Below are 206,175 nucleotides of genomic sequence, written 5' to 3'. Positions count from 1 at the left end.
TTTTTCTCCGTCTGGTTGTTTTTCTTCACTTTTAATTTTTCAAGTTTGTCTTGTTCAAATACAAGTTGTACGTCATGCGTTTGCTTGTAATTTCTTGATGCCATCTCAATAAATACTTTTGTATTTAGTTTTTTTGATAAATCATCTACATCAAATTCTACTACTCTTGTATCGTTTTCTTTATCTTCACTCACTACTTTTGCATCAACAAATGCACCATCTTTTTCCGTTTGGAAATTTTTAATTAATGAGCTACTCTTGAGTGTTACAATCGCTTTTTTCTTACCATTTTCTACTTTCAATACTCCTGGATTTACCATGTAAGTATTCATTTTAGATTCTTCATCTGTTTTATCTTTTAACACTTTAAATGGAATGCTGTACGCACCATCTTTAATTGTGTTAGAATTTGGTTGTTGATCTGAGTCAGGCTTTTGGTCGGGCTTCTGACTTGGATCCGGATTTTCATTTGGATCTGGCTTATTAGCTGGGTCCTCTTTTTCATCTGGTTTTTCTACATGAATTGGTGTAATGCTATTTTGGTCGAATGAAATACGAATATCATAGTAATGATGATAATTAAAAGCATCAATATCAACTTTTACTTTTGCATTTAATATTTTTTCTAAATCTTCTACATCAAATTCTACTACTCTTGTATCGTTTTCTTTATCTTCACTCACTACATTTACATCAACGAATTGGCTACCTTTTTCTGTTTCAAACTTCGTAATCCATGAACTATGTGTTAACGTAAAGGATACTTTCTTTTTCCCATCCTTCACTTTCAAAGTCCCCGGGCTTACAGAATATTGATTCATCATTGATTCTTCATCTGATTTATCTTTAAGAACTTTAAAGCCAATTGAATATTCACCGTCAGCTAATTTTGTAGCTGCTTGAACTGCAAGTGGTTGTAGCGTTGATACGAATGTAAAAATCGTTAGAAACATTGCAACAACAATTTTCAAATACCTGTTCAATAGAATGACTCTCCTTTTTAAAATTTTATTTACTTAACTTCACTTTACGAACTAAGAAAACACCTGAGATAAGAACTAACGCTGCAAATAATCCAATGCGTGCATCATCACCTGTTTTTGGGTTATCTGTATTTTCAGCCTTGCTACTCTCATTTGTTCCTTTATTTACATCTTTGTTTGTTTCTTTACTCTCTTCTTTCTTTTGCTCTTCTTTTACTTGTCCATCTTTTTTAGTTTGATCATCAGTTTTTGTTACACCAGCTGCATTGTTATCGCCGCCTACAGCTTTTACGTTTGCATCAAATGCAAAACGAATTGTGTAATGATGGTCGTAGTTTGCACTTGGTACAACAACATGAATTTTTACTCCTAACGGTTTAGATAAATCATCAACTTTAAATTCAACCGTTCTTTTATCTGCTGCTTCGTCCTTGCTAATTACTTTTGAATCAACGAAATTACCATTCTCTGGTGCTTTAAACTCTGTAATCCAAGCACTATGATTCATTGGAACTTGTACTCTCATCTCACCATTTTTTACAATTAACTTAGCCGGTTTTTCAAAATAATCATTTGCCATTGAAGCCGAATCATCTTCCGCCTTTTTGATAACGTAGTTAATATCGTAAGTACCGTCAGCTAATTTTGCTGAAGCTTGTCCAGATGGTATTACGAGAAAAGCTAGCATACATACTAACGTTATAATAAATGCGGGTAACACTGAAAACTTTCTCATTTTGCTTACTTCCTCCTTGTGTATCTTTCGTTTTATAATTTGAAAATGATAATTATTCTCAATTTATAAGAAAAAATAATCTCTTCTACCTTTATTTAATTGTCATTACTTTATGTAATATAAGTATTGTTGATTATCATTCTCATTTGAGGTCAAAAAATATAATATCCCTCAATATTCCCTATAAAAAGCACTATAAAATAATTTAACTACTTTATTGATTATCATTCTCAACAGACTACAAAAAAATAAACTACCTATTCTATTGTTCTATCACCTCTTCTTCCAAAAATGATATAGTCATAGAAAACCTCTTCCCTTGCTCCCGTCACTTCCCTTCCAACATTTCCACAACTAAGTCAATCTTAGCCTACTGTTAAATTTTTTGTCAACTATATTACGTATAAAATTTTTAATATCTAAATTTCCCTATATGTAATTTTCCCTACAAAAAAGAGACTTTCTTTCATAGAAAGCCTCTTTTCTCTATTTTTCTACAGCAATTCCTTGCTTTTGAAACTTAGAAACTATATAACCAATTCCTATACCGATCATACCTGGAACTAACCAGCCAATCCCTACACTATATAATGGAATCTTATCTAAAATAGGTGCTAATGCTGCAATTTGCAGATTCGCATTGTGCAATCCATCAAAGAAGCTAATTGCAAATGCCCCTACAATACCGCCTACATACATTGCTAATGGAAGACGAACGTAATTTTCAACAAGTGATAATACGATAAGTACGATACCAATTGGATAAATTGCAATTAGAATTGGTAATGCTAATGCGTTTAACTGAGTTAAACCAAGATTTGCTACCATAAATGCTAATACACAGAAAACAAAAACGACTTTTTGATAAGAAAGCTTTGGTAATAACGAAGAGAAATATTCCCCACAAGCTGCAACAATACCTACAGAAGTTGTTAAACACGCTGCTGTAATTGCGATACCTAGTAATAATGTTCCGTAACTACCAAATAAATGATTCACGACGTTTGTTAAAATAATTCCTCCGTTTGCTCCCATTCCAAGTGAAACACTAGAAGCTCCAAGGTAAGCAAGTGCTAAGTAAACTAATAGTAAACCAAGTGCTGCAATAAATCCTGCAAAGATTGTTACTTTCGCAATACTGTTCTTATTTGTAATACCTTTTGCTTTTAAAGCATTAATGACAACATTTCCGAAAACAAGTGCTGCAAGTCCATCTAAAGTTAAATATCCATCAATAAAACCTTTAAAGAGTGGCGCACTATATGCTTCTGTCGGTGCACCAAACTCTCCCATTGGCGTCATAATTGCTTTCGCTACAATAATTGCAATAACAGCTAATAAAATTGGAGTTAACACTTTACCGATGCGCCCCACTAATTTCGATGGGTTTAATGCTAAATAGAAAGTTACTGCAAAGAAAATAAATGTAAAGATAACAAGTGAATAGGATTGACCAGCTATCTCACTTGGTAAAAACGGTGCAACACTCATCTCATAAGCAACTGTTCCTGTACGTGGCACACTTACAAACACACCTAAACATAAATAAATTGCAGTGATAAAAACAAGTGCAAATATAGGATGTACGCGCCCTGCTAGCTCATTAATATCTCCCTTTAGAGCTATAACAATTACTCCTAATAAAGGCAATCCAACGCCTGTTACGATAAAACCAAACAATGCGATCCATACATCAGTTCCAGCACCTTGTCCTAACGCTGGTGGAAAAATCATATTACCTGCACCAAAAAATAGTGCAAATAACATTAAACTTATTGCGAACATCTCAGAAAACTTTAAAGATGATTTCATTTCTACTAACCTCCTAAAATATTAATTAACAAAATATTCTGAATTAAAATCCGTCACATGTCCTCTTTCAAGCATACTTCCCCGTAAAAGAACGCAAAAAACACCCGTCCCTAACAAAGGGACGAGTGTTGAAATCGTGGTTCCACCCTTATTCTAATAAAATGAATTTATAACAAAATAAGCTCATTTTATAGCTCGTGTAAATTGATAACGGTTTTATCCGCCAAGAATTACAATGCATCATGCAGTTCACTCTTGAAGTTTAGAGGTGGTAAGCTTGTCTTTTCGTATTAGGAAGCTCACAGCCTAAGGCTTCCCTCTCTGAGAATCGTAGAAAACAACTCATGTCCTCATCATTACTTTTATAAAATATCTTGTCGAAACTTGTTGTTTTTTATTATATGGGCTATTTTTTAAAAAATCAATAGTTTTATTTTTTCTGACAAAAAAATATAGGGAGAAAATTTCCCCTCCCTATAACTGTCCTATTAAAGTGTCTAATTCCTCTGGTGTAATGCTCCGCCATTTTCCTACTTCAAGCTCATTTAGCTCTATATTCATAATGCGCACTCGCTTTAGCTTTATTACAGTAAACCCGAAAGCGCGGCTCATTCTACGAATTTGTCTATTCATTCCTTGCGTTAAGACGATGCGAAATGTTGACTGATCGACTCTCGTCACTTTACATGGCTTCGTCATTCCATCTTTAATCTTTACACCGCTGGACATCTCATCAATAAACCAATCTGTAAAAGGTTTATCGACTGTGACAACATATTCTTTCTCGTGCTCATGATCACCATGTAAAATTTGATTTGCAATCGTACCGTCGTTCGTTAATAAAATAAGTCCTTCCGATGCTTTATCTAATCGTCCAACTGGAAAGATTCTCTCTGGATAATTGATATAATCAATAATGTTATCTTCAATATGATCAGCTGCTGTACAAGTGATTCCGACTGGTTTATGAAAGGCGATATACACTTTTTCTTTCTCTTCTTTTGCAATAACCTGCCCATCAATCGTTATAACATCACCATCGCTCACGATTGCACCGTGCGTACATATTTCAGCGTTAATAGCCACGCGTCCCGCTTTAATAAGGCGGTCTGTTTCACGTCTTGAGCAGGACTTTGCTTCGCTTATGTATTGGTTGATTTTCATGTTTTATTCCTTTTCATATATATTAAAAGCGTCAATTTTTACGTTAATCAAATTCAGATACATAATCTGCTTCACGTAAAAACTCGTGCCAAGCTTCTTCTTTTTCTATTTTCTTTTTTAGGATACCTGGATATATTTCTTCATTAAAACTTTTTGCATTTTCCTCATGCTTATCTATTATATTTTTAGTGGCAATATCTCCATATTTTTGTAATGTATTAATTTTCATTATTAATGTATTTGAATACTCTATCTTAGATTCATTTTCCATACATTTCTCTGCTTCTGTTTCCATTTGTTGATTTAATTCTTTTATAGCTAGTTCCTGAATATTTAATAATTCATTATTAGAAGAAGCATTCCCTATATAATCATTAATCAATTTTATATCTATTAATTCTACAATCTTTGTATACTGTGCTAAAAAATTTAAATTTTTTCTTTTTCGTGAATGAATAATTAATTTCAATACTGTTTCAAAATCCTCAATACTGTTTATCCAATTTTGAATAACAATCCTTTTCTTATATACTTCCTCGATGTTATCCCATATGAAAAATAACTCTTCTATATCTTTAATACTATGGCCATTATAAAGATCCCCTATTTTCTTAGAAGATAAATAATATTTTTTCACTTCACTCCTGAAAGCAGGTATAAAAGATTTCACTTTAGACTCTTCTATTAAAAGGATTTTGCTAATCTCTTTACCATTCAAATAATTACTTAAAGTATCATTAATTTTAAGTATTAATTTAATATCTATCTTACCAATAAAAACTGGATTAATATCTGTTCTTTTTAGATATACGCACAGTATAGATAACAGTCTTGCATATTCATCTAAATGATAAGTTACAATAGTTTCTTTATTCATACCAAACTGTAATACTTGTATCATGTTCTGATGCTGGGTTTCACTCATCTTATCAATGCTATACTCAATACTAGAAAAGACCTTCTCCGCAGAGTATAGATTTAAAAACTGCTCAAATTCTTTACTTAATACATTCGTGTCACATGTTTTTAACCTTTCCATAAAAGATGATAAACTTCTCTCACTTTCAGGTATATCATACATAAAATATCTTCTAAAATAATCTTTAGAACATACTCTCTTTTTATTTTCTGTTAATTTCAATTTACTTTCATGTTTTATATCATGAGAGTCTGGTATCAAATTAGGAAATATGTTTACTAATAACGATTCATACATACTATAATTCTTCTTAATATACTCAATTAATTTATCATCGTTAGTATTTTTTTCTAAAAAAACATTCGGTTTCAACTTTATTTTTTTATATAAATTAGGTGCGCCAACTTTAACAAGCAATAGATACAACAAATCATCCACATTCGTTTTATCTTTTAACAAAGGCAACATAAATTTCACCGTATTTAAGTATCGATTTATATTCCGAGGCGTAAATTCAAGCTTTTGCAAATCAATTAAACGCTCGGTACTCACAAATTCCATACTTAAAAATCTTGATTCCGATAATAAATTATTCTCTATTAATATTTTCTTTACACCATTCCAAAGCATTTCATTCATACTATAGACATCTGTTTCTGGTATGTATAAAGGAATTTGAATAAACTTTTCTAAGTAGTCTCTTCCAATTTTTTTCGCATCAACATTTTCATCTTTTCCATGTAATTCAGCCAAAGCAGCTGCTACAATTTCTTCATCCAACGCTACAATATAAGTTATATTTGGAAAATCACAAATCAACCTTACTAATCTAAATAGCATTTGAATCTCTTCTTTATTTAACCTGTCAATGTCATCAATAAATACAATAATTCTCTGTGGCGAGTTTCTTAGGGATTTCTCCACCTCATCTTTTAAATCTTTTATATTTTTAGATTTTGCATCAAATGCTTCTTCAATGAGACTGTACGTTTCTTTAAAATTAACTGTTATACCCGGTATTCGTAAACTTACTGAAGAAAAAGCTTTTGAGTACTTGATTATATTTTTTTCAATTTGAGGATCAAACCCTCGTATTTTTTTATTTCATTTAATAACTGCTCTAAAAATTCCACAACTATCTCATGATTGTCTTTCCCAAAATACCATGGTTTAAATTCAAAAATTAAATATTCATTCTTTTTATCACTATCATTTTCAATAGTTTTTTTTATCATTTTAAAGATAGAGGTTTTTCCAGTCCCCCACTTACCATAAAATCCAATTGTTAAATTTTCTTCTTTCATTTTATACAGATTACTAACAACATGGTTAACAAATTTTTCTCTATTTAATTTATCATCTCTATTATTAACTGGATTATCAGAATAAAAATATGGTTCACTACTATTGTTTCGTGTTTCTAATTTCTGGCCCTTTTGTTTTTTTATACCCTTCCCAAAGGCACAGACACCAAGAATAAGCAAACTAATAAATGAATAATAAAAAGCTATATCAAATAAGATTGATAATAGATTTCCTTGAAAGTCCATTTGATAAAACGGTGGAGTTAAATAATTAAACCCTATTCCAAACCAAAACATCATTTGTACTAAATAACGCTTGGGAAAATATTCATATTCTCTGCAATACAAACCTTTACGTTCCAAGTTAATATTTATATAACTTACAAAACATAATACAAATGTAAAACTTGCTATAAGAAATACTTTCATCATATTATTTTCAATTAAACTGTTCAAAGTAGATAGATTCATTCTACAAACAGATAATATAAAATAGATAAATATACTCCCTATACCTACTCCAAAAAATTTCTTTATATCCATCTCTTCCGCTTCCTCTTCTTAATTCTCTCTCTTACAACGACTACTGTTCTTTCCAACTAAAACAGCGTCATTCACCATTAGGGAATGACGCTATTAATAACTTTTCACTTCGCAAAAACAACTAAATAAATAACCCCAATCACCAAAAATATTCCACAACAAGCTAACAATACTTTTGCAAGTTTGTCCATAAACATATAATGGTTTCCCCTTTGTTTCGTTGTTTTCTATTTTAATTCGACAACTGTTACGCCTAGGCCTCCCTCGCCCATGTCACCGTAGCGATAGTTTTTCACGCCGCGATGTTTCTTCAAGTAATCTTGTACACCTTGGCGAAGTGCTCCTGTTCCTTTACCGTGAATAATTGATACGCGAGGATAGCTTGCAAGTTGTGCATCGTCTAAATATTTTTCAACGCGCATCATTGCATCTTCATAACGTTCACCGCGAAGATCAAGCTCTAACGAAACGTGATAATCTCTACCCTTCACACTTGCGACTGCTTTTTTCTCAGTTTGCTTCGGTGTATTAATGTATTCCATATTGGATTCTTTCACTTTCATCTTCAGAATACCAATTTGTACGCTCCACTCTGTATCACTTACCTTTTCAAGCAATTGACCTTTTTGGCCGAACGTTAATACTTTTACTTCATCGCCTGCGCGTAATTGTTGTTTTGGCGCTGTGTTTTTCACGTTTACTTTTTGTTTCTTCACAAGCTCTGGCGCCGCACCTTCTAGACGGCTCTTCGCTTCAATAAGCTCATGGTCTTTCACGTTTACAAGCTGTGCTTTACGCAATTGACGAAGTTCTTGAATAATGCCTTCTGCTTCTTTCTTTGCAGCTTCGACTTTTTCTTCCCCTTCTTTTTGCGCTTTTAATAATTTTTCATCGCGCTCATCATTAAATTCAATAATTTGACGCTGTAATTCGCGATGCAGTTTTTCAGATTGCTTGCGAAGTGCTTCTGCTTCGTTCCAGTCACGCTCTGCATTCTTCTGACTTTCTTCTAACTTCGCAATCATATTTTCAATTTTGTTTGTATCTGTACTAATGTAGTTACGAGCTTGATCAATCACGCGATCAGATAGTCCAAGGCGCTTTGAAATTTCAAAGGCATTACTACGTCCTGGTACACCGATTAATAATTTATACGTTGGGCTTAATGTGTTCACGTCGAACTCAACGCTTGCATTAATAACTTTCTCACGGTTATATCCGTATGCTTTTAATTCTGGGTAATGCGTCGTAGCAACAACGCGAGCACCACGATTACATACTTCATCTAAAATTGAGATTGCTAATGCAGCCCCTTCTTGCGGGTCTGTTCCAGCACCTAATTCATCGAATAAAACTAAGCTTTCAAAATCAGCTTTTTCTAAAATATCAACAATGTTCACCATATGTGAGGAGAACGTACTTAAACTTTGTTCAATCGATTGCTCATCACCGATATCGGCAAAGATATTTTTAAATACACAAATCTCTGACTCATCCATTACTGGAATGTGAAGGCCAGATTGCGCCATTAATACACAAATACCAACTGTTTTCAGCGTAACTGTTTTACCACCTGTATTCGGTCCTGTAATAACAATTGTCGTGAAATCTTTGCCTAACATAATGTTATTTGGCACAATAATTTCTGGATCAATAAGCGGATGACGTGCTTGTCTTAAATCCATATAACGCTCGTTATTTACGATTGGTTTCGTTGCTTTTATACGCTTCGCATAAAAAGCTTTCGCAAAAATAAAGTCAAGATTCGCAACTACTTCTACGTTAGATAAAACGATATCCGCTTCTACTGCCACTTCTTCTGTTAACATCAATAAGATGCGTTCGATTTCTTGTTTTTCTTTCACTCGTGCTTCTTGAAGCGCGTTATTTAACTCTACAATGACTTGTGGTTCAATAAATAACGTTTGTCCAGAAGCTGATTGATCGTGAACAATACCGCCATATACACCGCGGTATTCTTGTTTTACTGGGATTACGTAACGTTCGTTACGAATCGTTACAATCGCGTCAGACAGCATCTTTTGCGCGTTGGAAGAACGCGTCATGTTTTCTAATTTTTCACGAATACGGCTTTCCGCAGTACGAATTTGAGTGCGAATACCACGCAATTTATCACTTGCGCTATCGACTACTTCACCGCCGTCACCGATACAATTTGTAATTTTCTTTTCTAAATCATATAAAGATACAATTTGAGCAACATGAGTTTCTAAAATTGGAAGCTCGACACCATTATCAACCATATCTTCGATGAAACGTTTCATATTACGACTACCATACATCGTATTTGCGATATCAAGTAGTTCATTTGGGCTTAACATACTTCCGATTTTTGCACGCTTCACATTTGAGCGAACATCAGTAATACCACCTAATGGCGCACTCCCTTTTAAACGAATGACTTTCGCCGCTTCATCCGTTGTATCTTGCAGTTCTACAATTTCTTCAAAATCAGTGCTGGGCACTAAATTCTTCACTTTGTCACGACCAAGTGAAGAGGCTGTATGTTCAAGTAATTGTTCTTTTACTTTATTGTATTCTAATACACGCAACGTTCTTTCTAACATGTTGCAGGTCCCCCTTGTGTTACTTATTACGTTTAATATAGTCTAATAAACGTTCAATATCCCACGTGTTAATCACGTTATCTTTTTGAATCCAACCTTTACGTGCTGCCGCTACACCTGTTTCCATATCTTCTAACATTTCAAGTGTATGAGCATCCGTATTAATCGCTACTTTTACACCAGCATCTTGTGCTTGTTTTAATAATTTCGCGCTTAAATCTAGGCGGTTCGGATTCGCATTTAATTCTAATACTGTATTTGTTTCTTTTGCGAGCTCAATTAATAAATCTGTATCTACATCGTAACCCTCGCGGCGCCCAAGAAGGCGTCCTGTCGGATGGGCAATCATTGTAACATGTTTATTCTCAAGTGCAGTACGAAGGCGTTTCATAATCGTTTCACGGTCTTGTGAGAAGCTAGAGTGAATCGCTCCAATAACATAATCTAGTTCTGCTAATACTTCGTCATCAAAATCAAGCGAGGCATCTGGTAAAATATCCATTTCAATTCCGCGTAAAATTGTAATGTCTGGATACTTTTCATTCATGCGCTCAATTTCTTTCGCTTGTTCACGAAGACGCTCTTTCGTTAAACCATTCGCTACTTTTAAGTATTGTGAATGGTCGGTAATTGCCATGAATTTATAACCACGAGCACGACATGCCTGTACCATTTCCTCAATTGAAAAGGCACCGTCACTCCATGTTGTATGCATATGTAAATCACCTTGTATGTCAGAGAACTGAATTAAGTTCGGATACTCTTTAATTAATTCAATTTCCTTTCCATCTTCACGTACTTCTGGCGGAATAAACGGAAGACCGAAATGAGCAAAGAACTCCTCTTCTGTTTCAAATGTTTTTACTTCACCTGTTTCCAGATTCTCTACACCGTACTCACTAATTTTCTCACCTTTATCTTTGGCGATTTGGCGCATTTTTACGTTATGGTCTTTTGATCCTGTGAAATGGTGAAGAGTTGTAATAAACTCTTCGGGTTTTACTAAGCGGAAATCGATTGAAATATCGTATTCATATTGAAGACGCACAGAGACTTTCGTATCTCCACTTGCAATCACTTCAATCATATTATCAAACTGTAATAAATGTTCACGTACTACTGCTGGCTCCGTCGTTGCAATAATGAAATCTAAATCTTTCACTGTCTCACGAACACGGCGTAAGCTACCAGCGCGAGAGAAACGAATCACTTCAGCAATATTCGACAATTTCTCCTCTATTTCCCCGGCAATAGGCAATACCATCGCAATTGGTAAACGCTCTGGACGAGATCCTACTTGATCAATTGCTTCTAATATTTTCTCTTCTGTTTTCTTACCGAAACCTGCTAAAGCTTGTACTTTATTTTCCTCACAAACCGCTTTTAGTGATTCCATATCAACAACACCAAGTTCTTTGTATAACTTAGCTACCTTCTTACCACCAAGGCCCGGAAGTTTTAATAACGGTAATAAACTGCTTGGTACTTCTTTTTCAAGTTCCTGTAATACTTCAGATGTTCCCGATTCTATATATTCTTGAATAACTGCTGCCGTTCCTTTTCCGATGCCTGGAATCTTTGTGAAATCTTCAATTTCAGAAAGACTACGATCATCACTTTCTAGTGCCGCTGCCGCCTTACGGAATGCAGATATTTTAAATGGATTCGCGCCCTTTAGTTCCATAAAAAGCCCGATTGTCTCTAATAATTTGATAACTTGTTTTTTATTTACTTTCATCATTGCCCCGCCTTTCTTTCATAGAAAAAAACTCCTCTTTCCGAAAAAAGAGAAGTTACACTCTGCTACCTGTCTGCCATAGCTCCTTCACCTTTTCAGAAAGAATCGGTGTATCGTCTACAATTATTTTGCTAATTGATGATTTTTGTAATGGTGTTTGTATTTGTTCAATCGGAAGAATGTTTCCAACGATTATTAAAACAAACAAAATAATATACACTTCTAAAAATCCGAGGATTGCCCCCGCAAACGCGTTTACTTGCTTTAAAACCGGTATTTCTGCAAACATATTTAGCAAATTACCAAGTAATGAAAGTGCAATTTTTGTAATAATAAATAGTACGATAAACGCAATTGCTTGATAGAATACTGTCTCAATATTATTTGCATCAATCCATTCTGGAACAGATACGTTTTTATCAAATGGATACGGAATAAATTTCGCAAGTGCTGGCGCTAAATCTTTACAGTACCAGTATGCAACAAGGTATGCGATAATAAAGCTTGTTAACTTTACAAGTTGCAGAATAAACCCTCTGCGTAAGCCGAGGAAAAATCCCATAACAAGCAGTAAAATGATAATAATATCAATCATGTTATTCCATTCCTTTTTTTGTCATACTTTCTTTCAATTTCTCATGTTCTTCTTTTAATTTTATGTAATCGTGTATGACGTTTACCGCCGTCAATACCGCTAGTCTACTCGTATCAAGCGAAGGATTCTTGGCATTGAGTTCGCGCATTTTATCATCCACAATCGCTGCTACCATGCGGATATGACTTGTACTTTCATCGCCAACAACTGAATACTGTTGGCCATATATTTCTACATTAATTCGACTTTTATTTCCCTTTTGTTGTGACAACTCACCGGCCTCCAATCACGTACAGAATCCTAAAGTTTATCATACCATGAACCTTCATAATATGGAAACAGAAAGAACAATCCGATATGATAAAAATAACAATATAAAAAAGGGGCGACCATTTTGTCAAATTCTATCGTAATACAAACAAGTTCTACAGTAATTGAAAACATGAAACAACAATATAAACAAGCGCTTAGCCCAAAAATTCCGCAAGGCGGTATCTTCATGGCAAAGGTGCCATCTTGCACGATTACAGCGTATAAATCAGGCAAAGTGATGTTCCAAGGTGGACGTGCTGAAGCAGAAGCTGCTCGTTGGCAAACTGTCTCTCAAACACCGAAAACAGCTGTAAAAAAATCTGTCGATTCACACCGTTATGCTCCGCCATCTTCCATCGGTACAATGTCTATTTTAGGATCCGATGAAGTAGGTACTGGTGATTTCTTTGGACCGATGACAGTAGTTGCTGTATATGTGGATGCAAAGCAAATTCCACTTTTAAAAGAACTTGGTGTAAAAGACTCCAAAAACTTAAATGATGATCAAATTACTGCCATTGCAAAACAACTTCTTCACGTTGTTCCTTATAGCTCTCTCGTTCTTCATAATGAAAAATATAACGAGCTATTTGATAAAGGAAACAACCAAGGCAAACTAAAGGCTTTACTACACAATAAAGCCATCACAAATTTATTAGCAAAAATCGCACCTACAAAACCTGAAGGCATCTTAATCGACCAATTCACACAACCTGATACATACTATAAATATTTAGCTAAACAAAAGCTGGTTCAGCGTGAAAATGTTTACTTCGCTACAAAAGGCGAAAGTGTCCATTTAGCGGTAGCCGCCGCTTCCATTTTAGCTCGTTACTCATTCGTAAAACAGTTTGACGAACTAAGCAAAAAAGCTGGTATGCCACTTCCAAAAGGTGCTGGTAAACAAGTTGATATTGCCGCTGCTAAATTAATTCAAAAGATCGGTAAAGAAAGATTACCTGAGTTTGTGAAAATGCATTTTGCTAATACGGAGAAGGCGTTTCGCTTATTGAAATAGTATCGACAAAAACAGGAGCCTACAAACTCCTGTTTTTTGTTTCACCCTACTATTGTCCTTATAGTTTTGTTACAATTATAATATATAGATTATTCTAACATAGGAGGAGATTCCCATTGCTAATTCTACAAATGATTCTAAATATTTTACTAGGTGATCCACATGAAAGACAATTCGAAATTAGGGAAAATATTCAATTACTCAGTGAGCAGCAGGAGTTTCAAAACTTGATCGAAAAATATGGTAGATCATCCCTATTAAACTTACGAATTCGAAAGTTTATCGGGAAGCACGATGCCCGCTTGTTAATACACAATCCAGCAAAACTACAACACTTCTGTGAGGAACTCGAATTTATGATTAGAAAAAGTAGGTATTTCATATGAACGCTGTAAAAGTGAAAAAGTTATTATATCTTTTCGTACACCTCGTGGGCCCACTTTCTTACCTCACTATTTCTACCATTTGGGGAGCTTTTTTCACTACTAAATCCACATTCGAAAATATATCTGATAATCTTTGTGTGATGGCCATCTATTACGTGCTCATCAGCTTACTGTGGTTTTTCTATTTAGATCGATTAGACAAAGATGTAGATAAAATTACAAAAGAGATTAATGATAACAAGATGTAATACATATAAAAAGGGAGAGCCGCCAAGACTCTCCCTTTTTATGTTAGCTTCGTTTCTGCTTCTTATTTGATGAAGATACTTTATGAGAACCTGTTTCATGTGTCGTCGTTCCTTGTCCTTCTACTTCTGGAGAACCTAGGCTTGATCTTGAATGATCTTTTTTCACTTTTTTACTCATTTATATTCACCCCTTCGCGTTACTTTTTGCTACGAGGTAATAAACTATTCAAAATAAAAAGCGAGAGGAAACTCTCTCGCTTTTTTCATATTTTAGAATTCAGAAGAACCTGGAGTTCTTGGGAATGGAATTACGTCACGGATGTTAGCCATGCCAGTGATGTACATTAGGAAGCGCTCGAAACCTAGACCGAATCCAGCGTGTTTTGTACCGCCGTATTTTCTAAGTTCTAAGTACCACCAGTAGTCCTCTTCGTTCATGCCTAGTTCTTTAATTCTGTCTACTAAAACGTCCATTCTTTCTTCACGTTGGCTACCGCCGATTAATTCGCCGATGCCAGGAACTAGAAGGTCAGTAGCAGCTACTGTTTTCCCATCTTCGTTCATACGCATGTAGAATGCTTTAATATCTTTCGGATAGTCAGTTACGAATACAGGGCGTTTGAAGATTTCTTCTGATAAGTATCTTTCGTGCTCTGTTTGTAAGTCAATACCCCATTCTACTGGATATTTGAAGTCAGCACCTGATTCTTGAAGTACTTTAATTGCTTCTGTATACGTGATACGACCGAAGTCAGAGTTAATCACGTTGTTCATGCGCTCTAGAACTGTTTTATCAACGAAGCTGTTGAAGAAGTCCATTTCTTCTGGTGCATGCTCTAATACATATTTCATTGCATATTTCAGCATATCTTCTGTAAGATCCATTACATCGCCTAATTCAGCGAATGCAATCTCAGGCTCAACCATCCAGAACTCAGCTGCGTGGCGAGTTGTGTTTGAGTTTTCCGCACGGAATGTAGGTCCAAATGTGTAAACATCACGGAATGCTAATGCATAAGCTTCAGCGTTCAGCTGTCCACTTACTGTTAAGTTTGTTTCTTTACCGAAGAAGTCTTTTGATTCATCAACTTTTCCTTCTTCACCTTTTGGTACGTTGTTTAAATCTTGCGTTGTTACGCGGAACATTTCGCCTGCACCTTCTGTATCACTACCAGTGATAATCGGTGTGTGAACATGTACAAATCCACGCTCTTGGAAGAACTGGTGAATCGCAAATGCTGCGATAGAACGTACACGGAACGTTGCAGAGAATGCATTTGTTCTTGGACGTAAGTGAGCGATTGTACGTAAGTATTCAAACGTATGACGCTTCTTTTGAAGTGGGTAATCAGAGTCTGATAAGCCCTCGATATCAATTTTTTCTGCTTTAATTTCAAATGGTTGCTTCGCTCCAGGCGTTGCAATTACTTTACCTTCTACTTTAACTGAAGAGCTAAGTGGAAGTTTTGCAATTTCTTTGAAGTTCTCTAATTCTGTATCGAAAACGATTTGAACGCCTTTGAAGAAGCTACCGTCGTTTAATTCGATGAAACCAAATGCTTTTGAATCACGTAAGTTACGAATCCACCCTGATACTTGTACTGTTTGATCTGCATACTTTTCTGTATCTCTATACAGACTTTTTACTAATGTGTTTTCCATAGTGAAATTCTCCTTTGCTGATATATTTAAATACAAAAAAACCTTTCATCCATAAAGGGACGAAAGGTTAAACTTCGCGGTACCACCCAATTTGTCATAAAGACCAACTTTAACTCGTATGTAATACATACTTCCCGGTTTGTAACAGGCCGGATTCCCGTCTAAGTCTACTCTTGAATGCAATCTTCAATTTCGGTTAGCAACTCCAAGGTGTTCTTCACATATACCGCCTCATCAGGCTCTCACCGTCCCTGACTCGCTTTGGATTATAGTATATACTACTTTTCCTTATCATCGTCTTTCATTTTGTTAAACTAAAATTAATGTACTACATTCGAGAGAAAGATGCAAGATGCCTTGATGTATATCGGCGATTTTTATAATATATCGAATTACCGATAACAGTCGACAACCGCTCCAATAAAAAAATTGCCGGAATTAAATCCGGCAATTTTTAATTACTTACGTAACTCCGCACCAAATTTCTCTTCTACCGCTGTTAATACACGGTTATGTGCTTCTGTTACTTCTTCATCTGTTAATGTACGTTCTGCATCGAAGTAGTTCATAGAGAATGCAAGTGATTTCTTGCCTTCTTCCATTTTCTCACCTTCGTATAAGTCGAATAGTGTTACGTCTTTCAGAAGTTCTCCGCCAGCTTCAGCAATTACTTGCTTCATTTCACCAGCTTTTGTTTCTGTTGTTACGACAACAGCCATATCACGTGTCATAGATGGGAAACGTGGAATTGCTGAGTAGTAAGTTTCCTCTGCGTCTGCACCGAATACTTTTACAAGAGATAGTTCGAATACGAATGTATTTTTCACATCTATTTGTTTTTCTGTTTCTGGGTGCAATTGACCGATGAATCCGATTACTTCGCCATCTAATACGATGTCAGCTGTACGACCTGGGTGCATACCTTCACGTTTTGCTGGTGCATATGTGATTTGGTTAGCAACGCCTAGTACGTCGAATAATCCTTCTAGCACACCTTTCACAACGAAGAAATCTACAACTTTCTTCTCACCTTGCCATGCATGGTGAAGAGCAAGACCTGTCATAACACCTGCAAGATGTTGTTCTTCTTTCGGAAGTTCTCCTGCTTCTGTTGGTAAGAAGACAGAACCTACTTCGTATAAAGCAACGCTATCGTTTTTACGTGCAACATTGTATGAAACTGCTTCTAACAATTGTGGCACTAAGCTTAAACGAAGTTGGCTACGCTCTTCGCTCATTGGAAGTGCAAGATTTACAGGAGCTTTTTCGTTTGGCTCAACCATATATTGTTTCGCTTTGTCAGCGCTTGTTAATGAATACGTGATTGCTTCATATAAACCAGCGCCTTCTAAGAAGCGGCGTACTTTACGACGTTTCGTTTGTGCTGATGTTAATTTACCACGTGTCATCGTTCCAAAAGGTAATGTAACTGGAATGTGATCATAACCGTACAGACGACCTACTTCTTCTACTAAGTCTTCTGAAATTGTAATGTCAGGACGACGCGCTGGAACATTTACATGGAATGTTCCTTCTACTTCTGTGAATGGGAATTTTAAGTTTGTGAACATTGTACCCATTTCACTTGCAGAAATATCTGTACCTAATACACGGTTGACTTTCTCAGCTGTAACAGATACTGTACGCTCTTCTACTTGTAAGTTATCAGCTTCTACTACACCTTCAAGTGCTTCACCGCCAGCGTATTTTACCATTAAAGCAGCTGCATGTTGAATCGCTTCAAATGTGCGTGTTGGGTCGATTCCTTTTTCGAAACGTGCACTTGATTCACTACGAAGACCTAAGTCTTTTGATGTACGGCGCACAGTTTGTCCTGCAAAGTATGCAGACTCGATTAGAACGTTTACTGTATCGCGATCAACTTCAGAATCAGCTCCGCCCATTACACCAGCAACAGCTAAAGCTTTTGTTCCGTTTGTTATTACAAGGTGGTGGCTTTGTAATGTACGTTCTTGATCATCTAACGTTTCAATTTTTTCGCCTTCTTTTGCAAGACGAACAACGATTTCTTTTGAACCTAATTTATCGTAATCAAATGCATGTAACGGTTGACCGTATTCCATTAAAATGTAGTTTGTAATATCAACTACATTGCTAATTGGACGAATGCCAGCTGCCATAAGACGAGTTTGCATCCACATTGGTGATGGACCAATCTTTACGTTCTTAACCATTTTTGCAATGTACAATGGGTTTTCTTCTTTCGCTTCTACACTTACAGAAATGTAATCAGAAGTTTTTTCTGCTGTTTCTTGTAAGTCGATAGCTGGAAGTTTCACTTCACGGCCGTAAATAGCAGCTACTTCATATGCAACACCTAACATATTTAAGCAATCTGCACGGTTTGGTGTTAAACCAAGCTCAAGTACTTCATCGTGTAAGTTTAAAATTTCAAGTGCATCTGCACCAACTTCAGCGTCACTTGGGAAGATGAAAATACCATCTGCGTATTCTTTTGAAACTAACTTTCCATCAATGCCAAGCTCTTGAAGAGCGCAAACCATACCGTGAGAAGCTTCACCGCGTAGTTTTGCTTTTTTAATTTTGAAGTTACCAGGAAGTACAGCGCCAACTTTTGCAACTGGTACTTTTAAACCTTTTGCAATGTTAGCAGCACCACAAATAATTTGTACTGGTTCTTCTTCACCGATATCGATTAAGCATTTGCTTAATTTATCAGCTTCTGGGTGTTTTTCACATTCTAATACGTGACCAACTACAACACCTTTTACACCTTTATTTAATACTTCAACGCCTTCTACTTCAATACCACTTTTCGTGATTTTGTCTGCTAGTTCTTGTGCCGTTACATCTTTAATATCTACATACTCTTGTAACCAACGATATGATACGAACATACTTATCCTCTCCTTCCCTTACGCTCGTTTGAATTGTTGTAAAAAACGTACATCATTTGTATAGAAATGACGAATGTCATCTACGCCGTATTTCAACATTGCGATACGCTCTGCGCCCATACCGAATGCGAAACCTTGATATTCTTTTGAATCATAACCAGCCATTTCAAGTACGTTCGGATGAACCATACCTGCGCCTAAAATTTCGATCCAGCCAGTTCCTTTACAAGTGCCGCAACCTTTGCCGTGACACATCATACAAGAAATATCCATCTCTACAGATGGCTCTGTGAACGGGAAGAAACTTGGACGAAGACGGATTTCACGATCTTCACCGAACATCTTTTTCACGAATACTTGCAGTGTACCTTTTAAGTCACTCATGCGAATGTTTTTATCAATTACAAGACCTTCAATTTGCATGAACTGGTGTGAATGTGTCGCATCATCGTCATCGCGGCGATACACTTTACCAGGACAAATAATTTTGATTGGGCCTTTTTCTTTATTATTTTCCATTGTACGTGCTTGCACAGAAGATGTATGTGTACGTAGTAACGTTTCTTCTGTAATGTAGAATGTATCTTGCATATCACGTGCTGGGTGATCTTTCGGTAAGTTTAGTGCCTCGAAGTTGTAGTAGTCTTTTTCTACTTCTGTTCCTTCAGCTACTTCATAACCCATACCGATGAATACATCTTCAATTTGTTCAACAACAGCTGTTAACGGATGGTGACACCCTGTTTCAACAGGACGACCTGGCAGTGTAACATCAATTGTTTCAGTAGCTAATTTCGCTTCAATTACTGCTTTTTCTAAGTTACCAATTTTGTCATCTAGACGCGTTTGAATCGCTTCACGTACTTCATTTACTAATGCTCCCATACGTGGACGCTCTTCTGCTGATAATTTTCCCATGCCGCGTAATACTTCTGTAATTGGGCCTTTTTTTCCTAAATACGCTACGCGTACGTCGTTTAAGCCCTTTAGCTCTTTCGCTTCTTCAATAAGCTCTAACGCTTTTTGCTTTAGCTCTTTTAAACGTGCTTCCATTTGGAACCCTCCTAATTTTAAAAATAAAAAAACCTCGCTCCCAAAAAGGGACGAGGTAAATTCGCGGTACCACCCTAAATTGACAGAACAAGTCTGCCCACTCATTAGTTATAACGATCAATTCTGACCGGAACGCCTTTACATATAAATGGTCCTGGCGTCAACTCCAGAGGTGAATTCACTTCCGTCTACCATAAGAATGCTTTCAGTCTACGGCACTCTCTCCCTATATGGCGATTTTGTAAGCTACTCTTCTCTATCAACGTTTTTCGTTATTTAACTTTTATTGTATGTTCATTTCAAACATATACTTCAACTTATTATAAGAAGTTTTTTATTTGTTCGCAACTGGGCTTTGTAAATAATACGTTAAAATCCCTGCTGCAACCGCAACATTTAATGATTCTGCCCCGCCGTAAATTGGAATATACAAGTTTTGATCCGTTTTCGCAAGAATTTCTTGGCGTACGCCGCTTCCTTCATTTCCTACAATTAATGCAAAACTTCCTGTCGGTGTTACTTCACCAAATGGAACTCCATTTTCAAGAGCTGTTCCATATACAGGGACGTTATTTTCTTTTAACTTGTCTACCCACTCTTCTAAGTTCCCTTTTACAATCGGTAAGTGAAAAATAGAACCTTGTGTAGAGCGTAGTACTTTACTATTATAAACATCAACGCACCCTTCTCCAAGCACAACGGCATGAATACCAGCTGCATCAGCTGTACGAATAATCGTTCCCAAATTACCTGGGTCTTGAAGGCCGTCTAATAAAAGAAATTTCCCATCAGTAAGAGCTACTTCTTTCTCATGTTTCTCACAAACAGCAAATACGCCTTGCGTTGTTTCTGTTTCGCGAAGTACTTTTACAATTGCTTCAGGCACGATATACATTTCAACATCATTAACTGTCCAATCTTTCGGAAGATCTGTCTGATCTGAAACGATAAGTTCTGTTACAACTCCCGCCTTTAACGCTTCCTCTACTAAATGGAATCCTTCTACAAAAAATAAACCTTTTTTATCGCGCTCTTTTTTCGTCTGCAGCTTTTTCCACTGCTTCACACGCGGGTTTTGTACTGAATCAATGTTTTTCATAATATGTATTTCCCTCTCTTCTTGTCTTATCATTATAGCCTATTTTTCATACATATTTACATAAAAAAGAACAAAAACTAACGTCAGTTTCAATTCTGAAGAAGAGGTGAAGATAATGAGTTTTAATTTACGTGGCGCTGTATTAGCGAATGTATCTGGAAATTCACAAGACCAATTACAAGAAACGATTGTCGATGCAATTCAAAGTGGTGAAGAAAAAATGCTTCCAGGTCTTGGCGTTTTATTTGAAGTCATTTGGAAAAATGCTGATGAAAATGAAAAACACGAAATGTTAGGAACACTGGAGCAAGGATTAAAAAAATAATCAATAAAAAGTCACCTTAGAAAAAACTAAGGTGATTTTTTTATGCCTGTAAAATTTTTCTTTTCCTAAACATTTCTACTTTACTAACGCTGATTGATGGAGTACAATGTTCAAAATACATTTAAACCGATCGATTTTCTTTATAGACACCATTGGATAAAAGGAGTGAATGTTTTATGCACCGTATTACGCTTGAACAAGTTTTTAAACATCACATTACACAAAAATATGTAAACCGTTCTGGAATGGTCCACGCGATTGCTGTCGCTTACCATGCGTTTCACCTAGCTAAAAAGCATCACGCCTCAGTCGATGCTGCGACAAAGGCTGGTTTCCTTCATGATATCGGACACCATACATGGTACACAGGCGGCGAATGGGACTATGACTTGTATAAAAAGAATGATATACACGCAATTAAAGGAGCAGAAAGAGCTCATAAGTTGCTTATTAGATTAGGAGAACATCCGAAACTAGCAAAAGAAATTTCTGTTGCAATTCTTCTGCACACCGATTCTTTCCTACTAGAACAAACGCTTGAAAGAACACCTCTACAAAACGTTATTAAGTGGGCGGATGAAGCCGATGAAGAACCGGGCGGGGCACATCATTATAGAACGATTTCTTATGAAAAAGCATTGAAAGCAATTCAACAATTAGACCGATTGGTAGAGCGTGAATTGCAAATAGAGCAATCGAAATCGAATTACAAGGCAGAACGTATTTACCAATGAGAAAGAGGCATCACTACAGAGTGATACCTCTTTTATTATTTTCCCCTAAAAAATACACGGAATATTTCAAATTTTAATCTTGTATGTAATATTTAAACGTAACATTCCAAATTCAAATCAACTATAATTTTATATACAAATATAAAGAGGTGATTTGAACATATGCAACCCGCTACACAAATTCCACACGAACAGAACAACTCAATGCCATGGTTACAATTTCTTGGAGTTTTATTCATTATCTTCCCATGTCTCTCATTAATAAATATACTCCTTACACTTTTACCTATTGAGTTATATGGATACATTAACCCAGATACAAATAAATTTTTGCTTGATTCTATAGAAAATGTAAGTTATGAATTAGTTGCCTTACTTTTACTAATCGTATTTATCACGAAATATAAACCACTAAAAGAACTAGTATTACCTATATTTGATTTTCGAGTTTTAAAATCTTTTCAGATGTACATCTATGTTCTCATTTATTATGTACTCACTCTGTTTGTAGATATGTTTGTGTTAGATACATTATTCCCTTCATCCGTACAAGAACAGTCTGATGCATTGCAACTTTCAACACTAGAGCACTATCCACTTCTCTTACTTCTAGCTGGTGGGATTTTTGCACCTATTTTTGAAGAGCTTGTATGCAGAGGTATTCTTCTTCGTTTTTTCGAAGAGAAGTTTACCTTTTGGCCAGCTGTAATTCTCTCAAGTTTAATTTTCGGTATTGCTCATACGTACTCTGTGGGAATTATGGTTAGCGCATTTATGACGGGAATATTTGCTTGTTTATTGTACAAACAAACTAAATCTGTTATTCCAGCTATACTATTACATATTTTGACTAATATAATCGCCTTTTCAACGTAAAAAAGAGGTATCATCACGATACCTTTTTCACTCTTTTATAACAACTTCAAACGCTTCTCCCGTCACAATATCCAAAATAAACCTCATGTAGTAAAATATTACCTAATTAATATAAAGGAGTTTATATTAATTAAGTATTATTTGGATGCTTTTTATGCCGCTTCTCATGTTGTGCGGAATTGCTGGTGGTATTTTTTTAGTGGTAACCGGAATTATTCATCGTAAATTCCTTGCTATTTTAATGAGGATTATTTGCTGCTCATTCGTTATAATGCCTTTTATTTTGAACAAAGGTATAAACGGAGAGGATATTCTTCATATTCCAGCGGTTCTATATTGGGTGCTTTTCTCTCTAGCTGGTTTATTAGCAGGGATTAATGGAGCACGTTCAAAAATTAAAAGTATACGTAATATGGGATTCATTATTTTCTCGGTAGGACTGTTCGCAGCTATTTGTTATCAGCTCATGTCTATGCCTGATTCATATTTCATTCGTTAAGGAGTTGTTACACATGGAAGCTACCGGATTGTTAGTTTGGGTTATCTTAGGCCCTATTTTGATGCTATGTGAAGTCATCGTTGGCATTTTTTTAATTGCTGCCGGAATTAAATATCGCAAATTACTTACCATTATAGCTGGATTGATTAGCGTATTATTTATCGTTGTTCCTATCATTTGTATAGGAATCGGAATAGATTTAGAGCAGAAACTGCTAATTTCAGGAACTTTATATTGGAGCTTCTTCCCTTTAGCCGGACTATTAGCTATTATAAGCGGGAGACAATTCACACATATCCGTTCTATGGGGATAATTTTGTTTATAACAGGATTATGCTCTTTGACTGCTTATCATCTTTTATATTTAACTACATAAAAACATAAAAAAGCAGGGAAATTAATTCCCTGCTTTTCTATTTGGTTTATTGCCTGATGGTAAGAAGAACGATAATACCCAAGCAACGCCTGCTAATATCGTTGCAATTAAGAAGGCATCGTTAATACCGTTAATTGCAGATAACTTTGAAATTTGTCCGAATAATAGTTGCGTGCTCATCGCATCTCCTGCTTGAGCTGATCCAGCTAATGCCGCTAAGCTTTGGCCCATACCGTGCACTTTATCAACTAAAATTGGGTTTGACGTTGTTAACATATTGCCGTAATCCGCTACGTGAGCAGTTGTTTGTTGCGTCATAAGTGTAATTAAAATCGCTGTCCCAATTGAACCAGCTACTTGTCTTGACGTATTTTGCGTTGCTGTACCGTGAGAAATTAATTTCATCGGTAACGCGTTCATACCAGCTGTCATAATTGGCATCATAATGAATGACATACCAATTGAACGTATAATATAATCCGTCATAATAACACTATACGGTGTATCCATCGATAACGTCGTAAATTTATATGTTGCAAATGTTGTAATAGCTAATCCGACAATTGCTAACGGACGAATACCATACTTATCAAATAGTTTACCTGCAACTGGTCCCATAATCCCCATAATTAATGATCCCGGAAGGAGTAGTAGACCAGATTCCATCGGCGTAAACCCGCGAATATTTTGCAGATATACTGGAAGTAATAACATACCTCCGAATAATGCCATCGTTACGATTGCGTTAATTAATAATGTGAAAGTGAACGTTGGATATTTAAACACTTGTAAATCAAGCATTTTATTGTCCGTTGTTAACTCTCTCCAAATAAATACTGCTAAACCAATAACACCGATGATAAGTGTTATAACAACTTCTGCACTAGTCCAGCCATTATTTCCAGCTTCACTAAATCCGTATAATAAGCTTCCTAGTCCAATACTTGAACTTATAACACCAAATACATCTAACTTTGTTTTAGACACCGGCTGTGCTAGTGTGAAGAATTTTAAAGATAAGAACGTAATAATTAAACCGATCACAAACATACCGTAGAACATTAAGTTCCAGCTATAATTTTCAATCACCCAACCTGTTATAGTTGGTCCAATAGCTGGCGCTAAAATCATTGCTACCCCTAGTAATCCCATCGCTGCTCCGCGCTTATGAGGCGGGAATAATGTCATGAAGATATTCATACCAACCGGCATTAAAATACCTGCACCGACCGCTTGAATAATGCGGCCCGTCATCATCATTGTAAAGTTACCTGATGTAGCACAAATGATAGATCCTACCGTAAAAAATAACATTGCCGCTACGAATAATTTACGATACGTAAATCGTGAAACTAAAAAGGCACTAATCGGTACTAAAATTCCGTTTACAAGCATGAAGCCTGTAATTAACCATTGGGCCGTTGAAGTTGATACGTTAAATTCGTTCATTAATGGAGGCAATGCAACATTAATGATTGTTTGGTTTAAAATAGAAACGAACATACCAAGAATTAATACAGCTACAACTGCCTTTACATTCACATTCTCTACCGGCAATTGTCTCTTCAGCATTTCTTTTTCCTGCTTTACTTGCTCTTGCTTCCCTGTTTCTAATTCCACTACGTTAGAATCTTCTATTTCTTGTTTTTGTTCAACTTCTGTTTCTGCTTTAGTTACCTCTATTTTACTTACGGCTGGGACTTGTTCTTCTCCCATATTCGTTTTTTTCTTTCGTAAAAGACGATTTACAAGGAAGAAGACGATTATACAAAATAGTGCATATCCTACAATTGCAATTGAGGACATCTCATCTCCCCCTTACTTATGAATACGAACTGACACATTCATTCCAGGAACAATATTTACTGATTTACTATGATCTAAAGAAATTTTAACTGGTACAACTTGCTTTACTTTCGTATAGTTCGCTGTTGCGTTACTTGATGGTAACATCGAGAATGTATTCGCTGTTGTTAATCCAACTTGTTCTACTTTTCCTGTTAACGTTGTATCTGGGTATGCATCTACATATACATCTACTGTTTGACCTTTTTGAACATCATCAATAGTTGTCTCTTCAATGTTTGCTGTTACCCATAAATTACTCATATCAAATGCGTATGCAATTGGGCTACCTGCTCCAACGAACGCGTTTGTTGTTGCGTTTGATTGTACAACCGTAGCATTTTGCGGAATTGTTATATCTACTGTTTGTTCACCATTTGCTCCTGCTACAGTGACAGCACCTAATTTATCGTTTTCATTGTAGTTTTTTCCTACTTCAGCTTTCCAGTCTGTTAACTTACCTGCTACTGGTGATGCAATCGGAATTACCTTTCCGTCAATTTTTGCATTGTCTGTTTTTAAATAATTTTCTGCTTGATTGTAGTAGTAATAACCGCCGATACCGCCGCCAACTAATACAATTAATGTGATAATGTTGATAATTACCATTCTTCGAAACTGATTCATTGCATTCCTCTCCTTATATCGCATATAATTTTTTTCTAAACTATTTACATCCTTATTGTTTATATTGTTTAATTGTTAATTATATTAACTTTTAAACAAAAAAATCACACCCTTTGCAGTACAAACCTTATTTCGTCTGTCTGCGAGCGGTGCTGATTTCTGAAGGACTATCGTTTATAATTATAAATAATTATGCCGAATCTACAACCGACAATTTAAGTATGAAATGTTGCTTAAACAACAATACAATATCATTGTGTTGTTTAAGTGTAAAAAATTAAACAAGGAGAAGTAACAATGTCTATTAAAAATACAAATGATCCACGTGTAAAACGAACGAGACAACTCATACAGGATGCTTTTGTCGCTTTAGTAGGCGAAAAAGGATTTGAAAATGTAACTGTCCAACATATTGCAGAACGTGCTCCTGTAAATCGCGCTACGTTTTATAGCCATTACCAAGATAAATATGACCTATTAGAAAAAAGTATCGAAGAAATGTTAGAGAAGTTAACAGAAGTAATTAAGCCGAAAAATAAAAATAAAGAAGAGTTTCAACTTACATTTGATTCACCAAATCCAACCTTTTTAGCTTTATTTGAACATATTGCAGAAAATGTGAACTTCTATAACGTTATGCTTGGTGATAAGGCAGCTGGGAACTACTCTTATAAAATGATGAAAACAATCCAAACACATTTAACGTTGAGCTTATCTATTTCACAGCCAGATGATACAGAACTTATGGTTCCTCGTGACATTCTTATTAGCTATGTGACAGGTGCTCATATCGGAATGATTATGTCTTGGTTAAAAAGAGGCATGATATATACTCCGCATTTCATGGCAATGCAATTAACTCGCTTAATTATTTTAGGAGCCCATACTGCAGCAGGATTAGAAAGACCGTTTTAAAAATAGAAAAAGCGAAGGAGGTTATCCTTCGCTTTTTCTATTAATTAAATGTAATGTTATGTACAGCCTCTTTATCAAGACGTTTAATAACTTCTACAATTAACTTCACTGCATTTTCATAGTCATCACGGTGTAACATTGCCGCATGAGAATGAATGTAGCGTGTCGCAATCGTAATTGCCATAGACGGAATACCGTTTACAGAAATGTGAATTGCTCCTGCGTCTGTTCCCCCGCCGGCTACAGAATCATACTGATATGGAATTTGTAATTCATCAGCAACATCAACTACAAAGTCACGTAAACCTGTATGACCAATAACAGAAGCATCATATAAAATGATCTGCGGTCCATCGCCCATTTTACTTTGCGCTTCTTTTGCCGATACACCTGGTGTATCACCAGCAATACCAACATCTACAGCGAATGCGATATCTGGCTTAATATAGTTTGCAGATGTTTTCGCACCACGAAGACCAACTTCTTCTTGTACAGTCCCAACGCCGTATACAACGTTTGGATGTTTTTCATCTTTTAATTGTTTTAATACGTCAATTGCAATTGCACAACCAATTCGGTTATCCCATGCTTTTGCAAGTAACATCTTTTCATTCTTCATTACTTGGAATTCAAAGTAAGGTACAACTTGATCTCCTGGTCTTACGCCCCACTCCATTGCCTCTTCTTGGCTAGAAGCACCAATATCGATGAACATGTCTTTAATGTCAACTGGCTTTTTACGAGCTTCTGGAGGTAAAATGTGCGGTGGTTTCGAACCAATCACACCTGTTATATCTCCTTTACGCGTTACAATTGTTACGCGCTGTGCCAGCATAACTTGCGACCACCAGCCACCAACCGTTTGGAAACGAAGGAAGCCTTTGTCATCAATTTGCGTAAGCATAAAGCCAACTTCATCTAAATGACCTGCAACCATAATTTTCGGGCCGTTTTCTTCCCCAACTTTTTTCGCAACTAAACTTCCTAAATTATCAGTAGAAAGTTCATCTGCAAACGGCTCAATATATTTCTTCATTACTTCACGTGGTTCGCGCTCATTACCCGCAATACCGCGTGCGTCTGTTAATTCTTTTAGCATTGTCAATGTCGCGTCTAATTTTGTCATTGCCAACACCCTCCTTTTTCTTCAGTCACTTTATTATACAAAAGGAAATTGAAATATTCAAAAATTAATTTAGTATCCTTGTGTTTGACGCTGATGATTTACTTCATTTTTGTCTAAATACGCCTTTTCAATCTCTTCTTGTTCAAATTCAAGCGCTTGTCCAAGGCGAAGATAACTTGTAAATAGTTCAATATAGTTCGTAATAGAAGGTTGATCTGTAAATCGAATCACTTTTGCATATGTGTCTAAGAAAATTTCTACTTGTGTTTTATTCGTTTGCGCACATTTATAGAATAAGAAGTTTTTATCAATTCCTAAATCGATTCCGATTGATAAGATAAAATGCAAACCATCTACGTATTCTTCTAATATTACTTCACGCTCTGATGCTGGTTTGTTGCTCCAATATTTAAAACAACGTGTTTCATTTGCAAGTTCTCCAATTTCTACAAGAAGAGCTAACATTTTTTCTTTTAACAATTTTTTCGGTTGTAAGTCATGTTCTTTCACAATACGGTCATCTAATTCTTTTTGTAGTTTAAATAGTTGTAGTAAGTCCATTCTATTGTCCTCCTCCAACATCGCATTTTACGCAACAATGTTGTTTCATCTCAAAGTTCATTATTATTTTTCAGTTCTTATTAACAAGTCAGCTACCTAACTCTTTATAAAATAGCTTGTCCTTAATTTGCAAATACGTTTCAATCATCGCTATTCAATTGTTCACCTCATTGGTGATGGCTAATATTTAGCCGAGGATAACACCCCACTGATTAAAGTTTTACTTTATCTGATGAAAGTTCCATATCATCTTTCCATTATAGCAGTGTCGTTTCTGCTAGGAAAGATACTCTTCTTTCCAAAGGAGCATAAATAAAAAAAGCCAGGAGGATTCTCCCGACTTTATACACATATTCTTCTATATCACTATAGTTTTCGCATTGATTTTGTCATATCGATAACGATAATACTAAAGGATTTTGCAAATCATTGAATTTTTACAATAAATGTAAATAAAAAACCTTAGAAGAAAAATCTTCTAAGGTTTCAACTAATTAATTAGTTAATGTTGTTTTTTGCAACTGTTGCTAATTCAGCGAAAGCTTTTTCGTCATGAACAGCTAAGTCAGCAAGCATCTTGCGGTTAACTTCGATGCCAGCATTTTTAAGACCGTGCATTAAGCGGCTGTAAGAAAGACCATTCATACGAGCTGCTGCGTTGATACGTGTAATCCATAATTTACGGAAGTCACGTTTCTTTTGACGGCGGTCACGGAATGCATACATTAGAGATTTCATAACCTGTTGGTTAGCAACCTTGAATAATGTATTTTTAGAACCGTAATAACCTTTTGCTAATTTTATTACTTTTTTACGACGTTGACGAGTAACTGTACCACCTTTTACTCTTGGCATAATATTACCTCCTAATTGTTCTATATATCAGCCGAACTTATTTTAAGTTGTCAAGCATTTGACGAATGCGTTTGAAGTCACCAGCGCTTACTACACCAGCTTTACGTAGTTTACGTTTAGCTTTTGTAGATTTGTTAGCGAATAAATGGCTTGTGTAAGCGTGAGAACGTTTCAGTTTACCTGATCCAGTCTTTTTGAAACGCTTTGCAGCGCCGCGATGAGTTTTTTGTTTAGGCATAGGTATTTCCTCCTCTATCTATTACTTATCGTTTTTCGGTGCTAAAACTAAGAACATACTACGTCCTTCCATTTTAGGCTTAGATTCGATTGTACTAACTTCAGCACAAGCTTCTGAGAAGCGATCTAAAACACGTTGACCGATTTCTTTATGAGTAATGGCACGTCCTTTAAAGCGAATTGACGCTTTAACCTTGTCGCCTTTCTCTAAAAACTTGATAGCATTACGAAGTTTTGTGTTAAAGTCGTGTTCATCAATTGTTGGACTTAAACGAACTTCTTTCATGCTGATTACTTTTTGATTTTTACGCTGTTCTTTTTCTTTCTTCTGTTGCTCAAAGCGGAATTTACCGTAGTCCATAATGCGGCATACTGGCGGTTTCGCATTTGGAGCAACTAATACTAAATCAAGATTAAGATTTGCAGCTAAGTCTAAAGCGTCATTACGAGACTTGATTCCAAGTTGATCGCCATTTGCGCCAACTAAACGTACTTCACGTGCACGAATTTGCTCGTTAATCATCATATCCTTGCTAATAGTAAGCCACCTCCAAGGTTTTTTCAGAATATGTTTTGTAATTGTAGAACCCGAACAAAAAAAGTGCGGGCATACGGCACCCACACTTGTAATATCTTAAGTAAGAAATACATTTACCTGCTAACTGCGAATGCGTCCATCAGGTGAGAAGCGGGTGCTTCTACTTGTTCCAAAACCATATTCTATTATCCTTGATGAGTTTATCATAGGACATGACGTCTGTCAAGAAGACGCGATGTGTTTTACTAACAACAAGAAATATTGTAACAAACAACTAACATACTTGCAATACTTTTTTATGATAAGTGTTACATGGTTATTTTTTCTAATTTCTTTCACTTATATTACATAGAAAAGCCGCGGTATACCGCGGCTTTTTCTTATCGTTTTCCTTCTACTTTAATCATGTCAACAAAAGCATCTAATGCAATTGTTTCTGATTTTTGTTCACCATATTTACGTACGTTTACGCCGTTTTCAGCCACTTCATTGTCACCTACTACAAGCATGTACGGGATTTTTTGCATTTGTGCTTCACGGATTTTGTAACCAATTTTCTCTTCACGAGTGTCTAATTCAACACGGATACCAGCACGTCGTAATTCATCTTGTACTTTCTTCGCATAGTCTAAATGCACTTGCGGAGAAACAGGAATTACTTGCGCCTGAACTGGAGCTAACCAAGTTGGGAATGCGCCTTTGTATTCTTCAATTAAGAAGGCTACGAAACGTTCCATAGTTGATACAACACCACGGTGGATTACAACTGGACGATGTTGTTTACCGTCTTCACCAACGTAAGTTAATTCAAAGCGTTCCGGAAGTAAGAAGTCTAATTGTACAGTTGAAAGTGTTTCGTCTTTTCCAAGAGCAGTACGAACTTGAACGTCAAGTTTTGGACCGTAGAATGCCGCTTCACCTTCAGCTTCATAGTAATCAAGACCCATTTCATCCATAGCTTCTTTTAACATACCTTGTGCTTTTTCCCACATCTCATCATCAGCATAATACTTTTTAGTATCTGCTGGGTCACGATAAGATAGACGGAATGAATAGTTTTCTAAGCCGAAATCTTTGTACACTTCTAAAGTTAAGTTTACAACACGTTTTAACTCTTCTTTAATTTGATCCGGACGAACGAAAATGTGCGCATCATTTAAAGTCATTCCGCGTACACGTTGTAATCCAGATAACGCACCTGACATTTCATAGCGGTGCATTGTTCCAAGTTCCGCAATACGGATTGGTAATTCACGGTAGCTGTGAATATCATTTTTATAAACCATCATATGGTGAGGGCAGTTCATTGGACGAAGAACTAACTCTTCATTATCCATTTCCATTGATGGGAACATGCCATCACGGTAGTGATTCCAGTGACCAGAAGTTTCATAAAGCTCTCTGCTTCCTAGCACTGGAGTGTATACGTGATCATAGCCTAAGCTCGCTTCTTTATCAACGATGTAACGCTCGATAATACGGCGGATTGTTGCACCTTTTGGTAACCAAAGTGGTAAGCCTTGTCCTACTTTTTGGCTATTAGTAAATAGTTTTAACTCTTTACCTAGTTTACGGTGATCGCGCTCTTTCGCTTCTTCAAGCATACGTAAGTGCTCATCTAATTCTGTTTTCTTAACGAATGCAGTACCGTAAATACGTTGTAACATTTTATTATTGCTGTCGCCGCGCCAGTAAGCACCTGCAACACTTAATAATTTAAATACTTTAATTTTCCCTGTAGATGGAAGATGAACACCACGGCAAAGGTCGAAGAATTCGCCTTGCTCATAGATTGAAATAACTGCATCTTCTGGAAGATCGTTAATTAAATCTAATTTTAACTCATCGCCGATTTCTTCAAAGCGACGAAGTGCTTCTGCACGTGGTACTTCATGACGAACGATTTCTAAGTTCTCGTTTACAATTTTTTGCATTTCTTTTTCGATTTTCTTGAAGTCTTCAACTGTAATCGCTTCTTCCATATCGATATCGTAGTAGAAGCCATTTTCGATTACTGGACCAATGCCAAGCTCAAGCTTAACATCTTTATATAAACGTTTTAACGCTTGCGCTAAAAGGTGAGCTGTTGAATGGCGTAAAATGTATAAGCCATCTTCAGAATCTAATGTAATAATAGAAACTGCACCATCTTCTTCGATTGGTGTAACAAGATCGATCATCTCATCGTTTAATTTTCCAGCCACAGCTTTTTTCTTTAAGCCTGGGCTAATAGAAGCTGCGATTTCTTCAGTTGTTACGCCTTTTGGAAACTCCTTCACAGCTCCATCAGGGAAAGTAATTTTAACTACATCTGCCATCACTGGTCACTCCTCTTTTTTTCAAAATAAAAAACACTCATCCCGTAAAAAGGGACGAGTGTTGAATTCGTGGTTCCACCCTTGTTCCAATTAACCTTATTGTTAATTGCTCAAGTTCAACATAACGGTGTTGTCCGTTAGCAATTACTAGAAAAACGTTCACTGCTAAAGTTTAGAGGTGGTAAGTAATAATCCCGTACTAGGAAGCTCACACCCTAAGGCTTCCCTCTCTGAAAATCGTAGATAACTACTCATGTCCTCATCATGACATTTCAATATATTTCATTTATGTAGGTAATTATATGCTCAAAAACTTAGAAAATCAAGGGCGTTACCTTTATTTTTTAAATTTTTCACATTGCGCTCAAACTCATGTAATCCATGTAATTGGACCCGTTCTTGAAATACATTTCGCAAAGTAATGATCATATTATGATCTTGTTCTTTCGTATATAAATAAATCTTTTTCGGCGAAATAGAAAGAAGTGGCGCAATTACTTTCGTATCGATATATACGTCCTTTTGCTTTAATAATTCCTCATCTATATATTGGACCAACCTCTCCTGTTTTAAACGTCTACCTTTATCATCATAGAAAATAAAACTTTCATCAAAAATAAGATGCACACAGGACAAACGTGATTTCCGGCTACTTACTTGTTGACGAAGGGTCTCAATGAACATTTGGTATTCCTGCTCCATCTTATACTCATCAATTGCAACTTCAGCAAGCCTAGCTACCATTTCTCTATATGTACGAAGACGAAAACGAACATATGATGAAAACGAGAATGAAAGCGGATCACAAAGCCAATCATTTAAAGATGACATAATATAGGTCTCAAATTTATGACGCGTTAAATCACGAGCCACTCCTTTTCTTCTTTCTTTTAATATCTCCTGTGCCATATGCAAGATTTGATGACACTCTTCTTGTTCTTCGTAAAAAAACTTTTCCTTTAAAATGGTATGAATCCATTCATTTTGTTTCACATTCATAATGAAATATAGTAGTACTGGCAATAAAATCTTTTCAATATAATTCGATTCACATAATGGTATATGAATAATAACCTTTTGCCCATCTAAATATACACTTGTTTCCTTGTATAAAGATTCCGTTCTTTTCGTTAGTTGTCTGTATACGTGCGCAGCATCATTTTTTTCTTCGAAGCAAATTTCAATCACTTTTGTCCCCCCTTTTATCCCCGCTCTAAAGGATTGCATCTATACGTTACAAATCCTATAAGAGTCCGATCTGTGGAAGTTCACTCTTAGTAGAAATATAACTCCCATCGTTAGAAAATCCACTCGATATGGCTTGCTAATTTTATATATATTAAGGGGGAGAGAAAAAAATGATACAAGCTACTATGAATTTTCAACAATTTGACCATTATGATAAAGTGAAACTTTAATCAGTGGAGGTTTTGTTCGTCCCCCACTGATTATTAACCTCCACCAATCGGGCGTTTACGAGCAGCCCTACTCCCACAAATAGCGGGATAAAGTGAAACTTTAATCTGTGAAGGCGTCCTCATTCCCTACTAATTATTAGCCCTCACGAATTAGGATAAACGGACGGTATTAAGATGTTTGAGTATATACATTATAAAAATCAAATCGAAAGGTTCCTTCGTCATATGTAAACTGCTTAAGAGTTACTACATCGTTATGAAGAAAGTGTTAGTTTTAGACACCTTGAATACTTTGATCTTATCTCCAAAACATCATCACTATAACAAAAAAGAGCAAGCTTCTCAGCTTGCTCTTTTACTTATGACGACGGTTCTTCCCACCAATTGGAATTGGCTTCGCTAAATATTTAATTCGTTCCATAATACGTGCTGCTTTCATTTGCTCTGCCTCACCGCGTTGTGTATACGTTAAATGATGTTCCAACTCCTTGAAATCAAAGTTAGACGTAAAGAACGTCGGTAAGTTTTCTAACATACGGAACTGCAAGATTGCGCCAAGCACATCATCACGCACAAAACTTGACATCGCTTCTGCTCCGATATCATCTAACATTAATACTTGTACGCGTTTAACCGCATCAATCTTTTCACCAATCGAATTATCTTGAATCGAACTTTTAATTTCACGTAGAAATTCAGGGAAGTATACGAGCATCGAACTAATTTTCTTTCGAGCAAGCTCATTTGCAATTGCCCCTAAAAGATACGTTTTCCCTACACCAAATTTACCGTACAGATATAAACCTTGTACTTTTTTACCCGGTTCGTATGTGTTTAAAAATTCATTCGCTGCACCTATTGCATCAATACGTGCATCTAACTCTGAAGGGTCTAAATTTTCCATAGTTGCCTGTAAAATGTCAGCTGGCATATATACACTTTGAACAAGTTTTTCATATTTTTTTCTCTCATCATATGCTACTTTTCTAATACAACGATCGTATTGAATATCAATCATCTTACCTTGGATGACGAGCTTCGGCTCATATCCTTGTAGCATGTTTTTACATGACCCTAAATCCGGACAATCCGCACACCCTACACTTTGTCCAATATATTCATACAACTTCACAAGACTTCGTTCAATCATCGAAGTCGTTACTTCACCTTTATGTTCGTCTATAAATTCTTTCACACGCGGGTGCGCCATCACTTCTGTCTTTAAGACTTCATATCTATTTTTAAAATTTTTATTTTCCATTAATTTCGCAAATGAATTTTGAATATGCTCCATTTCCTCACCTCAAAGAGCGTTCATTCTTTTTTATTAATCACGCTTATATTTTTTCAACACTTCTTCTAATCGCTTCCGCTCATCTTCTAACGAACTTGTATTTTTCTCAACACTCATGTCCGTTTTCACAGTTTCTTTCACTTCTTCTTTCGGCTCTTCTTTAAGCCAATCTGGTACCATTTCTCTTCGTACCGTTTTCTTCGCCGTACGGCCTTTTTTCTTCGTCTCAGCCCACTCTTGATATTGGCGGTTTTCTTCTTTCGCTAACGCCATCGCTTCAGCTACTGTACCGACCTTTTTTCGTGCCCAATGTCCAGCGATCTTCTCAACATACGTTTTCGCAAGTTTCATATCTGAGCGTAGCATAACATAATAAATAAGTACATTCACAACCCCTGGCTTTAACTTTTGGTTTATCATTACATCCTCAACAATTTGCAAGTCTGCTTTCGTTGCTTCTGCACCGCCTGAAATCTCTTTCAATAGTTGTTTTGGCGATATTTCCTCTAACTGCTTCATTAGCATTTCTTCCTGCGTAGATGGCTCTTTCTCTTTCATCGTACGTGCAGCATGAGGTTGCACTCTTTCACTTAATACAGGTAATGCTTGACCATTTTCAAATTGGTACCAATCGCGAGCTCCTTTTCGAAGTCTTTCGATATCAATTGTTTGCATCTCTGTCACCGTACCAAGAACGATATTTTGCATTGATAACACATCCACACCGTACACATAAGCGAGTGTAATGACACATTCTCGTACTTGATCTGTAATCGCCTTTTTAGGAACAAGCGCTGATAACCCTTCCACAAATAAAGGGAAATCAAAGAAATCATTCCAAACCTTCGGAGCATCCCCCTTCTCGTTACTTGGCATAGTTGTCGTTTTGGGGATACGAAGTTCTTCTTGCGCATGCTCAAACTGACCTGGGTTAAATGAATCAAATACATCATTGAAGGAGCGCGTAACATTTTCATAAGAAGCAAAATCGAATTCTTCTTCTAAGAAATATTGCTTTATTTGGTTATATTTTGTCCGACTCAATCGATTGTATAAAAAGATACTTAAAACAATATCATCAAAAAACTGCTTCGGAGATAACGGTGGTTGCAACTCATATATAAACATTCGAATATCTTTTTCTTTTTTAATATATACATTTAAAAGCCCAATCGCCTCTAACTTTACTCGTTCCTCATATATTTCAGGAAGTTGCATTTGCATGGTCACCATAAGGGAGTGATGTGTATTCTCTTTTCCAAATACACGATCTTGCTCTAACTCTCCCCATAGCGTCATGTATAAGCTAAAAGCTCTACTACCTATTAATGGCTGATACAACATTGTTAAAACTTTCCGGTCGTAATTATGTAACAACCCTTTCGCACTTACCTTATAACGATCAATCGGCAATAGCTCCATCCATGACTGTTTTTCCATTCTTGCTTTTCCTTTCTCTCATCCAATCTAACCTATATTTCACTCGTTCTATCTTTATTATATAATTTCTTAGCGAAAAAGAGCTATTAGCTTCCGCTTCTAGCTCTCTTATCTCATTTACTTACAGTATATAAAGAGAATATACTACACCTTCTACTCTCTCTCTTTTTGCAGTATATCTTTTAATTCTTCAATAAATACATTTAAATCTTTAAATTGACGATACACAGAAGCAAAACGTACGTAAGCAACATCATCAATATCACGAAGTTCTTCCATAACAATTTCACCAATCATATCACTTTTCACTTCTGATATACCTAAGTTACGAAGTTCACGCTCCACACTTTGTGTTACTTCCTCTAACTGTCTTAAAGATACAGGTCTTTTTTCACACGCTTTAATTAAACCGCGTAAAATCTTCTCTTTATTAAACTCTTCTCGTGTTCCTTCTTTTTTAACAACGATAAGAGGTGATTCTTCTACTCTTTCAAATGTTGTAAAGCGACTTAAACAGCTTTCACACTCTCTTCTTCTTCGAATAGAGCGCCCCTCGTCTACCGGACGCGAATCTAACACTCTTGTGCCATTATGAAAACAGGATGGACAACGCAATTCATTCACTCCTTTACAATATAATCTTTATTTTTTCGCTACTCACCTACATGTGAAAATATATATACAATATTATATAACTCATTCTTATACACTGACCACTCTAAGTTATTACACATCATGATCCTATTTTATATAAACTAAAAAAGAGGTGCATTATACACCTCTTTACATTTTAAATCAATTATGTTCTTTTTTAAAGAGCTTTTGTTTCTCTCTGCTTAATTTCGAAGCTACCAGTGCCTCGAGGAAGCTCGATGCTCTCACGCGTTTTCGCGTTTAAACCTTCTGCAATATATTCTGCAGCAACATTGGGATCAATACGATCCCCACAAGTATAAACATCAATACTTGCGTAACCGTGCTCCGGAAAGCTATGAATTGTTAAATGTGATTCCGAGATAATTACTACTCCACTTACACCTTGTGGTGCAAATTTATGAAAAGCAACCTCACGTACTTCAGCACCAGCTCTTAGTGCTGCATCCACAAATAATTGTTCAATATACGGCATGTCATTAAGCTTGTCGAAATCGCAATCCCAAAGTTCAGCAATCACGTGACGACCCATCGTATCCATAGTATCCATTCTACAGTTCCCCCTTGTAAATTTATTCTAACTGTTCGAATTGAAAACTAATTTGCAATTTGGCTTGCTCCACTACCACGGGGGAAAGTTAGTCCAGAGAGGTCCTAACCCTTTAAGTAGTGACTACGTACCTCAGCTCTTAAGTTTACGAGTGTTAGTATACTTTGTTTATTTTCATTTTGCAACAACAGTTTTTTCGATTTTCTGTCATATTTTCCTCTTTACTTTTCCCTAAAAAAAATTAATGATTCACGAATACAGTAATCCCAACGTTTCGTGGTATGTCCACTATTTGAAAATATACTTATATAATTTTTTTCCTTTTCAGAAAAAAATAAAAAAGAGGGCAAATTTTCACTTGCCCTCTCTCTCGTTCACTTAAATATGTTGCACATTTTTTTGTTTCGCTAATTCATCAACAACTAACGTTACAAGATCTACAACACGACGAGAGTAGCCCCACTCGTTATCATACCAAGCAAGTACTTTCACTTTACGATCACCCATTACCATTGTAGACAAACCATCAATAATAGCTGAGTGTGTATTTGTATTAAAATCGATAGACACTAAAGGCTCTTCGCTGAATTCTACAATTCCTTTTAATGCACCGTTTGCAACAGTTTTGAACGCTTCATTAATATCTTCAACTGTTACATCACGTTTCACGTCTACTACTAGGTCAACAAGAGACACGTTTGGTGTTGGTACACGAAGTGCCATACCATGAAGTTTACCGTTTAAGTGCGGAAGAACTTTTGATAGCGCTTTCGCAGCACCCGTCGTTGTCGGAATGATAGACTGTCCGCAAGCACGTGCTCTTCTTAAATCTTTATGTGGGTTATCAATATTTTTTTGGTCATTTGTATAAGCATGAACAGTCGTCATTAAACCGTTTTCAATTCCGAACTGCTCATCTAACACCTTTACAACAGGCGCTAAACAGTTTGTTGTACAAGATGCATTTGAAATAACAGTATGTTTTGTAATATCTAATTGGTCTTCGTTCACACCAACTACAATTGTTACATCTTCATTTTTACCAGGCGCTGTTAAAATAACTTTTTTCGCTCCAGCTTCAACGTGAAGAATTGCTTTTTCTTTCGAGTTAAATTTACCAGTTGCTTCAATTACAACTTCAACACCTAAATCTGTCCAAGGCAATTCCTTTGGATCGCGGTTGTTTAAAAGGCGAATCATTTTCCCATCAACTAATAAGTGATCTTCAAATGCTTCTACTGTTCCGTCAAACTTACCATGAACTGTATCATATTTAATTAAATGTGCTAACGTTTCTGATGGATAGCTTGCATTGATTGCTACAATTTCGAATGCGCTTTCTTTTATTGCTTGACGAAATACCATTCTCCCAATACGTCCAAATCCATTAATTGCCACACGAGTCATAATATGTTATCCCCCTTGAATGCGTTATACTATTTATCTCCAATCCCAATAATAGTATAACACAAAAAGGGGATATGTCACTAAGCATTTTCATTAATTTCACAATTTTTTAGTTAATAATGTTCCACTTCTTTAAAATCACCTGTAATTGTGTTTTCGTTCCCATAATTGTGCCATCATTATTTATCACTTCATCTGCACGCTTTACTTTTTCTTCCAATGGCATTTGAGATTGAATACGCGCCGTTGCTTCTTCTTCTGAAAAATTATTTCGTTTCATTAAACGTTCTAATTGCGTACTCGGCATAACTGCTACAACTAAAACACGATCAACGAGATTTGTTAAGTTACTTTCAAACAAAAGAGGGATATCTAACACAACCGCTTGCATACCTTCTTTTATGTACATCTCCTTTTGCGCATTCATTTCTTCACGTACCGCAGGATGCACAATTTTGTTTAACTGCAATCGTTTTTCTTCATTATAAAAAACGACACTTCCTAATTTAGGTCGATCAAGCTCCCCATCTTCTTGTAGCACTTCCGTTCCAAACACCTCTACAATTTTGTTATATGCTGGCTTTCCTCGTTCTACAACTTCTCGTGCAATAATATCAGCATCAATAACTGGTATATTTAGTTCACGAAACATTTCTGATACCGTACTTTTTCCGCTTGCAATGCCTCCCGTTAATCCAATTACCACTGTCATAATAATCCTCCTCACAATATAAAAGGCGCGAAACTAATGTTCCACGCCCATACTTACATTTTCCAAATTCCAATAATAATGAGTAATACCCCAGGCAGGAATGTAAATTTTTGTAACCACTTCATATTCGACAAAACCGTACCAAGCTTCATTCCAATAAATAAAAATAAAGAACTCATAACCGCGACTAATATAGCCATCATAGCAGGTGCATAACCTAATAAGGATGCACCAATTCCAGCACCAAACGAATCGACAGAAAGAGCAATACCGAGAAGTAGCGCTTCACCTGCAGATATAGTTCCTGATTTATCAAAATCCGCAACAGTCGGTTTCCTCAAAATTTGAATCACTAGCCCTAGAGAAGCAATTTCTAATTTCCAAACCTTCTCCTCTTGCTTCGGTTCTTCTTTTTTATCACTCCGAAAAAATTGATATAATACCCAAATCCCGATTCCAATAAGAACAAGCCCACCGATACGCGTTGCGATAACAGGTGAAAATATTTTCGCGATCATATGTCCAATTCCCATGGATACGAGCATAACAGCTGCTGAACAGATCCCGATAATTATAATTGATCTTAGTGGAATTCTTACACTCCTTAATCCGTATGTTAGCCCTACACTACAGCTATCTAAGCTTAATGTAAAAGCTAATAAAATAAGAGATAAATAAAGGTACATCGGTAAGCTCCTCCCTTATACATAGCTCTGCTGTATGTATATGACAAATGCCTATCCGATGTTATCTCTTTTCTATATTCTCGGCTGACAAATCGGGCAGTAATGCGTTCCTCTTCCGCCAACAACTGTTTTTTCTAATATCGTACCGCAAGTCACACAAGGTTCTCCTTTTTTTCCGTATACATTTAGAAGTTCTTGGAACGAACCAATTTGCCCTTGTGAGTTGATATACGTTCGAATTGTACTTCCGCCACGCTTCACTGCTTCGCCTAGCGTTGTAACAGTCGCCTCATAAATCCGTTCAATTTCTTCTACTGTTAAAGATGACGCTTCTCGTTCCGGATGAATTTGAGAACGGAATAAAACTTCATCTACATATATATTTCCAAGCCCTACTAAAAGACGCTGGTCTAATAATACAACTTTTATTTTACGATTTGTTTTTTGCAATCTTTCTTGTAAATACTGCGGTGTCAATTCAGCATCAAATGGCTCCGGGCCTAAGTCAGCAAGAGGCATTCGATTCAACTCTTCACCTTTCTTAAAGAGATGCATCGTACCAAACTTTCTCACATCTTTATAATGTAATTCAGTTCCATCTGTAAATAAGAAACGGACGTGCGTATGTTTATCAATTGGCTCACCCTCTTGATGAAGTAAAAACTTACCTTCCATACGCAAATGTGAAACAATGACATAATTCGTTACATATAAAAGCAAAAACTTTCCTCTTCGCTTTATATTTTCAATTGTCTCGCCTCTTAGCATTTCTTTAAAGATTTCTGCATCATCCGGTCGTTTTACTATTTTGGGATAAGTAATAACGACATCTTCAATCGTTTTTCCTGTTACAAGATTTTCAAGCGTCCGTCTAACGTTTTCAACCTCTGGTAATTCCGGCATTTCATCACGTCCTTATTTTGCATCGTACCAAGTTGGACCGTAAGAATAATCAACTTTCAATGGAACGGCTAGTTCAATTGCATGCTCCATTACTTCAGGTACAAGCTTCTCTAATTTTTCAATTTCTTCTTTTGGTGCCTCAAATATCAATTCATCGTGTACTTGCAGAAGAAGACGTGCTTGTAATCCTTCTTCTTCTAGACGATCTGCCATAATAATCATCGCTTTTTTAATAATATCAGCCGCACTACCTTGAATTGGTGTATTCATAGCTGTACGCTCAGCAAAGCTACGTAAATTGAAATTACGACTCGTAATTTCCGGAATATAACGGCGACGATTTAATAATGTAACCACATACCCTTTTTGTTTCGCATCTTTTACGATTTCATCCATGTATTCTTGTACACCAGGGAAACTTTCTAAATACTTTTCAATAAATTCCGCTGCTGCTTTTCTTGTAATTCCTAAGTTTTGCGAAAGACCATAATCACTAATGCCATACACAATTCCGAAGTTAACAGCTTTTGCTTGTCGCCTCATGTTAGATGTTACTTCATCTTTTCCAACACCGAATACATCCATAGCTGTTTTCGTATGAATATCCATGTCATGTTGGAATGCTTCAACTAACCCTGGATCATTTGCAATATGAGCAAGCACACGAAGTTCAATTTGTGAATAATCAGCCGCGTACATGATCCATCCTTCTTCTGATGGAACGAATGCCTGACGAATCTTTCTTCCTTCTTCTAATCGAATCGGGATATTTTGTAAGTTCGGATCTGTTGAACTTAATCGACCTGTTTGCGTTAACACTTGATTGAAACGAGTATGGATTTTAGATGAATCTTCATGTACAACTTTCAATAAACCTTCAATGTAAGTTGAATTTAGCTTTCCTAATTGACGATAATGTAAAATATTTGGAATAATTTCATGATGATCCATAAGTTTATCTAATACATCCGCCGACGTAGAATAACCTGTTTTCGTCTTTTTAATAACTGGTAAGTTTAAGTTCTCAAACAGAATAACCCCAAGTTGCTTCGGTGAATTAATATTAAATTCCGTTCCCGCAAGCTTATAAATTTCCTGTTCCATTTCCTTTAATCTACCTGCAAGTTCTTCTCCCATATTACGAAGACGCTCCGTATCAACTTTTACACCTTTTACTTCCATATCAGCTAATACACGCGCAAGTGGTAATTCTAACTCTGTAAACAATTCATATTGCTCGTTCTTTTTTAATTCTTCTAAGAACGTTTGCTTTACATCATATAATACATGCACTTTACGAGCTACATGCTCCGCTACTACATCTAACTCTGGAACTGCACGCTTCGCACCTTTTCCGTAAACTTCTTCATCCGATTTCACGGCATGCGTTTCTTTCATTTTCGCTACAGTACGGAAATCTTTATCCGTATCAGCTGGATCAAGTAAATAAGCAGCGATTAATAAATCAAAGTCAATTCCTTGAATATCTACACCGTTCCATTTGAGTGCAACGATAGCTCGCTTCGCATCAAATGTATGCTTTCTCATTTCTCCATTTGCAAGCCATGCTTTGAAAGCATCTGATTTAAGAGCAATGTCTGCCGAAATAAAGTAACAACCATTTTCATTTTGAATACCAAAACCTTGAATATCCGCTTTATGATAGTTATCTTCTTGCACTTCTACAATAAGCGCACTATCTTGCTGAAGCATTTCTTCTGTAACTTCTTCCACAATATCAAATGTAATATCATCTAATTCAGCTGGAGCTGTTTCTTCAGGCGTAACACCTAGCTTATTTAAAAGAGATGTAAATCCTAAATTCTCAAACATTGGAATAACATCACTTGGTTCATACCCTTTATATGCCATATCATCTACATGCACAGTAATTGGTGCGTCTGTAATAATCGTCGCAAGTTCTTTACTCATAAGTGCTTGTTCTTTATTTGCTTCTAACTTTTCTTTTAATTTTTTTCCGCTCACTTGATCTAAGTTTTCATATACTGCTTCAACCGTTTCAAATTGCGTTAATAATTTTATGGCTGTCTTCTCACCAACACCTGGTACACCTGGAATGTTATCTGATTGGTCTCCCATTAAACCTTTCATATCGATAATTTGCTTTGGTGATAAGCTATATTTCTCAAATAAAGCTTCTTTCGTATATTCATCTACTTCTGTAATCCCTTTGCGCGGAATACATACAAGTGTATTATCAGAAACAAGTTGAAGTAAGTCTTTATCTCCTGAAATAACTTTTACATAAGCCCCTTGCTCACTCGCTTCCTTCGCTAGGGTTCCCATAATGTCATCCGCTTCATAGTTTTCTAATTCATAGCGCGGAACATTAAATGCATCAAGTACTTCGCGAATAAATGGGAATTGCTCTGATAACTCAGGTGGAGTCTTTTGACGTCCTCCCTTGTAATCACTATACGTTTTATGACGGAATGTTGTTTTCCCCGCATCAAACGCCACAAGCATATGCGTCGGTTTTTCTTCCTCTAGTATCCTCATTAACATCATTGTAAAACCATAAATTGCGTTCGTATGTATACCTTTGTCGTTATTTAAAAGCGGTAGTGCAAAGAAAGCACGATACGCGATATTATTACCATCTACTAATACGACTTTTTTTTCCAAACTACAAACCTCCCCATACATATTTGAAACGATTTTTTCCACAGAAAAAAACCGTTCCTTTCCTCTCTCTATATTAACATGACTAATAGAGAGAAGAAAAATAACGGTTATTTTCCTATATATAAATCGGCTTATATTGGCATAAAGGGAAGTGACGAGAATAGCACAACTACTCTCGTCCAAAATTACTCCTTGGATGAAGGGGTTTTCATCTATTATATTAACAGAGCTTTATTAATATTTAATTAAGCCATTGTTAATATATTGTAAATATCCTTCACCCTATTTTTCAGTAGCTGATTTTGGCAAAACAACCGTAAATGTTGTTCCTTCCCCAACCTCACTATCCACCGTAATCGTACCTTGATGTGCTTCAACTAAATGTTTTACAATTGATAATCCAAGACCCGTTCCACCCGTATTTCTACTTCTCGCTTTATCAACTCGATAAAAACGTTCGAATATACGAGGGATTTCTTCTTTACTAATACCAATTCCAGTATCCGAAACCTTTATATACGCATTATATTTATCCTCTAATAATTCAACTGAAACAACGCCACCAGCCGGCGTATATACGATTGCATTATTAATTAAATTAATAAAGATTTGTTTTAAGCGGCTCGGATCTCCAATAACGGAAACTCGTTTCAATACATTCACTTGTAAAGAGATTTCTTTTTCACCCGCTTTATTATCGAGCACCATGTGAATATCTTCAAGAATCTCCTTCATATCAACCGTACCCATGTTTAATCTAAACCCTTGCTGCTCGATTTTTGACAAATCTAATAAATCTTCAATTAATCCTTGCATGCGTTCACTTTCTTTTAAAATAATATGCAAGAAATGTTCGCAGAATTTTTTATTATCCATCGCTCCGTCTAAGAGTGTTTCTGAAAAACCTTTAATAGAAGTAATCGGTGTCTTCAATTCATGAGAAACATTCGCTAAAAAGTCTTTTCTCATTTGTTCTAATTTCTTTAACTCTGTAATGTCATGGAATACGAGAACAATTCCTTTCCACTCATGGTTTGTCCCAATAATTGGCGCTCCGTATACTTCGAAATGCTTTCGCTCAATACCAAGCGGCAATAACATTTGTTTACGCACTTTCACTTCTGTCATGAAAATTTCTTCCACAAGCTCAATAATTTCCGTATGGTGAAACGATTCATAATATAAACGGTCTAAATATTCTTCATCTGTTACGTGGAAAGTCTCCTTATAAGAGCGGTTTACAAGGTTTATATAACCACGGCTATCAATTAAAATCATTCCGCTTCCCATATTTTCAATTAATGTGTGCAAACGATCTTGTTGCATTTCTTGTTCGAGTGTCATCTCTTGTAAATTACGAGCTAAAATATTAATTGCTTTACTTAGCATTCCTGTTTCATCCGAATGACTTTCATATGCACGCGCTTTATAATTACCCTTCGCTAATTCAATCGCAACTTTCGTAACCGATTCAATCGGCCTAATATATTGTCCTGTAATTTTGACACCTAGGAATACAACTACGAGACAAGCAATGACAAATCCGATAATTAATAATCCCCACGTTTTTTGGTGAACGTCCCTCAAAGTATCGATTGTACTTTTCACCAAGATGTATCCTTGTTTCCCTTCTACATCCTGGACGAACACAGCATGATAAAACTCATTCTTTTGATCCGTTTCTTTCGTGATGACCTTATTTCTTTGTTTTGCTGTTTCAGAAGAAAGTTCTTTAATCATCTCTTGACTAAATATAGATTGTTGCCCTCCGCTATATTGAACTCTCTTTTTTTCATCAACAAATATAATGGAAGCTGGTATTTGTTCTTCTAACTTTTCAAATACATACGGCTTTTTTAAAACAGAATCAAACCCTTGCTCTTCTGCTAATACCGCGACATACTGTGTCTCTTTTACCATTCTCTCTTTAGCATGATCTATATAATAGTTTTCAAATACAGTTTCTAATAATACACCTAGTCCAACTAAAATAAAAACGATAAGAGAAACAAATGTAAAAAGAAGCCTGGAACGAAATTTATTCATCCCCTTTTGGCTCCTCTAATTTATAACCTAAACCACGTATCGTTTTAATGTACGTCGGCTTTTTCGTATTTTGTTCAATTTTATCGCGCAAATGGCTAATATGGACATCAACAATTCTTGTATCACCAGCAAAATCATAATTCCATACAGCGCTCAATAATTGGTCACGAGTTAATACACGACTTTTATTTTTCGCAAGATAAACAAGTAACTCAAATTCTTTCGGTGTTAACTCCAGTTTCCTGCCTTGGAAGTACGCTTCATAAAACTCCGGTAAAATTTTAAGCTCTGCAATTATGATGCTATCTTCATCTGGCGCTTCCGAAACTTGTTCTTCTTGCTGTAATTTCGTGCGGCGCAAAATCGCCTTCACACGAGCAACAACTTCCCTCGGGCTAAACGGCTTCGTCATATAATCATCAGCCCCAAGCTCAAGACCCAGTACCTTATCAAATTCATCATCTTTTGCTGTTAGCATTAATATCGGCGTCATAACACGCTGCAATCGTAATTCTTTACAAACTTCCATACCATCCATTTTCGGAAGCATTAAATCTAATATAATTAAATCTGGGCGTTCTGTTGTCGCTTTTTGAAGCGCCATTTCTCCATCCATCGCTGTTATAACTTCAAACCCAGCTTGTTGTAAATTAAATTCAATTAAAGTTAAGATAAACTCCTCATCATCAACTACTAAAATACGATTGTTCATTCTTTTCCTCCAAGTTATAGACTTGAAACCTTCTTCATCCTAGTATTTTCCCCGTTATTCTCATCATACTAGAAAACAAGGTCCCCCTCAATATAATTGTCTATTTGTGGAGTTAGATTACAGTAGAGTTACTCTAGAAAATCGAAATAATTACACTTTCGCTATTCATTTGCTATCCATACCCTGTAAATCATCCTATCTTCTTCACAAATCACCCCTGTACAAATTGTGAAGCCTTGATTTTGTGCTAAAAAAAACGCAAGAGCATACGCTATTTTATAATCCGGCGTTTCATATCCGCCAAATACTCTCCCGTACATTTCATTCGCGATTGAATCGGCCCACACTTCAGCTTCTCTTATCGTTTCAAAAATAATGTCTTCCCTTTCCCATTTCACAGTTATATCACCCCTCTAAACAAAAAGTAGCGCTAGCATATCCTTAATAAGAATATGACCAGCACTACTTTTATATCATTCTAACTTTCATTTTTTAAAAATTATCTAATGCTTTTTCCATAATAGAAACAGATTTAAAAGGTGGCGTTACTGTTAATGAACCTTTTACAACATGCTCTCCTTGTTCATCATAAGCTGATACGAGCATATCAATTGTATGTTCCTCCTCTGAAACAGCCACAACTTCAAAGTGGATTTGTAACGTTTCATAATGGTGAACATGTTTCACGAACGTAAGGTCCTTCCTAGTAATATGACTACCTGGACCTGGTAAATATTTCGTAACCGCCGTTGTAATCAGCCCTGTTAGCATAATGCTTGGTACAATCGGCTTTTCATACGGAGTTTGGGATGCGTAATCATGCTGAATATATAATGGATTGGCATCATTCGTTAACCCTAAGTACAATAACAAATCTTTATCCTCAATTTTTTCAGTGATAGATAATTTCTCTCCTACTGTAATTTCACCCATTCTACGACCAATTTGAACTTTTTTCTTTAACATGTTACAACCCCCTCCGATTTTTTCACCTTATTATCCTACTAAAAGCGATACCTTATCCGAAATTTACTATGATGAGGGCAATATATAGTATAAGTCTATAGTTTCATTATAGGATACACCAAATGATAGCGTTTTCATGTTATTTCAAAAAAACATTTCAATAAATAGTAGAAAAAGATTCGGGGCCCCGAATCTTTTTCCGCTTATATTTAATTATTAAACAAGAACTTTCATAACGTTACGTACAGATTCTACAGAGCGATCTAACGCTTCTTTTTCATCTTCAAGAAGTTCTAATTCAATAATTTTTTCAATTCCGTTACCACCTAAAATTACTGGTACCCCTAAGTAAAGGTCACTATAACCATATTCACCTTCAAGGTAAGCAATGGCTGGTAATACACGGCGTTGATCTTTTAAGATTGCTTCTGTCATTTCAACTAAAGATGCAGCTGGTGCGTAATATGCACTACCGTTTCCTAATAAGCCTACAATTTCGCCGCCACCTTTACGTGTACGTTCTACAATTTCCTCTAAACGCTCTTTCGGAATTAATGTTTCTAACGGAATGCCACCTGCATAGGAATAACGTACAAGAGGTACCATATCGTCACCGTGTCCACCAAGAACAAATCCTGTAATGTCTTTCACAGAAAGATTTAATTCTTGTGAAATGAATGTACGGAAACGAGCTGTATCTAATACGCCCGATTGACCGATAACACGCTCTTTCGGGAATCCCGCTTCTTTAAATACAGAATATGTCATTGCATCAACCGGATTTGTTAATACAACAATAATCGCATTTGGTGAATGTTTTGCAATGTCGCGCGTAATACTTTTCATAATTTTAGAGTTTGTTGCTACTAAGTCATCACGGCTCATACCAGGCTTACGCGCAATACCAGCTGTAATAACGACAACGTCAGAATCAGCAGTATCTGCGTAATCAGATGTACCAATAATGTTAGCATCAAAACCTTGTACTGGGCTCGCTTCTAACATATCTAACGCTTTCCCTTTTGTTGGATTTTCCAGCTGTGGAATGTCCACTAATACAACATCTGCAAGTTCTTTTTGTGCTAATAAGAATGCTGTTGTTGCTCCTGTAAATCCTGCACCGATGACTGAAACTTTCTTGCGTTTGATTGTCATAATTTACCCCCCGCTTTAATTATGCGTTTTTGATTATCGCTACATCCATGTTTTTAATAAGTTCATTAGCGAACTCAGAACATTTCACTTCTGTTGCACCTTCCATTAAGCGTGCGAAATCATATGTTACTACTTTTGAAGCAATTGTTTTCTCAACTGAATCAGTTACTAAATTCGCAGCTTCGTTCCATCCTAAGTGCTCTAATAATAGTACACCTGAAAGAAGAACTGAAGATGGGTTTACTTTATCTAAACCTGCATATTTTGGAGCTGTACCATGTGTAGCTTCAAAGATAGCATGTCCAGTCACATAGTTAATATTTGCACCAGGTGCAATACCAATTCCACCTACTTGTGCAGCAAGTGCATCAGAGATGTAGTCTCCGTTTAAGTTCATTGTTGCAACAACATCAAACTCACGTGGGCGAGTTAAAATTTGTTGTAAGAAGATATCTGCAATAGAATCTTTTACGATGATCTTTCCAGCCACTTCTGCGTCTGCCATCGCTTTATTCGCTGCATCTTTTCCATCTTTTTCAACGATACGATCATATTCAGCCCAAGTAAATACTTTGTCGCCGAATTCTTGTTCAGCTACTTCGTAACCCCAGTTCTTGAAAGCACCTTCTGTAAATTTCATAATGTTTCCTTTATGAACTAATGTAACAGAAGAGCGTTTTTCGTTAATTGCATATTGAATTGCAGCACGAACAAGACGCTTTGTCCCTTCTTCTGAGATTGGTTTAATACCAATGCCAGATGTTTCTGGGAAGCGGATTTTATTAACACCCATTGCTTCTTTTAAGAAAGCAAGAACTTTCTCTGCTTCTGGAGAACCTTGTGCATATTCAATTCCAGCATAAATGTCTTCTGTATTTTCACGGAAAATAACCATATCAGTATCTTCCGGACGTTTTACAGGTGAAGGCACACCTTCAAAGTAACGAACTGGACGTAGACATACATATAAATCTAATTCTTGACGAAGCGCTACGTTTAGAGAACGAATACCACCGCCAACTGGAGTTGTAAGTGGACCTTTAATTGCGATTAAATATTCACGGATTAAATTTAAAGTCTCTTCTGGTAACCACTCGCCTGTTTGGTTGAATGCTTTTTCCCCTGCAAGCACTTCTTTCCAAACGATTTTCTTCTCACCATCATAAGCTTTTTCAACTGCTGCTTCTAGTACGCGAGATGCTGCAGCCCAAATATCAGGACCAATTCCATCTCCTTCGATAAATGGAATAATCGGATTGTTTGGTACATTCATAACACCATTAGTTACAGTAATTTTTTCACCTGTCGTCAATGTGATAACCCCCATGTTTGAAATTTCATATGTATGAAACTGAGGGAATAACCCCTCAGTTCAAACCGTTAGTCAAATTTAAATATTCTAATCATTACATCTTCCCGGAAAAATCAGACTTTTGAAAGCGTATTTTCACTATCGAAATAGTGTTTTTCGCTTATCGTTGTGCAATTGGAACATACACTTGATGTGTTGGTCCATTATAATCAGCACGCGGACGGATTAAACGGTTATTTTCATATTGTTCTAGAATATGAGCTAACCAGCCTGACATACGGCTAATTGCAAAAATAGGTGTAAATAAGTCATGGTCAATTCCTAAACAGTGGTATACAGAAGCTGAATAGAAATCAACATTTGGCGGAAGACCTTTTTCTTTTGTTACAATGTCTTCAATTTTGATAGACATATTATACCATTTGTCTTCTCCTAAAAGCACGCATAATCTCTTAGACATTTCGCGTAAGTGTTTCGCGCGTGGATCACCATGCTCATATACGCGATGGCCAAATCCCATAATTTTCACTTTATTTTGAAGAGCATTATGAATATATGATTCTACATTTTCTTCTTCGCCAATTTCAGTTAGCATCTTCATTACATTTTCATTTGCCCCACCGTGAAGAGGACCTTTTAATGCACCGATTGCTGCTGTAATACCAGAATATACATCTGAAAGTGTAGCTACGCAAACACGTGCAGTAAATGTAGAAGCGTTTAACTCATGATCTGCATGAAGTACAAGCGCCTTATCAAAAGCTTCAATTTCAACTTCATTTGGCTCACGATCATTTAACATGTACAAGAAGTTTGCAGCTAATGATAAATCTTTTCTCGGTTCAACAATATCTAAACCTTTTCGGATTCTTGCATAAGCAGCAATTAAAGTTCCTACTTGAGCCTGTAATTTAACCGCTTTCAAATAATTGGACTTCTCATCCATAATTTCAGCGCTCTCATCGTATAATGATAGCATGGAAATCGCAGTTCGTAAAACAGACATCGGATGCGCGATTTTTAAATCTACTTGTTTCAAATATGTTAAAATTTCACCTGGTACTTTATAGTATTCAGATACAGTTTCACTAAATTCCGCTAGTTCTTTTTCGTTAGGAAGCTTGCGGTGCCATAATAAGTACACTACTTCTTCAAATGTAGCATTCTCCGCTAAATCATCAATATTATACCCAACATAAGTTAATGTATCATCAATAATAGAGCTCACAGATGATGTTGTTGCTACTACCCCTTCTAAACCTCGAATAACAGTCATGACATTCTCTCCTTTTCCTGAAAATTCTCCCAACCTTGCTCCTTATATCTATTTGCTCCCCTTATAAATTATGAACGCTCGTTCACTCTTTAGGCAAGCAAAATGCACGTTCATGCAAATTTGTTGCGATGTTCCCCTCTTTTTGTCCATTGCTACATGGAAAGCATGAGCGTGAATGTCTCCCCGAATCCTCACGCTCAGAACAACAAGTTAGTGAGGAAAATGAATTCCGAAGAGTTTTATGATAAAAACAACATAAAACAATATCATTATAAAATTGTTTTATGTTGTTTTTATTTTATCTGGTGTATAGTCTCTGCTGTTATGTAACTTTTCAAAGTTTCTAATCCTATTATAAACAATTATCTGACTTTTGTGAACAGAAAGAATTCAAAAATTTTATATTACTATAAAATTCCTTATTTAAACATTTGTATAATACTCATAACTGCATAGGCAATTCCAGCCCCAATTAATGGACCTACAGCGACCCCATTAAATAAAGCTACAGCTATAATCGTCCCAAAAACAAGTGCAGTTGTAATATGAGGATCCGTCGTTAATAATTGCACCCCACCTTTCGCCAATAAAGCAACTGCCACTCCTGAGGCTAAAGCAATCCATGCATAGTATGATTTCGCCGCTTCTCCGAGTTGTTTAAACCCTATTTCCCCCGTCGCAATTGGAACGAGCACCGCAATTGTAATAACCGTCACACCAAGGTTAATTCCTTTCGTTTGTAAATAAGGAAAGACTTTATCGCCTAAAAACGTAAACTTCAATAAAAATAAAACTCCAACAGCTACGGTAAGCGATTGGTTTTTAGCAATAAGTCCTATAATAAGTAGTATGAATAAAAATAACGTTGACTGACTAATCATGTTTGCACTTCCTTTCTGAAAATAATGAACTCGCTTCCAAACAAAAATACCTTTAAACCTATCGTTATACATGTCATATCGATGTCTATTTGCCAATGAGAATAAGGCAACAATTTCATTAGTGCATGCATTTTCAACTTACAGAATGAGACTGTAACCCAAAAAATCAAAGCATGTATACATTTTTGAAAACGATTGTCTCTCCTTTCTTTTCTAACAAGAAACAGGTAAAATAAAAAGAAGAGAAAATGAAGTTTTTACCATATAGTAGAAGCATCATCAACAAGCTTTTACAGTCGTTTATGTACTGAAAAAGCAGGGAAAATCCATCATTCCACTATAACATAAAAGTGAAACTTTAATCAGTGAATGCTACTCGTTATAAGTTGAACGAATTAGGATAATACAAATTGGAATGGGAGGTACACATCTTTGAATCGAAACTTACTATATATGATATTGCGACTCATATTTGTCATTGTAGCAACGGTCGTTGGGTTCTATGTATTACTGTACATGTCAGGACTTATCTATCCTTTTATTATCGCTTTTGCATTCGCTTATTTGATTAATCCTGTCGTCAATTTCCTTAATCAAAAGCTACAATTCCCTCGTGCATTAGCAGTACTCGTTAGCTTAATTCTCGTATTCGGGGCTATCGTCGGACTTGTTACATACCTTGTAACTGAAGCAATATCCGCCACAACATACTTACTTCAAATTGTTACAGTGAAGTTCCCAGATATCGTTGCATTCGCTCAACAATTTGCTCTTAATCATATTATGCCTCTCTACGATGATTTAATTTCTAAATTTAATCATCTCGGCGAACCACAACGATATACTATTACACAAAACATTCAAAACTTAGGCACTGAAGCAACGACACAAATGAAAGAACTTTTAACCGCTATTATAAGCGGATTAACAAATTTCATTAGCGCATTACCAACAACTTTAACTGTCCTTGTATTCATTTTATTGGCAACTTTCTTCATTAGTTACGATTGGCACCATCTTGCTCATAAAGTAAGAAAACTTTTACCTAATCGTGTACACGGATACGGAAAAACTATTTTTGTCGATTTAAGAAAAGCTTTGTTTGGTTTTGTTAAAGCACAACTTACACTCGTATCTATGACAACCGTCATTGTACTAATCGGCCTTTTAATATTACGCGTGCCATACGCAATTACTATCGCGATTATTACAGGAGTTGTAGATTTACTCCCATACTTAGGAACTGGAGCTGTCTTCGTTCCTTGGGTTATATACGTATTTTTCACAGGCGACACCGCATTCGCCATCGGTCTTCTCATCTTATACATCGTCGTGATTGTCCAAAGACAAATCATGGAGCCGAAAGTACTTTCATCTAATATTGGACTCGATCCATTAGCGACACTCATCGCTTTATTTGTCGGCTTTAAGCTCTTTGGTTTTTTAGGATTAATCATCGGTCCAGTCACATTAGTACTACTTAACACATTACACAAAGCCCACGTTTTCCATGACTTATGGAAATTCATTAAAGGCTCACCATCAAAATAATATTTTCTAATTCACATACAACAAAAAACTTAACTGTTAATCAGTGGGAATTTCCCACTGATTATTCACTTATTTTTATACTAACTACATTTCAAACGAGAGAATTTCCTAAAAAAGGATAATTCTCTTGTTTTTTCATGTAAAACGCATATTTTGCGGTATTTTTACATTTTTATTCTATTTATTTTATAATTATTACTTACATTTATTACTTTTTATGTAAATGAATAAATATACAAATTAGAGCGAAATACTCCTTTAATCAGTAGTTTTTTTCTCTCATCTAACTTTTTCACACTAATCGAACACTAACAACACAAAAAATATTACCCTGACGTAAAACTTTCAATCCGTAACCCCCTGTATTCTACCTAGCATTAACTACCAGAAGTATAAATAGAAAATACAATAAAAAAATAACACTTAGATCGCTATAATCTAAGTGTTATTTCTGAACAATAATAATAGCCTTCTTTCTCAATTTCCAATCAATCCACTTCATAACAATCGGCTTTAATAAAGCCCTTGTTACAGGGATAACAAAGATAAAACCCATTATATCCGTCACATATCCAGGAAGTACTAAAAGAATACCTCCTATAAAGACAAAAATACCATCTAGGACGGCATCACCCGGCATTTCTCCTCTATTTAACCTAAATTGAATCTCTCTAACTATTTTAAACCCTTGTCGTTTCGCCAAATACACGCCTACAATACCTGTAAATACAATCATAGCAAACGTAGACCATAAACCTATTACATGACTCGATCCAATTAAGACCGTAATTTCGATCGCCGGTATTAAAATAAGCAAGAATAGTAACCACTTCATAGCTCGCACTCCTTCATATTTCATTTCAAAGGTTTAAGTATCTTCCTTTCACCTTACTAAGTCCCTTACAAGCCCCTTATGACGCCCGTATAAGCCTCACAAAAGATAAATAACCCTCTTCCCACAAACGTTATAACAAACGTTCCCTGAAGTGATTTCAGGTGTTTAAAGCTATCTCTATCCTTTTTTGTGTAAAAAAAAGAGAAGGACTCCGCTCCTTCTCTCCGTATTACTTCTTATAGCACTTCCGCATGTCCATTATAAACAATTCCGCGTGCTGCATCAACTGTTACTTCTTGGCCATTTTTTAAAGTTGCTGTTACGCCGTTTACACCAACGATAACAGGAATACCGATTGATACACCTACAACAGCCGCATGGCTTGTTAAGCCACCTTCTTCAACAACTAAAGCAGCAGCTTTTTCAATTGCAGGAATCATATCTTTATCAGTGCTTGTTGTAACAAGGATATCACCTTTGTTTACGTTCGCTACAGCTTCAGCAGCTGTTTTCGCTACAACTACTTTACCTTTTGCAGCTTTACGACCGATTCCTTGTCCTTTAGCGACTTCTTCACCAACAACGTGAATCTTCATTAAGTTTGTTGTACCAGTTTCAGCAACTGGAACACCAGCAGTGATTACTACAGTATCTCCAAGTCCGATTAGACCTGCATCCATACCTGTTTGAATTGCAGTATCTAACATTTCGTCAGTAGAAGCTGCACGTTTTCCAGCCATAAACGCTTGTACACCCCAAACAAGTGCAAGACGACGTCCTACTTGCTCGTCAGATGTTACAGCTACGATTGGAGATTTCGGACGGTATTTAGAGATCATTTTCGCAGTATGTCCACTTTCTGTTGGAGCTACGATTGCAGCTACATCAAGAGCAAGTGCTGTATGCGCAACAGATTGGCTAATTGCATCTGTAATTGTTGGAGTGAACTCTTTAATACGTTTTTTGAACATATCTTCATATTGTAATGATTTTTCAACACGCACTGCAATGTTAGCCATCATTGTTACAGCTTCTACAGGGTATTGACCCGCAGCAGTTTCACCTGAAAGCATAATTGCATCTGTTCCATCGAAGATTGCGTTTGCTACGTCACTTGCTTCCGCACGAGTTGGACGTGGGTTACGTTGCATAGAATCTAACATTTGTGTTGCAGTAATAACCGGTTTGCCTAATACGTTACATTTTTTGATTAGACGCTTTTGTACTAATGGTACTTCTTCTGGTGGAATTTCTACACCCATATCACCACGAGCAACCATTAAACCGTCAGAAACTTCTAAGATTGCATCGATGTTGTCGATACCTTCTTGGTTTTCGATTTTTGGCACGATTTGGATGTATTGAGCGTCATGTCCTTCTAATAATTCACGAATTTCTAATACGTCAGATGCTTTACGTACGAAAGATGCCGCGATGAAATCAACTTTTTGCTCGATACCGAAAACGATATCTTTTACGTCTTTTTCAGTGATACCAGGAAGCTTAATGCTTACGTTTGGTACGTTAACACCTTTTTTATTTTTTACAGTTCCGCTGTTTAATACTTTTGTACGGATGTTCCCATCAGCTTTTTCGATTACTTCTAGTTCGATAAGACCGTCATCGATTAGAATGCGAGAACCTGGGTCTACATCGTCATAAAGACCTGCATAAGATACAGAGAATTTCTCTGCAGTACCTAATACTTGCTCAGTAGAAAGAACTACTTCTGCACCTGTTACAAGCTCAGCTTGTCCGTCTACGAAGTCGTGAGTACGGATTTCTGGACCTTTTGTATCAAGTAAGATACCAACTGTTTTACCAGTTTTCTTTGAAGCTTCACGAATGTTTTTAATACGAGCGCCGTGCTCTTCATGGCTACCATGAGAGAAGTTTAAACGAGCAACGTTCATACCTGCTTCGATTAATTGTTCTAATTTCTCAATACTTTCACTAGCAGGACCTATAGTACATACAATTTTAGTTTTACGCATATTGCACCTCCGAAAATTATGAAACCGTTCCCAAATACAAGGCATTAAGCCGATTAGATGGATAATTCTTTAGATAATTGATACATATCTTTATCGATTGTATGCTTTTGAGCTAACGCTTCGATAATGTCATGATCAACAAGTTTATTGTTTTGGATACCTACACAGCGTCCACCTCTGCCATCAATTAGCAATTCAACTGCGCGCGCGCCAAGGCGACTTGCTAATACACGGTCTTGTGCACTTGGTGATCCACCACGTTGTACGTGACCTAATACCGTTACACGAGTGTCAAAGTTTGTTGCTTCTTCAATGTGTTTACCGATGTCAATCGCACTTCCAACACCTTCAGCTACAACAATAATACTGTGCTTTTTACCACGTTCACTACCGCGTTTCAGACGAGCGATAACATCATCCATGTCATACTTCTCTTCTGGAATTAAGATCGTTTCTGCACCATCAGCTAAACCAGCCCATAATGCGATATCTCCAGCGTGACGTCCCATTACTTCGATAACATATGTACGTTCATGAGATGTAGCTGTGTCACGGATTTTATCAATTGCATCAATAACAGTATTTAAAGCTGTATCGAAACCAATTGTGAAGTCTGTTCCAGGAATATCATTGTCGATTGTACCTGGTACACCAACACATGGGAATCCTTGTTCAGTTAATTTTTTAGCACCTTGGTAAGAGCCATCTCCACCAATAACAACAAGTCCTTCGATACCGTGTTTCTTTAATTGCTCGATACCTTTTAGTCGTACTTCTGGGTCTTTAAACTCAGGACATCTTGCTGTATATAATTTCGTACCACCGCGGTGGATAATATCGCCAACAGAACCAAGTTCTAATTTTTCAATGTGACCAGAAATTAAACCAGCGTATCCATGGTAAATACCATATACTTCAATATCATGGAAAATCGCTTTACGAACAACTGCACGAATGGCAGCATTCATACCAGGTGAATCTCCACCACTTGTTAATACACCAATACGTTTCATTTGTACTCACCTCATAAAGATTATTTGCCTTATAATAAAATAACACGAAAAAATATAAAAACACAATGGAGAAGATGTGTCTTTTCATAATAAAAACGTGCATTCGCGAAGAGGAACGCACGCTTTTCTTATTTTATCCCAATGGAAGCGTTTGAAAACGAAACTTGCCCAATTTTCATATATTTTTCATAACGTTTTTCGATTAATTCATCTTTCGAAATTCCGTTTAATTGTTCAAAAGTTTTTCTAATCATTAAGTCTATATTTTCTGACTGTTTTAAAAGATTACGGTGAGCTCCACCTTTTGCCTCTGGAATAATTTCATCAATTACACCTAATTCTTTCAAATCTGCTGCCGTAATTTTCATTGCTTCTGCAGCTTCCTTCGCTTTTCCTGCATCTTTCCAAAGAATTGCCGCTGCACCCTCTGGTGTAATAACAGAATAAGTGGAATTTTCTAGCATATGAATGTAATCTCCTACTCCAAGACCTAGCGCACCACCGCTACCACCTTCGCCAATAACGATACAAATAACTGGTACCGTTAAACCTGCCATCTCAAATAGATTGCGGGCAATAGCTTCACTTTGTCCACGTTCTTCAGCTGCTTTACCAGGATAAGCTCCCTTCGTATCGATGAAACAAATAATAGGACGATTAAACTTTTCCGCTTGTTTCATGAGACGCAGTGCTTTTCGATATCCTTCTGGATGAGGCATCCCAAAATTACGACGAATATTTTCTTTCGTATCTTTTCCGCGTTGATGCCCAATTACAGTTACAGGCATCCCCTTATATTTCGCAATGCCGCCGACAATCGCTGCATCATCACCAAATAGGCGATCTCCATGACATTCAAAAAAATCAGTAAATAAGTGCTCAATATAATCGAGCGTTGTCGGTCGTTCTGCATGACGAGCAATTTGAACACGGTCCCATACTTTCATATTGCCGTATATATCTTCCTCTAAATTTTCTAGCTTGTCTTCCAAAATACGAATCTCCTCACTGAAGTCCATCTGGCTGTTTTTCGTATAGTCTTTCAGTTCACGAATCTTATTTCTTAGCTCAACAACTGGTTTCTCAAATTCTAGCTCTGCCATACAGCCATTTCCCCTCCTTGATGAACTTCTAAAATCTTGCGGAGCGATTCTCTCATATCATCACGATGCACAACCGCATCTAATTGACCATGTTCTAGTAAAAATTCTGCCGTTTGGAAATCCTCTGGTAGCTTCTCACGCACCGTTTGTTCAATTACACGTCTACCAGCAAATCCGATAAGTGCACCTGGCTCTGCAAGATTATAATCACCAAGTGAAGCGAAACTCGCTGAAACCCCGCCCGTCGTCGGGTGAGTCATAACAGAAATAAATAGCCCTCCTGCATTACTATGCTTTTTCAAAGCTACGCTTGTTTTTGCCATTTGCATTAAACTTAATATCCCCTCTTGCATACGGGCACCACCCGAAGCAGTAAAGATAATAAATGGAACTTGTAAGTCGTATGCCTTTTCAACCGCACGGGCAATTTTTTCTCCTACAACAGAGCCCATGCTCCCCATTCGAAAACGAGAATCCATTACTGCAATAACAACAAGCATGTCATCAATTGTTCCTTCACCAGTTACAACCGCTTCATTCAACTCAGTCTTCTTACGATCGTTTTCTAGTTTCTCTTCATACCCTGGAAACTCAAGTGGATTTAATGAAACCATCTCTTTGTCATACTCACGAAATGAGCCTTCGTCCAATATACTATCAAGGCGTTCCCATGCATTCATCGGATGATGATATCCACAATTCACGCATACTTTTAAATTTTTAAGTAACTCTTTCGTATACATGATTTTTTTACATTTCGGACATTTTGTCATAACGCCATCTGGTACATCTTTTCGTACTTGTTCTGAAGGTATTGCAGCGTACTTTTTCTTTTTCACGAATAAATCTCTTAGCACAATTTGACCCCCTTCGTTGAGAGCTAAGGTTAGCGTAAGAAGAAAATGGGGCTAACACCAAAGTTTGATGTTAGCCTTATCTTCTCAATCTGTCTAATAACCTCTCTCTTTACGTTTAACTTTAACCGCTATGCGGTAGAATGTTTGTCATAACGTGTCATGGTCATTTCGACAAATTTTATACATTACGAGTGAAACTGTATATTCTCTACTAATTCATCGTAAATTTTTAACGCATCATTTTCTTGCTTCTCTTTCAAGACAGCATAAAGCTTTCTATACATTTCGATAGAATCTCCTGAAATTTCACAAGAAAGAGTTGCAACATAATCATTTACGATCATCCAAATGCGATAAAGTAAATAATTATCGAATTGTTCAATAAGTGTTTTAAAGAACGTTTGATGAAGCATTGGAATTGAGCCTTCATTTTCTTCAAGCACTTGGTGTAATTTACTTAGCACTTTAGAAAACGTTTCTTTCGGTAAATTACATACAAGTCGAATCATATCTTTCTCAAGCAATCGTTTTGTTTGTAATAAATCACGAATTGTTTTCTCATCTTGCAGCAAGAACGGAGCAATTAATTGTACAAGACCGTTATCGTAAAAGTTTCGAATAAACGTCCCCTCACCACGTCTTGTTTCAATTAACCCTACAAGTTCTAAAGCACGCAATGCTTCTCTTACAGAGGAACGGCCAGCGTTTAAGCGTGAACTTAACTCACGCTCAGACGGCAAACGATCCCCCGCTACTAAACCATCCTCTTCCATTATGGAACGGATTTTTTTTTACAATTTCGAGATATACTTTTGTATTTGATGATGTCAATGGAAATTCCTCGCTTATTCTTTACCAATCAGCGCTAATTGTTTTGTTTTCTCAGCGACTTCATTTGGATCTACTTGACGGCGAGCTACTCCTGTCTCCATTGCCGCTTTCGCAACGTAAGCCGCTACTTGAGGCGCTACACGCGCGTCAAATGGCGCCGGAATGATATGGTCCGCATTCAACTCATCTTCTGATACAAGCTCTGCAATAGCTTGTACAGCTGCCATCTTCATTTCTTCATTAATTTGTGTCGCATGTACATCAAGTGCACCGCGGAAAATACCAGGGAACGCTAGTACATTATTTACTTGGTTCGGGAAGTCAGAACGACCTGTTCCAACAACAGCTGCGCCCGCTGCTTTTGCCAATTCTGGCATAATTTCTGGAACCGGATTCGCCATTGCAAAAATAATTGCATCGTCATTCATTGTACGAACCATCTCTTCAGTTAATGCACCTGCTGCAGATACACCAATGAATACGTCCGCACCTTGTAAAACGTCAGCTAAAGAACCTTCAATACGATTCTTATTTGTATATTTTGCAACTTCATCTTTCACCGGATTCATACCTGTAGGGCGACCTTCATAGATTGCACCTTTACGGTCACACATAATAACGTCACGTACACCATAGCGATATAAAAGTTTAATGATTGCAATACCCGCTGCACCTGCGCCATTTGCGACAACTTTAATGTCAGACATTTTCTTTCCAACTAATTTCAGCGCGTTCACAAGGCCCGCTACTGTTACGATAGCTGTTCCGTGTTGATCATCATGGAAGATAGGAATATTTGTTTCTTTTTTCAAACGTTCTTCAATAACGAAGCAGTTTGGTGCTGCAATATCTTCTAAGTTTACACCGCCAAAAGTTGGCTCCATTAATTTTACAGTTTCAACAATTTTATCTACATCGTTTGTATTTAAGGCAATCGGGAATGCATCTACACCAGCAAAGCTCTTGAATAATACAGCTTTACCTTCCATTACTGGAAGAGATGCTTCAGGTCCAATGTTACCAAGACCAAGTACAGCCGTTCCATCTGTCACAACTGCTACCATATTTCCCTTCATTGTATATTCATATACCTTACTTTTATCGTCATAAATTTCTTTACAAGGCTCTGCAACCCCTGGAGAATATGCAAGACTTAAATCTTTTGCATTTTCTACTTTTACTTTTGATACAGTTTCTAATTTTCCTTGATGCACTTTATGCATGTGAAGTGCTTCTTCACGAAGTGTTGACAAACTATCCACTCTCCTCAAATTATTCTTGCTGATATCAATTTCTCCAAGTGGTCTGACCACGAACACTACTACTATAATAATCGAAGTGTAGGGAAATTGTCCATTATATTTTCACAACGACATTTTCGCCGCCGACAATTTCACGAAGTGTTCCTAAGCATTCTTCACTTGGATGAATTGATAAACTTCGAGATAATTGTACCATTTTATGTTCCTTTTCATAATAAATTAGTACTTTCGCAAAACCTGAATAGTCAAACAATATTTTTGTAACCTGATTTAAAAGCTTTTTCTCATACTGAGATGGCAATTTCACGTAAACAGATGCGTCTTTCTTTTCTTCATAAACATCCATTTCCTCTAACGGATAGAGTCCATTTACAATCCATTGCAGCTTATGATTCCTTAGCTCAATCGTACCGTCGACTAAAACAATTGCCCCTTCTTGTAACTTGTCTGAGAAATGTATATACGTTTCCGGGAAAACAACCGCTTCCATTTCATCATTTTGATCACAAAATGTAATAAACGCCATCTTTTGAAACTTTTTCGTACGAATCACTCTCACACTTGTTATATATACGATCGCTCTTTGTACTTTTTTCTTATGTCGCATCGCCTGAGCGAGAGATGGGATTTCTAATTCTTTTCCTAACTTCGCATACTGCGCTGTCGGGTAGCTAGATAAATAAAAACCGAGGGCTTCCTTCTCTTTATTTAACTGTTCAATAAAGGATAGCTCTTCTCCTTGTACATATTTTGATTTCGGAACAGCATCACCTAAATCACGTGCAAGGTTCGCGTACTCTAGCGCTCCTTTAAGACTTTTCCATAAATTCGTTCTCGAAACACCAAAATCGTCAAAACAGCCCGACCAAACAAACGCTTCTAAATTTCGCTCCGTTACAAACTTTGATGGCATACGAAGACAAAATTCAAATAAATCTTCGAACATTTTTTCTTCTCGTTCTTCGAGTAACGCCGTCACTGTAGCCATCCCGATATTTCGAATTGAAAGTAAACTGTAACGTATCGCAGTCCCTTCTATTTGGAAGTTATAACCACTTCTCTGAAGAGACGGCGGCAAAACATGAAATCCTTTTCGTTTCGTTTCTCGTATATACTGCACAATCTTATCTTCATTTCCAATTGCACTTGATAATAGTGCTGTCATAAATTCTAGCGTATAATTCGCTTTTAAATAGGCAAGCTGGTATCCGATCATACTGTAAGCTACAGCGTGACTTCGGTTAAAACCGTAGTTCGCAAATCTGACAATCAAATCGTAAATTTGTTCTGAAGCTGTCTCATCGTATCCGTTTTTCAAACACCCTTGTACAAAATGCTTACGTTCTTGATCTAAAATATCACGATTCTTTTTACTCACTGCACGGCGCAGTAAATCCGCTTCTCCAAGCGAAAAGCCGGCTAACTTCGATGCGATTTGCATAATTTGTTCTTGATATACAATTACGCCATATGTTCTTTCTAAAATCGGTTTTAAGTCCGGATGTAAATATTCAATTTTTCTTTTTCCGTGCTTTGATTCAATAAAGGTTGGAATTTGTTCCATCGGTCCTGGTCTATATAACGAGTTAACAGCGACAATATCTTCAAATTCATTCGGTTTTAACCCTCGAAGTACATTTCGCATACCACCTGATTCAAGCTGGAATACACCTGTTGTATCCCCTCTTCCTAACAATTGAAACGTCTTTTCATCTTGAAGAGGTAAGTTTCTTATATCAATGTGTTTCCCCGTTTTTTTCACAATAAACTTTACAATATTTTCAAGTAACGTTAAATTACGTAATCCTAAAAAGTCCATCTTGAGCAACCCAAGCTCTTCTAATGCATCAGCTGGATATTGCGTAACATAAACATCGTTATGTCCTTCTTGAATTGCTACACTTCCCGTTAACGGCTCTTGGCTCATAATAACGCCGGCTGCATGAATAGACGTATGACGCGGTAATCCCTCTACACGTTTTGCGATTTCAAACACACGTTCATGCAAAAGATTCCCTTGTATAAACTCACGGAGTGATTGCGATTCCTCATATGCATCTTTTAACGTTATACCAAGCTTTGATGGGATAAGTTTTGAAAATATGTCAATATCTCGCGGCGGGAGCCCCATTACACGAGCGATATCTCTAATTGCGGCTTTCGCTGCAAGAGTTCCGAACGTTACAATTTGAGCAACACGCAGCTGACCATATTTATCTTTCACATATCGAATCATCTCATCACGTCTTATATCTGGAAAATCAATATCAATATCTGGAAGTGTCACACGTTCAGGATTTAAAAACCTTTCAAATAGTAAGTCATATTCAATCGGATCAACATCTGTAATTTCTAATACGTAAGAAACGAGTGAACCAGCTGCCGATCCACGTCCTGGTCCTGTTAAAATATGATTTTCATGCGCATACTTCATAAAATCCCAGACGATGAGGAAATAATCACTAAATCCCATACTAGAAATAACGTTTAATTCATGATTCAAACGCTTTATATGTACTTCTTTCGGCGTACCATAACGTTTCTGCAACCCTTCTTCACAAACGCGGCGTAAATACATATCATTCGTCTCGTTAGATGGAACAGGGAATTTCGGTAATTGATTTACATGAAACGGTATTTCTACTCGGCAACGTTCTGCAATTTCTACTGTATTGTGAATCGCCTCTTCTACGTGAGAAAATAGTGCTTCCATCTCATCCGATGACTTTAAATAGTATTGGTCTGTTTTCATCCTCGGTCTATCTGGATCAGTCATTTTCGTTCCACTTTCAACAGACAATAAGCACTCATGAACAAGTGCGTCGCTTTGATTGATGTAACGTACATCGTTTGTTGCAACAAGTGGGACATTTATCCTACTCATAAATGCAGGTAATTTCTCTTGTAAAAGCAGTTCATCTTGAATCGCATGATGCTGCAAACTCATATAAAAATTGCCGAACATATTTTGATATGTGCGAGCTACTTCTTCAGCCTGACTTTCTTTGTCTTCTAATAATAATTGTTCAATTTCTCCATCTTTACCTGGTGAAATAGCAATTAATCCTTTCGCATAATGCGCAAGCCACTTCTTAGGAATACCTTCTTTTGACTTCGTCATAATGCTACTAGAAATCTTTAATAAATTTTGATAACCTATTTCATTTTCAGCAAGTAAGACAAGTGGATAAGACTTTTTTTCTTCTTCACTAAAAATAGAAGCTGTTAAGCCGATAATAGGCTGTATACCATTTTTCTTACATGCTTTATAAAACGGAATAACTCCATACATAACATTTTCATCTGTAATGGCCAGCGATGAAAATCCAAGCTCTTTCGCCCGAATGACAAACTCATCAATTTTACAAGCACTTTTTAATAAACTAAAAACGGTTTGACATTGTAAATGCACAAACTTCACTGTTGTACCCTCTCTTTACCTATTTGACTACTTTTATTATAGGTGATGAGGAAAGCGGAAATCAAAACATACTTCTCATACTTTGTCCATATATATGAAGAAGAAAGGGGAATGACGATGGATGTAAGAGAACATACTTTTTTCTCTCTGCTTATTATTAGTTACTTTATTGCCTTTGGAGTTATACTTGGTGGTTCATTAATTGGCGGATTTGGTGCATTTCTCATTGGAAAACCAGCTCTAACTTATATTAATCAATTTGCCCAAAATTTAAGAATTTGGGCACTCGTTGCAGCGATTGGTGGAACGTTCGATACCTTTTATAGCTTTGAAAGAAGCTTCTTTGGCGGAGATATGAAAGATATCGTAAAACAAATTCTCCTTATTTTTTTTGCAACTGGTGGTATGCAAACTGGTCTTATTATTATTAAATGGCTAACGCAGGAACATGTATGAGAGTACCAAGTGCCAATACAGCCAAAAGATGGTATTTAGTTTTAGCAGGTGCTGCTGTTGGAGGCGTTTTGAGCTGGTTTATTTTTTTGTACATATATGGTGTTTTTCAGCAGGAACAAGCTAGTAAAATAGCAGAACAAAGAGAAATTATAGAAAAGCAAGAAGCAAAACTCCACGTCCTTCTCGAAGATCAAGAAAAATTGAATACAGAAAATAAGCGGCTCTTAACAATTCAAGAAATTAAAATAAAAATTATAAATCGAGAAAAATATGATTTAGACAACCTTACACTCGAAAACATGACCACTTCTATCCATAATGATCTCCAGCATCTTTTAACGAAAAACATTCAAAGCATCGCAAAAAATAAAGACCTACTCAAAAAAGTAATCGAAAATAAAACGTACAAACATTACGATCGTATATATCGCTTTAAAGTAGACACAGTCTCTTTTGATACCGTACTGGAAATTAGTATTGTTATAGAGAAAGAAAAATAAACGAAAAGAAGGAGGGCTTCTATGCCTCTCCTTCTTTTCGTTTTAACATATAATTTCTTATCTGCACAGCTCACGTAAATCAGCAAAAAGACGATCCGCTTCTTCCCAAGAAGATGCTTTTGCACCAGAAGCCATCGGATGTCCTCCGCCATTATATTGCATTGCTAATTTATTAATAACCGGTCCTTTTGAACGAAGACGAACACGAATCACATCGCCTTCCTCTAAAAATAGAACCCACGCCTTTAATCCGTCAATATTACCAAGCGCTCCGACAACACCAGATGCTTCAGAAGGAAGTACATCAAATTCTTCTAATACCTCTTTCGTTAATTTAATGTACGCTGCGCCTTCTTCTACCATCGTAAAGTTTTGTAAAATATAACCGTTTAAACGAGCAATCTTTTCTTTCGTCTTATACATCTCATTGTATAAATCTGTGAATTTCACACCCATGTCAACGAGCTCACTTACGTAACGAAGTGTTTTTGCTGTTGTATTCGGGAACAAGAAACGACCTGTATCTCCAACGATTCCCGCTAAAATAAGGCGGGCTGCTTCTGTTGTTATCTTTAATCCTTTATCTTTTCCATAACTGTAAAACTCATAAATCATTTCACTTGTAGAACTTGATGTCGTATCTACCCACGTAATGTCTCCGTACGGATCTTCATTCGGATGATGATCAATTTTAATTAACATCTTCCCTTTTGTATAGCGTTGATCGTCAACACGTTCTTGGTTTGCAGTATCACAAACGATAACAAGTGCATTTTCGTATACACTATCTTCAATATCATCCATTACTCGTAAGTATGCTAGTGACGGTTCATTGTACCCAACCGTATAAATATTTTTCTCTGGAAACGATTCTTGTAGAATTGTACCAAGACCGCCCTGTGAACCTAACGCATCTGGATCCGGACGCACATGACGATGAATAATAATCGTCTCAAACTCTTTAATTGCTCCTAAAATTTGTTCATGCATATGTATAATCTCCTTTTTATTCAACTTCTTCACTTTATCCCCCATTATAACGGAAAATATTTCATACATGCGAACAATTGCTTTATAATAAAAGTTAGAAAGTTTAGATATTTCTTTTTCTTTACCATTTTATACGAAGCGATGGGAGTGTGCATTATGCCAGTATTAGTCTTTTGTATTATCGTCTCATTTATGTTGTATCTTTTCTATAAAACAAAATACTTTCGTACAAACCGCCCAATGGAGAAAGGTTGGCTCTCAGGAAAATCCGCAATGGCACTCGGTTCATTCGTCTTATTCTTTGGGATAAACCAATTCTTTTTAGAACTTTCAACCGCTCGTATTATCGTTGGTGTTTTATTTGTTCTATTTGGTAGTGCAAGTGTATTTAATGGATTTCGCCAATACAAACATTTCTTACCATTAGCAGTTGAAGAAGCCGAAGTCTATGAAGCAACGTAAAAAAAGCATCAATATTGTGATGCTTTTTTACGTCCTCTAACTTTTAAAATCATGTATGCGACAAACGCAGAAGGGATATTGAATGGATTGCCTTGCACATGAAAATGTAATTGCTCTTCTTCAAAAGACATCTGTTTGTATAGTTCTTGCTGAGATAATCCTATCCGTTTCTTTTTTTCATTTAAACCTTGTAAGTATAAATATTGAATCGGTATCATTACAAGAAAGTAAAATAGTGCGATACCAACAAAAAAGAATAATTCTGATGACATATTGCATACCACCTTCCGAAATCCATTATCTTACAATCTAATTATAGCACAGTATACAATCTAATTGAGTTAATATTCTGTTTTATTATTTTACAATTGTCTCTCCGCATAGCTCTTCTTCAGCATACTGAATATATCGCCGAATAAAATTCCCAGGATTTTTTCTAATTGGTTCAATATCAAGTCTTAATGGTATTTTTCCTGCCATATAAAAAATTCTCAAAGCAGTCCCAAGTCGAATGGCTGCTTCCGAAATATTTTCCCCATATCCCATCATGAAGTTCCCCCATACTTCTTTTAACTGTCCCGAAGCAATTAAATGCAATCTCGGAACACCAATATCAAACTCTTTATACCCAAATCCACATTCATCAAAATCGAGTAAATACCAATCCTCTTTGTCTACAAGAACATTGCCAAAGTGCATATCGCCATGAACAAATTGTTTTTCTCCTAGTTGAGTTGAATTTGTAAGCTCTTGTATTCTTTCTGCAATTCTCAAGCATTTATTTTTATCCGCATAAGATAAAAACGAAGTATTTAATAAACGTTGTAAAGGCTCGTGAATTGTCTTTTTCTCGGTATATACAGGCCTTTCATAACCTCTCCAAGTTTGCGGTATTCTTTTGAGTACTCCATTTGCATTTTCATGAAACTTTCGCATTAATGATCCAAGTTTTTCATAATCTTTATCCTTCGGTTCTAAAATTTCGCTTCCGTTTATAAACCTAAAGACAACAAAATACTGGATACTCCTCTCATCTTTCATAACAGGTGTGATCCAGTCACCATTTTTATTTACAACTACTTCTGGTACTAACATTTGTTTTTGTAACGCTATTACCCAATGTATTTCAGCCTCTATTTGCTCGGCTGTATAACGTCCTTCTCTATACTGTCTAACTACAAATTTATTTTTGTCCGATTCAAATATATATGTTTGATTTTCTCCCCCATGCAACAATGAAACTTTCGTAAAATTATTTAAATTATATTGCTTACATAACTGCTCTTTAATGTAAAAATCCATTCTTCTCCCCCTAGTTCGTATAGTGAAGTATAGTTTCTCCATTCAATGACACTATTTTGATCTCTTCCTCATTGATCCTATCGACTAATAACCAATCCTTTAACCTAAAATAGATTAGCTAAAGACTACAGCATATCCTGCTATTTTTTCACTTCTCTACTAAAACTCTCACCGAGCTTAAGTAATAGCTTCAAAATCCAATAAAACAAAATAAAGTTAAAGAAAAAGCCTAATGGATTAAACGAACATTCCCAACCACCATAATAAACAAACGTTTCAGCTGGTACACCAAAATAAAGGAAATCAGGCTCATTTTCTCCTGATATAGGAATAAAGGAACCAATACTTGCGAGAATCAAACTTACAAAATACAACTTCTTTTTAATACCATTCATTCTTCTATGTGTTAACACATGAACAATTATGATACATACAACAACTAAAAAGAAAATTATCCCTCCCATTCAGCACCTCCTTATCACTACGACATTTCCTCCACTTTCAAATTCCCGAGTATTTCTACTATGAATATGAAATAATACGCAATTTATTTTCTTTTTTAATTCTATCCTTTCAACAAAAAAAGATGGAACAAATCAAAACGATTTGTTCCATCTTTTTATTTATCGATTAACTGCACCATAAGTAATGCTTTTCCAACGACATTACCTTCATGGTGTACTTCTACATCAACCTTACCAAATTTACGGCCAATTTCTAATACTTTCGGATGAACGGATACAACATTATCAATCTGAACCGGCTTTACAAAATAAATTGTTAAATTCTCAACAATTGAATCGCTCTTCTTCTGCGCACGAATGACACGGTTTGTTGCTTCTGTCACAATTGTTGCAAATACACCGTAAGATAATGTTCCGATTGAATTCGTCATTTGTGGTGTCACTGAAAATTGATACAAATGCTCATTTTTTGCTTCTTTCGGCGTCATAAATTGATTCGTTACAATATCATCAATCGTTTCACCAACTTGTGGTTGACGCTGAATCATTTGCAGCGCCTGAAGTACATCTTGACGACTAATGATACCTTGCAATTTATTTCCATCTTCCACAACAGGAAGTAATTCAATACCTTCCCACACCATCATACGCGCTGCAGCTGCGACAGACATCTTTCCATTTACCGTAATAGGATGTTTCGTCATTACTTTATCAATTGGTGTATCTTTCGCAACACCAATCATATCTTTCGAAGTTACGATACCTAACACCTTTTTATTTTCATCCACAATTGGATAACGTCCATGCATCGTCTCTTCATTGTACTCATGCCATTTCTGTACGATGTCACTAGGGTTTAAATATAGTGTTTCTTCAATCGGTGTTAAAATATCTTCAACGAGTACAATTTCTTTCTTAATAAGTTGATCATAAATTGCACGGTTAATTAACGTTGCGACCGTAAATGTATCATAGCTACTCGAAATAATTGGCAACTTCAATTCGTCTGCTAACTTTTTCACATGCTCTTCTGTATCAAATCCACCTGTAATTAATACAGCGGCCCCTGTTTCTAATGCTAATTGATGTGCATTCGTACGGTTCCCGATGATAAGCAAGTTCCCGGCTTCTGTATAGCGCATCATCGCTTCTAATTTCATAGCCCCGATTACGAATTTATTTAATGTTTTATGTAGTCCTTCTCTGCCTCCAAGTACTTGACCATCGACAATATTAACGACTTCTGCATATGTCAGCTTTTCAATATTCTCTTTCTTCTTTTGTTCAATTCGAATTGTTCCGACACGCTCAATCGTACTAACATATCCTTTATTTTCTGCATCTTTAATTGCACGGTAAGCTGTCCCTTCACTTACACTCAAATCTTTTGCAATTTGCCTTACAGAAATTTTATGGCCTACTGGCAGACTATTAATATGTTCTAAAATTTGGTTATGCTTGGTAGCCAAATGGTTTCACCATACTTTCTTTTCCCTAAATTCTTCATGTGTTGTATTTTCAGTATACTATATTTTCAAAACTGTTACACTCTCTCTTTATATACCTGTACTATTTTTTTTATAACAAAATACGCCTTACATTACACCACTTCTACCATTACAACAATGTAATGGTATTGTCATCTCGTTCGATAGTTTGTCCAGCCGCTTCAATATACAATGAAGACAAGAAATGAAACAAAGGAGCGAATACATGATGAAAAAATTATTAGAAGTAGTAGGTGCTGTATTTTTAGCTTTCGTAGACGGGAAAAAAGTTGCAATGGAATTGAATGAAACACCTGAACAGCCACTTCCAAAAAGAAAAGAATCATCAAAACAAGTACAACCTTTAAAAGCTGTCCTATACACATAAAAAACCCTTCACTTGTCTTTTCAAATGAAGGGTTTCTTTTCTATAGTGTAATACTTTCTCCAGCTTCTAATACTTTCCCTGTACAATTTTGTAGCTTTTCTACAAATTGATATGGATCTTGTTCAATTACTGGGAACGTATTGTAATGCATCGGTACAACAGTTTTCGCCTGAATCCATTTTGCTGCTAAAACCGCATCTTCTGGTCCCATTGTGAAATTATCACCAATTGGTAAAAATGCTACATCAATGTTATTTAATTCCCCAATTAATTTCATATCAGAGAATAGAGCGGTATCTCCTGCATGGTACACAGTTTTCTCTTCTGCTGTAAATAAAATACCCGCTGGCATACCTGTATATGTAATCGTCTTATTTTCTTCATCAATATAACTAGAACCGTGGAATGCTTGTGTAAACTTCACTTTTCCGAAGTCAAATTCATGTGAACCACCAATATGCATCGGATGTGTATTTACACCTTGCCAACTTAAAAATGTCGCTAGTTCAAATGGTGCTACAACAACTGCATTATTTTTCTTCGCAAGCTCTACTGTATCTCCAACGTGATCACCATGTCCATGCGATAAAAGAATTGCATCTACTTTTACATCTTCAGCCTTTAAATCTGTTTTCGGATTTCCCGTTAAAAATGGATCAATTAAAATAACTTTTCCATTCGTTTCAATCTTTACAACTGAATGCCCGTGATAAGATACTTTCATCATTACATTCCTCCCCTATTCACATTCACACTTTTTATTCTACATGATTTCTTAATTCCCTGTCTTTTCTAACATCTATTTACTTGTCATAACGCTTTCATCCGATGTAAAGTTATATTTGTAATTAAATATCTCGGGGGTGCCAATCGATGAATGCTAGATTAGAAAATTTAATGCAATGGCTAAAAGAAAAAACGTAGAAGCTGCGTTCTTAACTTCTACACCAAACGTTTTCTACATGACGAACTTCCATTGTGAACCACATGAAAGACTACTTGGTATGTTTGTATTCCAAGAAAAAGAGCCTATTTTAATTTGTCCTAAAATGGAAGAAGGCCAAGCACGTAACGCTGGCTGGGCACATGAGATTATCGGATTTACTGATACTGACAAACCATGGGATATGATTGCAAAAGCAATTAAAGACCGCGGTATCAATGCAAATGCAGTTGCAATTGAAAAAGAACATTTAAACGTAGAACGTTACGAAGAATTAACAAAATTATTCCCAAATGCAGCTTTCAAATCAGCTGAAGAGAAAGTTCGCGAGCTTCGCTTAATTAAAGACGAAAAAGAACTTTCTATTTTACGCGAAGCAGCTAAAATGGCAGACTATGCTGTTGAAGTTGGTGTAAATGCAATTAAAGAAAACCGCAGCGAACTAGAAGTATTAGCAATTATTGAGCACGAATTAAAAACAAAAGGCATCCATAAAATGTCATTCGATACAATGGTATTAGCAGGTGCTAGCTCTGCTCTTCCACATGGTATTCCAGGTGCTAACAAAATGAAGCGCGGCGATTTCGTACTATTTGATTTAGGCGTAATCATTGACGGCTATTGCTCTGACATTACACGTACAGTAGCATTTGGTGATATTTCCGAAGAACAAACTCGCATTTACAACACTGTACTTACTGGCCAACTACAAGCAGTTGAAGCGTGTAAACCAGGCGTTACATTTGGTGCAATCGATAATGCTGCTCGCTCTGTCATCGCAGATGCAGGTTACGGAGACTTCTTCCCTCACCGCCTTGGTCACGGACTTGGAATTAGCGTACACGAATATCCGGATGTAAAAGAAGGCAACGAATCTCCATTAAAAGAAGGTATGGTCTTCACAATCGAGCCAGGTATTTACGTACCAAACGTAGGTGGCGTTCGTATTGAAGATGATATTTATATCACAAAAGACGGATCAGAAATTTTAACGAAATTCCCGAAAGAATTACAATTTGTAAAATAATAAAAAGGCAGCATGATTGCTGCCTTTTTCTATTTCTCTACTATTTCAAATTTCTCTACAATCATTTGCCCTGGGTAACTTTCAAGTATGTGAGAAGACCATACTTTTATTTTATCCCCCGTTTTTAATTGATTAGATGCGTCTTTATTCTTAAAACTCAAGACTATATCTGATGGATGATCTTTATTCATTTGTTGCTCTATATACTTTTGCAACTCTACTTTTGTTTCAAACATTTTATCACCGACAAAAAATACTGTATCATTTCTTAATATGACATACCCTTCTTTAGATACTTTTTTGACCGCTGCTCGCTCTACTGTTTTTGTAGTACACGATGGTAATATGATTAGAAATACACTTAAAAATATATACGTAGAAATTTTCATATTCCTATTCATTTTTAATCCCTCACTCTACGCTATTTCCACTTTAAAACCATCTTCTCTTCATACTTATCATCCCATTTAATCACAACTTCTATCGGTTCATCTTTAGAGAGAGGCGCACAACTTACACACACAATTACAGAAACTATTATTAGAAAGCATTAGTGAAAAATATTTATTTTATAAAATTCATTCAGATGACGATGATGCTGTATTTACTCGTGCATTTACCACATTATTAATTGCGCTCATTATTGATGCTGATACAAATCATAATTTCTTATCACAGGCTGATCTTTTACACGTAAAAGATCGATTAATTATATATATGAACAACGAACATGATTTCCGTGGATATGTGCAAGACCACGGCTGGGCACATAGTATCGCTCATGCTTCCGATACATTTGAGGCGCTTGTTCATAGTCCTAAACTGGAAGCTTTACATTACGAAGAAATATTACAAACTTTATTACACAAAGTTTGTGTCCATTCTATTTACTACAAATATGAAGAAGACGAACGACTCGTTTATCCGATTGTCTCAATGCTACAAAATGACCTAAAGGAAGAAGTACTCATATTAGCCCTTCGTGATTTAGTAGCTCAATTACAAGCTCAAAAACAAACACTACATATTGAATCGTATGAGTTTCTATACGGAAATATAAAATCTTTCTTACGTAGCTTATTTTTCAGACTACGCACACTGTCTATATGTAAAAAAACCGAATGCGAAATTGAAAAATTATTGCAAGAGCTTCCCAAATATTATTAAAAAAAGAAGGCACTTTAAAAAGTACCTTCTTCTATTTCACTAATATTTATTTGAAATTTCACGATCCAAACTGAGAAAAGGTGGACAAGAAACGCAATCACCATACATGCTCCACTCAAAAAGGTTAATACAGGATGCGAATACACATGCCCTAAACCATAAGATGCTCCTACGAAAAACATTGTTATGTAAATATAAATTGCTCCATGTATTTGCCTCATATAAACCTCCTTTTCCCATATTATAACATAAATTTTCTGATTATTCACATTAATTACTTGTAATCAATATTTCTCAACTGTTACAGCTCTAACAGCAACCTTAACATATGGTGCTCCTTGTAAACTTTGTAAATCTTCTGTTTTACCTGTTACAACTACACCCTACATTGGTAGGTCTTTTGGTTTGAAGTTTTTCATCTCATTATAGTTTATCCTAAAATATTCTTGATATCCCCCTTTATTTTCACTTAAAGATTTCATAGAACCAATAAACTCTATAGAGTTTATTTTAATATCCTCGTACTCATCTTTCTTTCTATCAACATACCCCCCTGAAATCCAAGCACCGGTTTTGATTTCTCTATCAATAATGATTCAAACGTATCATGGCTCATCTAGCTCTCCTTTCTATATACTCAACGTTTGAGAGCGTAAAATGTATACAGCTTTTCTAAAAATATTTTCATAATAAAAAAGCACATCTTCAATGTGCTCCTCTCAAAAATATTATTCTATTATTTCATTACTTCTTTCACAACATCTTGAATCATAACAACTTCTGTTTTCATATCAACAGATGGTGCTTCCTCATCAATACATTCATACCAAAACGCTAAATGCTTTTTATCAATTTCATGATGAGAATTTTCGACAAGAGCCCCATCTTCTCCTTGCACAGAATACCAATATAAGTACTCTTCTCCATCTCTTATTTCCCGGAAAATTGTCTCTACATACATCTTTTCGTCGTTTAATGTCAAAAGTACTTCTTTCATATTGTCATTAAGAAGCTGCATCCATTCATCTACACGATAACTTTTACCTTGTTTCACTTTAAATCTCGTTAATTCCACATTCATTTTTATTCCCCTGTTCTCTTACGTACAAATAAACTATATTCTACTGGATTATGAAAACTTAATTTACTAGCTAATTTTTGCGAAGGTATATTATCTGCATTACAATCCCAGCACGGTATAATATCATTTTGCATGCAATGTTCAATAAACCTTGTTGCAGCAGCTTGAGCTAATCCTTTCCCTTGATATGCTTCATGTGTTGCAATATCAATTTCAGCAAAACCATTCCCGCTAAATATTGAGACGCATTCGGCTACAATCACCCCATCTTGTTCTATACAAAAACCAAAGCCGTTATTTAAAAACACTTCTTTTGATCCCCAATATTCTTTGTAATAATCCTCTGTAAATTCATTACTTCGTTCTATATCACTTTTATCAATACGTTCAATTTCATATGTATTTTTGTTTAATTCTATTTTTCCATATTCAAAAACTTCTCTTTGAAATTGAAATGTCATTCGTGGGATTTTCCGAAATGCATTACTAAAGCACTCTTCAATCATCATTTCCCACTCTTCACTCGAAGTGAACAGTGTAAATCGTTTCTCTGTTTTTTCAATGGCTGTTTTTATATACGAAAATAGATCTTCGTTATGACTTTGGTCTTGAGTGTCACCAAACAAATAATAAATACCATTAGTGGTGACAATTAGTCCTGCTGTTAACTTCTCATTTATAAAAATCTCACCATCTATGGTCTGATCACAAACTGCATACGCAAAAGTTGTTGTTCGTTGATTCCCTTCTAAAAGTGAACTTACTTTATCGTATTCTTCAATCTGTAACCTTCTCATACGACCTCCACAATTACTGTATCCGCCTCTATATTTTCAAAACAAAGATTTACCGTTCTCTTCAACGCTCTCGTTCTATGAATTGTACATGCTGGAATTAAAATTGAATCATTTGGCTTTAAAACTGCTGTCTCTCTATCTTGAAAATCGATAAGTAATTCCCCCTCTAACACAATGAATAATTCATCCGAATTAGAATGATAGTGCCAATCATATTCACCGGTAAATACGGCGATTCGTAAGCAATGATTATTTATATTTGAAACGACGAAGTTTTTATGTTGATCTTTAATATCTCTTGTTAATTCTAATAGATTTACTGTTTCCATAGTTCTCCACACCCAATCCCCTCTATCGACTTTTATTTTCCGTTTAATTCCAAATTATCACAAAAAACAACATCATAACAAGCTATATTTCACGTAAAGTTTTGTTTACTTTTTGTAAAGTTTTATTTACTTATTACCTAAAAATGGATATAATAAATGTAACAAATTTACAAAAAGGAGACTTTGTATATTTGATTAAAAATAAGGTGAAACAATTCCGCGTCGTTAGAGACATCACCCAAGAACAATTAGCTTCCTCTGTTCAAATCACTAGACAATCCCTCATCGCTATCGAGAAGAATAAATACAACCCAAGTTTAGAATTAGCATTGAAATTATGTGAGTTTTTCAACTGTAAAGTAGAAGATTTATTTCAATTAGATAAAACTGGGGAGGAAAAAGAATGAAAAATACTTTTAATCAAGAATTCTTTTCAAATCTTACCATTTTAGTGTTAGGATCGACTTTTCTTTATTTCAATAGTAGTGATGAAGAAAAGATTCGTTCTGTCCTTCTATTCGCTGGCGTATACATACTCTTAGCCTCGGTACTATTTGTAGTGAAACGAATATTCTTTAAGAAAAAAAAGAAAGAGTCCGAGGAATACCCATTACCTGAGATAGATGAACGAATTGAGAAAATGAGTTTAAAGCTTATGGCCCAAATTTTCGGTCTCTCTCATTTAATCGGCTCTGCTATACTATTTATTTTATATATCACCAACGAAAATTCGACGATACGAGTAGAGTATGCCCTGTATTACTTGTTTGGAATTCTTTTCTTCACAATGATGTTCGGCTTAAAAATTGTGAAGAAATTAGATAATTAGTTTAAACAAAAAGACCCTTCCTACAAAGGAAAGGTCTTTATTTTATTTCTATTATGATAAAGCAGGAGCTTTTTCAAGAAGCTCTTTTGCATCAGCGTATTGTAAGCCGTGAGCTTCTGCAACTGCTTCGAATGTTACATATCCATCTAATGTGTTAATACCTTTTAATAATGCAACGTTGCCTAGGCAAGCATCTTTGTAGCCTTTGTTAGCAATTTGTACTGCATATGGTACTGTTACGTTTGTTAATGCAAGAGTTGATGTACGTGGAACCGCACCTGGCATATTTGCAACTGCATAGTGAACAACGCCATGTTTTTCATAAGTTGGGTTGTCGTGAGTTGTAATACGGTCAGTTGTTTCAAAAATACCACCTTGGTCAATCGCGATATCTACAACGACAGAACCTGGTTCCATTGATTGAATCATTTCTTCTGTTACAAGTTTTGGCGCTTTTGCACCTGGGATTAATACTGCACCGATTACAAGATCAGATTCTTTTACAGCTTCTGCAATGTTATACGGGTTAGACATTAACGTTTTTACTTGGTTTCCGAAAATGTCATCTAACTGACGAAGACGTTCTGCACTTAAGTCGATGATTGTTACATCTGCACCTAAACCTACTGCAATCTTCGCTGCGTTTGTACCAGCTTGACCACCGCCGATAATTGTTACTTTGCCGCGTTTCACCCCTGGAACGCCTGCAAGCAAGATACCTTTACCGCCTTTGTTTTTCTCAAGGAATTGTGCACCGATTTGTGCAGACATACGACCAGCTACTTCACTCATTGGTGCAAGTAGTGGTAATGAACGATTGTCTAATTGTACTGTTTCGTATGCGATTGATACCACTTTGTTATCAATTAATGCTTTCGTTAATTCTGGTTCTGGAGCTAAGTGTAAGTATGTGAATAAAATTAAACCTTCACGGAAATAGCCGTATTCACTTGCAACTGGCTCTTTTACCTTCATAACCATATCTTGATTCCATGCTTCTTCAGCAGTTTCAACAAGTTTCGCACCAGCTTGTACGTATTCTTCATCTGCAAAGCCTGATCCTATACCTGCTCCTTTTTGAACAAAAACTTCATGACCATTTTGTACTAAATGTACAGCTCCCGCTGGCGTCATTGCCACACGGTTTTCATTGTTTTTAATTTCTGTTGGAATACCGATACGCATTATTAGTTCCCCCTTGAGTTATGAAATGACCCCTGAATCATTTTTTAAAGCGCTTTCTACGCTCTTATATTCTAACATAATATCTCAATATTTGACAAAAAATAATACAAGTTTTCCGATAGATTTAATCTTACATGAAAGGACAGTATTATCCGTACCTCTCAGTATGAAGGATAAACTGTCCAATTATTCGAAACTTCACTTTATTTAATTCTATCGATGTCTATGAATAACATCAACAGCACCTGTTACTTCAATAATCGTGCCAGTAATCATATCAGAATCGTCCTCACATAAAAACGAAATGGTTCTTGCGATATCTTCACCTGTTCCAGATCTACCAATTGGTGTGTTACTACCTTTCAGATTTCGCGCTTCTTCAATCGTTGCCTCTTTCATTTCACCAATTATATCACCAGGACATACCATATTCGCAGTAATACCGTATTCAGCTTCTTCGTATGCGACTGTTTTCGTTAATGAAACAAGTCCTACTTTTGCTGCCGCGAAAGCTGAGCGATAAATCCATCCCGGTGCACTATCTGCCCCTTGAAATCCGTAATTGATAATACGGCCAAAGTTCTGTTTTCTCATGACCGGAACGACAAGTTTTAATAAATGAAATACCGCTGTTAAATTGCCTTGAATCATTTCATTCCATTCTTCTTCTTCGTAATCGACTAACTTTTTTCGTTCAAATACATATGGACCAGCATTATTAATTAAAAAGTCAATTTTGCCAAAACGGCTCATCGCTTCTTCTACTATTTTATGTAAATCTTCCTTTTTCGTGACATCAGCTTGCACGAACTGTAGACGTTCTTCCATATTTTTATATGTTTCTTTCATTGTTTCCATAGCACTTGTATCGCTATGATACGTTACTGTTACTGAATACCCTTTAGCCAATAACTTTTCTGTTACTTGCTTTCCTAAACCTTTCGTACCGGCTGTAATGAGCGCATGTCTCACAAAACTGCCTCCTTTTAAATTGCTATACTCCATATGTAACAAGTTCTCGCACCAATTACAACTAAAATGAATTGAAACAGAGTTTTCAAAATTCTGTAACGTTTCCGACAAGCACATTACCAAAATTTGTTTTATAATAAAGTTGTAAACGGTAATAAAAATGATTGGGAGGAATTTACTATGAATAATACATATACAAATATTTTAATCGCAGTGGACGGTTCTAAAGAAGCAGAAAAAGCTTTTAAAAAAGCAATTCAAGTCGCAAAACGCAACAATGCAACATTAACAATTGCTCATATCGTTGATGTAAAAGCATACTCAGCAGTAGAAGCTTATAGCCGTGCAATTGCTGAACGTGCAAATCTATTTGCAGAAGACTTATTAGAAGACTACAAAAAGACTGCAATCGAAGCTGGTCTTGAAAAAGTGGAAACTGTATTAGAATTTGGTAATCCAAAATCTAAAATTTCAAAAGAAATTGCCCCTACACACAAAGTAGATTTAATTATGTGCGGTGCAACTGGTTTAAATGCTGTAGAACGTTTCCTAATTGGTAGCGTCTCTGAACATATTATTCGCTATGCGAAATGCGATGTCCTTGTTGTTCGTGGTGACGAAGAGCAAGGTGATCTTTAATTTATAAAGTGAAACTTTAATCAGTGGGGCTTTTGTCCATCCCCCACTGATTATTAGTTGAACCAATCGGGCGTTTACGGGCCGTTGATCTCCCACCTAACTTCTTCGCATTCGCCGAATTTTGAGGTGGGAGTCTTACTGCCCGTTAATGCGGGATAAATAAAACACCAAGTCCACATGGGCTTGGTGTTTTTCATTTCACAAACTTCACTATAAATACAAGACAAGCCACAACAACAACGGTAACTGCCAACACATAGGGCGGAAGGAACTTCAAAGACCATAGCGCCATCATTATCGTCGCAACCGTTAAGTACGTTTGCTTTGCATCTTCTGTCATTTTTTTACGAAGGAAGAAAACATACAAATAACCGATTGGCGGCGTAATGAAGCAAAGAACATATATAATTTTTGATTTTAAATACCACTTTTGTTCTCCAAGTTTCTTTATGTCTTCTTCTATTCTCTTATGCTCTTGTTCTCTCGCTTCTTCTACAAGCGGATCTTCCTCTTCTCCTCGCTTTTCTTTCATATAAGGAAGAAAATGCATGAAAAAATAACATGCAAATACAATTGCCCAAAATTCGATATTTAACCTTTCTAGCGGAATATGATCACTTGCAAAAGCAGCGGTGATTACTAATGAAAAACAATACGTCGTTACCCAAAATGAACGTTTTCTCTTTTTTCGTTCCATTTCTTTTTTATCTTGTACATGTTTTCTTTTCGAAAGCCATATCGAAATACAACAATCTACTACAAACAGAATAAAGATAAATATCGCAACGTGTACTGTTTCTACATCCTCAAATGAAAATACGCTTGGGAATGCAAAGTGTAATACAATTAGCGTGTACAAAATTAACCCAATAAAATAAATACGTCTCATTTTCCATTCCTTTCTTATTTCCTAACTTTAGGTTAACATACATTTTTTAGAAATAGATGGACAAAATATATATGTTAAAAAAAGGAGGATGCTACATGGGTGATTCCGAACGCATTATTTTAGATGTGAATGGGAAAGAAATTGAAATGCTAGATACGATTCGTACTCATTTTAAAGAGAAGCATGGCGTGGAACTAAGTAATGGTGCATTACTTAGAGATTTGATGGATATTGAGTATATTCGAATTACGGAAGATCGACATAAGTATGATTAATTGGTGAAACTTGAAGCCTAGAGCAAATTTCTCTAGGCTTACTTACATCCACGCGAAAATGTTATAATTAGGAAAAATGTGGAGGGTGTCAAAATATGAAGTCTGAAAATATATCAAAACATTTTCATACATTACATGTACAAAGAAACCAGTTCATTCCTAAGCTTCATTCACTATCACAAGAACAACTATGGTATAGGAAAGCGGACAAAAAATGGTCTATTGGCGAACACTTTTATCACTTATATTTAATTACAAGGATGCTAAAAGTAGCGATTAAATTCTCTTTCACCCTTATCCCCTATGCCAAACTAAGAAGAAACACCCCATTCGCAACTGAAATTCATGACATTTATGCCGAATACAAGGAGAAGCATGGCAGAGGAATGAACGCACCTTGGATTTTAATCCCTTCAAAAAAAGTTTATGATTCTATGAATGTAACAGAATTAGAAGACTTACTTTCACATGAAACAGATGAAATAAAAAAACTAGTTCAAAATATAGAAGAAAATATTGCAGGGCATATCGTATTTTTAGATCCAATTGCTCACTACCCTAACCTTATTCAATCTATTCAGCTATTAGCGATACATGAGAGGCATCATTTTATGATTATGAAAAACAATTATGAAATGATAGATACATACCTAAAAATCTAAATACAAAAAGGTAAGGTGCTTTCTAAAAAAGCACCTTACCTTCTATGTTATGCATCATTTAATTCCAACAAACTCCACAGTTGATCCTTTCGCCTTCTCCAAAGCTTTTTCAATTTGCTTAAACCCTGTCCCGCCAGCACTATTACGACGTTTCACAGCTGCGTAAGGTGAAAGAACTTCATATAAATCTTCTTCAAATAACGAGCTCATTTCTTTGTATGTTTCAAGTGGTACATCTAATAAATAAATTCCTTTTTGCGTACAATGAAGGACTAGTTTCCCAACAATTTCATGAGCTTGACGGAATGGTAGTCCTTTGCTTGCTAAGTAGTCAGCAATTTCTGTTGCGTTTGAGAAATCTTGCGTTACAGCTTGCCCCATTTTTTCTTTGTTTACAGTCATCGTTTCAAGCATGCCTGCCATAATATGAAGGCATCCTTCTACTGTTTTTACTGTATCAAACATTCCTTCTTTATCTTCTTGTAAGTCTTTATTGTAAGCGAGCGGTAATCCTTTCATTACTGTAAGTAAACTAAATAAATTACCGTATACTCTGCCTGTTTTACCACGGATTAATTCCGCCATATCCGGATTTTTCTTTTGCGGCATAATGCTGCTACCTGTCGCGTATTGATCACTCATTTCAATAAATTGAAACTCTTGGCTACTCCATAAAATAAGTTCTTCACAAAAGCGTGATAAGTGCATCATAAGCATAGATGAGTTACTTAAAAACTCCAATATGAAATCACGATCGCTTACCGCATCTAAACTATTTTCATATATTCCATTAAATCCAAGAAGCTCCGCACTATATTCTCGGTCAATCGGGAATGTTGTACCAGCTAGTGCTCCTGCTCCTAATGGTGAAATGTTAATACGCTTTAACGAATCTTCATAACGATTCACATCGCGCTCTAACATCCAAAAGTAAGCAAGAATATGATGCGCAAATGAAATCGGCTGGGCACGCTGCAAATGTGTATAGCCGGGCATAATTGTTTCAATGTTATTTTCCGCTTGATGGACAAGAACGGTTTGCAACTGTTTTGTAGCTTTTATAATATGTTCTACTTTTTCCTTTAAATATAAATGCATATCTGTCGCTACTTGATCGTTACGACTTCGGCCTGTATGAAGTTTTCCTCCTACTTCACCGATTTTTTCAATTAACATCTTTTCGATATTTAAATGAACATCTTCAGCTTCAACCGAAAAATAGAGCTTATTTTGTTTTGCTTCTTCTAATAAATATTGAAGCCCTATCTTTATTTTCTCTGCCTCTTCTTTCGTAACGATGCCTTGCTTTGCCAGCATCGTTACGTGCGCAATACTCCCTTTTATATCTTGATTAACTAATTGTTGATCAAAGGAAATGGATGCTCCAAACTCTTCAACCCACGCTTCCGCTTCTTCTGTAAAACGTCCGCCCCAAAGTTTGCTCACGCTTCCACCTTCTTTTGATTCACTTGGCTGTATACTTTCGTAGGTAAACCAAATAATGAAATGAATCCAACTGCTGCATCATGATTAAATTCATCCTGGGCAGTATATGTTGCTAGCTTCTCATCGTATAGAGAGTATTCAGATTTACGTCCTTCTACAATCGCATGCCCTTTAAATAATTTCACACGCACCGTACCTGTTACATGCTTTTGAGTTTCCTGTAAAAACGCATCGAGCGCTTGTTTTAAAGGTGAGAACCATAAGCCATTATAAATAAGTTCTGTTATTTTCTGTTCAATCACTGGTTTAAAATGCGCTACTTCTTTTACGTGTGTTAAATCTTCTAACTCTTTATGGGCAGTTATTAACGTCATTGCTGCTGGGCATTCGTATACTTCACGAGATTTAATACCGACAAGACGATTTTCTACGTGATCGATACGACCAACGCCATGTTTTCCAGCAAGTGCATTTAACGTTTTAATTAATTCTGAAAGTGGATATGCAGTGCCATTTAAAGTCGTTGGTACGCCTGCTTCAAATCCAATTTCTACAAATTCTGGTTTATTCGGTGTATCTTCTAATGCCAATGTCATCTCGTATGCATCTTCTGGCGGCGCTGCCCATGGATCTTCTAAAATTCCACATTCGTTGCTGCGTCCCCATAAGTTTTGATCAATTGAAAATGGGCTATCTAAATTAATTGGAATCGGTACATTGTTTTCTTTTGCATATGCAATTTCTTCTTCACGTGACCATTTCCATTCACGTACAGGCGCAATCACTTCTAAGTAAGGATTTAATGCTTGAATAGAAACTTCAAAACGAACTTGATCATTCCCTTTCCCTGTACATCCATGTGCAACTGCAGTTGCGCCTTCTTGTTCTGCGATTTCTACTAATTTTTTCGCAATAAGCGGACGAGATAGTGCAGAGACAAGAGGATATTTCCCTTCGTATAATGTGTGTGCTTGCATCGCCATCAATGCATATTCATTCGCGAATTCTTCTTGAACATCAATCATATATGATTTAATTGCACCCACTGAAAGTGCTTTTTCTTTTACAAACGCTAAATCTTTACCTTCCCCTAGATCTAAACAAAGCGCGATAATATCATAGTTTTTCTCTTGTAACCATTTAATTGCAACGGAAGTATCAAGACCTCCGGAATATGCTAACACAACTTTTTTCTTCTCCATTTTGCATCCCCCTAAAGAATAAATATTCATTTTCTTTTATAATAATTCATACTTTAACACCTTTTAAAAAATGTATCAAGGGTCATTTTCAAATTTTTTCAAACAATTTCGTCGAACTTCTTTCTTTTTTTATGTAAAATAGAGGCAGGAAAATGGAGGGGTGTCTATGAAAAAGTATTTTATATACAATGAACATCTAGGAATTGAAGTGCCGAACATACAAGAAGCATGGGAAGACATCTCTGAAAAAACGCAGCATGGTATTTTATTAAAGTGGGAGCAAGTTCGCGGAAAAATACCTGATCGTATAAAAGAGCTTGAACATCACATTAATCAAAAACAACATCGTTTAAATAACGAAGAGAATTTTGAAATTTCCTGTAGGCTTAATTCTGAAATAGCTGATCTTGCTTCAATTATTAATGACCTTTGGCTTTGGTATCGTCTTACTCAAAATGTGTCTGAGGGAAAAGCACACCAATGAAAAAAGCATGCCCCTCATTCGCTTTGGGTCATGCTTTTTTGTCGTAACAAGCTTTGCAATATATTTCTTGGGCTGTTTTTGCTAAACATACATCAAAAGGACCTACTAATAAATTCCTTTCTTTCGGTAACTTCACAAAGGCAACAAGCTCTTCTTCATATTGAATCTTTTTCTCGCAAACAGCACATACTAATTCTTTTCGTTTGAACATATCTTTGAACACTTTCCATCCTCCCTTTTCATCTATTTATATTAATATATTCTCACAACAAGGAATCCTTGTAAAAAATGACACATTACTAATCACCTTGTTCATATACTAATGAAAAATATGTATGAATGAAAAGAGGCCCAAATGTATGCGTGCTTTCATTATTATCGCTTTAACTTTTTTAAGTGTGATTAGCTGTGATGCATTTTTTAAAGATAAAAATGATGAGAACAATACAATTGAATAAAAACTCTTCTTTTCTTACTTATTGGACAAACTTCTAAAAACTGTCCAGTTCTACGAAATAACTTAGGCTTTTCTACAAAAATATTTAAACATAACAATTTTTGTAGATTCCCTTCGGTTATTGTCGGTTTCCATCCGCATACATTTTTTGAAAGTATGATATAATAATATAAATCTTGAAGGAAGGGATTTTGATATCATGATCGCTCGAAGGAGCATGTGGCATCGTATTGACGAATCATACACGTAGCGTATTTTTCAGCTCAGATACTTTAGTCTAGCGAAAAAAATACGAGAGTGGGGAAATTATGATTGCCCGAAGGATAATTTGGCAAAAAAAAGACTCTTCTTACACATAGCGTTTTGTTTAGGACTTAATTGTTACTAGCTAAACAAAACAAAGAAGAGCAGGATTGCTAAATGACGAATCCTACTCCACGTTTTGTTTAGTCGTTTTAAGACTTAAACTAAAACGAAGGTAGGGAGAATTGATGGACGAGAGGATTATTCGTTATTTCTTCAGCGACATATAGCGTAGTTAGTTTTACGTAAACTAACTGAAAGCTACATGTGAGCTCGTAGTTAGTTTACAACACCAAAAGGACTACTAACTACGGAAAGAAGGAATAACGATGAGGAACATCCAAAGTCGACAAATTATTAAAGAAATTTTTATGGTTTTAATCGGTTCATTTATTTTAGCAGCAGCGCTATATCACATTCACTTCCAAAACCACTTAACTGAAGGTGGCTTTGTAGGTATTGCACTATTTATCCAAAATTTTTATGATATTTCACCATCTATTTCAACTGTAATAATGGATATCCCTATTATTTTACTATGCGCTTCATTTTTAGGTAGAAAAATGGTTGGCTATTCATTCTTAGGTTCACTTTCATTCGGAGTATTTTATTCCCTTATGGAAAATCATTCTCCTTTTACGGTAGATTTATCAAATAATTTATTTGTAGCTGCAGTAGTTGGCGGTGCGTTAGCTGGTATTGGACTCGGTTTTATATTGCGATTTGGCGGTGCAACCGGTGGAGACGATGTTTTAACAATTGTATTAAGTAAACGAACTCGTTTTACAATTGGGCAAATTTTCTTCGTCTTTGACGCGATTGTTCTTGCGCTTTCATTATATTATTTAAATTGGACAGAAATTGCTTTCACTATTCTTTCGATTGCCGTACAGGCAAAAACATTGGATTTAATTTACTATCCAAAAACAGAAAAGAAAGCAGCAAAGCAACCAGTATCTATTCCAATGTCCAAAAAGCATGCGACAAACTAAAAAGCGAAAGGCTTCGGCCTCTCGCTTTTTTTTATGATCTTTTTTCTTTTTCCATTATGTGGCGTACTTGATAGAATCGATTTGCAAATTCAGTAACATTCCTTGTTAAACGATAATTCACTGTAGATCCGATTGCCATTCCGATTACCGGAATGCCTTGGAATAGTTTACGACGAAGAGCATATATCGAAAACGTCTTCAAAATTTGTTTTAACACAACCTCAGTAGAAGCTGGCTTTAACACTTCTTCGTCTCCTTCATAAAAGAATGAATCTTCTTGCTCGAGTTCTCTCAGCAAATTGTACCATGCATATTGCTGAAGTCTCGCCGGCAATAATGCTGCATGGAATACTTTTAACGCAAGCATCATTTCATACGGCTTGTTCACATCATGCCCAAATGATGTAGCAATAAGTTGTACGGCCTTCACATTTAACGCAATCATAACCGGAAAATCAGCCGTTAATAATAATAAACCACCAGCACCTGTTGCTCCGCCTTGTACGAATGAATATAGGCGATGACGTGCTGTTTGCTGCTCTGCTATGTATGTTAATTGATCAATAGATAACGCCTTCAAATCTTCAAGTTGCTCAATCGATTCATCAAATAATCTCGACGTTCCTAAAATACGATTACGTGCATCTAGCTGTGATTGTGAACTTTGAATAAGCGCATGTAAATGAAAGAGCCATCCATCTGCTTTCGTAAAAAAGTCTTTTCGTTTTTTCTCAGGTAGTTTTGCAATCGTAGTATGCAACCACTTATCAAACACCTTTTGAAAATCGGTCGCTTCCTGCTCTACTAATTGCCCTTCCCACTCTTTTATATTGTCTAAAATGGCTTGTTCTCGCTTCGATCGCATCGTAACAACCACCTCATTCGATTTTTTTCCATTGTAACATATTTCCGCTTGTTCTTTGCAAATATGCTTGTCTATCTCTATTCACATACCATTTTTTAATGACATAAAATATTAGCAAAAAGGATGAGATGACTCACATGAATCTATCCAATATAAAACAAAATTATACTGCAGTATTCAGCTTAGGACAAAACTGTTGGCCTGCTTGGGCATTATTTCAATTCAAATTATCACCATTTTTTGGTGTTATTGATTTTATGCTAAGTCCTTCATTAGAGAAAGTAAATTTATTATTACAAAATCGCTTTCACCGCTTTTTAGAATTAGAAAATTTGTCTTTCATCTCCTTTTGGGATGATGATGCTAAGTTACGACTAAGAGACAACCTTTATGAAATCGACTCCTGTCATGACTTTAAAACAGATGTAAATACACCCACTTCTTGGCCCTCCTATACAGATATTAAATTGAATTATGAGCATCGGATTAATCGTTTTCTAACTACAATTGAAATGGAAGAATCAATATTATTTATTCGAACTGGAGGAACATATGAAGAAGCACTTTCTCTTGAACAAATTTTATCTCAAATGGTCAAACATAACTTCTCCGTCCTTTTACTACTTCCTGCCGATGTACCAACTATCGCCCAAGAAGATTGGGGATTACAAAATATTTGTGTTATAAAATGCCCAGTAATGGATATATACCAGTACAATGAGGTATTTTGGAAAGAACTATTAGACGGTATTACCATTAACTCGACGCCTTGAATAAAGTGAAACTTTAATCAGTAGGGGTTTTGTTCATCCCCACTGATTATTAGCCCGCACCAATCGGGCGTTTACGTGCAGCAGGGCTTCCACTTAACTTCTTTGCTCCAGCTGAATTTTGAGGTGAGAGTTTTACTGCCCACAAATTGCGGGATAAAAGGTGATTTCCTCCATATTTCAAATTATAATTATCCATATACAAATTAATAAGGAGCGATCACATTCATGTACCCACGTGCAAAATCCTTTGGTATTGTTATACATCACGATCGACTTCTCCTACAAGAATATAATATAGCCAATGAAACTTATTACCGACCTCTTGGTGGATCAATTGAACTCGGAGAAAAATCGAATGAAACAGTTATTCGAGAGTTTACAGAAGAACTTCATACAAAAGTGGAAATTATCGATTATTTAGGCTGCTTAGAAAACATTTTTTATCTAGGTGAGGAAATAGGGCATGAAATCATTCAACTATATTCTTTGCGTTTATTAGACACAACACTATATGAAATGGAAATACTAAATATAAAAGATGAACAAACAACTTCATATGCAAAATGGATCCCCATCACTGCATTCATTCAAATGGAAAAAATACTATATCCAGATGGAATTTTAAAATATATACAAAAAAAAGACGAAATCCTTTAGGATCTCGTCTTTCTTTTCATATATTAACCAATATCTCCAAGACGTAGTACGTCACGAGCAATCATAACTTCTTCGTCAGTTGGAATTACGATAATTTTTACTGGAGAGTGCGGGAAGCTGATGAATGCTTCTTCACCAAAGATGTTATTGCGTTTTACGTCGAAGTATACGCCCATGTACTCAAGGCCTTCTAATACGCGCTCACGAATAACTGCACTGTTTTCACCGATACCAGCTGTGAAGATGATTGCGTCTACACCTTTCATACGAGCTGTGTAAGAACCGATGTATTTGTGGATACGGCTTACGAATACATCAAGTGCTACTTTCGCACGGTGGTCGCCTTCTTCTTCTTTCGTAATGATATCACGTAGGTCACTAGAGTAACCAGTAAGACCTAACATACCACTCTTCTTGTTTAATACGTTAACTACTTCTTCTACTGTTTGGCCTGTTTTTTCCATGATGTATGGAATTAACGCAGGGTCAATGTTACCAGAACGTGTACCCATTGTTACACCAGCAAGTGGAGTGAAGCCCATAGAAGTATCGATAGATTTTCCGCCTTCTACTGCTGCGATACTTGCACCGTTACCTAAGTGACAAGAAAGTAGGCTTAAGCTTTCAAGTGGACGACCTAATAATTCAGCCGCACGCTCAGTTACATATTTATGAGAAGTTCCGTGGAAACCGTATTTACGGATGCCAAATTTCTCGTAGTACTCATATGGTAAGCTGTATAGGAATGCAGATTCCGGCATTGTTTGGTGGAATGCTGTATCAAATACTGCTACTGCTGGTACGTTTGGTAATACTTCTTGGAATGCTTTAATACCAACAAGGTTTGCTGGGTTGTGAAGTGGTGCTAAATCGCTTAATTCTTCGATATCAGCTAATACTTCATCATTAATTAAAACAGAATCAGCAAATTTTTCGCCGCCGTGTACAACACGGTGACCGATACCGCCAATCTCATCAAGAGATTTTACGATTCCGTTTTCAGTTAATTTCTTAAGAAGCATATTAACTGCTACTGCGTGATCTGGGATGTTTGTAATTTCTTTTTGTTTTTCGCCATCTACAGTAATAGTGAAGATACTATCTTCTAAACCGATACGTTCTACTAAACCTTTTGTTAATACTGTTTCACTTGGCATTTCAAATAATTGGAATTTTAAGGAAGAGCTTCCTGCGTTAATCGCGATGATTTTTGACATCTAGTCTTTCGCCCCTTTTTCTCTTGGTAGTTGTGTGGATCATTCCACAAACCGCTCGATTTTATCTAATTAAATTCACTTATTATGAAAACGTTTCATCATCAGTAAATTTTATACTCACGGTTTTAATTTAAACATCGTCCGACATATATTTCAAGTGAAAAAATTGTAACACCAAGAAAAAAAATATATTACAGATTTCAAAAAAATTCAGTTAAATCTTGTATATATTAAAAAATATGACAAATCTTATATAACTGTACTACATTAATTACTAACCCTGTTACATATATATCGTATTATTTATGTGTTGCAAACCAAGTGTTCAATTGATCCATAATGTTCTCCATAGCCTTCATGTTAGAGAATTTAGGTAATTCCACTAGTAGCGCCTGTTTCGGCATTGTTACACCTTGGCCTTTCTTTTGGAGAACAAATATACTTTTTGCATTTTTCTCGTTTTTAAACATGGAAACAGGTAGTTGTAACAATCCTTGAATAAAGCATGTTTCTTTAATAAATGCATGTAGTTTCGGCGCTTGATCACTTTCAAAAATAAAGTTTGGTACTAAGAAGAATAAGTACCCGCCTTCTTTCGTATGTTTCACACTTTGTTCAATAAATAAGTGATGCGCATATGACATTCCTTCATCTGCTTTTAACGTATATTCACTTGCACCGATTTCGTTTGGATAGTAACCAATTGGTAAATCTGAAACGACTGCATCAACTGGATCAATATAAAGTGGTGCTAGTCCATCTTGATGGAAGAATTCGATTGCATGCTTTTGTAAATTCGCATTTACTAAAGCAAGTTTGATTAGCACTTCATCCACTTCTACTCCAAATCCACTCATTGCTAGTTCTTCTTTGGCGTTATTAAACACTGTAGTCATTAAGTTACCTGTTCCAATTGCAGGGTCTAAAACAGTAATTTCTTTTTGACCTTGCATAAATTTATGGAATAAGTAGCTCATGAACATTCCAACTGCATCAGGCGTCATTTCATGATTCGCTTGCACGCCTTCTTTCATTCCTTTTAAAATGGCTAGCTGAAATGCTTTACGAATTTCTTCCCCTTTATATGTTTCTTCATTAAACGTACTATATTCACGATTCAACCTTTCAATTGTTGATTCGGATAATTCCTCTTGTAAAATCGCTCCCTCAAACAAGTTATCACCTGTTTCTACAAGCGCCTCTAAATATGTTACATCTAATTCTTTACGTAAAACTACCGTAGAAGAATCAAAAATAGAAAATAATGTTTCTACTGCCTGACTCACGTACATTCCTCCTTCTCTCTTTTACACATAACTTATATCATACCACAAAGTGATTTTTTCCAAAAAGAAAAAGCGACCTCTTGTAAAGAGCTCCCCTTCAAGTTGTTTATGATGTAACGTCTTTTCTCATATATTAGTACCATTGTGCAGCAATATATGAGAAAAAACGACCTCTTTATAAGAGGTCATTTCCTTCACATTACTTCGCAGATTTAGCTGCTTCTAATGCTGCTTCATAGTTTGGATGGCTTGTACCTTCGCCTACGTATTCTGCGTAAACTACTTTGTCATTGCTATCTACTACGAATACTGCACGAGCAAGTAAACGAAGTTCTTTCATTACTAGGCCGTAAACTTCACCGAATGAAAGGTCACGGTGATCAGAAAGTGTCGCAACGTTTTCTAAACCGTTAGCTGCACACCAGCGTTTTTGAGCGAATGGTAAATCAGCGCTAATTGTTAATACTTTCGCGTTTTCAATACCTGCTGCATCTTGGTTAAAACGACGAGTTTGTGCATCACATACACCTGTGTCGATTGAAGGTATAACACTAATTAATTTCACTTCACCTTTGTATGTTTCTAAACTTACTGGAGATAAGTCATTTGCTAACACTTGGAAGTTAGGCGCTTGATCGCCAACTTTAACTTCTGTTCCAACTAAAGTCATTGGGTTACCTTTAAAAGTTACATTTGCCACTTAAAAATCCTCCCTTATTTAAACAAAATATGTACAATGTAAATGATAGTTTGTCCCTATCGATAATGCAAATAAAATCGCTTTATTTACAAAAAAATAAAGAAGCTAATCCATTGATTAGCTTCTTTACTCGTTAAATTTGAAATTCCGGATCATCTTCTTTTCGTTTATCCATCATTTCTTTCACTTTATCAACAGCTTGTGGTGCTAATTCAATTATTTTGTCAATGACATGTGTTTGTTTATCTAAATGTAAAACTTTCACACCTTCTCCATTTATAACGAGAAAGGCAACAGGATTAATGGAAACCCCACCACCGCTACCTCCTCCAAACGGATGACGGCCTGAATGCTCTACCTTGCCGAATTCACTTCCACCAGCAGCAAAGCCAAAACTTACTTTCGAAACGGTAAGAATTACACTTCCATCTGCTGCTTTAATCGGGTCACCAACAATTGTATTTACATCAGTCATTTGTTTTAAATGCTGCATTGCGGTTGTCATTAAACCTTGAATTGGATGGTCCATTCTATATCCCCCCTATGCTTGAACAGATTTATCTGTCATACCAGACTTTTGTTTTCTCATAAACATGAGTAGTTTTACCGCTGTTTTCACAGTACGAAATATACGAAAGGAAGCTGTTAATTCACACCTTGATGCAAATCCTTTCCCTTGAAAAACAGGGGTAATTTCAAATTCTGGTATGTCGACAATATGCATATATTGTCCTACAACTCCAGCAGCCATTCCTTTTGTCCCCCATGCATACCCAGTGACAATTCCAGTACTAGCCGCATCGCCTGCTCCAATTTGTGAATGCCACTTCCAACTATTGATTTTCACTCGTTTGAGAAAATCTTTAACAATAGTATGAACTTCTTGAAGCTTTTTTATCAGTTCCCCAATGCTATCAAGTTGTGCCATAATTTTATTATCTATTCCGCCATCTTTCTCAGCTTTTTCGATTTTCTGCCCCGTTTTTTTCTGTTGTTTTTCAATTCTTTCCAATACATCAAACGTATATCGAATCATCCATATTTTCACTTGAAATAAACATTGCTTTTCCATTTCTGAATATAAAAACGTCACCTTAAGCGATATTTTCGATAATAGTATTAGCAAAATAAAAAGTAGAAGAATTATCATTCCAATTACGAGCCATTTCATTCGTACCATCCTTTCACTCCATACCCATTATCGACAAGTTTATTCATCATTAAACAACCTTTATAAAATTGAATATAAAAATTTTTCTAAAAATAAAAAGGAATTTTGACATTTTATATCGAAATATACTATTTGAGCATATCATTCAGAACACACTTTGATGGTATGCAGCACTAAGACTAGAAAATTTAACTGCAGTGGAGGGATACATAATGGCAAATCGTCGCAATTTATTTTTCTTTTATGGTGATGACAAAGTAACACTCGTTGAAAAAATGAAACCAATATATCGTATTTTAGAGGAGAATGGATTTACCATATTAGATCATCCAAAAAATGCAAACGCTATCGTCAGCGTTGGAGATGATGGAACTTTCTTACAAGCCGTTCGTAAAACTGGTTTTAGAGAAGATTGCTTATACGCAGGTATTTCTACGAAAGATGAAATTTCTTTCTACTGCGATTTCCACATCGATCACGTTGATACAGCCCTTCAAGAAATTACAAAAAACGAAATTGAAGTGCGAAAGTATCCAACAATTAAAGTTGATGTAGATCACGGTACATCATTCCATTGTTTAAATGAGTTCTCATTACGCTCTAGCATCATTAAAACATTTGTCGTAGATGTACACGTCGACAATTTACATTTTGAAACATTTAGAGGTGATGGATTAGTTATCTCCACACCAACAGGAAGTACCGCTTACAATAAATCATTACATGGTGCAGTTGTCGATCCACTTATCCCATGTTTCCAAGTAAGCGAACTAGCATCTTTAAATAACAACACATACCGTACACTCGGATCACCGTTTCTTTTAAATCACGAGCGCACGTTAACTTTAACACTTAAACCAGATGGCAATGATTACCCTGTCATCGGAATGGATAACGAAGCACTTAGCATTAAGCAAGTGGAGAAAGCCGTTGTTCGTTTAAGCGATAAACAAATTAAAACTGTTAAATTAAAAAACAACTCTTTCTGGGAAAAAGTACAGAGAACATTTTTATAGTATTAAAATAACCGCAGAATTATGGGATTCCATAATTCTGCGGTTATTTATTTAGCACCTGCAACTTAACGCTGTTTCAAATATATCTATCACAACGCACAATATATCAACGATTTCATCCAAAATATCGATTTACCGACAAAAAGTGACTACATCATCAACCTATCTAAAAAGAGGAAACAGCACCAAAATGTATTTTCGGAACCGCTCCTTCAAACTTTTAGACGTCTTTTCTATAAACAATCTTCCCATCAATGACGGTCATTTCTGCCTGTACTTCTTTTATTTCTTCCGCCTCAATTTCAAAAACATCGCGGTCTAATATCGTAAAGTCTGCTTCATATCCTTTTGTAATTCGTCCTCGCTTTACTTCTTTTCCAATTGCATACGCACTTCCTGTTGTAAATAAAGAAACAGCCTCATATACCGTTAATCTTTCTTCTGGCATATAGCATACACCATCAATAAAGCTTCTACGTGTAACCGCACTATATATACCTAAAAACGGATTCACTTGTTCAATTGGAGCATCAGATCCCCCGTTACAATGTAGTCCTGCGTCCAGCAATGTCTTCCAAGCGTACGCGTAACGAAGACGATGTTCTCCTAGTTTTTCAATGACTGATGGAAAATCTGATGACACAAAGACCGGTTGAATATCAATAATAGCTGGCAAGTGTTCCATTCTTTCAATCAACTCTTCACGAGCTAGCTGACAATGAATAATACGGTCACGTAATCCTTCTGCTGGTGGATATAACTCAAGCGCATCAATGACATATTCAAGAGATAAATCACCAATTGTATGAATAGCAACTGGCATATGTAAGTCTCGTGCTTTCTTCACTAAACCTGCAAGCTCTTCACGTGAAAAAATCGCAACTCCATTTGTTTCCTTCGCATCTTCATACGGTTCACTTAATAAAGCTGTTCTTCCGCCAAAAGATCCATCAGAAAAAATTTTCATCGCTCCAAATTCAATATAGTGCTCATTTTCATATTCCTTTCGCTCATTCGCTACTTCATGATGAACGAGCAAATGTGCTTTAAATGGCATTTCGTTTATTACATATGAAAACGCATTGTACGTTTTTTTTAAGCCACCATAATAATTTAAGTCTTCCGTATGTCCACCAACTAATCCATATTGCCAGCAGTCTGATATCGCTGTTTGCAACGCTCTTTGCAAATACGCTCCATCTATTTCAGGTTGGACATGTTTAATTAACTCTTGTCCTTGTTCATATAAAAGCCCTGTTAATTTATTTAATGAGTCCCGGCCAATTTTTCCGCCTTTCGGGTCTTGCACCGCTTCTGTTATTTTCGCTTGTTCCAATATGTATGAATTCACCCATGTCACGTGACGACAAACGCGCTTTAATAAAATCGGATGCTCTTTAGAGATTTCATCTAAATCACGTACATGAACTTGTTTTGTATCTGTAAAATTATTTTCATTCCATCCTTCTCCGATAATCCAAGAGCCTTTTGGCGCTTCTTCTACTCGCTTCTGAACAAGGGTAAGCACTTCGCTATAAGATTTGCAATTTGATAAATCTAGACGAAGTAACCTCTCCCCATGGCCAATAAGGTGCATATGGCTATCAACCAGCCCTGGAATCATCGTTTTCCCTTTTAGGTCATATAACTTCACTTCTGAATATCGGCTTTCTAACTCTTCCTTACTCCCAATATCAGCGATTCTACCGTTTTCAACGTAAATAGCATCCACTTTTTCATTTTCTTCTCTCATCGTGTAAATGGTACCGCCATACCAAATTTCTCCCATATATCCCATCTCCTTTATTTTTATTGTATAAAAAAAAGCACCATTTCAAAACATGGTGCTTTTCTAAAAATTACTTTTGTTCAGTAGGATTCGTTGTAATTTGCCATTCAATGCTAAATTTATCTTTTACTTGTCCGTATGCTGGGCTCCAGAAAGTTTCTTGAAGTGGCATAATAACTTCTCCACCTTCTTGTAACTTATCGAATACTTCTTTTGCTTTTTCTGCATTACTAATTTGAATTGCGATTGTTACTTGAGATCCGATCGCATGCCCTTGACCTGGGAATGTATCAGAAATCATAAGTTCCGTATTACCAACTTTTAAAGTAGCATGTGCAACGCGCTCTTTCGCTTCAGCTGGAATCGGGTATTCTGGATTTTCAGGCATATCACCAAAAGTTTGCATTACTTCTACTTTTGCATCTAACGCCTCTTTATAAAACTGTACAGCTTCTTGCCCACTACCATCTAAAACTAAGTACGGATTAATACCTAAAATCATACGGACACCTCTTTTTTCAATTTATAAAAAATCGAACTTATGTTCGTTTTTATAATATCATACATGTAACATTTCATTCAACTATTTACTTCACTATTTTCAAAATTATTTTGAAGGTAGTTCCATCTCTTGTTTTCTAAGTTCAATACGGCGAATTTTTCCAGAAATCGTTTTTGGTAGTTCATCTACAAATTCAATTTTTCGAGGGTATTTATATGGTGCAGTCAGTTCTTTGACGTGTTGTTGGAGCACTGGAATTAATGTTTCTTCGTTCTTTTCTATATTCTCTCTTAATACGATAAATGCCTTCACGACACTTCCACGAATTTCATCTGGACTTGCAACAACCGCACATTCTCTTACGTAAGGATGTTTTACGAGTGCATCTTCTACTTCAAACGGCCCGATTGTATAACCAGAGCTAATAATGATATCATCTCCGCGTCCTTCAAACCAGAAATAGCCGTCTTCATCTTTTTTCGCCTTATCACCGGTAATATAATAATCACCACGGAATTGCATCGCTGTGCGCTCATCATCTTTATAATATTGCTTAAAGAGTGCTGGTGTTTCAATGTGAACTGCAATATCACCAACTTCTCCTACCTGTACGGGAACGCCATCCTCATTTACGATATCAACGTGGTTGCCTGGCGTTGGTTTTCCCATTGATCCTGGTCTAATGTCCATTCCTTTCATTATCCCAACGAGCAATGTGTTTTCCGTTTGCCCATAACCGTCTCTTACCGTAATATCAAAATGCCTTTGGAACGTTTCAATGACTTCTCTGTTTAACGGCTCACCAGCTGATACAGCGCTATGTAACGCTTCTAAATTATACTCATTTAAGTTTTCTACCTTTGCCATTAATCTATACTCAGTCGGCGTACAACAAAGCACATTCACCTTATTATCGCCTAATAAACTCAAATACGTTTTCGGTTCAAATTTACCATGGTATACAAATCCAGTTGCACCTGAACCGAGAGTCGCTACAAACGGGCTCCAAATCCACTTTTGCCAGCCAGGACTAGCTGTTGCCCATACAACATCATTCTCTTCAATTCCGAGCCAATTTGGGGCACTCGTACGTAAATGAGCGTATGCCCACGCATGCGTATGAACGACACCTTTCGGATTTCCTGTCGTCCCTGACGTGTAAGATAAAAAGACCATATCTTCTTTATCTGTCTTCGCCATTTCTAACATGTCACTTTCTGTTTCTAATGCTGTTTTTAAATTCGTCCAACCATCTACTGAACGCTCGCTCAAGACGAATTTTTGAAGAGATTCCACCGCTTCTACGCCGTCAAATTGTCCAATATACGGTTCGTAACTTACGATAGCCTTTACTTCTCCGTGCCCAATACGATACTCAATATCTTTTTTACGCAACATTTCTGAGCTTGGAATAACGACAAATCCTGCTTTAATCGCAGCAATATACGTCATGTAAGCTTCAATTAAGCGCGGCATCATAATAAGGAGCTTGTCCCCTTTTTGTAAGCCACTTTTTATAAAAGCGTTTCCAATTCTATTCGCACCTTGCATTAATTCAAAATATGTAATCTCTCGTCTATTCCCTTTATCATCTTGCCAAATTAAAGCAAGCTTCTCTTTATCATTCGTATATTTCTCTATTTCCGAAACTAAGTTATAAGACGGCGGCGCCAACAATTCCTCTCTCTTCATAAACATCCTCCTTTATTTCTATGCCTCTCTTATATAATAAAGAATTTTCAGTAAATTTTGAACCCTCTTCTTTTGACAATTTTTTTATATTTATGTCGAACCGTTGAATAATTTTATATCGATTTATCGATAAATAATGACAAAAAAAGAAAGAGCGGGAGAACCCGCTCTTTCTAAGCCATCGTATATGGGATTATTTTTGGTAACCGCCTAATTGTTGCTCAGCTAGTGAAACTAGACGTTTAGTGATTTCGCCACCAACAGAACCGTTAGCGCGAGATGTTGCATCAGCTCCAAGTTGAACACCAAACTCTTGAGCGATTTCGTATTTCATTTGATCTAATGCTGCTTGAGCACCAGACACTGCTAATTTATTTGTGCTTGCCATGTTGTATCACCTCCTTGTGAGTATAGAGTGTGATAAACAACATGACTTCATACACATTTGAATGTGGTAATTTATGGGTTTAGAAAAGTTCTTCGAATTTTTCTTCTTCCGCCACTACTTCTACTGTTTGTAATACCATTGTTTCTTTGTTCGCTACAGCCTCTTCGATTAACGGCGCGAAATCGTACTTCGCTTCAAAACGATTTGCTTTCTCACGCTTCGGTTTCGTCGATGGGCTTGCTGGTGTGAATACTGTACAGCAATCTTCATATGGACGAATTGAAATATCGTACGTTCCGATTTCTTCTGCAATTTTAATAATCTCTAATTTATCCATCGTAATAAGCGGACGAATAACAGGATAGTTTGTTACTTCATTAATCGTATGCATACTATCTAACGTTTGGCTCGCTACTTGTCCAAGACTTTCACCAGTTGTAATCGCAAGTGCGTTACGCTCCTCTGCGATACGCTCTGTAATACGCATCATCATACGACGCATAACCGTCATAGAATAGCTAGATGGAATTTCTTTATTAATCGTTTTTTGCACTTCAGTAAATGGAACAAGGTGAAGTGTTACGCGTTTACAGTATTTCGTTAACTCTTGTGCTAAATCGATTACTTTTTGTTTCGCGCGCTCACTTGTGAAAGGTGGGCTATGGAAGTGAACTGCTTCCACAGATACGCCGCGTTTCATCGTTAAGTAAGTTGCTACCGGGCTATCGATACCACCAGAAAGAAGTACCATTACTTTTCCGCCAACGCCAACTGGTAAACCGCCAGCTCCCATGTGCTCACCACACATAATATAGCTGTAACCACTGCGAATTTCTACACGTACATTCACATCTGGATTATGAACATCTACTGTGATATCCTCTGTATTTTCTAAAATGTGCCCACCGATTTCTGGAAGTAATTCCATCGTCTTCATTGGGAATCGTTTATCAGAACGGTGCACTGTAATTTTAAATGTTTTCACATCGCCTTTTACTTGTAAGAAAGCTGCTAATGCACCTTTTTTAATATCTTCTAATTCTGATGGTACTTTCATCGCTAAGTTAAACTTATGAATACCGAATACATCTTTCAATCTTTCAGAAATTGCTTCATGATCTTCACCATTTAATTGGATGTACATACGATCATGTGTTGCATCGATTTTAATATTTGGGAATTTTTTCAGTTTGAACTTCACGTTATCTTTTAATGTGCTTACAAATTTAGAACGGTTCTTACCTTTTGTCGTCATCTCTCCGTAACGAACTAAAATATATTCATATGTCATCATATTTCTTTACCTCATCACTTCATATAATTTTGGCATTGTCTCTTTAACAATACCTTCAAATTGTTTTACTTCTTCCATCGTGTTTTCCGGTGCTAGACTAATGCGGATTGCGCTTGCAGCTGCGGCATGCGGTATTCCCATTGACACTAGTACTCGGCTCACTTCATTTGCTTTTGAAGAACAAGCAGACTTCGTCGATACATATACGCCATGCTCTTCTAAAGCATGAACGACCACTTCTGGTTTTAAACCAACAAATGATACATTTAAAATGTGCGGTGCCGCATATTCAAGTGACGTATTAATCGTTACATCTTCCATCTCTTTAAAGACACGGACAAGCTCTGCTTGTAAATTTTGCAAATGAACTACCTTTTCTTTCACTTGCTCCATCGTCATACGAAGTGCTTTTACCATCGCTACAATACCAGGTAAGTTTTCTGTTCCTGAACGATACTTAAGCTCTTGTTGACCACCTGATAAGATTGGATCTAGCCTTACACCATCACGTACGTAAAGAAGACCTGTCCCCTTTACGCTATGAAATTTATGCCCAGATATTGAACAAAGGTCAATATGAGAAGCGTATAAATCAAGCGGTACTTTTCCTATCCCTTGCACATGGTCCACGTGGAATCTTATTTTCGGATAGTTCGATAATAATGTTCCAATTTCAGCAACAGGCTGAATCGCTCCAGTCTCGTTGTTCACGTGAATAATTGACACAAGAATCGTATCTTCACGAAGCGCTCGTTTTACATCCTCTACCGATACAACACCGTGCTCGTTAACCGGTAAATATGTTACATCAAAACCGAGATCTTCTAATTGTTTATATGCCTCAAACACAGACGCGTGTTCAATATTTGTTGTAATGATATGTTTACCGCGCGAACGATTCCTCATCGCTATTCCTTTAATCGCAAGGTTATTCCCTTCCGTTCCACCCGATGTGAAAATAATTTCAGAAGGTTTAACGTGAAGGAGCTGTGCTGCAATCGTTCTCGATTGTGTTAATAGACGCTCTGCCTCTCCTCCAAGCGAATGAATAGAAGAAGGATTTCCAAAATATTTCCCTGCAACCGTTACATACGATTGAAGAGCTTCTGGATATGGCTTTGTCGTCGCACTATTATCAAAATAGATCATCGTTCTTCCCCTTTCAGCGCTGTCACATCGTATAATCATATCATAAATACGTGTAATTACGCTAAAACTACTCAAAGGTTCCGTTATATTTTAAAACGAATAACCTTACTGTATTCCGCTATTCATTATAGCAACATCGCCTCCAAAATTACACAAAAAAACAAACCCTTTATTAAAGGGTTTGTTCACAGGCTGTGGAGAAAGTCTTCTCCACAGCCTGTTTTTGTGTCTGAACCTCTTTTTATGTGTCAACACTGATAAAAAAGAGGAAAAGGAGAGATTTCTTATGATGGGTGCTTTAAAAAATCATCGCGATGAACGTGTATCTGTTTCTGTAGAAGAGTTAGTTCCACAAGATCATTTCCTTCGTGCGATTGAAGCGACAATTCGTTTTGATTTTATTGAGGAGAAGTTACGCCCTTATTACTGTGAAAACAATGGACGTCCGTCAATCCATCCTATCGTTTTATTCAAAATGATGTTTATTGGATATTTTTATGGTATTCGTTCTGAGCGTCAATTGGAAAAGGAGATTAAAACGAATATCGCCTACCGTTGGTTTTTAGGGTTTTCTCTATCAGATACTATTCCAGATCATTCTACAATCAGTTGGAATCGCCGTACCCGTTTTATTCATACAAATATTTTCGAAGAAATTTTTGATGAGATTGTGAGGCAAGCGACGGAGAACCGGATGGTGGGAGGACGTGCACTGATGACAGATTCTACACATATTAAGGCCAATGCTAATAAAAATAAATTTGTACATAAATATAAAAAAGAAAAGGCAAAGTTTTATATAGATGAACTAGAAGCTGCGGTAATCGAAGATCGTGAGGTACACGGAAAAAAGAATTAAAACCTAGAAAGGAAAGTGATACCCCTACTAAAAAAACTCGTATAAGCACTACGGATCCAGATAGTGGATTTTTAATGAGAGATGGAAAACCGAACGGTTTTCATTTCTTAGATCATCGTACAACTGATGCGAAGTACAATATCATTACAGATACCTATATAACGGCTGGAAATATGGCAGATTCCGAGCCGTATTTAGCACGTCTACAAGCTCAAATTAATAAATTCGGATTTAAGGTGGAAGCTGTAGCTCTTGATGCAGGCTATTTTACAGGTTATATCTGTAAGAAATTATCAGAAAGAAATATATTTATGGTGATGGGGTATCGCCGATTTGGAAAGCGAAATAAAGAAGTACCGAAAAGCCAATTTAAATATGTAGAAGAAATGAATGCATTTGCTTGTCCGATGGGATGTATTTTAGAGTATGCGACAACGGATCGCGAAGGATATCGTCAATATAAATCGAATCCAGAAGACTGCGCTGTTTGTCCGCTACGTGAGGTGTGCTTTTCAAAGAAACAGAAACAAAAGTTATCACTCATCATGTATGGGAGAAATATAAAGATATCGCTAGAAAAAACAAGCTAACAGTTACAGGGAAAAAGTTGTATAAAGTACGCTGTTCAACTATAGAGCGAAGCTTTGCGGACGCCAAAGAACTCCATGGCTATCGATATGCTCGGTTTCGGGGGCTGAAGTCTGTCCAAATGCAGGCTTATCTCACCTCAGCTTGTCAAAATATGAAAAAAATAGCCCTCCATCTGACCAAAAAGGGTCTGGTGGAGGGCTATTTTTCTAAATTCTATTATTTTATGTTGTTTTCATTTGCTAAAATCAAAAAGATTTCAGAGTGTTGGGAACCCTAAAGGGTTTCCCAACACTCTGAAAACAAACCCTTTATTAAAGGGTTTGTTCATTGTCTACATATTCAGCTATTTTTTGAACAACGCCAGGTTCAAGTTGCTCTAGTACAGAAGCCGCTTGTTCTAAAGCTGCATCGTATTGATATTCACGGAATAATTTCTCCGCATAATCTAAGCTTTCTGCAAGATTCTCATCATGACTGCGGTAACGATTACCGTATTGAATTAATTTTTCAACTAAATATGCTTGTCCAATTAACTCTTCCGTCATTTCAGATACACCATTAACAGTTGTGTACGCCTCTTCTAAACTGCTATTTACAGCATTCATATTTAACGGCTTTATTTCTAATTGATCATATACAGCTTGCATTGCCATTTGTCCTCTTTGTAAATCTTCCATAATGCTCTCTGGAAGACCTGGCAAATTCGACTTTTGCATAAAGCGTTTCGTTTCTAAAATTGTATTTCGCATTTCTTGTAATTTCTCACGCGCTTCAAATTCTTCTTTACGCATCGTCTGCAGCATTTCTTTATATTCTGCATGAAGTACTTTTAAAGTTTCACATTGCTCATAAACCTCTTCTAGTTCCTCACGAATAATAGAGAATGCGATATCTTGTTCAGCAACGCGTATTTGCAACACTTCAAAACGTTTCATTAAAATATGCATTTGCTTTTCAATTACTTTTTGCGACTCAATGTCTTTGTCTTGTAATTGATAACTTTGTTTTACAAGTTGTGTTTCTGTTTTCGTTTCAATTGTTTCAGTGCGAATTTCTTCTAAATCTTCATAAACAGAAAGTGTTTTTTGCTCCACATAATGTTTCGCATGCACTTCTTGTTCAAGTTGATCATAAAAACTATCTAAACGAGTTTTTAAGTTCTCTACTTTTTCTGCCGCTTCCGTTATATGAAGCTCCTGTATATCCATTAAACATGTGTGTAGTTGTGTCGTCATATCGCGGACTTCTTTAGGAATTTCCAAATACTCTAATACATAGCCTTGTCTTATCATATCATCATGACCTTGTAATAAGTCTTCCAGCTGAACTGGTAATGTCGCTTGACACTCTACTAATAAATCTGGAATTTGATGAATGATGATTTCTAAACTTGCTAAACCTTCTTCTAAACTAATAACAATTTCTCTCGCTTTTAAATAATCACCATTATCTGTCGCCTCTTCAAAAGTTTTGAACTTCTCTGATTCAACGTCTAACATCTCTTCGATTTTTTGCTCAGCTGCTCCATACATGTGTCGATGAGCAAGAACGCTCTTTTTCATACTACGATATGTATCACGTAACCCTTCAATTTCCGAGCTATTTTTCTCATGGCTTTCTAACAGTTGCTGTAATTCATTTAAAATATCTGTAATACGATTATCAGCGTCATCTAAACCACTTATGGATTCGTTCATCGCATGCTTTGCTTTGCGGAAGGAGAATTGCGAGGCGAATTTTCGCGCTTGCCCTAAATCTTTTTCAGCTTTTGGAAGAGTTGTTGATACAATTTCATCCCACTCTTCACGCCATTTACCAAACAGTTCTTCTGTTTGACCTGTCATATTTAAATCTTTTACCCGCTTTAGTTCATCTGCCACAGGTTTATCTTTTATTTCTTGTTTCCACTGCTCCAGTGCTTCAATATCTTTATATGAACGATTTCTTATCACAAGCTCTATCATGAGCAGCACTAGAATAGAGCTTACTACAATGATAACGATCGTCAGGATAGAATCCATGCAAAAAAGCCTCCTAGTTATATCTCTTTTTTTGTCCGTTCCGTTTATGAAATGGAAGGCATTATGTATAAAAAGGGAATTCCCCTATATTTAACAACTAACAATGTACTAATCATACCATGTAATGACGTGTTTTTGACCTAGTTTTTTTTAAAATTTCATGTTTCTTTAAATGCACTTGTAATCTTTCTTAACATTCCGCTTTTTTTATTCTTCAGCCTCAAATGAATGCAATAAAGAGCACTCTTTCAGATGAGATACGAAATAAATCTTTCGCATTAGTGGTGGTTCTACAGAAATCGCACGCACGTTACCTTGCATTACCGCTTGCTGTACAGCTGTTTCCGGAAGCAATGTTATACCCAGTCCAGCTCCTACCAGCGCAATCATCGGTTCTGCATAAGATGTTTCAACTGCAATTATCGGTTTCGTACCCATACATTGAAACACATTCATAATCATTTTCCTTACATCACATATTTCTGGATATACGATTAACTTTTCATTTTGCAACTCTTCTATTCGGATTACCGTTTTCTCTTTATACGGATGATCATTTGAAACGGCACAAACGATTTTTTCTTCCCGTATTTCTTTTATATACGTAGCGCCTTCTATTACTGAATCAATAAACATCGCTTCAATTTTTCGCGCTTTAAATAATTCCATTAATACTTTCGTATGCTCAATTTGCCATTCTATTTCATATGTATCGGCTAATAAGTCTTTACACTTTGATATGTAATGAGCCGCTAAACTCGGCAATATACCTATTGAAATTTTCTGCTTCTCTTGATATCCCTTCATTTCCGTTTTCACTTCACTTATTTGTTCCAAAATCGGTAACATTCTTTCTATAAATAATTCTCCAGCCTTTGTTAATTCTACTCCTTGAGCAGAACGCTTGAGTAGGGTAATCTCTAAATCCGCTTCTAATCTTTGAATTTGTTTACTAAGCGCTGGTTGTGAAATATGTAAAAGCTTACTCGCTTTTGATAAACTTCGCGTATGCTTTACTTCAATAAACGATCGTACTGCCTCCAAATCCATCATACACACCTCTAACCAAAAGTTATAACTGTCATAAAAAATCGATATTTCCTTCTACAACGAATTACTCTTTATACTTATTTCATCAACTTACTATAACGAAATAAAAAGGAGAATGATACTCTTGGCAAAAAAACAAATGCTACTCGGATCCCTTCTATGCTTACTTGCTGTAACAGCTTGGGGATTTATGTTTCCTGTAATGGCAAATGCCTTGCAATTTATCGACCCATTCTTCTTCACAACTATCCGATACGGATCAGCAGCTATTATTTTTCTTACTTTGCTATTAATCACTGAAGGAAAAAATTCTCTCCGCTTAGAAAAACGAACACTTTCGTTATTCTTTTACGGAACAGTCGGTTTCGCTGGGTATGGCTTTCTAATTTTTTATGGTCAACAGCTTGCCGGGCCTTCTGGGGCCATCCATGCCGCGATGATTCAGTCTCTTATGCCACTCATCGCTTTATTATTGCAGTGGATAACAAAAAACAAACGCCCACAAAATTACACATTTCTTTGTATGTTCGTTGCATTACTCGGTGTTATGCTTGTCATTTCAAAAGGAAATATTCATTTATTATTTGGAGCAGCAAGCCACTTATCAACAAATATATTTATGTTATGCGGCGTTACTTGCTGGGTAATTTACACGAACGGCGGTGCTCGTTTTCAATCTTGGTCACCACTTCGATATACGACGTTAACTTGTTTATTCGGCTCAATTTCACTCATCATTATTGTCACTTTCTTAACTTACACAAACGTCGTTAATGTACCATCATTATCTACAGTTATGAGCGTTCGTTTTGAGCTCTTTTATATGTCGATTATCGCCGGCGTTATAGCTGTATTTTGCTGGAACACAGGAAATCGATATATTTCATCTATTAACGGCATATTATTTATGAATTTAGTTCCTATACTTGCACTTATCGGTTCTATCTTTCGAGGTTACACAGTCGACAAAATTGAAATTGCCGGCGCCTCATTAACAATTATTGCGCTATTATGCAACAATTTATGCCAAAGAAAACAAGACATAAAAATCCCCACCTCAGTTCGTTAGGTGGGGATTTTTCACATATGAACAGCTCTCGGCCATTCATAGTACATATTCGCTTTATATAATGTTTGTTCCATCCATTGCTCAATTTCTTTCGTGTACATTTCTAGGAAAAATGTCTCGGACGGAAAAGAATGCAACACTTCTGATATATATTGCGGATATAAAAACGGCATATTTATCATGCCTTTTAATTGCGTCATAAACATTGTAAAAGATACCTTTTTAAACTCTTGTTTCATTTGTCCCTGTTTAATGATTTGCTCTATATAATATCTTTCTCTAGAAAAATAAACGGTCATCACTTCACGAATTAATGTCGTATCAAGCGAAAGCTCTCTATAAAAAAAACGTGTCAGTTCTCTATTATCAAATTGATATCGTAAAATCCCGCGCACCATTTGCACCATCACATCTTTAGCCGATAAATATTCTCTCTGTTCAAATGACGTTTCAATTACATGAATATATCCTTCTAAAAAATCAGTAATCAGCTGTTCTAATAACCCTTGCTTTCCAGCAAAATAATATGAAATATTCGCTACATTCACATCCGCTCGCTTTGCAATGTCTCGCACCGATGTCCCGTTATAACCTTTCGTATTAAACAACGATATTGCCGCATCAATTACCTTTTGTTTCGTCTGCTTCATGCGCTCACTTCCCCTCACTGAACAGCTATAGTTTAAATTTCTTGACTTTTAAGACAAATTCCTTTAATTTTCTATCGACAAAGTCATGTGAAATACATCGTATTTTGCTATCATTTTACATATCTCGCTAAAAAGGGAGTTGTTTCCATGTTTACAAAAGAAAGTTATGCAGGATCTCGTGAAGAGCAATATGAGACCGTAATTAAACAACTGGATGCATTATTAACTGGCGAACCAAACGTAGTCGCAAACTTATCAAATGCGTCCGCACTATTAAACCAATTTTTAGATCGCGTTAATTGGGTTGGCTTTTATGTAACAGAAGGAAATCAGCTTGTTCTTGGACCATTCCAAGGAATGCCTGCTTGCGTGCGCATTCCATTTGGACGAGGCGTTTGCGGCGCAGCAGCTGAAACGAAAACAACGCAGCTTGTGGCGGACGTCCATCAATTCCCAGGACATATCGCTTGCGATAGTGCTTCTAATTCAGAAATCGTTGTACCGATTCTAAAAGACGGAAATGTCATCGGTGTACTTGATATTGATAGTCCTGAAAAAAATCGTTTTGACGAAGTAGATCAGCACTATTTAGAAAAGTTTGTGGAAACACTCCTAAAACATATTTAAAAAAAGAAAAGAGCGAGTTGTCGATTTAGTACGTCATGTACGAAACCGATAACTCACTCTTTTTTATTGATTAACAGTAGATATTTTCTTTAACGCTTGCTCTAAATCAGAAACGATATCTTCCCATGATTCTAAACCGACAGATAAACGAATTAAATTATCGAAAATACCCATTTCTTTTCTTAGTTCAGCTGGAATAGCAGCATGTGTCATCGTTGCTGGATGCTGAATTAATGTTTCTGTATCACCTAAACTTACAGCAATTGTAATAAAATGTAGGTCATTGATAAACGACTGTGTTTCCTCTTTTCCGCCTTTAATTGAAAAAGAAATAACGCCCCCGCCTCGTTTCATTTGCCGGGATGCTAATTCCCCTTCCGGGTACCAAACACCTTCTACCGCTTCATGATTTTTCAAAAACGATACAATTTTTTCCGCATTATCACAATGACGATCCATTCTTACTGCTAATGTTTTTAATCCGCGTAACAATAACCACGCATCAAATGGCGCCATAATACCGCCGATATCTTTTCGCATCGGACGAATTTTGTCAGCTAACGCTTTCGTTCTACAAATCGTTACACCCGCTACAACATCCCCGTGACCACCAATATATTTTGTCGCACTGTGAACGACGGCGTCACAACCGAGCTCAAGAGGTCTTTGTAAATAAGGTGAACAAAACGTATTATCGACAATAACAAGCAAGTCATTTCGCTTCGCTACCCCGATCACCTTTTCTAAATCAATTAATTTCATCGTTGGATTAATTGGTGTTTCAACGAAAATGAGCTTTGTATTTGGGCGGATTTTATTTTCAATATCAGCCTCTGTTTCCATATCACAAAACGAATGCGTAATCATAAATTTCTCTTCTAACACTTCTAAAAAACCGTAAGTACATCCATATAATCCATTTGAACAAATAATATGATCTCCAGCCTTTAGAAAGCCAATTAAAGTTGCTGAAATGGCTGCCATACCTGAACCGAACGCCAGCGCTTCCTCTCCACCTTCTAAAACAGCCATACGTTCTTCAAATAACTTCACAGTTGGATTCCCAAGCCTTGAATAAATATAAGATGGATCTTCTCCCGCAAAACTCGCTTCTCCTTGCTGTGCTGTCTCAAACGTAAATGTAGAAGTTTGAAATAAAGGTGGTGTTAAACTCCCTTTATTCTCATTTGATTCATAACCATGATGAATTAGTGCTGTCTCTATATGTTTCTTTTTCATAAAAACATCCCCTTTATGTTTTTACTGCCGCATATTCATCAACAAAAAATTGATGAACGTTTTTACTACATTTTATGTAAGCGTTTTATTTCTGTTTCTATCTCTTCTTTTATATTGTTTTAAATTCCTTCTTGTTAATTTCCAAAATTTATATGCATAAAACAAAAAGGGAGTCGCTTGACGAAACTCTGGGTAAAAGATATAATAGCGTTTGTGTAAAATAAAAAGGCAGCCTTGTAATGTGAGTTTATCGTTTGTATTTTGTTCCTCTACGGAGGTGTATCTCGTAACTCCCTGCTGCTGGAGCGAAGGTACATGAAAACAAAATGCCCGTAAATATCGATTACGTCTGTTTTTATTTTACGTAAATAAAAACATTTTTAAAGGAGGAGTCAACTATGGCTCGTTATACAGGTCCAGCTTGGAAACTGTCTCGTCGTCTTGGAATCTCTCTAAGCGGCACAGGAAAAGAATTAGAAAAACGCCCTTACGCACCAGGTCCTCACGGTCCTAACCAACGTAAGAAACTTTCAGAATACGGTTTACAATTACAAGAGAAACAAAAACTTCGTCACATGTACGGCATGACTGAGCGTCAATTCCGTCGCACATTTGACCAAGCAGGTAAAATGCCTGGTAAGCACGGCGAAAACTTCATGATCCTTCTTGAAGCTCGTCTTGACAACTTAGTTTACCGTATGGGCTTAGCTCGCACTCGTCGTGCAGCTCGCCAATTAGTAAACCACGGTCACATCACAGTTGATGGATCTCGCGTAGATATCCCATCTTACCGTGTAAAAACCTGGTCAAACTATCAGCGTTCGCGAAAAATCTAACAGCCTTGTTGTTGTTAAAGAAGCGATCGAAGTTAACAACTTCGTACCAGAATACTTAACTTTCGATGCTGATAAGTTAGAAGCTACTTACACTCGTCACGCTGAGCGTTCTGAGTTAGCAGCTGAAATCAACGAAGCATTAATCGTAGAGTTCTACTCTCGTTAATGACAAAAAGCCAATCCTCTGGATTGGCTTTTTTCAATTCTCACCATATTTTTTTATATCCCACGTAACACAAAAATCCCAATACTCTATACTCCCATCTAAAACAAATATTTTTTATTTAATCAAATTCAAACAAAAAGAATAACCTTCCTATTTTCATACAGAACTTCTGTTATATTATGAATTTTCACAGAATAACAATGATATTAAGAATTTTAAACTTTATAACAAGGAGACGTTGCTATGGAATTCAGAAATGACATAAATAAAATAGCTAACCAAATTTTAGAACGAAAAGAGTACATAACTAATGAAGAAATGACCAAGCAATCATTAATTATTCCTTTTCTTCAAAAGCTAGGTTATGACGTTTTCAACCCTTTAGAAGTTAGACCTGAGTATATTGCAGACTTTGGAACTAAAAAGGGAGAAAAAGTCGATTATGCGGTTTTCAAAAATGGAGTTCCAATTATTTTAATTGAGGCAAAATCTGTAACAGAAAATCTCCTTAAACACGATGCGCAACTATCTAGGTATTTCAATGCCTTACCTGATGTCAAAGTAGGGGTACTAACTAATGGTGTAGAATACAAGTTTTATACTGATTTAACAAATGACAATGTGATGGATGAAAAACCTTTCTTCACATTCAGTATGGATAATTTAACCAATGTAGATATTGAAACGATTGAAACTTTTACAAAAGAAAATTTTGAAGCTGAAGGAATTGTAAAATATGCCGAAGAGCTTATTTATATGACCAATTTAAACTCTACAATTAAAGAATTATTTAAAAATCCTTCAGATGACTTCCTTCGTTTTCTAATTAAAGACTTTAGCTCAACTAGAATTACAAATAACGTTTTAGAGCGATTCCGACCAATTGTTAAAAAAGCAATTAATCGAACACTATTAGAAATAATCAGTGATGGTTTAACACCAAAAGAAACAAAAACATCGGAGAAAATAGAAACAAGCCTAGTTGCAGCCGCTTCCGCCGAAATAATTGAAGATATAAGCAAAGAAGACAAAACAGATAGAGTTTTCACTACCGAGGATGAATTGACTGCCTTTAACATTGTTAAAGGGATATTAACTGAAAATCAAAGAGACATTAGCGATCTTAAATATAAAGATACCATTAGTTATTTTTGCATCATGAATCGTGTAATCACAAAATGGTTTATACGTCTCTTCCTTGATGGAGATGCAAAATCCTTAGTTGTAAGACTAGATTTAGAAGCTACTAAACAGCTATGTCCTAATTTCGTTGTTGAGCAAGCCCCAAAATCACAGGGAGTAAGTAGAATTTTCATTGATAATGTTAATGATTTAAAAGATTTGGAACCACTTATCATTTCATGCTATGATTAAATTTTAGCTAATGTTTAAAAAGAGGGATTTCCAACGCAATGAAAAAAAGCCAATCCTCTAGATTGGCTTTTTTTCATTTATATATAAAATAAAATTATTTATTTTCCTCTTTTTGAACATATACATAAGCATCTTTCTGCTCTTTATGTATATCAACCTTCGTGTTCTCTGCAAGCTGACCCGCATTTAGCAAAGAAAAAATAATGAGCGCTTCTAGTGACATTTCGTTTTACCACTCCTTTCTATTTGTTATACGTTTATCATACCGCTTACATGTGATTTCCGTATGAACTCGAAAAGGAGATTACAACAAAAGGGTTACAGAAATATGAATGCACGCTATAATATCCATAATATAGGAGGTTGATTCATTTTGACAATAAATCAAATGGTTCAGTTAGGCAGTTCATTTATGCTGTTTATTACTTCCGCACTTATGAGTTGGTATCAGGGGAGTAATTTAATAGATTATCCCGATGAATGGAAATATAGCGCTAAGTTTACGAATTATTTTAAAGGGTACGTTTCACATTATGACGATATTTATCAAATCGATTTCTTTATATATGCGGCAAAATTTTATCCCGCGGCATTTATCGTTATGTTAATTAGCTTACTTTATATGCTCATATTAATTCTTCATATTCTATTTACAAGAAAATATCAGACAATCTAAATTCATACATAAAAACCCCGAATCATAAACTTTTCAGCCTACAATTCGGGGTATTATTTGTTATATATTCGTTTCTGATTAGTAACGAATTAAGAAATATTTCTTTTTACCGCGGCGAATGATTGTGAATTTACCTTCGATGCGGTCGTTTTCTGTTACAACGTAGTCTAATGCTTGTGTACGCTCACCGTTTACGTAGATTGCGCCGTTCGTTACATCTTCACGTGCTTGACGTTTTGATGGAGAGATTTTGCTTTCTACAAGTAAGTCGATTAATACTGTATCTTCTGCAGTACGTTCTACAGATGGTACGTCTTTGAATCCTTGTTCGATTTCGCTTGCAGTCAGTTCTGCTACAGAACCGCTGAATAGTGCAGCTGAAATTTTAATTGCTTGCTCTAACGCTTCTTCGCCGTGAACAAGTTTTGTCATTTCAGAACCTAATGCTTTTTGTGCTGCACGTTTTTCTGGCGCTTCCGTTACTTGCTTCTCAAGCTCAAGAATTTCTTCGTGAGATAAGAATGTGAAGTATTTTAAGTATTTAACTACGTCGCGGTCATCTGTGTTAATCCAGAATTGGTAGAACTCGTAAGGAGTTGTTTTCTCTGGGTCTAACCAAATTGCGCCGCCTTCTGTTTTACCAAACTTCGTACCGTCAGATTTTGTAACAAGTGGAATTGTTAAACCGAATGCTTTCGCATCTTCTTCTGATTTACGGATTAATTCAAGACCAGCTGTAATGTTACCCCATTGGTCACTACCACCGATTTGAAGACGGCAATTGTGCTGTTGGTATAAGTTTAAGAAGTCGTATGATTGTAAAATCATGTAACTAAACTCAGTGAATGAAATCCCAGTTTCTAAACGAGATGCTACTGTATCTTTTGCTAACATATAGTTTAAACCGAAGTTTTTACCGATATCGCGTAAGAATGTAATTACATCTAAGTTACCAAGCCAGTCATAGTTGTTAGCCATTGTTGCTGGGTTGTCCACGTTTTCAAACTCTAAGAAGTTTGAAAGTTGGTTTTTAATGCTTTCTGTGTAGTAAGCAACTGTATCTTTTGTATTTAATGTACGCTCTGCTTTTTTACCACTTGGGTCACCGATCATACCAGTACCACCGCCAACAAGTGCGATTGGTTGGTGACCAGCTAATTGGAAACGACGTAACATTAATACTGGTAACATATGACCGATGTGTAAGCTATCCGCTGTCGGGTCGAAACCACAGTATAATTTAACGCTTTCTTTTTCTAATAATTGCTCAAGGCCCTCAGCATCTGTTTGCTGATTAATCAGACCGCGAAATTCAAGATCTTGTAAAATACCCATATCCTACATACTCTCCTTTAAGTTCATTACTGGCGTGAAGGTTGAAAACATAAAAAAATCGCCCCTTTAAATAAGGGACGATTTTGATTATCGCGTTACCACCCTAGTTGCAGACAAAAAAAAGCCTACCACCTTATTTACATAACGGCTTAGCACCGTCTTTTCCCTTTTGAATACAATTCAATCGAAAAAAGATGCTCTAGGGGCGTAATTCGCGATCATCTATGTGCTGATTTTCACCGGCCATCAGCTCTCTAAAACAGGGAAATGATCACTACTTCTCCCTTTCCACGCTCAATTATTCATATACTTTTCTTTATACCATCATTTATATAGGCATGTCAAATAGAGGTGGGGTTTCTCTGCTTAACAATCCTTTATAACGTCGCAAAGAGTATCGTAATAAGAGAAAGAATTGGAACACCAACTAATAACGATACATGAAACACAACCGATAAATCATTCCCAATCGTCGCCTCCACAGGATCTTTCGCTGGAGAACCAAGAAATCCGATTAATCGATCGAAGCGACTTACCGTTTTTGGAAAATCTGGTATTTCTACATGGTCACTATCTAAATGCTGCTGTAATTTATATTCACTCTTAAAGGGATTTTCGCTCAATTTCATCCACCTCCAGCAATTGTTTCAATTTCTTTATTCCGTTATGAAGTCTCGACTTCACTGTTCCAATCGGAATGTTTAATATCTCTGCAATCTCTTTTTGCTGCATATCATGATAATAAGAAAGAATAAGAACAGCTCGCTGTTCTTCAGGAACTTTCAAAATTGCTTCTCTTACTGTGAGCCGATCTTCGTGAGAAAATTCTTTTTCTTGAATCGGCACTAAAAATGGCAAAAGCGTACGCCACTTTTTTCTTCTATTTAATTTATTAATCATAAGACGATAACCAATTTGAAATAAATACGTTTTTATTTTGCCTTTTTCAGGTTCATACATATGTTTCTTACGTTCTAACGTCAAAAACGTATCTTGCACGAGATCGATACTTAATTGTTCATCTCGGTTAAATCGATATAAAAATGTGTATAGCGCTGGTTTAATTAAAACGTATAGTTTTTCCCCAGCCTGCTTATCTCCCTTTTGGTACGCAAGCATGAGGTCCTCCTCAATCCCAATCTGCGCCATGATTTTTGATCTCCTTTATTCCTTTTAACGTTAACGAAATGCGGGAAATTAAATATACACTTGCGACAATAATCCACGCTTGTGATTGAAGCGTAAAAAATTGAACATATGAGTTTTGTATTGTATGACCACTTAACACTAAAATATTTAATACTTGCACGCATATGCATGCATACACTGCAAGACAAGCCGAAATCGTATCAAATACATTCCAGCGAAAATACACTTTTGTTTTTGTAAAATCAATTTTATATCCTTTTTTTCGTACTATATGTTTTCTATCAAACGGAATAATGATTGAAAACATAACAATCATTATGACTCCAACTGTAATCATTGAAAATTTAAATCCAATTGGTATTGGCAAAAATAATCCACCAGAAAATACAACTATAATTCCAACTAAAGCAAAAGTAAGCATCAATTTATTAGACATATAAAAAGCCTCCCTCATCTATTCTTTCATAAATGTATACAGACGAGGAAGGCAATGCGTTCAAATATTATTTTATTTTTTTAATAATTTTTGCAGGATTCCCGCCAACTACTACATGATCAGGCACATCTTTCGTTACAACGGCGCCAGATGCGATAACTGCATTATCTCCAATTGTTACACCTGGATTAATAATCGCTCTTCCGCCAATCCATACGTTATCGCCAATTGTAACTGGTTTTCCGTATTCTGATCCGCTTATGCGCTCTACTGGATCAAGCGGGTGTGTTGCTGTATAAATGTGAACACCTGGAGCAAACATACAATTCACTCCAATTGTTACTGGGCATACGTCCAAAATTGTACAGTCAAAGTTCGCGTAAAAATTTTCGCCAACATGAATGTTATAACCGTAATCACATCTAAAAGAAGATTCAAGATGAATATTGTCTCCTGTCGTTCCGAATAATTCTTTTATGATTTCGCTACGCTCTTTTAATTGTACTTCTGGCGTATCATTGAATTTTCTCGTTAATATACGAGCCTGCTCCCTCTCTTGAACTAAAACTGGATCAGCCGGTATGTACATTTCTCCTAGTATCATCTTTTCTTTTTCTGTTTTCATCATACTCCCCCCTTCAACTCATATATATAAGTTTATGATATCACAAAAAAAGAAAGGTCTGAACGTTTTTCGTTCAGACCTTTCCCTCTTAATCTTCCATCGTTGATAAGTCACCTGTTGGTAAATTCAGCTCCCACGCTTTTAATACGCGGCGCATAATTTTACCACTTCTCGTTTTCGGTAATTTATCTCTAAATTCAATTTGTCTTGGCGCTGCATGAGCTGCTAGGCCTTTTTTTACAAATTGACGAATCTCTTCTTTTAATTCATCCGATGGTTCATATCCCGCACGAAGCGCGATAAATGCTTTAATAATTTCACCACGTACTGGATCTGGAATACCAATTACACCAGCTTCTGCAACAGCAGCATGCTCGATTAGTTTACTTTCTACTTCAAATGGACCAACGCGCTCACCTGACGTCATAATTACATCGTCAATACGTCCTTGGAACCAGAAGTATCCATCTTCATCCATATAAGCTGAATCACCTGATACGTACCAGTCTCCTGGCATAAAGTAAGACTCATATTTTTGCTGGTTATTCCAGATTCCACGCATCATAGCTGGCCAACCTTTACCGATTGCTAAGTTCCCCATTGTGTATGGAGGCACTTCATTTCCTTCATTATCAACAATCGCTGCTTTCACACCTGGAATTGGTTTACCCATTGAACCCGGACGGATTTCCATACAAGGGTAGTTACAAATAACTTGTCCACCTGTTTCTGTCATCCACCACGTATCATGAATACGAAGTCCAAATGCGTTCATACCCCAGCGAATTACTTCTGGATTTAATGGCTCACCAACACTTAATACGTGGCGCACTTGTGATAAATCGTATTTTTTAATTGCGTCTTGTCCAGCTCCCATTAACATACGGAAAGCTGTTGGTGCACTATACCAAACTGTTACACCGTAATCTTGCAGCGCTTCATACCACGCTTCTGGACTAAATCGTCCGCCTAAAATAACATTTGACGCTCCGACTAACCACGGTGCGAAAATACCGTAAGCAGTTCCAGTTACCCAGCCTGGGTCAGCTGTGCACCAATATACATCATCTTCTTTTAAGTCCAATACCCACTTCGCCGTTTGATAGTGCTGCACCATTGCGTTTTGCGCATGAAGTACACCTTTTGGCTTACCAGTAGAACCAGACGTATAATGAAGAATTAAACCGTCTTCACGGCCTAACCATTCGATATGTAATTCTTTTGAAGCTTGTTCAAATAAAGGATTGAACGCTACAAGTTTACCGCCCTCTTCTGCATTGTCTCCAACAAGAAAGACTGTTTTTAAAGCTGGTAAATCATTTAATGGTATGCGCTCTAACAATTCAGGCGTTGTAATTAACACCTTTGCTTCGCTATCTTCTAAACGATCGCGAACTGCACCTTCCATAAATGCTTCAAATAGCGGCCCAACAATTGCCCCTAATTTCACCGCACCTAAAAGCGCAAAATATAATTCTGGAGAACGCGGCATAAAAATAAAAACGCGATCGCCTTTTTCAACATCGCCATAATTTTTCAGGACGTTTCCTGCTTTATTAGAAAAATCCTTCATTTCCTTAAATGTATATTTCTCTTTTCGCGATCCATCTTGATAATAAAGGGCTACTTTATTTTTACGATCGGATTTCGCATGCTTATCAATTGCTTCATACGCCATATTTACTCGGCCTGTCTCATTCCAAGTAAAATTTTTATTAACCTCTTCCCAGTTAAAATTCGCGTATGCCTCTTCATAATTCGGCAAATTATTTTTTCCTTTAATGACTGGAAGCGTTTCTACTTTCATACTTTACATCCCCCTCCTATGTATTCTATTATCTATTATAATGACATTTTTTAAAATTTTCAGTATATTTGTTGATTTTTAGACAAATTTTTACTGACAAAATTCGATTCACATCGCATATATTATAAAGTACGATATTAATAGATTCACAAACCCTCAAGGTGGTGAGCAATACATTGATTCATAAAAAAATATATAATGCTAGAAACTTAAAAACAGCGAAGGGCACTTTAATTATTGAAGGTCCTGTCTCTACACATAATCTTGAAATGTATGAATTCCATCCAGATTTAGTTGCGTTTCGTCCTGCCGAACAGCAATATAAAGCAATTGTCGAAATTTCTAAATTACCAGAAGCTCGTCTCATTATTGCTAGACATGACCAAACGATCGTTGGATATGTTACATACTTGTATCCTGATCCGCTCGAGCGATGGTCAGAAGGAAAAATAGAAAACTTAATTGAGCTCGGGGCAATTGAAGTAGTCCCAGCCTTCCGCGGGTGCTCTGTCGGAAAGAACTTATTAGAAGTTTCAATGATGGATGATTATATGGAAGATTACATTATATTAACGACTGAATATTATTGGCACTGGGATTTAAAACAAACAGGCTTAAATGTTTGGGAATACCGAAAAGTAATGGAAAAGATGATGAATGCTGGTGGTTTACAATGGATGGCTACAGATGATCCTGAAATTTGTTCACACCCTGCTAACTGTTTAATGGTCCGTATTGGAAAACGTGTTGATACGGATTCCATTCAAGCATTTGATCGTCTACGTTTTCACAATCGTTTTATGTATTAATAAAGGGGGCAACTGGAATGATTGTAGAAGAAATTATGAATCAAAATGTAGTTACACTACATCCAAACGATACAATCGAAACAGCAATCCGAACGATACGTACGAAAGGCATTCGGCACATTCCAATTGTCGATCAAAATAATCATGTCGTAGGCATTATTTCTGATCGGGATGTAAGAGATGCAAGTCCGTCTATTTTAGATGAACAAGTTTCACTCGATATGCTACGGCAACCGCTTGAACTTATTATGAAACATCCTGTTATGACTTGCCATCCTCTCGATTTCGTTGAGGAAATTGCTACGTTATTTTTTGAAAATAAAATTGGCTGTCTTCCTGTTACAAAGGCTGGGAAGTTAGTTGGAATCATTTCTGAATCTACGGTCTTGCACACGTTAGTGAAATTAACAGGAGCACATCAACCAAGTTCACAAATTGAAATTCAAGTAAAAAATGAACCTGGTATTCTCGGAAAAGTCGTTGCTATTTTTAGTGATTTACAAATAAATATCGTGAGCGTTCTCGTCTATCCAGCAAAAGATGAGAATGATAAAGTACTCGTTTTCCGCATTCAAACGATGAATCCGCTAAAAGTGATTGATGCACTTGAAGCAGAAGGCTACCGCGTATTATGGCCGAACATTATGGGGATGCAAGCATGAGTAGCGCGTTTATTTATTCGGATGACTTTCGGGGCTATTCGTTTAGCCCTGATCATCCTTTTAACCAACTGCGCGTCACACTTACGTATGATTTATTACAAAAGAGCGGTTTTATCTCTCCCTCTCAAGTCATCCCGCCACGGATGGCTACAGATGAAGAGATTGCCTACGTTCATACAGAGGAGTACATAAATGCGGTAAAACGTGCTGGAGAAGGTAAGTTAGAAAAATCGATTGCGATGACATATGGACTCGGAACAGAAGATACACCGATGTTTCCAAATATGCACGAAGCAAGTGCGTTACTCGTTGGCGGTACGTTAACAGCTGTTGACGCTGTTCTTTCCGGAAAAGTAAAGCACGCGCTTAATTTAGGCGGCGGCTTACATCACGGCTTTCGCGGCAAGGCATCCGGATTTTGCATTTATAACGATAGTTCCATCGCAATGAAATATATTCAGAAAAAATACGGTTTACGCGTCCTATATATCGATACAGATGCTCATCATGGTGATGGTGTACAGTGGTCTTTTTACGATGATCCTAACGTATGCACCATTTCATTACATGAAACTGGGCGTTATTTATTCCCTGGAACTGGCGCTGTAAATGAACGCGGACAAGGTAATGGCTATAGTTATTCTTTTAACGTTCCACTCGATGCTTTTACAGAAGACGAATCATTCTTAGAGTCATATCGAACTGTCGTAAAAGAAGTTGCAGCATACTTTAAACCGGATATTATTTTAACGCAAAATGGCGCTGACGCACATTATTATGATCCACTTACACACCTTTGCGCGACGATGAATATTTACCGTGAAATACCGAAGCTCGCTCGCGAAATCGCCAATGAATATTGTAACGGTCGCTGGATTGCTGTCGGCGGCGGTGGCTATGACCACTGGCGCGTCGTCCCAAGAGCTTGGGCACTTATTTGGCTCGAAATGAACAACATCCAAAACATCTCAGGTTATCTCCCTCCAGAATGGATTGACGCTTGGAAAGGACAAGCCGAAACAGATCTTCCCCTCACATGGGAAGATCCAGACAACATGTATAAACCTATCCCCCGTAAACCAGAAATTGAAGAAAAGAATGCATTAACTGTAGCGAAATCCCTTGAAATTATTCGGAATAATATGACAAAATCTTTGTACTAAAATAAAAGGAGGCTCGTTTTTGAATAGCCTCCTTTTATTTATTGTCGGTTTCTGTCGGTAAGTCGATATGTTTTGATAATCGCCGATATATCTTGAGATTCGCTGATATATTTTATTTAATAATTAACTGGTCCAACTTTTATGAGAAAAGGTAGTGATATTATGTGGACACAACAAATGATCCACACGAAACGCGGGACATTCGAATTCTTTGCAAAAGGCAATGGCGAACCACTTTGCATTACACACCACTATTCACAATTTAATGAAACCGGTGATTATTTTGCGGATGTTTTTACTTCCACACATCGTGTATTCCTCATTAATTTACGAGACGCTGGTAACTCTGCAAAAGCCCAGTCAAAAAATGAATTAAGTATGATTGAAACCATTCACGACTTAGAAGCAATAAGAGAAGCTTTACAACTTCCAACATGGCATTTCGCTGGTCATTCAACAGGCGGTATGCTTGGACTTTTATATGCCATTACATATCCAACTTCCTTGCAATCATTAGTTATCGTCGGAGCCGCAGCAAGTAACTATACCGAAACACCATTTTGTATTTATAACCCAGCACATCCGCAGTTTCATTATATGCAACAACTCATCGAAAACTTAAAAAGCCCTCACCTTACAAATGAAGAACGAAAGGAACTCTCTACTAAGAGGACAAAATTATCTTTGTATAAACCTGAAAACTACAACTCTTATTTTTGTAAACCAATCAAAAAAACAATGTCTGTTAGCCGGATGAACGCTTTCTCTCACGAATATCCTTCATTTGATTTAAGAGAGAATTTACCTTCCATCCAAACAAAGACCCTTATTATATGCGGAAGACATGATGTACAGTGCCCGATTCAGTATTCTATCGAGATGCATGATGGCATACGTAATTCTATCTTTATTACATTTGAGAACAGCAACCATTATCCTTTTTTAGAAGAAGCTACTCTGTTTACTTCTACTACTCAAACATTTTATAAATCGTTACACTAGTACCGTTATTATTAAGGAAAGCTCACAGCCTCTATAAGACTATGAGCTTTTTTCAAAAGAAATATTTCACACTAAAAACAACTAAAAGAACACAAGAAATAACAACTAAACCCACATCAAGTAATACTGCCTTTTTATCTCCTTCTTTTAAACTTATCATAAAACTAGAAATTATTTTAATTGCAAAAAAGACCATCATAAATAACCCACCGAAATGATCATTCGTAGAATCTTCATCATAAAACATTTGTATTGCACCAATAATTAATAAAATAAGTATGATATTAGTTCCAATCTTTGAAGCCTTGTTTGATTTATTATTCTTTAATTCAGCCCCCAAAATCTAACACTCCCTCTTAAACTATCGTGTGTGTTAGCAAAACAAAGATGCTTTCTCTCTCTTTATATTTTAACATAAATTTCCTTATTCATACTTTTCCTTACAGTTGCAGACGTTCACAACAATAATGCCGCTCTCTTCATTGTAGTATGCCCGCGCTCATAACTTCGAAGAGATAGAGAAGATTTTGTTAGAAGGACGTAAGTAAAAAGCTATTTTTTGCCTTCCTCCCCCACCCTATGCTACATTTAACCCGTTACATCAATATTAATAGGGTGGGAATAAACATGAACAAACCTAAAATTGGGATGATTGGACTTGGAAGTATTGCACAAAAAGCCTATCTTCCAACACTTACAAAAGAAACAGATTGGGATTTTGTAGGGGCGTTTACACCTAATGCGGAAAAAAGGAAACAAGTTTGCCAGCAATATCGTATTCAAGACTTTCATTCTATGGAAACACTAGCTTCTGAATGTGATGCAATCTTCGTTCATAGTTCAACTGCTACACATTATGAAATCGTTTCTGAACTTCTGAAAAAAGGAATCGACGTTTATGTTGATAAGCCGCTAGCTGCTACCATTGAACAAGCAGAGAAGCTAGTTGACATGAGTGAAAAGTACAATCGAAAGTTAATGGTAGGATTTAATCGCCGATTCGTTCCTATGTACGTTGCTGCCAAAGAGCAAGCTAATGATATTTCATGGATTCGAATTGAAAAGCACCGCACAAATAAAGTGGGGCCATATACGTATGACTTTACGATGTTAGATGATTACTTACATATTGTAGATACTGCTCGCTGGTTAGCTAATGATGACCTTAACGTCGTTCACAATATGATGCAAGTCAATGAAAAGAATGAACTTCTGTACGGGCATCATACATATACAACTGCAAATGGACTATTACTTTCTACAGCGATGCATCGCCATGCTGGTACAAATTTAGAACAAATTGAACTTGTAACGACAGGTAAAATCATTCGCGTAAAAAATATGAACACATTTGAAGTTGAGCAGGAAAGTTCAGTTTCACAGATTGGTTCACCATCATGGGACACGACGTTAAAACAGCGTGGTTTTGAAGATGCGGTTCACCATTTTATCGAATGTGTACAAGGTAATACAAAGCCGGTTATAGATGGATTAGAAGGGTTAAAAACACAGCAATTGCTCCAATCTTTACTGCATTCTGCAAACAAAAATTAAAACGGATACATTTTTCAGAATTTACTTTCATTCCCATTTCCTCTTTATTTCTCTTCCAAATTTCTATAGAATATGTTGATAGGAATTATAAATTTCATAATGAATCGTGGAAAGGATGGGATTGACACATGTGGAACGAATTTAAAAAATTCGCGTTCAAAGGGAATGTAATTGATTTAGCTGTCGGGGTTGTAATCGGTGCTGCATTCGGTAAAATCGTTAGTTCTTTAGTAAAAGATATCATCACACCATTACTTGGTATGGTATTAGGTGGCGTTGACTTTACAGATTTAAAAATTTCATTCGGTAAATCATCTATTATGTATGGTAACTTCATCCAAACTATTTTTGATTTCTTAATTATTGCAGCTGCTATCTTTATGTTTGTTAAAGTTTTCAATAAACTAACATCTAAAAGAGAAGAAGAGGAAGAAAAGACAGAAGAAATTCCAGAACCAACAAAAGAAGAAGTTCTTCTTGGCGAAATTCGCGACTTACTAAAACAACAAAACTCTTCTAAAGATAGAGCATAATTGAACGGATAAAAGGCATGCCCCTTAGGGACATGCCTTTTTTTATGCTATAACGTTTCTGAATTCATATGAATAAATATAATAATACCTGCAACCATAAGTACCATAATGCTACCTGCAAATAGTGTAATACCAATAAACATTAAGCTCGTACTTAAATCTATCGAAATACTTTCAGTAAAAATTGAAATTACATACGTGATAAGGGCGATTCCTGCAAGAATACTTCCTGGAACAAATCGCTTTAAGCCATTTTGTTTTAACGTCATATATGCAAAAATAGCAGTCATACAAAGCGTAATTATCCAAAGAACGATCATCTCTTCTCCCCCCTCACAAGCCTTTTCTTTCTATTATACATGACATTGCCCTATAATAGGTGAATTTGCACTTATGTGACATATAACAAGGAATCCTATTCTACATTATGGCTTAGAAGAACATTTCAGGAATAAAATCCCAATATTTTTTTGAAGAAAGTATTATTCTCGTTAAAGCAAACAGTTTGGAAGAAGCTCATGAGCTAGGGGAACAGGTAGCTATACAATCTGTAGATACGTACGATAATATGTACGATCAGCAAGTAACATGGAATTTTCGAAAAGTGCTTCATGTTTTCGAGTTAGACGATACGCCATTTGACACAGGAAAAGAATTGTACGCAAGATTTTTACATGTTAAGAAAAATGAAACTGTAGATACAGTAGTAAAAAAATACTACCCTGAATATGAATAAAAGCTCACAGCAATCGCTGTGAGCTTTTTTATACTTACTTCGTTGAATCTCTAAATTGGATACGGTGAGGTAAGATAACAGTGTGATCTTCCACTTTTTCTTTGTTCATATACTTTGTTAATAGACGCATTGCTACTGCACCGATATCATACATTGGTTGTACAACTGTTGAAAGCTGTGGGCGTACCATTAATGCAAGGCGTGTGTTATCAAAGCCAAGCACTTCTACATCAGTTGGTACGTTTAATCCAGCGTCTTGTGCTGCGTGGATTACACCTAGTGCCATTTCATCAGAAGATACGAAGATTGCTGTTGGCTTTTCATCACTGCTCCAAAGCTTTTCAAATGCTTCGATACCTGAATCATATGTGTAATCTCCATCGATTACAAGATTTTCATCATATGAAATACCTGCTTCTTCTAAAGCTTTTTTATAACCTTGTAACTTCTTCGCGCTTCCTGCTTTATCAATGAAAGGACCAGAGACGAAACCGATACGTTTATGTCCTTGCTCAATAAAGTGCTTCATTGCATCGTAAGCTGCTTGTATATAATCAATATTTACTGATGGCGTTTCATTTTGCTCATCAAATGATGCTGCTAATACAATCGGTACTGGAGATTTTTTGAATTCTTCAATGTGAACATCTGTAATATCTTCACCCATGAAAACAATCCCGTCCACTTGTTTCCCAAGCATCGTATTTAATAAGTGGAACTCTTTCTCTTTGTTTTGATCAGAGTTACTTAAAATGATGTTATATTTGTACATTGTTGCGATATCTTCAATTCCACGAGCAAGTTCTGCATAAAACGTATTTGAGATATCAGGAATAATAACACCCACTGTAGTTGTTTTCTTACTTGCTAGTCCACGTGCTACCGCATTTGGGCGGTATCCTAAACGATCAATTGCTTCTAATACTTTCTTTCTTGTTGTAGGCTTTACATTTGGGTTACCGTTCACAACACGTGATACGGTAGCCATTGAAACGTTCGCTTCACGAGCTACATCATAGATTGTTACGTTCATCTCTTCGCACACTCCTTCTATTTATGTTATCTATTTTTATGTATCGGTTCACTTGAATGAAAAAAAGACATCAACTCTATTTGCAGATGCCAACAATCGTCCCGAGTTCTTCCTTTTACTAATGATACGATAAAAACGCAGGCTCATACAATATTTTCCCGCAAAAGTTTCGAAAAAATTCGCTTCTTTTCTCGTATTTTCGTATTTTTTATGCAAAAAAGGGCAATTTTTGTAAAAAGTCTATGTAACAAAGCCTACATAGACTAAAAAATCTTTTTATAATTTACTTCCGAATGCTTTTAATTCTTTCATAAACTCATTGAATTCTGGAATATCCATTTGTTGTGCTGCATCTGATAATGCAACTGCTGGGTCCGGATGTACTTCAGCCATAATAGCATCAGCACCAATTGCCATAGCCGCTTTTGCAGCTGGTAATAGAAGGTCGCGTCGCCCTGTAGAATGCGTTACATCGACAACAACAGGTAAATGTGTTTCTTTCTTTAAAATTGGCACAGCGGAAATATCAAGCGTATTACGCGTTGCTGTTTCATATGTGCGAATACCTCGTTCACATAAAATGATATTACCGTTCCCCTCTGCCATAATATATTCTGCCGCATTAATAAATTCTTCAATTGTTGCGGATAAACCACGCTTTAATAATATCGGCTTATTTACAGCACCAGCTGCTTTTAATAGCTCGAAGTTTTGCATGTTGCGAGCGCCAATTTGAATAACATCAACATAATCTAATGCCATTTCAATATCATTCGGATTTAAAATTTCACTAATAACAGCTAAATCATATTCATCTGCAACTTGGTGTAAAATTTGCAATCCTTCTAATCCAAGACCTTGAAAATCATATGGAGATGTACGAGGCTTGAAAGCACCACCACGCATTAGTTTCAGACCTTGCTCTTTCATTGCTTCTGCAACTTGGCGTACTTGTTCATAACTTTCTACAGCACATGGTCCCATAATAAAATGTTGGTTTCCATCGCCAATTTTCTCTCCATTAATCTCCACAATCGTATCTTCTGCTTTTTTCTTACGAGAAACAAGTAGCGCTTTGCGATGATCGTCTTCTTGTAATTCTAAACCAGCTTGAAAAATTTGTTTAAAAATATGTTGTAAGGTCGATGTTTCAAATGGACCATTATTATTCTCCGCAAGTAAATTCAACATTTCTCTTTCACGTACAGGGTCAAAACGTTTCACACCTTGTACTTCTTTTAAGTTTCCAACCTCTTGTACGAGACGGCCTCTTTCATTCAATAACTCTAATAATTGTAGGCTGATTTGATCGATGCTAGAACGTAATCGATCTAACTCTTGTGATGCCATAAGAAAGCCACCTCTTTTAAATTTCTTCATTAACTTTTTTAAGATAACTTATTATAGCTGATACATACGAGGTTGTCACACGATATACAACATAGAATAATGTATGAAAAAGATAGAAAAAAGACGTGGAAATAGCATAATAAGAAAGCAGAAAATCCGTAGTATAAATTTAAATTACTGTATTCCGGAAAATTTATAAAATAAAAAGACAGCTAAAACTAGTCTTTTATTTTATAGAAAGAAACGAACGGTTTATCGCTGTTCTTCTCTTTTATAATAACAGCCTCGATTTTACTCTCAGACTTTATCTGTAATTGAACTTTAGCCTCTTTAGGGAATTTTTCTACCATACTTTGAGCAGCCATTTGAGAAAGCGCCATTAATTCTGACTTACCATTATATTTAACGACAATATCCATCTTTAATTTATCCATCTTATTTTGCTTATAAGAAACCTTAGCATTAACAGGGATATAATCTCCTGGAGAGAATTTCTTTATTGCTTCTGAAAAATCATCTAACTTTTTATTGTCTTCTCTTTGTGCTCCCGCAAATTCTTGAGAAGGATACGAATACGATTTTTCATCAATAGTATCCCAATTTCCAAGGTTAATCTCATTCTTTTGAACAGTAGCGCTTGAAATATAAGTACCATTCTTTAAAGAGCTTGTGCTTTCTTGCTTAAATATAGCAAACGTAATTGGAGATTTGTTATATTTATCATTTTTATTAATAGCTTCTATAAGTTGCTTGGCAACTTCAGTACCTTTAGCAATAGCTTCCTCATTAGATACACTTGAAGACATAGATAAACCAATAACTACACCAGATAAGCTTAGTTCATTTGAATTCTGTTTGCCGAAGTAGTCTTGTTCTATAATATTAGTCAAAACTGGTACTTCTTGTTTCGTAACTAGTTCATCAATTGTTTTCTCTGGAATATATTGATTTAATTGTAATACGTAATTTTCTGTATCAAATTGTTTTGAAGCAATATTCATTAAACCATTTTCATATTCTGCTAAATCTAGTTTAGAATTAGTTTTAACATTAACTGTATTAATTACCTTTTGTTCTTTTAAAGGAATAACAGTTCTATAGTAATCCTTAGAAACAGCAGTTCTCGGAATCATACTTTTTTCTTTCGTATCTTTCTGTACAACTTCATCTTTCTTCTCAATAGTATTATTGCTGCAAGCCCCCAGTAATAAACTTAAGCTTGCGATGAATAACGCCATTTTCTTCATTGCTTAAAACCCACTTTCAAAAGTCAATTTACTTAGTTTTAATGTATCTATAGTGTACCATAAATATATTGCAACAAAATAAAAAAGAAGCAAGCCCTTCGCTTGCCTCCCCCTATTTTACATTCTCTTCTAAAGCTTCTTTTTTAATATTCCAATGCGATGTATGCCATACTACCATTCCATCTTTTATGTATAGCACTTGCGGAGATTCATGTTTAATGCTGTACTGCTCTGCAACATGGTTCGAAACATCTCTCGCATCTTGTACGTATAAGTAATATGCTGGCACTTCTCTTTCTTCACGGCAATACGCTTGAAATTCTGTGTATGCACCATGACTAATCGGGCATGTCGTACTATGTTTAAAAAGAACATAAGGCTCGTTCTTTTCTACTAATACTTCAAGCTCTTCAATTGTCTCAAGTTTTGTCATATTCATCACGATTCACCTCTCATACGAAGTCTAGAGCGCTTCTCTTTCTTTTCAGCTTTCTTCTCAAGTCTTTCTAGTTTACGCTCTTCTTTTTCAACCTTTTTCTCTTGTCTTGTCGCACGATAATGGTTGTATACTTCAATTGCTGCGCTACTCCACTGTACAACTTGTGCTACTTTATCTGCATTATTTTCAATTTCGTCCGTAACAGACTCTGATACATTACGAAGTTTCGTATTTAAAGAATGGATTGTCGTTCCAATTCCATCTACACCCGATACTACTTTATTTAATGATTGTGACTTCTGTTGAATGTCATCAGCTAACGCATTTGTTTTATGTAATAATTGCTCCGTCTCTACGCTAATCCCTTGCATTTGCTTTTCTAAGCCTTCTAATGTGCTTGCAACGTTTTCTAACGTCTTCTGAACCGATAACAACGTTCTGCATACATACACTACTAATACAGCGAAAGCAACCGCGATAATAGCCGCACTTACATATAAAAGAACTTGCATTTCATCACTTCCTTTATCTTTTTCATACTTTCTCCTATTATACAATCATTTTCCGTTTCGTTCTAATCCCTATATTTTCATTAGAATTTTCATACTTATTCGTTAACTTTAACATAAATGATTCAACAAATTCCACTAAGTAGGTTACAATAGGAAAGGATACATAATTAGTAGGGAGGCTTTACATATGAAAGATCCACGCATTGAAAAGTTAGCATACAATTTAATTAACTACTCTATTCGCTTACAAAAAGGCGAAAAAGTATTAATTGAAAACTTTGGCTTACAAAAAGAACTTGTAACTGCACTTGTAAAAGAAGCATATGCAGCTGGTGGTTTCCCATTCGTTTCTTTAAAAGATCATCAAGTAGACCGCTCTTTATTAATGGGTGCTACTGAAGAACATTTCGAACAAATCGCTGCATATGAAGCAAGCGTAATGAAAGATATGGACGCTTATATCGGTCTTCGCTCTGGTGATAACATTAACGAACAAGCTGACGTTCCAAGTGAACGTATGAAAGTTCACGGCCAAACAGTTGGTAAAAAAGTTCATAGAGACATCCGCGTTCCGAAAACGCGCTGGGTTGTTCTTCGCTACCCAAATGCTTCTATGGCGCAGCTTGCTAAAATGAGCACAGAAGCTTTCGAAGACTTCTACTTCGAAGTTTGTAACTTAGACTACGGTAAAATGGATAAGGCAATGGATAGCCTTGTTACATTAATGAATAAAACAGATAAAGTTCGCCTAACTGGTCCTGGAACTGACTTAACATTCTCTATTAAAGACATTCCAGCTATTAAATGCTCAGGTCATTTAAACATTCCAGACGGTGAAGTATACTCTGCACCAGTTCGTGATTCTGTTAACGGTACAGTTTCTTACAATACACCATCACCTTACAACGGTTATACATTTGAAAATGTACAACTTAAGTTTGAAAACGGCCAAATCGTTGAAGCAACTGCAAACGATTCAGAGCGCATTAACAAAATCTTCGATACAGACGAAGGCGCACGCTACGTTGGTGAGTTCGCGATCGGCGTAAACCCATACATCTTACATCCAATGGGAGACATCCTATTCGATGAAAAAATCGATGGCAGCTTCCACTTCACACCTGGACAAGCTTATGACGATGCATGGAACGGCAACAACTCTAACATCCACTGGGATTTAGTATGCATTCAGCGCCCTGAATACGGCGGCGGCGAAATTTACTTCGACGACGTATTAATCCGTAAAGACGGACGCTTCGTTGTATCTGAACTAGAAGCTTTAAACCCAGAGAACTTAAAATAATATGAAAAGCGCTCGGAGTTCTATCCGAGCGCTTTTTCATTAATACTGTAATAATTTTTTAGCCACATCTTCTGGTACTTTAAAACTATTTTTATTTTTTATTTTATTAATTTTCAATTCAACCTCAACATAAGGGACATCTTTATATACTGTCATAGTACCAATTTCATGTAACTCTTTTTTATCTTTACTCGAATCCAATAATTTTGGTGTATCCTCTTGATACATTTTAAACGTTTTCCCTTGCGGAGTATCCATAGGAGCCGATTCCATTTCCCACTCATCCATTTTGATTGATTCAAACAACTTTGTGATTTCTTTCTTATCGGTAATTGTTTTTTTATCACTCGAATCAATTAGGGATTCAACTTCAATTTTTTGTGCCTTTTCTAAGCTAACGTCAGACTTCTCCTTCTCCACACTACATCCTATTAAAAGAATCGATGTCGTTAATAAAAATAAACAGAGCGCACATATTTTTTTCATTCCAAATCTCTCCCTACACTATATAGAACTACTTTTCTCGCTTTTTGTTTGCTGAAAATGAAAATAAAAGCGTCACTGCGATAGTACCTATTAATATTGGAACATATAAGGGCAGATCCCATTTAATATATACTCTAGTGCAACCAACAAGCACAAACAAAATTTCCAAACAAAATAAAGTGAAACTTTAATCAGTGGGGGTTTTGTTCATCCTCCACTGATTATTAGTTGAACCAATCGGGCTTTTACGGGCAGTTGATCTCCCACCTAACTTCTTTGCTCCTGCCGAATTTTGAGGTGGGAGTCTTACTGCCCGTTAATGCGGGGTAAAAGTTTTACATGCTTCATCTCTTACCTACCATTTCTATTTTTTACATGTGGATTCTCTTTCTCAACAAGTGACAAAAAACTTGTCATATCTTGCGGCATCGCAATCATATGTACTTTATATGCATTCGTCGTAATTTCAAGGGATTTCCCAACTTGACGAACAATTCTTATATCTTTTAATACAACATCATCATTTAAAATACCGTACTTTAATACGCCATTTTCCACCTTATGTTTTTTAATAAATATTTCCCAAACGAGAGGGACATTTACAATGAAGCATAAGCCCATTCCAATTAGCGCTGAAACCCAATCCCCTTTTTTTGTAAAAAACATTACAATTGGATATACAACCATAAAAGCTAACGTTATACTAACGAAAATAATTCCTAACTTACTTCTTTGAATTGGAAAGTTCATACCTACACCCCCGACCTAAATTATACCATTATTTCCATTTTAGTTCATAAAAAAAGGTCATTTATGAATGACCTTTTTAAACAGTATACCTATAAAATTTCTTATCTACCTCTAGCACCGGAAAACTTTTTGGCAACTCTTCTATACTCACACTTTGAAAACTATTCTTTTCGTAGAAACGGTGTGCCGCTAAAAATTGCACTGTCGTTCCTAAATATATATCTTTTATCCTTTTATGCTCAGCCCATAAAATCGCTGTTTGAAGTAGCATACTTGATGCTCCCCATTCTTTTCCGCGGAACTCTTTCTTCACAAACATTTTCCTTAGCGCTACTTGATGATTCCCTATATCTAATAAAGCTACTGTTCCAACTACTTTTCCACCGTACGTTGCTACCCAAAAGTTTCCGTGATTCCTTTGATAGAACGTTTCTATTTCTAATAAATCAGGCTGTTCTTCTTTTGTAATCGGGACATTGTATTCTTTTTGCTGAATATGAACAATGAGATCTACTACTTCATCTTGAAATTTACTTTCATATGGAATGATACAAATCTTCTCGTTCATCGAATTTCTTTCCATTCTGAAGCTAGTAAACTATAAACAGCAATATCCTGAAAATGGTCATACAGCCATTCTTCATCTCTTAAAATTCCATCTAACTTAAAACCTAAACGTTCTGGGATTGCACGGCTTTTCACATTTTCAACACCGCAACGGATTTCAATTTTATTCAGCTTTAAATTTTCAAATGCATATTGAAGCACAGCCTTCACACTACGTGTCATAACACCTTTTCCACCAGCATCTTCTGCAAGATAATATCCAAGGCTCGTCGCTTTTTTTCCCCAGCTCACTGGATGAATGCCCACCATACCAACGAGCTTTCCTTTATAACGGATACCACTTTCAAAACCGTCTCCCTCTGCAAATTTCTTTAACCACATCGGGAAAATCTCATCATACGCATCAGCAGATTTCGTCCCATCCACCCACGGAAGCCATCTTCTTAAATGATTACGGTTTTCATCCAATAATTGATATAATTCCTCTTTATGATGTTTTTCTAATAATTGTAGTTCGATTTCATCATCTACTCGAAGTGTGAACATGTTTTTTAGCCCCTTTTAGTTTTCTTATTATTCTAACATTTAAAATTAAAGAAATGCACCATAATATATCAACAATTTTTAAAATATATCGACGCAAGTTGAATTATATCGACGTTTCGACAACACTGTACACCCACAACAGCAAAAAAAGACGCACAGCTAAGCTATGCGTCTTTTCTATTACTTCTCTGCAACTTGAACTTCTTTTACGTAAGCTGCTTCGAATTTTTGGATGTCTCCTGCGCCCATGAAAATTAGAACGCCGTTTTTATGTTTCTTCAATACATCTGTTGTTGTATCTGTAATTAGTTCTGCACCGTCAATACGCTTTTGCAGATCTTCAATTGTTAATTCACCTTTGTTTTCGCGCGCTGATCCGAAAATATCACATAAGTATACTTGGTCAGCTTTGCTTAGGCTTTCAGCGAACTCATCTAAGAACTTTTCTGTACGTGAGAATGTGTGCGGCTGGAATACAGCGACAACTTCACGCTCTGGATGTTTCTGGCGAGCAGCTTCAATCGTTGCGTTAATTTCTGTCGGATGGTGTGCATAGTCATCAATGATAACTTGCTCTCCCATTGGCTTTTCATTAAAGCGACGTTTTACGCCTTCAAAAGTTGTTAGCTGATGCTTAACTGCTTCTACATCAACATTTTCATAATGGCAAAGCGCGATTACTGCTAATGCATTTAATACGCTGTGATCGCCATATCCTGTGATTTTGAACGTATCATAATACGTATTACGAACAAATACATCGAATATAGTACCATCAGTTCTCTTTTGGATGTTACGTGCTTGGAAATCATTATCTTCTCCAAATCCATAGAAAATAACAGGTACTTTCGCTTGAATTTTTTGAAGTTCTTCATCATCACCACATGCAATAATGCCCTTTTTCACTTGCAATGCCATCTCTTGGAATGCACTGAATACATCATTGACATCTGTAAAATAATCTGGATGATCAAAATCAATGTTTGTCATAATTGCATAGTCTGGATAGTAAGACAAGAAATGACGACGATACTCACAAGCTTCAAATACAAAATACTTACTATTTTCTACCCCATGCCCAGTTCCATCTCCAATAAGGTAAGATGTTGGGTGTGCGCCTTGCATTACATGGGCTAACAAACCTGTAGTTGATGTTTTTCCATGTGCACCAGTTACAGCAACACTTGTGTACTGATTCATAAGATCACCTAAGAAGTGATGGTAACGATGTACTGGGATATTTAATTCTTTTGCTGCTACAATTTCTTCATGCGTATCAGGAAATGCATTTCCTGCGATAATCACTTGTCCTTCTTTAATATTATTTTTATCAAAAGGAAGGATGGAAATACCACGCTTTTCCAATGCTGTTTGTGTAAAGAAACGCTTTTCATAATCAGACCCTTGAACAGTATGCTTCATGTCATGAAGAATTTGCGCTAATGAACTCATTCCTGTTCCTTTAATTCCTACAAAATGGTAAACTGTCATCTTAAAGAACCTCCAACATTTCGAACTAATACAACGGCCTATCTATAAGACAGTATATGAATCTTTTCTTATTTTGGTAATCATCATACATTTCTGATGAAGCGAAGTTTTCTTTAATCTTCACTTATCAGGATAACCACGTACGTACTTCTTTTTATGTCCATAACAAACTTATTATAGCAAAAAACCAGCTGTTATACTATGATAACAGAAAAACTGATAGGGTCAATCACCTATCAGTTTTTCTCATTTTTACATATCTTCTTTTGTTTTTAATTGAACACGCTCTAAACGTGGATTTGGACGGTATTTACGACCAGCTTTTGCTTCTGGTTTTCCATTTAATTCTACGTTATCACCAGTAAAGCCAATATTCATTTTTAATAAGCTACTTCCTACTCCGTATATATCGACAGGAACATTTTGAGCTTCAAATTCACGAATACGCTTCTCATCAAATCCACCAGTTACAACGATATCTACATGTTGGAACCCTTCCTCATCAAGAGCCTTACGAAGTGCAAATACAAGCGATGGATTTACACCACGTGGATCAAATGTTCCAAGTACTTCTGGGTGACGAATGAAGTATTGATCAATCATTGTACGAGACGTATCGACACGCACACCTTTTAATGTTGATCCAAATTCACGAGCTACGCGAAGTGCATCTGTAATGACATCGTTATTGTAATCAATTAATACAACTAATTCATCTTCTGGGAATTTCTTATGATACGCTTTTGCAGCTTCAACAACATCACCATTAAACATTTGAATTAATGCGTGAGGCATCGTCCCCATACCACTTCTGCCCCACCACTCATTCATTGCATGCGTCGCTTGTGCGCTCATACCTCCGATGTATGCCGCATAACCGTCACCAGCTTGTTGCGTATAATGATCATCACGATCTCCCATGAAAATAACTGGTTTTTCTTTATCTACACTACGTGCAGCTTGGACAACGTTATATACGTTTGTCGCAACTGATGTACGACGAGCTAAAATCCCATCAATTACACCTTCTAAAAATCCGAAATTTTCATAAGGACCATGAATTGTTAAAACTGTTTCAAACGGACTAATATTATCGCCATCCTTTAAAGAATGAATTTCTAATTCCTCAGGATTTTTGGCAAATGTTTGTAGCAATGCGATTACCTCATCTGTTCCGCAAAGAACTGCATGTTCCTTTTGGAAAAACTGCATTGTTACAACACTTTTCGGGCGAAATTCTTCAATGATTTCTCTAGTTTTTAAAAAGTAAACGGCAGAGAACCATCCTTCTCCAACACGCTCGTCAAATTTAAATGTTCTATTTGTTAGTCGATTTATTTCACCTTTTAATTTTAATTCAATTTCTTTCATGTCGCTTTACTCCCTACTTTACTATCCAACATTTTCTATTAGTATACAGCAAAACCGTTTACTATACATTTGTTTCCTGCATAGCAGCGAATTCATCCTCAGAAATAAGGACATCTCTCGGTTTCGTTCCTCTTCCTTCAGAAATAATCCCTTGCGATTCCATCTCTTCAATTAGACGTGCCGCGCGATTATAACCGATGCGGAATTTTCGCTGTACAGAAGATGTGGACGCTCCCCCTTGTTCTACAACAAATTGACATGCATCAAAGAACAATTCGTCTTCCGACTCAGCTTGTTCTGTTTTCGCTAATAAATCCTCTTGCTTAAATAAGTAGTTCGGCTTCATTTGCTTTCTCACATGATCAACTGTTTTCTCAATCTCATCATCCGATACATATACACCTTGTACACGAACCGGTTTAGACGTACCGTTTCCTAAGAATAACATATCACCACGGCCAAGTAATTTCTCCGCGCCCCCAATATCGATAATCGTACGCGAATCAACTTGAGATGATACTGTAAACGCAATACGCGTTGGAATGTTTGATTTAATTAAACCTGTAATAACGTCTACAGATGGTCTCTGCGTCGCAACTAATAAGTGAATACCACAAGCACGAGCTTTTTGTGCAATACGACAAATCGCTTCCTCAACATCACCAGGAGCAACCATCATTAAGTCCGCTAACTCGTCAATGACGATTACAATATAAGGTAATGTCTCACCTGGGATTTCTCTCCCACTTACAATCGTATTGTAACGAGTTAAATCACGAGCACCAGCATGCGCAAACAATTCATAACGACGTTCCATCTCTTCAACTGCCCACTTTAGCGCAGCTGTTGCTGCTTTTACATCAGTAATAACAGGTGCTACAAGATGTGGAACAGAATTATATGGTGCAAGCTCAACCATCTTCGGATCGATTAACATTAACTTCACTTCATGCGGCTTCGCTTTATATAAAATACTTGTTAAAATCGCATTAATACATACACTTTTCCCTGAACCAGTTGCACCCGCAATAAGTCCGTGTGGCATTTTTCTAATATCCGTTACAATTGGATCGCCTGAAATATCAAGTCCAAGCGCAACTGTAAGCGGTGATTCACTCTTTGTAAATACAGGACTTCTTAAAATTTCACGCAGAAATACTGGCTTACTTTCCTTATTCGGAACTTCAATTCCAATCGCGCTTTTCCCTGGAATCGGTGCTTCAATACGAATATCTTTCGCAGCTAAACTTAACTTGATATCATCGCTTAAGTTTGTAATTTTATTTACTTTCACACCCGGATCTGGCTGTACTTCAAAACGAGTTACAGCTGGACCTTGTGACACATTAATAACATGTGCTCCAACATGGAAATTATTAAATGTCGTATTTAATAATTCTTTCTGTTCTTCTAACCATTCTGTATTATCTAACGCTGCCTGCTGCGGAATTGACAACAATGTTAATGGCGGAATTGCATATGTCGGTGGTGTTTGCAATACATTTCGCATATCGTTCTCTCTTTGATTTACAACATATGCTTTCTCTTGTACTTGCTCTACTACCACTTGCTGCATTGGCTTTTCTTCCACTTGTGGCTCTACTATCACTTGCTGCATTGGCTTTTCTTCCACTTGTGATTCTACTACCACCTGCTGCACTGGCTTTTCTTCCACTTGCGGTTCTACTACCATTTGCTGCACTGGCTTTTCTTCCGCTTGTGATTCTACTACCACCTGCTGCACTGGCTTTTCTTCCGCTTGTGATTCTACTACCACCTGCTGCACTGGCTTTTCTTCCGCTTGTGATTCTACTACCACCTGCTGCACTGGCTTTTCTTCCGCTTGTGGTTCTACTACCATTTGCTGCATTGGCTTTTCTTCCACTTGCGGTTCTACTACCATTTGCTGCACTGGCTTTTCTTCCGCTTGTGGTTCTACTACCACTTGCTGCACTGGCTTTTCTTCCACTCGTTCACTGGCAGTTGATTGCATTACGTTCGTTCTTGCCGCATGTCTTTCCATTAATTTCTTTCTGTCTTGCTTTAACATGACAACATTAAATGGGACATGACGTTTTTTCTCACGTTTCGGTTCTTCTATTTGTAAAGCAGGCTGTTCTTCAGCAACTTGCTTCTTTTCTTCCGCTTCTTCAATTAAAACGTTCGCAAAGTTTTGAACATCTTTCTTTGTTTGCTCATCCGTTTCTGAAACTGGTACGAATACTTCACTTTCTTCCTTGAACGTAATTGTTTCTTGTTGAGAAATCACTGGTTGCCCTGCAACTGGCGTATTTTCCACTAAATCTGTATTCATCGTTTCTTCAATTACTGTTTCTTGAGAAATTGGTTCTTCTTCCTTAGTTCCCTCTAATTCCACAACTTCTTCTGTCGCTTCCTCAGTTTCTTCTAATTCCACAACTTCTTCTGCCACTTCCTTAGTTTCTTCTAATTCCACAACTTCTTCTGTTGCTTCCTTAGTTTCTTCTAATTCCACAACTTCTTCTGCCACTTCCTTAGTTCCCTCTAATTCCACAACTTCTTCTGTCGCTTCCTCAGTTTCTTCTAATTCCACAACTTCTTCTGCCACTTCCTTAGTTTCTTCTAACTCCGCAACTTCTTCTGTCGCTTCCTCAGTTTCTTCTAATTCCACAACTTCTTCTGTCGCTTCCTCAGTTTCTTCTAATTCCACAACTTCTTCTGTCGCTTCCTTAGCTTCCTCTAATTCCACAACTTCTTCTGTCGCTTCCTTAGCTTCCTCTAATTCTACAACTTCTTCTGTTGCTTCCTTAGCTTCCTCTAATTCTTCTTCAAAAGCATCTGGTATTTCTATAGTGATTGTTTCTTGAAGCTTTTCATCTGTTTTTACAATTACTACATCTTCTGAAGATTCCTCTTCAATTTGATTTGCTACAACTTCAGCAATAGTTTCTTCTATTTCTGTACTACATTCGATTTCTTCTCTTAATATCGTTTCCACGTTCTCTACTTTAGAATCTATTGACTCTTCTTGTAGAGTTTCTTCGTTATCTTCTATATGCGATAACTCCACTACATCTTGTTCTTGCTGCAAGGCTTGTACAGTTGTATCCTCTTCTTCCAACTGTCCTACAGTTTTATGAAGCAACTGATCACTCTGGCTTTCTTCTAATGAAGGAACTTGACTCTCAATCTCGTAACCATTTTTCTCTAACCATGCATCCACAACCGATTTTTCTTTTACTTTACTATTTTTTTGTGTTTGTTCGTTCAGTTCTTCCTTATTAGACGAACCTTCTTTTTTGCCTTCTGAAAAATCGGATAATGTATAGCCCTTTTTCTCTAACCATGCGTCCACAACTGATGTTCCTTCAATGGATATTTCAAGATCTTCTCTTTCTTTTTCTTCCTCCTGTACAACCTTCTTTTCTACTGAAGGACGATTATATCCATAAATCGGTGAAATCATCTCTGTTGGACGAAATGGTCTACGGTTACTTTCTTGTGATGGGAAGGATGCTTTTTTTACGATAGGCTCTTGTTCCTGTTCATATTGCAATTCCGGCTCTTCATATGTAGGAACTGCTTTTTCCACATATAGTCGTCTGCTTCTTTCCACTTTTACTCCGCTTTGAGCAGACGGCTCTTCGTATGTTACTAATTGAACAGGTCGTTCTTCAAAGTGCTCTATTTCTCTTACATCCTCTTCATCGAACCCATTATCCGGTATTAATGGAAAACGGCATTTCCCTGCATTTCGACTTGCCATTTGTGCTTCTCTTGCTTCAGTGTAGTGGTTTACACGAGGAATTTTCGGCTGACTTTCAATTTGTGCCGGCACTTCTTTATTCATCACTGTTTTTTCTTCCTCTTTGTTAAACAGCTTTTTCATCCAATCTAACATGCTTACCACTCTTTCTACTAAATAGTAACATCCTTTATTGTATCAGCATTCGGCAAAAAGTGCAGGTAAAATTAAGCATGTCATATTTATCCATAATATTCTAATTTACGAGTGTTTTCCTATGGAAAAACGCAGCCTCTCATGTAAGACTGCGTTTAAGCTTTACTCTTCCGATATTCATCTACACTATCCGTTACGCTTTGTAATAAAGAATTTACATACTGCGGATCAGATAATTTTTTATCTTCTTCAGCATTTGACATAAATCCAAGTTCTAATAGAACGCCAGGAACTTTTGCCCAATTAAACCCAGAAAGATCATCTCGATATTTAATTCCATTTACTTTCACTTGATGATTCTCTCTCATTTTATTTACTATCGTTTGAGAGATTTGAAGACTTTCCGCATAAATCTCTTTCGTATACGGACTTCCTTCTGCCGGCGTCAATACAGCAAATCCACTTTGGTTTGGATTTTCCGAACCATCTGCATGAAGACGTAAAAACAAATTCGCCTTATGATCATTTGCGAATGTCGCACGTTCTTTATTGCTTATATCAACATCTTGTGACGTTCTCGTCATTAATACTTGCATACCTTTTGCTTCCAACTTTTCTTTTAATATAAAAGCCATTTCTAACACAAGGACAGACTCTCTCTTTTTTGTTACAACACCTGTTGTCCCATCTGTCACTTTATATTTTTGAGTAGTTGCTCCTGGACCAATCGGCTCTGAATTTAAATTCGCTTTTTGTTGATGTCCTGGATCAATGACAACGAGAAACTTTTCTTGCTTCTCCTTACTCTCTATTTTTTGTTCATTATTTTGTGCTGGTTGCTCTGGTGGCTGCACCGGCGTAGTTTCCTCTTTCTTTTCCTCTGCCGATGCTTCCTCCTGCTTAGGTTCTACTTGCTCATTCGTTTGAATTGCTTGTGGTTCTTCTTTCTTTTCTTGTTCTTCTTGCTGTTTTTCTACCGGTGCGTCTTCCTTTTTCTCTTTGCTTGTTTCTCTTACAGAAGATGATGCTTCTTTTTTCGGCTGCTCCTGTGAGCAACCTCCCATATATATGCCAATAAATGCAATCATGCCCATTATTTTTATATACTTCATGCTTCTCTCCCATCACTTTGCACCGGACTCAAAGTTTTACTTATAATTGGTTTATAATCTCATCCATATTTCCAATATAAACAGGCTGCCACGTTTCCGTACCACGCTCTGCAGTATACACTGGATACATGTTATCATCCACATTCACGAACACTGGATCGCCCATATCTGTTTCATATCCAATCACAATCCATCCTTCTTGCCACTTTCCATTCTCTTCACTTACTAATGAATTTTTATGTTTATCATATCGATAACCGATTTGTCCTTTTTCTAATTCATTTTCACTAAATACATATATTTCATAGGAACCTAACTCGATATCTTGCTGTTTTGAAGTTTCAATTCGTTTCAGAAGTTCTGCGATTTTTAGTTGTTGTTTCATACGTCTATCCCCTTCTGTTTTTCTAAATTTTACCTAATTTATTTTTAAAATACAATATAGTTTTTAAAGAGAAACGTTACAATCCTAGGAATTTCACACAAAAAAAATAGCCCCACATATGCGAGGCTATTTTCTCTTACATCAATTAAAATTTGAACTCTTGTCCAACTTCAAAGCTATCTTCTAATACAAGAATACCTTTTTCTTGTGGAGCATCTGGAAGCTCTAATTCACGTGCAGAGCAAATCATTCCAGAAGAAGGAACACCGCGAAGCTCAGCAGGTTTAATTAACATACCGCTTGGCATTACAGCGCCGATTTTTGCAACAACAACTTTTTGTCCTGCATCAACGTTTGGTGCACCACATACGATTTGTAATGTTTCTGTACCGATTTCTACTGTACAAATGTTTAATTTATCAGCATTTGGATGCTTCTCTTTTTCAGCTACATAGCCTACAACAAATTTCGGCGTGAAATCAGCTTCTACTTTTTCTTCAAAGCCATTCTTCGCTAAAATTGCGTTAATTTTTTCAACAAACTCTTTTGTTAATGTAACGTTTCCGTTATCTGTTACTTCTACATAAGAAGATGCATTAAAGATGTTGAATCCTGCTGTTACGTTGCTTTCACGATCGTATACGCGAGCAACATCTCCTTTGCGGTCAAATGTACGGTTTTCTAAAGTAATATCTTGTAAGGTAACAATTAAAGTGTCACCAATTCCTTCAAGGTTGTAAAAAACGTTCACTTCGTTCATCCTTTCTCTTTTCCATCTGTCTTCTTCCGATTCTTCGCTAAAATAAAGATTGGTTCGAAGTCCCCATCTTCATATACGAATGAAAGTGATGTAATCGGAACATGCCCTTCGGCAAAAAATTTCATTGTCATTTGTGCAATAATATCATAACCGATTTCGTTGACGATATCAGCAATAATTAACACATCTTGGTGAGGAACTGCCACAACCATGTCACCAGAGATCTTTTCACGCATCGATTGTAGTAACGATTCGTTTAAAATACGAGTCGCATCATACCCATCATTTGTGTTTAAAAAGTAGAATGTATTACCTGCTACTGTGTCCTGCTTAAATTCATAACCTAATGAGCGAGCATTAAATAATGCCATTTCACGTACTTGTTGCTCTGTAAGCTCTAATTTTTGCAATAAGCGCTCATCAATTAATCGATACGTTTTATTAGAATCTAGCGCATAGTAAATACGTGTTTCCGCCGTGTGGTCCGTCATAATAAACGGATTTCCTTCTTCTGATTGTTTCGGGAAAGAAGTAGAGCGAATAACAGGTAAAATTTTCGCCGTGCTATTTTCTTCTTTATGCATTGCAATTAGCGCTTCTTGTACGTAATAAGCGACCTCTTCAATCGCTTTTTCTTTGTTCACTTCCCATTTTGCTACTACTCCTGGAAGTGATACGTTAATACCTTTTTTCGAGTCTGTTTGTTCAATACGAAGAACTTCTTTCTCGCTATCATAATGAAAATCCCATTCTGGTCGAGATAATTTCTTCATTAACTCGTCTTTCATCTTTTTACTTGTCATTTTCATCTCTTTTTCCTCCCTTCCAAAAAAACAACCTCCCCCGCGAAGGTAGAGGTTGTTTTTACAATTCAATTGGCTAATTGTCTTATTTTAAACCTTCAATAAACTCTTCGATTTGCTCTTGTGTTTTACGATCTTTGTTTACATAGCGTCCAGTTTCTTCACCTTTATTGTACGCTACAAAGCTCGGAATGCCAAATACGTCTAATTTCACGCATAGATCAATAAACTCATCACGATCTACATAGTAAAATGAGAAATCACTATACTTCTCTTCTACTTCTGGCATAAATGGATCAACGAAACGGCAATCTGGGCACCATTCTGCTGAGAACATGAAGACTACATTCTCTTCATTTTTTAATTCTTGGAATTGTTCCATGCTTTCTAATGATTTCATCTATATTTCCTCCTCTAACGAGTGCACTTTTTCACACTATAATCTTTTCTTTATACTACCATACATCGCGCATGGTGCAAGGTTTATGCTTGCTTTTCATCATACTTATATTGCCCAACAAGTAACTTAACAACGTGTACAAATAATTCAGTTCGGTCGACATAATCATCTGTAAAAATACCGATAGCACCTTCGTGACTACGAATATCTTTCCGCTCTACAAACTCTTCCATCACTTCACTTAACTCTTTGCCATCTTCAAGAGGCGCTAAAAAATCGTCTGGTAACTTAATACGCGCTCCTCCTGCAACGAATATCTTATCGTCACTCGTTGCGAGTGCACCCCAGTTACACATAAATAAACCGTGCTCCGTTTTCATTACACCGCCTTCTAGCCCAATACCGATTTGAGCTTCTCCTTCTTGCAGCGCTCGCTTCGCTCTATTTACCGCTCCTTGCATCGTCTCTTCATCTGAGAAAGGCTGGTTTGCTACTCCTGACGGAACAGAAAGAGATGTAACTTCAGTATCATTCCAAACCTTCTCCACAGCCCCAACCTTCGTTTTATTCTTCGATCCAACTACTACTTTCATTTTGTTCACCTCTATATAAATTCATCATTTTGTTCTAATATCCGCTTCAGCACAAATTAAGTACCAACCACATATCACCTAGGAATCCCTGCCATTTATAAAAGAAGCTGGCTTTCCACAATATGACCGATCTCGAACTCAAAACCAGCCTTCCTCTCCCTTCCTACCCGCGGTCTTAATACATCGCTGGGTCATCTATTCAACCTAAAAAAAGAAGGGTTTTCCACCCTTCCTCCTTACGCGTTATTCTTAATCGTTTCTAACGTCGTTTTGTCCGTTGCTCTTACAAGCTTTGTAATAAGTTCTTTTGCTGCTGCATAATCATCAACATGTAAAATAGAAGCATGCGTATGAATGTAGCGAGCACAAACACCAATTACTGCTGATGGGATACCTGAGTTACTTGTATGTACACGGCCCGCATCTGTACCACCTTGTGAAATAAAGTATTGGTACGGAATATTGTGTGTTTCTGCTGTATCTAAAATGAATTCACGCATTCCTCTATGAGTTACCATCGTACGGTCGTAAATACGAAGAAGCGCACCTTTTCCTAATTGACCAAACTGCGTTTTATCACCAGACGCATCGTTTGCTGGGCTTGCATCAAGCGCATAGAAAATGTCTGGTTGAATCATATTTGCAGCTGTTTGTGCTCCGCGAAGACCTACTTCTTCTTGTACAGTAGCACCAGAGTATAATGTGTTTGGTAATGTTTCATCTTTTAATTCTTTTAATAACTCAATAGCAAGGCCACATCCATAGCGGTTGTCCCAAGCTTTCGCCATAATTTTCTTCTCATTTGCCATCGGCGTGAACGGACAGATTGGCACGATTTGTTGTCCTGGTTTTACACCAATTTCAATCGCATCTTCATAGCTATCTGCACCTATATCAATTAACATATTTTTTTATATCCATCGGTTTTGCACGTTGCGCATCACTTAATAAATGAGGAGGAATAGAACCAACAACCCCAATAACAGGACCATTCTTCGTCATAACTTGTACGCGCTGCGCTAATAGTACTTGGCTCCACCAGCCGCCTAACGTTTGAAAACGAAGCATCCCATTTTTCGTAATTTGCGTAACCATGAAACCTACTTCATCCATATGACCTGCTACAAGAACGCGTGGGCCAGTTTCGTCCCCTTTTTTCAGACCAAATACGCTACCTAAACCGTCTTGCACAATTTCATCAGCATATTTGCTTAATTCTTGCTTCATAAAACGGCGCACATCATGTTCAAAACCTGATGCACCTTGTAATTCTGTTAACGTACGAAATAATTGTAATGTCTCTTTATTCACGAAGTCCCCTTCTTTCAAACCTTAGTAGAATACCTCTTTTATTGTAACGAAATTTTCGAAATGTTTCTAGTTTCTTCTTTTTTAACTGTATTTGCTTTATAATTATTATTGGTACACTATTTTTATTTTATAGAATTGAGGTGAATATATGAGCTGGAAAGGTTTAGTAGCAGGTCTTGGCGTTGGGTTCGCAGCTGGTTATCTTGTTGCAAACAAAGTACAAGAACAATCCCATATTTCTTCAGAAAAAGCATTGAAAATGGTGAAACAAGCATTAAGTCATAAAGGTGAAATTACTGGCTCTTGGGTACATATGGTTCCAGAGACATTTGAAAAATATGATGTCGCATACGAAGTTTATCGTGGCGGTCTTACAACGATGTTAGATGATATACAAGAACGATTTGAATTTTTAGTTGATGCTAAAACAGGTACTGTTTTAGAGGTTATAGCAGCATAAAAAGGAGGGTTCCCATTAGGTGAACCTCTTATTTTTTTGAAATTGCGGGTATTGATTAAAATTATATCAGCGATTTTCCGAATATATCGACTTACCGACAAGAAACGACAATAATAAAAAGGCTGCCCCGACAGAATTCTGGAACAACCTCCTCTTTTTATGCTTCTATGCTCGTTTTTCTCTCTATCTTTTCTACAATATGCCCTTCTTCATTCCACTTTACTGCACGGTAATACGCGTCATGATAAAACGTAAACCACGCTCCTTTTTCAGCGCCGTGCTTCATCCACTTTTGCTTATTTTCAATCGATGTCATAGGATAATCATCGTATGACATTACCCATAGTACATTTTGATGTGCGTGCGTCGGCAATAGGTCTGCTAAATGAAGCATCGTTTCACCTTTGCTTTCTAAAGTAATAACTGCATGTCCATCACTATGACCGCCTGTATGCGCCATTTTTATTTCATCCGTAATTTCTATTTCTTGCTGAAACGTAACAACTTGATCTACAATCGGCTCCCAATTTTCCTTCCAATATGTATTACGTGATCTAATATTTGGGTTCCTCATTTCATTCCACTCTATTTCACTTACATAAACTTTCGCATTCGGAAACGTTGGTATAAGTTGATCACCTTCCCATTTCGTTAAACCAGATGCATGATCAAAATGAAGATGCGTCATTAAAACGTAGCGAATATCTTCAGGCTTTAATCCTAGTTTTTCTAATGATTCATAAACCGTTGATTCTTCCGTTACACCTTGATTTCGCTTCATCTTCTCATTCAATTTACCGTTTCCTATTCCAGAATCAATCAGCATATTACCGTCTTTCGTTTGCAAAAGTAGCGGATCTGTTCGTAAATAAATATGGTTTGTATCATTATGTTTATATTTACGTGACCAAAGCACTTTCGGTACAACCCCAAACATTGCTCCTCCATCTAAATGTGTGTTCCCGCCTTTTAGCCACGTCACTTTTATATCTCCAATTTGTAACTGTTCCATTTTTCATCCCCCTTTTCTTTCAATACTAACATAAAATTCTGATTATTTTAGATACAAAAAACCTATGCATTACTGCATAGGCTCTGTGCGATATTTCGCTTCAACTCGGTAAATACGATGACCTTTACTAGAGAACTTCTCTTCGTACTCTGTCATAATGTTTCCTTCATAATCACTATTATGAAGATCTAAGCTAAGGTAAGTTAATAACATACCATACTCAGCCATACTCATAAGAGAATATTCAAATAAACCTTGGTTATCAGTTTTGAAATGAATTTCTCCGCCATCTACTAACACTTCTTCGTAATTGCGTAAAAATGTTTTATACGTTAAACGACGCTTCGTATGACGGTTCTTCGGCCATGGATCTGAGAAGTTTAAATAAACGCGGTCAATTTCACCTTTTGCAAAGAAAACTTTTAAATCTTCAGCATCTTTATTAATTAACTTTAAGTTCGGTAATTCTTCTTCAATTAATTTATCAAGTGCATCTACAACAACACTTGTGAATTTTTCAATTCCAATATAATTAATATGTGGATTCGCTTTTGCCATATCATACATAAAGCGGCCACGTCCTGTACCTACTTCAATATGAATTGGTTGTTCATTTCCAAATACTTCTTTCCAGTTACCAGCGCGCTCTTCTGGGTTTCCGATTACGATATGTGAATATTCATTAATTCGATCCATTGCATAAGGTTTATGTCTTAAACGCATAGATGTCTCCCTCTCTTTACAAAACTATTTTAAAGGAAAAATTCCTTCTTTCTGTTTTAATCAATCTATCAAACAAAAAACCAAGCACGTACGAGCACTCGGTCCGTTTCTTTCAAGTATAAGATGTACCATTTTGATAAAAACTACATAAAGCATTAAACATTCCATGACGAAACAGCTTTTTCTCTTACATTTCCAGTGAGAGAAAAACACTCGAAAGGATGATCCGTTCATGCCAATTAATCAACAGCATCAATTAGAAGTGTTAAAAGATATTTTAGTCAACCATCAAAGTGATTGCTGTGGGACAGTTTCTGAATGCGAGCAATTAGAGCGCCTCATTCAATCGTTACTCGCAAACGATAGTATAAGTAGTGACGCTAAAGCAATGCTAAACGATGTATATTCTTATAGTCAATCGGGTAAATCTTCCTCTAATTTGGACAACCATATTTCCAATAATCAAGAACAACTTACTCAGTGGATTGCTGGAATGGACAATTTTTCTTAAGTATTATTCTGAAGCAAGTAGTTGCTGTAAATATTGATGCCAATATTTAGCTTCTGCTTGCTGCTTTTTTGTTGTGTGCCATTGAATAGATAAAATCGTTTGTGCTATAACATACCATCTCATACGCCTAAGTAATGATTCATCTAGTTCAACATCATAATATCCGAGCCACTCACTCCATTCATGACGCGGAACATACCAATATAATAACATACCAAGGTCTAAAGCTGGGTCAGCAATCACAGCTCCATCCCAATCAATTAAAAACAATTCATCTTCATCCGACAATATCCAATTGTTATGGTTTACATCACAATGGCATACAACGAATTCATCGTACTCAATATCTTTTAATGACTCTGTTAAATATTGAAGCCCTTGCTGAATTGTTTCATCAACTCTTATATCTCCTCTTAAAACAAGTTGTAATTGTTGTAATAACTCTTGCGCATGAAGCGGCTGCTTTCCTAGCCTTTGAATCATCTGCACAAGCGCTTTAGAGGAGTGTATTTTCTTCAAAAGTTTCGCAACACGTTCTAGTTTCATATCCTCTTGCTCTAACTTCTGTCCCGGAAGCCATTTTTGAGCAGAAATTACATCACCGTTCGTTACCCTTCTTGTCCAAAGTAATTTTGGAACAATTCCTTCTGCTGACAATACCGCTAAAAAGGGCGATGTATTCCGCTTTAAAAATAACTTTTGTTGTCCGTTTTGCGCAATATATGCATCGCCCGTTACTCCACCAGCCGGTATAAGACTCCACTCTTTTCCTAATAATTGTTCCAACCATTCCATATTCATTACCCGTTAACAAATCCTTATCTTTTATAGTTATGAAAAGAAAAACCGCAACATTTCTACACATGTTGTGGATTCATATATTTTACTTTAGTTGAATGAAAAGAAAACTTGGCATAAGCCGAAAACAGGATAAATCCCCTGCTCTTCTAGTTTATTTTACAAAATCACTCATAGAATGACAACTTATCAAAATCGTCACCTTTGTCAATTCTACATTTATTACATTCTCATCGTCAAGTAGCGATTTGTCACATTATCGCCAATATATACGTGCTAGTTGGAGCCATTTGAAGTTCCTTTCCTCTAAATGAAGAAATTGGCTGTATTTTCGCTTGCTTTTCGTTTACTATCACATGCCACGTTTCTTCTTTTGGAAGCTCGACTATTTCATTTTGCAAACCGCTATTGAATAACACAACAATCTCTTTCCACGGTCCGAAAGATTCTACATTTTGCAAATGGTATGCAAGTGCTTCTTTTGATGTTTGCAAAAAAGTCATATGCTTTTTTATAAGATCAGCGCTTTTTAATCGAAATGCCCCATGCTCCTTCCGAATCGCGATTAAACCTTTTATATAATTAACGGTCTCCATCTCGGTTTCTTTTTGATCCCAATCTAATCGATTGATTTCATCATTTGCATTATAACTATTTTCGTTTCCTAGCTTCGTACGATAAAACTCTTGCCCTGCATGTAAGAAAGGAATCCCCTGCGAAAGAATAACTATTGCAGTTGCTAATCGATGACGTCTTTTCAAAATTTCTTCTGATTCTGGATTACTTTGCACTAGTTTATCCCACATCGTCATATTGTCATGACATTCTACATAGTTGATACTTTGCATTGGCTCTAGGAACAATCCTGTTTCTTTCATACTTAAAAGGCTACCAGCTACTATATACTGCAAATGATTACAGTCTACATGCCCACCAAATGCAAAGCCACGTTTATTGATATTAAACGTACTTCCTTTTATTCCATCACGAAATTGATCATTAAACTGTGCAATACATGGCATTTTATTCGCGTTATTTAACGTAGCTTTCTCTCCAAGAGGAAGTGGTGTTTGTAAATCCCATCCTTCACCTAATAACAGCGCATCATGCTTTATTTTTCGCACTTCTTTTTCTAACACATTCATCGTTTCAACGTCTAAAATCCCCATTAAATCAAATCGGAATCCATCAACATTGTATTCAGTAAGCCAATATAAAACAGATTCTACAATAAATTTCCTCATCATTTTCCGTTCAGATGCTATATCATTTCCAACTCCCGTCCCATTAGAAGGCATACCATCTTCACCATGACGAAAATAATATCCCGGGACAAGCTTCTCAAATGATGATAGCTCTCTCTCATAAACATGATTATATACAACATCGATAATTACCCTGATGCCGCACGCATGAAATGTTTCAATCAGTTGTTTACACTCTACTATCCTGTTGTACGGGTCAGAGGGGTTTGTAGCATAAAATCCTGTTGGCGTATTGTAATATAGTGGATTGTAGCCCCAATTATATGCAGAAGCAGGATTCGCCTCATCTACACCTCCGAAACAATATAAAGGTAATAGTTCAACATGTGTAACACCTAAATCTTTTATATGAGACAATCCCGTTAACGTCCCATTTCGTCCCGTTGTCCCCTCTTCTATCAATCCTTTATATGTTCCCTTATTATTCACTCCACTGTTTGGATGAATAGTAGCATCACGAATATGCAGTTCATACAATATCGCATCTGTCATTGACTGTAATGGTGGTAATTCCTCTCGTTTTGTTACATTCGTCTTTTCCAAATCGATAACAATGCCGTATTTCCCATTTACAGTCACTGACTTTGCGTAAGGATCCACTGCTTCGTTCCATATTAAATTAATACATACGAGAAATGTATATTTTACTCCGGCTAAATCACCTTGTAATGTATGAGTCCAAACTCCGTTTTCTCCTCTGTACATTTCATAATCGATATATTCTTTATCACTTTTATAAATTCTTACCTTCGCAAGCCTTGCAGTTGGAGCCCATACTTTAAATATCGTCACTTCTTTTTGATACACAGCACCTAAATCTGTACCTTCGTAATAATACTTTTCATCGAAAATTGCTGTTCGAATAACAGCGCCTATTTGTAAATCTGTTTCTTCGTTCCGTTCATCTCGTACTGTATAATATTTTCCCACATCTAGCGGCTCTTCTATAAAGCACTCATACTTCGTTGCATCCGGAAGAGCAATAGTATGAGCAATCGGCAATTCTTTCAAATTGCTTCCTTCTTGTAAACGAAATGTCCGGCTTGTTCCATACGCATGCGGGAGCAAAATTGTAATTTTATTCATTTCATCTAAATAGGCATCAAATGGACGTTTTACTTTCAACATAAAAAAATCACCATCATTCTTAAAGTTAAAATGAAACGAGCTGCAAATGATAAGGCTTTTCTTATCAGCAAAGCTCTATACAGTAACACATTATTCTCTATAGTATATTCACCTGTATAAAAAACGTTTTCATACATTCTATTTTTGTAATTTTATTTCAGCAATCCCTTTATACTTCGGTGTCTCCTTCACGTGAGATTCGTATAAAGTAATCGTATCCGTTTGAAATGATATTTCCGGCACTTCCTTTATATGTTCTAAATCAAACTTCTCTTCTCCTACCCATTTACGAGCAACAGTAATATGCGGATGATACGGGCGCGTTTCTAAAGAAAATCCATTCCCTTCACAAATAGCATGTACTTGCTTTTGTAACTGGAACAAATCGTGATTCTCACTTACCTTCGACCAAAAAATACGTGGCCTATCTTCCATACCGAATGTTGAAAATCCTTGTAATGTGAACGATAGTTCTTTCGTTTCCGTAAGTGTTTGTATTCCATTCTTTATTCCTTCTAATTGTTCCTCTGTCGCACTCCCTAAAAATGAAAGGGTAATATGATAGTCTTCTTTATGTACCCATGAACGAAATGGTAATTCTCCCTGCATTTCCTCTTTATAGTTAGACAGCACTTCTTTTATATGATTTGGTAAAGTGATTGCGACAAAATAATGCAGCTCCATGTACATCTTCTCCTTCTTTCTATTGTTGCTTTTCTTTCGCATCTCATTCAAACTTTCCTAACAGTCTAACCAAGTTAAGATTGCAATATTAAATGAAATTATATCGATATTTCGACAAGGAATATCACCTTAACAACAAACGATACGTAACAGAAAACCGTCCCAAAATATGTATCGGGACGGTCTCTTATTATTTATATATCTATTACTTCGCTAATTCATGAATCGCTTGCGCGTAAATTGCTGTCGCTTTTAATAAGTCTTCAATTTCAATATATTCGTCCTTTTGGTGTGCAAGTTCTTCTTTTCCAGGGAATAGCGGGCCAAATGCAACGCCAGCTTTCAATGAACGAGCATAAGTACCACCGCCGATTGCTAACAATTCAGCTTTTTCACCTGTTTGTTCTTCATATACGCGTTGCAAAGTACGAATTAATACATGATCTTTATCAACGTGATGCGGGCGAGAGTTAGAATAATCCGCTACTTCAAATCCATGAGTACCAACATATTCTTTTAACTTTGCAATCATTTCTTCAAAGTTAGTCGTAACTGGATAGCGTACATTTAGTCCTAAATTACCACCGTTTTCTTGCGAATAAGACAGGCGACCAACATTAACTGTTAACGGGCCGCTAATATCGTCTTTATAAGAAATACCAGCTTTCTCTCCAATAATATCTCCTGTAAATGTTTCTGTTACAAACGATGCAAACGAAGCACCTTTTCCATCAAGAGAAACTTTCGTTAAGCAGTTTGCTAATAATAAACCTGCATTTTCTCCCTTTTCCGGAGTAGATCCGTGAGCTGAAATCCCTTTGATTTGTAACGTCACCGTATTTCCTTCTACAATTGCTTTACCCATTTTTTTAGCAGTTTGTAAATACTCCTCATATGCTACTGTAAGTGCATTTACATCTTCTCCTGTAATAATCGCTTCTGCATAATCAGGAACCATATTCAAACGACGACCTGACTCAAATGAAATCAGCTTAAATGCGCCTTCTTTCTCTTCGCTACCATTTTGAACAACTTGTATGTCAGAAATTCCTTTTTCCGCATTAATAATTGGAAAATCTGCATCTGGTGCAAAACCGATTGTTGGCATTTCTTCATTTTTAAAGTAATGATCTACACACTTCCAATTACTTTCCTCATCTGTTCCTAAAATCATACGAACACGTTTAGAAAGAGGTAAGCCTAATTCTTTTACAATTTTCATTGCATAATAAGCTGACATTGTCGGCCCTTTATCATCAATCGCACCGCGTGCAAAAATCTTCCCGTCGCGAATATCCGCACTATACGCAGGAGTTGTCCAGCCATCTCCTTCTGGTACAACATCAACGTGACAAAGGATACCTACTAATTCTTCTCCTTGTCCCATTTCAAGATGACCTGCATACCCTTCTAAATTTTTAGAAGCGAAACCATCTGCGTCTCCTTTATGTAACATGAAAGATAAAGCTTTTTCTACACCGTCACCAAATGGTGCACCCTCTTTCGCAGATTCTTCTTCCCATACACTTTTAATTTGTAAAAATTGTTGTGTATCACGAATTAAATCATCTTTTCGTTTTGCAACTTCTTCTGTCCAATTAATCATTGACATCACGCATCCATCCTTCACTATATTGTCTCTTTCATCATAGCAAACCGAAATCTCTTATGCCATACATGAAAATCCAATAACGAATAATTGTAATATTTCAGATATTTCTCATTAGTTTTTCTTTTATTTTCTCAAAAAAATTTGCAGGAATTTGGCGTTTTACGTAGAAATTTATGAGTTAGTTGACTGACAAAATATACAATGTCAACTACCAATATTTTTCTATATGAATATTTGTTAAACTTTTGTAAAATTTAAGTAGATTAAAGCATGAATTTTATCATGTAGAGTACAATGGTAGTAACGACCTTCTTTCCTGAATGGGGTCAAAAAAACTAGTAGAGGAGTGGTTTTCTCTTGAAACCTACAACTACTCGTATGCTAACACGCATTAAATCGATTTATATGTACATCAATGAAAACGGTACGGTAACAACGAAAGACCTTGTAGATGAGTTCGGGATCACACCGCGAACGATACAACGTGATCTAAATGTGTTGCAGTTTAATGAACTCGTGTATAGCCCTTGCCGCGGCAAGTGGACAACGACAGGAAAGAAAGTGAGAATGACCTCATAACAAAAAAATAATTGTATGTAAATAAATACATACCCCTTTCTAACTCATTAGAAAGGGGTCTTTTCTATGCTTTGAAATTGACGTTACTTTTCGTTATCTACTTGATATGTTTTTAACATTTCTACTTCTTCATCTGTTAATTCACGATATTGCCCAAGTTCTAACTCTTCATCTAACACTAAAGGTCCCATCTCTGTTCTCTTTAAATACACTACTTTTTTACCTACCGCTTCAAACATGCGCTTCACTTGATGGAATTTTCCTTCTGTAATCACGAGCTCAATTTCAGAAATATCATCACTTTTTAAGATTGTAAGTTCGCCTGGCTTCGTTTCATAGCCATCTTCTAAAATAACACCTTTAGCGAATTCTTTTACATCGTCTTCCGTTACAACTCCTGAAACGTGTGCATAGTATTTTTTCGGCACATGCTTTTTCGGAGATAATAGTTGATGCGTTAACTTCCCGTCATTTGTAATCAATAAGAAACCTTCTGTATCAATATCGAGTCTCCCAACAGGGAATGGATCAAAAATCGCATCTTCTAATTCTAATAAATCTATTACTGTTTCGTGGTTATCATCTTCTGTCGCTGAAATAACACCTTGTGGTTTATGCATCATTAAATAAACAAATTCTTTATATTCCACAACTTCACCGTGAATCATAACCTCTTGTTCCTCTACATTTACATGAAACTTCGGATCTTTCACTGGCGTCCCATCAATTTTCACAACGCCGTCTTTCAATAATTTCTTTACTTCTTTTCTACTTCCGTGGCCCATGTTCGCTAATAATTTATCTAATCTCATGTTCTTCACCTTCTTTATTTATCATAAGAAAAGGGGACGTATTTACGCCCCTTTTGATTTCAACTTTATTTTGAATCTACTACCAAGTTTACGCTGGATTTTCTCTAAAGCTTCTCCGCCAAATACTCTTTCTAGTACTCCTGTGCGAATCGCTAACAATCCGTAAACAAGTCCACCAATACCTGCACAAATCGCAACTGTAATAAGAGCACCAATACGGCCATCAGGCGAAATCATGAAGGATAGAAGCCATTGTGATAGTTTTACAGCAATAACCATTACAAGTGTTAATATTGCAATTTGGAATGTTCTCTTATATACAACACCAAATGAATAGTTTGCATGTTTTTTGATTTGTCTATTCGTATACCATACAGAAACTAAGAAGCCGACTGCAGTAGCCAAAATCGCCCCAACTGTACCGAAATAGCGAATAAAGATTACGTTACATACAAATTTCAAAATAACACCCATAACAAGCGCGACAATCGCATGTTTTTGTTGATTAATCCCTTGCAGAATCGCCGCTGTTACTGTGAATAAAGCAAATAACAACGCAACTGGTGCATACCACATTAATACTTGTCCACCTAGTGGATCTGAGTCGTAGAAAGCAGTGTAAATTGGATATGCAAGTGTAGAAATACCGATAACTGCTGGCAATGTTAAAAACATATTTGCCTGGAATGTTTGTGTAATTTGTAATTTTAAATAGCGGTATTGTTTTTCAGTAAATGACTTTGTAATCGCTGGCACGAGCGTTAAACTAAAGGCTGTTGCAAGTGATACTGGAATCATAATTAATTTATGCGTCCACATCGTGAAAATACCAAGTGCTCGCTCTGCGATATCTCCTTGACCAATCGCCTGCATAATAGAGTTAAATGTCAATGTATCAATTTGTTGATATAAAGGAATTGTTAATCCAATTACAACGTAAGGAATTGCATATGCAAACAACTCTTTAAACAATTGAGCGGTACTTACTGTCGATTCTGGTACAGTTTGCTCAATTAAATATTGATCCAAATATTTTTTACGTTTTAACCAGTACCAAATTAATACGCCAAGTGCTCCAACTGCTGAAACAAATGCAGCAAATGTCGCAACCCCAACTGCCGTTGCTACTGTACCGCCAAGTACTTTAATAACGATGAAACTACCCGCTAATAAAAAGACGATACGAATAATTTGCTCAATAATTTGTGAAACCGTAGTCGGTCCCATCGATTGGTGGCCTTGGAAATAACCACGAATCAAACTTGCTGCCGGCACAACAATAAGCGCAAAACTTACGAGGCGAATAATCGTCGTAACTTCTTCTACCTTATTTTGTAAACTTTGTTTACCAAGCATTGCTTCTGCAAATAATGGTGCGGTCATGTACAGTACTAAGAAGGAAAGAACTCCTGTTACTATCATCATAACCATTCCCGAGCGGAACATTCTTCGGCTCGTTTTATAATCGCCAAGTGCATTATATTTGGAAACAAACTTCGAAACAGCAAGCGGCACCCCTGCCGTTGCAATACTTAAAAATATCGTATATGGAATGTATCCATATGTATAGAGCGTTCCGCCTTCTGTGCCTACTAATGCATGAAACGGAAAGACGTAAATCATGCCTAAGAACTTTACTAAAAATGTCCCTAACGTCACAATAAGCGTTCCGCGCAGAAATTTTGAATCGGACATACGAAAATCCTCCTACATCTACATAAAGTGAAACTTTAATCAGTGGGGACTTTGTTCATCCCCACTGATTATTAGTTGAACCAATCGGGCGTTTACGGGCAGTTTATCTCCCACCTAACTTCTTTGCTCTAACCAAATTTTGAGGTGGGAGTTTTACTGCCCGTTAATGCGGGATAAAGTGAAACTATAATTAGCGGGAGACTCCCCTCCTACTAATCATTCGAGCATTTATGGACCCTCTTTACTTCTCCTAAATCTTAAGATAGTAGTCTTATTGCCCATAAATAGCAGGATAGTGCTGAACTCTAACTTTTGTATTGTACCACAATTCTCCCCTTAAGCAGTACTTCACTCTATTTTTCTTTTAAGGGAAAACATGCTATTCTTTTAGGCAGGAAATGTAGAAAATGAGGTCGATATATTATGCATTATGATGTTATTGTCATCGGCGGCGGTCCTTCAGGGCTAATGGCTGCAATCGGTGCTGCTGAAGAAGGCGCAAGCGTCTTACTTCTTGATAAAGGAAATAAACTTGGACGTAAACTTGCGATTTCTGGTGGTGGTCGTTGTAACGTAACGAACCGTCTACCACTTGATGAAATCGTTAAACATATACCTGGAAATGGTCGCTTCTTATACAGTGCTTTTTCTATTTTCAGTAATGAAGATATTATTACATTCTTCGAAAATCTCGGTGTAAAACTGAAAGAAGAGGATCATGGCCGCATGTTCCCCGTATCAAATAAAGCGCAATCTGTTGTAGATGCACTTTTAACACGATTAAAAGACTTAGGTGTAAAAATACGCACGAATACGCCTGTTGAAACGATTGAATACGAAAACGGTCAAACAAAAGCCGTTGTATTACAAACAGGTGAAGTGTTAGAAACGAATCACGTCGTTATCGCTGTTGGTGGAAAATCTGTTCCTCAAACTGGTTCTACTGGAGACGGATACGCTTGGGCTGAAAAAGCTGGTCATACAATTACAGAACTTTTCCCAACAGAAGTACCAATTCTTTCAAACGAACCATTTATTCGTGACCGCTCATTACAAGGTCTTGCTTTACGAGATGTAAACTTAAGCGTATTAAACCCGAAAGGAAAAGTTGTCATTTCTCATAAAATGGACATGCTCTTCACTCATTTTGGCTTATCTGGTCCTGCTGCTCTTCGTTGTAGCCAATTCGTTGTAAAAACGTTGAAAAAATTTAAAACGAATACAGTTCAAATGAGTATCGATGCATTGCCAGAAGAAAATAGTGAACAACTATTCCAGCGCATGCTGAAACAAATGAAGGACGATCCGAAAAAAGGAATTAAAAACGTTTTAAAAGGTTATGTGCCTGAACGTTACTTCCTATTCTTATTAGAAAAAAATGAAATTGATGGCAGCGAACAAGCTGGACAAATTTCTCATGAGAAGATTCGTGCACTTGTGAAAGACTTTAAAGAATTTACTGTGAATGTAAATGGTACGCAGTCAATTGAAAAAGCATTCGTTACTGGCGGCGGTGTATCCGTTAAAGAAATTAACCCGAAAGAAATGTCTTCTAAATTCACGAATGGCTTATATTTCTGCGGAGAAGTTCTTGATATTCACGGTTATACTGGTGGCTATAACATTACATCTGCTCTCGTTACTGGTAGAATTGCCGGAACAACAGCTGGAGAAAACGCAAAAATGCAGTATTAAAAAAAGAACAGGGATTCCTGTTTCTTTTTTTATATGTACATGAAATTATATCGGCGATTTGACAAGAGATATCGATTTACCAACAAGGAACGCCACATATACCCTCCTCCTACCTCTCGTTCTTTTTTGTTGCTTTATATACCTTAGTACCTTTATATTTTATATTGTTGAATATTTGAAAAAGGGTAAGGGGAAAACAAATGAGAAAAAAAGTCATGATGTCTTTAATGCTAATGACGTTTCTTTCTGCGGTAGAAGGAACGATTGTTAGTACAGCGATCCCTCGTATAACGAGTGATTTGTCAGGCGTCGAACTTGTTAGTTGGGTATATGCAATCTATATGCTTGCAACAGCTGTTTCGACTCCAATATACGGAAAACTAGCTGATTTATTCGGCCGTAAAAAAGTTCTGCTCATCGGAGCAACAATCTTCTTAATCGGTTCTGCACTTTGCGGAGTCGTTACATCAATGGAACAATTAATCTTCTTCCGAGCTCTTCAAGGTATAGGGGCTGGTGCTGTTATGCCGATCACAATGACGATTATTGGAGACTTATATAGCGAAGCGAGAGACCGCGCGAAAGCACAGGGCTGGATGAGTGCCGTTTGGGGTGTATCTGGTGTTATCGGGCCGTTAGTAGGTGGATTTTTAGTTGATTCTCTTTCTTGGCGCTATATTTTCTTCTTAAACGTTCCTTTTGGAATTATCGCTTGCATAATGTTTGCCATTTCTTATAAGGAATCTGTTAAGTCTGCCGCCAAGCAACATATCGACTACCTTGGTGCAACAGTCTTCTCATTAAGTACAATCGCTCTGCTATACGCATTATTAACAGGTAGCAGTAAGCAAAACTGGGGAGACATTTCAATTATCGGCCTATTAATCTTTGCCGCTGTTTCATTCATTATTTTCTTATACATCGAGAAAAAATCTCCGGAACCATTAATTCCGCTAGCACTTTTCTCTAACCGTACACTATCTACTATAAACATACTAACACTTATTGCTGGCGCAATGATTATTAGTATTACAGTGTATCTTCCAATTTGGAGCCAAGGTGTTTTAGGAAAAAATGCGACAGAAGCTGGACTCATTTTAATGCCGATTCCTGTTATGTGGACATTCGGTGCTATGTTCTCCGGTAACTTAGTTGGCAAGTTACAAACGAAACAAATTATTTTACTTGGAGCTAGCATTTTATCAGTTGCTACCTTCTTATTATTTACATTATCAACAGATTCACCATCGTTCCTTATCTATGTTGCAGTCGGATTATTCGGCTTAGGAATGGGACTTGTTACACCAATTTACATGGTCACAATTCAAGCAGCTGTACCGGCTCATACGCGCGGAACGGCAGTTGGTTTAAACACATTTATTAATACATTTAGTCAAACACTAGGCGCTGCAATCTTCGGAACAATCTTCAATACGATGATTCACGCGCGTGGTATTAAAAATCTTGATCTCGTATCTTCTGGCGGACACGGCGGAGCTACAGCAAACGTAGCAACCGAATCACAATCCGCATTAGCATCAAGTGTACACGTCATTTATATGAGCACTTTCGTATTAGCAGTATTCACATTAATTATCGCTTGGCTCTTATTAAAGCCAGCTAAACAAACAAGTGAGCAGTAAAAAGAGGATGACCGAAATGGTCATCCTCTTTTACTCTTCATTCTCCACAATATGTTTAAGCATGGACAATTTATTATCCCAAAATCGTTCATAGTATGAGAGCCACTGCTGTAATTCTTCTAATGGTTCTGGATGCAAACGATATATCTTCTCTCTTCCACTCTTTCTTCCACTCACTAAATTCGCTTCCGAAAGAATATGAAGGTGCTTTACAACTGCAGTACGGCTCATCGGAAAATGATCCGTTATTTTGGAAATCGGTAACTCTTTATCACTTAATAACCGTATTACTTCTCGGCGGGTTGGATCAGCAATTGCTTGAAATACATCATATTTCGCTGCTGACGAAGACATTTAACCTTCAACAACCTTTTTCAGTTTTTCATTTACAATCGCTACCCAGCCGCCATTCATTCTATCGCGAATAATAGAGCTCTTCGCATTCGCTTTCGGAAGAATTTCATCAGGATGTTTCCAGCCGCCATGAATTAACGTAAATTCTGTTTTATTATCTCCTAGGTCTTTCAAATTAAATGAAACAACCCAGCCATCTGTGTCCCATGAGAAAGATAAATGGTTCGGTTCATCAATTTCTAACACTTTACATGGTGATGGTCCAAATGGTGATTGCACATGAAACTCATGTCCTACCTCTAATTCGAAATCATTTGGCATAAACCATGACGCAATTCCTTCTGCAGTTGATACTACATTCCATACTTTTTGAATAGACGCGTTAAAAACGATTGTTTGTTTAATATCATTTAATGTATTTTGTTGTTCCATTGTAAATTCTCCTTTATTCGGCAAAAAATAACACCTTTTAGTTTCATTTTTGATAATATAACACCATTTGGTTATACGTCAAGAGAGACCATGTTCACTGTTGAGAAATTCTCAACATTTTTTCAACAGGACAAACACTCTCTCAGCATTCCCTCATAATATACTCACAAAGGCAATAAAAAATAAAAACTTCTCTCAACATGAAACTCCATCATTCATATTGAAAGAAGCGCCTTACTTATATCATGCGTACTGTGCCTCTCCTCCTTCCCTCAGGGACAATACGTGAGATATGAAAAATCAGAAGGAATATGCCCACCATTTGAGTAGGTAGTTATTTCTCTTCTCCTCAACATTTCCTTAGGAGCGAAATGACTACCGACTCACTTTTTTAAACAAAAATAAAAAGGGGATGTAAGCTATGTTCTATTGCATTAATTGTTCTGAAATTCACCATGAAAAACATCCGAATGATAAAGTATTCAAAAACGGTTTTTATATTGATCCATTTTTAGGTGATCGTTATCACCTCGGTATGTGCACTGATGCTCAGGAGCATGAAACAGGAGAAATTCTTTTAACAGCAAAGAAAACAGGCGCAACACAATCTATTATGAATATTTTACCGACACATGTTGTCCCAACATAAAGCATAAAAAAGAGCTGGCTCCCCAGCTCTTTTTTATGCTTTATAAACAATCATCGCTGAAAAACAATAAATTTGATTTTCATCATCATTAATCGAAACACCAACTTGATACTTTATATCTACAAAATTTCCATCATCAATTTTTTTCAAAAATACATTTACTGCATCTTCTAAGTCTTTTTCATGACTTTCATCAAATACTTTCACACGAATCATGTTAACACCATCCTAGATCGCAGCCCTCCGCCGCTTGATTATTGCCACGGTGCGTATCTATGATGCGATAAAACTTTCCTTCTTCGTATATATATCCGTCTTCTAACACATATTGTTTACCTTCAGTATAGACATAAAACTTACCTATCATAAATTTACTCGTATATAATTCCAAATAATTTGGTCTAAATTTAGCTACAACTTTATTTGTAATATCAATTTTAATTGTGCGCCCCACCTTCTCTCCCTCCTTTGCAAAGAACGGATTTAGGTATATTGTATTAGCGATTTTACATTTTATGCTTAAAAATAAGTGGATATGCCCTTTTTCTTCGCCTGTACTATTTTTCTAAAAAAATCTCCTCTTTTCTTTTCACATATAAGGGCAAAAAAACATCTAAAAAAAACGACTTTTATATATTGACTACAGTATATCAGATATGATATTATATAAAATTTGACATTTTTATATAAATGTGTTATCATTAAAGATGGTTACCACATATGGAGGTGGATGATTTGTTTCAAATTGGTGATAAAATCGTTTATCCAATGCACGGTGCAGGAATCATCGAAGCAATTGAAGAGAAAGAAATATTAGGTACTACACGTCAATATTGTGTTATACGCATCATTAATAAAGATATGCAAGTAATGCTTCCGATGGATCAATTACAAAAATCAGGTATACGTTATATCGTTGATAAAGGTACGTTAGATGGTATACTTCTTGAATTTCATCATGGGGAATCAGACCCCTCACTTTCCTGGAAACAAAGATATACAATGAATATGGAAAAAATGAAGAACGGCAATCTTCAAGATAGTGCAGAAGTTGTTCGTGATTTACTTCGTCGCAATAAAGAAAGAGCATTAAACGCGAGCGAAAAACAAATGCTAGATAATGCGCGCAAAATGGTTATTAGCGAAGTTGCGCTCGTACAGAATGTTTCAGAACATCAAGCAACAGAATTTCTTCAAGATACAATCAATCATTAATTTTAAAAATAGCTGACCGCTATTTTTTTTTGCAAAAAAGGACAAAGAGATAAAGCTCTTTGTCCTTTTCATATTATCCACGCCCAGCTTGAAACGATGGGTATAAAGTCATTCCACCATCTGCAAATAACGTAATTCCAGTTACGTAACTTGCCTCTGATGAAGCGAGCCAAGTTGCTACTGCTGCGATTTCTTCAGGTTTTCCAATGTAGCCCATTGGTATCATACTTTCTACGTCAGCACGTTGCTTTGGATCAGCAAACTTTTCGGCATTAATCGGCGTATTAATTGCACCTGGTCCAATATTATTTACTCGAATACCTTTTGGCGCATATTCTAACGCTAACGTTTCTGTCATAAGTTTAATACCGCCCTTACTTGCTGCATAGTGCACGAATAGTGGCCACGGAATTTTCTCATGAACACTAGACATATTAATGACAGATCCTTTAATGTCGTGTTCCACAAAATATTTAATCGCTTCACGACTTCCTAAAAAAGCGCCTGTTAAATTTGTATTGATTACTTTATTCCAATCTTCTAACGGCATTTCATGCGACGGTACCGCGTTTTCTATCCCTGCATTATTAATCATAACGTCGAGCGTACCAAACTCTTTCACAGCAGATTGAATGAGATTCACAACATCTGCCTCTGCCGTCACATCACCTTTTACAGCAATCGCTTCTCCGCCTACTCTTTTAATTTCTTCTAACACATCATTCGCTTCTGACTCTCGTGAGCGATAGTTAATAACCACTTTCGCTTTCTCCTTAGCAAATCGTACTCCCATCGCTCTACCTAAACCAGTTGCTGATCCTGTAATAACGACGACTTTCCCTTCTAAATCACTATACATTTCAATGCCTCCTTATCCTTTTGCAACCCCTAACATAATTCCGGCTGCGATAATAAAAACGATACCAACAACGATACCTGTTAATTGACGTTTCGTTTTCTTTTCACCTAATATAAGAATCCCGCCAAGCGTCGAAATAATAATTCCCATTTGTGATAGTGAAAAGCTTGTTGCAACCCCGACACGCGGCTGTGAAATAAATAAAAACATATTTCCAGCTGCCCAAATTAATCCTGGAATAATATTTCGTATCGCATATTTATTAAATGGATGATGTTTAAAGGTAAGTAAAATGCCTCCTAACACCATACCAACTGCTTGTGGTAATAAAGCCGACCAACCATCTACGTTAAATAGCCTAATAACTACTACGTAAACTAAATAACCGACTGTTGAAATTAATAAAATTATGATGCCCCTTTTAAAATTTGCTGCTTGCTCTGCATTCTTTTCTTCTTCACTTTGAAGTGATGTTAAAATAACACCGATAATAATACAAACGAGCGCCAAAACTCCAAGGACGACTGATATTGTCGTGGACCACTCATGAAATACGATGACTCCAAATAAAGTCGTCGCAACTAATTGAAGTCCTGTTGAAATTGGCATCGTCCTCGAAACACCCATTAAATCAATACTTTTTAATTGATTCGCCTGACCAAGTGCCCAAAATAAACCTGATACAATTCCAACTCCAATAACAGTAGGAGTTAATACTGGCTTCACAAAAATATAAACAACAACCGAGAAAATAAGTGCACCAAATGTTGTACCGAGCGTTTGACTATACGGTCCTCCGCCGAGTTTCACGTTAAATAGCACAATACTCCCCCAAAATATAGCTGGTAAAATCGCTAAAAGTATATCCATTGCTCATTACCTTTCTTTACTAAATATCATCAGTTATCGCTCTACACCATTAGAGTGTGCTTTCATTTTTTCCTTCGCTCGTGCGCAAACCTTTTCTGCAATCTCACTAGACACATTTTTTTCTCGCTCTACTTTCTTTATCTTTATGTGGTCTAAATTGTCTTCCAAAGTAAGTGTAACTTTGTCATTCGGCGGATTATGTGCACCTTGAAATGTAAGAAATTGTAGAGTTACTTCAAATCTAGGAACAAACTCATCTTTCTTACCTAGACGCTTTATATTTATAACTGAATCACATTCATATTGATCTTCTGTCGCTTGCCTTATAACTGAATAGTACCTATTAAGTAACGCACTCTCTAAAAGCTGTTCCTTCGACTCTTTCGCCCAAGAATAGCTTGGAGAAAAGAAAAAGATAGAACATATCATCGTCATCATTACACATATTTTTTTCATAATGCCCTCCTTGTTCTATAAATTAGTGTTCTCAAAACGCCCATAAAAAAAACGACTTCCCCTATTCAGGAAAGTCGTTTTAATAAATCCAATATTAACCACCGCTCACTGGTGGTATGAGTGCAACTACATCACCAGATTGTATCGTATCATCTTCATTTGCATATTCTTCATTAATCGCAACCATAATTGGTGCTGATACTGGTACATTATATTCCTTCGCGACAATATCTTTTAACTCTGCAACCGTAATATTTTCTTTCTCTATTTGTAATTCACTTGTTCCTGCTTCTTCTTGCAAGTTCGCAAATAACAATACTCGAATCATATTTATAGCTCCTTCCCAGGCTCTCCTGCTGGATATGGTGTCTTTTCTAATTGATCACCAATCCATGAGTCGCCATCTTCCCAAAACTCCTTTTTCCAAATCGGAACAATTTGCTTAATACGCTCCATAATATATTCATTTGCTTCATAGGCCTCTTTACGATGCGGCGTTGATACAGCAACAACAACCGCTATATCAGAAATTTGCAACGTGCCAATGCGATGTGTAATCGCAACATGTGTACCAGGCCATTTCTCCTTCACTTCTGTGCCGATTTTCTGTAGCATCTTTTCTGCCATCGACTTATAAGCAACATACTCTAAGTATAATGTACGACGCCCTTTCGTAAACTCCCTAACCGTTCCAATAAATGTTGTAACAGCACCGCATTCACGTCGAATTACTTTCTTTGCCACCTCTTCAATCGAGATTTCTGTATCAATTACTTCATAATACGTATTTATCATTTTGCACTCCTAACCGTTTGTAAAAACCAGTCTACATACAATTTTTCTTCTGTTATATGAAATACTTTATAGTCTTCTCTTAAATTTGACAGGACATTATCCCACGTAATAATTGCTACTACGTTTTCTACCTTATGTAAAAGTTCAATGTCTTCCGCAGAACGAAGTAACACTACTTTTGGATATTTCTCAGCTTTATAGCCCTCTATTAAAATCATATCCACTTCAAAAAATTCGTACAAGCGGATAATTTCTTGCAAGGACCATTCATCTCGTAATGAAGACAGAGATAGTAATCCAGCGCCTTCTACACTACTTACGACAGCACCAGCTTTTCGGTGCCTTTCACTATCTTTTTGCGCTACTTCAGGAAAACCACCATGACCATGATGCTTAATTGTAGCAACTTTCATTTCGCTTTCGGCTAATGCATGCACAATTTTCTCTACAAGTGTTGTTTTCCCGCTATTTTGATACCCTACTATTTGTAAGATTGAAGAGGCGTTGCCCATGGCCAATCACATCCCTCAGAGTGTTCTAACAATAATACAGATACTTTCATCCCTGCTTCAAATCCCCTCGTTCCTCCGGGCAATACGATAAAAGCATTCGCATCTGCAAGTGAAGATACCGCACTCGATTTATCTAAACCGACCGGCGTCACTTGTAGTGCCCCATTAACAATGCTCGCTTTCGCTCTTACAAAACGAGTAAACGGATTTGGTTTCGGAAAATCTTTTTGCAAAATAGCGTCTGCCCTATATACGTGAGGTTCCTTCACATACAAATACGTTTTTATAATTGGATGCACAAATAATTCAAAGCCTACATAACAAGCTGACGGATTCCCTGATAAACCGAAAAGTAACTTTCCATCAACTTCAGCTACCGTCGTTACACTTCCTGGTCTCATCGCTATTTTATTAAAAAGTACATTCGCCTGTAATCTTTCATAAATAGCCGGTAAATAATCATAATCTCCTACCGACACACCGCCTGTTGTAATTAAAATATCAACTTCATCCACCGCTGATTGAACAGCTGTAAAACATGCATCTAACTCATCGGCAAGTTGGCCATAATAACGAACTTTCCCGCCGGCTTTCATAATTTGAGCTGCAATCATATAAGAGTTACTATTTCTAATTTTGCCTGGCTCTAGCGGCTCATGCACTTCTAGTAATTCGCTTCCTGTCGTTACAATACCAACAACAGGCTGTTTTACAACTTTCACAGTGCTATATCCAAACGTCGCTAACAGTGCGGCAACACCTGGATTGATTACAATACCTTTGTTAACAAGGACTTGATTTTGTTTTATATCTTCTCCTTTAAATGACACATTGTCACCATTTTGGAAAGAGCGTTTCAACTTCATATATGTACTTTCGTTCTTCTCGAATCCTTCCGTCAACTCTAGCATTACGACTGCATTGCAATCTTCTGGAATAGCTGCTCCTGTCATAATACGAACCGCCTGAAAAGCTCCTACTTCTTCTAAAAAAACAGAACCTGCTCCGATTTCTCCTATTACTTCAAATTCAACCGGATGCTCTTGACTCGCTTCCTTCGTATCTTCTGCTCGAATTGCGAAACCGTCGTAAGGAGAACGATCAAAGTGAGGAACGTCGTGATCTGAGACAACATCCTCCCCAAGAATCCTCCCATAACTTTCTGTAATAAAAACTTCTTCTACTTCACCATGCTTAGCGTATTTCATAACCCGCTCTACTGCCTCAACAACTTGAATCGGGATTCGTTTTTCTACCATTGTTTCTCACCTCATATTTGCAAAATATCTAATCTCGATTACACTTTATATATTAAATCGTAATTACTTCAAGGAGGAATTCCATGTCTTCATTCACACATTTCAATGACCAAGGGCGCGCTAAAATGGTTGATATAAGCGACAAAAAAGTAACCGTTCGAACAGCAATTGCATGCTCTAGCATTCTCGTTACGAAAGAAATTTTTGACAAAATCTCTCACAATGAAATTGGTAAAGGTGATGTATTGGCTGTTGCACAAATTGCAGGCATTATGGCTGCAAAACGCACTTCTGATATTATCCCAATGTGCCATCCTTTATTGTTAAAAGGTGTTGATGTTTCTTTCGATTGGAAACAGTCAGAAGAACAATATCGACTACTTATTGAAGTAAAAGTTAAAACAGAAGGTAGTACCGGCGTTGAAATGGAAGCTTTAACAGCTGCTTCCGCTACCGCTCTTACCGTGTACGATATGTGTAAAGCTGTTGATAAAAGCATGATTATTGGCGAAACGTACTTACTTGAAAAAACAGGCGGAAAAAATGGAGATTATATTAGAAATTCTTAATACTATCTTTTCCCTCTGAACCTAAAGGACTCTCCTTTAGGTTCACCCTATATATCTTGCATATAGGCGTTTCGCCACATTCATATCATTCGTCCCATGAATAAACGCTCTACCATCTGTAAATAAAACAAAACGATATTTTTCCACCGGAAATGATAATAAATAAGGCGTTTCCTTTACATCCACACTTTTTTGTAAGCGCTTTTTAATTTCTTCTAAATTAAACCCCTGTCGCACACCTGGACGGATTTGAACTGTATTTCGTCCACATAATACTTCTGTTTTCGTTTGTGCTTCAAATGTTAAGCTCGGATATGTACGTAGCTTTCCACAAGATAAACATGTATCCTTTTTCTGTCTATTCACTTTAAATGCCATCTGTTGATTATTCCAAAGATCAAATGATAGCATCGTTTCACGAAGTGCCTCAAAATCTTCTACTAATATTTTTAAAGCTTCCGTTATTTGATGCGCAACTACTAATTGCACTGCTGGTTGTATAATACCCGCCGTATCACATGTCGCTCCGCTCGCTGGATGTTCCATTAAACATCGAAAACATGGCGTTTTTCCAGGCAAGATTGTATAAGTTACTCCGTAGCTTCCAACGCACCCTCCGTATATCCACGGAACGTTATACATCTGGGATATATCATTAATAAGAAGACGCGTTTCAAAATTATCCGTCGCATCTAATATTAAATCTACACCTTTAATTAACTCTTCCATTTCTTGAACCGTTACATCGGTTACAACCGGTACAATTTCTACTTCAGAATTAATAGCTTTTAAATGTTCTGCTGCCGCTATCGCTTTCGGCTTATAATGTTTCGCATCTTCCTCTGTATATAATTGTTGCCTTTGTAAATTGCTCCATTCTACATAATCACGATCCGCAATCGTTATTTTACCAACACCTGCTCTAACAATTGCTTCTGCATTTGCTGCCCCGAGAGCACCAGCGCCGATAATAAGCACATGCTTCCCTCTTATTTTTCGCTGTCCTTCTTCTCCAACACCAGAAAATAATATTTGTCTTGAATATCGCTCCTGCATACAATAGCCTCCCTTCTTATCCTCCTATATAAGACATTTCAATTTTCGGACGATTCTTTGCACTTTCTTCTGTCCGTTCATCCGAATACCTATCTTTTCTATTCACCCACACATCTTGTATAACGCTTAATAACTCATCATCCGAAAGATTTCCTCTAAGAAGTTTCCTTACATCCAATCCTTCTGTCGCAAATAAGCAAGTATAAAACTTTCCATCTGCTGAAATTCTCGCTCTCGTACAAGAGGAACAAAATGACTCAGAAACAGAAGTAATAAAACCGACTTCAACATTTGTTCCAACGTACCGATATCGCTTCGCAACTTCACCGAAATAATGCGCTTCAGCTGGCTCAAGCGGATACACCCTATGAATCATCTCGATCAATTCTCGTTTTGTAACCACTTGGTCGAAATTCCATCCATTCGTACTACCAACATCCATAAACTCAATAAATCTAAGCGGGATTCCTTGCTCTTTAAAATACGCAGCCATTGGAAGTACTTGATGATCGTTCATCCCTTTTTTCACAACCATATTTACCTTTACTTCCAGCCCCGCCTCTTTCGCTGCTTTAATTCCCTTAATCACAGGTTTCGTATTAATATTTCGACCATTAATGTTCCTAAATATATCGTCATCTATTGCATCTAAACTAACATTTACTCTATGTAATCCAGCTTCTTTTAATGCCTTTGCTTGTTTCGTTAAATGAATAGCATTTGTCGTTAATCCTATATCTACTAATCCATTAATTTTCACAAGACGTGCAATAAGTTTTGTTAAATCTTTACGAAGCAGTGGTTCGCCACCAGTAATTCTAATTTTTCGTACACCGATGCTAACAAACACTTTTGCCAAACGCTCAATTTCATCAAACGTTAGTAAAAACTCATCTTTCAAAAAAGCATAATCAGGCCCAAATACTTCCGCTGGCATACAATATGTACATCTAAAATTGCAACGATCAATGACAGATATGCGTAAATCTTGAAGTGGGCGTCCAAAAAAATCTTTAACCTTCTCCTGCATCGACACCCTCCCTTTCTGCCAAATTTCTTTCTTTTCATTCTATTATAATATATTTTCGAACTGCGATGTTTTCGCTAAGGTGAATAAAGTGAAACTTTAAACAATAGGAGGTTATCAATTCCCCTCTGATTAGCAAAGATGACTCTCAAATACTGGGATAAAAAAACCTTGAAACATAAAAGTTCCAAGGTTTTCTACTTATTAACTTAATCTAATAATAGTTAGAGTAGCTCCTGGCGTTGTTGTAGATAATGTAGCTATTGCAACTAATCCAAATAGTTGCAAACTAACAGCAGCTCCAGCAGGCAAGTTAGCAATTATTGGTGCACTAAATGAACCAGTAGCCACTGTCGGGGAGTTTATCGTTCCCGCAAGCGGACTGCCATTTACAGTTATACGAGAACTTACAAGTAATCCTGCCGTTAGATTAATTGTATAGGCTATATAATAATTCCCTGCATTCGCAACTGTAAATACAGTATTTCCACCACTAACGGTTATTCCTGGTCCAATATTTTGATTGTTTGGTAATGGGATATTCGTACCGCCTAATAACACGGAAATAGCGGTTCCTGATGTATTATTCGCAAATGCATACGTTGCAGTTGTACTAACTCCAGTCACCCCGGTCGCTCCTGTTGTTCCGGTTGCTCCAGCTCCTGTTGGACCCGTGTCCCCGGTTGGACCTTGTGAACCGGTTGCTCCAGTGGCACCCGTTGGACCTTGGATTCCTTGTAGCCCTGTTGCTCCCGTGACTCCCGTTGGACCTTGAATTCCTTGTGGGCCTTGAATTCCTTGTAGCCCTGTTGCTCCTGTGACTCCCGTTGGACCTTGAATTCCTTGGGGGCCTTGTGAACCGGTCGCTCCCGTGTCCCCGGTTGGGCCTTGTGGACCTTGTAAGCCTTGCACTCCTTGAGGACCGGTTGGACCTATTTCCCCTTGCACTCCTTGAATGCCAGTTGGGCCTTGCGGACCGGTCGGACCTTGGATTCCTTGTATCCCTTGAATTCCCTGCGGTCCCTGTGCTCCGGTTGCTCCCGTTGCTCCTTGTATCCCTTGTGGCCTTGTGCTCCTTGAATTCCTTGGGGACCGGTTGGGCCTTGAATTCCTTGCGGGCCTTGAATTCCTTGCGGACCTTGATCTCCCGTTGCTCCCGTTATACCTTGGATACCTTGTGGACCTTGAACACCTTGCGGACCGGTTGGGCCTATGTCTCCTTGTACTCCTTGGATTCCTTGTGGACCCTGCAGCCCTGTTCCTCCGGTTGTACCAGTTTCTCCCGTTGCTCCGGTCACACCTGTCGCCCCTGTTGCTCCCGTATCTCCTACTCCTCCCGTTACACCTGTCGCTCCTGTCGGACCAGGTGGTCCACCGGATGGACCTGTCACTCCCGTCGGACCTGTTACACCTGTTGGGCCAGTCGGTCCGGCTGGTCCTCCTGATGGACCTGTTACACCTGTTGGACCAGTTACTCCAGTTGCTCCTGTAGTCCCTTCCCCTGTCACCCCTGTCGTACCCGTATCTCCAGTTACTCCTGTCGGCCCTTGGATTCCTTGAATTCCTTGAGGACCTTGCACTCCTTGTGCACCCGTTGGTCCTTGTATTCCTTGGATTCCTTGCACTCCCTGTGGCCCCATCGGACCTGTTGGACCAATTGCTCCTTGAGCACCTTGCACTCCTTGCGGGCCCTCTGGACCTGTTGCTCCTATATTCCCTTGAACACCTTGAACTCCAGTTGCTCCTTGTGCTCCGGTTGCCCCTGTTACACCTTGAATCCCTTGTATTCCCTGAATTCCTTGTGGACCTTCTGGACCTGTTACTCCTATTGGCCCTTGTATTCCTTGGATTCCTTGTGAGCCCTCTGGACCTGTTGCTCCAGCTGGCCCTGGCACTCCTTGGATTCCTTGCGGACCCTGAAGTCCTTCTGGGCCTTCTGGTCCTGTTGGTCCTATATCTCCCATCGGGCCTTGAATTCCTTGAACTCCTTGTGGTCCCGTTTCTCCCGTTGGACCCGGTACTCCTTGTATACCTTGTGGACCTTGATCTCCGGTTGCTCCTGTTATACCTTGAGGTCCTATAGCTCCCTGTATACCTTGTGGACCTTGATCTCCGGTTGCTCCCGTTATTCCTTGAATCCCCTGAACACCTTGGATCCCTTGCTCACCAGTTACTCCCGTCGGACCAAGAATACCTTGAATTCCCTGTGGCCCCTCTGGACCTGTTGGGCCAATTGGCCCTTGGATACCTTGAATTCCTTGTAAGCCCTGTGCTCCTGTACTTCCAGTCGGACCTGTATTTCCCGTTGCTCCAGTTCCCCCTGTACTTCCTGTTGCCCCTGTATTTCCGGTTGCTCCCGTCGCACCTGTACTTCCACTCGGTCCACCCCCCGGACCTGTCGCACCAGTTGGCCCCGTCGGACCAGGAGGTCCTCCAGAAGGTCCCGTTCCCCCTGTTGGACCTGTTATTCCTGTCGATCCGGTTACCCCCTGACCAGTCGCTCCTGTTGCTCCTGTATTTCCACTTGGTCCTTGTGGGCCTTGTATCCCTTGAGGTCCTTGTATTCCTTGTGAACCAGTTGCACCCGGTACCCCTTGCACTCCTTGAATTCCTTGAGGTCCCTCTGGCCCAATAGCTCCAATCGGCCCCTGCAATCCCTGTATCCCCTGTAGCCTTGTACCCCAGTCGCTCCGGTTGGACCAATTGGACCTTGTAACCCTTGCACTCCTTGAGGTCCTGTCGCTCCACTTTCTCCCTGTGGTCCCCTTAATCCTTGTGGTCCCTGCTGTCCTTCTGGTCCTGTTGCACCCATTTGTCCAGCTGATCCTTGAATCCCTTGCACTCCTTGAGGTCCTGTCGTGCCCATCTCCCCCATCGGACCTTGAAATCCCCTTGGTCCTTGTGGGCCTGTCGGGCCTTGTGGACCGGTTGGACCAGTAATCCCAATGCCAGTAAATCCCGTTGGAACGGGAGGAAAGGTAGGTCCAATAAGATTTGGTGAAACTCTGAAATTAGAGTTTAATGAATTTTGTCTATCGCGCTCTTTCACACTTTCACCACCTACACACCATCTTTTTTACTTTAAACAAACCTCTTCTTAATATGTATTTACAAAAACAATCTCAAAGACTATTTTTATTTTAAATAATAAAAACTCCCTTAATTTCTTAAGGGAGTCCAGCTACTGAATCCATATTATCTGTATTCGGGACAGCTTGCGATATACTCGACACATTTGCACCTTGCCCCATATTTGTTCCCGTTACAGTACCAGCAGGAGTTCCTCGTGTATATGTTGTCGTCACCGAATCTCCCGGCTGTAAACAAAGCTTCGTCTCCGTCCCTATTACTGTAACAACGTCAATCCAAGTGCACCCCATTGAACCACTATACGATTTCGAAGCAGTAAATGAAGTATCCCTCAAATTATCCCCTGTAAATATATTCCCGGTATTATTAACGATAATAAATTCTTTAATACGTGCAGGCATACTTACACTCTACCTTTCCTTTATGCACCTAATGTACGTGTACTCGTCGCTAATGGCGGAAGAAACACTGATGTTCTAATCACAGCTTCTGGCTGTCGTTTCCCATTAAAAAAAACAGCCGCACTCGATCCTCCAGCACCAGCATATATTTTTGCCACAGCTAAAGGTGAGATATCATAACAGTCACCGACATTAACTGCTCCTGTATTATTTATAATTTTTACTTTACGCATGTTAATCCCCATTTACCTATCCCCCTTTTATACACTGTATGCAAAAGAAAAAAACTTGAAACAAACACGTTTCAAGTTTTTTCAACTACTTATTTAGTTTCCCCTTCATATTGAAGCATACCGCCAACCATGTTCACTGTTTTAAATCCTTGTTCATTTAAATAATGGCATACATTTTCACTGCGCATTCCCGAACGACAAATAAAGATATATTCATTCTCTTTCTCAAAGAAATCTACTTTATTTGGAATATCACCCATTTTAATATGTACAGCTTCTGGAATTTTCCCTGCCGCTACTTCTTCATCTTCCCTTACGTCTACTAAAAATAACGTTTCTCCATTTTCTAAACGCTCTTGCACTTCTTCTGTAGTAATTGTTTTAACTTCTGTCATATGTCGTTCCTCCTTATATACAATAAACCCTTTAGTTTCTTCTTTAAACAACCATTTCTAATCAATTTTAGCATGCGAAAGAAAGAACGCAAAGAACCGAGAATTTTTTTCTCAATTTTCTCGCAAAACTTATTCTTTACAAACATAACTCGTGCATTGTATCCTCAATATACTTGTTTTATGAAAGGAGCCAGTTAAAATGACACTTTTTCTTTTCATTATGGGTATCATTTTCTTAATTTCTGCGGTCATTGCTCTTAGTATGAAAAATAATAAAAAGATAAAATCCCCTCAAGAAATGTCATTCTTATTTCTATTACTTAGTATAGCTTTCTTTGGTTTATCAATCGCTTCATATATTTTCCGTCTGCAAATTATGTAAAAAAGGTGCCTATTATAAACAATGCACCTTTTCCACATTAATTATTTTCTACACAAAACTAGCTACTTTCCGATTTAAAAACTCATACACTTTCTTTTCAAATAAATGAACATCTAACGCTCCTGCCATATGCCCATTTATACTTTCTATTTCATATACTTCTGCGTACTTCCCCTGCTTTTGCAAAACATCTACCATTCTATAATTGTAACGAGATGGTTGAAGTAAATCTTGTTTGCATGGAATCATGAGTACATTCGCTTCAATCTTAGAAAGAGCCTCTTCTAAGGAAGAAAAACCATGTGCAATATCATGTAATAAGACTGCTTTCGCAGTGTACATCCATGAATTTGCATCTACTAAATCTATACTTTTACATGTCACTTTATTTATCTCTTTCTCAAATGATGTTAATACAGAAAATTGTTGATAAGGTTCCATTTCTATACTGTTCCGCGGGAATGCTGTTTCATAAAAATGTTCATCAAATGCATTCATAAACATCATTTTATTCGCTAAATGAAGCCCCTTCATTGGTTGCGCCTCTCCGTACTTTCCGCCTTTCCAATCTGGATCAAGCTGAATTGCTTCGATCGCATTTTGCGCTACATTTCCCGACGTTATAATTGGATTTTGCGGATTCGTAATAACTCCAATCATTCGTTCTACCATATGAGGATAGTGAACAGCCCATTGCTGCGCAATCATCCCACCTGCCGATGGCCCCATTACCGCATGTAACTTAGCAATCCCCATATCTTTTATTAACTCATATTGCATCCGTGCTACATCTAAAAATGTGAAAACTGGAAAATCCATCGCATACTCAAAACCAGTCATCGGATTTATCGATTTTGGTCCCGTTGTAATCACATATGGGTTCTTCACTTGTACATTACAAAGGTTATCAGTACATATAATGAAATATTTATTTGTATCAATTGCTTTCCCAGGTCCAATTAATCCATCCCACCAACCAGCCCCCTCATCATGCACTGTATATTTTCCTGCCGCATGACTTGTTGCACTAAAATAGTGACAAACCAAAATCGTATTTGATCTTTCTCTATTTAAAGTACCATACGTTTCATACCCCATTTGAACAGGAATCTCTCTACCATTTTCAAACACAAACTCTTTTAAAACAAACTTCTCCTTTTTTACAATTTGCACAGACTCGCCTTCTTCCCGTCATATTATGAACTGCTTACTAAAGGATTTTTTACTATGTAAACCAATCTCCTCCTTCTTTTCATAAATAAATGAATAATATACAAAATTAGCCACAAAATAGCACTATATTACACAATCAAAGAGGGCATACATATGATTTGGAATTGGTTACGTAAAAAGAAAAAATCAAATTCAACAGAAACAAAAGAAGCAGATAATAATCCGAAACAGCAATCTAGTAATCAAGAGGATGAAAACAAAGAACAGACTAGAAGTATGAAACACAATACAGGTAAAAATAGTGAACAAAAAAAATCTGAGCAAGATGATTCTTCTCAGGAGAAACAGCAAGGTTCTAAACAGGATGATTCTTCTCAACCAAAAAAGCAAAACTCTGAACAAGATGATTCTTCTCAACCGAAACAGCAAAACTCTGAGCAAGATGGTTCTTCTCAACCGAAACAGCAAAACTCTGAGCAAGATGATTCTTCTCAACCGAAACAACAAAAATCTGAGCAAGATGATTCTTCTCAAAAGAAACAACAAAAATCTGAGCAAGACGATTCTTCTCAAAAGAAACAACAAAAATCTGAGCAAGACGACTCTTCTCAACCGAAACAGCAAGGTTCTAAACAGGATGATTCTTCTCAAAAGAAACAACAAAAATCTGAGCAAGACGACTCTTCTCAAAATACACAACAAAGTTCTGGAAGTAATAGTATTTATGATTTTTCGAAGCCAGAAAAAGACCATATTCATTCTCTACAAGAGTTAATAGAGAAGCTAAAACAGTCTAGTGATTTTGTTAATTACCATACATCTGACGATGAAACGATGCCTTATTGGATTTCTTACTATCGTCCTTCACTTGATGGTGAGAAGTTACAAAAATATTTAATGCCAACACTTTTAGAACACCCTAACACTTCATTCGAAGTATTAAAAGAACATATTCCAATGAGCGGCATTACAATTACAAACGATTTACAAAAGATTGAGGACATGGTTTTAAAAGGGCATGCAATTATTCAATTAAATCAGCAAGATCAAAAGTGTATGCTCGCGAATATTGCAATTGATAATTATCGTGCACCAACTCCTCCTTTAAATGAATCGACTGTTATTGGTCCTCAAGAAGGTTTTGTAGAAGATATTGATACAAACATTAATTTAGTCCGAAAACGCCTTCCTGTTTTAGATCTCCAAACGAAAGAGATGATTATCGGAGAGTTTTCAAAAACGAAAGTCGTTATGATGTATTTAAATAATCTAGCTGAGAAAGATAATGTAGATTTTCTAGAGGAATCATTACGGGCTCTTGAATATGATCAAATTAATGATAGTGCTTATATACAAGAATTGATGGGGGAAAAATCAATTTTCCCTCTCTATATCAATACAGAACGCACTGATAGAGTTACAAAAGCACTTATTGATGGTAAAATCGCTATTTTTGTTGATGGTTCTCCAAGTGTCCTCTTAACTCCTGTATCATATTTTGATTTTTTCATTTCGCCAGAAGACTATAACGTTTCTTGGTTATACGCTACATTTTCAAGAATTTTACGGCTAATCGCTGTTTTATTCTCAATTTGCGCGACACCATTATATGTTGCCACTTTAAACTATCACTATGAATTAGTTCCTAGTGATTTATTGGAAACGTTAATTTTATCAAGGGCGCAAGTACCGTTTCCACCTTTAATTGAAGCACTCTTCTTAGAACTTGCCATCGATTTATTAAGAGAAGCTGGCGCGAGATTACCGATGAAGGTCGGTCAAACACTCGGTATTGTAGGAGGTATCGTAATCGGACAGGCATCTGTCCAAGCTGGTTTAACGAGTAATATTTTATTAATTATCGTTGCATTATCAGCACTGGCTTCTTTTATTACGCCTATTTATAAAATGGGTAATGCGGTTCGATTACTCCGTTTCCCATTTCTCATATTTGCCGAAATAGGAGGACTTTTCGGGATTTCTCTTGGATTTATCTTTTTATTTACCCATTTATTTAGACTTACATCCTTACGTAAACCGTACGCTTTGTTTTATCCGACAAGACAACAATCCGTTAAAGACTCTTGGATTCGCTTCCCATTAACAATGATCGATACAAGAGATGTACAAGCAAGGCCACAACATGTAAAAAAATCTGCAAAAGGGATTTCAACAAAACATAGATCCGATTTTGATGATTAAGAAATGAGGTGCATTGATGAGTAAAGTTCAAGAAAAATATCAAATATCTCCTATCTTTGTTTTCTTCTTAATTCACAGTGCACAGTTTGGTGCTGGTGTTCTTGGATTCGCTCGAATTATTGCAAAAGCCGCCGGATACGACGGCTGGATAGGTGTTCTAATTATAGGAATTTGTATCCATATTCTTATATGGATGATGTATTTTTTATTAAAAGAAACAAACGGAAACTTAGTTGATTTACATCGACAAACATTTGGAAAATGGCTAGGAAACGGCGTTACTCTCATCTTTATGACTTATTTTTTAGCCATCAGTATTTCCGTCATTCGAACATATGTTGAGATTATTCAAGTATGGATGTTTCCTACCGCGTCAACTTGGATGTTAACAATCTTTTTATGCTTAGCTAGCTACTACATTATTTCTTCTGGATTCCGTGTCATTACTGGTATTTGCGTCATCTCAGTTGGCGGTACATTGGGATATTTATTTCTTAGTCTATTCGTTTTGAAATACTCACATTTGTCTAATTTACTACCTGTGTTCACACATTCTTTTTCAGATATTTTAAAAGCCGCCAATCTGTCAATCTACAGTATGACAGGGTTTGAAATTTATCTCATGGTTTATCCATTTGTGAAAAATCCGAAGCAATCTCATAAATTCGCTCAATACGGAGCATTATTTTCAAATCTTCTATATTTATTTAGTACCCTTTTAGCCTTTGCATTTTTTAGTGAGAAACAATTGTTAAAAACGATATGGTCACAACTTTCTATGACCCAAGTAATCCAATTACCGTTCATAGAAAGGCTGGAATATATTGCGATTTCAGGCTATGCGCTTACTATTATTACAAGTTTTATCCTTCCGTTATGGGCGGCAACAAGAGGAACTCATGAAATATTTCGCGTAAAACAAAGAGGTGTCCTAATCGCTTTCATCCTTATTACTCTCATTGTTTCACAGCTTTTAACAAACAGACATGACATTAATACTTTTATTAGTAATTCCGGAAAAGCTAGTTTTTGGCTCATGTATGTATACATCCCTATCCTATTTATTATTGTGTGGGTGAAAAGAAAATGGAAAAAATCAAAAGCAAATTAATACTTATTTCTTGTATAACATTCTTCAGTCTAACTGGATGTTTACAAAAAAATATTATCGATGATGTACAACTTATTCAAGGAACGGTTTTTGATGTAGCAAAAGATAATAAAGTAAAAGTGACATTCGTTTGTCCCATTCAGAAAAAGGGAAATAAAGTTCAAGTTTTTGAAGGTAGCGCAAATGCGGTAAAACAAGTAAAAGCAGACACATCTTTAGAGTCTTCTCAACCCTTTGCTAGCGGACAAATGCGTGTCGCTCTATATACTATAAGACTTGCCAAAAAAGGAATGTCTACTTCATTCGATACATTACTTCGAGATGTGAATATAGGGAACGCTTTATATGTTGGCTTATTAGAGGGGAATGGTACTGAACTTTTAAAAGGGAAATATACGACTTCATACAACGTTGCAATTTATATAAAAAAATTGTTAGAACATAATATGGAGACCGGTCCTTTACCAAAGGATAACCTGCATATAGGAGCATTCCGTTATTATCAAGAAGGGCAAGACTACTATATTCCCATTCTAAAGAAGCATGGTGATAAAATAAAAATCAACGGAATTGGTCTTTTTAAAAAGGATAAATATATCGGTAAAATCGCTGAAAAAGATATGTTCATATTTAAAGGACTATTAGAGAAACACAAATTAGATTCACACGAATTTAAAACGGATTCTGCGTACGTAATGATTAATAATATTCGTTCTGTTCCAACTTACGATATAAAAATTAAAAACGGGAAGCCTTCTTTTTTCATTCACGTTCATCTTGATGCACGTATTCAAGAATTATCGAAGCAAATTAACTTAGAAAATAACAAGAACACAAAAAACATTGAAAAAAATGTCCAAAAACAATTGGATGTACAGGCTACCAAATTAATTAAGCAGTTTAAATCTTTAAACGTAGATCCTCTCGGGCTAGGTGCAAAGTATAAGCAACATTATCGCCCATTCAAGTTAGAAGAGTGGCGACGTATGTACAAAGATGTTCCGATTAATATAAAATACAGCGTAAATATTACAAATTCTGGTGTAATTGAATGATAAATGATTGAACTCCTCTCTCCAGCATGATACAACGGAGAGAGGAGTTTTTTATTACCAAATATAGAGAGAAAAGATATTCACGGGGGAGCTTATGTCTAAAAAGTTAGTAAAACCTATTTTAAACGGTATTTTATTTCTCGGCGTCTTTTTATTTGCTCATACATACTTAAAAAATATTTCCTTCACACGTTATTTACTTGTCGTTATACCAATGCTACTTGTTGGTATGTTTGGCATCGACCTTATTTTATCCATTTTAATAAAAAAAGAAGAATAACGAGCGAACATCTTATTTCTATAAGATGTTCTTTTCATTTCATAATCACCTTATGTTACAATGAAATTCGGCACAAAGCGAGAAAGGATGAAACAACATGACAAACGAAAAAGGTTTAGATAAAGGATACGAACTTGTTGCAAAAATGCATGAAGAGTTCGGACATCCTGTGACAAATACTCCAACAAAACTAACAGAAGAGCGTGCAAAAATTCGTGCTAGCTTTATGCAAGAAGAGTTAGAAGAATTTCTAGAAGCAACAACTGTTGAAGATCAATATGATGCACTGATTGACCTTATTTACTTTGCATTCGGAACGTTTGCAGAAATGGGCGTACGTCCTGATAAAGGATTCGAAATTGTAAATAACGCAAACATGGCAAAATTATTCCCTGATGGAAAACCTCGCTTCCGTGAAGGCGACGGCAAAATTCTAAAACCAGAAGGATGGCAAGCACCGGAACCACAACTTCGTGCGGAAATCGAACGCCAACGTCAAGAGGCAGAAAAAAACTGCTAGGATCTCCTAGCAGTTTTTTATTATGTCTTTTTTCCTTTGGCCTATTAATGACCCACGTGTCCCGCGTGTCCTGCTGCTCCTGCAGTACCAGCTGCTGCTCCTGCTGCCGTCCCTGCTCCAATTCCACCTCCCCAAGGCTGTTGTTGTTGCTGATACTGTTGGTATTGTTGTTGACCTTGATGATGCTGTTGACCTTGGTGATGGTGTTGACCTTGATGATGCTGTTGACCTTGATGGTGGTGTTGACCTTGATGGTGGTGTTGGCCTTGATGGTGGTGTTGGCCTTGGTGGTGGTGTTGGCCTTGGTGATGATGTTGACCTTGGTGTGTTTGGAAAAGAACAGCTTGCGGATGAATTTGGTGGTGGCCTTGGTGATGTACTTGTTGCTGATGGTGACCGTGTTGTTGATGATGACCGTGGTGCTGATGGTGGCCGTGTTGCTGATGGTGGCCGTGATGACCGTGGTGCTGATGGTGACCTTGGTGTGTTTGATAAAGGACAGCCTGCGGATGAATTTGATGGTGACCATGATGATGTACTTGTTGTTGATGATGACCGTGGTGCTGATGATGGCCATGATGCTGATGATGACCGTGGTGCTGATGATGACCGTGATGCTCATGATGCACATGATGACCGTGAACACCTTGAGGGAATCCGCCGATTCCACCTGCTACAACACCAACGCCAGGTACAGGAAATCCTGTTTGTACGCCTCCCACAACAGATGGAAATGTAGTTGGCATTCCTACAGGCACTCCTCCTTGTGCTCCTCCTACGAAAGAAGGAAATGTAGTTGGTACACCTACTGGAATTCCAGTTTGTGCGCCGGCTACTGATGTCGGAAATCCGCCTGTTAATGTTGGCATTCCAGTTTGCATGCCAGTCAATGACGTCGGAAATCCGCCAGCTGCTCCTCCCATCCAACTTGGGATTCCGCCATATCCGTGTTGACCCTCTCCTCCCATAAACATCATTTGTCCATAACTATCCGATCCACCTCCGAAGAAGCCATGTGGTGCATTATTGTCCATCCCTTTCATTCCTTTCACCTCTTCTTCTCAATTTAACCTACCTTTTTTATCATATTTCCTATAGAAGAATAGGTGTTTGTCTGTATTGGAATTCCGCTCCTTTTTCTTCTTTCTTCATTAATGAAGGTGATCCTGAACTTATTTTTCATATAAAAAAGCTCAGAGCATAAACGCTCTGAGCTTTTATTAATAATTAATTAGTTTGCAACAACGTTAACAAGTTTTCCAGGAACAACAATTACTTTACGAACTGTTTTCCCTTCAATTTGGTCTTGAATTGCTTCAAGTGCAAGTTGTTCCATTTCTTCTTTTGATGCGTCTTTACTCATTGTTAGTTTTGCGCGAACTTTGCCCATAACTTGAACAACGATTTCAACTTCATCTTCCACAAGTTTAAACTCATCAAATGTTGGCCAGCTTGCATATGTGATTGTTTCATTGTATCCAAGTTTGCTCCATAGTTCTTCCCCGATGTGAGGTGCAACTGGTGCAATCATTTTTACGAAACCTTCTACATATTCTTTCGGAAGTGTTTCAGCTTTGTATGCATCGTTGATGAATACCATCATTTGAGAAATCGCTGTGTTGAAGCGAAGCTCTGCATAGTCTTCTGTTACTTTCTTCACTGTTTGGTGGTAAGCTTTTTCAAGTTCTTTATTTGGTGCATCAGTAATTTTCTCACTTAATTCACCGTTATCTTGAATGAATAGGCGCCATACGCGGTCTAGGAAGCGACGAGCTCCGTCAAGACCATTTTCAGACCAAGCAATTGAAGCATCTAATGGTCCCATGAACATTTCGTATAGACGAAGTGTATCTGCACCATGGCTTGCTACGATATCATCCGGGTTTACAACGTTGCCTTTTGATTTACTCATTTTCTCGTTGTTTTCACCTAAGATCATACCTTGGTTGAATAATTGTTGGAACGGTTCTTTCGTTGGAACTACACCGATATCATATAATACTTTATGCCAGAAACGAGCATATAGTAAGTGAAGTACAGCGTGCTCTGCCCCGCCGATATAAATATCAACTGGAAGCCATTGTTTTACTTTTTCAGGATCTACAAGTGCTTCGTTATTGTTTGGATCCATGTAGCGTAGGTAGTACCAACAGCTACCAGCCCATTGTGGCATTGTGTTTGTTTCACGACGACCTTTTTTACCAGTCTCAGGATCAACGACATTTACCCACTCTTCAATGTTTGCAAGTGGTGATTCACCTGTACCTGAAGGACGAATGTTTTCTGTTTTCGGAAGAACTAATGGTAATTCTTCTTCTTTCACAGCTGTCATTGTGCCATCTTCCCAATGGATTACTGGAATTGGCTCACCCCAGTAACGTTGACGGCTAAATAACCAGTCACGTAGACGGTACGTTACTTTTTGATTTCCTGCACTCGTTACTTCAAGCCATTCAATCATTTTTGCGATTGCTTCTTCTTTATTTAATCCATCAAGGAATGCTGAGTTTACGTGTGCACCATCACCTGTGTACACTTCTTTCGTAATGTCTCCGCCTTTTACAACTTCCTTCATTGGAAGATTGAATACTGATGCGAATTCATAGTCACGCTCATCGTGAGCTGGAACTGCCATTACAGCACCTGTTCCGTAAGTTGCAAGAACGTAGTCAGCGATCCAAATTGGTAATTTCTCACCATTTACTGGGTTAACTGCGTAAGCACCAGTGAATACACCAGTTTTCTCTTTCGCAAGTTCTGTACGCTCTAAATCACTCTTCATTTTTACAGAATTAATGTAAGCTTCTACAGCTTCTTTTTGTTCTGCTGTTGTAATTTCAGCAACAAGAGCATGTTCTGGAGCAAGCACACAGTATGTTGCACCAAATAATGTATCAGGACGCGTTGTGAAAACCGTGAACTTCTCGTCTGTACCGTCAATGTTGAAGTGTACTTCTGCACCTTCAGAACGACCGATCCAGTTACGCTGCATATCTTTTAAGCTTTCTGGCCAATCAAGCTCATCAAGATCTTCTAATAGACGATCTCCGTAAGCTGTAATTTTTAACATCCACTGTCTCATCGGACGACGTTCAACTGGATGCCCACCACGCTCACTCTTACCGTCAATGATTTCTTCGTTCGCAAGTACTGTACCAAGTGCTGGGCACCAGTTTACAGGTACTTCATCAACGTAAGCTAAGCCTTTTTCAAATAATTTTAGGAAGATCCATTGTGTCCACTTGTAGTAGTTTGGATCTGTTGTATTTACTTCACGATCCCAATCATAAGAGAAGCCTAATGCTTTAATTTGATTACGGAACGTATTAATATTAAGCTCTGTAAATTCTGCCGGGCTGTTTCCAGTATCAAGTGCATATTGCTCTGCTGGAAGACCAAATGCATCCCATCCCATTGGATGAAGAACGTTATATCCTTGCATACGCTTCATACGAGATAAAATATCTGTCGCTGTATAACCTTCTGGATGACCTACGTGTAAGCCTGCACCTGATGGATATGGGAACATATCTAGCGCATAAAATTTTGGTTTTTCTGTCTCATCTGGCGTACGGAATGTTTTATTCTCTTCCCAATGACCTTGCCACTTCTTCTCAATTTCTTGATGATTAAAGCTCATGAGATACCCTCCTTGAAATTCTATTTATTTTCACCGCCCAAAATACAAAAAACCTCTCATCCCTAGAAAGGGACGAGAGGTTATAGATTCCCGCGGTACCACCCTAAATTAATGTAATATATACATTCGCTTAGATCCGTAACGTGGATTAACGGCAATTGCTACTATTAGTTTCACAACTGCAACTCAAAGGCGAGTTCATAACGAAACGTGGATTGACTTGCACCAACCGTCAACTCTCTAAACCAGCTTCTATTACTACTACTCCTTCTCACTGTTATTACAAATATGAGTTAATGTGAACTACCCACCACTTAGTACCTCTAAAGAGCTTACTTGAAGCGAGGGCTTCTCGGTTAATCGTTACTCTTAATAACTAACGAATTCGTCTTAGGACAGCCGAGCTATCTCCCTTGTTCCAAAGGTTGTTTTATTTAAATATATTCTAAAACATGTTACATGTTCCGTCAAACTAAACTGCAATTTTTTCTTCTACTGTTTCTTCTACTTTTACTCGTTTATCATAAATGCTCGCTGCTATAAGCGCTACTACAAGCATTACCATGATTGCTATGAACAATACTTCCATATTGTATAAATCAACAATTGCTCCGCCAACGACCGGTCCGAACATTTTCCCTACAGTCGCCGCACTATTTACGATCCCTTGATAAAATCCTAATTTATCTTTTGGTGCAAGTATATTTGCAATGGTCGGAACTGCTGGCCATACGAATAATTCACCAATTGTTAATGTCACCATCGCAACGAGGAACATCGTAAATTGCTGCGCTTGGCTTAACACAATGAATGACGCCGCAAAAATGACAATTCCAATCATAATTTGTTGCTTTAAAGAACGCTTCATCCAGCGAATTAGCATACTAACAAGCGGCTGCGCACAAACAATCATCGCTCCGTTTATCGTCCATAATAAACTATAGTGACGAAGGCTAATATTTAATTCTTGCATATGTGTTGCGATTGCACCTTGCCACTGTACGTATGTAACCCAGCATAAAGCATATGCTACACACACAATAAGAAGTGCTTTGAATCCAGGTGTAAGCGTCCATCCTTTTTTCGTTTCGATTTCCTTTTGCACTCCTGGCTCTTTTTTGTCTTCCATACCACGGAATCCAATAAAAGCAATTAAGAAGAAAACAAAGTATAAAATAAAGTTCGCTAAGAAAATATAATCAAAACGATAAGACGCAACTAAACCACCGCACGCTGTTCCGATCGCAATACCAACATTTTGTCCAACATACATCGCATTAAACGCTCGTCTTCCGCCTTCTGGCCAAACCGTACCAACCATCGCATACATCGATGGGAAGACCATTCCAGAACCGAAGCCGATTAATGCTAGCCACACAACATATAACGGCCATCCGTGGAAGAACACAAGACCTAAAATCGATACGAGTGTAATGACAATCCCTACTAAAATTGATTTATAACCGCCCCATTTATCAAATAAAACACCGCCGAGCAAGTTTCCGATTACACCAGTAAGCGAGTTGATCATTAATACCATTCCGGCCACTGATAAAGATTTTCCTAGGTGATCATGCAAATAAATTGTATTAAAAGGCCATAAAAAAGAAGCACCCGTGACATTAATAATCATCCCAGCTACTAATAGCCATACTTTCCTTGGCATAGTCTCCCCTCCTATTCTATTTTTTTCGTTCATATATAACAGTAAAATTGTAGTCGTTTTTAAATAGGAAGACAACTGATTAATAGTTGATGAAATTCAGATAATAGCACAAATACGATTAGAATTTATTCTAATCGTATTTGTAACATTTTAATCTATAAATAATGGAATCGTTCCCTTATAGGGTTATCCGACTTCCTTTTTACTTTTTGCACTTTCTTTAGCACTCCATTTAAATATTTTGTCTAGTAAGGAATATATTCTCCCAGACTCTTTCGTTAATAAAGGACCTAACGATGCCAATATTAAAACGTATAGAGCTGAGAATGGTTTAATCGTTGCCATTAAGCCACCCGCAATTCCAATATTCGCGACAATAATGGAGAATTCACCTCGTGATACAAGCGTTAAACCAATATTCGTAGACGCCTTATGGGATAATCCAGCTTTACGCCCCGCAAACATTCCAGCTGTAAAATTACCGATGAGAGTAATGAAAACTGCTCCTAATGCCAACCACACCGCTCCTCCAAGCGAAAACGGATCTATACTTAAACCGAAGCTGAAGAAAAATATGGCTCCAAAGAAGTCACGAAACGGGACGACGAGATGCTCAATTCGATCACTATGCTCTGTTTCAGAAAAGACGAGCCCTAATAATAACGCTCCAATTGCCTCAGCAACATGAATCGTTTCTGAAAATCCAGCCACAAAGAATAAAACAGCGAATATTACGATAATAAAAATTTCATTGGACGAAATATCTAATACTTTATTTAGGAACGGCGTAGCTTTTCTAGCGATTACAAAGAATAGTAGCATATACCCTACTGCGATTAACACCGATGCAAGGGCACCTATAAAGGATGTTGCACCTCCGAGTACTAACCCTGAAACGACTGATAAATATACAGCTAAAAAGATATCATCAAACATAATGATCCCTAAAATTAGCTCAGTCTCTTTATTACCAGATCTTCTTAAATCAACAATTACTTTCGCTACAATTGCACTTGATGAAATTGTAATGATCCCAGCAATAATTAACATTTCTAATAAGGGGAAGCCCATAACATATCCATAAAGTAAACCTAATATGAAATTAAGCGATATGTGGACAGTCCCCCCGAAAGCAATCGACTTTCCGGATTTAATTAATTTTTTTATTGAGAATTCTAAGCCTAAGTAGAATAGGAGGAATATGACGCCAACACGGCCGAGGAAAGAAATAACTTCTCCGCTTTCAATAAACCTTAAATCGATAAGTCCTAAATCTGGGGCATGAGGCCCCACTAACATACCGAGTATAATGAGAAACGGAATAATCGAAAACTTTAACTTTGCAGCGAGGATAGCTGCAAAAGCTACTAATACTAACGCAGTTCCAACTTCAAAGATTAAAGTATCCATCGATTATGAATCACCTCCTGCTGAAAGCAATTCATTAATAATTCTTTTCACTTCATGTCTTTCACCCGATAACACGAGCATATCGCCAGCTTCAATAATAGAGTCTGGACCTGGATTAAAGAATTTCTTCATATTCTTTTTCAAAATAGCAATAATCGTTACGTTATATGTTTTTCTTACATGTAAGCTACCAATTGTTTGTTGTACTACTGGTGCATTATTCTCCACCTTAAACCATTCAATTGATAATCCTTCAAAAGCCATCTCAATTGTGTCTAGCGCTTGCGGTCTATATACCATTCCGCCTAATATTGCCGCAATTTGTCTCGCTTCAGAATCACGAAGAGAAATGCTTGAAATACTCTCATCATGATCCGCATCAAAATGATACATTTCTCTTCGGCCATCATCATGAATCACAATAACCATTTTTTCATTACCTTTTGTTATCACTTCAAATTTACATCCAATGCCCGGTAGTTCGCTCTCTCTAATATTCATATTTTCCGCCTCCTAAAGTTTTTAGTTACGGCTTTTACAAATCTACATCAATCTCAGTTTTAAACTTCTCATCTTTTGAGATTCCTAAATACTTGAGTGTCTCTGATGGAGTCGCGTGATGAAAATGTTTTTGCAATAACGCAATCGCTATTCCTCTTTTGTACGCATGAAATCCAAATGTTTTTCGCATTGAGTTCGTTCCAATCTTCCCAACAATCCCAACCACTTCAGCTGCGCTATGGATCACCCGATACGCTTGTTGGCGTGAGATTGAATTTGTCGTTTTATTAGATTGAAATACGTAATTTTCTCTTTGAGCATCAATAGTTTGTACGTACTCTAAAAGAGCTTCTTTTACTTTTGTATTTAAATAAATATCTTGTTTAAATTTTTCATCTTTCACAGGAAGGGAATAAAACTCTTTAACAGTCTTATCTTCATTTAATACCTCTTCAAATTTCATACTAAGTAGTTCAGTAATTTTTAATCCAGTGTTAATTCCAATAACAAATAAAAGATAATCTCGCAGCGAGTGCTCTTTTAAATACTTTTTCATAGCCTCAATTTGGCTTATATCTTTTAATGCCTCTACAACTTCCATACATGTATCTCCTCATCTTATGAACGGTAATTTTCTCATTATGTTGTCCATTTTACCTTATCATGCTATGGGATTTCCATGTCTTATCCATTATTTTCACAATATACTTCTGTGATTCTGACAATTTTTAATGTGGAAATTTATGATTGTACAAATACGTTGTGGTAAAAAAAGAAATGGGGGGATACAGATTCAGCTTCTTTCTACAGATCGGATTCCTCCTTTCATTTTCTAGCTGCTGATACTTTTATAATATGTTACTTATTTATATAATATTATATATTTTAGTAACATTAAAGTGTTTTTTCTGAAAATAATAAAAACCGAGCAGTTTCGCTCGGTTTTTTATTAATCTTCTTTCGGAAGAACAATTCCTTTATACAATTGAACGGTAATGAAGTAATAAATCGTGTAAATAACTACGAAAATTACGATTGGTACCCAAATACGGAAGTACGGATCGATTAAAATAAATCCGAAAATATTCATACCGACTAATACGTGAGCAATACCTACAATTGCTGGGAATAGGAATACTAAGAATAACTCTTTATAAATTGATTTTGTTAATAATTCACGGCGCACCCCGATTTTACGAAGCATTTGATAACGCGTAATATCTTTTGATGCACCAGAAAGAATTTTAAACATTAAACAACTTGCCATCATTGCTAAGAATGCAATTCCAAGGAAGAATCCCATAAACACTGTTCCACTCGCCACGCCATAGAACATGTCGTAAGCTTGATATTTACTATCTAATCTTTCAGCTGCTACATTTTTATATTTATCTAGTTGCAACTCGTCAAGTTTTTTCCATTCTTTTGTGTGTGCCTCAAAATCATCTGTTTTTCCAGTAAATACGATTCCTTCTTTACCATTTACAGTATCATACATTTTTTGATCTACAATTTTAATTGCATGATCTTTATGCACGTAGAATGGCTGGATTGTTCTGAAAGCCTCGTCCCATTCTTGTGGAAGTTCTTTAGCGTTCGCATCTTTTTCATTCATTTCTCTAGAAACTGCACCTACTGGTAGTTCCTCTGAAACTTTTTTCGTTTTCACTAAATCCTTCATCGACTTCATGTTTTCCATATCTTTTACTAAAGGACGATTTTTCTCTAAATCCTCTTTTACATAGTAAACGTATTTATCATCGACTTTGTAACGATATTCACTTTTCTCTTTAAATGTAATACCATCTAAAACTTTCTTTTCTTCAGCAGTTGGATTATGAACTACTGAATCATATATTACGAAACCATCAACCATTTTTATAACATTATTTTTAAACGCCATACCACCTGAAATTGCACCGGCTCCAAGAGCAACTAACATCGCTACTGTCGCAAGCACCTTTGTTAAACTATTAATACGGAAGTTTAATTGTGCAAATGTAAAAGCGTTAAGTCCTTTTTCACTACGCTTTTTATTACTTTTTAACTTTTTAATAACGACTGGAAGGAGTGATCCAAATAGCATGTAAGTACCAGCTGTTGTTGTAATTAATGCAATAATGATTCCCATTTCTCTTAGTTTTTCCATGTAAATCATTGATGCATAGCCAATTCCTAATAAAATAACCGCCAGGAATGCAACTAAACCTGTCATTTTCCCTTTTACTGCAACACGTTCTGTTTGTGCGTCTGCATGTACAAGTTGCAGTACAGAAATACGTGATAACTTAATACTGTTCATAATTGCTGATAATACAAATAGTACAAAGAAGAAGATGCAAGTAACAGTCATTGATGGTAAATAAAATGCTTTATAGCCTTTACCAGCAAATTCTAATTGCTTCATTAATAACTGTCCGATACCCTCTGCAAGTCCTACACCAACTATAAGACCAATTGCAAGAGACGCAGCACCTAATACGATTGTTTCAATAAACATAAGTAATGTAACTTTATGCTTTTTTGCTCCTAACATCATATACATACCAAACTCTTTTTGGCGAAGAGATAGTAAGAAAGAGTTCGCATACAAAATATAGAAGAACGTTATAATAGCTAGTAAAACTGAACCTGCTTGGAATACAAATCCAATTTGGCCGATAGTAGAATTGTCCTTAAGAAAGGCTTCGTTTAACGCTAACGTTTGAAACATATAAAAAATTGAGATAGACATGACAAGGCCGACAAGTAAGACGATATAATCTTTCAGCTTACTCTTTAGCCCTGACATGGAAAGTTTGAATAACATGTACTAGAACCTCCTTCCTTACGCTTTTTGTGTACCTAAATCTGCAAGTACATCTAAAATTTCTTTATAGAACTCTTCACGCGTACCACCGCGATGAATTTCTTTATATAACTCACCATCTTGAATGAATAAAATTCGCTGACAATAACTTGCACTATATGGATCGTGAGTAACCATCATAATAGATACGCCTTGTTCTTCATTTAAGTTTGTCATCGCATCAAGTAAACTCGCTGCATTTTTAGAATCAAGAGCTCCTGTTGGCTCGTCCCCTAAAATAATTGCAGGTTCATGCACTAAAGCGCGTGCTGCTGCTGAACGTTGTTTCTGTCCACCAGATACTTCAGACGGATACTTTTGAAGTATTTCTGTAATCCCTAGCATATCCGCTACTTTCTCTACTTTCGGTCCAATATTACGTGATGGAACACCTTGAAGAGAAAGTGGAAGTGCAATGTTCTCATAAATAGATAAATTCTCTAATAAGTTAAAGTCTTGGAAGATGAATCCTAACTTTTGTGAACGGAAATCTGACAGCTCACCTTGCTTCATTTTTGTAATATCCGTACCCGCAATTTCAACAACGCCGCCCGTTGCTTTATCAAGCGTGGAAATTACATTTAATAATGTCGTTTTACCAGAACCAGATGGTCCCATAATTCCTACAAACTCACCCTCTTGAATTGAGAATGAAACACCTTTTAACGCGTGTGATTGGTTCTCACCTTTTTTACCGTACACTTTTTGAACGTTTTTTACGTCTACAACTGGTTTCGTCATATATATCCTCCTACGCTTGTTTTTCCATTACCTATTTTGCGCCTTTTGGAGATGAACTGCTATTTGTTAACATTACATTTACCTTACACTTTTGTAATATTAAAAAGATGAGTGTGTAAGGTTCATTGGTAAATGAAATTTTATTAGCGATTCGACAAGTAATATCGACTTACCGAAAAAGATGACAATAAAAATGGGCTGTTCCACAAAAGGAACAGCCCACTTCTCTCTTTATTTCTTTAAAGGTGTTACCGTCCAATACGTAATAACACGCCAAATCCATTCTAGTGGCCCCATTTTAAAGATTTTCATCCAAATTACACTAAATACAATTTGAATCGCATAAATTGCGATACACACATATAACGTTTGCATGTAAGTTAAGTTTCCTGCAAAGTTAAATACACTACCTGCAATTAAAATCATTGCAGTTTGTCCGATATAATTTGTTAAAGCCATACGACCGTAGTATTTCAGTGGTGCTAATACTGTCTGAACTGGTTTTAGTTGAAGCAATAAAATTAATGTTCCTACATAGAAAGCTGAAATAATCGGTCCAACTGTCACACCAATTTTTAAGAATTGGCTTGCAGCATCCATTGTCCCATCCTCATTCTCAAGTATCATATTTATAAATGGTTCAGCAGGAACATGCCCATATTGATACCATACAGCTACGACACTTAAAACAAACATAATACCTGTAAAAATAGCAACTTGCTTTATATTTTGCGTGAGATTTTCAAATACACGATATTGTCCTGCAGCAAGCCCTAATAAAATTAGACCTAGCGGTAAAAATTCTTTAGCTCCCATTACACTGAAGGTAATTGTCAAAATAAGCCCTAGTACTAGATTCACTTCTTTTTTCGCTTTATAAAACGGTAAAACGATTAACCCGCAAATCGCGTATAACGCTAATGCCTCTCCAGGTTGAAACATTTGATGAATGTAGCCAAAAATAAACAATGCCACTACGCGTCGTAAAAATAAGACATAGCCATTTTCCCCCTTTGCAATCGCTCTAGAGATAAAGATATAGAATCCCACTCCAAATAAGAATGAGAAGATTGAGAAGAAACGACCTTCTACAAATAAGTATAGAAACCTTTGATAACTAGCATCCACTGTATTAGGATCTGGAATTTTAATGTGAAGTAGTGCAAGAATATTTACTAAAATAATCCCCAGTAATGCGAAGCCACGAATGTAATCTAACTCATCAATTCGTTTGTTTGTAATATTGTTCCCCATAAAGCAACTCCTTGTATAAAGTGAAACTATACTCAGTAGGGGTTTTGTTCATCCCCCACTGAGTATTAGTTGAACCAATCGGGCATTTACGGGCAGTTGATCTCCCACCTAACTTCTTTGCCCAGCTAAATTTTAAGGTGGGAGTTTTACTGCCCGTTAATGCGGGATAAAATTTAATCCTTCCTTACTCTACTGGAGAAAGTGGCTCACAACCATCGACAAACCTTACAGAAATCTTACATTATTGTAATATAATAAAGTGAAACTTCATTCAGTGGGAGGTGTTCATCCCCCACTGATTATTAGTTGAACCAATCGGGCGTTAACGCGGGATAAAATAAAACCAGGTCATATTGCGACCTGGTTTACTCTGATTGCTTTGATCTTTGAGGTTGTCCCTTTTTACTGTTACGCTGTTTCACTTGCACAACTGGATCAAGTTCATTTGAAAACTCAGCGTTATGTCCATTTTGCGTTTTTTGTTCTGGATTATTTTGATCTGAACGTTTCGCCATTACATTCACTCCTTATTAGTGCGGTGTAATAATCATTTGATGTTGCAGTTGGCGAATTGCCATACGTGCTCTATTTAATTGCTCACGTTGCTCATCATTCGCATGTTGTTGCATCGTTTGTAAATCGTTATATGCTTGCTCTAATTGCAACTGAGCATCCGAATACTCCATCGTATTGTAATGCTCTTGTCTCATGCCAAGGTCTAATTGTTCTTTCGCATATTCCACCGCTTGTTCCGCTTGTGTAATATACGATTCAAGTGATTGACGCTCTGCCATAATTGTCCCTCCTTGCTTCAATTCCCCTTTAGTGTGTCCCTTCCATCTCAACCTTATGAGTATGTTATAATGGATTTTATTTGTTTCATTTTGACTCGGCTTAGGAGGGAAAGTAATGAAGGTTCAAAACCCTTTTCCATATACAAACGACAATAAACGTTATCATACATGGAATTACCATTTACGAAATGAATTTGGTGAAAAAATCTTTAAAGTTTCATTAGATGCTGGCTTCGATTGTCCGAACCGTGACGGTACAGTTGCTTACGGCGGTTGTACATTTTGCAGTGCCGCTGGATCTGGTGACTTCGCCGGCGATCGCCGCGATGATGTTATAACGCAATATCATGAAATGAAAGAAAAAATGCATGCAAAGTGGAAAGACGGAAAATGTATCGCTTATTTCCAGGCGTACACAAATACACACGCACCACTTGAAGTGTTAAAAGAAACATTCGAACCGCTTCTAGCAGAAAAAGACGTTGTCGGTCTTTCTATCGCAACTCGTCCAGATTGTTTACCGGACGATGTCGTTGCATATTTAGCGGACTTAAATAAACGCACGTACCTTTGGGTTGAACTCGGATTACAAACTGTTCATGAACGAACTGCAAATCTTATTAATCGCGCTCACGATTATCCATCGTATGTGGAAGGCGTAAATAAATTACGCAAACACGGCATTAGAGTTTGCTCTCATATTATTAACGGTCTTCCCCTTGAAGATTACGACATGATGATGGAAACAACTCGTGAAGTTGTCAAACTTGACGTACAAGGAATTAAAATTCATTTACTTCATTTATTAAAAGGAACGCCAATGGTGAAGCAATATGAAAAGGGGCAACTAGAGTTCCTTTCTCTTGAAGATTACGTAAGTCTCGTTGTTGATCAACTTGAAATTATTCCAGAAGACGTAATTGTGCACCGCATCACAGGTGACGGTCCACCTGATCTAATGATCGGTCCAATGTGGAGCTTAAATAAATGGGAAGTATTAAATTCCATCGATGCAGAATTTGTACGCCGCGGAAGCTGGCAAGGAAAATATGCAAATGAGGAGAAACAAAAATGAAATTAGAGCGTGTATTACCGTTTGCTCGCACGCTGCTGCAAACGGCTGTTAAAGAAGGAGATTACGCTGTAGACGCAACACTCGGCAATGGTCATGACACTTGCTTCCTAGCTGAAATCGTTGGAGATAACGGAAAAGTATTTGGATTTGATATTCAAAAAGAAGCAATCGAAAGCTCTACTATCCGTCTAAAAGAAAAAGGACTTTTTGAACGTACTGTTTTAGTTCACGATAGTCACGATACACTTGTATCCGTATTACCAGAAGATGCAAAGGGAAAAGTAACAGGCGCAATCTTCAACTTAGGTTACCTTCCTGGCGGAGACAAACATATCGTCACAAAACCGAACTCAACAATCTCGGCTATCGAACAATTACTAGACGTAATGGCACCAGAAGGTATCATCATCCTTGTTATTTATCACGGTCATCCAGAAGGACAAGTAGAACGCGACGCTGTTCTCAAATTTGCAGAAGAACTAGATCAAAAACAAGCTCACGTTTTACGATACGGCTTCATTAACCAGCAAAATAACCCGCCATTTATTGTGGCGATTGAGCAACGATAGTATATCAACGATTTTGTCGATATATCGACAATTCGACAAAACATAACAAAAACAGACGTGTATTTATTGCACGTCTTTTTCTTATCCTCCTATATAATGGATGTATTAAATATTAAAGGGGACTAAGCAATGGTCTTATCCCTGTCAAGTAGACAATGTTAAAAAGACTAAGCAGCCATCGAGATTCGATATTCTATCGGCGCTCGATGGTTGAGTCGTTTTTGGAACCGTTTATAGTTATAAAAGTAAATATATTCTTCAATTGCTTGTATTAAATCTTCTTCTGTTTTAAAATGATTCAAATACAACATCTCCGATTTAAAATGGGAGAAAAATGACTCGATACAAGCGTTATCATGGCAGTTTCCTTTGCGAGAGTGGCTACCAATGATACCTAAATCGGAAAGTCGTTTATTGTAGGCATGAGATGTGTACTGGAATCCCTGATCTGAATGGAGAATGGTTCCACGCACATCTCTTTTTTGTGCCACCATTTCAATTGTATCTAATACAAGTTCATTATCATTCCGCTTGGATATTTTCCAAGAAACAACTTCGTTATTATAAATATCTTGGACAACAGAAAGATACCGAAATCCCTCTTGGAATCGTAGGTAAGTAATATCTGTAACAAGTGCCTCATTTTGTTGGCGATCTTTAAATTCACGGTTTAAAACATTCGGAAAAACATTGGAATAGTTCCCTTTAAAGAAGCGACGCTTCTTTCGAATAATAGATTGAATATTGAGCTCACTCATTAAGCGATATACTTTTTTGTGATTTATAAAATATCCCTCTTCCTGTAAAGCGATTTTCATACGTGGATAACCATATTCTTTGTGCTTTACGTGAATAGATCGCATTACCTTTTTTAGTCGTTTCTCGGATTTTAGTCGTATGTTTTCCATACCTTTGGTATGAATCCACTTATAGTAACTGGAACGATGTACACCCGCAAATTTCGTAAGCCATATAACTGGATACTTTGTCTTTAATGATTCAATGATATGATATCTCTCTTTATGTTTTAGTACGCCTCCATTTATAGATTTGGATACTGCTTTTTTAAATATTCAACCTGCGCTTTATAGTAGTCACGTTCCTCTTCAATCGTCTTAAAATAAACACGTTTTCCTTTTAGAGGGTTTGGTATACCTTTCATTCCCCCATTTTTCCCGCGAGTATCTGTAATCTCACCACATTCTTTATATTTTTTGACCCAATTTTTAAGCTGGGTAGAACTTCTAATCTGATATCTTTCCTTTATCATATTGTAACTTCCTTCACCGTTTAAATAACTTTGAACAGCTGATAACTTTAATTCTTCTGAATAGGTATTAAATGTTGAACCTTTTTTAGTCATGAAAAATCCCCTCCAAGTAATAGTGTAACATCCATGTATGTTCATGGTCTTTTTACACTGTCTACCTAAAGGGGATAATATCAGCAATGATCGGAATACTAGCAGGAATGGGACCAAAATCAACTGGACCATTCGTCGATACAGTTGTAGCAAAGTGTCAAACAATATACGGAGCAAAGCATGATATGGACTTTCCTCATATGATGATCTATTCGTGCCCAACACCGTTTTACATGGATCGCCCTATTGATCACGAGGCGATGAAAAAAGCGATTATTGAAGGAGCACAAAAACTTGAAAGTACTGGCGTAGAATTTATCGCTATGCCGTGTAATACAGCGCATCTTTATTTTGAAGAATTACAGCGTTCTCTTTCTATTCCGATTTTAAATATAGTCGATGAAACGTTAAAAGCAATTCCTGAAACTGCAAAAAGAGTCGCTCTCCTCGCAACAGAAGCAACTGTTCAAGCTGGGATTTACCAAGATGGGATTACAAAACGTAATATAGAATACATTCATCATGGAAAATGGCAGGAAATGATTAATCAAATTATTACTTGTATTAAATCTGGAGAAATTGAGGAAGCTCGTGAATTGTGGAACGCGCTCGTTTTACACTTGCGAGATGAAGTTGATACCGCTATTATCGCATGTACCGATTTAAATGTGGTGGCGCGTGAGGACTTTGTCGATTCCTCTCAATGTCTTGCGAAAGCGGTTGTTAGGATGTATGTAGAAAATATAAGGGGGTCCCAATGAATATACCTTTTGAAATGGGATACACATTTGACGAAAATCTTAGAGAAAAACCTATATCCCTTGCTGAAATGAAGCAAGGGATTGTATTTTTGAAAAAATATTTACAAAAAGGAAATGTATATGGAAAAGACTGTGGATTAATCGGCGTTTATGAAAGAATCGCTGGCAACCTTTCTGAAAGTAAGTATTACTTACAGGAGGCGATTGAATATTACACACAAACAGACAACATCCAAGGGCTTTTTATTAACAAACTTCGTCTCGCACATACATATCATTGGGAACGAAAATTTTCTGCTGCAAATACACTCTTTATCGAACTTCTAGAAACACTACCAAACTTACCCGCTTATGAAGATTTTTTCTACCAACATTACGGAAAAAGTAAATTAGATGAAGGTTACTTCCATACTGCCCTATCTTATTTTCAAAAGGCACTTAAAATTCGCTTACGAAAAGGCAACGAGGAACTTATCCACTCAACAAAATTTTGTATCGAGTATTGCATGTCACGCCAATAAATATATCGACCAGACTCACCCAAAACTTTTAACTTTCTTCACAATTCTTTCAAAATAATCACACTTAATCTCGCTATATTAAATAAGTAGTTTATTCATATAGGGAAGGTTAGGGGAACTGAAGTATGAAACAAAATCGTTCGCTTCATTACATTTTTTGGCGCTGGCATTTTTATGCTGGGCTTTTTATTACGCCGCTTCTTATTACTTTGTCACTGAGCGGAATTGGGTATTTATTTCGGGAAGAAGTTGAAGATTTCATCTATAAAGATTTATATTTCGGGAAGAGCGCCCAAACAGAATCTATTTCGATGTCTGATTCGCTTTTCTTAACAGAGAAAAAATATCCACATTATAGTGTGGCGAAAATTAGTGAGTTTAATGGGGATTATAATACTAGGCTTACAATTGCAAATGAATATACTGGGCAACAAAAATATGTGTATTTAGATAGCAATAATCAAATTGTCGGAGATCAAAATGCAAGTGAAACATTTGCTAATATAATGCGGGAATTGCATAGTTCTCTTTTAGTTGGTGGTACTGTCGTCAACTATATTGTAGAACTTGCGGCATGCTGGACAATCTTTTTAATTGTGACTGGGTTGTATATGAGTATACGCCAATTCAAAAACACACCAGCATCCAATAAGCGAGAAAAGGCAAAACGACGTCATTCTATTATCGGTATTATATTTACAATTCCTCTCGTTTTGCTAGTCGCATCTGGATTGCCGTGGTCAGGTTTTATGGGTAACCAAATTTATAAGATTGCATCGTCGAATGAATCAATCGGATATCCAAAATTGTATATGGTACCGCCTGAATCGAAGGTAAAAGAATTGCCGTGGGCAACAAGAAAAGAAGCTCCTCCTGAATCTAATTCGAATGAGCCAAAAGCAATTTCAGTTGATACATTACAAAAAGGAATTGAAATAAAAAAGCCATATGTTATTTCACTACCAGCTGATCCGAAAGGTGTATTCACCGTTTCGAAATCGAGCGGTTCTGGTATTACTGGTATGCACGTCGCACCAAATGAAGAAATAACAGCTTACTTTGATCAATATAGCGGAGAACTCATTTCCAAAACGGACTATCGTGATTATGGCTTATTGGCACAATGGTTCACTTACGGTATCCCGCTTCATGAAGGTCATTTATTCGGATGGCCAAATAAAATATTATGCTTACTAACGACATTATCTTTATTACTTCTCATTTATTACGGAATAAAAATGTGGTTAGCAAGAAAGCCGAAAGGAAAATTAGCAGCACCGCCAAAACAAAGAGATAAGAAAAGCATACTCGTCTTCTTTATCATGATGGTTATACTAGGCGCTGTCATGCCTTTATTCGGACTATCTGTTTTAGTTATTTTCGCAATTGAACTTCTCATATATGTATTTTCAAAAATACGATCGTAATAAAAAGAAAACCACTCTATATGAGTGGTTTTCTTCATCACTGCGCCATTTTCTTTCGGTACATCTTCCCGTTCCAGTAGAAGAATCGTGAAGTGAGCCCTCCGTATTTTACAATGCGCCGTGCCATTTTGTTCATATTCTTTTGTGCTGATACTTTTTGATCTGATAAATAAATACCAAGTAAGCCTCGGCTTATGAGACGATGAAACTTCGCATGAGGCAAATCACCAATGCTCTTCTCTGCTTCTTCAACAAAATGTTTCATACGATCTAATATAGCTTGCTCGTTTTCATAATAACTACAGAAATTCAAATCTCCGCCGATACGGTCTTCTTCTTGATCAATGAAATAATCAAGTAAAATGTGAAGTCCTTGTACGTAAGGAAAGTATCCTTGTCTAATTTTCACAATATCTTCTTCATGTAACTCATCATGAAATGCATATGCTACAAGACAGAAAATTCCAAGCGTAGAACCTGCACATGCTGAAAACTCAAACCAACTCATCGGTGGTAAATTTTCTTTATGTGCTTCAAACCATGTTTTTAAGCGTGGTTCTCTTTCTTCTAACTTCACGTGTTTATGAATTTGCAAATCACAATAATAACAAGCAAGCTCATGAAGAATTGGAGCAATTTTGTCATAATGCTTCGTTTTCTTTAAAACATCCTGACATGTTTCAACGAGTTCATCTAAATAACCACCATCATCTTGATCATCACGATAACGATAATAGTTACCGCCTCCTTCAACTTCAGGACTTAATGCCATTACCATCGACTCATGAAGAGCCGCAAAGTCTTTCGGGTCAAGTGATGTACTACGATCACATAAATTATCTAAGTAGTCGCTAATCGTTTGATACGCTACAATAAAACGAATACATTCCTCACGATGTTCATTTGCTAGCAGCGCTAAAATACCACCACCTTCGCAATGAAACGTTTTATTTTCAATACTTGCGATCGCTTGACTATGAAGCTCGTCATTCGGAATATGGTAGGCACGCTCTTTCCACATCGCTAGCTCATGGTGTACAACCGGAAACACATCACGGTATACTTTGGCCATGAGCGTTATGGGATTACTCGGTACGTTCACTTCTTCCTTCATCTCCTCTATTAAATGTACAAATAATAATTTATTTGTTTGTTTCTACTATATTATTGACACGTATTTCAGTAAATGACTGAATATAATTCAAAATTTCATCACGCTCATACTCATTTAATAACTCATGATAACAATTAGGCCATTCCTTATATGCCTTATCACTCATTTTAACATTATCAAACCATGTGCGGACACGTGTTTTATCTACAAGTTTATCCTCACATGCCTGCATTAGCAAGAGCGGAACATCTGGAAAATCATCTATTTTCTCATGAGCAATCTCGATAGACTTAATTAATTCACTATACCAACGCACTGATACTTTACGCAAGAACAATGAATCATTCTCCATCGCATCCCTCACTTCATGATTGCGAGTTGACATTTCTACAGTGAGATTTGTTGCAAATTGTAACTTCGGGGCAACGATATTTAATATTTTTGAAGCAGCACGAAGCGGAGCGGAGGGTGCAGCTAATACTCCTAAACAAGGCGAGCTTAGTACAATCCCATCTATGTCCTCTCTTTTCGTTTCTTGCATCATACGAATAATGACAAGTCCTCCCATACTATGACCAAATAAAAAAATAGGCAATCTATATTTTCTTGCTTCTTTCACCCATAACTTTATTTCCTTTATGTATTCATCAAATGAGTCGATATGTCCTCTATTTCTTGAAGTTGTTCCGTGTGCTGGAAGATCGCCCATAACGACGTGATAACCGATATGATTCCACATTTCTGCAACTGCTTCATAACGCCCGTGATATTCCATAGCACCATGCACGATAATAATGACGGCTTTCGCTTCTTCCGCTTCATAGTTCCACATACGAAACTCCTCCATTTCACTCTTTTTCATAATTTGATACACTAAAACTAGTCTCTAGGAAAGGAAGGCTTTACATGATATATCCTTATAAAGAAAAAAATCCGAAAATTGCGAGTAGTGCTTTTATCGCTGACTATGTTACTATTACAGGCGATGTTTCAATTGGTGAGGAATCAAGTATTTGGTTTAATACAGTCATCCGTGGTGATGTATCACCGACAATCATTGGTGACAGAGTAAATGTACAAGATCAATGTACACTCCACCAAAGCCCGCAGTATCCTCTTATTTTAGAAGATGACGTTACCGTTGGGCACCAAGTTATTTTACATAGCTGCAAAATCGAAAAAGATGCTTTAATTGGAATGGGATCTATCATATTAGATGGTGCTGAAATTGGTGAAGGAGCTTTCATCGGTGCTGGAAGTCTCGTTTCACAAGGAAAGAAAATCCCTCCTAATACGTTAGCTTTCGGTCGTCCTGCGAAAGTCGTTCGTGAATTAACAGAGGAAGACCGCAAAGACATGGAACGAATTCGCACACAATATGTTGAAAAAGGTCAGTACTATAAATCATTACAAAAATAATTTTACTGCTGCCATAAGATTGGCAGCTTTTTTTATAAAGTGAAACTTTAATCAGTGGGGGTTTTGTTCATCCCCCACTGATTATTAGCCTTCACCAATCGGGCGTTTACGGGCAGCAGGGCTCCCACCTAACTTCTTTGCTCCAGCCGAACTTTGAGGTGGGAGTCTTACTGCCCGTTAATGCGGGATAAAAAACTAACTTTTTCTTTACAAAACCTTATTATTCCCTCAATAAAATCTTATTAAAATAGAAGCTAATATCTCCATATATATGTAAACGAGGGAGGAGAATTTTCATGAAGGTCAGTGGATTATATAAAATAGAATGTTTCATTTTTAAAGGAATTAATCGCTACTTTGATCAAAAAACATTAAATATCTTTTTCAGCAATATTACCCATATCGGTGGTGCCACCTTCTCCATTGCACTCACAATTTTCTTTTTAATTTTCGCAACAGGGAATTTGCATCAAGCTGCAATTGCAACTGCTATTTCTTTAACAATTAGCCATATTCCTGTACAAATACTAAAAAGATGGTATCCACGAAAACGTCCTTATTTGACAATTCAGGATGCGAAATATCCAGTACATCCATTAAAAGATCATTCTTTTCCGTCCGGACATACAACGGCTGTTTTCTCTGTCCTCATCCCATTTATTTGCTATAATCCAAACTTGCTTGCTTTTCTATTACCGCTAGCGCTATGCGTCGGTATTTCCCGTATTTATTTAGGGCTTCATTATCCGTCAGATGTATTTGTAGGCATGTGCCTCGGCACTTGCTCTGGCATCATCTCTTTTTATCAACTCATTCCACTCATGTAAAGGAGCGATATGATGAGAGTCGCCATATTTACCGATACATTTACACCACAAGTCAACGGAGTGGCAAAAACTTTGGAACGTTTAACCAAATATTTTCAAAAAGAAAATATCGCCTATTCTGTTTTCGCCCCTCAGCATACGGCAGAAGATAATTTCGTAGCGAATGTAAATAAAATCAGAAGTATCCCGTTAACAATATTATATCCAGAATGTCGCTTTGCCTTTCCTACTCCGCGCATTAAGCGGGAACTTCTTGCCTTTAAACCCGATATCATTCATATTGCTACGCCTTTCAATATGGGACTTTGTGGGTTATATTATGCAAAAAAGTTAAATATCCCGGTTGTCGGTTCTTATCATACTGATTTTGATGCCTATTTACGCTATTACAAAATCGAATTTCTCTCCAATATGCTATGGAACTATTTAAAGTGGTTTCATAGTCATATGCAAAAAAACTTTGTTCCTTCTCCTGAAACATTACATCAATTAAAGAACAAAGGATTTCAACAACTCTATATTTGGGGACGTGGTGTAGATTGTACTCTCTTTCATCCAACTTACAATAAAGACCTATTCCGAAAAAAATATAATATTACAGCTAAGTATGTCCTTTCCTATATTGGAAGGATTGCTCCTGAAAAAGATATTGATACGCTGCAAAATCTTATCGTTAAATCAGCGCATTCTCTAAACGACATTCATTGGCTCATCGCAGGAGACGGGCCTCTAGCAACAAATTTGCGTGAAGCTGTTCCGAAAACAAATGTCACTTTTACTGGATATTTACAGGGCACGGATTTAGCTGAAACCTACGCTTCCTCCGATCTAATGGTATTTCCATCTGCTACTGAAACATTTGGGAACGTCGTACTGGAGTCACTCGCATGTGGTACACCTGTTATTGGTGCAAATAGTGGCGGGGTTAAGAATATTATTACAGATGGAAAAACGGGAGTTCTTTGTTCGCCCAAAAATGAGGATTCATTTCTATCATCCATCTATTCTTTATTGCAGAATGAAGAGCAACTTATGCAAATGGGCATAGCGGCTTCGTCTTATGCTAAAACAAAAAGCTGGGATGAAATCTTTCGTGGCTTACTTGACCAATATGAAACAGTCCTTCAGAACACCACATCAGAATTACTCGCTTAAACAGAAAAACTCCCTTCAAAGAACGAAGGGAGTTTATTACACGATTATAAATTTTAGTTTAATAAATGGTACACAAGGTGAAGCATAACCTTATTTCTATATTAATTATAACAGAATCATACATAACTAAACAGACTTGTAATAAAAACCCATAAAAATTAATATATGGTTATACAGTATTTTTACTGTATAACGATTTTAAGAGAATCCCCTTAAAATCTACTTACTCACATACCTATATACAGCAATTGTTCCCCAATTTCTGTATATCAAAAAACCTTTCATTCATTTGAAAGGTCTTTTTGAGCCTGCACATATTCTTCTTTCGTATTCACATTTATAAACCATTCCGCATCCGCTTGTACATCTTCTCCAGCGACATACTTCACATTACATTGTGATAAAAGTTGTCCCATACTTCTTTTTTCGTCCTGTAGCAAAGCATAAATCTTCTCTTTCACACGGTTATGATATGCTGCAAGTAACGGTTGTTTTCTTCCATTAATAATAGGTACAACCGCATCATATTCATTGCTCGTTTGCTCTAATAAAATTGTAATCCATTCATTTGAAACGTTCGGTGCATCGCAAGGCACGATAATATACCAATCTGAATCTATGTATTCCATTCCTGATACAATTCCAGCAAGTGGTCCATTCCCTTTATAATGCGGAATATCTTCTATAACAGGAACTTGTACGAATTGCTCTACTCGCTCTTTTATATCGGAGTGACTAATGACTACAACTTCTTGCAACGCAGTTGTCATCACTTTCACAATATGCTCAACGAAAGTAGTCCCCTTCCAAATCGCTAACGCTTTCGGCTCACCAAATCTACTCGACATACCGCCCGCTAATACAATTCCAGTGTGCTTACTCATTGGCGATGCAGCTCAAATGTAATATGGCCTAATTCCGGTAAAATTAATTTATTCATCGCAAGGCGAACTGCTCCGCTAGATCCCGGCATCGAAAAGACTACTTTACGCCCAATTGTACCGCCAATTGCTCTACTTAACATTGCGCTACTTCCGATATCTTCTAAGTAACTTATCATACGGAACAACTCACCAAACCCGACGATTTCTTTATCTAATAGAACTGACACTGCTTCAATTGTTACATCACGTTTCGTAATACCAGTACCGCCATTTGTTAACACGACATCAACATCTTCCCTGTGATAACCAGCTAACACCGCTTGCTGAATACTTTCTTTATCATCTTTTACAATTTCATAAGCAGTCACTGTATGACCTGCTTCTTTTAACAATTCATGTAATAGTTGTCCGCTCTTATCCGTCTCTTCCGTACGTGTATCGGAAATCGTCACGATCTTGCAACGCACTTCTTTTGGAGCTTGTTTTTTATGTTCAGTTACGCTCATTTTTTCATCTTTCCTTTCATTTACCTTATAAAATTATGTATAAATCAAAGAATTTAATATGATACAATATAAGTATATTTATCCATATAAAGGAGATTTATATGATTCAAAATATGACACGATACGTACCCATTATACCATTCCTAATTATATTATCCCTTTTCCAATGCATCGCTTACGGGTTTGATATTAACTTTTTAAAATTGTATGTACTTATGCCTGATGGTGGTATTCGCTACTATTTGACTAGTACATTAATTCCTCTCTTACTTGCCTATATAGTAGATTTTATTTTTAAACGTTCTATTTCTAAATAAGGAGGTTTACATACTATGGAACTTTATAAAAAATTAACAACAACATTCATTCTCTTATTTGTTGCTTCCATCACTGTCGGCTTTTCCTTAAAAGGCGCGATTCCATACGCTACATTAGTGAGTATTATATTCGCAACGCTATTTTTACTGAGCAGTGCTTTTTGCGCAGGAAAAGCGCGTCAACTGAAAGGGTAACTGTCTATGTTCCGTAAGAAACTAATCCTTTGCAAATCATGTGAAAAGGAAATACAAACGTATGAAAAAACATGGATTCACATGCCATTTCCGGCAAGTGGTATGACAAATATGAAGAAGTATATTGAGCTAGACGGGGAAGTTTATTGTAGTTCTTGCATTCAAGTAGTAAATAAAGTGAAACTTTAATCAGTGGGAGTTTTGTTCTTCCCCACTGATTATTAGTTGAACCAATCGGGCTTTTACGGGCAGTTAGCCTCCTACCTAACTTTTTTGCTTTACAGCCGAATTTTGAGGTGGGAGGCTTACTGCCCGTTAATGCGGGATAAAACCAAATAAAAAAAG

The 206,175-nt window shown here is 36.8% G+C and carries 207 protein-coding genes, 11 pseudogenes and 7 other annotated features; of the genes and pseudogenes, 65 read left to right on the top strand and 153 right to left on the bottom strand.

All coding sequences use genetic code 11. The features are described from left to right. The 10 genes and pseudogenes from CDB3_RS27900 to zapA all read right to left on the bottom strand — a co-directional run. A pseudogene (locus tag CDB3_RS27900) lies at positions 1 to 983 on the bottom strand (NEAT domain-containing protein); the annotation flags it as partial. A gap of 25 nt (positions 984 to 1,008) precedes the next feature. After that, positions 1,009 to 1,719, bottom strand: a complete 711-nt coding sequence (gene isdC, locus CDB3_RS27895; protein ID WP_128856697.1) for a heme uptake protein IsdC — start codon at positions 1,717 to 1,719, stop codon at positions 1,009 to 1,011. A 486-nt stretch (positions 1,720 to 2,205) separates the two neighbouring features. Next, positions 2,206 to 3,531 carry a branched-chain amino acid transport system II carrier protein BrnQ6 gene (gene brnQ6, locus CDB3_RS27890; RefSeq protein WP_128856696.1) on the bottom strand — a complete coding sequence of 442 codons (1,326 nt, stop codon included), beginning with the start codon at positions 3,529 to 3,531 and terminating at the stop codon, positions 2,206 to 2,208. 114 nt (positions 3,532 to 3,645) lie between these two features. Next, positions 3,646 to 3,897 (bottom strand) — a binding site (T-box leader). A 108-nt stretch (positions 3,898 to 4,005) separates the two neighbouring features. Then, positions 4,006 to 4,695 (bottom strand): 23S rRNA pseudouridine(2604) synthase RluF, encoded by a 690-nt coding sequence (locus CDB3_RS27885; RefSeq protein WP_128856695.1) that lies wholly within the window; start codon positions 4,693 to 4,695, stop codon positions 4,006 to 4,008. Positions 4,696 to 4,738: 43 nt separating this feature from the next. Then, on the bottom strand, positions 4,739 to 6,538 hold the full coding sequence (locus tag CDB3_RS27880; RefSeq protein WP_372708561.1) for a P-loop NTPase fold protein: 1,800 nt from the start codon (positions 6,536 to 6,538) through the stop codon (positions 4,739 to 4,741). A 134-nt stretch (positions 6,539 to 6,672) separates the two neighbouring features. Continuing rightward, positions 6,673 to 7,461, bottom strand: coding sequence for a P-loop NTPase fold protein (locus CDB3_RS32630; protein WP_256869949.1), 789 nt, complete (start codon positions 7,459 to 7,461; stop codon positions 6,673 to 6,675). 227 nt (positions 7,462 to 7,688) lie between these two features. Further along, complete coding sequence (locus CDB3_RS27875; RefSeq protein ID WP_128856694.1) at positions 7,689 to 10,049, bottom strand: endonuclease MutS2; 2,361 nt, start codon at positions 10,047 to 10,049, stop codon at positions 7,689 to 7,691. Between the two features lie 19 nt (positions 10,050 to 10,068). Further along, entirely contained in the window at positions 10,069 to 11,787 is a 1,719-nt protein-coding gene (polX, locus tag CDB3_RS27870) for a DNA polymerase/3'-5' exonuclease PolX (protein WP_128856701.1), read from the bottom strand. A 55-nt stretch (positions 11,788 to 11,842) separates the two neighbouring features. Next, positions 11,843 to 12,382 (bottom strand): CvpA family protein, encoded by a 540-nt coding sequence (locus CDB3_RS27865; RefSeq protein ID WP_000565405.1) that lies wholly within the window; start codon positions 12,380 to 12,382, stop codon positions 11,843 to 11,845. A 1-nt stretch (position 12,383) separates the two neighbouring features. After that, positions 12,384 to 12,653 (bottom strand): cell division protein ZapA, encoded by a 270-nt coding sequence (gene zapA, locus CDB3_RS27860; protein ID WP_000082703.1) that lies wholly within the window; start codon positions 12,651 to 12,653, stop codon positions 12,384 to 12,386. Between the two features lie 123 nt (positions 12,654 to 12,776). Between zapA and rnhC the strand changes: the two genes are divergently transcribed. The 3 genes from rnhC (at position 12,777) to CDB3_RS27845 (ending at position 14,346) form a co-directional block, all read left to right on the top strand. After that, entirely contained in the window at positions 12,777 to 13,712 is a 936-nt protein-coding gene (gene rnhC, locus CDB3_RS27855; protein ID WP_128856693.1) for a ribonuclease HIII, read from the top strand. A gap of 116 nt (positions 13,713 to 13,828) precedes the next feature. Continuing rightward, positions 13,829 to 14,098, top strand: a complete 270-nt coding sequence (locus CDB3_RS27850) for a hypothetical protein (protein WP_128856692.1) — start codon at positions 13,829 to 13,831, stop codon at positions 14,096 to 14,098. Further along, positions 14,095 to 14,346, top strand: a complete 252-nt coding sequence (locus tag CDB3_RS27845; protein ID WP_128856691.1) for a hypothetical protein — start codon at positions 14,095 to 14,097, stop codon at positions 14,344 to 14,346. Before CDB3_RS27850 ends, CDB3_RS27845 begins: the two co-directional genes overlap by 4 nt. Positions 14,347 to 14,389: 43 nt before the next feature. Here the strand turns inward: CDB3_RS27845 and CDB3_RS27840 are convergent, their stop codons facing one another. The 5 genes from CDB3_RS27840 to CDB3_RS27820 all read right to left on the bottom strand — a co-directional run bounded on the left by CDB3_RS27840 (position 14,390) and on the right by CDB3_RS27820 (position 21,072). Beyond that, the gene (locus CDB3_RS27840) at positions 14,390 to 14,524 is read right to left on the bottom strand and encodes a YuzL family protein (protein ID WP_000039594.1); all 135 of its coding nucleotides are present in this window, start codon (positions 14,522 to 14,524) and stop codon (positions 14,390 to 14,392) included. A 92-nt stretch (positions 14,525 to 14,616) separates the two neighbouring features. Continuing rightward, positions 14,617 to 16,008, bottom strand: a complete 1,392-nt coding sequence (asnS, locus tag CDB3_RS27835; protein WP_128856690.1) for an asparagine--tRNA ligase — start codon at positions 16,006 to 16,008, stop codon at positions 14,617 to 14,619. Positions 16,009 to 16,060: 52 nt separating this feature from the next. After that, positions 16,061 to 16,312, bottom strand: a binding site (T-box leader). Positions 16,313 to 16,466: 154 nt separating this feature from the next. Then, a complete protein-coding gene (gene pheT, locus CDB3_RS27830) occupies positions 16,467 to 18,887 on the bottom strand; it encodes a phenylalanine--tRNA ligase subunit beta (protein ID WP_128856689.1) in 2,421 nt (806 codons plus the stop codon). Between the two features lie 18 nt (positions 18,888 to 18,905). Continuing rightward, positions 18,906 to 19,940, bottom strand: coding sequence for a phenylalanine--tRNA ligase subunit alpha (gene pheS / locus CDB3_RS27825; RefSeq protein ID WP_000388217.1), 1,035 nt, complete (start codon positions 19,938 to 19,940; stop codon positions 18,906 to 18,908). A gap of 43 nt (positions 19,941 to 19,983) precedes the next feature. Next, positions 19,984 to 20,212, bottom strand: a binding site (T-box leader). 62 nt (positions 20,213 to 20,274) lie between these two features. Continuing rightward, positions 20,275 to 21,072 carry a TrmH family RNA methyltransferase gene (locus CDB3_RS27820; RefSeq protein WP_128856688.1) on the bottom strand — a complete coding sequence of 266 codons (798 nt, stop codon included), beginning with the start codon at positions 21,070 to 21,072 and terminating at the stop codon, positions 20,275 to 20,277. Positions 21,073 to 21,154: 82 nt separating this feature from the next. On the opposite strand from CDB3_RS27820, the gene sspI reads away from it, so the two are divergent. From sspI to CDB3_RS27795, 5 genes are all read left to right on the top strand, one after another. Further along, entirely contained in the window at positions 21,155 to 21,364 is a 210-nt protein-coding gene (gene sspI / locus CDB3_RS27815; protein WP_000009511.1) for a small acid-soluble spore protein SspI, read from the top strand. A gap of 176 nt (positions 21,365 to 21,540) precedes the next feature. After that, entirely contained in the window at positions 21,541 to 22,098 is a 558-nt protein-coding gene (locus CDB3_RS27810; protein ID WP_128856687.1) for an HD domain-containing protein, read from the top strand. Between the two features lie 162 nt (positions 22,099 to 22,260). Next, the gene (locus tag CDB3_RS27805) at positions 22,261 to 22,974 is read left to right on the top strand and encodes a CPBP family intramembrane glutamic endopeptidase (protein WP_128856686.1); all 714 of its coding nucleotides are present in this window, start codon (positions 22,261 to 22,263) and stop codon (positions 22,972 to 22,974) included. Positions 22,975 to 23,128: 154 nt separating this feature from the next. Beyond that, the gene (locus CDB3_RS27800; protein WP_128856685.1) at positions 23,129 to 23,473 is read left to right on the top strand and encodes an ammonia permease; all 345 of its coding nucleotides are present in this window, start codon (positions 23,129 to 23,131) and stop codon (positions 23,471 to 23,473) included. A gap of 13 nt (positions 23,474 to 23,486) precedes the next feature. Beyond that, entirely contained in the window at positions 23,487 to 23,849 is a 363-nt protein-coding gene (locus CDB3_RS27795) for an ammonia permease (RefSeq protein WP_128856684.1), read from the top strand. Positions 23,850 to 23,870: 21 nt separating this feature from the next. Here the strand turns inward: CDB3_RS27795 and CDB3_RS27790 are convergent, their stop codons facing one another. Then, positions 23,871 to 25,655: a DHA2 family efflux MFS transporter permease subunit gene (locus tag CDB3_RS27790; RefSeq protein ID WP_128856683.1), complete on the bottom strand. Its 1,785-nt coding sequence runs from the start codon at positions 25,653 to 25,655 to the stop codon at positions 23,871 to 23,873. Between the two features lie 12 nt (positions 25,656 to 25,667). After that, positions 25,668 to 26,321, bottom strand: a complete 654-nt coding sequence (locus CDB3_RS27785; protein WP_128856682.1) for an HlyD family secretion protein — start codon at positions 26,319 to 26,321, stop codon at positions 25,668 to 25,670. 297 nt (positions 26,322 to 26,618) lie between these two features. Here CDB3_RS27785 and CDB3_RS27780 point away from each other — a divergent pair, with 297 nt between their 5' ends. Continuing rightward, the gene (locus CDB3_RS27780; protein WP_128856681.1) at positions 26,619 to 27,236 is read left to right on the top strand and encodes a TetR/AcrR family transcriptional regulator; all 618 of its coding nucleotides are present in this window, start codon (positions 26,619 to 26,621) and stop codon (positions 27,234 to 27,236) included. A gap of 40 nt (positions 27,237 to 27,276) precedes the next feature. On the opposite strand, the gene CDB3_RS27775 is transcribed toward CDB3_RS27780, so the two are convergent. From CDB3_RS27775 to CDB3_RS27655, 24 genes are all read right to left on the bottom strand, one after another. Further along, positions 27,277 to 28,362 carry a M42 family metallopeptidase gene (locus tag CDB3_RS27775; protein WP_128856680.1) on the bottom strand — a complete coding sequence of 362 codons (1,086 nt, stop codon included), beginning with the start codon at positions 28,360 to 28,362 and terminating at the stop codon, positions 27,277 to 27,279. Between the two features lie 69 nt (positions 28,363 to 28,431). Then, positions 28,432 to 28,923, bottom strand: coding sequence for a dUTP diphosphatase (locus CDB3_RS27770; RefSeq protein WP_000365057.1), 492 nt, complete (start codon positions 28,921 to 28,923; stop codon positions 28,432 to 28,434). Positions 28,924 to 29,421: 498 nt separating this feature from the next. Beyond that, positions 29,422 to 29,778 carry a 50S ribosomal protein L20 gene (rplT, locus tag CDB3_RS27765; protein ID WP_001138362.1) on the bottom strand — a complete coding sequence of 119 codons (357 nt, stop codon included), beginning with the start codon at positions 29,776 to 29,778 and terminating at the stop codon, positions 29,422 to 29,424. Positions 29,779 to 29,815: 37 nt separating this feature from the next. Then, a complete protein-coding gene (gene rpmI, locus CDB3_RS27760) occupies positions 29,816 to 30,016 on the bottom strand; it encodes a 50S ribosomal protein L35 (RefSeq protein WP_001125945.1) in 201 nt (66 codons plus the stop codon). A 21-nt stretch (positions 30,017 to 30,037) separates the two neighbouring features. Then, a complete protein-coding gene (gene infC, locus CDB3_RS27755) occupies positions 30,038 to 30,541 on the bottom strand; it encodes a translation initiation factor IF-3 (RefSeq protein ID WP_000973214.1) in 504 nt (167 codons plus the stop codon). A gap of 63 nt (positions 30,542 to 30,604) precedes the next feature. Then, positions 30,605 to 30,725: a sequence feature (ribosomal protein L20 leader region), on the bottom strand. A gap of 208 nt (positions 30,726 to 30,933) precedes the next feature. Then, positions 30,934 to 32,871: a threonine--tRNA ligase gene (gene thrS, locus CDB3_RS27750; RefSeq protein ID WP_097832084.1), complete on the bottom strand. Its 1,938-nt coding sequence runs from the start codon at positions 32,869 to 32,871 to the stop codon at positions 30,934 to 30,936. Between the two features lie 47 nt (positions 32,872 to 32,918). Beyond that, positions 32,919 to 33,146 (bottom strand) — a binding site (T-box leader). Between the two features lie 31 nt (positions 33,147 to 33,177). Beyond that, the gene (ytxC, locus tag CDB3_RS27745; RefSeq protein ID WP_097832085.1) at positions 33,178 to 34,059 is read right to left on the bottom strand and encodes a putative sporulation protein YtxC; all 882 of its coding nucleotides are present in this window, start codon (positions 34,057 to 34,059) and stop codon (positions 33,178 to 33,180) included. A gap of 585 nt (positions 34,060 to 34,644) precedes the next feature. Continuing rightward, positions 34,645 to 35,583, bottom strand: coding sequence for a primosomal protein DnaI (dnaI, locus tag CDB3_RS27740; protein WP_097832086.1), 939 nt, complete (start codon positions 35,581 to 35,583; stop codon positions 34,645 to 34,647). A gap of 33 nt (positions 35,584 to 35,616) precedes the next feature. Further along, positions 35,617 to 37,023 carry a replication initiation and membrane attachment family protein gene (locus CDB3_RS27735; protein WP_128856679.1) on the bottom strand — a complete coding sequence of 469 codons (1,407 nt, stop codon included), beginning with the start codon at positions 37,021 to 37,023 and terminating at the stop codon, positions 35,617 to 35,619. Between the two features lie 153 nt (positions 37,024 to 37,176). Next, the gene (gene nrdR / locus CDB3_RS27730; RefSeq protein ID WP_001203686.1) at positions 37,177 to 37,638 is read right to left on the bottom strand and encodes a transcriptional regulator NrdR; all 462 of its coding nucleotides are present in this window, start codon (positions 37,636 to 37,638) and stop codon (positions 37,177 to 37,179) included. Between the two features lie 196 nt (positions 37,639 to 37,834). Then, entirely contained in the window at positions 37,835 to 38,218 is a 384-nt protein-coding gene (speD, locus tag CDB3_RS27725) for an adenosylmethionine decarboxylase (protein WP_002003660.1), read from the bottom strand. Between the two features lie 387 nt (positions 38,219 to 38,605). After that, on the bottom strand, positions 38,606 to 39,634 hold the full coding sequence (locus CDB3_RS27720; RefSeq protein WP_097832088.1) for a glyceraldehyde-3-phosphate dehydrogenase: 1,029 nt from the start codon (positions 39,632 to 39,634) through the stop codon (positions 38,606 to 38,608). 109 nt (positions 39,635 to 39,743) lie between these two features. Next, positions 39,744 to 40,346, bottom strand: coding sequence for a dephospho-CoA kinase (coaE, locus tag CDB3_RS27715; RefSeq protein ID WP_128856678.1), 603 nt, complete (start codon positions 40,344 to 40,346; stop codon positions 39,744 to 39,746). A 53-nt stretch (positions 40,347 to 40,399) separates the two neighbouring features. Then, entirely contained in the window at positions 40,400 to 41,032 is a 633-nt protein-coding gene (gene ytaF, locus CDB3_RS27710; protein WP_000281731.1) for a sporulation membrane protein YtaF, read from the bottom strand. 72 nt (positions 41,033 to 41,104) lie between these two features. Further along, positions 41,105 to 41,935, bottom strand: coding sequence for a DNA-formamidopyrimidine glycosylase (gene mutM, locus CDB3_RS27705; protein WP_128856677.1), 831 nt, complete (start codon positions 41,933 to 41,935; stop codon positions 41,105 to 41,107). Between the two features lie 12 nt (positions 41,936 to 41,947). Then, complete coding sequence (gene polA / locus CDB3_RS27700) at positions 41,948 to 44,581, bottom strand: DNA polymerase I (RefSeq protein WP_128856676.1); 2,634 nt, start codon at positions 44,579 to 44,581, stop codon at positions 41,948 to 41,950. A 282-nt stretch (positions 44,582 to 44,863) separates the two neighbouring features. Then, complete coding sequence (gene phoR, locus CDB3_RS27695) at positions 44,864 to 46,627, bottom strand: sensory box histidine kinase PhoR (protein WP_128856675.1); 1,764 nt, start codon at positions 46,625 to 46,627, stop codon at positions 44,864 to 44,866. Further along, on the bottom strand, positions 46,620 to 47,339 hold the full coding sequence (gene phoP, locus CDB3_RS27690; protein ID WP_002122968.1) for a two-component system response regulator PhoP: 720 nt from the start codon (positions 47,337 to 47,339) through the stop codon (positions 46,620 to 46,622). Before phoP ends, phoR begins: the two co-directional genes overlap by 8 nt. 161 nt (positions 47,340 to 47,500) lie before the next feature. Beyond that, entirely contained in the window at positions 47,501 to 47,737 is a 237-nt protein-coding gene (locus CDB3_RS27685) for a hypothetical protein (RefSeq protein WP_128856674.1), read from the bottom strand. Between the two features lie 94 nt (positions 47,738 to 47,831). Next, positions 47,832 to 48,305 (bottom strand): MaoC family dehydratase, encoded by a 474-nt coding sequence (locus CDB3_RS27680; RefSeq protein ID WP_128856673.1) that lies wholly within the window; start codon positions 48,303 to 48,305, stop codon positions 47,832 to 47,834. A 216-nt stretch (positions 48,306 to 48,521) separates the two neighbouring features. Next, on the bottom strand, positions 48,522 to 49,460 hold the full coding sequence (gene mdh, locus CDB3_RS27675; protein ID WP_128856672.1) for a malate dehydrogenase: 939 nt from the start codon (positions 49,458 to 49,460) through the stop codon (positions 48,522 to 48,524). A 19-nt stretch (positions 49,461 to 49,479) separates the two neighbouring features. Further along, complete coding sequence (icd, locus tag CDB3_RS27670; protein WP_000206900.1) at positions 49,480 to 50,772, bottom strand: NADP-dependent isocitrate dehydrogenase; 1,293 nt, start codon at positions 50,770 to 50,772, stop codon at positions 49,480 to 49,482. Positions 50,773 to 50,932: 160 nt separating this feature from the next. Beyond that, positions 50,933 to 52,081 carry a citrate synthase gene (gene citZ, locus CDB3_RS27665; RefSeq protein ID WP_128856671.1) on the bottom strand — a complete coding sequence of 383 codons (1,149 nt, stop codon included), beginning with the start codon at positions 52,079 to 52,081 and terminating at the stop codon, positions 50,933 to 50,935. Positions 52,082 to 52,467: 386 nt separating this feature from the next. After that, positions 52,468 to 52,929 (bottom strand): DUF441 domain-containing protein, encoded by a 462-nt coding sequence (locus tag CDB3_RS27655; RefSeq protein ID WP_002112200.1) that lies wholly within the window; start codon positions 52,927 to 52,929, stop codon positions 52,468 to 52,470. A 432-nt stretch (positions 52,930 to 53,361) separates the two neighbouring features. Between CDB3_RS27655 and ytvI the strand changes: the two genes are divergently transcribed. Continuing rightward, on the top strand, positions 53,362 to 54,480 hold the full coding sequence (ytvI, locus tag CDB3_RS27650) for a sporulation integral membrane protein YtvI (protein WP_071748283.1): 1,119 nt from the start codon (positions 53,362 to 53,364) through the stop codon (positions 54,478 to 54,480). 445 nt (positions 54,481 to 54,925) lie between these two features. Here the strand turns inward: ytvI and CDB3_RS27645 are convergent, their stop codons facing one another. The 8 genes and pseudogenes from CDB3_RS27645 to dnaE form a co-directional block, all read right to left on the bottom strand. Next, positions 54,926 to 55,315 (bottom strand): FxsA family protein, encoded by a 390-nt coding sequence (locus CDB3_RS27645; RefSeq protein ID WP_128856670.1) that lies wholly within the window; start codon positions 55,313 to 55,315, stop codon positions 54,926 to 54,928. 236 nt (positions 55,316 to 55,551) lie between these two features. Then, a complete protein-coding gene (gene pyk / locus CDB3_RS27640) occupies positions 55,552 to 57,309 on the bottom strand; it encodes a pyruvate kinase (RefSeq protein ID WP_098499749.1) in 1,758 nt (585 codons plus the stop codon). 53 nt (positions 57,310 to 57,362) lie between these two features. Beyond that, the gene (gene pfkA / locus CDB3_RS27635) at positions 57,363 to 58,322 is read right to left on the bottom strand and encodes a 6-phosphofructokinase (RefSeq protein WP_097832101.1); all 960 of its coding nucleotides are present in this window, start codon (positions 58,320 to 58,322) and stop codon (positions 57,363 to 57,365) included. A 128-nt stretch (positions 58,323 to 58,450) separates the two neighbouring features. Continuing rightward, the gene (accA, locus tag CDB3_RS27630; RefSeq protein WP_000818790.1) at positions 58,451 to 59,425 is read right to left on the bottom strand and encodes an acetyl-CoA carboxylase carboxyl transferase subunit alpha; all 975 of its coding nucleotides are present in this window, start codon (positions 59,423 to 59,425) and stop codon (positions 58,451 to 58,453) included. Beyond that, positions 59,413 to 60,282, bottom strand: coding sequence for an acetyl-CoA carboxylase, carboxyltransferase subunit beta (accD, locus tag CDB3_RS27625; protein ID WP_000942863.1), 870 nt, complete (start codon positions 60,280 to 60,282; stop codon positions 59,413 to 59,415). Before accD ends, accA begins: the two co-directional genes overlap by 13 nt. Positions 60,283 to 60,467: 185 nt before the next feature. Beyond that, a pseudogene (locus CDB3_RS27620) lies at positions 60,468 to 61,113 on the bottom strand (FadR/GntR family transcriptional regulator). Between the two features lie 14 nt (positions 61,114 to 61,127). After that, positions 61,128 to 62,336, bottom strand: coding sequence for an NADP-dependent malic enzyme (gene ystJ / locus CDB3_RS27615; protein WP_165444500.1), 1,209 nt, complete (start codon positions 62,334 to 62,336; stop codon positions 61,128 to 61,130). A gap of 133 nt (positions 62,337 to 62,469) precedes the next feature. After that, complete coding sequence (gene dnaE, locus CDB3_RS27610) at positions 62,470 to 65,796, bottom strand: DNA polymerase III subunit alpha (protein WP_128856668.1); 3,327 nt, start codon at positions 65,794 to 65,796, stop codon at positions 62,470 to 62,472. Between the two features lie 42 nt (positions 65,797 to 65,838). Between dnaE and CDB3_RS27605 the strand changes: the two genes are divergently transcribed. Then, the gene (locus tag CDB3_RS27605) at positions 65,839 to 66,252 is read left to right on the top strand and encodes a YtrH family sporulation protein (RefSeq protein WP_002034291.1); all 414 of its coding nucleotides are present in this window, start codon (positions 65,839 to 65,841) and stop codon (positions 66,250 to 66,252) included. Next, a complete protein-coding gene (ytrI, locus tag CDB3_RS27600) occupies positions 66,249 to 66,752 on the top strand; it encodes a sporulation membrane protein YtrI (RefSeq protein WP_071748289.1) in 504 nt (167 codons plus the stop codon). The genes CDB3_RS27605 and ytrI overlap by 4 nt, the downstream gene beginning before the upstream one ends. A 57-nt stretch (positions 66,753 to 66,809) precedes the next feature. Here ytrI and CDB3_RS27595 read toward each other — a convergent pair whose 3' ends face one another. Beyond that, a complete protein-coding gene (locus CDB3_RS27595; RefSeq protein ID WP_218673347.1) occupies positions 66,810 to 67,742 on the bottom strand; it encodes a DHH family phosphoesterase in 933 nt (310 codons plus the stop codon). 156 nt (positions 67,743 to 67,898) lie between these two features. Here CDB3_RS27595 and CDB3_RS27590 point away from each other — a divergent pair, with 156 nt between their 5' ends. After that, positions 67,899 to 68,204: a YtpI family protein gene (locus CDB3_RS27590; RefSeq protein ID WP_097832106.1), complete on the top strand. Its 306-nt coding sequence runs from the start codon at positions 67,899 to 67,901 to the stop codon at positions 68,202 to 68,204. Positions 68,205 to 68,212: 8 nt separating this feature from the next. Here CDB3_RS27590 and CDB3_RS27585 read toward each other — a convergent pair whose 3' ends face one another. The 4 genes from CDB3_RS27585 to CDB3_RS27570 form a co-directional block, all read right to left on the bottom strand. Further along, a complete protein-coding gene (locus tag CDB3_RS27585; protein WP_128856666.1) occupies positions 68,213 to 68,476 on the bottom strand; it encodes a DUF3949 domain-containing protein in 264 nt (87 codons plus the stop codon). Positions 68,477 to 68,561: 85 nt separating this feature from the next. Continuing rightward, the gene (locus CDB3_RS27580; protein ID WP_097832108.1) at positions 68,562 to 69,506 is read right to left on the bottom strand and encodes a phosphotransferase enzyme family protein; all 945 of its coding nucleotides are present in this window, start codon (positions 69,504 to 69,506) and stop codon (positions 68,562 to 68,564) included. 140 nt (positions 69,507 to 69,646) lie between these two features. After that, positions 69,647 to 69,970: a hypothetical protein gene (locus CDB3_RS27575; RefSeq protein ID WP_128856665.1), complete on the bottom strand. Its 324-nt coding sequence runs from the start codon at positions 69,968 to 69,970 to the stop codon at positions 69,647 to 69,649. 155 nt (positions 69,971 to 70,125) lie between these two features. Next, positions 70,126 to 71,439, bottom strand: a complete 1,314-nt coding sequence (locus tag CDB3_RS27570; protein ID WP_097832110.1) for a DRTGG domain-containing protein — start codon at positions 71,437 to 71,439, stop codon at positions 70,126 to 70,128. 244 nt (positions 71,440 to 71,683) lie between these two features. On the opposite strand from CDB3_RS27570, the gene CDB3_RS31870 reads away from it, so the two are divergent. Continuing rightward, positions 71,684 to 71,845 carry a hypothetical protein gene (locus CDB3_RS31870; protein ID WP_179139761.1) on the top strand — a complete coding sequence of 54 codons (162 nt, stop codon included), beginning with the start codon at positions 71,684 to 71,686 and terminating at the stop codon, positions 71,843 to 71,845. A gap of 40 nt (positions 71,846 to 71,885) precedes the next feature. Here CDB3_RS31870 and CDB3_RS27565 read toward each other — a convergent pair whose 3' ends face one another. Continuing rightward, positions 71,886 to 72,569 carry a metal-dependent hydrolase gene (locus CDB3_RS27565; protein WP_097832120.1) on the bottom strand — a complete coding sequence of 228 codons (684 nt, stop codon included), beginning with the start codon at positions 72,567 to 72,569 and terminating at the stop codon, positions 71,886 to 71,888. Between the two features lie 149 nt (positions 72,570 to 72,718). Here CDB3_RS27565 and pepQ point away from each other — a divergent pair. Further along, positions 72,719 to 73,815, top strand: a pseudogene (gene pepQ, locus CDB3_RS27560) (Xaa-Pro dipeptidase). 29 nt (positions 73,816 to 73,844) lie between these two features. On the opposite strand, the gene CDB3_RS27555 reads toward pepQ, so the two are convergent. Further along, positions 73,845 to 74,216 (bottom strand): DUF3221 domain-containing protein, encoded by a 372-nt coding sequence (locus CDB3_RS27555; RefSeq protein WP_128856664.1) that lies wholly within the window; start codon positions 74,214 to 74,216, stop codon positions 73,845 to 73,847. Between the two features lie 115 nt (positions 74,217 to 74,331). On the opposite strand from CDB3_RS27555, the pseudogene CDB3_RS27550 reads away from it, so the two are divergent. Further along, positions 74,332 to 74,982: pseudogene (locus tag CDB3_RS27550) on the top strand (DUF2785 domain-containing protein); the annotation flags it as partial. A gap of 14 nt (positions 74,983 to 74,996) precedes the next feature. Here CDB3_RS27550 and CDB3_RS27545 read toward each other — a convergent pair. From CDB3_RS27545 to CDB3_RS27525, 5 genes and pseudogenes are all read right to left on the bottom strand, one after another. Next, a complete protein-coding gene (locus CDB3_RS27545; RefSeq protein ID WP_001248910.1) occupies positions 74,997 to 75,203 on the bottom strand; it encodes a hypothetical protein in 207 nt (68 codons plus the stop codon). A gap of 63 nt (positions 75,204 to 75,266) precedes the next feature. After that, positions 75,267 to 75,536, bottom strand: a pseudogene (locus tag CDB3_RS32625) (anti sigma factor C-terminal domain-containing protein); the annotation flags it as partial. 182 nt (positions 75,537 to 75,718) lie between these two features. Next, positions 75,719 to 76,063 (bottom strand): DUF6176 family protein, encoded by a 345-nt coding sequence (locus CDB3_RS27535; protein WP_128856663.1) that lies wholly within the window; start codon positions 76,061 to 76,063, stop codon positions 75,719 to 75,721. Between the two features lie 2 nt (positions 76,064 to 76,065). Continuing rightward, a complete protein-coding gene (locus CDB3_RS27530) occupies positions 76,066 to 76,860 on the bottom strand; it encodes a GNAT family N-acetyltransferase (protein WP_128856662.1) in 795 nt (264 codons plus the stop codon). Next, positions 76,857 to 77,189: a cupin domain-containing protein gene (locus CDB3_RS27525; RefSeq protein WP_128856661.1), complete on the bottom strand. Its 333-nt coding sequence runs from the start codon at positions 77,187 to 77,189 to the stop codon at positions 76,857 to 76,859. The genes CDB3_RS27530 and CDB3_RS27525 overlap by 4 nt, the downstream gene beginning before the upstream one ends. Positions 77,190 to 77,332: 143 nt before the next feature. Here CDB3_RS27525 and CDB3_RS27520 point away from each other — a divergent pair, with 143 nt between their 5' ends. Both CDB3_RS27520 and CDB3_RS27515 read left to right on the top strand, forming a co-directional pair. After that, positions 77,333 to 77,596, top strand: a complete 264-nt coding sequence (locus CDB3_RS27520) for a helix-turn-helix transcriptional regulator (protein WP_002003636.1) — start codon at positions 77,333 to 77,335, stop codon at positions 77,594 to 77,596. Then, positions 77,593 to 78,018, top strand: coding sequence for a hypothetical protein (locus tag CDB3_RS27515; RefSeq protein WP_128856660.1), 426 nt, complete (start codon positions 77,593 to 77,595; stop codon positions 78,016 to 78,018). The genes CDB3_RS27520 and CDB3_RS27515 overlap by 4 nt, the downstream gene beginning before the upstream one ends. Positions 78,019 to 78,069: 51 nt before the next feature. Here CDB3_RS27515 and ald read toward each other — a convergent pair whose 3' ends face one another. Together ald and CDB3_RS27505 are read right to left on the bottom strand one after the other, a co-directional pair. Next, positions 78,070 to 79,203 carry an alanine dehydrogenase gene (ald, locus tag CDB3_RS27510; RefSeq protein ID WP_128856659.1) on the bottom strand — a complete coding sequence of 378 codons (1,134 nt, stop codon included), beginning with the start codon at positions 79,201 to 79,203 and terminating at the stop codon, positions 78,070 to 78,072. A 213-nt stretch (positions 79,204 to 79,416) separates the two neighbouring features. Further along, the gene (locus tag CDB3_RS27505; RefSeq protein ID WP_128856658.1) at positions 79,417 to 80,208 is read right to left on the bottom strand and encodes an SDR family oxidoreductase; all 792 of its coding nucleotides are present in this window, start codon (positions 80,206 to 80,208) and stop codon (positions 79,417 to 79,419) included. A 147-nt stretch (positions 80,209 to 80,355) separates the two neighbouring features. Here CDB3_RS27505 and CDB3_RS27500 point away from each other — a divergent pair, with 147 nt between their 5' ends. Beyond that, complete coding sequence (locus tag CDB3_RS27500; RefSeq protein ID WP_002173748.1) at positions 80,356 to 80,814, top strand: universal stress protein; 459 nt, start codon at positions 80,356 to 80,358, stop codon at positions 80,812 to 80,814. Positions 80,815 to 81,007: 193 nt separating this feature from the next. Here CDB3_RS27500 and CDB3_RS27495 read toward each other — a convergent pair whose 3' ends face one another. Further along, positions 81,008 to 81,703, bottom strand: coding sequence for a hypothetical protein (locus tag CDB3_RS27495; RefSeq protein WP_128856657.1), 696 nt, complete (start codon positions 81,701 to 81,703; stop codon positions 81,008 to 81,010). Between the two features lie 95 nt (positions 81,704 to 81,798). Here CDB3_RS27495 and CDB3_RS27490 point away from each other — a divergent pair, with 95 nt between their 5' ends. Both CDB3_RS27490 and CDB3_RS27485 read left to right on the top strand, forming a co-directional pair. Continuing rightward, positions 81,799 to 81,978: a ProA domain protein gene (locus tag CDB3_RS27490; protein ID WP_128856656.1), complete on the top strand. Its 180-nt coding sequence runs from the start codon at positions 81,799 to 81,801 to the stop codon at positions 81,976 to 81,978. Between the two features lie 95 nt (positions 81,979 to 82,073). After that, positions 82,074 to 82,640 carry a DinB family protein gene (locus CDB3_RS27485; RefSeq protein WP_128856655.1) on the top strand — a complete coding sequence of 189 codons (567 nt, stop codon included), beginning with the start codon at positions 82,074 to 82,076 and terminating at the stop codon, positions 82,638 to 82,640. A 54-nt stretch (positions 82,641 to 82,694) separates the two neighbouring features. Here CDB3_RS27485 and argH read toward each other — a convergent pair whose 3' ends face one another. Beyond that, positions 82,695 to 84,086, bottom strand: coding sequence for an argininosuccinate lyase (gene argH, locus CDB3_RS27480; protein ID WP_128856654.1), 1,392 nt, complete (start codon positions 84,084 to 84,086; stop codon positions 82,695 to 82,697). Next, positions 84,083 to 85,288 (bottom strand): argininosuccinate synthase, encoded by a 1,206-nt coding sequence (locus CDB3_RS27475; RefSeq protein WP_128856653.1) that lies wholly within the window; start codon positions 85,286 to 85,288, stop codon positions 84,083 to 84,085. The genes argH and CDB3_RS27475 overlap by 4 nt, the downstream gene beginning before the upstream one ends. Before the next feature lie 166 nt (positions 85,289 to 85,454). Between CDB3_RS27475 and CDB3_RS27470 the strand changes: the two genes are divergently transcribed. Further along, positions 85,455 to 85,772, top strand: coding sequence for a radical SAM protein (locus CDB3_RS27470; RefSeq protein WP_128856699.1), 318 nt, complete (start codon positions 85,455 to 85,457; stop codon positions 85,770 to 85,772). A gap of 28 nt (positions 85,773 to 85,800) precedes the next feature. On the opposite strand, the gene CDB3_RS27465 is transcribed toward CDB3_RS27470, so the two are convergent. Further along, positions 85,801 to 85,995 carry a hypothetical protein gene (locus tag CDB3_RS27465; RefSeq protein WP_097833069.1) on the bottom strand — a complete coding sequence of 65 codons (195 nt, stop codon included), beginning with the start codon at positions 85,993 to 85,995 and terminating at the stop codon, positions 85,801 to 85,803. An 866-nt stretch (positions 85,996 to 86,861) separates the two neighbouring features. On the opposite strand from CDB3_RS27465, the gene CDB3_RS27460 reads away from it, so the two are divergent. Further along, positions 86,862 to 87,524 (top strand): YitT family protein, encoded by a 663-nt coding sequence (locus CDB3_RS27460; protein ID WP_128856652.1) that lies wholly within the window; start codon positions 86,862 to 86,864, stop codon positions 87,522 to 87,524. Between the two features lie 31 nt (positions 87,525 to 87,555). Here the strand turns inward: CDB3_RS27460 and CDB3_RS27455 are convergent, their stop codons facing one another. Beyond that, positions 87,556 to 88,389: an EcsC family protein gene (locus CDB3_RS27455; protein ID WP_097833072.1), complete on the bottom strand. Its 834-nt coding sequence runs from the start codon at positions 88,387 to 88,389 to the stop codon at positions 87,556 to 87,558. Between the two features lie 137 nt (positions 88,390 to 88,526). On the opposite strand from CDB3_RS27455, the gene CDB3_RS27450 reads away from it, so the two are divergent. Together CDB3_RS27450 and CDB3_RS27445 are read left to right on the top strand one after the other, a co-directional pair. Then, complete coding sequence (locus CDB3_RS27450; RefSeq protein ID WP_128856651.1) at positions 88,527 to 89,162, top strand: DUF1796 family putative cysteine peptidase; 636 nt, start codon at positions 88,527 to 88,529, stop codon at positions 89,160 to 89,162. Between the two features lie 225 nt (positions 89,163 to 89,387). Then, on the top strand, positions 89,388 to 89,819 hold the full coding sequence (locus tag CDB3_RS27445) for an NUDIX hydrolase (RefSeq protein ID WP_128856650.1): 432 nt from the start codon (positions 89,388 to 89,390) through the stop codon (positions 89,817 to 89,819). A 23-nt stretch (positions 89,820 to 89,842) separates the two neighbouring features. Here CDB3_RS27445 and ackA read toward each other — a convergent pair whose 3' ends face one another. The 5 genes from ackA to CDB3_RS27420 form a co-directional block, all read right to left on the bottom strand. Then, on the bottom strand, positions 89,843 to 91,036 hold the full coding sequence (gene ackA, locus CDB3_RS27440; protein WP_071748317.1) for an acetate kinase: 1,194 nt from the start codon (positions 91,034 to 91,036) through the stop codon (positions 89,843 to 89,845). Positions 91,037 to 91,335: 299 nt separating this feature from the next. After that, positions 91,336 to 92,322 (bottom strand): class I SAM-dependent methyltransferase, encoded by a 987-nt coding sequence (locus CDB3_RS27435; protein WP_128856649.1) that lies wholly within the window; start codon positions 92,320 to 92,322, stop codon positions 91,336 to 91,338. A 199-nt stretch (positions 92,323 to 92,521) separates the two neighbouring features. After that, positions 92,522 to 93,022, bottom strand: a complete 501-nt coding sequence (tpx, locus tag CDB3_RS27430) for a thiol peroxidase (protein WP_128856648.1) — start codon at positions 93,020 to 93,022, stop codon at positions 92,522 to 92,524. Positions 93,023 to 93,155: 133 nt separating this feature from the next. Beyond that, positions 93,156 to 93,551 (bottom strand): GerW family sporulation protein, encoded by a 396-nt coding sequence (gene ytfJ, locus CDB3_RS27425; RefSeq protein WP_000350005.1) that lies wholly within the window; start codon positions 93,549 to 93,551, stop codon positions 93,156 to 93,158. A gap of 12 nt (positions 93,552 to 93,563) precedes the next feature. After that, positions 93,564 to 94,202 (bottom strand): DUF2953 domain-containing protein, encoded by a 639-nt coding sequence (locus CDB3_RS27420; RefSeq protein ID WP_097833077.1) that lies wholly within the window; start codon positions 94,200 to 94,202, stop codon positions 93,564 to 93,566. A 203-nt stretch (positions 94,203 to 94,405) separates the two neighbouring features. Between CDB3_RS27420 and CDB3_RS27415 the strand changes: the two genes are divergently transcribed. Then, positions 94,406 to 95,209 carry an NAD kinase gene (locus CDB3_RS27415; RefSeq protein WP_071748321.1) on the top strand — a complete coding sequence of 268 codons (804 nt, stop codon included), beginning with the start codon at positions 94,406 to 94,408 and terminating at the stop codon, positions 95,207 to 95,209. Positions 95,210 to 95,429: 220 nt separating this feature from the next. Here CDB3_RS27415 and CDB3_RS27410 read toward each other — a convergent pair whose 3' ends face one another. The 6 genes from CDB3_RS27410 to CDB3_RS27385 all read right to left on the bottom strand — a co-directional run bounded on the left by CDB3_RS27410 (position 95,430) and on the right by CDB3_RS27385 (position 102,023). Continuing rightward, on the bottom strand, positions 95,430 to 96,998 hold the full coding sequence (locus CDB3_RS27410) for an amidohydrolase (protein WP_128856647.1): 1,569 nt from the start codon (positions 96,996 to 96,998) through the stop codon (positions 95,430 to 95,432). Between the two features lie 70 nt (positions 96,999 to 97,068). Further along, positions 97,069 to 97,500, bottom strand: coding sequence for a VOC family protein (locus CDB3_RS27405; protein WP_071748323.1), 432 nt, complete (start codon positions 97,498 to 97,500; stop codon positions 97,069 to 97,071). Between the two features lie 105 nt (positions 97,501 to 97,605). Then, on the bottom strand, positions 97,606 to 99,192 hold the full coding sequence (gene mbcS, locus CDB3_RS27400; RefSeq protein WP_128856646.1) for an acyl-CoA synthetase MbcS: 1,587 nt from the start codon (positions 99,190 to 99,192) through the stop codon (positions 97,606 to 97,608). Between the two features lie 193 nt (positions 99,193 to 99,385). After that, positions 99,386 to 99,580 carry an alpha/beta-type small acid-soluble spore protein gene (locus CDB3_RS27395; protein WP_000168891.1) on the bottom strand — a complete coding sequence of 65 codons (195 nt, stop codon included), beginning with the start codon at positions 99,578 to 99,580 and terminating at the stop codon, positions 99,386 to 99,388. 79 nt (positions 99,581 to 99,659) lie between these two features. Beyond that, a complete protein-coding gene (gene thiI, locus CDB3_RS27390; RefSeq protein WP_128856645.1) occupies positions 99,660 to 100,874 on the bottom strand; it encodes a tRNA uracil 4-sulfurtransferase ThiI in 1,215 nt (404 codons plus the stop codon). A gap of 6 nt (positions 100,875 to 100,880) precedes the next feature. Next, positions 100,881 to 102,023: a cysteine desulfurase family protein gene (locus CDB3_RS27385; protein WP_071748326.1), complete on the bottom strand. Its 1,143-nt coding sequence runs from the start codon at positions 102,021 to 102,023 to the stop codon at positions 100,881 to 100,883. 286 nt (positions 102,024 to 102,309) lie between these two features. Between CDB3_RS27385 and CDB3_RS27375 the strand changes: the two are divergent. Beyond that, positions 102,310 to 103,750, top strand: a pseudogene (locus CDB3_RS27375) (IS1182 family transposase). A 34-nt stretch (positions 103,751 to 103,784) separates the two neighbouring features. On the opposite strand, the gene ezrA reads toward CDB3_RS27375, so the two are convergent. Together ezrA and CDB3_RS27365 are read right to left on the bottom strand one after the other, a co-directional pair. Further along, on the bottom strand, positions 103,785 to 105,494 hold the full coding sequence (ezrA, locus tag CDB3_RS27370) for a septation ring formation regulator EzrA (protein WP_128856643.1): 1,710 nt from the start codon (positions 105,492 to 105,494) through the stop codon (positions 103,785 to 103,787). 207 nt (positions 105,495 to 105,701) lie between these two features. Next, complete coding sequence (locus CDB3_RS27365) at positions 105,702 to 106,547, bottom strand: LysR family transcriptional regulator (RefSeq protein WP_128856642.1); 846 nt, start codon at positions 106,545 to 106,547, stop codon at positions 105,702 to 105,704. A gap of 121 nt (positions 106,548 to 106,668) precedes the next feature. Between CDB3_RS27365 and CDB3_RS27360 the strand changes: the two genes are divergently transcribed. Then, on the top strand, positions 106,669 to 107,613 hold the full coding sequence (locus tag CDB3_RS27360) for a DMT family transporter (protein ID WP_128856641.1): 945 nt from the start codon (positions 106,669 to 106,671) through the stop codon (positions 107,611 to 107,613). 11 nt (positions 107,614 to 107,624) lie between these two features. On the opposite strand, the gene refZ is transcribed toward CDB3_RS27360, so the two are convergent. Beyond that, positions 107,625 to 108,263, bottom strand: a complete 639-nt coding sequence (gene refZ / locus CDB3_RS27355; protein ID WP_128856640.1) for a forespore capture DNA-binding protein RefZ — start codon at positions 108,261 to 108,263, stop codon at positions 107,625 to 107,627. A 147-nt stretch (positions 108,264 to 108,410) separates the two neighbouring features. Here refZ and CDB3_RS27350 point away from each other — a divergent pair, with 147 nt between their 5' ends. Continuing rightward, on the top strand, positions 108,411 to 108,890 hold the full coding sequence (locus CDB3_RS27350) for a GAF domain-containing protein (RefSeq protein ID WP_097833085.1): 480 nt from the start codon (positions 108,411 to 108,413) through the stop codon (positions 108,888 to 108,890). Between the two features lie 63 nt (positions 108,891 to 108,953). On the opposite strand, the gene megL is transcribed toward CDB3_RS27350, so the two are convergent. Further along, a complete protein-coding gene (megL, locus tag CDB3_RS27345; RefSeq protein WP_128856639.1) occupies positions 108,954 to 110,129 on the bottom strand; it encodes a methionine gamma-lyase in 1,176 nt (391 codons plus the stop codon). Between the two features lie 398 nt (positions 110,130 to 110,527). On the opposite strand from megL, the pseudogene rpsD reads away from it, so the two are divergent. After that, positions 110,528 to 111,131, top strand: a pseudogene (rpsD, locus tag CDB3_RS27340) (30S ribosomal protein S4). A gap of 243 nt (positions 111,132 to 111,374) precedes the next feature. Further along, complete coding sequence (locus CDB3_RS27335) at positions 111,375 to 112,505, top strand: type I restriction endonuclease (protein WP_128856638.1); 1,131 nt, start codon at positions 111,375 to 111,377, stop codon at positions 112,503 to 112,505. A gap of 94 nt (positions 112,506 to 112,599) precedes the next feature. Here CDB3_RS27335 and CDB3_RS27330 read toward each other — a convergent pair whose 3' ends face one another. Next, on the bottom strand, positions 112,600 to 112,728 hold the full coding sequence (locus CDB3_RS27330) for a hypothetical protein (protein WP_002112286.1): 129 nt from the start codon (positions 112,726 to 112,728) through the stop codon (positions 112,600 to 112,602). Positions 112,729 to 112,878: 150 nt separating this feature from the next. Between CDB3_RS27330 and CDB3_RS27325 the strand changes: the two genes are divergently transcribed. Continuing rightward, the gene (locus CDB3_RS27325; protein WP_128856637.1) at positions 112,879 to 113,181 is read left to right on the top strand and encodes a YjdJ family protein; all 303 of its coding nucleotides are present in this window, start codon (positions 112,879 to 112,881) and stop codon (positions 113,179 to 113,181) included. Positions 113,182 to 113,259: 78 nt separating this feature from the next. On the opposite strand, the gene tyrS is transcribed toward CDB3_RS27325, so the two are convergent. The 6 genes from tyrS to acsA all read right to left on the bottom strand — a co-directional run bounded on the left by tyrS (position 113,260) and on the right by acsA (position 118,533). After that, positions 113,260 to 114,516, bottom strand: a complete 1,257-nt coding sequence (tyrS, locus tag CDB3_RS27320) for a tyrosine--tRNA ligase (protein ID WP_070145127.1) — start codon at positions 114,514 to 114,516, stop codon at positions 113,260 to 113,262. A 70-nt stretch (positions 114,517 to 114,586) separates the two neighbouring features. Beyond that, positions 114,587 to 114,816 (bottom strand) — a binding site (T-box leader). A gap of 77 nt (positions 114,817 to 114,893) precedes the next feature. Then, entirely contained in the window at positions 114,894 to 115,139 is a 246-nt protein-coding gene (locus tag CDB3_RS27315; protein ID WP_016130335.1) for a hypothetical protein, read from the bottom strand. Then, complete coding sequence (locus CDB3_RS27310) at positions 115,120 to 115,665, bottom strand: RNA polymerase sigma factor (RefSeq protein ID WP_128856636.1); 546 nt, start codon at positions 115,663 to 115,665, stop codon at positions 115,120 to 115,122. The genes CDB3_RS27315 and CDB3_RS27310 overlap by 20 nt, the downstream gene beginning before the upstream one ends. Then, positions 115,646 to 116,101 (bottom strand): hypothetical protein, encoded by a 456-nt coding sequence (locus tag CDB3_RS27305; protein WP_128856635.1) that lies wholly within the window; start codon positions 116,099 to 116,101, stop codon positions 115,646 to 115,648. The genes CDB3_RS27310 and CDB3_RS27305 overlap by 20 nt, the downstream gene beginning before the upstream one ends. A gap of 67 nt (positions 116,102 to 116,168) precedes the next feature. Beyond that, on the bottom strand, positions 116,169 to 116,729 hold the full coding sequence (locus CDB3_RS27300) for a sugar O-acetyltransferase (protein ID WP_128856634.1): 561 nt from the start codon (positions 116,727 to 116,729) through the stop codon (positions 116,169 to 116,171). An 85-nt stretch (positions 116,730 to 116,814) separates the two neighbouring features. Next, complete coding sequence (gene acsA / locus CDB3_RS27295) at positions 116,815 to 118,533, bottom strand: acetate--CoA ligase (RefSeq protein WP_128856633.1); 1,719 nt, start codon at positions 118,531 to 118,533, stop codon at positions 116,815 to 116,817. Between the two features lie 176 nt (positions 118,534 to 118,709). Here acsA and acuA point away from each other — a divergent pair, with 176 nt between their 5' ends. From acuA to CDB3_RS27275, 4 genes are all read left to right on the top strand, one after another. Next, entirely contained in the window at positions 118,710 to 119,342 is a 633-nt protein-coding gene (gene acuA, locus CDB3_RS27290; RefSeq protein ID WP_060632556.1) for an acetoin utilization protein acetyltransferase AcuA, read from the top strand. 17 nt (positions 119,343 to 119,359) lie between these two features. After that, positions 119,360 to 120,004, top strand: a complete 645-nt coding sequence (locus CDB3_RS27285; protein ID WP_002145365.1) for an acetoin utilization AcuB family protein — start codon at positions 119,360 to 119,362, stop codon at positions 120,002 to 120,004. Next, positions 120,001 to 121,167, top strand: coding sequence for an acetoin utilization protein AcuC (gene acuC, locus CDB3_RS27280; protein ID WP_128856632.1), 1,167 nt, complete (start codon positions 120,001 to 120,003; stop codon positions 121,165 to 121,167). The genes CDB3_RS27285 and acuC overlap by 4 nt, the downstream gene beginning before the upstream one ends. 141 nt (positions 121,168 to 121,308) lie before the next feature. Then, complete coding sequence (locus tag CDB3_RS27275; protein WP_128856631.1) at positions 121,309 to 122,169, top strand: alpha/beta fold hydrolase; 861 nt, start codon at positions 121,309 to 121,311, stop codon at positions 122,167 to 122,169. Positions 122,170 to 122,221: 52 nt separating this feature from the next. On the opposite strand, the gene CDB3_RS27270 is transcribed toward CDB3_RS27275, so the two are convergent. Continuing rightward, complete coding sequence (locus CDB3_RS27270; protein ID WP_128856630.1) at positions 122,222 to 122,509, bottom strand: hypothetical protein; 288 nt, start codon at positions 122,507 to 122,509, stop codon at positions 122,222 to 122,224. Positions 122,510 to 122,796: 287 nt separating this feature from the next. Here CDB3_RS27270 and CDB3_RS27265 point away from each other — a divergent pair, with 287 nt between their 5' ends. Continuing rightward, positions 122,797 to 123,723, top strand: coding sequence for a Gfo/Idh/MocA family protein (locus CDB3_RS27265; RefSeq protein ID WP_128856629.1), 927 nt, complete (start codon positions 122,797 to 122,799; stop codon positions 123,721 to 123,723). Positions 123,724 to 123,851: 128 nt separating this feature from the next. Further along, on the top strand, positions 123,852 to 124,256 hold the full coding sequence (mscL, locus tag CDB3_RS27260; RefSeq protein ID WP_097833105.1) for a large-conductance mechanosensitive channel protein MscL: 405 nt from the start codon (positions 123,852 to 123,854) through the stop codon (positions 124,254 to 124,256). Between the two features lie 47 nt (positions 124,257 to 124,303). Here mscL and CDB3_RS27255 read toward each other — a convergent pair whose 3' ends face one another. Then, complete coding sequence (locus CDB3_RS27255) at positions 124,304 to 124,576, bottom strand: DUF3917 domain-containing protein (RefSeq protein ID WP_000636596.1); 273 nt, start codon at positions 124,574 to 124,576, stop codon at positions 124,304 to 124,306. A 149-nt stretch (positions 124,577 to 124,725) separates the two neighbouring features. Here CDB3_RS27255 and CDB3_RS27250 point away from each other — a divergent pair. Beyond that, positions 124,726 to 124,992 (top strand): annotated as a pseudogene (locus CDB3_RS27250) (DUF4288 domain-containing protein); the annotation flags it as partial. A gap of 34 nt (positions 124,993 to 125,026) precedes the next feature. Here the strand turns inward: CDB3_RS27250 and ccpA are convergent. The 5 genes from ccpA to CDB3_RS27225 form a co-directional block, all read right to left on the bottom strand. Further along, on the bottom strand, positions 125,027 to 126,025 hold the full coding sequence (gene ccpA / locus CDB3_RS27245; RefSeq protein WP_128856627.1) for a catabolite control protein A: 999 nt from the start codon (positions 126,023 to 126,025) through the stop codon (positions 125,027 to 125,029). Positions 126,026 to 126,301: 276 nt separating this feature from the next. Beyond that, positions 126,302 to 127,375 carry a bifunctional 3-deoxy-7-phosphoheptulonate synthase/chorismate mutase gene (locus CDB3_RS27240; protein ID WP_128856626.1) on the bottom strand — a complete coding sequence of 358 codons (1,074 nt, stop codon included), beginning with the start codon at positions 127,373 to 127,375 and terminating at the stop codon, positions 126,302 to 126,304. A 218-nt stretch (positions 127,376 to 127,593) separates the two neighbouring features. After that, positions 127,594 to 128,622 (bottom strand): CamS family sex pheromone protein, encoded by a 1,029-nt coding sequence (locus CDB3_RS27235; protein ID WP_128856625.1) that lies wholly within the window; start codon positions 128,620 to 128,622, stop codon positions 127,594 to 127,596. Between the two features lie 112 nt (positions 128,623 to 128,734). Further along, positions 128,735 to 129,061 (bottom strand): bacillithiol system redox-active protein YtxJ, encoded by a 327-nt coding sequence (gene ytxJ, locus CDB3_RS27230; RefSeq protein ID WP_128856624.1) that lies wholly within the window; start codon positions 129,059 to 129,061, stop codon positions 128,735 to 128,737. Then, positions 129,061 to 129,573, bottom strand: a complete 513-nt coding sequence (locus CDB3_RS27225) for a DUF948 domain-containing protein (protein WP_001197726.1) — start codon at positions 129,571 to 129,573, stop codon at positions 129,061 to 129,063. The genes ytxJ and CDB3_RS27225 overlap by 1 nt, the downstream gene beginning before the upstream one ends. Positions 129,574 to 129,760: 187 nt before the next feature. Here CDB3_RS27225 and CDB3_RS27220 point away from each other — a divergent pair, with 187 nt between their 5' ends. After that, complete coding sequence (locus CDB3_RS27220) at positions 129,761 to 130,876, top strand: aminopeptidase (RefSeq protein WP_000654730.1); 1,116 nt, start codon at positions 129,761 to 129,763, stop codon at positions 130,874 to 130,876. A gap of 39 nt (positions 130,877 to 130,915) precedes the next feature. Here CDB3_RS27220 and CDB3_RS27215 read toward each other — a convergent pair whose 3' ends face one another. The 14 genes and pseudogenes from CDB3_RS27215 to CDB3_RS27145 all read right to left on the bottom strand — a co-directional run bounded on the left by CDB3_RS27215 (position 130,916) and on the right by CDB3_RS27145 (position 145,331). Continuing rightward, positions 130,916 to 131,362, bottom strand: a complete 447-nt coding sequence (locus CDB3_RS27215) for a hypothetical protein (protein WP_128856623.1) — start codon at positions 131,360 to 131,362, stop codon at positions 130,916 to 130,918. A gap of 344 nt (positions 131,363 to 131,706) precedes the next feature. Continuing rightward, a pseudogene (locus CDB3_RS27205) lies at positions 131,707 to 132,112 on the bottom strand (PH domain-containing protein). A gap of 76 nt (positions 132,113 to 132,188) precedes the next feature. Next, positions 132,189 to 132,680, bottom strand: coding sequence for a GNAT family N-acetyltransferase (locus tag CDB3_RS27200; protein ID WP_128856622.1), 492 nt, complete (start codon positions 132,678 to 132,680; stop codon positions 132,189 to 132,191). Then, the gene (locus CDB3_RS27195; protein ID WP_128856621.1) at positions 132,677 to 133,225 is read right to left on the bottom strand and encodes a GNAT family N-acetyltransferase; all 549 of its coding nucleotides are present in this window, start codon (positions 133,223 to 133,225) and stop codon (positions 132,677 to 132,679) included. Before CDB3_RS27195 ends, CDB3_RS27200 begins: the two co-directional genes overlap by 4 nt. A 180-nt stretch (positions 133,226 to 133,405) precedes the next feature. Next, positions 133,406 to 134,716 (bottom strand): UDP-N-acetylmuramate--L-alanine ligase, encoded by a 1,311-nt coding sequence (gene murC, locus CDB3_RS27190; RefSeq protein WP_098780329.1) that lies wholly within the window; start codon positions 134,714 to 134,716, stop codon positions 133,406 to 133,408. 252 nt (positions 134,717 to 134,968) lie between these two features. Next, entirely contained in the window at positions 134,969 to 136,087 is a 1,119-nt protein-coding gene (locus tag CDB3_RS27185; protein ID WP_128856620.1) for a nicotinate phosphoribosyltransferase, read from the bottom strand. A gap of 61 nt (positions 136,088 to 136,148) precedes the next feature. Further along, a complete protein-coding gene (locus tag CDB3_RS27180; RefSeq protein ID WP_128856619.1) occupies positions 136,149 to 139,967 on the bottom strand; it encodes a DNA translocase FtsK in 3,819 nt (1,272 codons plus the stop codon). A 155-nt stretch (positions 139,968 to 140,122) separates the two neighbouring features. Then, a complete protein-coding gene (locus CDB3_RS27175; protein ID WP_128856618.1) occupies positions 140,123 to 141,079 on the bottom strand; it encodes an N-acetylmuramoyl-L-alanine amidase in 957 nt (318 codons plus the stop codon). Between the two features lie 40 nt (positions 141,080 to 141,119). Next, positions 141,120 to 141,464 (bottom strand): thiamine transporter, encoded by a 345-nt coding sequence (locus CDB3_RS27170; protein ID WP_097829042.1) that lies wholly within the window; start codon positions 141,462 to 141,464, stop codon positions 141,120 to 141,122. A gap of 145 nt (positions 141,465 to 141,609) precedes the next feature. Further along, a complete protein-coding gene (gene ytpR / locus CDB3_RS27165; protein WP_128856617.1) occupies positions 141,610 to 142,224 on the bottom strand; it encodes a YtpR family tRNA-binding protein in 615 nt (204 codons plus the stop codon). Then, positions 142,221 to 143,033, bottom strand: a complete 813-nt coding sequence (locus CDB3_RS27160; protein ID WP_097829041.1) for a DUF1444 domain-containing protein — start codon at positions 143,031 to 143,033, stop codon at positions 142,221 to 142,223. The genes ytpR and CDB3_RS27160 overlap by 4 nt, the downstream gene beginning before the upstream one ends. A gap of 79 nt (positions 143,034 to 143,112) precedes the next feature. Further along, positions 143,113 to 143,427, bottom strand: a complete 315-nt coding sequence (locus tag CDB3_RS27155; protein ID WP_000838192.1) for a thioredoxin family protein — start codon at positions 143,425 to 143,427, stop codon at positions 143,113 to 143,115. Between the two features lie 83 nt (positions 143,428 to 143,510). Continuing rightward, entirely contained in the window at positions 143,511 to 144,020 is a 510-nt protein-coding gene (locus CDB3_RS27150; protein ID WP_128856616.1) for a DUF84 family protein, read from the bottom strand. A gap of 236 nt (positions 144,021 to 144,256) precedes the next feature. Next, positions 144,257 to 145,331, bottom strand: a pseudogene (locus CDB3_RS27145) (M42 family metallopeptidase). 148 nt (positions 145,332 to 145,479) lie between these two features. On the opposite strand from CDB3_RS27145, the gene CDB3_RS27140 reads away from it, so the two are divergent. Beyond that, positions 145,480 to 145,791: a PepSY domain-containing protein gene (locus tag CDB3_RS27140; protein ID WP_000118541.1), complete on the top strand. Its 312-nt coding sequence runs from the start codon at positions 145,480 to 145,482 to the stop codon at positions 145,789 to 145,791. Positions 145,792 to 145,948: 157 nt separating this feature from the next. Here CDB3_RS27140 and CDB3_RS27135 read toward each other — a convergent pair whose 3' ends face one another. Continuing rightward, complete coding sequence (locus CDB3_RS27135; protein WP_128856615.1) at positions 145,949 to 146,803, bottom strand: YtnP family quorum-quenching lactonase; 855 nt, start codon at positions 146,801 to 146,803, stop codon at positions 145,949 to 145,951. 69 nt (positions 146,804 to 146,872) lie between these two features. Next, positions 146,873 to 147,526 carry a tRNA (guanosine(46)-N7)-methyltransferase TrmB gene (gene trmB / locus CDB3_RS27130; RefSeq protein WP_128856614.1) on the bottom strand — a complete coding sequence of 218 codons (654 nt, stop codon included), beginning with the start codon at positions 147,524 to 147,526 and terminating at the stop codon, positions 146,873 to 146,875. 232 nt (positions 147,527 to 147,758) lie between these two features. Here trmB and CDB3_RS27125 point away from each other — a divergent pair, with 232 nt between their 5' ends. Beyond that, on the top strand, positions 147,759 to 148,037 hold the full coding sequence (locus CDB3_RS27125) for a YtzH-like family protein (protein WP_001122236.1): 279 nt from the start codon (positions 147,759 to 147,761) through the stop codon (positions 148,035 to 148,037). Between the two features lie 3 nt (positions 148,038 to 148,040). Here CDB3_RS27125 and CDB3_RS27120 read toward each other — a convergent pair whose 3' ends face one another. From CDB3_RS27120 to pepV, 4 genes are all read right to left on the bottom strand, one after another. Beyond that, a complete protein-coding gene (locus tag CDB3_RS27120; protein WP_070145165.1) occupies positions 148,041 to 148,838 on the bottom strand; it encodes a phosphotransferase family protein in 798 nt (265 codons plus the stop codon). Positions 148,839 to 149,086: 248 nt separating this feature from the next. Beyond that, a complete protein-coding gene (pulA, locus tag CDB3_RS27115) occupies positions 149,087 to 151,228 on the bottom strand; it encodes a type I pullulanase (RefSeq protein WP_128856613.1) in 2,142 nt (713 codons plus the stop codon). Between the two features lie 138 nt (positions 151,229 to 151,366). Continuing rightward, positions 151,367 to 151,912: an RNA 2',3'-cyclic phosphodiesterase gene (gene thpR / locus CDB3_RS27110; RefSeq protein ID WP_128856612.1), complete on the bottom strand. Its 546-nt coding sequence runs from the start codon at positions 151,910 to 151,912 to the stop codon at positions 151,367 to 151,369. A gap of 205 nt (positions 151,913 to 152,117) precedes the next feature. Beyond that, positions 152,118 to 153,524, bottom strand: a complete 1,407-nt coding sequence (pepV, locus tag CDB3_RS27105) for a dipeptidase PepV (RefSeq protein ID WP_128856611.1) — start codon at positions 153,522 to 153,524, stop codon at positions 152,118 to 152,120. Between the two features lie 357 nt (positions 153,525 to 153,881). Between pepV and CDB3_RS27100 the strand changes: the two genes are divergently transcribed. Next, complete coding sequence (locus CDB3_RS27100; RefSeq protein ID WP_000805512.1) at positions 153,882 to 154,103, top strand: DeoR family transcriptional regulator; 222 nt, start codon at positions 153,882 to 153,884, stop codon at positions 154,101 to 154,103. 83 nt (positions 154,104 to 154,186) lie between these two features. On the opposite strand, the gene CDB3_RS27095 is transcribed toward CDB3_RS27100, so the two are convergent. After that, a complete protein-coding gene (locus tag CDB3_RS27095; protein WP_128856610.1) occupies positions 154,187 to 154,915 on the bottom strand; it encodes a pseudouridine synthase in 729 nt (242 codons plus the stop codon). Between the two features lie 42 nt (positions 154,916 to 154,957). Then, positions 154,958 to 156,610, bottom strand: a complete 1,653-nt coding sequence (locus CDB3_RS27090) for a putative polysaccharide biosynthesis protein (protein ID WP_128856609.1) — start codon at positions 156,608 to 156,610, stop codon at positions 154,958 to 154,960. Between the two features lie 423 nt (positions 156,611 to 157,033). Here CDB3_RS27090 and CDB3_RS27085 point away from each other — a divergent pair, with 423 nt between their 5' ends. Beyond that, the gene (locus CDB3_RS27085) at positions 157,034 to 158,305 is read left to right on the top strand and encodes a BaiN/RdsA family NAD(P)/FAD-dependent oxidoreductase (protein ID WP_128856608.1); all 1,272 of its coding nucleotides are present in this window, start codon (positions 157,034 to 157,036) and stop codon (positions 158,303 to 158,305) included. 200 nt (positions 158,306 to 158,505) lie between these two features. Continuing rightward, positions 158,506 to 159,948 (top strand): MDR family MFS transporter, encoded by a 1,443-nt coding sequence (locus CDB3_RS27080; protein ID WP_128856607.1) that lies wholly within the window; start codon positions 158,506 to 158,508, stop codon positions 159,946 to 159,948. Between the two features lie 30 nt (positions 159,949 to 159,978). Here CDB3_RS27080 and CDB3_RS27075 read toward each other — a convergent pair whose 3' ends face one another. After that, complete coding sequence (locus tag CDB3_RS27075) at positions 159,979 to 160,302, bottom strand: ArsR/SmtB family transcription factor (protein WP_000098837.1); 324 nt, start codon at positions 160,300 to 160,302, stop codon at positions 159,979 to 159,981. Then, entirely contained in the window at positions 160,303 to 160,734 is a 432-nt protein-coding gene (locus tag CDB3_RS27070; protein WP_000437759.1) for an SRPBCC family protein, read from the bottom strand. It lies immediately after the preceding gene. A gap of 421 nt (positions 160,735 to 161,155) precedes the next feature. Here CDB3_RS27070 and CDB3_RS27060 point away from each other — a divergent pair, with 421 nt between their 5' ends. Further along, the gene (locus CDB3_RS27060; protein ID WP_000498999.1) at positions 161,156 to 161,383 is read left to right on the top strand and encodes a DUF3973 domain-containing protein; all 228 of its coding nucleotides are present in this window, start codon (positions 161,156 to 161,158) and stop codon (positions 161,381 to 161,383) included. Positions 161,384 to 161,416: 33 nt separating this feature from the next. Here the strand turns inward: CDB3_RS27060 and CDB3_RS27055 are convergent, their stop codons facing one another. Both CDB3_RS27055 and CDB3_RS27050 read right to left on the bottom strand, forming a co-directional pair. Continuing rightward, entirely contained in the window at positions 161,417 to 161,599 is a 183-nt protein-coding gene (locus tag CDB3_RS27055) for a sporulation protein Cse60 (RefSeq protein WP_000621746.1), read from the bottom strand. Position 161,600: 1 nt separating this feature from the next. Next, complete coding sequence (locus CDB3_RS27050; protein ID WP_000533805.1) at positions 161,601 to 161,837, bottom strand: DUF2553 family protein; 237 nt, start codon at positions 161,835 to 161,837, stop codon at positions 161,601 to 161,603. A 266-nt stretch (positions 161,838 to 162,103) separates the two neighbouring features. Between CDB3_RS27050 and CDB3_RS27045 the strand changes: the two genes are divergently transcribed. Further along, the gene (locus CDB3_RS27045) at positions 162,104 to 162,598 is read left to right on the top strand and encodes a CarD family transcriptional regulator (protein ID WP_002077588.1); all 495 of its coding nucleotides are present in this window, start codon (positions 162,104 to 162,106) and stop codon (positions 162,596 to 162,598) included. A 73-nt stretch (positions 162,599 to 162,671) separates the two neighbouring features. On the opposite strand, the gene CDB3_RS27040 is transcribed toward CDB3_RS27045, so the two are convergent. The 7 genes from CDB3_RS27040 to CDB3_RS27010 form a co-directional block, all read right to left on the bottom strand. Continuing rightward, on the bottom strand, positions 162,672 to 163,457 hold the full coding sequence (locus CDB3_RS27040; protein WP_128856606.1) for a glucose 1-dehydrogenase: 786 nt from the start codon (positions 163,455 to 163,457) through the stop codon (positions 162,672 to 162,674). A 12-nt stretch (positions 163,458 to 163,469) separates the two neighbouring features. Then, positions 163,470 to 164,327 carry a glucose uptake protein GlcU gene (glcU, locus tag CDB3_RS27035; protein WP_128856605.1) on the bottom strand — a complete coding sequence of 286 codons (858 nt, stop codon included), beginning with the start codon at positions 164,325 to 164,327 and terminating at the stop codon, positions 163,470 to 163,472. Between the two features lie 33 nt (positions 164,328 to 164,360). Continuing rightward, entirely contained in the window at positions 164,361 to 164,783 is a 423-nt protein-coding gene (locus tag CDB3_RS27030; protein WP_128856604.1) for a DUF3888 domain-containing protein, read from the bottom strand. Between the two features lie 94 nt (positions 164,784 to 164,877). Continuing rightward, positions 164,878 to 165,111 (bottom strand): molybdopterin converting factor subunit 1, encoded by a 234-nt coding sequence (gene moaD / locus CDB3_RS27025; RefSeq protein WP_000621795.1) that lies wholly within the window; start codon positions 165,109 to 165,111, stop codon positions 164,878 to 164,880. A 2-nt stretch (positions 165,112 to 165,113) separates the two neighbouring features. After that, on the bottom strand, positions 165,114 to 165,578 hold the full coding sequence (gene moaE / locus CDB3_RS27020; RefSeq protein WP_097829025.1) for a molybdopterin synthase catalytic subunit MoaE: 465 nt from the start codon (positions 165,576 to 165,578) through the stop codon (positions 165,114 to 165,116). Then, entirely contained in the window at positions 165,575 to 166,096 is a 522-nt protein-coding gene (gene mobB, locus CDB3_RS27015; protein WP_128856603.1) for a molybdopterin-guanine dinucleotide biosynthesis protein B, read from the bottom strand. Before mobB ends, moaE begins: the two co-directional genes overlap by 4 nt. Continuing rightward, positions 166,060 to 167,349 (bottom strand): molybdopterin molybdotransferase MoeA, encoded by a 1,290-nt coding sequence (locus CDB3_RS27010; RefSeq protein WP_128856602.1) that lies wholly within the window; start codon positions 167,347 to 167,349, stop codon positions 166,060 to 166,062. The genes mobB and CDB3_RS27010 overlap by 37 nt, the downstream gene beginning before the upstream one ends. Positions 167,350 to 167,432: 83 nt before the next feature. Here CDB3_RS27010 and moaC point away from each other — a divergent pair, with 83 nt between their 5' ends. Beyond that, positions 167,433 to 167,918 (top strand): cyclic pyranopterin monophosphate synthase MoaC, encoded by a 486-nt coding sequence (moaC, locus tag CDB3_RS27005; RefSeq protein ID WP_128856601.1) that lies wholly within the window; start codon positions 167,433 to 167,435, stop codon positions 167,916 to 167,918. A gap of 42 nt (positions 167,919 to 167,960) precedes the next feature. Here moaC and CDB3_RS27000 read toward each other — a convergent pair whose 3' ends face one another. From CDB3_RS27000 to CDB3_RS26975, 6 genes and pseudogenes are all read right to left on the bottom strand, one after another. Beyond that, the gene (locus CDB3_RS27000; RefSeq protein ID WP_128856600.1) at positions 167,961 to 168,974 is read right to left on the bottom strand and encodes a molybdopterin-synthase adenylyltransferase MoeB; all 1,014 of its coding nucleotides are present in this window, start codon (positions 168,972 to 168,974) and stop codon (positions 167,961 to 167,963) included. Between the two features lie 16 nt (positions 168,975 to 168,990). Continuing rightward, a complete protein-coding gene (moaA, locus tag CDB3_RS26995) occupies positions 168,991 to 170,004 on the bottom strand; it encodes a GTP 3',8-cyclase MoaA (RefSeq protein ID WP_128856599.1) in 1,014 nt (337 codons plus the stop codon). Positions 170,005 to 170,205: 201 nt separating this feature from the next. Next, positions 170,206 to 173,050: pseudogene (locus CDB3_RS26990) on the bottom strand (BclA-related collagen-like exosporium protein). A 118-nt stretch (positions 173,051 to 173,168) separates the two neighbouring features. Then, on the bottom strand, positions 173,169 to 173,492 hold the full coding sequence (locus tag CDB3_RS26985) for a hypothetical protein (protein ID WP_128856598.1): 324 nt from the start codon (positions 173,490 to 173,492) through the stop codon (positions 173,169 to 173,171). A 20-nt stretch (positions 173,493 to 173,512) separates the two neighbouring features. Beyond that, entirely contained in the window at positions 173,513 to 173,737 is a 225-nt protein-coding gene (locus tag CDB3_RS26980; protein ID WP_128856597.1) for a spore germination protein, read from the bottom strand. A gap of 77 nt (positions 173,738 to 173,814) precedes the next feature. Beyond that, positions 173,815 to 174,120: a rhodanese-like domain-containing protein gene (locus CDB3_RS26975; protein ID WP_000141214.1), complete on the bottom strand. Its 306-nt coding sequence runs from the start codon at positions 174,118 to 174,120 to the stop codon at positions 173,815 to 173,817. Positions 174,121 to 174,319: 199 nt separating this feature from the next. Between CDB3_RS26975 and CDB3_RS26970 the strand changes: the two genes are divergently transcribed. Beyond that, the gene (locus CDB3_RS26970; RefSeq protein WP_000171885.1) at positions 174,320 to 174,502 is read left to right on the top strand and encodes a hypothetical protein; all 183 of its coding nucleotides are present in this window, start codon (positions 174,320 to 174,322) and stop codon (positions 174,500 to 174,502) included. 48 nt (positions 174,503 to 174,550) lie between these two features. Here the strand turns inward: CDB3_RS26970 and CDB3_RS26965 are convergent, their stop codons facing one another. Then, positions 174,551 to 175,675 (bottom strand): homoserine O-acetyltransferase family protein, encoded by a 1,125-nt coding sequence (locus CDB3_RS26965; RefSeq protein ID WP_128856596.1) that lies wholly within the window; start codon positions 175,673 to 175,675, stop codon positions 174,551 to 174,553. A 153-nt stretch (positions 175,676 to 175,828) separates the two neighbouring features. Here CDB3_RS26965 and CDB3_RS26960 point away from each other — a divergent pair, with 153 nt between their 5' ends. The 5 genes from CDB3_RS26960 (at position 175,829) to CDB3_RS26940 (ending at position 180,843) form a co-directional block, all read left to right on the top strand. Continuing rightward, complete coding sequence (locus CDB3_RS26960; protein ID WP_128856595.1) at positions 175,829 to 177,877, top strand: spore germination protein; 2,049 nt, start codon at positions 175,829 to 175,831, stop codon at positions 177,875 to 177,877. A 16-nt stretch (positions 177,878 to 177,893) separates the two neighbouring features. Then, entirely contained in the window at positions 177,894 to 178,988 is a 1,095-nt protein-coding gene (locus tag CDB3_RS26955) for a spore germination protein (protein ID WP_128856594.1), read from the top strand. Then, positions 178,964 to 180,043, top strand: coding sequence for a Ger(x)C family spore germination protein (locus CDB3_RS26950; RefSeq protein ID WP_071744461.1), 1,080 nt, complete (start codon positions 178,964 to 178,966; stop codon positions 180,041 to 180,043). Before CDB3_RS26955 ends, CDB3_RS26950 begins: the two co-directional genes overlap by 25 nt. A gap of 94 nt (positions 180,044 to 180,137) precedes the next feature. Continuing rightward, complete coding sequence (locus CDB3_RS26945; protein WP_071744460.1) at positions 180,138 to 180,323, top strand: hypothetical protein; 186 nt, start codon at positions 180,138 to 180,140, stop codon at positions 180,321 to 180,323. A gap of 97 nt (positions 180,324 to 180,420) precedes the next feature. Then, entirely contained in the window at positions 180,421 to 180,843 is a 423-nt protein-coding gene (locus CDB3_RS26940; RefSeq protein WP_000180547.1) for a pyrophosphohydrolase domain-containing protein, read from the top strand. Positions 180,844 to 180,887: 44 nt separating this feature from the next. Here the strand turns inward: CDB3_RS26940 and CDB3_RS26935 are convergent, their stop codons facing one another. The 11 genes from CDB3_RS26935 to CDB3_RS26885 form a co-directional block, all read right to left on the bottom strand. Continuing rightward, entirely contained in the window at positions 180,888 to 181,886 is a 999-nt protein-coding gene (locus CDB3_RS26935; protein WP_128856593.1) for a VrrB protein, read from the bottom strand. A 188-nt stretch (positions 181,887 to 182,074) separates the two neighbouring features. Then, positions 182,075 to 184,483 carry a leucine--tRNA ligase gene (gene leuS, locus CDB3_RS26930; protein ID WP_128856592.1) on the bottom strand — a complete coding sequence of 803 codons (2,409 nt, stop codon included), beginning with the start codon at positions 184,481 to 184,483 and terminating at the stop codon, positions 182,075 to 182,077. A 65-nt stretch (positions 184,484 to 184,548) separates the two neighbouring features. Continuing rightward, positions 184,549 to 184,767 (bottom strand) — a binding site (T-box leader). A 188-nt stretch (positions 184,768 to 184,955) separates the two neighbouring features. Continuing rightward, positions 184,956 to 186,149, bottom strand: coding sequence for an MDR family MFS transporter (locus tag CDB3_RS26925; RefSeq protein ID WP_128856591.1), 1,194 nt, complete (start codon positions 186,147 to 186,149; stop codon positions 184,956 to 184,958). 186 nt (positions 186,150 to 186,335) lie between these two features. After that, positions 186,336 to 187,559: a cation:proton antiporter gene (locus CDB3_RS26920; RefSeq protein ID WP_128856590.1), complete on the bottom strand. Its 1,224-nt coding sequence runs from the start codon at positions 187,557 to 187,559 to the stop codon at positions 186,336 to 186,338. Positions 187,560 to 187,562: 3 nt separating this feature from the next. Beyond that, positions 187,563 to 188,060, bottom strand: a complete 498-nt coding sequence (locus tag CDB3_RS26915; RefSeq protein ID WP_001026048.1) for a cation:proton antiporter regulatory subunit — start codon at positions 188,058 to 188,060, stop codon at positions 187,563 to 187,565. 34 nt (positions 188,061 to 188,094) lie between these two features. Continuing rightward, complete coding sequence (locus CDB3_RS26910) at positions 188,095 to 188,661, bottom strand: tyrosine-type recombinase/integrase (protein ID WP_128856589.1); 567 nt, start codon at positions 188,659 to 188,661, stop codon at positions 188,095 to 188,097. Positions 188,662 to 189,009: 348 nt separating this feature from the next. Then, positions 189,010 to 190,869 carry an FtsX-like permease family protein gene (locus tag CDB3_RS26905; RefSeq protein WP_128856588.1) on the bottom strand — a complete coding sequence of 620 codons (1,860 nt, stop codon included), beginning with the start codon at positions 190,867 to 190,869 and terminating at the stop codon, positions 189,010 to 189,012. Between the two features lie 18 nt (positions 190,870 to 190,887). Continuing rightward, positions 190,888 to 191,649 (bottom strand): ABC transporter ATP-binding protein, encoded by a 762-nt coding sequence (locus CDB3_RS26900; protein ID WP_000165842.1) that lies wholly within the window; start codon positions 191,647 to 191,649, stop codon positions 190,888 to 190,890. Between the two features lie 231 nt (positions 191,650 to 191,880). After that, positions 191,881 to 192,903 (bottom strand): DUF418 domain-containing protein, encoded by a 1,023-nt coding sequence (locus CDB3_RS26895; RefSeq protein WP_128856587.1) that lies wholly within the window; start codon positions 192,901 to 192,903, stop codon positions 191,881 to 191,883. A gap of 365 nt (positions 192,904 to 193,268) precedes the next feature. Next, the gene (locus CDB3_RS26890) at positions 193,269 to 193,418 is read right to left on the bottom strand and encodes a hypothetical protein (RefSeq protein WP_001129345.1); all 150 of its coding nucleotides are present in this window, start codon (positions 193,416 to 193,418) and stop codon (positions 193,269 to 193,271) included. 15 nt (positions 193,419 to 193,433) lie between these two features. Continuing rightward, positions 193,434 to 193,697: a YtzC family protein gene (locus CDB3_RS26885; protein ID WP_000840865.1), complete on the bottom strand. Its 264-nt coding sequence runs from the start codon at positions 193,695 to 193,697 to the stop codon at positions 193,434 to 193,436. A 115-nt stretch (positions 193,698 to 193,812) separates the two neighbouring features. Between CDB3_RS26885 and mnmL the strand changes: the two genes are divergently transcribed. Further along, positions 193,813 to 194,772 carry a tRNA modification radical SAM protein MnmL/YtqA gene (gene mnmL / locus CDB3_RS26880; RefSeq protein ID WP_128856586.1) on the top strand — a complete coding sequence of 320 codons (960 nt, stop codon included), beginning with the start codon at positions 193,813 to 193,815 and terminating at the stop codon, positions 194,770 to 194,772. Further along, on the top strand, positions 194,769 to 195,341 hold the full coding sequence (gene mnmM, locus CDB3_RS26875) for a tRNA 5-(aminomethyl)-2-thiouridylate-methyltransferase MnmM (RefSeq protein WP_128856585.1): 573 nt from the start codon (positions 194,769 to 194,771) through the stop codon (positions 195,339 to 195,341). Before mnmL ends, mnmM begins: the two co-directional genes overlap by 4 nt. A 167-nt stretch (positions 195,342 to 195,508) precedes the next feature. Here mnmM and CDB3_RS26865 read toward each other — a convergent pair. Continuing rightward, a protein-coding gene (locus tag CDB3_RS26865; protein ID WP_372708537.1) for an IS3 family transposase occupies positions 195,509 to 196,704 on the bottom strand; the annotation gives its coding sequence in 2 pieces (ribosomal slippage) (positions 195,509 to 196,410 and positions 196,410 to 196,704; 1,197 coding nt in all). A gap of 86 nt (positions 196,705 to 196,790) precedes the next feature. Here CDB3_RS26865 and CDB3_RS26860 point away from each other — a divergent pair. The 3 genes from CDB3_RS26860 to CDB3_RS26845 all read left to right on the top strand — a co-directional run bounded on the left by CDB3_RS26860 (position 196,791) and on the right by CDB3_RS26845 (position 199,413). Next, positions 196,791 to 197,465, top strand: coding sequence for an aspartate/glutamate racemase family protein (locus CDB3_RS26860; protein WP_128856584.1), 675 nt, complete (start codon positions 196,791 to 196,793; stop codon positions 197,463 to 197,465). Further along, positions 197,462 to 197,986, top strand: coding sequence for a hypothetical protein (locus CDB3_RS26855; protein ID WP_128856583.1), 525 nt, complete (start codon positions 197,462 to 197,464; stop codon positions 197,984 to 197,986). Before CDB3_RS26860 ends, CDB3_RS26855 begins: the two co-directional genes overlap by 4 nt. 125 nt (positions 197,987 to 198,111) lie before the next feature. Then, positions 198,112 to 199,413 carry a PepSY-associated TM helix domain-containing protein gene (locus CDB3_RS26845; protein WP_128856582.1) on the top strand — a complete coding sequence of 434 codons (1,302 nt, stop codon included), beginning with the start codon at positions 198,112 to 198,114 and terminating at the stop codon, positions 199,411 to 199,413. 37 nt (positions 199,414 to 199,450) lie between these two features. On the opposite strand, the gene CDB3_RS26840 is transcribed toward CDB3_RS26845, so the two are convergent. Continuing rightward, positions 199,451 to 200,515: a tetraprenyl-beta-curcumene synthase family protein gene (locus tag CDB3_RS26840; RefSeq protein WP_002138728.1), complete on the bottom strand. Its 1,065-nt coding sequence runs from the start codon at positions 200,513 to 200,515 to the stop codon at positions 199,451 to 199,453. Between the two features lie 40 nt (positions 200,516 to 200,555). Next, positions 200,556 to 201,359 carry an alpha/beta hydrolase gene (locus CDB3_RS26835; protein ID WP_128856581.1) on the bottom strand — a complete coding sequence of 268 codons (804 nt, stop codon included), beginning with the start codon at positions 201,357 to 201,359 and terminating at the stop codon, positions 200,556 to 200,558. Between the two features lie 74 nt (positions 201,360 to 201,433). Here CDB3_RS26835 and CDB3_RS26830 point away from each other — a divergent pair, with 74 nt between their 5' ends. The 3 genes from CDB3_RS26830 to CDB3_RS26820 all read left to right on the top strand — a co-directional run bounded on the left by CDB3_RS26830 (position 201,434) and on the right by CDB3_RS26820 (position 203,928). Continuing rightward, on the top strand, positions 201,434 to 201,946 hold the full coding sequence (locus tag CDB3_RS26830) for a gamma carbonic anhydrase (protein WP_128856580.1): 513 nt from the start codon (positions 201,434 to 201,436) through the stop codon (positions 201,944 to 201,946). A 296-nt stretch (positions 201,947 to 202,242) separates the two neighbouring features. Continuing rightward, a complete protein-coding gene (locus tag CDB3_RS26825; RefSeq protein ID WP_128856579.1) occupies positions 202,243 to 202,773 on the top strand; it encodes a phosphatase PAP2 family protein in 531 nt (176 codons plus the stop codon). Positions 202,774 to 202,785: 12 nt separating this feature from the next. After that, positions 202,786 to 203,928 carry a glycosyltransferase family 4 protein gene (locus CDB3_RS26820; protein ID WP_128856578.1) on the top strand — a complete coding sequence of 381 codons (1,143 nt, stop codon included), beginning with the start codon at positions 202,786 to 202,788 and terminating at the stop codon, positions 203,926 to 203,928. A gap of 281 nt (positions 203,929 to 204,209) precedes the next feature. Here the strand turns inward: CDB3_RS26820 and CDB3_RS26815 are convergent, their stop codons facing one another. Then, positions 204,210 to 204,812 carry a molybdenum cofactor guanylyltransferase gene (locus tag CDB3_RS26815; RefSeq protein WP_128856577.1) on the bottom strand — a complete coding sequence of 201 codons (603 nt, stop codon included), beginning with the start codon at positions 204,810 to 204,812 and terminating at the stop codon, positions 204,210 to 204,212. Continuing rightward, positions 204,809 to 205,318, bottom strand: a complete 510-nt coding sequence (locus CDB3_RS26810) for a MogA/MoaB family molybdenum cofactor biosynthesis protein (protein WP_128856576.1) — start codon at positions 205,316 to 205,318, stop codon at positions 204,809 to 204,811. Before CDB3_RS26810 ends, CDB3_RS26815 begins: the two co-directional genes overlap by 4 nt. 101 nt (positions 205,319 to 205,419) lie before the next feature. On the opposite strand from CDB3_RS26810, the gene CDB3_RS26805 reads away from it, so the two are divergent. The 3 genes from CDB3_RS26805 to CDB3_RS26795 are packed head-to-tail and all read left to right on the top strand — an operon-like array spanning position 205,420 to position 206,019. After that, entirely contained in the window at positions 205,420 to 205,635 is a 216-nt protein-coding gene (locus tag CDB3_RS26805) for a hypothetical protein (protein ID WP_128856575.1), read from the top strand. Positions 205,636 to 205,650: 15 nt separating this feature from the next. Beyond that, positions 205,651 to 205,830, top strand: coding sequence for a hypothetical protein (locus CDB3_RS26800; protein ID WP_002067722.1), 180 nt, complete (start codon positions 205,651 to 205,653; stop codon positions 205,828 to 205,830). A 6-nt stretch (positions 205,831 to 205,836) separates the two neighbouring features. Continuing rightward, the gene (locus CDB3_RS26795) at positions 205,837 to 206,019 is read left to right on the top strand and encodes a hypothetical protein (protein WP_128856574.1); all 183 of its coding nucleotides are present in this window, start codon (positions 205,837 to 205,839) and stop codon (positions 206,017 to 206,019) included. Positions 206,020 to 206,175: the final 156 nt, after the last annotated feature.

The organism is Bacillus sp. CDB3, from assembly GCF_002081505.1.
GTDB lineage: Bacteria > Bacillota > Bacilli > Bacillales > Bacillaceae_G > Bacillus_A > Bacillus_A cereus_AT.
The sequence above is the reverse complement of the archived record's forward strand: the minus strand, read 5'-3'. Positions and strand labels throughout refer to the sequence as shown.

Coding starts and splice junctions, on each gene's coding strand:
- glcU (WP_128856605.1), bottom strand. CDS start 164,327: ATGGATATACTTTTAGCGATTTTACCAGCTATATTTTGGGGGAGTATT.
- CDB3_RS27820 (WP_128856688.1), bottom strand. CDS start 21,072: ATGATAAGACAAGAAGAGAGGGAAATACATATTATGAAAAACATTGAT.
- CDB3_RS27590 (WP_097832106.1), top strand. CDS start 67,899: ATGCCAGTATTAGTCTTTTGTATTATCGTCTCATTTATGTTGTATCTT.
- CDB3_RS27220 (WP_000654730.1), top strand. CDS start 129,761: ATGAAAGATCCACGCATTGAAAAGTTAGCATACAATTTAATTAACTAC.
- CDB3_RS27045 (WP_002077588.1), top strand. CDS start 162,104: ATGGAGGTGGATGATTTGTTTCAAATTGGTGATAAAATCGTTTATCCA.
- CDB3_RS27350 (WP_097833085.1), top strand. CDS start 108,411: ATGTTTACAAAAGAAAGTTATGCAGGATCTCGTGAAGAGCAATATGAG.
- CDB3_RS32630 (WP_256869949.1), bottom strand. CDS start 7,461: ATGGATATAAAGAAATTTTTTGGAGTAGGTATAGGGAGTATATTTATC.
- CDB3_RS27520 (WP_002003636.1), top strand. CDS start 77,333: ATGGATATAATAAATGTAACAAATTTACAAAAAGGAGACTTTGTATAT.
- CDB3_RS27655 (WP_002112200.1), bottom strand. CDS start 52,929: ATGATTAGTCAGTCAACGTTATTTTTATTCATACTACTTATTATAGGA.
- phoP (WP_002122968.1), bottom strand. CDS start 47,339: ATGAACAATCGTATTTTAGTAGTTGATGATGAGGAGTTTATCTTAACT.
- CDB3_RS27460 (WP_128856652.1), top strand. CDS start 86,862: ATGAGGAACATCCAAAGTCGACAAATTATTAAAGAAATTTTTATGGTT.
- CDB3_RS27090 (WP_128856609.1), bottom strand. CDS start 156,610: ATGTCCGATTCAAAATTTCTGCGCGGAACGCTTATTGTGACGTTAGGG.
- CDB3_RS27515 (WP_128856660.1), top strand. CDS start 77,593: ATGAAAAATACTTTTAATCAAGAATTCTTTTCAAATCTTACCATTTTA.
- CDB3_RS26920 (WP_128856590.1), bottom strand. CDS start 187,559: ATGGATACTTTAATCTTTGAAGTTGGAACTGCGTTAGTATTAGTAGCT.
- acuC (WP_128856632.1), top strand. CDS start 120,001: ATGAGTAGCGCGTTTATTTATTCGGATGACTTTCGGGGCTATTCGTTT.
- tyrS (WP_070145127.1), bottom strand. CDS start 114,516: ATGGGTATTTTACAAGATCTTGAATTTCGCGGTCTGATTAATCAGCAA.
- CDB3_RS26945 (WP_071744460.1), top strand. CDS start 180,138: ATGTCTAAAAAGTTAGTAAAACCTATTTTAAACGGTATTTTATTTCTC.
- mbcS (WP_128856646.1), bottom strand. CDS start 99,192: ATGAAGAGAGAGGAATTGTTGGCGCCGCCGTCTTATAACTTAGTTTCG.
- infC (WP_000973214.1), bottom strand. CDS start 30,541: ATGATGATTAACGAGCAAATTCGTGCACGTGAAGTACGTTTAGTTGGC.
- CDB3_RS27735 (WP_128856679.1), bottom strand. CDS start 37,023: ATGGAAAAACAGTCATGGATGGAGCTATTGCCGATTGATCGTTATAAG.
- CDB3_RS27720 (WP_097832088.1), bottom strand. CDS start 39,634: ATGACTCGTGTGGCAATTAATGGATTTGGACGTATTGGGAGAATGGTA.
- CDB3_RS27095 (WP_128856610.1), bottom strand. CDS start 154,915: ATGAGATTAGATAAATTATTAGCGAACATGGGCCACGGAAGTAGAAAA.
- pheT (WP_128856689.1), bottom strand. CDS start 18,887: ATGTTCGTATCATATCGTTGGTTACAAGAGTATGTAGATATTAAAGAT.
- CDB3_RS27180 (WP_128856619.1), bottom strand. CDS start 139,967: ATGTTAGATTGGATGAAAAAGCTGTTTAACAAAGAGGAAGAAAAAACA.
- CDB3_RS27150 (WP_128856616.1), bottom strand. CDS start 144,020: ATGAAAGTAGTAGTTGGATCGAAGAATAAAACGAAGGTTGGGGCTGTG.
- ytrI (WP_071748289.1), top strand. CDS start 66,249: ATGAGAGTACCAAGTGCCAATACAGCCAAAAGATGGTATTTAGTTTTA.
- CDB3_RS27845 (WP_128856691.1), top strand. CDS start 14,095: ATGAACGCTGTAAAAGTGAAAAAGTTATTATATCTTTTCGTACACCTC.
- CDB3_RS26955 (WP_128856594.1), top strand. CDS start 177,894: ATGAGTAAAGTTCAAGAAAAATATCAAATATCTCCTATCTTTGTTTTC.
- leuS (WP_128856592.1), bottom strand. CDS start 184,483: ATGAGCTTTAATCATCAAGAAATTGAGAAGAAGTGGCAAGGTCATTGG.
- CDB3_RS27470 (WP_128856699.1), top strand. CDS start 85,455: ATGAAAAAGTATTTTATATACAATGAACATCTAGGAATTGAAGTGCCG.
- trmB (WP_128856614.1), bottom strand. CDS start 147,526: ATGCGTTTAAGACATAAACCTTATGCAATGGATCGAATTAATGAATAT.
- ytpR (WP_128856617.1), bottom strand. CDS start 142,224: ATGAACGAAGTGAACGTTTTTTACAACCTTGAAGGAATTGGTGACACT.
- CDB3_RS26950 (WP_071744461.1), top strand. CDS start 178,964: ATGGAAAAAATCAAAAGCAAATTAATACTTATTTCTTGTATAACATTC.
- CDB3_RS27840 (WP_000039594.1), bottom strand. CDS start 14,524: ATGAGTAAAAAAGTGAAAAAAGATCATTCAAGATCAAGCCTAGGTTCT.
- pyk (WP_098499749.1), bottom strand. CDS start 57,309: ATGCGTAAAACTAAAATTGTATGTACTATAGGTCCTGCTAGTGAAAGT.
- CDB3_RS27530 (WP_128856662.1), bottom strand. CDS start 76,860: ATGAGAAGGTTACAGATTGAAGAATACGATAAAGTAAGTTCACTTTTA.
- CDB3_RS26925 (WP_128856591.1), bottom strand. CDS start 186,149: ATGCCAAGGAAAGTATGGCTATTAGTAGCTGGGATGATTATTAATGTC.
- dnaI (WP_097832086.1), bottom strand. CDS start 35,583: ATGGAGCATATTCAAAATTCATTTGCGAAATTAATGGAAAATAAAAAT.
- moaD (WP_000621795.1), bottom strand. CDS start 165,111: ATGATTCGAGTATTGTTATTTGCGAACTTGCAAGAAGAAGCAGGAACA.
- CDB3_RS27160 (WP_097829041.1), bottom strand. CDS start 143,033: ATGAAAATGACAAGTAAAAAGATGAAAGACGAGTTAATGAAGAAATTA.
- CDB3_RS27175 (WP_128856618.1), bottom strand. CDS start 141,079: ATGAAGTATATAAAAATAATGGGCATGATTGCATTTATTGGCATATAT.
- CDB3_RS26915 (WP_001026048.1), bottom strand. CDS start 188,060: ATGAATATTAGAGAGAGCGAACTACCGGGCATTGGATGTAAATTTGAA.
- CDB3_RS27785 (WP_128856682.1), bottom strand. CDS start 26,321: ATGAATCAGTTTCGAAGAATGGTAATTATCAACATTATCACATTAATT.
- CDB3_RS27575 (WP_128856665.1), bottom strand. CDS start 69,970: ATGGGAGGGATAATTTTCTTTTTAGTTGTTGTATGTATCATAATTGTT.
- isdC (WP_128856697.1), bottom strand. CDS start 1,719: ATGAGAAAGTTTTCAGTGTTACCCGCATTTATTATAACGTTAGTATGT.
- CDB3_RS26855 (WP_128856583.1), top strand. CDS start 197,462: ATGAATATACCTTTTGAAATGGGATACACATTTGACGAAAATCTTAGA.
- asnS (WP_128856690.1), bottom strand. CDS start 16,008: ATGGAAAACACATTAGTAAAAAGTCTGTATAGAGATACAGAAAAGTAT.
- ytfJ (WP_000350005.1), bottom strand. CDS start 93,551: ATGGACCATCCAATTCAAGGTTTAATGACAACCGCAATGCAGCATTTA.
- thiI (WP_128856645.1), bottom strand. CDS start 100,874: ATGATGACATATGAATATATTTTAGTTCGTTACGGAGAGATGACGACA.
- CDB3_RS27170 (WP_097829042.1), bottom strand. CDS start 141,464: ATGAAACAACAACTAAAAATCGCAGAACTTCTGAAACGAATTGAAACT.
- CDB3_RS27225 (WP_001197726.1), bottom strand. CDS start 129,573: ATGCAAGTTCTTTTATATGTAAGTGCGGCTATTATCGCGGTTGCTTTC.
- CDB3_RS27200 (WP_128856622.1), bottom strand. CDS start 132,680: ATGAACGAGAAGATTTGTATCATTCCATATGAAAGTAAATTTCAAGAT.
- CDB3_RS27770 (WP_000365057.1), bottom strand. CDS start 28,923: ATGGACTTACTACAACTATTTAAACTACAAAAAGAATTAGATGACCGT.
- CDB3_RS27075 (WP_000098837.1), bottom strand. CDS start 160,302: ATGTCTTCGTCAGCAGCGAAATATGATGTATTTCAAGCAATTGCTGAT.
- CDB3_RS26835 (WP_128856581.1), bottom strand. CDS start 201,359: ATGTGGAACTATGAAGCGGAAGAAGCGAAAGCCGTCATTATTATCGTG.
- CDB3_RS26900 (WP_000165842.1), bottom strand. CDS start 191,649: ATGACGAAACCAGTTGTAGACGTAAAAAACGTTCAAAAAGTGTACGGT.
- CDB3_RS27195 (WP_128856621.1), bottom strand. CDS start 133,225: ATGTTCACACTTCGAGTAGATGATGAAATCGAACTACAATTATTAGAA.
- CDB3_RS27305 (WP_128856635.1), bottom strand. CDS start 116,101: ATGTCTAATAAATTGATGCTTACTTTTGCTTTAGTTGGAATTATAGTT.
- CDB3_RS27795 (WP_128856684.1), top strand. CDS start 23,487: ATGGAAGCTACCGGATTGTTAGTTTGGGTTATCTTAGGCCCTATTTTG.
- CDB3_RS26960 (WP_128856595.1), top strand. CDS start 175,829: ATGATTTGGAATTGGTTACGTAAAAAGAAAAAATCAAATTCAACAGAA.
- CDB3_RS27300 (WP_128856634.1), bottom strand. CDS start 116,729: ATGATGAAAACAGAAAAAGAAAAGATGATACTAGGAGAAATGTACATA.
- CDB3_RS27140 (WP_000118541.1), top strand. CDS start 145,480: ATGAGCTGGAAAGGTTTAGTAGCAGGTCTTGGCGTTGGGTTCGCAGCT.
- rpmI (WP_001125945.1), bottom strand. CDS start 30,016: ATGCCTAAACAAAAAACTCATCGCGGCGCTGCAAAGCGTTTCAAAAAG.
- pheS (WP_000388217.1), bottom strand. CDS start 19,940: ATGGAAGCACGTTTAAAAGAGCTAAAGCAAAAAGCGTTAGAGCTTATT.
- mnmM (WP_128856585.1), top strand. CDS start 194,769: ATGAAATTAGAGCGTGTATTACCGTTTGCTCGCACGCTGCTGCAAACG.
- CDB3_RS27645 (WP_128856670.1), bottom strand. CDS start 55,315: ATGAAGTGGTTACTATTCTTGCTTATTTTAATACCGGCGATCGAAATT.
- CDB3_RS27780 (WP_128856681.1), top strand. CDS start 26,619: ATGTCTATTAAAAATACAAATGATCCACGTGTAAAACGAACGAGACAA.
- CDB3_RS27555 (WP_128856664.1), bottom strand. CDS start 74,216: ATGAATAGGAATATGAAAATTTCTACGTATATATTTTTAAGTGTATTT.
- CDB3_RS27000 (WP_128856600.1), bottom strand. CDS start 168,974: ATGCAGGAGCGATATTCAAGACAAATATTATTTTCTGGTGTTGGAGAA.
- CDB3_RS27330 (WP_002112286.1), bottom strand. CDS start 112,728: ATGTCACTAGAAGCGCTCATTATTTTTTCTTTGCTAAATGCGGGTCAG.
- speD (WP_002003660.1), bottom strand. CDS start 38,218: ATGGATACGATGGGTCGTCACGTGATTGCTGAACTTTGGGATTGCGAT.
- CDB3_RS27420 (WP_097833077.1), bottom strand. CDS start 94,202: ATGGTACGAATGAAATGGCTCGTAATTGGAATGATAATTCTTCTACTT.
- phoR (WP_128856675.1), bottom strand. CDS start 46,627: ATGAATAAATTTCGTTCCAGGCTTCTTTTTACATTTGTTTCTCTTATC.
- CDB3_RS27055 (WP_000621746.1), bottom strand. CDS start 161,599: ATGATTCGTGTGAAAGTATTTGATGAAAGTCATGAAAAAGACTTAGAA.
- thpR (WP_128856612.1), bottom strand. CDS start 151,912: ATGGAGCTGCATTATTTTGTCGCAATCACTTTACCAAATCATATAAAA.
- CDB3_RS27810 (WP_128856687.1), top strand. CDS start 21,541: ATGCACCGTATTACGCTTGAACAAGTTTTTAAACATCACATTACACAA.
- moaC (WP_128856601.1), top strand. CDS start 167,433: ATGTCTTCATTCACACATTTCAATGACCAAGGGCGCGCTAAAATGGTT.
- CDB3_RS26845 (WP_128856582.1), top strand. CDS start 198,112: ATGAAACAAAATCGTTCGCTTCATTACATTTTTTGGCGCTGGCATTTT.
- coaE (WP_128856678.1), bottom strand. CDS start 40,346: ATGACAGTGGTAATTGGATTAACGGGAGGCATTGCAAGCGGAAAAAGT.
- CDB3_RS27395 (WP_000168891.1), bottom strand. CDS start 99,580: ATGGCAAGCACAAATAAATTAGCAGTGTCTGGTGCTCAAGCAGCATTA.
- CDB3_RS26795 (WP_128856574.1), top strand. CDS start 205,837: ATGTTCCGTAAGAAACTAATCCTTTGCAAATCATGTGAAAAGGAAATA.
- CDB3_RS26805 (WP_128856575.1), top strand. CDS start 205,420: ATGATTCAAAATATGACACGATACGTACCCATTATACCATTCCTAATT.
- CDB3_RS27285 (WP_002145365.1), top strand. CDS start 119,360: ATGATTGTAGAAGAAATTATGAATCAAAATGTAGTTACACTACATCCA.
- CDB3_RS27495 (WP_128856657.1), bottom strand. CDS start 81,703: ATGAGACGTATTTATTTTATTGGGTTAATTTTGTACACGCTAATTGTA.
- CDB3_RS26820 (WP_128856578.1), top strand. CDS start 202,786: ATGAGAGTCGCCATATTTACCGATACATTTACACCACAAGTCAACGGA.
- CDB3_RS27790 (WP_128856683.1), bottom strand. CDS start 25,655: ATGTCCTCAATTGCAATTGTAGGATATGCACTATTTTGTATAATCGTC.
- CDB3_RS27240 (WP_128856626.1), bottom strand. CDS start 127,375: ATGGCATCACAAGAGTTAGATCGATTACGTTCTAGCATCGATCAAATC.
- CDB3_RS27885 (WP_128856695.1), bottom strand. CDS start 4,695: ATGAAAATCAACCAATACATAAGCGAAGCAAAGTCCTGCTCAAGACGT.
- CDB3_RS26885 (WP_000840865.1), bottom strand. CDS start 193,697: ATGGCAGAGCGTCAATCACTTGAATCGTATATTACACAAGCGGAACAA.
- CDB3_RS26940 (WP_000180547.1), top strand. CDS start 180,421: ATGACAAACGAAAAAGGTTTAGATAAAGGATACGAACTTGTTGCAAAA.
- pepV (WP_128856611.1), bottom strand. CDS start 153,524: ATGTCAATGATTAATTGGACAGAAGAAGTTGCAAAACGAAAAGATGAT.
- moaE (WP_097829025.1), bottom strand. CDS start 165,578: ATGATAAATACGTATTATGAAGTAATTGATACAGAAATCTCGATTGAA.
- CDB3_RS27335 (WP_128856638.1), top strand. CDS start 111,375: ATGGAATTCAGAAATGACATAAATAAAATAGCTAACCAAATTTTAGAA.
- CDB3_RS27525 (WP_128856661.1), bottom strand. CDS start 77,189: ATGGAAACAGTAAATCTATTAGAATTAACAAGAGATATTAAAGATCAA.
- CDB3_RS27185 (WP_128856620.1), bottom strand. CDS start 136,087: ATGAAAGAAATTGAATTAAAATTAAAAGGTGAAATAAATCGACTAACA.
- acsA (WP_128856633.1), bottom strand. CDS start 118,533: ATGAAAGTAGAAACGCTTCCAGTCATTAAAGGAAAAAATAATTTGCCG.
- CDB3_RS26935 (WP_128856593.1), bottom strand. CDS start 181,886: ATGAAAGGGATGGACAATAATGCACCACATGGCTTCTTCGGAGGTGGA.
- megL (WP_128856639.1), bottom strand. CDS start 110,129: ATGAAAAAGAAACATATAGAGACAGCACTAATTCATCATGGTTATGAA.
- ackA (WP_071748317.1), bottom strand. CDS start 91,036: ATGTCAAAAATCATCGCGATTAACGCAGGAAGCTCTTCCTTAAAATTC.
- CDB3_RS27445 (WP_128856650.1), top strand. CDS start 89,388: ATGTACCCACGTGCAAAATCCTTTGGTATTGTTATACATCACGATCGA.
- CDB3_RS26895 (WP_128856587.1), bottom strand. CDS start 192,903: ATGGGGAACAATATTACAAACAAACGAATTGATGAGTTAGATTACATT.
- CDB3_RS26800 (WP_002067722.1), top strand. CDS start 205,651: ATGGAACTTTATAAAAAATTAACAACAACATTCATTCTCTTATTTGTT.
- CDB3_RS27010 (WP_128856602.1), bottom strand. CDS start 167,349: ATGGTAGAAAAACGAATCCCGATTCAAGTTGTTGAGGCAGTAGAGCGG.
- CDB3_RS27235 (WP_128856625.1), bottom strand. CDS start 128,622: ATGAAGAAAATGGCGTTATTCATCGCAAGCTTAAGTTTATTACTGGGG.
- sspI (WP_000009511.1), top strand. CDS start 21,155: ATGAGTTTTAATTTACGTGGCGCTGTATTAGCGAATGTATCTGGAAAT.
- CDB3_RS26905 (WP_128856588.1), bottom strand. CDS start 190,869: ATGTTATTCAAACTTTCCATGTCAGGGCTAAAGAGTAAGCTGAAAGAT.
- murC (WP_098780329.1), bottom strand. CDS start 134,716: ATGACAGTTTACCATTTTGTAGGAATTAAAGGAACAGGAATGAGTTCA.
- mnmL (WP_128856586.1), top strand. CDS start 193,813: ATGAAGGTTCAAAACCCTTTTCCATATACAAACGACAATAAACGTTAT.
- brnQ6 (WP_128856696.1), bottom strand. CDS start 3,531: ATGAAATCATCTTTAAAGTTTTCTGAGATGTTCGCAATAAGTTTAATG.
- CDB3_RS27580 (WP_097832108.1), bottom strand. CDS start 69,506: ATGGATTTTTACATTAAAGAGCAGTTATGTAAGCAATATAATTTAAAT.
- mscL (WP_097833105.1), top strand. CDS start 123,852: ATGTGGAACGAATTTAAAAAATTCGCGTTCAAAGGGAATGTAATTGAT.
- CDB3_RS27805 (WP_128856686.1), top strand. CDS start 22,261: ATGCAACCCGCTACACAAATTCCACACGAACAGAACAACTCAATGCCA.
- CDB3_RS27875 (WP_128856694.1), bottom strand. CDS start 10,049: ATGTTAGAAAGAACGTTGCGTGTATTAGAATACAATAAAGTAAAAGAA.
- CDB3_RS27565 (WP_097832120.1), bottom strand. CDS start 72,569: ATGAAAGTATCTTATCACGGGCATTCAGTTGTAAAGATTGAAACGAAT.
- CDB3_RS27215 (WP_128856623.1), bottom strand. CDS start 131,362: ATGAAAAAAATATGTGCGCTCTGTTTATTTTTATTAACGACATCGATT.
- CDB3_RS27800 (WP_128856685.1), top strand. CDS start 23,129: ATGCCGCTTCTCATGTTGTGCGGAATTGCTGGTGGTATTTTTTTAGTG.
- CDB3_RS27080 (WP_128856607.1), top strand. CDS start 158,506: ATGAGAAAAAAAGTCATGATGTCTTTAATGCTAATGACGTTTCTTTCT.
- CDB3_RS27385 (WP_071748326.1), bottom strand. CDS start 102,023: ATGATCTATTTTGATAATAGTGCGACGACAAAGCCATATCCAGAAGCT.
- CDB3_RS27275 (WP_128856631.1), top strand. CDS start 121,309: ATGAGAAAAGGTAGTGATATTATGTGGACACAACAAATGATCCACACG.
- CDB3_RS27505 (WP_128856658.1), bottom strand. CDS start 80,208: ATGGAGTATAGCAATTTAAAAGGAGGCAGTTTTGTGAGACATGCGCTC.
- CDB3_RS26860 (WP_128856584.1), top strand. CDS start 196,791: ATGATCGGAATACTAGCAGGAATGGGACCAAAATCAACTGGACCATTC.
- accA (WP_000818790.1), bottom strand. CDS start 59,425: ATGGCAGAGCTAGAATTTGAGAAACCAGTTGTTGAGCTAAGAAATAAG.
- CDB3_RS27135 (WP_128856615.1), bottom strand. CDS start 146,803: ATGGAACAGTTACAAATTGGAGATATAAAAGTGACGTGGCTAAAAGGC.
- CDB3_RS26810 (WP_128856576.1), bottom strand. CDS start 205,318: ATGAGCGTAACTGAACATAAAAAACAAGCTCCAAAAGAAGTGCGTTGC.
- ccpA (WP_128856627.1), bottom strand. CDS start 126,025: ATGAACGTAACAATCTATGATGTAGCTCGTGAAGCGAACGTTTCAATG.
- CDB3_RS26970 (WP_000171885.1), top strand. CDS start 174,320: ATGACACTTTTTCTTTTCATTATGGGTATCATTTTCTTAATTTCTGCG.
- ytxJ (WP_128856624.1), bottom strand. CDS start 129,061: ATGAATATGACAAAACTTGAGACAATTGAAGAGCTTGAAGTATTAGTA.
- CDB3_RS27365 (WP_128856642.1), bottom strand. CDS start 106,547: ATGATGGATTTGGAGGCAGTACGATCGTTTATTGAAGTAAAGCATACG.
- CDB3_RS26980 (WP_128856597.1), bottom strand. CDS start 173,737: ATGGGGATTAACATGCGTAAAGTAAAAATTATAAATAATACAGGAGCA.
- CDB3_RS27125 (WP_001122236.1), top strand. CDS start 147,759: ATGCCAATTAATCAACAGCATCAATTAGAAGTGTTAAAAGATATTTTA.
- CDB3_RS26890 (WP_001129345.1), bottom strand. CDS start 193,418: ATGGCGAAACGTTCAGATCAAAATAATCCAGAACAAAAAACGCAAAAT.
- CDB3_RS27310 (WP_128856636.1), bottom strand. CDS start 115,665: ATGGCGCAGATTGGGATTGAGGAGGACCTCATGCTTGCGTACCAAAAG.
- CDB3_RS27085 (WP_128856608.1), top strand. CDS start 157,034: ATGCATTATGATGTTATTGTCATCGGCGGCGGTCCTTCAGGGCTAATG.
- thrS (WP_097832084.1), bottom strand. CDS start 32,871: ATGGCAGATGTAGTTAAAATTACTTTCCCTGATGGAGCTGTGAAGGAG.
- mutM (WP_128856677.1), bottom strand. CDS start 41,935: ATGCCGGAATTACCAGAGGTTGAAAACGTTAGACGGACGCTTGAAAAT.
- CDB3_RS27255 (WP_000636596.1), bottom strand. CDS start 124,576: ATGATCGTTCTTTGGATAATTACGCTTTGTATGACTGCTATTTTTGCA.
- ytaF (WP_000281731.1), bottom strand. CDS start 41,032: ATGTACCTTTATTTATCTCTTATTTTATTAGCTTTTACATTAAGCTTA.
- ystJ (WP_165444500.1), bottom strand. CDS start 62,336: ATGCATAAAGTGCATCAAGGAAAATTAGAAACTGTATCAAAAGTAAAA.
- CDB3_RS27490 (WP_128856656.1), top strand. CDS start 81,799: ATGGGTGATTCCGAACGCATTATTTTAGATGTGAATGGGAAAGAAATT.
- CDB3_RS26815 (WP_128856577.1), bottom strand. CDS start 204,812: ATGAGTAAGCACACTGGAATTGTATTAGCGGGCGGTATGTCGAGTAGA.
- refZ (WP_128856640.1), bottom strand. CDS start 108,263: ATGAAGCAGACGAAACAAAAGGTAATTGATGCGGCAATATCGTTGTTT.
- CDB3_RS26975 (WP_000141214.1), bottom strand. CDS start 174,120: ATGACAGAAGTTAAAACAATTACTACAGAAGAAGTGCAAGAGCGTTTA.
- CDB3_RS27265 (WP_128856629.1), top strand. CDS start 122,797: ATGAACAAACCTAAAATTGGGATGATTGGACTTGGAAGTATTGCACAA.
- CDB3_RS27500 (WP_002173748.1), top strand. CDS start 80,356: ATGAATAATACATATACAAATATTTTAATCGCAGTGGACGGTTCTAAA.
- CDB3_RS27865 (WP_000565405.1), bottom strand. CDS start 12,382: ATGATTGATATTATTATCATTTTACTGCTTGTTATGGGATTTTTCCTC.
- CDB3_RS27070 (WP_000437759.1), bottom strand. CDS start 160,734: ATGGAACAACAAAATACATTAAATGATATTAAACAAACAATCGTTTTT.
- CDB3_RS27775 (WP_128856680.1), bottom strand. CDS start 28,362: ATGACAAAATTAGACGCGACATTGACAATGCTAAAAGAATTAACAGAC.
- moaA (WP_128856599.1), bottom strand. CDS start 170,004: ATGCAGGAGAAGGTTAAAGATTTTTTTGGACGCCCACTTCAAGATTTA.
- CDB3_RS31870 (WP_179139761.1), top strand. CDS start 71,684: ATGATGAAAAAATTATTAGAAGTAGTAGGTGCTGTATTTTTAGCTTTC.
- CDB3_RS27450 (WP_128856651.1), top strand. CDS start 88,527: ATGAATCTATCCAATATAAAACAAAATTATACTGCAGTATTCAGCTTA.
- CDB3_RS26825 (WP_128856579.1), top strand. CDS start 202,243: ATGAAGGTCAGTGGATTATATAAAATAGAATGTTTCATTTTTAAAGGA.
- ald (WP_128856659.1), bottom strand. CDS start 79,203: ATGCGTATCGGTATTCCAACAGAAATTAAAAACAATGAAAACCGTGTG.
- CDB3_RS27535 (WP_128856663.1), bottom strand. CDS start 76,063: ATGAATGTGGAATTAACGAGATTTAAAGTGAAACAAGGTAAAAGTTAT.
- CDB3_RS27595 (WP_218673347.1), bottom strand. CDS start 67,742: ATGCATGAACAAATTTTAGGAGCAATTAAAGAGTTTGAGACGATTATT.
- rplT (WP_001138362.1), bottom strand. CDS start 29,778: ATGCCAAGAGTAAAAGGTGGTACAGTTACTCGTCAACGTCGTAAAAAA.
- CDB3_RS27455 (WP_097833072.1), bottom strand. CDS start 88,389: ATGCGATCGAAGCGAGAACAAGCCATTTTAGACAATATAAAAGAGTGG.
- CDB3_RS27030 (WP_128856604.1), bottom strand. CDS start 164,783: ATGAAAAAAATATGTGTAATGATGACGATGATATGTTCTATCTTTTTC.
- ezrA (WP_128856643.1), bottom strand. CDS start 105,494: ATGGATTCTATCCTGACGATCGTTATCATTGTAGTAAGCTCTATTCTA.
- CDB3_RS27120 (WP_070145165.1), bottom strand. CDS start 148,838: ATGAATATGGAATGGTTGGAACAATTATTAGGAAAAGAGTGGAGTCTT.
- CDB3_RS27475 (WP_128856653.1), bottom strand. CDS start 85,288: ATGGAGAAGAAAAAAGTTGTGTTAGCATATTCCGGAGGTCTTGATACT.
- CDB3_RS27415 (WP_071748321.1), top strand. CDS start 94,406: ATGGCAAATCGTCGCAATTTATTTTTCTTTTATGGTGATGACAAAGTA.
- CDB3_RS27410 (WP_128856647.1), bottom strand. CDS start 96,998: ATGGGAGAAATTTGGTATGGCGGTACCATTTACACGATGAGAGAAGAA.
- polX (WP_128856701.1), bottom strand. CDS start 11,787: ATGAAAGTAAATAAAAAACAAGTTATCAAATTATTAGAGACAATCGGG.
- pulA (WP_128856613.1), bottom strand. CDS start 151,228: ATGTTGAAAGTAAAACGTCCATTTGATGCCTATTTAGATGAAATGAAT.
- CDB3_RS26830 (WP_128856580.1), top strand. CDS start 201,434: ATGATATATCCTTATAAAGAAAAAAATCCGAAAATTGCGAGTAGTGCT.
- pfkA (WP_097832101.1), bottom strand. CDS start 58,322: ATGAAACGTATTGGTGTATTAACAAGTGGTGGAGATTCACCTGGTATG.
- mdh (WP_128856672.1), bottom strand. CDS start 49,460: ATGACAATCAAACGCAAGAAAGTTTCAGTCATCGGTGCAGGATTTACA.
- CDB3_RS27040 (WP_128856606.1), bottom strand. CDS start 163,457: ATGTATAGTGATTTAGAAGGGAAAGTCGTCGTTATTACAGGATCAGCA.
- CDB3_RS27405 (WP_071748323.1), bottom strand. CDS start 97,500: ATGATTTTAGGTATTAATCCGTACTTAGTTTTAGATGGTAGTGGGCAA.
- CDB3_RS27680 (WP_128856673.1), bottom strand. CDS start 48,305: ATGTTAAAGAAAAAAGTTCAAATTGGTCGTAGAATGGGTGAAATTACA.
- CDB3_RS27155 (WP_000838192.1), bottom strand. CDS start 143,427: ATGAAATCATTAGAAAGCATGGAACAATTCCAAGAATTAAAAAATGAA.
- CDB3_RS27585 (WP_128856666.1), bottom strand. CDS start 68,476: ATGTCATCAGAATTATTCTTTTTTGTTGGTATCGCACTATTTTACTTT.
- CDB3_RS26985 (WP_128856598.1), bottom strand. CDS start 173,492: ATGCCTGCACGTATTAAAGAATTTATTATCGTTAATAATACCGGGAAT.
- CDB3_RS27545 (WP_001248910.1), bottom strand. CDS start 75,203: ATGAGGCAAATACATGGAGCAATTTATATTTACATAACAATGTTTTTC.
- CDB3_RS27060 (WP_000498999.1), top strand. CDS start 161,156: ATGTTCTATTGCATTAATTGTTCTGAAATTCACCATGAAAAACATCCG.
- CDB3_RS27485 (WP_128856655.1), top strand. CDS start 82,074: ATGAAGTCTGAAAATATATCAAAACATTTTCATACATTACATGTACAA.
- CDB3_RS26910 (WP_128856589.1), bottom strand. CDS start 188,661: ATGGAAGTTGTAGAGGCATTAAAAGATATAAGCCAAATTGAGGCTATG.